At 70.5% G+C, this 225647-nt stretch carries 218 protein-coding genes, 1 tRNA gene and 4 pseudogenes (2 of these 223 running past the window's edge); 89 read left to right on the top strand and 134 right to left on the bottom strand.

Features of this window, described 5'->3' with window-relative positions:
* From ACGFY5_RS35485 to ACGFY5_RS35500, 4 genes are all read left to right on the top strand, one after another.
* On the top strand, positions 1 to 563 hold the final stretch of the coding sequence (locus ACGFY5_RS35485) for a CaiB/BaiF CoA transferase family protein (protein WP_392727235.1). 643 nt of this gene lie to the left of the window's left edge; only the last 563 of its 1206 coding nucleotides appear in the window; the start codon falls outside the window, past its left edge; its stop codon occupies positions 561 to 563.
* 109 nt (positions 564 to 672) lie between these two features.
* Positions 673 to 1563, top strand: coding sequence for a cyclase family protein (locus ACGFY5_RS35490; protein WP_392727238.1), 891 nt, complete (start codon positions 673 to 675; stop codon positions 1561 to 1563).
* Positions 1556 to 2965, top strand: coding sequence for an MmgE/PrpD family protein (locus ACGFY5_RS35495; RefSeq protein WP_392727240.1), 1410 nt, complete (start codon positions 1556 to 1558; stop codon positions 2963 to 2965). The genes ACGFY5_RS35490 and ACGFY5_RS35495 overlap by 8 nt, the downstream gene beginning before the upstream one ends.
* On the top strand, positions 2962 to 4440 hold the full coding sequence (locus ACGFY5_RS35500; protein WP_392727242.1) for a dihydroorotase family protein: 1479 nt from the start codon (positions 2962 to 2964) through the stop codon (positions 4438 to 4440). The genes ACGFY5_RS35495 and ACGFY5_RS35500 overlap by 4 nt, the downstream gene beginning before the upstream one ends.
* Positions 4441 to 4531: 91 nt before the next feature.
* On the opposite strand, the gene ACGFY5_RS35505 is transcribed toward ACGFY5_RS35500, so the two are convergent.
* The 13 genes from ACGFY5_RS35505 to ACGFY5_RS35565 all read right to left on the bottom strand — a co-directional run bounded on the left by ACGFY5_RS35505 (position 4532) and on the right by ACGFY5_RS35565 (position 16956).
* Positions 4532 to 5680, bottom strand: coding sequence for a hypothetical protein (locus tag ACGFY5_RS35505; RefSeq protein WP_392727244.1), 1149 nt, complete (start codon positions 5678 to 5680; stop codon positions 4532 to 4534).
* 83 nt (positions 5681 to 5763) lie between these two features.
* Positions 5764 to 6288, bottom strand: coding sequence for a hypothetical protein (locus ACGFY5_RS35510; protein WP_392727245.1), 525 nt, complete (start codon positions 6286 to 6288; stop codon positions 5764 to 5766).
* Positions 6273 to 7091 carry an alpha/beta fold hydrolase gene (locus ACGFY5_RS35515; protein WP_392727247.1) on the bottom strand — a complete coding sequence of 273 codons (819 nt, stop codon included), beginning with the start codon at positions 7089 to 7091 and terminating at the stop codon, positions 6273 to 6275. Before ACGFY5_RS35515 ends, ACGFY5_RS35510 begins: the two co-directional genes overlap by 16 nt.
* A gap of 121 nt (positions 7092 to 7212) precedes the next feature.
* Positions 7213 to 7956, bottom strand: a complete 744-nt coding sequence (locus ACGFY5_RS35520) for a helix-turn-helix transcriptional regulator (RefSeq protein WP_392727248.1) — start codon at positions 7954 to 7956, stop codon at positions 7213 to 7215.
* A 9-nt stretch (positions 7957 to 7965) separates the two neighbouring features.
* The gene (locus ACGFY5_RS35525) at positions 7966 to 8787 is read right to left on the bottom strand and encodes an HpcH/HpaI aldolase/citrate lyase family protein (RefSeq protein WP_392727250.1); all 822 of its coding nucleotides are present in this window, start codon (positions 8785 to 8787) and stop codon (positions 7966 to 7968) included.
* Positions 8784 to 10154: an FAD-binding protein gene (locus ACGFY5_RS35530; RefSeq protein WP_392727251.1), complete on the bottom strand. Its 1371-nt coding sequence runs from the start codon at positions 10152 to 10154 to the stop codon at positions 8784 to 8786. Before ACGFY5_RS35530 ends, ACGFY5_RS35525 begins: the two co-directional genes overlap by 4 nt.
* A complete protein-coding gene (locus tag ACGFY5_RS35535; RefSeq protein WP_392727252.1) occupies positions 10151 to 10795 on the bottom strand; it encodes an aspartate/glutamate racemase family protein in 645 nt (214 codons plus the stop codon). Before ACGFY5_RS35535 ends, ACGFY5_RS35530 begins: the two co-directional genes overlap by 4 nt.
* Before the next feature lie 14 nt (positions 10796 to 10809).
* Positions 10810 to 12153, bottom strand: a complete 1344-nt coding sequence (locus tag ACGFY5_RS35540) for an MmgE/PrpD family protein (RefSeq protein WP_392727254.1) — start codon at positions 12151 to 12153, stop codon at positions 10810 to 10812.
* Complete coding sequence (locus ACGFY5_RS35545) at positions 12150 to 12857, bottom strand: ABC transporter ATP-binding protein (protein WP_392727256.1); 708 nt, start codon at positions 12855 to 12857, stop codon at positions 12150 to 12152. The genes ACGFY5_RS35540 and ACGFY5_RS35545 overlap by 4 nt, the downstream gene beginning before the upstream one ends.
* Entirely contained in the window at positions 12850 to 13668 is an 819-nt protein-coding gene (locus tag ACGFY5_RS35550) for an ABC transporter ATP-binding protein (RefSeq protein ID WP_392727258.1), read from the bottom strand. Before ACGFY5_RS35550 ends, ACGFY5_RS35545 begins: the two co-directional genes overlap by 8 nt.
* The gene (locus tag ACGFY5_RS35555) at positions 13665 to 14729 is read right to left on the bottom strand and encodes a branched-chain amino acid ABC transporter permease (protein WP_392727261.1); all 1065 of its coding nucleotides are present in this window, start codon (positions 14727 to 14729) and stop codon (positions 13665 to 13667) included. Before ACGFY5_RS35555 ends, ACGFY5_RS35550 begins: the two co-directional genes overlap by 4 nt.
* Positions 14726 to 15727, bottom strand: a complete 1002-nt coding sequence (locus ACGFY5_RS35560; protein ID WP_392727263.1) for a branched-chain amino acid ABC transporter permease — start codon at positions 15725 to 15727, stop codon at positions 14726 to 14728. Before ACGFY5_RS35560 ends, ACGFY5_RS35555 begins: the two co-directional genes overlap by 4 nt.
* On the bottom strand, positions 15724 to 16956 hold the full coding sequence (locus ACGFY5_RS35565; protein ID WP_392727264.1) for an ABC transporter substrate-binding protein: 1233 nt from the start codon (positions 16954 to 16956) through the stop codon (positions 15724 to 15726). The genes ACGFY5_RS35560 and ACGFY5_RS35565 overlap by 4 nt, the downstream gene beginning before the upstream one ends.
* Positions 16957 to 17174: 218 nt before the next feature.
* On the opposite strand from ACGFY5_RS35565, the gene ACGFY5_RS35570 reads away from it, so the two are divergent.
* Complete coding sequence (locus ACGFY5_RS35570; protein WP_392727267.1) at positions 17175 to 17948, top strand: IclR family transcriptional regulator; 774 nt, start codon at positions 17175 to 17177, stop codon at positions 17946 to 17948.
* A gap of 32 nt (positions 17949 to 17980) precedes the next feature.
* Here ACGFY5_RS35570 and ACGFY5_RS35575 read toward each other — a convergent pair whose 3' ends face one another.
* Both ACGFY5_RS35575 and ACGFY5_RS35580 read right to left on the bottom strand, forming a co-directional pair.
* Positions 17981 to 18979: an ROK family protein gene (locus tag ACGFY5_RS35575; RefSeq protein WP_392727269.1), complete on the bottom strand. Its 999-nt coding sequence runs from the start codon at positions 18977 to 18979 to the stop codon at positions 17981 to 17983.
* Positions 18976 to 20208 carry a Gfo/Idh/MocA family protein gene (locus ACGFY5_RS35580; RefSeq protein WP_392727271.1) on the bottom strand — a complete coding sequence of 411 codons (1233 nt, stop codon included), beginning with the start codon at positions 20206 to 20208 and terminating at the stop codon, positions 18976 to 18978. The genes ACGFY5_RS35575 and ACGFY5_RS35580 overlap by 4 nt, the downstream gene beginning before the upstream one ends.
* A 68-nt stretch (positions 20209 to 20276) precedes the next feature.
* Here ACGFY5_RS35580 and ACGFY5_RS35585 point away from each other — a divergent pair, with 68 nt between their 5' ends.
* From ACGFY5_RS35585 to ACGFY5_RS35600, 4 genes are read left to right on the top strand one after another with little or no spacing between them, the layout of a single operon-like run.
* Positions 20277 to 21377 carry an ROK family protein gene (locus tag ACGFY5_RS35585; RefSeq protein ID WP_392727273.1) on the top strand — a complete coding sequence of 367 codons (1101 nt, stop codon included), beginning with the start codon at positions 20277 to 20279 and terminating at the stop codon, positions 21375 to 21377.
* A gap of 59 nt (positions 21378 to 21436) precedes the next feature.
* Positions 21437 to 22687 carry an ABC transporter substrate-binding protein gene (locus tag ACGFY5_RS35590; protein ID WP_392727275.1) on the top strand — a complete coding sequence of 417 codons (1251 nt, stop codon included), beginning with the start codon at positions 21437 to 21439 and terminating at the stop codon, positions 22685 to 22687.
* Entirely contained in the window at positions 22688 to 23731 is a 1044-nt protein-coding gene (locus tag ACGFY5_RS35595; protein WP_392727277.1) for a carbohydrate ABC transporter permease, read from the top strand.
* Entirely contained in the window at positions 23724 to 24536 is an 813-nt protein-coding gene (locus tag ACGFY5_RS35600; RefSeq protein ID WP_392727279.1) for a carbohydrate ABC transporter permease, read from the top strand. Before ACGFY5_RS35595 ends, ACGFY5_RS35600 begins: the two co-directional genes overlap by 8 nt.
* Before the next feature lie 146 nt (positions 24537 to 24682).
* Here ACGFY5_RS35600 and ACGFY5_RS35605 read toward each other — a convergent pair whose 3' ends face one another.
* The 4 genes from ACGFY5_RS35605 to ACGFY5_RS35620 all read right to left on the bottom strand — a co-directional run bounded on the left by ACGFY5_RS35605 (position 24683) and on the right by ACGFY5_RS35620 (position 27323).
* Positions 24683 to 24901: a hypothetical protein gene (locus ACGFY5_RS35605; RefSeq protein ID WP_392727282.1), complete on the bottom strand. Its 219-nt coding sequence runs from the start codon at positions 24899 to 24901 to the stop codon at positions 24683 to 24685.
* Between the two features lie 42 nt (positions 24902 to 24943).
* Positions 24944 to 25723 (bottom strand): inositol monophosphatase family protein, encoded by a 780-nt coding sequence (locus ACGFY5_RS35610; RefSeq protein WP_392727285.1) that lies wholly within the window; start codon positions 25721 to 25723, stop codon positions 24944 to 24946.
* A gap of 16 nt (positions 25724 to 25739) precedes the next feature.
* Positions 25740 to 25812, bottom strand: a tRNA-Gln gene (locus ACGFY5_RS35615).
* Positions 25813 to 26249: 437 nt separating this feature from the next.
* Positions 26250 to 27323 carry a TauD/TfdA family dioxygenase gene (locus ACGFY5_RS35620; RefSeq protein WP_392727286.1) on the bottom strand — a complete coding sequence of 358 codons (1074 nt, stop codon included), beginning with the start codon at positions 27321 to 27323 and terminating at the stop codon, positions 26250 to 26252.
* Between the two features lie 469 nt (positions 27324 to 27792).
* Here ACGFY5_RS35620 and ACGFY5_RS35625 point away from each other — a divergent pair, with 469 nt between their 5' ends.
* Positions 27793 to 28902: an acyl-CoA dehydrogenase family protein gene (locus tag ACGFY5_RS35625; protein ID WP_392727289.1), complete on the top strand. Its 1110-nt coding sequence runs from the start codon at positions 27793 to 27795 to the stop codon at positions 28900 to 28902.
* A gap of 46 nt (positions 28903 to 28948) precedes the next feature.
* Here ACGFY5_RS35625 and ACGFY5_RS35630 read toward each other — a convergent pair whose 3' ends face one another.
* Both ACGFY5_RS35630 and ACGFY5_RS35635 read right to left on the bottom strand, forming a co-directional pair.
* The gene (locus ACGFY5_RS35630; RefSeq protein ID WP_392727291.1) at positions 28949 to 29350 is read right to left on the bottom strand and encodes a VOC family protein; all 402 of its coding nucleotides are present in this window, start codon (positions 29348 to 29350) and stop codon (positions 28949 to 28951) included.
* The gene (locus tag ACGFY5_RS35635) at positions 29347 to 30183 is read right to left on the bottom strand and encodes a helix-turn-helix domain-containing protein (protein WP_392727293.1); all 837 of its coding nucleotides are present in this window, start codon (positions 30181 to 30183) and stop codon (positions 29347 to 29349) included. Before ACGFY5_RS35635 ends, ACGFY5_RS35630 begins: the two co-directional genes overlap by 4 nt.
* A 6-nt stretch (positions 30184 to 30189) precedes the next feature.
* Here ACGFY5_RS35635 and ACGFY5_RS35640 point away from each other — a divergent pair, with 6 nt between their 5' ends.
* Positions 30190 to 30942, top strand: coding sequence for an MOSC domain-containing protein (locus tag ACGFY5_RS35640; protein ID WP_392727296.1), 753 nt, complete (start codon positions 30190 to 30192; stop codon positions 30940 to 30942).
* On the opposite strand, the gene ACGFY5_RS35645 is transcribed toward ACGFY5_RS35640, so the two are convergent.
* From ACGFY5_RS35645 to ACGFY5_RS35655, 3 genes are read right to left on the bottom strand one after another with little or no spacing between them, the layout of a single operon-like run.
* Positions 30882 to 31292 (bottom strand): MmcQ/YjbR family DNA-binding protein, encoded by a 411-nt coding sequence (locus tag ACGFY5_RS35645; protein ID WP_392727299.1) that lies wholly within the window; start codon positions 31290 to 31292, stop codon positions 30882 to 30884. The two genes, ACGFY5_RS35640 and ACGFY5_RS35645, sit on opposite strands and share 61 nt — an antisense overlap.
* A 2-nt stretch (positions 31293 to 31294) precedes the next feature.
* Positions 31295 to 31612, bottom strand: a complete 318-nt coding sequence (locus ACGFY5_RS35650; protein WP_392727302.1) for a hypothetical protein — start codon at positions 31610 to 31612, stop codon at positions 31295 to 31297.
* A 49-nt stretch (positions 31613 to 31661) separates the two neighbouring features.
* A complete protein-coding gene (locus ACGFY5_RS35655; RefSeq protein WP_392727304.1) occupies positions 31662 to 31973 on the bottom strand; it encodes a hypothetical protein in 312 nt (103 codons plus the stop codon).
* Between the two features lie 54 nt (positions 31974 to 32027).
* Between ACGFY5_RS35655 and ACGFY5_RS35660 the strand changes: the two genes are divergently transcribed.
* The 4 genes and pseudogenes from ACGFY5_RS35660 (at position 32028) to ACGFY5_RS35675 (ending at position 34347) form a co-directional block, all read left to right on the top strand.
* Positions 32028 to 32576, top strand: coding sequence for a TetR/AcrR family transcriptional regulator (locus tag ACGFY5_RS35660; RefSeq protein ID WP_392727305.1), 549 nt, complete (start codon positions 32028 to 32030; stop codon positions 32574 to 32576).
* Positions 32576 to 33082, top strand: a complete 507-nt coding sequence (locus ACGFY5_RS35665; protein ID WP_392727308.1) for a DUF4865 family protein — start codon at positions 32576 to 32578, stop codon at positions 33080 to 33082. The genes ACGFY5_RS35660 and ACGFY5_RS35665 overlap by 1 nt, the downstream gene beginning before the upstream one ends.
* Before the next feature lie 9 nt (positions 33083 to 33091).
* Positions 33092 to 33391, top strand: a pseudogene (locus ACGFY5_RS35670) (carboxymuconolactone decarboxylase family protein); the annotation flags it as partial.
* A gap of 140 nt (positions 33392 to 33531) precedes the next feature.
* Complete coding sequence (locus ACGFY5_RS35675) at positions 33532 to 34347, top strand: phosphotriesterase (RefSeq protein WP_392727846.1); 816 nt, start codon at positions 33532 to 33534, stop codon at positions 34345 to 34347.
* Here ACGFY5_RS35675 and ACGFY5_RS35680 read toward each other — a convergent pair.
* The 7 genes from ACGFY5_RS35680 to ACGFY5_RS35710 are packed head-to-tail and all read right to left on the bottom strand — an operon-like array spanning position 34337 to position 41189.
* Positions 34337 to 34723: a DUF6069 family protein gene (locus tag ACGFY5_RS35680; RefSeq protein WP_392727311.1), complete on the bottom strand. Its 387-nt coding sequence runs from the start codon at positions 34721 to 34723 to the stop codon at positions 34337 to 34339. The genes ACGFY5_RS35675 and ACGFY5_RS35680 overlap by 11 nt on opposite strands.
* Positions 34720 to 35160, bottom strand: coding sequence for an SRPBCC domain-containing protein (locus tag ACGFY5_RS35685; protein WP_392727314.1), 441 nt, complete (start codon positions 35158 to 35160; stop codon positions 34720 to 34722). Before ACGFY5_RS35685 ends, ACGFY5_RS35680 begins: the two co-directional genes overlap by 4 nt.
* A complete protein-coding gene (locus ACGFY5_RS35690; protein WP_392727317.1) occupies positions 35157 to 35465 on the bottom strand; it encodes an ArsR/SmtB family transcription factor in 309 nt (102 codons plus the stop codon). Before ACGFY5_RS35690 ends, ACGFY5_RS35685 begins: the two co-directional genes overlap by 4 nt.
* Before the next feature lie 32 nt (positions 35466 to 35497).
* Entirely contained in the window at positions 35498 to 37003 is a 1506-nt protein-coding gene (glpK, locus tag ACGFY5_RS35695; protein ID WP_392727319.1) for a glycerol kinase GlpK, read from the bottom strand.
* Between the two features lie 36 nt (positions 37004 to 37039).
* Complete coding sequence (locus ACGFY5_RS35700; RefSeq protein WP_392727322.1) at positions 37040 to 38755, bottom strand: glycerol-3-phosphate dehydrogenase/oxidase; 1716 nt, start codon at positions 38753 to 38755, stop codon at positions 37040 to 37042.
* Positions 38756 to 38810: 55 nt separating this feature from the next.
* Positions 38811 to 40316 carry a glycerol kinase GlpK gene (glpK, locus tag ACGFY5_RS35705; protein ID WP_392727324.1) on the bottom strand — a complete coding sequence of 502 codons (1506 nt, stop codon included), beginning with the start codon at positions 40314 to 40316 and terminating at the stop codon, positions 38811 to 38813.
* A gap of 18 nt (positions 40317 to 40334) precedes the next feature.
* Positions 40335 to 41189, bottom strand: coding sequence for an MIP/aquaporin family protein (locus tag ACGFY5_RS35710; protein ID WP_392727326.1), 855 nt, complete (start codon positions 41187 to 41189; stop codon positions 40335 to 40337).
* A 130-nt stretch (positions 41190 to 41319) separates the two neighbouring features.
* On the opposite strand from ACGFY5_RS35710, the gene ACGFY5_RS35715 reads away from it, so the two are divergent.
* Positions 41320 to 42078, top strand: a complete 759-nt coding sequence (locus tag ACGFY5_RS35715) for an IclR family transcriptional regulator (RefSeq protein ID WP_392727328.1) — start codon at positions 41320 to 41322, stop codon at positions 42076 to 42078.
* A gap of 38 nt (positions 42079 to 42116) precedes the next feature.
* On the opposite strand, the gene ACGFY5_RS35720 is transcribed toward ACGFY5_RS35715, so the two are convergent.
* Positions 42117 to 42662, bottom strand: coding sequence for a hypothetical protein (locus tag ACGFY5_RS35720; RefSeq protein WP_392727330.1), 546 nt, complete (start codon positions 42660 to 42662; stop codon positions 42117 to 42119).
* 187 nt (positions 42663 to 42849) lie between these two features.
* Between ACGFY5_RS35720 and ACGFY5_RS35725 the strand changes: the two genes are divergently transcribed.
* Positions 42850 to 44016, top strand: a complete 1167-nt coding sequence (locus tag ACGFY5_RS35725; RefSeq protein WP_392727332.1) for a family 16 glycosylhydrolase — start codon at positions 42850 to 42852, stop codon at positions 44014 to 44016.
* 17 nt (positions 44017 to 44033) lie between these two features.
* Here the strand turns inward: ACGFY5_RS35725 and ACGFY5_RS35730 are convergent, their stop codons facing one another.
* A complete protein-coding gene (locus tag ACGFY5_RS35730; RefSeq protein ID WP_392727335.1) occupies positions 44034 to 44525 on the bottom strand; it encodes a MarR family winged helix-turn-helix transcriptional regulator in 492 nt (163 codons plus the stop codon).
* Positions 44526 to 44570: 45 nt separating this feature from the next.
* On the opposite strand from ACGFY5_RS35730, the pseudogene ACGFY5_RS35735 reads away from it, so the two are divergent.
* Positions 44571 to 45488, top strand: a pseudogene (locus tag ACGFY5_RS35735) (EamA family transporter); the annotation flags it as partial.
* A gap of 174 nt (positions 45489 to 45662) precedes the next feature.
* On the opposite strand, the gene ACGFY5_RS35740 reads toward ACGFY5_RS35735, so the two are convergent.
* Together ACGFY5_RS35740 and ACGFY5_RS35745 are read right to left on the bottom strand one after the other, a co-directional pair.
* Complete coding sequence (locus ACGFY5_RS35740) at positions 45663 to 47735, bottom strand: ATP-binding protein (protein ID WP_392727337.1); 2073 nt, start codon at positions 47733 to 47735, stop codon at positions 45663 to 45665.
* On the bottom strand, positions 47732 to 48154 hold the full coding sequence (locus tag ACGFY5_RS35745; protein WP_392727339.1) for a response regulator transcription factor: 423 nt from the start codon (positions 48152 to 48154) through the stop codon (positions 47732 to 47734). The genes ACGFY5_RS35740 and ACGFY5_RS35745 overlap by 4 nt, the downstream gene beginning before the upstream one ends.
* Before the next feature lie 72 nt (positions 48155 to 48226).
* Here ACGFY5_RS35745 and ACGFY5_RS35750 point away from each other — a divergent pair, with 72 nt between their 5' ends.
* On the top strand, positions 48227 to 49327 hold the full coding sequence (locus ACGFY5_RS35750; RefSeq protein WP_392727342.1) for a class II histone deacetylase: 1101 nt from the start codon (positions 48227 to 48229) through the stop codon (positions 49325 to 49327).
* Here the strand turns inward: ACGFY5_RS35750 and ACGFY5_RS35755 are convergent.
* The 5 genes from ACGFY5_RS35755 to ACGFY5_RS35775 form a co-directional block, all read right to left on the bottom strand.
* The gene (locus ACGFY5_RS35755) at positions 49291 to 50787 is read right to left on the bottom strand and encodes an aldehyde dehydrogenase family protein (RefSeq protein ID WP_392727345.1); all 1497 of its coding nucleotides are present in this window, start codon (positions 50785 to 50787) and stop codon (positions 49291 to 49293) included. The two genes, ACGFY5_RS35750 and ACGFY5_RS35755, sit on opposite strands and share 37 nt — an antisense overlap.
* Entirely contained in the window at positions 50784 to 52127 is a 1344-nt protein-coding gene (locus tag ACGFY5_RS35760; RefSeq protein ID WP_392727347.1) for a 2-oxoadipate dioxygenase/decarboxylase family protein, read from the bottom strand. Before ACGFY5_RS35760 ends, ACGFY5_RS35755 begins: the two co-directional genes overlap by 4 nt.
* A complete protein-coding gene (gene lat, locus ACGFY5_RS35765; protein ID WP_392727350.1) occupies positions 52127 to 53455 on the bottom strand; it encodes an L-lysine 6-transaminase in 1329 nt (442 codons plus the stop codon). Before lat ends, ACGFY5_RS35760 begins: the two co-directional genes overlap by 1 nt.
* 52 nt (positions 53456 to 53507) lie before the next feature.
* Positions 53508 to 53969, bottom strand: a complete 462-nt coding sequence (locus ACGFY5_RS35770; protein WP_392727352.1) for an Lrp/AsnC family transcriptional regulator — start codon at positions 53967 to 53969, stop codon at positions 53508 to 53510.
* A 67-nt stretch (positions 53970 to 54036) separates the two neighbouring features.
* Positions 54037 to 54666 carry a TetR/AcrR family transcriptional regulator gene (locus ACGFY5_RS35775; protein ID WP_392727354.1) on the bottom strand — a complete coding sequence of 210 codons (630 nt, stop codon included), beginning with the start codon at positions 54664 to 54666 and terminating at the stop codon, positions 54037 to 54039.
* 79 nt (positions 54667 to 54745) lie between these two features.
* On the opposite strand from ACGFY5_RS35775, the gene ACGFY5_RS35780 reads away from it, so the two are divergent.
* Entirely contained in the window at positions 54746 to 55723 is a 978-nt protein-coding gene (locus ACGFY5_RS35780) for a zinc-binding alcohol dehydrogenase family protein (RefSeq protein ID WP_392727356.1), read from the top strand.
* Between the two features lie 38 nt (positions 55724 to 55761).
* Positions 55762 to 56706 carry an SMP-30/gluconolactonase/LRE family protein gene (locus ACGFY5_RS35785; RefSeq protein WP_392727359.1) on the top strand — a complete coding sequence of 315 codons (945 nt, stop codon included), beginning with the start codon at positions 55762 to 55764 and terminating at the stop codon, positions 56704 to 56706.
* 60 nt (positions 56707 to 56766) lie between these two features.
* Here ACGFY5_RS35785 and ACGFY5_RS35790 read toward each other — a convergent pair whose 3' ends face one another.
* From ACGFY5_RS35790 to ACGFY5_RS35810, 5 genes are all read right to left on the bottom strand, one after another.
* Entirely contained in the window at positions 56767 to 57531 is a 765-nt protein-coding gene (locus tag ACGFY5_RS35790; protein ID WP_392727361.1) for an enoyl-CoA hydratase, read from the bottom strand.
* Positions 57528 to 58523: an NAD(P)H-dependent flavin oxidoreductase gene (locus ACGFY5_RS35795; RefSeq protein ID WP_392727362.1), complete on the bottom strand. Its 996-nt coding sequence runs from the start codon at positions 58521 to 58523 to the stop codon at positions 57528 to 57530. The genes ACGFY5_RS35790 and ACGFY5_RS35795 overlap by 4 nt, the downstream gene beginning before the upstream one ends.
* On the bottom strand, positions 58520 to 59281 hold the full coding sequence (locus ACGFY5_RS35800; RefSeq protein WP_392727365.1) for a 3-hydroxyacyl-CoA dehydrogenase: 762 nt from the start codon (positions 59279 to 59281) through the stop codon (positions 58520 to 58522). Before ACGFY5_RS35800 ends, ACGFY5_RS35795 begins: the two co-directional genes overlap by 4 nt.
* 1 nt (position 59282) lies before the next feature.
* Positions 59283 to 60449 carry a thiolase family protein gene (locus ACGFY5_RS35805; RefSeq protein ID WP_392727367.1) on the bottom strand — a complete coding sequence of 389 codons (1167 nt, stop codon included), beginning with the start codon at positions 60447 to 60449 and terminating at the stop codon, positions 59283 to 59285.
* 76 nt (positions 60450 to 60525) lie between these two features.
* Complete coding sequence (locus ACGFY5_RS35810; RefSeq protein WP_392727370.1) at positions 60526 to 61176, bottom strand: TetR/AcrR family transcriptional regulator; 651 nt, start codon at positions 61174 to 61176, stop codon at positions 60526 to 60528.
* Between the two features lie 48 nt (positions 61177 to 61224).
* Between ACGFY5_RS35810 and htpG the strand changes: the two genes are divergently transcribed.
* Positions 61225 to 63036 carry a molecular chaperone HtpG gene (gene htpG, locus ACGFY5_RS35815; RefSeq protein WP_392727373.1) on the top strand — a complete coding sequence of 604 codons (1812 nt, stop codon included), beginning with the start codon at positions 61225 to 61227 and terminating at the stop codon, positions 63034 to 63036.
* Between the two features lie 175 nt (positions 63037 to 63211).
* On the opposite strand, the gene ACGFY5_RS35820 is transcribed toward htpG, so the two are convergent.
* Complete coding sequence (locus ACGFY5_RS35820; protein WP_392727376.1) at positions 63212 to 63604, bottom strand: DUF1992 domain-containing protein; 393 nt, start codon at positions 63602 to 63604, stop codon at positions 63212 to 63214.
* Positions 63605 to 63722: 118 nt separating this feature from the next.
* Here ACGFY5_RS35820 and ACGFY5_RS35825 point away from each other — a divergent pair, with 118 nt between their 5' ends.
* From ACGFY5_RS35825 to ACGFY5_RS35835, 3 genes are all read left to right on the top strand, one after another.
* Complete coding sequence (locus tag ACGFY5_RS35825; RefSeq protein WP_392727379.1) at positions 63723 to 64226, top strand: DinB family protein; 504 nt, start codon at positions 63723 to 63725, stop codon at positions 64224 to 64226.
* Positions 64227 to 64562: a TraR/DksA family transcriptional regulator gene (locus tag ACGFY5_RS35830; protein WP_392727381.1), complete on the top strand. Its 336-nt coding sequence runs from the start codon at positions 64227 to 64229 to the stop codon at positions 64560 to 64562.
* 69 nt (positions 64563 to 64631) lie between these two features.
* On the top strand, positions 64632 to 65684 hold the full coding sequence (locus ACGFY5_RS35835) for an NAD-dependent epimerase/dehydratase family protein (RefSeq protein WP_392727384.1): 1053 nt from the start codon (positions 64632 to 64634) through the stop codon (positions 65682 to 65684).
* Positions 65685 to 65693: 9 nt separating this feature from the next.
* Here ACGFY5_RS35835 and ACGFY5_RS35840 read toward each other — a convergent pair whose 3' ends face one another.
* The 3 genes from ACGFY5_RS35840 to ACGFY5_RS35850 are packed head-to-tail and all read right to left on the bottom strand — an operon-like array spanning position 65694 to position 68859.
* The gene (locus ACGFY5_RS35840) at positions 65694 to 66719 is read right to left on the bottom strand and encodes a sensor histidine kinase (RefSeq protein WP_392727385.1); all 1026 of its coding nucleotides are present in this window, start codon (positions 66717 to 66719) and stop codon (positions 65694 to 65696) included.
* Positions 66719 to 67423, bottom strand: coding sequence for a response regulator (locus ACGFY5_RS35845; RefSeq protein ID WP_392727388.1), 705 nt, complete (start codon positions 67421 to 67423; stop codon positions 66719 to 66721). The genes ACGFY5_RS35840 and ACGFY5_RS35845 overlap by 1 nt, the downstream gene beginning before the upstream one ends.
* Complete coding sequence (locus ACGFY5_RS35850; protein ID WP_392727390.1) at positions 67420 to 68859, bottom strand: hypothetical protein; 1440 nt, start codon at positions 68857 to 68859, stop codon at positions 67420 to 67422. The genes ACGFY5_RS35845 and ACGFY5_RS35850 overlap by 4 nt, the downstream gene beginning before the upstream one ends.
* Positions 68860 to 68991: 132 nt before the next feature.
* Here ACGFY5_RS35850 and ACGFY5_RS35855 point away from each other — a divergent pair, with 132 nt between their 5' ends.
* From ACGFY5_RS35855 to ACGFY5_RS35875, 5 genes are read left to right on the top strand one after another with little or no spacing between them, the layout of a single operon-like run.
* The gene (locus tag ACGFY5_RS35855; protein ID WP_392727393.1) at positions 68992 to 69651 is read left to right on the top strand and encodes a glycosyltransferase family 2 protein; all 660 of its coding nucleotides are present in this window, start codon (positions 68992 to 68994) and stop codon (positions 69649 to 69651) included.
* Positions 69648 to 70337 (top strand): DUF2064 domain-containing protein, encoded by a 690-nt coding sequence (locus ACGFY5_RS35860; protein WP_392727395.1) that lies wholly within the window; start codon positions 69648 to 69650, stop codon positions 70335 to 70337. Before ACGFY5_RS35855 ends, ACGFY5_RS35860 begins: the two co-directional genes overlap by 4 nt.
* Positions 70334 to 70975 carry a methyltransferase domain-containing protein gene (locus ACGFY5_RS35865; protein ID WP_392727397.1) on the top strand — a complete coding sequence of 214 codons (642 nt, stop codon included), beginning with the start codon at positions 70334 to 70336 and terminating at the stop codon, positions 70973 to 70975. Before ACGFY5_RS35860 ends, ACGFY5_RS35865 begins: the two co-directional genes overlap by 4 nt.
* Positions 70948 to 72216, top strand: coding sequence for a molybdopterin-dependent oxidoreductase (locus ACGFY5_RS35870; RefSeq protein ID WP_392727399.1), 1269 nt, complete (start codon positions 70948 to 70950; stop codon positions 72214 to 72216). Before ACGFY5_RS35865 ends, ACGFY5_RS35870 begins: the two co-directional genes overlap by 28 nt.
* Positions 72213 to 72602: a hypothetical protein gene (locus ACGFY5_RS35875; RefSeq protein ID WP_392727401.1), complete on the top strand. Its 390-nt coding sequence runs from the start codon at positions 72213 to 72215 to the stop codon at positions 72600 to 72602. Before ACGFY5_RS35870 ends, ACGFY5_RS35875 begins: the two co-directional genes overlap by 4 nt.
* On the opposite strand, the gene gcl is transcribed toward ACGFY5_RS35875, so the two are convergent.
* Genes gcl through sucC form a run of 6 tightly spaced genes read right to left on the bottom strand, consistent with a single transcriptional unit; the run spans position 72599 to position 78425 of the window.
* The gene (gene gcl / locus ACGFY5_RS35880; protein WP_392727403.1) at positions 72599 to 74296 is read right to left on the bottom strand and encodes a glyoxylate carboligase; all 1698 of its coding nucleotides are present in this window, start codon (positions 74294 to 74296) and stop codon (positions 72599 to 72601) included. The two genes, ACGFY5_RS35875 and gcl, sit on opposite strands and share 4 nt — an antisense overlap.
* Before the next feature lie 36 nt (positions 74297 to 74332).
* A complete protein-coding gene (locus ACGFY5_RS35885) occupies positions 74333 to 75202 on the bottom strand; it encodes an NAD(P)-dependent oxidoreductase (protein WP_392727405.1) in 870 nt (289 codons plus the stop codon).
* Positions 75203 to 75251: 49 nt separating this feature from the next.
* Positions 75252 to 76073, bottom strand: coding sequence for a hydroxypyruvate isomerase family protein (locus tag ACGFY5_RS35890; RefSeq protein WP_392727408.1), 822 nt, complete (start codon positions 76071 to 76073; stop codon positions 75252 to 75254).
* Positions 76074 to 76126: 53 nt separating this feature from the next.
* A complete protein-coding gene (locus ACGFY5_RS35895) occupies positions 76127 to 76351 on the bottom strand; it encodes a helix-turn-helix domain-containing protein (RefSeq protein ID WP_392727410.1) in 225 nt (74 codons plus the stop codon).
* A gap of 42 nt (positions 76352 to 76393) precedes the next feature.
* Positions 76394 to 77272 carry a succinate--CoA ligase subunit alpha gene (sucD, locus tag ACGFY5_RS35900; RefSeq protein WP_392727412.1) on the bottom strand — a complete coding sequence of 293 codons (879 nt, stop codon included), beginning with the start codon at positions 77270 to 77272 and terminating at the stop codon, positions 76394 to 76396.
* Position 77273: 1 nt separating this feature from the next.
* Complete coding sequence (gene sucC / locus ACGFY5_RS35905) at positions 77274 to 78425, bottom strand: ADP-forming succinate--CoA ligase subunit beta (protein ID WP_392727848.1); 1152 nt, start codon at positions 78423 to 78425, stop codon at positions 77274 to 77276.
* A 170-nt stretch (positions 78426 to 78595) separates the two neighbouring features.
* Here sucC and ACGFY5_RS35910 point away from each other — a divergent pair, with 170 nt between their 5' ends.
* Complete coding sequence (locus tag ACGFY5_RS35910) at positions 78596 to 80344, top strand: thiamine pyrophosphate-binding protein (RefSeq protein ID WP_392727414.1); 1749 nt, start codon at positions 78596 to 78598, stop codon at positions 80342 to 80344.
* A gap of 64 nt (positions 80345 to 80408) precedes the next feature.
* On the opposite strand, the gene ACGFY5_RS35915 is transcribed toward ACGFY5_RS35910, so the two are convergent.
* The 14 genes from ACGFY5_RS35915 to cysD all read right to left on the bottom strand — a co-directional run bounded on the left by ACGFY5_RS35915 (position 80409) and on the right by cysD (position 97899).
* Complete coding sequence (locus ACGFY5_RS35915; RefSeq protein WP_392727416.1) at positions 80409 to 81158, bottom strand: GntR family transcriptional regulator; 750 nt, start codon at positions 81156 to 81158, stop codon at positions 80409 to 80411.
* A 171-nt stretch (positions 81159 to 81329) separates the two neighbouring features.
* Entirely contained in the window at positions 81330 to 81584 is a 255-nt protein-coding gene (locus ACGFY5_RS35920; protein ID WP_392727418.1) for a formate dehydrogenase subunit delta, read from the bottom strand.
* A complete protein-coding gene (gene fdhF, locus ACGFY5_RS35925; RefSeq protein ID WP_392727421.1) occupies positions 81584 to 84361 on the bottom strand; it encodes a formate dehydrogenase subunit alpha in 2778 nt (925 codons plus the stop codon). The genes ACGFY5_RS35920 and fdhF overlap by 1 nt, the downstream gene beginning before the upstream one ends.
* Positions 84358 to 86013, bottom strand: a complete 1656-nt coding sequence (locus tag ACGFY5_RS35930) for a formate dehydrogenase beta subunit (RefSeq protein ID WP_392727422.1) — start codon at positions 86011 to 86013, stop codon at positions 84358 to 84360. The genes fdhF and ACGFY5_RS35930 overlap by 4 nt, the downstream gene beginning before the upstream one ends.
* Entirely contained in the window at positions 86010 to 86573 is a 564-nt protein-coding gene (locus ACGFY5_RS35935; RefSeq protein ID WP_392727425.1) for an NAD(P)H-dependent oxidoreductase subunit E, read from the bottom strand. Before ACGFY5_RS35935 ends, ACGFY5_RS35930 begins: the two co-directional genes overlap by 4 nt.
* Before the next feature lie 17 nt (positions 86574 to 86590).
* The gene (locus ACGFY5_RS35940; RefSeq protein ID WP_392727427.1) at positions 86591 to 87580 is read right to left on the bottom strand and encodes a 2-dehydropantoate 2-reductase; all 990 of its coding nucleotides are present in this window, start codon (positions 87578 to 87580) and stop codon (positions 86591 to 86593) included.
* A 79-nt stretch (positions 87581 to 87659) separates the two neighbouring features.
* A complete protein-coding gene (locus ACGFY5_RS35945) occupies positions 87660 to 89036 on the bottom strand; it encodes an OFA family MFS transporter (protein WP_392727850.1) in 1377 nt (458 codons plus the stop codon).
* Between the two features lie 87 nt (positions 89037 to 89123).
* On the bottom strand, positions 89124 to 91295 hold the full coding sequence (locus ACGFY5_RS35950) for an acetate--CoA ligase family protein (protein WP_392727430.1): 2172 nt from the start codon (positions 91293 to 91295) through the stop codon (positions 89124 to 89126).
* A gap of 14 nt (positions 91296 to 91309) precedes the next feature.
* Positions 91310 to 92536, bottom strand: coding sequence for a formyl-CoA transferase (gene frc / locus ACGFY5_RS35955; RefSeq protein WP_392727432.1), 1227 nt, complete (start codon positions 92534 to 92536; stop codon positions 91310 to 91312).
* A 169-nt stretch (positions 92537 to 92705) separates the two neighbouring features.
* Positions 92706 to 94031: an MFS transporter gene (locus tag ACGFY5_RS35960; RefSeq protein ID WP_392727434.1), complete on the bottom strand. Its 1326-nt coding sequence runs from the start codon at positions 94029 to 94031 to the stop codon at positions 92706 to 92708.
* Between the two features lie 284 nt (positions 94032 to 94315).
* Entirely contained in the window at positions 94316 to 94519 is a 204-nt protein-coding gene (locus tag ACGFY5_RS35965; RefSeq protein WP_392727436.1) for a hypothetical protein, read from the bottom strand.
* A 165-nt stretch (positions 94520 to 94684) separates the two neighbouring features.
* The gene (locus ACGFY5_RS35970; RefSeq protein ID WP_392727439.1) at positions 94685 to 94843 is read right to left on the bottom strand and encodes a hypothetical protein; all 159 of its coding nucleotides are present in this window, start codon (positions 94841 to 94843) and stop codon (positions 94685 to 94687) included.
* A gap of 341 nt (positions 94844 to 95184) precedes the next feature.
* On the bottom strand, positions 95185 to 96987 hold the full coding sequence (gene cysC, locus ACGFY5_RS35975) for an adenylyl-sulfate kinase (protein WP_392727441.1): 1803 nt from the start codon (positions 96985 to 96987) through the stop codon (positions 95185 to 95187).
* A complete protein-coding gene (cysD, locus tag ACGFY5_RS35980; protein WP_392727443.1) occupies positions 96988 to 97899 on the bottom strand; it encodes a sulfate adenylyltransferase subunit CysD in 912 nt (303 codons plus the stop codon).
* A gap of 58 nt (positions 97900 to 97957) precedes the next feature.
* Here cysD and ACGFY5_RS35985 point away from each other — a divergent pair, with 58 nt between their 5' ends.
* Genes ACGFY5_RS35985 through ACGFY5_RS36005 form a run of 5 tightly spaced genes read left to right on the top strand, consistent with a single transcriptional unit; the run spans position 97958 to position 101849 of the window.
* Positions 97958 to 98455, top strand: coding sequence for a nuclear transport factor 2 family protein (locus ACGFY5_RS35985; RefSeq protein ID WP_392727446.1), 498 nt, complete (start codon positions 97958 to 97960; stop codon positions 98453 to 98455).
* A 25-nt stretch (positions 98456 to 98480) separates the two neighbouring features.
* Positions 98481 to 99644 carry a hypothetical protein gene (locus tag ACGFY5_RS35990; RefSeq protein ID WP_392727448.1) on the top strand — a complete coding sequence of 388 codons (1164 nt, stop codon included), beginning with the start codon at positions 98481 to 98483 and terminating at the stop codon, positions 99642 to 99644.
* Positions 99641 to 100507, top strand: a complete 867-nt coding sequence (locus ACGFY5_RS35995; protein ID WP_392727450.1) for an SDR family oxidoreductase — start codon at positions 99641 to 99643, stop codon at positions 100505 to 100507. The genes ACGFY5_RS35990 and ACGFY5_RS35995 overlap by 4 nt, the downstream gene beginning before the upstream one ends.
* Positions 100504 to 101664 carry a sulfotransferase family protein gene (locus ACGFY5_RS36000; protein WP_392727852.1) on the top strand — a complete coding sequence of 387 codons (1161 nt, stop codon included), beginning with the start codon at positions 100504 to 100506 and terminating at the stop codon, positions 101662 to 101664. Before ACGFY5_RS35995 ends, ACGFY5_RS36000 begins: the two co-directional genes overlap by 4 nt.
* 41 nt (positions 101665 to 101705) lie before the next feature.
* On the top strand, positions 101706 to 101849 hold the full coding sequence (locus ACGFY5_RS36005) for a hypothetical protein (RefSeq protein WP_392727453.1): 144 nt from the start codon (positions 101706 to 101708) through the stop codon (positions 101847 to 101849).
* Positions 101850 to 102189: 340 nt separating this feature from the next.
* Here the strand turns inward: ACGFY5_RS36005 and ACGFY5_RS36010 are convergent, their stop codons facing one another.
* Both ACGFY5_RS36010 and ACGFY5_RS36015 read right to left on the bottom strand, forming a co-directional pair.
* Complete coding sequence (locus ACGFY5_RS36010) at positions 102190 to 103608, bottom strand: MFS transporter (RefSeq protein WP_392727455.1); 1419 nt, start codon at positions 103606 to 103608, stop codon at positions 102190 to 102192.
* A 74-nt stretch (positions 103609 to 103682) separates the two neighbouring features.
* Complete coding sequence (locus ACGFY5_RS36015; RefSeq protein ID WP_392727458.1) at positions 103683 to 104270, bottom strand: TetR/AcrR family transcriptional regulator; 588 nt, start codon at positions 104268 to 104270, stop codon at positions 103683 to 103685.
* A 108-nt stretch (positions 104271 to 104378) separates the two neighbouring features.
* Between ACGFY5_RS36015 and ACGFY5_RS36020 the strand changes: the two genes are divergently transcribed.
* From ACGFY5_RS36020 to ACGFY5_RS36035, 4 genes are all read left to right on the top strand, one after another.
* Entirely contained in the window at positions 104379 to 106016 is a 1638-nt protein-coding gene (locus ACGFY5_RS36020) for an MDR family MFS transporter (protein ID WP_392727460.1), read from the top strand.
* A 233-nt stretch (positions 106017 to 106249) separates the two neighbouring features.
* Entirely contained in the window at positions 106250 to 107467 is a 1218-nt protein-coding gene (locus ACGFY5_RS36025; RefSeq protein ID WP_392727462.1) for an anion permease, read from the top strand.
* 16 nt (positions 107468 to 107483) lie between these two features.
* Positions 107484 to 107789, top strand: a complete 306-nt coding sequence (locus ACGFY5_RS36030; protein ID WP_392727464.1) for a hypothetical protein — start codon at positions 107484 to 107486, stop codon at positions 107787 to 107789.
* A gap of 2 nt (positions 107790 to 107791) precedes the next feature.
* Positions 107792 to 108106: a DUF3349 domain-containing protein gene (locus tag ACGFY5_RS36035; RefSeq protein ID WP_392727465.1), complete on the top strand. Its 315-nt coding sequence runs from the start codon at positions 107792 to 107794 to the stop codon at positions 108104 to 108106.
* 63 nt (positions 108107 to 108169) lie between these two features.
* Here the strand turns inward: ACGFY5_RS36035 and ACGFY5_RS36040 are convergent, their stop codons facing one another.
* A complete protein-coding gene (locus ACGFY5_RS36040) occupies positions 108170 to 108922 on the bottom strand; it encodes an SGNH/GDSL hydrolase family protein (protein ID WP_392727468.1) in 753 nt (250 codons plus the stop codon).
* 128 nt (positions 108923 to 109050) lie between these two features.
* Here ACGFY5_RS36040 and ACGFY5_RS36045 point away from each other — a divergent pair, with 128 nt between their 5' ends.
* Positions 109051 to 110232: an acyltransferase family protein gene (locus tag ACGFY5_RS36045; protein ID WP_392727469.1), complete on the top strand. Its 1182-nt coding sequence runs from the start codon at positions 109051 to 109053 to the stop codon at positions 110230 to 110232.
* On the opposite strand, the gene ACGFY5_RS36050 is transcribed toward ACGFY5_RS36045, so the two are convergent.
* The 8 genes from ACGFY5_RS36050 to ACGFY5_RS36085 form a co-directional block, all read right to left on the bottom strand.
* Positions 110225 to 110701, bottom strand: a complete 477-nt coding sequence (locus ACGFY5_RS36050; protein ID WP_392727471.1) for a hypothetical protein — start codon at positions 110699 to 110701, stop codon at positions 110225 to 110227. The genes ACGFY5_RS36045 and ACGFY5_RS36050 overlap by 8 nt on opposite strands.
* Positions 110698 to 112110 carry an ATP-binding protein gene (locus ACGFY5_RS36055; RefSeq protein WP_392727472.1) on the bottom strand — a complete coding sequence of 471 codons (1413 nt, stop codon included), beginning with the start codon at positions 112108 to 112110 and terminating at the stop codon, positions 110698 to 110700. Before ACGFY5_RS36055 ends, ACGFY5_RS36050 begins: the two co-directional genes overlap by 4 nt.
* Positions 112107 to 112781: a response regulator gene (locus ACGFY5_RS36060; RefSeq protein ID WP_392727475.1), complete on the bottom strand. Its 675-nt coding sequence runs from the start codon at positions 112779 to 112781 to the stop codon at positions 112107 to 112109. Before ACGFY5_RS36060 ends, ACGFY5_RS36055 begins: the two co-directional genes overlap by 4 nt.
* A gap of 77 nt (positions 112782 to 112858) precedes the next feature.
* A complete protein-coding gene (locus ACGFY5_RS36065; protein WP_392727477.1) occupies positions 112859 to 114376 on the bottom strand; it encodes an Hsp70 family protein in 1518 nt (505 codons plus the stop codon).
* A gap of 67 nt (positions 114377 to 114443) precedes the next feature.
* Positions 114444 to 116807 (bottom strand): glycoside hydrolase family 65 protein, encoded by a 2364-nt coding sequence (locus ACGFY5_RS36070; protein ID WP_392727479.1) that lies wholly within the window; start codon positions 116805 to 116807, stop codon positions 114444 to 114446.
* A complete protein-coding gene (locus ACGFY5_RS36075) occupies positions 116804 to 117538 on the bottom strand; it encodes an HAD family hydrolase (RefSeq protein ID WP_392727481.1) in 735 nt (244 codons plus the stop codon). Before ACGFY5_RS36075 ends, ACGFY5_RS36070 begins: the two co-directional genes overlap by 4 nt.
* 153 nt (positions 117539 to 117691) lie before the next feature.
* Entirely contained in the window at positions 117692 to 118459 is a 768-nt protein-coding gene (locus ACGFY5_RS36080) for an SDR family NAD(P)-dependent oxidoreductase (RefSeq protein ID WP_392727484.1), read from the bottom strand.
* A 42-nt stretch (positions 118460 to 118501) separates the two neighbouring features.
* Complete coding sequence (locus tag ACGFY5_RS36085; protein ID WP_392727487.1) at positions 118502 to 119314, bottom strand: acyl-CoA thioesterase; 813 nt, start codon at positions 119312 to 119314, stop codon at positions 118502 to 118504.
* A gap of 143 nt (positions 119315 to 119457) precedes the next feature.
* On the opposite strand from ACGFY5_RS36085, the gene ACGFY5_RS36090 reads away from it, so the two are divergent.
* On the top strand, positions 119458 to 120222 hold the full coding sequence (locus tag ACGFY5_RS36090) for a crotonase/enoyl-CoA hydratase family protein (RefSeq protein WP_392727489.1): 765 nt from the start codon (positions 119458 to 119460) through the stop codon (positions 120220 to 120222).
* Positions 120223 to 121293 carry a CaiB/BaiF CoA transferase family protein gene (locus ACGFY5_RS36095; RefSeq protein ID WP_392727492.1) on the top strand — a complete coding sequence of 357 codons (1071 nt, stop codon included), beginning with the start codon at positions 120223 to 120225 and terminating at the stop codon, positions 121291 to 121293.
* Positions 121294 to 121396: 103 nt separating this feature from the next.
* Here ACGFY5_RS36095 and ACGFY5_RS36100 read toward each other — a convergent pair whose 3' ends face one another.
* Positions 121397 to 121984: a TetR/AcrR family transcriptional regulator C-terminal domain-containing protein gene (locus ACGFY5_RS36100; RefSeq protein WP_392727495.1), complete on the bottom strand. Its 588-nt coding sequence runs from the start codon at positions 121982 to 121984 to the stop codon at positions 121397 to 121399.
* Between the two features lie 63 nt (positions 121985 to 122047).
* Here ACGFY5_RS36100 and ACGFY5_RS36105 point away from each other — a divergent pair, with 63 nt between their 5' ends.
* Positions 122048 to 122971 (top strand): zinc-binding alcohol dehydrogenase family protein, encoded by a 924-nt coding sequence (locus tag ACGFY5_RS36105; protein WP_392727497.1) that lies wholly within the window; start codon positions 122048 to 122050, stop codon positions 122969 to 122971.
* Here the strand turns inward: ACGFY5_RS36105 and ACGFY5_RS36110 are convergent.
* Positions 122968 to 123642, bottom strand: a complete 675-nt coding sequence (locus ACGFY5_RS36110; protein ID WP_392727499.1) for a response regulator — start codon at positions 123640 to 123642, stop codon at positions 122968 to 122970. The genes ACGFY5_RS36105 and ACGFY5_RS36110 overlap by 4 nt on opposite strands.
* Positions 123639 to 125204, bottom strand: coding sequence for an ATP-binding protein (locus ACGFY5_RS36115; protein ID WP_392727502.1), 1566 nt, complete (start codon positions 125202 to 125204; stop codon positions 123639 to 123641). Before ACGFY5_RS36115 ends, ACGFY5_RS36110 begins: the two co-directional genes overlap by 4 nt.
* 173 nt (positions 125205 to 125377) lie before the next feature.
* Here ACGFY5_RS36115 and ACGFY5_RS36120 point away from each other — a divergent pair, with 173 nt between their 5' ends.
* From ACGFY5_RS36120 to ACGFY5_RS36130, 3 genes are all read left to right on the top strand, one after another.
* Positions 125378 to 126808 (top strand): cation:dicarboxylate symporter family transporter, encoded by a 1431-nt coding sequence (locus ACGFY5_RS36120; protein ID WP_392727504.1) that lies wholly within the window; start codon positions 125378 to 125380, stop codon positions 126806 to 126808.
* A 133-nt stretch (positions 126809 to 126941) separates the two neighbouring features.
* Positions 126942 to 128015, top strand: coding sequence for a CoA transferase (locus ACGFY5_RS36125; RefSeq protein WP_392727507.1), 1074 nt, complete (start codon positions 126942 to 126944; stop codon positions 128013 to 128015).
* 26 nt (positions 128016 to 128041) lie between these two features.
* Positions 128042 to 129373, top strand: coding sequence for an amidohydrolase family protein (locus ACGFY5_RS36130; RefSeq protein ID WP_392727510.1), 1332 nt, complete (start codon positions 128042 to 128044; stop codon positions 129371 to 129373).
* Here ACGFY5_RS36130 and ACGFY5_RS36135 read toward each other — a convergent pair.
* Positions 129370 to 130272 carry an NADP-dependent oxidoreductase gene (locus ACGFY5_RS36135; protein ID WP_392727512.1) on the bottom strand — a complete coding sequence of 301 codons (903 nt, stop codon included), beginning with the start codon at positions 130270 to 130272 and terminating at the stop codon, positions 129370 to 129372. The genes ACGFY5_RS36130 and ACGFY5_RS36135 overlap by 4 nt on opposite strands.
* Before the next feature lie 86 nt (positions 130273 to 130358).
* Between ACGFY5_RS36135 and ACGFY5_RS36140 the strand changes: the two genes are divergently transcribed.
* Both ACGFY5_RS36140 and ACGFY5_RS36145 read left to right on the top strand, forming a co-directional pair.
* Positions 130359 to 130850, top strand: coding sequence for a MarR family winged helix-turn-helix transcriptional regulator (locus tag ACGFY5_RS36140; protein WP_392727514.1), 492 nt, complete (start codon positions 130359 to 130361; stop codon positions 130848 to 130850).
* Positions 130847 to 131890 carry an enoyl-CoA hydratase/isomerase family protein gene (locus ACGFY5_RS36145; RefSeq protein ID WP_392727517.1) on the top strand — a complete coding sequence of 348 codons (1044 nt, stop codon included), beginning with the start codon at positions 130847 to 130849 and terminating at the stop codon, positions 131888 to 131890. Before ACGFY5_RS36140 ends, ACGFY5_RS36145 begins: the two co-directional genes overlap by 4 nt.
* A 72-nt stretch (positions 131891 to 131962) precedes the next feature.
* Here the strand turns inward: ACGFY5_RS36145 and ACGFY5_RS36150 are convergent, their stop codons facing one another.
* Both ACGFY5_RS36150 and ACGFY5_RS36155 read right to left on the bottom strand, forming a co-directional pair.
* Positions 131963 to 132745, bottom strand: coding sequence for an SDR family NAD(P)-dependent oxidoreductase (locus ACGFY5_RS36150; protein WP_392727519.1), 783 nt, complete (start codon positions 132743 to 132745; stop codon positions 131963 to 131965).
* Positions 132746 to 132784: 39 nt separating this feature from the next.
* The gene (locus ACGFY5_RS36155; protein ID WP_392727521.1) at positions 132785 to 133270 is read right to left on the bottom strand and encodes a winged helix-turn-helix transcriptional regulator; all 486 of its coding nucleotides are present in this window, start codon (positions 133268 to 133270) and stop codon (positions 132785 to 132787) included.
* Positions 133271 to 133328: 58 nt separating this feature from the next.
* On the opposite strand from ACGFY5_RS36155, the gene ACGFY5_RS36160 reads away from it, so the two are divergent.
* Positions 133329 to 134663 carry an MFS transporter gene (locus ACGFY5_RS36160; protein WP_392727522.1) on the top strand — a complete coding sequence of 445 codons (1335 nt, stop codon included), beginning with the start codon at positions 133329 to 133331 and terminating at the stop codon, positions 134661 to 134663.
* Here ACGFY5_RS36160 and ACGFY5_RS36165 read toward each other — a convergent pair.
* From ACGFY5_RS36165 to ribA, 4 genes are all read right to left on the bottom strand, one after another.
* Positions 134648 to 135286 (bottom strand): DNA-binding response regulator, encoded by a 639-nt coding sequence (locus tag ACGFY5_RS36165; protein ID WP_392727524.1) that lies wholly within the window; start codon positions 135284 to 135286, stop codon positions 134648 to 134650. The genes ACGFY5_RS36160 and ACGFY5_RS36165 overlap by 16 nt on opposite strands.
* Positions 135277 to 136416 (bottom strand): sensor histidine kinase, encoded by a 1140-nt coding sequence (locus tag ACGFY5_RS36170; RefSeq protein WP_392727525.1) that lies wholly within the window; start codon positions 136414 to 136416, stop codon positions 135277 to 135279. The genes ACGFY5_RS36165 and ACGFY5_RS36170 overlap by 10 nt, the downstream gene beginning before the upstream one ends.
* A gap of 27 nt (positions 136417 to 136443) precedes the next feature.
* Positions 136444 to 137205 (bottom strand): DUF2889 domain-containing protein, encoded by a 762-nt coding sequence (locus tag ACGFY5_RS36175; RefSeq protein ID WP_392727527.1) that lies wholly within the window; start codon positions 137203 to 137205, stop codon positions 136444 to 136446.
* 437 nt (positions 137206 to 137642) lie between these two features.
* Positions 137643 to 138296, bottom strand: coding sequence for a GTP cyclohydrolase II (gene ribA / locus ACGFY5_RS36180; protein ID WP_392727529.1), 654 nt, complete (start codon positions 138294 to 138296; stop codon positions 137643 to 137645).
* 132 nt (positions 138297 to 138428) lie between these two features.
* Here ribA and ACGFY5_RS36185 point away from each other — a divergent pair.
* Positions 138429 to 139462, top strand: a pseudogene (locus ACGFY5_RS36185) (epoxide hydrolase family protein).
* 24 nt (positions 139463 to 139486) lie between these two features.
* Here ACGFY5_RS36185 and ACGFY5_RS36190 read toward each other — a convergent pair.
* Genes ACGFY5_RS36190 through ACGFY5_RS36205 form a run of 4 tightly spaced genes read right to left on the bottom strand, consistent with a single transcriptional unit; the run spans position 139487 to position 142095 of the window.
* Complete coding sequence (locus ACGFY5_RS36190; RefSeq protein ID WP_392727531.1) at positions 139487 to 140014, bottom strand: hypothetical protein; 528 nt, start codon at positions 140012 to 140014, stop codon at positions 139487 to 139489.
* Positions 140015 to 140055: 41 nt separating this feature from the next.
* A complete protein-coding gene (locus ACGFY5_RS36195) occupies positions 140056 to 140826 on the bottom strand; it encodes a hypothetical protein (RefSeq protein ID WP_392727533.1) in 771 nt (256 codons plus the stop codon).
* A gap of 22 nt (positions 140827 to 140848) precedes the next feature.
* Positions 140849 to 141553 (bottom strand): anti-sigma factor family protein, encoded by a 705-nt coding sequence (locus ACGFY5_RS36200; RefSeq protein WP_392727535.1) that lies wholly within the window; start codon positions 141551 to 141553, stop codon positions 140849 to 140851.
* A complete protein-coding gene (locus ACGFY5_RS36205; protein WP_392727537.1) occupies positions 141550 to 142095 on the bottom strand; it encodes a sigma-70 family RNA polymerase sigma factor in 546 nt (181 codons plus the stop codon). The genes ACGFY5_RS36200 and ACGFY5_RS36205 overlap by 4 nt, the downstream gene beginning before the upstream one ends.
* Before the next feature lie 329 nt (positions 142096 to 142424).
* Here ACGFY5_RS36205 and ACGFY5_RS36210 point away from each other — a divergent pair, with 329 nt between their 5' ends.
* From ACGFY5_RS36210 to ACGFY5_RS36225, 4 genes are all read left to right on the top strand, one after another.
* Positions 142425 to 143942: an NCS1 family nucleobase:cation symporter-1 gene (locus ACGFY5_RS36210; protein WP_392727539.1), complete on the top strand. Its 1518-nt coding sequence runs from the start codon at positions 142425 to 142427 to the stop codon at positions 143940 to 143942.
* Positions 143943 to 143975: 33 nt separating this feature from the next.
* Positions 143976 to 144725: an aspartate/glutamate racemase family protein gene (locus tag ACGFY5_RS36215; protein WP_392727541.1), complete on the top strand. Its 750-nt coding sequence runs from the start codon at positions 143976 to 143978 to the stop codon at positions 144723 to 144725.
* Between the two features lie 62 nt (positions 144726 to 144787).
* Positions 144788 to 145495, top strand: coding sequence for a GntR family transcriptional regulator (locus ACGFY5_RS36220; RefSeq protein WP_392727543.1), 708 nt, complete (start codon positions 144788 to 144790; stop codon positions 145493 to 145495).
* A gap of 8 nt (positions 145496 to 145503) precedes the next feature.
* Positions 145504 to 145959: a GNAT family N-acetyltransferase gene (locus ACGFY5_RS36225; protein ID WP_392727545.1), complete on the top strand. Its 456-nt coding sequence runs from the start codon at positions 145504 to 145506 to the stop codon at positions 145957 to 145959.
* Between the two features lie 48 nt (positions 145960 to 146007).
* Here ACGFY5_RS36225 and ACGFY5_RS36230 read toward each other — a convergent pair whose 3' ends face one another.
* Positions 146008 to 147078 carry an MBL fold metallo-hydrolase gene (locus ACGFY5_RS36230; protein ID WP_392727547.1) on the bottom strand — a complete coding sequence of 357 codons (1071 nt, stop codon included), beginning with the start codon at positions 147076 to 147078 and terminating at the stop codon, positions 146008 to 146010.
* 57 nt (positions 147079 to 147135) lie between these two features.
* Here ACGFY5_RS36230 and ACGFY5_RS36235 point away from each other — a divergent pair, with 57 nt between their 5' ends.
* The 3 genes from ACGFY5_RS36235 (at position 147136) to ACGFY5_RS36245 (ending at position 148532) form a co-directional block, all read left to right on the top strand.
* Positions 147136 to 147750, top strand: a complete 615-nt coding sequence (locus tag ACGFY5_RS36235; RefSeq protein ID WP_392727549.1) for a TetR/AcrR family transcriptional regulator C-terminal ligand-binding domain-containing protein — start codon at positions 147136 to 147138, stop codon at positions 147748 to 147750.
* Positions 147751 to 147823: 73 nt separating this feature from the next.
* Positions 147824 to 148069, top strand: a complete 246-nt coding sequence (locus ACGFY5_RS36240) for a hypothetical protein (RefSeq protein WP_392727551.1) — start codon at positions 147824 to 147826, stop codon at positions 148067 to 148069.
* A complete protein-coding gene (locus tag ACGFY5_RS36245) occupies positions 148056 to 148532 on the top strand; it encodes a hypothetical protein (protein ID WP_392727553.1) in 477 nt (158 codons plus the stop codon). Before ACGFY5_RS36240 ends, ACGFY5_RS36245 begins: the two co-directional genes overlap by 14 nt.
* A gap of 121 nt (positions 148533 to 148653) precedes the next feature.
* Here ACGFY5_RS36245 and ACGFY5_RS36250 read toward each other — a convergent pair whose 3' ends face one another.
* Positions 148654 to 149259 (bottom strand): TetR family transcriptional regulator C-terminal domain-containing protein, encoded by a 606-nt coding sequence (locus ACGFY5_RS36250; RefSeq protein ID WP_392727556.1) that lies wholly within the window; start codon positions 149257 to 149259, stop codon positions 148654 to 148656.
* A gap of 241 nt (positions 149260 to 149500) precedes the next feature.
* Between ACGFY5_RS36250 and ACGFY5_RS36255 the strand changes: the two genes are divergently transcribed.
* From ACGFY5_RS36255 to ACGFY5_RS36270, 4 genes are all read left to right on the top strand, one after another.
* Complete coding sequence (locus tag ACGFY5_RS36255; RefSeq protein WP_392727558.1) at positions 149501 to 150172, top strand: TetR/AcrR family transcriptional regulator; 672 nt, start codon at positions 149501 to 149503, stop codon at positions 150170 to 150172.
* Positions 150163 to 151899, top strand: a complete 1737-nt coding sequence (locus tag ACGFY5_RS36260) for an ABC transporter ATP-binding protein (RefSeq protein WP_392727561.1) — start codon at positions 150163 to 150165, stop codon at positions 151897 to 151899. The genes ACGFY5_RS36255 and ACGFY5_RS36260 overlap by 10 nt, the downstream gene beginning before the upstream one ends.
* A gap of 296 nt (positions 151900 to 152195) precedes the next feature.
* The gene (locus ACGFY5_RS36265) at positions 152196 to 154091 is read left to right on the top strand and encodes an ABC transporter ATP-binding protein (RefSeq protein WP_392727854.1); all 1896 of its coding nucleotides are present in this window, start codon (positions 152196 to 152198) and stop codon (positions 154089 to 154091) included.
* A gap of 87 nt (positions 154092 to 154178) precedes the next feature.
* Entirely contained in the window at positions 154179 to 154910 is a 732-nt protein-coding gene (locus tag ACGFY5_RS36270) for a DedA family protein (protein ID WP_392727563.1), read from the top strand.
* On the opposite strand, the gene ACGFY5_RS36275 is transcribed toward ACGFY5_RS36270, so the two are convergent.
* From ACGFY5_RS36275 to mftA, 13 genes are all read right to left on the bottom strand, one after another.
* Complete coding sequence (locus ACGFY5_RS36275; protein WP_392727565.1) at positions 154858 to 155214, bottom strand: VOC family protein; 357 nt, start codon at positions 155212 to 155214, stop codon at positions 154858 to 154860. The genes ACGFY5_RS36270 and ACGFY5_RS36275 overlap by 53 nt on opposite strands.
* 452 nt (positions 155215 to 155666) lie before the next feature.
* Positions 155667 to 156344, bottom strand: coding sequence for a mycofactocin biosynthesis peptidyl-dipeptidase MftE (gene mftE, locus ACGFY5_RS36280; RefSeq protein WP_392727568.1), 678 nt, complete (start codon positions 156342 to 156344; stop codon positions 155667 to 155669).
* Positions 156344 to 156949: an FAD-binding protein gene (locus ACGFY5_RS36285; RefSeq protein ID WP_392727570.1), complete on the bottom strand. Its 606-nt coding sequence runs from the start codon at positions 156947 to 156949 to the stop codon at positions 156344 to 156346. The genes mftE and ACGFY5_RS36285 overlap by 1 nt, the downstream gene beginning before the upstream one ends.
* Complete coding sequence (locus ACGFY5_RS36290; protein WP_392727573.1) at positions 156946 to 158853, bottom strand: mycofactocin system FadH/OYE family oxidoreductase 2; 1908 nt, start codon at positions 158851 to 158853, stop codon at positions 156946 to 156948. The genes ACGFY5_RS36285 and ACGFY5_RS36290 overlap by 4 nt, the downstream gene beginning before the upstream one ends.
* A 49-nt stretch (positions 158854 to 158902) precedes the next feature.
* Positions 158903 to 159214: a putative quinol monooxygenase gene (locus ACGFY5_RS36295; protein WP_392727575.1), complete on the bottom strand. Its 312-nt coding sequence runs from the start codon at positions 159212 to 159214 to the stop codon at positions 158903 to 158905.
* Positions 159215 to 159252: 38 nt separating this feature from the next.
* Entirely contained in the window at positions 159253 to 160239 is a 987-nt protein-coding gene (locus ACGFY5_RS36300) for a VWA domain-containing protein (protein WP_392727578.1), read from the bottom strand.
* A gap of 24 nt (positions 160240 to 160263) precedes the next feature.
* Complete coding sequence (locus tag ACGFY5_RS36305) at positions 160264 to 161196, bottom strand: AAA family ATPase (protein WP_392727581.1); 933 nt, start codon at positions 161194 to 161196, stop codon at positions 160264 to 160266.
* 52 nt (positions 161197 to 161248) lie between these two features.
* Positions 161249 to 162088: a mycofactocin-coupled SDR family oxidoreductase gene (locus ACGFY5_RS36310; RefSeq protein WP_392727583.1), complete on the bottom strand. Its 840-nt coding sequence runs from the start codon at positions 162086 to 162088 to the stop codon at positions 161249 to 161251.
* A 14-nt stretch (positions 162089 to 162102) separates the two neighbouring features.
* Positions 162103 to 162915 (bottom strand): mycofactocin-coupled SDR family oxidoreductase, encoded by an 813-nt coding sequence (locus ACGFY5_RS36315; RefSeq protein ID WP_392727586.1) that lies wholly within the window; start codon positions 162913 to 162915, stop codon positions 162103 to 162105.
* Positions 162916 to 162956: 41 nt separating this feature from the next.
* Positions 162957 to 165254, bottom strand: a complete 2298-nt coding sequence (locus ACGFY5_RS36320) for a mycofactocin system FadH/OYE family oxidoreductase 1 (protein ID WP_392727588.1) — start codon at positions 165252 to 165254, stop codon at positions 162957 to 162959.
* Positions 165255 to 165258: 4 nt separating this feature from the next.
* The gene (gene mftC / locus ACGFY5_RS36325; protein WP_392727592.1) at positions 165259 to 166515 is read right to left on the bottom strand and encodes a mycofactocin radical SAM maturase; all 1257 of its coding nucleotides are present in this window, start codon (positions 166513 to 166515) and stop codon (positions 165259 to 165261) included.
* On the bottom strand, positions 166512 to 166826 hold the full coding sequence (mftB, locus tag ACGFY5_RS36330) for a mycofactocin biosynthesis chaperone MftB (RefSeq protein WP_392727595.1): 315 nt from the start codon (positions 166824 to 166826) through the stop codon (positions 166512 to 166514). The genes mftC and mftB overlap by 4 nt, the downstream gene beginning before the upstream one ends.
* Positions 166827 to 166830: 4 nt before the next feature.
* The gene (mftA, locus tag ACGFY5_RS36335; protein ID WP_392727597.1) at positions 166831 to 166947 is read right to left on the bottom strand and encodes a mycofactocin precursor MftA; all 117 of its coding nucleotides are present in this window, start codon (positions 166945 to 166947) and stop codon (positions 166831 to 166833) included.
* Positions 166948 to 166982: 35 nt separating this feature from the next.
* Here mftA and mftR point away from each other — a divergent pair, with 35 nt between their 5' ends.
* Both mftR and mftF read left to right on the top strand, forming a co-directional pair.
* Entirely contained in the window at positions 166983 to 167699 is a 717-nt protein-coding gene (gene mftR / locus ACGFY5_RS36340) for a mycofactocin system transcriptional regulator (protein ID WP_392727600.1), read from the top strand.
* Complete coding sequence (mftF, locus tag ACGFY5_RS36345; protein WP_392727602.1) at positions 167696 to 169111, top strand: mycofactocin biosynthesis glycosyltransferase MftF; 1416 nt, start codon at positions 167696 to 167698, stop codon at positions 169109 to 169111. The genes mftR and mftF overlap by 4 nt, the downstream gene beginning before the upstream one ends.
* Here the strand turns inward: mftF and ACGFY5_RS36350 are convergent.
* From ACGFY5_RS36350 to ACGFY5_RS36390, 9 genes are all read right to left on the bottom strand, one after another.
* Positions 169108 to 170229: a 5-methyltetrahydropteroyltriglutamate--homocysteine S-methyltransferase gene (locus ACGFY5_RS36350; protein WP_392727605.1), complete on the bottom strand. Its 1122-nt coding sequence runs from the start codon at positions 170227 to 170229 to the stop codon at positions 169108 to 169110. The genes mftF and ACGFY5_RS36350 overlap by 4 nt on opposite strands.
* A gap of 43 nt (positions 170230 to 170272) precedes the next feature.
* Positions 170273 to 170683: a VOC family protein gene (locus ACGFY5_RS36355; RefSeq protein WP_392727607.1), complete on the bottom strand. Its 411-nt coding sequence runs from the start codon at positions 170681 to 170683 to the stop codon at positions 170273 to 170275.
* A 22-nt stretch (positions 170684 to 170705) separates the two neighbouring features.
* On the bottom strand, positions 170706 to 172952 hold the full coding sequence (locus ACGFY5_RS36360) for a hypothetical protein (protein WP_392727609.1): 2247 nt from the start codon (positions 172950 to 172952) through the stop codon (positions 170706 to 170708).
* Positions 172953 to 173012: 60 nt separating this feature from the next.
* Positions 173013 to 174650 (bottom strand): methyl-accepting chemotaxis protein, encoded by a 1638-nt coding sequence (locus tag ACGFY5_RS36365; RefSeq protein WP_392727611.1) that lies wholly within the window; start codon positions 174648 to 174650, stop codon positions 173013 to 173015.
* Between the two features lie 83 nt (positions 174651 to 174733).
* Positions 174734 to 176212 (bottom strand): L-arabinose isomerase, encoded by a 1479-nt coding sequence (araA, locus tag ACGFY5_RS36370; RefSeq protein WP_392727614.1) that lies wholly within the window; start codon positions 176210 to 176212, stop codon positions 174734 to 174736.
* 73 nt (positions 176213 to 176285) lie between these two features.
* Positions 176286 to 177296 (bottom strand): galactofuranose ABC transporter, permease protein YjfF, encoded by a 1011-nt coding sequence (gene yjfF / locus ACGFY5_RS36375; protein ID WP_392727617.1) that lies wholly within the window; start codon positions 177294 to 177296, stop codon positions 176286 to 176288.
* Positions 177293 to 178318: an ABC transporter permease gene (locus ACGFY5_RS36380; protein ID WP_392727620.1), complete on the bottom strand. Its 1026-nt coding sequence runs from the start codon at positions 178316 to 178318 to the stop codon at positions 177293 to 177295. The genes yjfF and ACGFY5_RS36380 overlap by 4 nt, the downstream gene beginning before the upstream one ends.
* Entirely contained in the window at positions 178315 to 179841 is a 1527-nt protein-coding gene (locus ACGFY5_RS36385; RefSeq protein ID WP_392727622.1) for a sugar ABC transporter ATP-binding protein, read from the bottom strand. Before ACGFY5_RS36385 ends, ACGFY5_RS36380 begins: the two co-directional genes overlap by 4 nt.
* Before the next feature lie 64 nt (positions 179842 to 179905).
* The gene (locus ACGFY5_RS36390; RefSeq protein ID WP_392727624.1) at positions 179906 to 180886 is read right to left on the bottom strand and encodes an ABC transporter substrate-binding protein; all 981 of its coding nucleotides are present in this window, start codon (positions 180884 to 180886) and stop codon (positions 179906 to 179908) included.
* Positions 180887 to 181298: 412 nt separating this feature from the next.
* Here ACGFY5_RS36390 and ACGFY5_RS36395 point away from each other — a divergent pair, with 412 nt between their 5' ends.
* Positions 181299 to 182288 carry a LacI family DNA-binding transcriptional regulator gene (locus ACGFY5_RS36395; RefSeq protein WP_392727856.1) on the top strand — a complete coding sequence of 330 codons (990 nt, stop codon included), beginning with the start codon at positions 181299 to 181301 and terminating at the stop codon, positions 182286 to 182288.
* Here ACGFY5_RS36395 and ACGFY5_RS36400 read toward each other — a convergent pair.
* From ACGFY5_RS36400 to ACGFY5_RS36410, 3 genes and pseudogenes are all read right to left on the bottom strand, one after another.
* Positions 182285 to 183043 (bottom strand): dienelactone hydrolase family protein, encoded by a 759-nt coding sequence (locus ACGFY5_RS36400; protein WP_392727626.1) that lies wholly within the window; start codon positions 183041 to 183043, stop codon positions 182285 to 182287. The genes ACGFY5_RS36395 and ACGFY5_RS36400 overlap by 4 nt on opposite strands.
* A gap of 53 nt (positions 183044 to 183096) precedes the next feature.
* The gene (locus ACGFY5_RS36405; RefSeq protein WP_392727628.1) at positions 183097 to 185103 is read right to left on the bottom strand and encodes an ATP-binding protein; all 2007 of its coding nucleotides are present in this window, start codon (positions 185101 to 185103) and stop codon (positions 183097 to 183099) included.
* Positions 185104 to 185203: 100 nt separating this feature from the next.
* Positions 185204 to 185636: pseudogene (locus ACGFY5_RS36410) on the bottom strand (PPOX class F420-dependent oxidoreductase).
* Between the two features lie 66 nt (positions 185637 to 185702).
* Here ACGFY5_RS36410 and ACGFY5_RS36415 point away from each other — a divergent pair.
* Together ACGFY5_RS36415 and yidC are read left to right on the top strand one after the other, a co-directional pair.
* The gene (locus tag ACGFY5_RS36415) at positions 185703 to 185981 is read left to right on the top strand and encodes a hypothetical protein (protein WP_392727631.1); all 279 of its coding nucleotides are present in this window, start codon (positions 185703 to 185705) and stop codon (positions 185979 to 185981) included.
* Positions 185982 to 186108: 127 nt separating this feature from the next.
* Entirely contained in the window at positions 186109 to 186810 is a 702-nt protein-coding gene (gene yidC, locus ACGFY5_RS36420; protein WP_392727633.1) for a membrane protein insertase YidC, read from the top strand.
* A 6-nt stretch (positions 186811 to 186816) separates the two neighbouring features.
* On the opposite strand, the gene ACGFY5_RS36425 is transcribed toward yidC, so the two are convergent.
* The gene (locus tag ACGFY5_RS36425) at positions 186817 to 187521 is read right to left on the bottom strand and encodes a carbon-nitrogen hydrolase family protein (protein ID WP_392727636.1); all 705 of its coding nucleotides are present in this window, start codon (positions 187519 to 187521) and stop codon (positions 186817 to 186819) included.
* Positions 187522 to 187579: 58 nt separating this feature from the next.
* Here ACGFY5_RS36425 and ACGFY5_RS36430 point away from each other — a divergent pair, with 58 nt between their 5' ends.
* Together ACGFY5_RS36430 and ACGFY5_RS36435 are read left to right on the top strand one after the other, a co-directional pair.
* The gene (locus ACGFY5_RS36430) at positions 187580 to 189214 is read left to right on the top strand and encodes an amidohydrolase (RefSeq protein ID WP_392727638.1); all 1635 of its coding nucleotides are present in this window, start codon (positions 187580 to 187582) and stop codon (positions 189212 to 189214) included.
* Between the two features lie 9 nt (positions 189215 to 189223).
* A complete protein-coding gene (locus ACGFY5_RS36435) occupies positions 189224 to 190564 on the top strand; it encodes an NAD(P)/FAD-dependent oxidoreductase (RefSeq protein ID WP_392727641.1) in 1341 nt (446 codons plus the stop codon).
* A 100-nt stretch (positions 190565 to 190664) separates the two neighbouring features.
* On the opposite strand, the gene ACGFY5_RS36440 is transcribed toward ACGFY5_RS36435, so the two are convergent.
* The gene (locus tag ACGFY5_RS36440) at positions 190665 to 191828 is read right to left on the bottom strand and encodes an ROK family transcriptional regulator (protein WP_392727644.1); all 1164 of its coding nucleotides are present in this window, start codon (positions 191826 to 191828) and stop codon (positions 190665 to 190667) included.
* Between the two features lie 210 nt (positions 191829 to 192038).
* Here ACGFY5_RS36440 and ACGFY5_RS36445 point away from each other — a divergent pair, with 210 nt between their 5' ends.
* The 7 genes from ACGFY5_RS36445 to ACGFY5_RS36475 all read left to right on the top strand — a co-directional run bounded on the left by ACGFY5_RS36445 (position 192039) and on the right by ACGFY5_RS36475 (position 199809).
* The gene (locus tag ACGFY5_RS36445; protein ID WP_392727647.1) at positions 192039 to 193331 is read left to right on the top strand and encodes an ABC transporter substrate-binding protein; all 1293 of its coding nucleotides are present in this window, start codon (positions 192039 to 192041) and stop codon (positions 193329 to 193331) included.
* Positions 193332 to 193584: 253 nt separating this feature from the next.
* Positions 193585 to 194862, top strand: a complete 1278-nt coding sequence (locus tag ACGFY5_RS36450; RefSeq protein ID WP_392727859.1) for an ABC transporter substrate-binding protein — start codon at positions 193585 to 193587, stop codon at positions 194860 to 194862.
* 65 nt (positions 194863 to 194927) lie between these two features.
* A complete protein-coding gene (locus tag ACGFY5_RS36455) occupies positions 194928 to 195890 on the top strand; it encodes a carbohydrate ABC transporter permease (protein ID WP_392727650.1) in 963 nt (320 codons plus the stop codon).
* Positions 195883 to 196722 (top strand): carbohydrate ABC transporter permease, encoded by an 840-nt coding sequence (locus ACGFY5_RS36460; RefSeq protein WP_392727652.1) that lies wholly within the window; start codon positions 195883 to 195885, stop codon positions 196720 to 196722. Before ACGFY5_RS36455 ends, ACGFY5_RS36460 begins: the two co-directional genes overlap by 8 nt.
* 8 nt (positions 196723 to 196730) lie before the next feature.
* Positions 196731 to 198083, top strand: coding sequence for a GH1 family beta-glucosidase (locus ACGFY5_RS36465; RefSeq protein WP_392727861.1), 1353 nt, complete (start codon positions 196731 to 196733; stop codon positions 198081 to 198083).
* Positions 198084 to 198128: 45 nt separating this feature from the next.
* Complete coding sequence (locus ACGFY5_RS36470) at positions 198129 to 199334, top strand: MFS transporter (protein WP_392727655.1); 1206 nt, start codon at positions 198129 to 198131, stop codon at positions 199332 to 199334.
* Positions 199335 to 199461: 127 nt separating this feature from the next.
* Complete coding sequence (locus tag ACGFY5_RS36475) at positions 199462 to 199809, top strand: Lsr2 family protein (RefSeq protein WP_392727658.1); 348 nt, start codon at positions 199462 to 199464, stop codon at positions 199807 to 199809.
* Positions 199810 to 199912: 103 nt separating this feature from the next.
* Here the strand turns inward: ACGFY5_RS36475 and ACGFY5_RS36480 are convergent, their stop codons facing one another.
* A complete protein-coding gene (locus ACGFY5_RS36480) occupies positions 199913 to 200728 on the bottom strand; it encodes a hypothetical protein (protein ID WP_392727660.1) in 816 nt (271 codons plus the stop codon).
* A gap of 318 nt (positions 200729 to 201046) precedes the next feature.
* Between ACGFY5_RS36480 and ACGFY5_RS36485 the strand changes: the two genes are divergently transcribed.
* The 4 genes from ACGFY5_RS36485 (at position 201047) to ACGFY5_RS36500 (ending at position 204715) form a co-directional block, all read left to right on the top strand.
* Positions 201047 to 202069, top strand: a complete 1023-nt coding sequence (locus tag ACGFY5_RS36485) for a YbhN family protein (protein ID WP_392727662.1) — start codon at positions 201047 to 201049, stop codon at positions 202067 to 202069.
* The gene (locus ACGFY5_RS36490; RefSeq protein ID WP_392727664.1) at positions 202066 to 202845 is read left to right on the top strand and encodes an LLM class F420-dependent oxidoreductase; all 780 of its coding nucleotides are present in this window, start codon (positions 202066 to 202068) and stop codon (positions 202843 to 202845) included. The genes ACGFY5_RS36485 and ACGFY5_RS36490 overlap by 4 nt, the downstream gene beginning before the upstream one ends.
* Positions 202846 to 203073: 228 nt before the next feature.
* Positions 203074 to 203523 (top strand): hypothetical protein, encoded by a 450-nt coding sequence (locus tag ACGFY5_RS36495; protein ID WP_392727666.1) that lies wholly within the window; start codon positions 203074 to 203076, stop codon positions 203521 to 203523.
* 37 nt (positions 203524 to 203560) lie between these two features.
* On the top strand, positions 203561 to 204715 hold the full coding sequence (locus ACGFY5_RS36500; protein ID WP_392727669.1) for an MFS transporter: 1155 nt from the start codon (positions 203561 to 203563) through the stop codon (positions 204713 to 204715).
* Here ACGFY5_RS36500 and ACGFY5_RS36505 read toward each other — a convergent pair.
* A complete protein-coding gene (locus tag ACGFY5_RS36505; protein WP_392727671.1) occupies positions 204688 to 205908 on the bottom strand; it encodes a serine hydrolase domain-containing protein in 1221 nt (406 codons plus the stop codon). The two genes, ACGFY5_RS36500 and ACGFY5_RS36505, sit on opposite strands and share 28 nt — an antisense overlap.
* A 158-nt stretch (positions 205909 to 206066) precedes the next feature.
* Between ACGFY5_RS36505 and ACGFY5_RS36510 the strand changes: the two genes are divergently transcribed.
* Positions 206067 to 207083 carry a medium chain dehydrogenase/reductase family protein gene (locus ACGFY5_RS36510; protein WP_392727674.1) on the top strand — a complete coding sequence of 339 codons (1017 nt, stop codon included), beginning with the start codon at positions 206067 to 206069 and terminating at the stop codon, positions 207081 to 207083.
* On the opposite strand, the gene ACGFY5_RS36515 is transcribed toward ACGFY5_RS36510, so the two are convergent.
* Positions 207073 to 207495, bottom strand: coding sequence for a hypothetical protein (locus ACGFY5_RS36515; RefSeq protein WP_392727676.1), 423 nt, complete (start codon positions 207493 to 207495; stop codon positions 207073 to 207075). The genes ACGFY5_RS36510 and ACGFY5_RS36515 overlap by 11 nt on opposite strands.
* A gap of 132 nt (positions 207496 to 207627) precedes the next feature.
* Here ACGFY5_RS36515 and ACGFY5_RS36520 point away from each other — a divergent pair, with 132 nt between their 5' ends.
* The 3 genes from ACGFY5_RS36520 to ACGFY5_RS36530 all read left to right on the top strand — a co-directional run bounded on the left by ACGFY5_RS36520 (position 207628) and on the right by ACGFY5_RS36530 (position 210894).
* On the top strand, positions 207628 to 208797 hold the full coding sequence (locus tag ACGFY5_RS36520; protein WP_392727678.1) for an LLM class flavin-dependent oxidoreductase: 1170 nt from the start codon (positions 207628 to 207630) through the stop codon (positions 208795 to 208797).
* Positions 208794 to 210131 (top strand): NtaA/DmoA family FMN-dependent monooxygenase, encoded by a 1338-nt coding sequence (locus ACGFY5_RS36525; protein ID WP_392727681.1) that lies wholly within the window; start codon positions 208794 to 208796, stop codon positions 210129 to 210131. The genes ACGFY5_RS36520 and ACGFY5_RS36525 overlap by 4 nt, the downstream gene beginning before the upstream one ends.
* A gap of 118 nt (positions 210132 to 210249) precedes the next feature.
* Positions 210250 to 210894 carry a GNAT family N-acetyltransferase gene (locus ACGFY5_RS36530; protein ID WP_392727864.1) on the top strand — a complete coding sequence of 215 codons (645 nt, stop codon included), beginning with the start codon at positions 210250 to 210252 and terminating at the stop codon, positions 210892 to 210894.
* Here ACGFY5_RS36530 and ACGFY5_RS36535 read toward each other — a convergent pair.
* Genes ACGFY5_RS36535 through cmk form a run of 5 tightly spaced genes read right to left on the bottom strand, consistent with a single transcriptional unit; the run spans position 210835 to position 217236 of the window.
* A complete protein-coding gene (locus tag ACGFY5_RS36535) occupies positions 210835 to 213726 on the bottom strand; it encodes a YfhO family protein (protein WP_392727684.1) in 2892 nt (963 codons plus the stop codon). The two genes, ACGFY5_RS36530 and ACGFY5_RS36535, sit on opposite strands and share 60 nt — an antisense overlap.
* Positions 213727 to 213781: 55 nt before the next feature.
* A complete protein-coding gene (locus ACGFY5_RS36540) occupies positions 213782 to 214504 on the bottom strand; it encodes a ferredoxin reductase (protein ID WP_392727687.1) in 723 nt (240 codons plus the stop codon).
* A gap of 1 nt (position 214505) precedes the next feature.
* Positions 214506 to 215102: a sulfite oxidase-like oxidoreductase gene (locus ACGFY5_RS36545; RefSeq protein ID WP_392727689.1), complete on the bottom strand. Its 597-nt coding sequence runs from the start codon at positions 215100 to 215102 to the stop codon at positions 214506 to 214508.
* Positions 215099 to 216517, bottom strand: coding sequence for a ribosome biogenesis GTPase Der (gene der, locus ACGFY5_RS36550; RefSeq protein ID WP_392727692.1), 1419 nt, complete (start codon positions 216515 to 216517; stop codon positions 215099 to 215101). Before der ends, ACGFY5_RS36545 begins: the two co-directional genes overlap by 4 nt.
* On the bottom strand, positions 216517 to 217236 hold the full coding sequence (gene cmk / locus ACGFY5_RS36555; RefSeq protein WP_392727694.1) for a (d)CMP kinase: 720 nt from the start codon (positions 217234 to 217236) through the stop codon (positions 216517 to 216519). Before cmk ends, der begins: the two co-directional genes overlap by 1 nt.
* Positions 217237 to 217327: 91 nt before the next feature.
* Between cmk and ACGFY5_RS36560 the strand changes: the two genes are divergently transcribed.
* From ACGFY5_RS36560 to ACGFY5_RS36575, 4 genes are read left to right on the top strand one after another with little or no spacing between them, the layout of a single operon-like run.
* Positions 217328 to 218110 carry a hypothetical protein gene (locus ACGFY5_RS36560; protein WP_392727697.1) on the top strand — a complete coding sequence of 261 codons (783 nt, stop codon included), beginning with the start codon at positions 217328 to 217330 and terminating at the stop codon, positions 218108 to 218110.
* A 54-nt stretch (positions 218111 to 218164) separates the two neighbouring features.
* Positions 218165 to 219268, top strand: coding sequence for a hypothetical protein (locus ACGFY5_RS36565; RefSeq protein WP_392727867.1), 1104 nt, complete (start codon positions 218165 to 218167; stop codon positions 219266 to 219268).
* Positions 219265 to 220698, top strand: coding sequence for a hypothetical protein (locus tag ACGFY5_RS36570; RefSeq protein WP_392727699.1), 1434 nt, complete (start codon positions 219265 to 219267; stop codon positions 220696 to 220698). The genes ACGFY5_RS36565 and ACGFY5_RS36570 overlap by 4 nt, the downstream gene beginning before the upstream one ends.
* Positions 220695 to 222008 (top strand): AAA domain-containing protein, encoded by a 1314-nt coding sequence (locus ACGFY5_RS36575; protein WP_392727701.1) that lies wholly within the window; start codon positions 220695 to 220697, stop codon positions 222006 to 222008. The genes ACGFY5_RS36570 and ACGFY5_RS36575 overlap by 4 nt, the downstream gene beginning before the upstream one ends.
* Here the strand turns inward: ACGFY5_RS36575 and ACGFY5_RS36580 are convergent.
* Positions 221998 to 222582, bottom strand: coding sequence for a TetR family transcriptional regulator (locus ACGFY5_RS36580; protein ID WP_392727704.1), 585 nt, complete (start codon positions 222580 to 222582; stop codon positions 221998 to 222000). The genes ACGFY5_RS36575 and ACGFY5_RS36580 overlap by 11 nt on opposite strands.
* A gap of 71 nt (positions 222583 to 222653) precedes the next feature.
* On the opposite strand from ACGFY5_RS36580, the gene ACGFY5_RS36585 reads away from it, so the two are divergent.
* On the top strand, positions 222654 to 223655 hold the full coding sequence (locus ACGFY5_RS36585) for an NAD(P)-dependent alcohol dehydrogenase (RefSeq protein WP_392727707.1): 1002 nt from the start codon (positions 222654 to 222656) through the stop codon (positions 223653 to 223655).
* 7 nt (positions 223656 to 223662) lie between these two features.
* On the opposite strand, the gene ACGFY5_RS36590 is transcribed toward ACGFY5_RS36585, so the two are convergent.
* Complete coding sequence (locus tag ACGFY5_RS36590; RefSeq protein ID WP_392727870.1) at positions 223663 to 225162, bottom strand: alpha-N-arabinofuranosidase; 1500 nt, start codon at positions 225160 to 225162, stop codon at positions 223663 to 223665.
* A gap of 8 nt (positions 225163 to 225170) precedes the next feature.
* Positions 225171 to 225647, bottom strand: partial view of a carbohydrate ABC transporter permease gene (locus ACGFY5_RS36595; protein ID WP_392727710.1) — the 3' portion only. It continues 405 nt past the right edge of the window; only the last 477 of its 882 coding nucleotides appear in the window; its start codon lies off the right edge, out of view; the stop codon is at positions 225171 to 225173.

Genomic DNA, 225647 nt, shown 5'->3' on the forward strand with positions numbered 1-225647 from the left:
GCCCCACCGTGTACCAGCAGACCGGCGAGATCGAGCAGCGCCACGGCAACCGCTCCACGAACAACGCTCCGCGCAACACCTACCGCACGGCTGACGGTGACTGGGTCGCTGTTTCCACCAGCGCGCAGTCGATCGCCGAGCGGGTGTTACGGCTGGTCGGGCATCCGGAGGTCATCGACGAGCCGTGGTTCGCCACCGGCCGCGGCCGGGCTGCGCACGTCGACGAGCTCGACGCGTACGTCGGCGACTGGATCGGTGCGCGCACCCGCGACGAGGTGCTCGACGCGTTCACCGGGGCCGGTGCGGCGATCGCACCGGTCTACACCGCGAAGGACCTGGTGGAAGACGTCCACGTGCGGGAGACGCAGATGCTCACCGAGGTCGAGGACGACGAACTCGGCACCGTGCTGCAGCACAACGTCCTCTGGCGCATGTCGGAGACGCCCGGCCGGATCCGGTTCCCCGGCCGAGCACTCGGCGCCGATACCGACGAGGTCCTCACCGAAGCCGGGCTCACCCCCGACGAGATCCGGTCTCTCCGCGACCGCGAGGTGATCAGGTGACCGCGCGGGAGTCCCGCCGCGGCCGGACGACCCGGCGGCCGACGGAACGTCGGCCATGACCGGCCGTACTGCCGAAGATCGCCGATCCGCGCCCACCCGAGGTGATTCGATGAGTGATGCGTTACTGAGTGCTGTCGCTGCCGGGGTCACGGTTTTCGACCTGGGGCGCACGTTCTTCCCGGGTATGCCGCAGTCCCCGAACCATCCTGCGTACACGCACACGCTGCCCCGCCGGCACGGCGACATGGTGCGGGAGGACGGTGCGTCCGCCGCCAACGACATGATCGTGCTCGGTACGCACGTCGGGACGCACATCGATGCGATCGCGCACGTCTCGTTCGGCGGGAAGCTGCACGGCGGGGTGGACGCCTACGAGGCCGGTGTGGGCGGGAAGTACCTGGAGCACGGCGTGCACACGATCGCACCGATGGTTCGCCGGGGTGTGTTGCTGGACGTGCCTCGGGCGTTGGGCCGCGACGCGTGCGAACCGGGGTACGAGATCACGGTCGCCGATCTGGAGGCGTCCGCCCGCGCGGAGGTGCGTGCCGGGGACGTCGTACTGATCCGGAGTGGCTGGGGTCGCCGGTTCGACGACGGTGCGGCGGCGTACGTCGGCAAGGAGTCCGGGGTGCCCGGTATCTCCGAGGCCGGGGCGACGTGGTTGGCTGCCAAGGGCATCCACGCCGCCGGTGCCGACACGATCGCGTTCGAGCGCCTCGCCCCGGGCGGGGGCCACGCGTTGTTGCCCGCGCACAACGTCCTGCTCGTGGAACACGGCATCTACCTGATCGAGGCGATGGCCCTCGACGAACTGGCCGCCGCGGACGCCACCGAATTCACCTTCGTACTGGCGCCGTTGAAGCTCCTCGGCGCCACGGGTTCCCCCGTCCGCCCCCTCGCCCTGATCTCCGACCCCGCAGCCGTGGTGTCCGCGGCCGCGGGGTCGGCCGCCGGCGGCGCGGCTGGCGGCGCGCTCGCCGCGGGTGGTGCGCATGGCTGAGGCCACGCTCGCGCAGCGGCTCGGGGAGTTCGCGGCCGAGTCCACCGCCCTACCCGATGAGGTCACTGAGAGTGTGCGGAAGCGGGTGCTCGATATCGTGGGCATCGCTGCCGCCGCGGCCTCGCTCGAGACGAGTCGCGCCGCCCGCCGCTGGGCCGCCGAGCAGGGCGGAACACCCGAAGCCACGGCGATCGGCCTCCCCGACAAGCTCCCGGCCGCCCAGGCCGCGTTCGTCAACGGCGTGCTGGCCCACTCCCTCGACTACGACGACACCCACCTGCCGTCCGTCCTGCACCCCAGCGCCGTGGTGGTCCCGGCCGCCCTCGCCGCCGCCGAAGCCACCGGCGCGACCGGCGCGGAGCTCGAAACCGCCATCGCGGTCGGCCTGGAAACCGCAGTCCGCCTCGGCATGGCCGGCTACGACAAACAATCCAACAACTCCGTGTTCTTCGAACACGGCCAGCACGCCACGTCGATCTGCGGTGCGGTCGGCGGCGCGGTCTCCGCCGCGAAACTGCACCGGATGGACGCCCCGAGCATCACGAACGTCATCGGCGTCGTCGCGTCGATGGCGTCCGGACTCATCGAGGCCAACCGCACCGGCGGCACCGTGAAACGCATGCACTGCGGCTGGGCCGCGCACGCCGCAGTGAGCGCGGTAGGCCTGGTGCGGCACGGCTTCACCGGCCCACCCACAGTGCTCGAAGGCCGCTTCGGCTTCTTCCAGGCGTGGCTGCACGGCGTGTTCGACGCCGACCAGATCACCGACGGCCTCGGCGAAGAATGGGCAGTCCCGGGCATCTTCTTCAAGCCTTACCCCGCCAACCACTTCACGCACGCCGGCATCGACGCCGCCCGCCGCCTGCGCGCGACCGGCGTCGATCCGGCGAAGATCAGCAAGATCCGGCTCGGCGTGCCCCGCCAGAACCTGCCCACGGTCGGACAGCCGATCGAGGTGAAGCGCACCCCCGAAACCGGCTACATGGCCCAGTTCAGCGGCCCGTACACCCTGGTGGCGGGCCTGCTCGGCGGTGGCGGGCTCGGCGTCGGGCTGGACGATTTCACCGACGAGCTGGCCCGCGACCCGCACCGGCGCGCGTTGATGCGGTTGGTCGACGTCGAGCCCGACGAGAAGTGCACCGAGATCTTCCCGTACCAGTTCCCGGCCGTCGTCACGCTGACGCTCGACGACGGCACGGAGCTCACCGAGGAGGTGCTGGTCAACCGGGGCGGCCCGGGGGATCCGCTCTCGTTCGACGAGCTCGCAACCAAGTTCCGCGACAATGCCGAGCGAGCGCTGTCCGCCGACACGGTCGGTCAGCTCGCGGACGCGATCGCGCGCCTGCACGACACCACTGATCTGTCCGCTCTGCTCGAACCGCTCCGGGAGGTCGACGCATGACCTATGACCTGATCGTCACGAACGCCCGCGTGGTCACGCCCGGCGCCGCCGACGTCGCGCTGACTGACGTCGGCATCAAAGACGGGAAGTTCAGTGAGCTCGGGACGCTGGACCCGGCGGAAGCCGGAACCGTGCTCGACGCCGGAGGCAAGCTGCTGTACCCGGGTGTGGTCGACGTGCACCAGCACTGGGGCATCTACAACGACCTCACCGACGACGCGAACACCGAGAGCCGGGCGTCCGCGCAGGGTGGTGTCACGACCGGGATCACCTACATCCGCACCGGTCAGTACTACCTGAACCGCACCGGGCCGTACGCCGAGATCTTCCCCGACGTGCTGAAGCAGACCGACGGGCACGCGTACGTCGACTACGCGTTCCACGTCGCGCCGATCCTCAAGCGGCACATCGACGAGATTCCGGCGCTGATCAGCGAGTTCGGCGTCCCGTCGTTCAAGATCTTCATGTTCTACGGGTCGCACGGGCTGCACGGGAGGTCGTCGAAGCAGGAGTCGTTCCTGATGCTGCCCGACGACGAGTCGTACGACTTCGCGCACTTCGAGTTCGTCATGCGGGGCATCCAGGCCGCGCGGGAGGACCCACGCTTCGCCGGCTTCGCCGACGCGATCTCGCTGTCACTGCACTGCGAGACCGCCGAGATCATGCGCGCCTACACCAAGATCGTGGAGGACGCCGGGGGGCCGCGCGATCTGGCGGCCTACAGTGCGTCGCGCCCGCCGCACTCGGAGGGGCTGGCGATCACGATCGCGTCGTACCTGGCGCACGAGACCGAGTTACCGAACATCAACCTGCTGCACCTGTCGTCGCGGAAGGCGATCGAGGCGGCGATGATGATGCAGGCGACGTTCCCGCACGTGAATTTCCGGCGCGAGGTGACGATCGGGCACCTGGTCGCCGACATCTCCACCGCGAGCGGGCTGGGCGGCAAGGTGAACCCGCCGCTGCGTCCGCGCGAGGACGTCGAGGCGCTGTGGGAGCACGTGCTGGCCGGCAATTTCTCGTGGGTGACCAGTGACCACGCGTGCTGCAAGGACGAGATGAAGTTCGGCGACCCGCGCGACGACGTGTTCACCGCGAAGAGCGGCTTCGGCGGCACGGAGTACCTGCTGCCGGGGCTGATCAGCGAGGGGCGGCGGCGAGGCCTGTCGCACGGCCAGATCGCTTCGCTGACGTCGTGGAACCCGGCCCAGCGCTTCGGGCTGTTCTCGAAGGGCACTGTGGCGCCGGGGTACGACGCGGACTTCTGCCTGGTGGACGACACGTCCTCGTGGACGGTGCACGCGTCCGACTCCGAGTCGGCGCAGGAGTACTCGCCGTTCGAGGGGTTCGAGTTGTCGGCGCGGGTCACCGACACGTACCTGCGGGGCTCGGCCGTGCTGAAGGACGGCGCTGTCGTCGGGTCACCGCGGGGCCAGTACGTGCGGCGGCCCACGGCACTCCCGGCCGGCGAGTAGCGCGGCGCCGGTCCACGCCGCGGTCGGCGGGTGAGCGGGCGACAACGATTCGGGGCCGCGCCGGTGCGGCGCGGCCCCGAATCGCCGTTGGTCAGGTGACCGTCCAGCGGACGGCCCGGGAGCCGGTCGACGTGGTGACCGTGCCGACCACGACGCCCGCGTCGTTGACGTCGACGGCGGAACTCGACGTGCCACCCGGGGCACCCAGGTCCACCATCGTGCCGTCGGACCACAGGAACGCGTGGTTCTCACCGGACGCAGTGGTGCTGAAGCCGACGACCTGGCCCTGGTCGTTGATCGCGGTCGGCGTGCTGCTCGAGCCGCCGAGCGTGCCCAGGTCCGTCATCGTGCCGGCGTGCCAGCGGAACGCGTGGGTGTCCCCGGACGCGGTCGTGCTCGTGCCGATGACGTCGCCGCTGCTCGAAACCGCCCGACCGGTGTTCGCCGGAACACTCGTGGAACCGCCGAGCGTGCCCAGTTCGGTGAGCTGGCCACCACTCCAGACCACCGCGACCCGCGGAACGAAGAAGATCGACGGCCCGGTGCCGAACTGCATCGTGCCGAGCGCACCCGCGACCGTGTCACCGGATCCGAAGCCGTACGCGACGCCGGCCTGCCCGGCCGGGACCGGCAGGTCGGTCGTGGTGCCACCGGTGCTCAGAATCGTCGGGACGTAGGTGTAGTTGGTGTTGGTGCGGGCACCGGCGACGCTTCCGTCGTCGCTGATCGCGTAGGCGACGGACAGGGCTGTGGTCGTCGTGCTGCCGTCCGCGCGGCAGACCGTGGCGCTGAAGCGCCGCCCGGACGTGACCGTGTTCACCAGCGCGGCGCCGCTCTCGTTCAGGTCCTGGACGCCGAGCGGAGCCCAGGTGCCGAGCGAGCAGTCACCGGTCGTGCCGTCGGCGCGCCAGTGGCGGATCGCGCGCTGATTGATGTCGGGCTCCCCGACCGAGCCGACGACCACGCCGGAGTCGGTGATCCTCGCTGCGGACGCGCCGGGACGCTGGGTGGAGCCCGGCAGCGCGGTGTAGCTGCTGCCCTCCCAGCGGAGAGCCTGGGGTGTGCCCCCGACGGTCGCGTTACCGACCGCGACGCCGGAATTGTTGATGTCGTAGACGGCGGAATCGGTGGTACCGGCGGGGACGGGTAGTGGGGTGGCTGTGACGGTCGGGGCTGCCTGGGCGGTTCCGGCCGGAACGAGTAGCGCTACGGCCAACGCACCACTGATGAGCAATCGCAACGGGGGCCTCCTTGCCAACACCGAGGAAGCGGAGTTTGCCAGCGAAGCTCCATCATGGACAGCTCTTCGTCGTCCGTACCGTTTCAGTCACTGATGGCGAGATACCGCCTCGCCCGACGCCACTGGACCCAGAACATGGTGATCAGCAGGGTGAAACTCAAGACCTGGAAGACGCCGACGACGCGGATCATCGTGCTGTCGCCCATGGCGGCCTGCCAGACCGCGCCGACCGCCGCGATCGGGAGGGACGAGAGCACGAACCGCAGGACCTTGACCTGGCGGTTCGCCTCGTTGTCGGCCACGGATCGCAGCCAGGGGTCGTCGAGCTTCAGCGGGCGACGCAGCGCATCGATGACGGCCAGCCGATCCTCGCGGTTGAGGTCGTTGATGGGTGAGGCCAGCTTGATCCCGCGGGCTCGAGCGACTGCGACGACGAGCCCGGCCAGGCAGGCGAGCACCAGGCCGACGGTGATGCCGACGCCGGCGCCGAGGGCTGCGTCCTTGGCGCTCAGGGATCGGCCGTCCGCAGCCGCCAGGGCGGAACCGATGCCCGCGCTGACGGCGGCGGTAGCCACCACGATGCCGAGCAGAATCAACGAACGTCGCATCCCTCCACAATGGCAGTGAGCGCATCCGGGTTCGACAGGAACGGTGAGTGCGACGAGTCCAGCTCGTGAACTCGTGTCGGCTGTGCCGAGACCGCGTCGATCTCCCGGATCAGACGGCGCTGCAGATCCGGGCGCACGGCGTTGTCCCGCCCGCAGAACACGTAGCTCTTCGGGACGGTGCCGTACCGCTCGCGGGTCACGGTGAACGCCTCTCCCGCGATGCCCGCGGGGGCGTCGGGGCTGAGCAGGGCGATGGCGGCGTCGGCGACGGTCTGATCGACGTCGTCGTAGAACGCTTTGTGCAGTTCGGGGTGGCGCGCACGGTCCGATACCGGGAGGCGGAGCGCGCCGATGGTGGCGGGGTCCGCCGTGAGCAGCGGACCCACCATGTCGCCCGCGTTCTCGGGTGCGCCGATGTAGGCAGCGGCGGGAAGGCCGCTGACCGGTGTGAACGCGGCCACGTAGAGCAGGTGGGCGAAGAGCTCGGGTGCCCGTTCCGCGGCGAGTGTGGCAACCGGTCCGGCCATGCTGTGTGCGACGACGACGCTGGGACCGTTCAGCTGGCTCAGGAGGGTGTCCGCAGCCGAGGACGCGGTGACGCCGGCGACCGGCGACGGTTCGGTGGCGTACGCCGCGGCGTCGAAGGGGACCGACCAGCGGCACTGCGGGGACACCGCGCTGAGACCGTGGCCCTCCAGCTCGACCGCCAGCGACGGAATGCCCCGTGCGGCGAGTCGGGTCGTGATGGGCGTCCAGCACCAGGTGCCGTGCCAGAAACCGTGAAGAAGTACGACGTTGTGCATGGTCCGAGATGCTAGGGGCGGCCGACGGCGACAACCACGTCCTGATTGTGCGGGGATGATTTCCACGCGTGCAGCGCCGCGATCCGGTCGGCGCTGGGGGTGCCGGGGACGGGTTTGAGCATCAGCATGCGTTGGCGGGTGAGCGGGCTGGTGACGATCGCGCAGTCCAGTTCGATAGTGCCGACGCGGGGTCGTGCACCACCTTGGTGGGGCAGTGGAGTGACGCCACGGCGTGGTGGTCCCACATGGTGCGGAACTCGGCGCTGGCGTCGTTCAGCCGCTGGAGCAGCTCGCCGGCGGGTCCGTCGGGGCCGTGCTCGGCGAGGACCGCGCGCAGGTCGGCGACGTACGCGAAGCCGGTTTGTTCCTGGCGGTCCGGTGGGTCGAGGCGGTGGCGCCAGGTGGGGTCGGTGAACCAGCGCCAGATGAGGTTCCCCTGGTAGCGGCCGAGCAGGGTGATGTTGAGCCAGTTCTGGGCGAGGACGTTGCCGAGGTCATCGGTGACGAAGGCTGGGGTCGTTTCCTCGATGGCGGTCAACAGGTGTTCGAGTGTGGGATCGAGCTGGGTGGTGCGGTTCGGGCGGGCCGGCGTAGTGTGGCCGGCCAGGCGGTGGAGGTGGGCCTCTTCGTCGGGGGTCAGCCGGAGGGCTGTGGAGAGGGTGGCGAGGACGGCAGCTGAGGGGTTGGGGCCACGGCCCTGTTCCAGGCGCTCGTAGTACGTGGTGGAGACGCTGGCTAGTGCGGCTACCTCTTCGCGGCGGAGGCCGGGGGTGCGGCCGGGGGGTCGCGCGGGTAAGCCGACGTCTTGGGGCGACAGTGCCTCGCGGCGGCGTCGCAAGAACTCCCCCAACCAAGCACGCTCCACGCACTCACCCTAGGTGGGGCTGGCGAGGGAGAGGACTTCGCGGGCGGAGCGCACTACTGCGGCGTCGAGAAAGCGGCCCTTGGCGTCCACGGCGCCGCCGCCGCCTGCCTCGTCGAAGCGGGCGACGATGTCCTGGGCGGTGGCGACCTCGTCGTCGGTGGGCGTGAAGACGTCGTGGATCACCGGCACCTGAGCCGGGTGGATCGCGGTGCGCCCGCGGAAGCCCTGGCGGGCGAGGGTGTGGGCGCTCTCGCAGAACGCGTCGAGGTCGCGGAAGTCCGTGGACGTGGCGCCCAGCGGACGGGCGATGCCCACCGCGGCCGAGGCGACCACCACCTGCAGCCGCACGGGTGCCAGTTCCGCACGATCCGGACCGGGCCGCAGCCCCAGGTCGGCGATCAGGTCGGCCTCGCCGATCCCGAGCCGCAGCACGCGAGGAGCGGCCGCCACCTCGGCGACGCGGAGTAGTCCCGCGGCGGACTCGATGAGCGGAAGCAGCGCCGCGTCCGACCCTTCCGCGGTCAGGCGGGCGTCGACCTCGGCGAGCAGCTCCGGATCGGCTTTCGGCACGACGATGCCGTCCAGCCCAGGCCTCGCCACCGCGGCCACGTCCTGCGCGACGGACTCGGCGTTGATCCGCACCCAAATCTGCGGCCCGGGCTCCGGCGTCAGCCAGTCCGCGACCAGAGCGCGAGCCTCGGCCTTGCGCGCCGGCGCCACCGCATCTTCCAGATCGACGATCAACGCGTCCGCGCCCCGAGCCCGCGCACCAAGGAGCCGATCAGCCCGGTCCCCCGGCACGTACAGGTAACTCCGAACCGGCCGAATCACGATTCCCCTCCGTCCGAGGCGAGCACGGTGGCGGCTACGGCGTTGGCGGCCAGGTAGGCGAGGCCGAAGGCGGGGAGCAGGCCGTTGCCGGCGAGGTAGCCGGAGGCGCCGTGGCCGGAGATGCCTGCTGCGGCGCCGCCGGAGGCGTAGAGGCCGGGGATCGGGTCGCCGCTGGGGCGCAGCACTCGGGCGTCGCCGTCGACGACCAGGCCGCCCTGCGTGTGGAACAACGCGGGCAGCACCCGCACCGCCGCGTACGGCGCCCGCAACGCACGCGCGAACGTCCGCCCGAACCGATCGGGCCGCCCATCGAGCCCCTCGATGTCCGCGAGCTCCGACCGGACCTCCTCCACCGGCAGCCCGGTCACCTCCGCGAGCTCCTCCGGAGACGAAGCCCAGAGTTCCGCACCGGCCTCGACACAGTTCCGGAAATCGGTGAACGGCAGGCACTCGTCGTGCACGCCCTGGTCGTAGACGATCCACCCCGTCGCGCCGGGACGCGCCGCCAGCGCCGGGCCGAACTCCGAGTATCCGCTGGTCTCGCGGCCGAACCGACGCCCGGTCGTATCGAGCATGATCCCGCCGTGGACGATCGTCGCCCAGCCGAGCAGCGTCGACGCCTTCGCCGAGAGTGCGGCGTGGCCTTGATAGGCGTCCAAATAGGCAGTTTCGGCACCGAGACGGGTGCCGATGCGGAGGGCGTCGCCACGGGAGGTTTCGCTGCCGTGGTAGATCGCGGCTGCGATCTCGGGCAGGTGTTCGCGGACGAGGTCACGGTCGGCGCCGTAGCCGTTCGTGGCGAGGAGGACCGCCCTGGTCGGGATCTCCTCCTCTCCGGCGACGACGGCACGTACCGCCCCGTCGTCGTCCAGGAGCACGTCGGTGACGCGAGCAGGCACCAGCACGTCGATCAGCGGGCTCGCGTCGACGAGGCGCGTGAGCCGGTCGACGAGCGCGGCACCGTGCCGCTCGGGGATCGTGTGGCAGCGTTCCACCGAGTGCCCGGGGTAGTTCATGTCGGTCATCAGCGACATCTCGAAGCCGAGCGTGTCAGCCATCCACTCGACGAGTTCCGCGCTGACCTCGGCGAGCGCGGCCGCGAGCCGCTCGTCGCCCGCGCCGCCCGTCTTGCGCCGGACGTCGTCGACGAAGAGTTCCGGTGTGTCCTCGATGCCTGCCGCCCGCTGCCAGCGGGTGCCGATGCCCGGCACCATCGCCGTGCACATCGAGGTGTTGTTGCCGCGCCGATAGTGCGCGCTCGCCTCGATCACGAGCACGCTCAACCCCCGCTCGGCCGCCCGCAAAGCCGCGAACAGCCCACCGCCGGCCCCCACCACCACCAAGTCGGGCCCCTCCGGGGCGGTCATGCGACGGTTCCGGCTGCTACCAGGCGGAGGGTGCGGATCACCGGGTCGACGATCGGGATCGGCGCCGCCCCCTCGGCCGTGCCGACACCCACCGCGGAGCAGCCGTTGATCAGCTCGGTGGCTCCGGTGCCGGCTAGTTCGCCGGCGGCTTCGGCGAGGCGTTCCCGCCACCGGTCCCCGTCGGCGACCGCGGCGAAGTCCAGGTCCAGGGTCCGCACGGGTGCGACCACGTCCCCCCAGCCGTAACCGTCCACCACCGCGCGCATCTCGTCGGCGATCGCGGGGTTCCGGACGACCGCCGCCACCTTCTCCCCCATCGCCGAGGCGTGGGCGACCGTCACCCGCAGGACGCCGATCACGGTGCCGAACGCCGGGTCGGCCTGCATCCGGGCGACGCCGGGATCGAGCACGCAGTCGGGCATCACCGCGTCGTACTCCCCGGGGGCGTCGGCCAGCGCCTCCATCACGTAGCGCTCGGAGTTGCGCATGTCCTCGGGCGACTCCAGCGACATCGGCGCACCGACCGGTAGATCGTGCAGATCGACGACCACGCCGTCGGGGGCGATCCAGTCGTACCGTTCCTGCCTGCGGGCGAGTTCGTGCACGCCGACGTGCAGTGGGGTCACGGCGTAGATCCGCATGATTGAACCTCCAGTCACGGCAACTCCTGCAGCGCCCGGCGGACCGACCCCATCCAGGGCAGCTCCTGCGCGACGGCGCAGACGCGCTCGGCGTCCGCGGCGGAGCCGAGCAGATCGGCGAGGAGTGCTTCGACGTCCGAGCGGCCGAACGGACCGCGGGCGGCGTCGCCGATCGGGTCGTCGACGGCGGCTTCGACGGTCTCACCGGAGCGCAGCCGTATCCGCACCCGTGCGCCGCGGTGTTCGGGGACGCGGGCGTCGATGTCCGGGTCGACAGCGAGGTGCACCCGGTTCATCAGCGGGCGGGCGGCGTCGATGCGGGTGAACGCGTCGGGGCGCACCGCGCCCTCGCGCAGGGCGGTCGCGACGACGAACGGCACCGAGAACATCGCGGCCAGTCGGGTCGGGCACTCGATCCGGTCGAGGCTCGCCGCGGCGGTGTACGTCTCGACGTCGACGCGGTCGATGTCGTCCAGGGCGAGGTGGGGGCGCAGTTCGAGCACCGCGTCGGCGGTCGGGTGCGTGTAGGCGCACGAGGCGTGCCGCTTGAAGTACCCGAGCTCCAGGTCCCACCGCTCGCCGAGCCGCTCACTCAACGCCGCTTCGTCGAAGGTGCCCAGCAACCCACCCAGCGAATGCCGAGCCATCCCCAGCGGCCACCCACCGGCCGATGGCCGCCCGGCTGCCGACGGGACCTCGGCGAAGCGCGCGGCGGCCAGGCGGGCCGCGGCCAGGCCGCTCTGGTTCGCGGCGCCTACCCACTCGTCGCGCACCGGGTTGCCGTCCAGCGCCGCCGTGAACGGACCCGCGATCGCCATCCCCGCCGCGGCGTCGACGGCCGCTGCCATGGCGGCTGGCGGAAGCCCCATCAACCGGGCACACCCCGCCGCCGCACCCGTCGCACCCCACGTCCCGTGCGGATGGGTACCGGGCCGTAGCCGCGTCGCCCGACCGAACCGGGCCGCCACCTCGTACGCGACAACCAGCGCCGCAGCCGTCGTCGGCCCGTCCGCGTCGCGCGCGCCGGCCAGCGCGAGCACCGCCGGCCACCCGTGCGCCGCGGGATGCCCACCGGCGAACCGGTTGCCCTCGTCGAGCTCCAGACTCACCAGCGCGGTGGCGTTCAGCCAGGCCGCCGCGTCGGGGGTCGTCGAGCGCCCGGTTCCGATCAGGACGCTCGGCCCCGGCGGCGGATCCCACGCCTCCACCAGAGCCCCGCGATCCGCGGCTCCCACCGCCGTCACCCCGAGAACACTCGCGAGCACGACCTCGAGCCGCTCGGCCACCGACGACGGTAGATCCCCCGCCCGAAGCCCAGCCGCCCAGGCGGCCAGGCTCTCCAGCGGCGAAGAACTCATAGCCCGAGGTACGCCTTCCGGACCCGGGGGTCCTCGGCCAGCGAAGAACCGGGACCGTCCAGCACGATCGTGCCGCTCTCCAGCACGTACGCCCGGTCGGAGATGCTCAGCGCCTGCGCGGCGTTCTGCTCGACGAGCAGCACCGCCACGCCGCGGTCCCGGATCGACCGCACCGCCTCGAGAACCTCCCACGTGAGCTTCGGCGACAACCCGGTCGACGGTTCGTCGAGCATCAACAGCTTCGGGCGACTCATCAGCGCCCGCCCGATCGCCAGCATCTGCTGCTGCCCGCCGCTCATCGTCTGCGCGGCCTGCTTACGGCGTTCGGCCAGCGCCGGGAACAGCGCATAGACCTCGTCCACACGAGAGGCCACCCCAGATCGGACCGTCCATGCCCCGAGCCGCAGATTCTCGTCGACACTCATCGGCCCGAACAGATCACGTCCCTCCGACACCTGAACGACGCCCCGCCGGACGATCTCGTGCGGCCGCCGCCCGTCGATCCGCTCCCCGCCGTAGGTCACCGAGCCCTCGGACGCCCGCAGCAACCCACTGATCAGCCGCAACGTCGTCGACTTCCCGGCCCCGTTGGCACCCACGATCGACACCAGCTCCCCGGCGTCGACCTGCAGTGAAATCCCGTGCAGGATCTGCAGCCCGGAATACCCGGCCGAAGCCCCCTCGACCTTCAGACCCTCAGCCATCGGAAGCCTCCTCCCGACCCGCCGCACCCTCGGCCGCGCGCCCGCCACCCGGCGTCGGTGCCGCAGCCTCGGACCGGCTGTCCGCGGATCCGCCCGGTGCGGTGCCGAGGTACGCCTCGACCACCGCCGGATCATCCACGACCTCAGCCGGCGCACCCCGCGCGATCACCCGCCCCCTGTCGAACACCACGACGGAATCGGACAACTGCATCACCGCCGCCATGATGTGCTCGACGAACACCAGCGTCAGCCCCTGCTCGTCCCGCAGACTCGCGAGCAGATCGAGCACCGGCTGCCGCTCGGTCGGCACCAGCCCGGCCAGCACCTCGTCGAGCAGCAGTACCCGCGGCCGCGTGGCCAGCGCCCGCGCCAACTCGAGCCGCTTGAGCGCGGCCGTGTGCAGCGTCCCCGCGACCGTGTCGGCCCACTCGTCCATCCCGACCGACGCGACGACCTCCTCGGCCCGCTTGTGCGCCGCCCGCTGCGACCCGCCGCCCACCGACGCCGCGATCGACACGTTCTCCAGCACGCTCATCGTCGCGAACGGACGCATCAGCTGGAACGTCCGCGTCATCCCCGCGCGCGCCACGCGGTGCGCCGGAAACCCCGTGATGTCCCGACCGTCCAGCGTCACGGTTCCCGCGTCCGGCTGGAAAGCCCCCGCAACGACGTTGAAGAACGTCGTTTTCCCCGCGCCGTTCGGACCGATGATGCCGAGCACGGTCCCCTCCGTCACGGAGAGGTCGACGTCACTCAGCGCGGCGATCCCACGGAAGGACTTGGTCAGGCCCTCGACCCTCAGAACACTCACCGCGACCGCCACCGATCGATCACGAACTGACGGATCGTGCCGTACAGCCCCTTCGGCAGCGCGAGGACGATCACGATCACGAGCACCGCGTAGAGCACCACGTCCAGACCGCTCCGGCCGGCGAGGAACGACAGCGCGTCGGGTGGCGTCCGCAAAACCGAAGCGGTGACCGTGGACAACGGCCCCACGATGACGGCGCCGATGATCGGACCCCAGAGGGTTCCGACGCCGCCGACGACGGCGGGAACGATCGCCTGGATCGACTGCGCCTGCCCGAGCACGATGTCGGGGTCGACGAACAGGTAGTACTGCGCGTAGAACGCACCGGCCACCGACGTGATCGCCGCGGCCAGCGCCATCGTCGTGAGCTTGTACCGCATCACCGCGATGCCGAGCGCGGCCGCCGCGTCCTCGTCGTCGCGGATCGCCACCGTGTACCGGCCCGCCTTGGAACGCAAATAGAAAAGCACTGCCAGGAAAGCGACGACGACGAGCGCCAGGCCGATCCAGAAGTACTCGGGCGCGTTGGCCTCGAACTGGAACATCCACCACGACTCCTCCTGGAGCAGCGGCACGTGGTACCCGATCGTGCCGTTCACCCACGTGGTGTCGGTGGCCAGCAGGCGGAGCATCTCCGCGATCGCGAACGTGGCCAGCGCGAAGTACGCGCCCCGCACCTTGTACCGGAACGCGACGTAGCCGGTTCCCACCGCCAGCAACGCCGCGAGCAGCGCGCCGACCACCATCCCGATCCACGGGGACACGCCGTGCCCCACGAGCAGCACGACGTCGGCGTAGGCACCGACACCGAAGTAGGCCGCGTTGCCGAAGCTGAACATGCCGCCGTAGCCGCTCATCAAGTTCCAGCCGGTGGCCATCAGCGCGAAGATCAACACGCGGATCGCGACGGCCTGCTGCGACTCCGGCAGCACGAACGGCACGGTGGCAGCGACGATCGTCGCCACGGCCAGCACCCCGAGCGTTCCGCGCACCGACGTCGAGCGGCGGCGCGCGGTGCCCTCGTGCTGCCCGGCGTCGGGGGCGGTGACGGTGCTCGTCATTGTCGTGCCCCGAACAGGCCCTGCGGACGGGCCACGAGGATCAGGATGAAGACCAGGAAGACGCCGAACAGCGGGCTCTGCCCGGTGAGCAGGACGCCACCCAGCTGCTCGACCAGCCCGACGATGATGCCGCTGATCAGCGCACCCGCGACGTTGCCGAGCCCGCCCATCACGACGACCACGAACGCGAGGATGTTGAACTGGTCGCCCGCCGTCGGGGTGATCGTGGTGAACGGCGCGATCAGCATGCCCGCGGCGCCGGCACACGCGGTGCCGAGGCCGAACGTCAGGACGTAGATCTTCCGGACGTCGATGCCGACGAGCCCGGCACCCTGCCGGCTGGCCGCTACCGCGCGGATCGCGCGCCCGAGCCGCGTGCGGCTGAGCAGGACGTACAGGCCGGCGGCAAGGACGAGCGCTCCGGCGAACGCGATCAGCCGCGTCTGGTTCGCAACGGCTCCGAACAGGTGGACGCCGTGGTCACCGGCCACCGCGACCGACAGCGGATCACCGCCGAACGCGAGTAACAGCAGGTTCGACACCAGCAGCGACATGCCGAGCGTCAGCAGGAGCTGGCTTTCCAGTGGGCGGCCCATCGTGCGGTTCAGCAGCGCCCACTGCGCCAGTGCCCCGAGCGCGAACAGCGCCGCGATCGCGAGCGGCAGGGCCACGTACGGGTTCGCGCCGGTGCTCGCCACGAACTGGTAGGTGGTGAACAACGCGACCGCGAGGAATGCGCCGTGGGCGAAGTTGACGATGTCGAGGACGCCGAAGATCAGCGTCAGCCCCATCGCGAGCAGGCTGTAGACACCGCCGTTCACCAGCCCGGTGAGCACGGCCTGGCCGGTGATCGTGCCGCTGCCCGACTTCAGCAGCGCAGCCGCGACCAGCACGAACACGAGGCCGATCGCCACGGCGGGCGGGACCCACGGCGACGCGGACCAGGCACGCCCGACCGCGCCCGGCCGCGCCGCCGGGGCCGCTTCCGCCCCGCTCACAGCCCCGGCCCCGCCGGGTACTTGACCTTCGTGGTCGCGAACTCCGCCGGGTAGACGACGGTCGGCTTCGCGTCGAGGACCTGGGTCAGCGCCGGGAGCGCCGTCGAGTTCTCGCCCTTGTCGTCGAACTTGATCGCACCGTCGTTGAGCGTCAGCGGCGTGAGGCTGGTGTCGGCGATCGCGTCCCGGAGCTTCGAGCCGTCGACGGACTTCGAACGCTCGAGCGCGTCGGCGATCACCCGGACCGAGTCGTAGGCCAGTGCCGCGCCCGTGCGGGGCGGCTGCCCGTACTTCGCGGTGTAGGCCTGCACGAACTTCGTCGCCTCGGGGCTCTTGTCGTTGATGTGGTAGTTGACGTCGAAGTAGTTCGTTGCGGCCGCACCGGCGTCGGTGGGGAACTGCGGCTGGTCGAACGCGCCGTTCGCGATGCCGTAGACGGCGTCGAGAGTGGGCTTCACGGTCTGCACGGCCTTCGCCGCGAGCACGCCGTCCTTGTAGTAGCCGGTGACCACGAGCGCCTGCGCGCCGCTGGCCTTGACCTGCGTGATCTGCGTCGTCAGGTCGGAGACGCTGGCCGCGTCGTAGGTGATCTCCGGGTCGACGGTGATGCCGGCCTTCTCCGCCTCCGCCTTGAACGCCGTGAAGACGCCGGTGCCGAACGCGGTGCTCTCGTGCAGGTACGCGACCTTCGTGAGCGGCTTGCCCGCGGCCTTCGAGATCTCCTGCAGGTACTGCGCGCCGGCGGTGCCGAAGACCGTGTTCCGCGGCTGCATCCGGAACGCGTACTTGTAGCCGTGGGAGAGGATGCCGTCGTCACCGGAGATGTCGATGACGAACGGGATCTTGTTGCGCTCGGCGAGCGGGGCGACGTTCGCGCTCACCGCGCTCTGGTAAGTGCCCACCAGCGCGGTGACGCCGTCGGTGACCAGGCGCTGGGCCTCGCTCTGCCCGATGTCGGGCTTGCCCTGGGTGTCACCGCCGGCCAGCGCGAGCTTCCGGCCGTCGAGCGACTTGATGCCGCCGGCCTTGTTGATGTCGTCGATCGCCAGCTTGACGCCGTTCTCCATCTGCTGGCCGTCACCCGCGAACGGGCCGGTGAGCGGGTGGAGCGTGCCGATCTTGATCGCGCCGCCGGAATCGCCGGACCCCGTCGAGCCGCCGCCGCACCCGGCGAGAGCGAGCGAAGCGGAACACACCAGCGCCAGTAACGGAAGAGTCCGCTTACCCATGTCGCTCCCTCGAACGCTTCTGGGCCCGTTCCGCTTGTCGGAACGCCTGCTTTAGTTAACGCAGACCGTTCCACCCTCGGCAGGAGCCGTCAAGGGTCTTGTTCGCTCAAGACGCAGCATTTACACCTTGTTGATCTACGACGTCGTAGTGTTCCTGCTAGAGGAACGGTGGCGAGAAGGTACGGTCTACGGGCCGGTTTCGACGTGGAAGGAGCCGTATGGCCAGCGACGGTACGGAGGGTGCCGGTCGGGTCGCCGACGTGCTGCTCCGGTTCGTCGACGGTCCGCAGTCGTGGGGTGTGTCCGCGATGGCGCGTGAGCTGGATCTGAGCAAGGCGGTCGTGCACCGAATCATGCGGTCCCTGGTGGATCGGGGGCTCCTGTCGCTCGATTCGACGTCACGGGCATACTCCCTGGGGCCGGCGGCCGCGGCGATCGGGGCGCGGGCGCTGCGTGATTCGAAGCTGCGGCGGGTGTCGTTGCCGCTGCTGCGGGAGCTGCAGTCCGCTACGGGAGAGACGACGACGCTGTCCGCGCGGGTGCCTGGCGGCCGGGTCTATCTCGACCAGGTCGTGAGCACGCACGAGATCAACATGACCGTCGAGCTCGGGCGTCGGTTTCCGCTGCACGCCGGTGGGTCGGGGCGTGCGATTCTCGCGTTCCTGCCGCCGGAGGAGGTGGAGATCGTGTTGCACGGCGAGCTGCGCACGCTGACGTCGGCGACGCAGGTCGACCCCGATCAGCTGCGGACGTTGCTCGCGGAGACGCGGTCGAACGGGGCCGCGGATTCGGGGGGCGAGCGGCAGCCCGGGGCGGGTTCGGTGGCGGCGCCGATCTTCGACCTGGACGGTCAGGTCGTGGGGTCAATCTCGGTGTGCGGGCCCATCCACCGTCTGACGCCCGACGCGCGTCGCACCTACGTCCCGCACGTCACCGAGACCGCCGACCGCATCTCCCGGGCCCTGGGCTGGCACGGCGGCCTGCCGGAGTAACGAGTTCTCGGGGTCTCGACGGGTTTCCGGCCCTACGTCGGCCGGGTGTTGGGCCGGGAAGTCGTCGTAGGCCCGAGAAGCTGCTCGCGGGCGAGCAGGGCGGCGCCGTGGCAGCCGGCTTCGTCGCCGAGGGCGGCGGGGACGATGGTGGGCGCTTGCAGGAACGAGGCGCGTTCCTCGAGCGCCGCGCGCAGGGGCGTGAAGAGCGTGTCGCCGGCCTGGGCGAGCCCACCGCCCACCACGACGACCTGCGGATCCAACAGCGCCGCCGCACTCGCCAACCCGTCCGCGAGCGCCTCCACCGCCGCCCCCCACACGGCCGAAGCCACCGCATCCCCCGCCTCCACCATCCGAGCCACATCCGCCGCGGTGGCCCCCACCGCCGCGGAAGCCCCCGCCGCGGAAGCCCCCGCCGCGGGCGCACCAGCCGCGGGCGCACCGGCGGCGAGCGCCTCGCGGTAGTGGGATTCGATGGCGGAGGCGCTGGCTTCGGCTTCGAGGCAGCCGAAACGACCGCAGCCGCACCGGCGCCCACCCGGGCGCACCACCACGTGCCCGAGCTCCCCGGCGGCGCCGCGCGACCCGGTCACCACCGAGCCACCCAGCACGTGCGCCGACGCGATCCCCGTGCCGATCGGCACGAACAACACGTCGTCGCTGCCCGACGCCCGCGCCTCGGCGAGCCCACCCGCGCGGACGTCGTTCGCCAGCACCGCAGGCAGCCCGAGCCGCTCCTCCACGAGGGACCGCAGCGGCAGATCCCGCCACCCGACGTTCACCGACCACAACGCCACCCCGGCGGCAGCGTCCACCAGACCCGGCACGGCCAGCCCGATCGCCTGCGGCGCCGACCCGAGAGCCACCGCCCGGTCGCGCATCGACTCCAGCACCTCGAGCACCGTCGAGACCACGGCGGAAGGCCCCCGCTCCCGCCCCGTGGGGTGGCGCCCAACCCACAACGGGGCGCCCGTGGCGTCGATCACCGCGGTCTTCAGCGACGTACCGCCGAGATCGACGGCGAGGACGCTCAAAGCCTGACGACCGTGCCCGCAGCGCGGGCGCGCTCCGCGGCCCACACCACGCGGTGTCCGGCGAGGCTGGTGGCAGCGTCGGAGTTCAGCAGCGTCGGGTCACCGGCCGCGACGGCCTCCAGGAACGTGTCCACGAGTGCATGGTCGCCGTCGGTGTGGTCGGCGTCCACCGATTCCCCACCCGTCTCCACCGTCTCTTCCGAGCCGGTACGGAAGTCCACCACCCGCAACCGCACACCGTCCCCCTCGACGTACCCGTGCGTCCCGAACAGCCGCGTCTTGCGCATCTCGAACGGCGAGAACGCGGTCATCGTGAACGACCCGGTCGCGCCGCCCGCGAACTCCAGCGAAACGACCTGGTGATCGACGACGTCATTGTCGCTGTCGTACACGCACCTCCCGTAAGGCCCTTCCCGCAGCGCCGTGCGAACCCCGGTTTCCGTGTGGTCCGACGTCACCGCCGACAACGGCCAGAACTCCTTGTCGGCGTCCCCCAGGCAGCCGAAATACAGCCGAGGAGCCGAATACGGACACGTCGGCTCGATCGGACAGTCCAGGCACCGCGCCGCCGCCCCCGCCGGCGCCGATTCCCGGCGGAAATGCGACAAGCGGCCGAACGAACTCACCCGCTCCACCGGCCGCCCCACCACGTACAGCATCCAGTCCAGGTCGTGGCACGCCTTGGCCAGCAACATCGGCGTCGACGTCCGGCTGTTGCTCCACTCGCCACGCACGAACGAGTGCGCCTGGTGCCACCACCCCACCGGCTCGAGATGCTCGATGCTCATGATCTCGCCGATGCGCCCGGACTCCACGACGTCCATCAGCGCCCGCGTGTAGGCCGTGTACCGCAGCACGTGGCACAGCGCGAAGATCACCTTGTTGCGCTCCACCGCGTCGACGATGCGTTCGGCCTCGTCCTCGGTGGGCGCCATCGGCTTCTCGGTGAGCAGGTGGTAGCCGAGGTCGGCGAGCGCGATCGCCGGACCGGTGTGCTGCTGGTCGGGCGTGGCGATGATCGCGCCGTCGGCGATCCGCCCGGCGGCGGCCAGTTCGGTCCAGTCTTCGTAGACGGCAGACACCCCGAACTCGTCCGCGAACCGGGCGCGCCGACCGGCGTCCGGCTCCGCGACCGCGACGATCCGGGCGGCGCCGCTGCTCACCGCACGTCTGGCGTAGCCCTGGCCACGGAGTCCCGCGCCGACGACAACTAAACTGACTTGGTTCACCGGGGCCTACTTTCTATCCTCTCCAGGATTAGTAGCTCGACTCACGGCATCTGGTCAAGGGAGTGTGGATGGCCGAGGAGATCGCGGGCGGCGACCTGTCGCGTCTGCGTCAGCTCAATTCGCTGGCGATGGTTCGCGTGCTCCGCGGAAGCGACTCCGCGACGCTCACCGAACTCGCGGCCCGCTCCGGCCTCTCCCGGGCGTCCACCGAAGACGTGGTGGGTGCGCTGGTCGAGCAGGGCTGGGTGGCCGAGGTGCCACCGGTCGCGGGTGCGATGGGACGGCCGGCGCGCCGCTACCGCTTCCGCGGCGACGCCGGTCACGCGCTCGGCGTCGACATCGGTGGGCACCGGGTACGCGCGCTGGTCACCGACCTCGACGGCACCGTACTGGGCCGCGCCCAGGCCTCGGTGGACGCCGAAGCCGGCCGCTCGGCACGACTCGCCGCCGCCGACGCCGTGGCCGTCGAAGCCCTCCGCGGGGCCGGGCTCCCCGGCAGCGAACTGTGGGCCGTGGGCGTGGCCAGCAGCGGACTGATCGACGCCGGCGGCCGCGTGGTGCTGTCGGTCGCGATCCCCGAGTGGACCGGCCTCGACCTGGCGCAACACTTCGGTGACACGTACAAGTGCCCGGTGGTCGTCGACAACGACAGCCGGCTGGCCGCGCTCGCCGAGCAGTGGTGCGGCGTCGCCCGGTACGCGAAGGACTTCGTGCACCTGCTGGCCGGTCTGCGCACCGGCGTCGGGCTGGTGATCGACGGCAAGCTGCACCGCGGCTTCGGCGGCGCCGCCGGTGAGATCGGCGCGCTGCCGAACGTCGGCTGGATCCGCGCGCAGGAGCACCTGCAGTCGTGGGACGGCGAAGCCGGCGACCTGTTCGCGGCGGCCCGCGGCGGGAACCGCTCCGCGCTCGGTGCCGTGCGGCGCTACGTGCGCGACCTGTCGGTCGGTACGGCCGCGCTCGTGCTCGCGCTCGACCCGCAGATGGTCGTCCTCGGCGGTGGTTTCTCGCGGTCGGCCGACGTCCTGCTCGAGCCACTACGCAAAGAGCTCGACAAGCACTGCATTCGGACGCCGGAAGTGCTGGCGTCAGCGCTGGGTGAGGAGAGCGTCGCACTGGGTGCGGTAAAACTCGCGCTCAACCATGTAGAGCCTCACCTGCACTCTTGACATCCTTTTGATGGAGTCCATTAATAGTCCCAACCCACGCGGTGGAAGGACTCCTCCCCATGTCATGGTTCCGACGTACCGGCGCTCTGGTCGGTGTGGTCGCAGTGCTGGCCGCTGCCGCGTGTAGTGGCGACTCCGACACCAACGACGACCCGAACGCAAAAGCGACGATCTCGTACGCGGTCTGGGACAAGAACCAGGTGCCGGCGATGCAGCAGCTCGCCGCCGACTTCACGAAGGCTCATCCGAACATCACGGTGAACGTCCAGCTCAGCCCCTGGGAGACGTACTGGACGAAAATGAAGGCGGCCGCCACCGGAGGCGCCGCGCCGGACGTGTTCTGGATGAACGGCCCGAACTTCCAGCTGTACGCGACGAACGGCGTGCTCCGTCCCTTGGAGGACGTCGACGCCGGTAACTACCCGAAGTCGCTCGTCGACCTCTACACGGTCGACGGCAAGACCTACGGGTTACCAAAAGACTTCGACACCGTCGGGCTCTGGTACAACAAAGAGCTCTTCGACGCCGCCAGGGTGAAGTACCCGGACGACACCTGGACCTGGGACACGTTCAAGGCCGCCGCGGCGAAGCTGACGAACAAGGCCAAGGGCCAGTACGCGATCGGCTCGACGCTCACGTCGGCGCAGGAGTACCAGTACAACACCATCTACCAGGCCGGGGGCACCGTCCTCTCCGACGACGGGAAGAAGTCGGGGTACGCCGACCCCGCGACGATCGAGGGCCTGAAGTTCTGGACCGACCTGATCGAGGCCGGCCAGTCCCCCAGCCTCAAGACGCTGACCGACACCCAGGCGATCAACCTGTTCGAGTCGGGCAAGATCGCGATGTACTACGGCGGTTCGTGGAACGCCGCGGAGTTCTCGACGAACGAGTACACCAAGACCCGCGCCGACGTCGCGGTGCTGCCGCAGGGCAAGAAGCGCGCCACGATCATCCACGGCCTGGCCAACGTCATCTCGGCGAAGTCGAAGCACCCGGCCGCGGCGACCGAGTTCGTGAAGTACCTGGGTTCGAAGGAAGCCGCGGAACTGCTCGCGAAGAACGGCGTCATCCCGGCGTACAACGGCACGCAGGACGCCTGGGTGAAGTCGCACCCCGAGTTCAACCTGCAGGCGTTCCTCGACGAGGTGGAGTACTCGGTGCCCTACCCGGTTTCGCGTAACACCGCCGCCTGGCAGGAGCTCGAAACGAAGTACCTCACGCCGGCCTGGAACGGCACGGCCGACGTCACGGCCGCGTCGAAGGAGCTCGCGACCGCGATGGACGACGCACTGGCCGAGGAAAAGTAGGTGTCACTCGTCGACACCGGCGGCGGGTCCGTGCGCGGGCCCGCCACGGCCGGGCCGGCCGCGCGCGACACGACTGCCGCCGGATCGGGCGGCGCGGAGAGCGGCGCCGCCGCGGCGGGAGGGCCGCGGCGGCGCTCCCGCCGGCGCACGGACTGGCGCGAAGCGGCGTGGGGGTACGCGCTGATCGCCCCGACCGGCATCGGCCTCGCGGTGTTCTACCTCTGGCCGGTGCTGCAGACCGCGTACCTCTCGTTCACCGAGGCCGGCCCGTTCGGCGGGCCCTCGGAATGGGTGGGGCTCGCGAACTACCAGGAGCTGGTCAGCGACCCGGAAGTCGGCCGGTCGCTGATCAACACCCTCGCCTACACCGCGCTGGGACTGATCGGAATCCCGATCGCGGTCGTGGTGGCCGCGTTGCTCTCCCGCCCCGGACTGCGCGGCGTCGCCGTCTACCGCACGTTCTTCTTTCTGCCGGTCGTGACGACGCCGGTCGCGGTCGCGATGATCTGGCGCTGGATCTACAGCGGCGACTTCGGCATCCTGAATTACCTGTTGTCGCTGGTCGGCATCCAGGGACCGCACTGGATCGCCGATTCCCGCACCGCGTTGATCGCGATGGTGATCGTCGGGATCTGGATGGGGCTGGGCTACAACCTGGTCATCTTCATCGCCGCCGTGAAAGGCATTCCTCGGCACTACTACGAGGCCGCGGAGATCGACGGCGCCGGCCCGATCCAGCAGTTCTTCCGCATCACGGTGCCGCTGCTCTCCCCGACGATCTTCTTCGTCTCGGTCGTGTCGGTGATCGGATCGCTGCAGCTGTTCGACCTGGTCTACGTGCTCGCGGGTGGTTCGAACCAGGCGTCCCGGGCCAACCCGGCCTTCGAGAGCATGGAGACGATCGTCTATCTCTTCTACGCCGAGGCGTTCCAGAACAACGACAAGGGCTACGGCGCCGCGATCGCGATGATTCTGCTCGCGCTCATCGTCGCCCTGACCGCTGTGCAGTTCCGCCTCCAGAAGCGGTGGGTCACCTATGACTAGACGGCTCGGGCTCGTGCATCTTTTGCTGACGATCGGCGCGCTGGCGATGGTCGCGCCGTTCATCTGGCAGATCCTGACGTCGCTCAAGACGTTGGAACACGCCACGTCGGTGCCGCCGACGATCGTGCCGGACGGGCAGTGGAAGAACTATTCGAGGGTGTTCGCGCTGGTGCCGTTCGGGTCCCAGTTCCTCAACACCGTCGTGATGGTCGCAGCCCGCGCGATCGGACAGGTGCTGCTGTGCTCGCTCGCCGCGTACGCGTTCGCGCGGCTCCGGTTCCCCGGACGCACCGTGCTGTTCGGACTGTTCCTGTCGGTGCTGATGGTGCCGCCGCAGCTGTTCATCATTCCGCAGTACCAGATCATCGCGGACCTGGGCTGGCTGAACAGCCTCCCGGCACTGATCGTGCCCGGACTGTTCAGCGCGTTCGGCACGTTCCTGCTGCGTCAGTTCTTCCTCGGCCTGCCCGCCGAGCTGGACGAGGCCGCGCGTCTGGACGGAGCGAACCCGCTGCGGATCTGGTGGTCGGTGATGGTTCCGCTGGCGCGGCCGGGGATGATCGCGCTCGGCATCCTGACGACGATCTGGTCCTGGAACGACTTCTTCTGGCCGTTGGTGGTGAACAACGACCCCGAGAAGATGACGTTGTCCGCGGGTCTGGCGTCGATGCAGGGGCAGTTCCTCACCGAGTATCCGGTGCTGATGGCGGGCTCACTGCTGGCGTCGCTGCCGGTGATCGCGGTCTTCGTCGTGATGCAGCGCCAGTTCGTCGAGGGTATCGCCCTGACGGGCACCAAAGGCTGATCGCGGTCAGCGCGCGGTGCCGAGCAGGGTCGCGACCCCGACGTCGTGCCAGCGGGTCAGGCGGTCGGCGATTCGGGGGCTCCGCGGGTACAGATCGCGGATCAGCTCACGCAGGCGTACCCGGTCGACACCGGCCGGGTACGCGTTCAGGCGGTGCCGTCGTCTACCTCGTCCGCGGTGAGGCCCACTTCCGCGCCGATCGCGGCGAGCTCCTCGTCGATGTACTCCGAGATCAGGAAGCCGCCCCAGACGTTCAGATAGGTCTGCCAGAGCAGCGGGAGACGCGCGTCCGTTGGACGCCAGCACGCGAGCGCGTCGACCCCGAGTCGCCATCGCGGCGTGGCTGTGGTCGACGGGGCGAACATGCACCGAGAATAGGACCAGCGTCGATCCACATTCGACGGTGATCACGGCTCGGCGAACTGACCGGCGATCAGGGCGACGAGGGCTTCGTGGGTGGGGCGGTCGGCGGCGGCGACGAGGCCGCCTACTCCCTCGTGAAGTGGCTGGCCCTGGAGGCCGGTGACGATGCAGCCGGCTGCTCGGCACAGCGCGATGCCGCTGGCGAAGTGCACGTTGTCGCGGAGATCGTTGTCGGCCACGTATGCGGCGCGACGACCGGCGGCGACCCAGACCAGGGCGAGCGACGTCGACACCACCCTCGGCCGGAACAGCGCGGCGAACCCCGGATCGGACAGCAGGCGCACGGTGCGGAACGCGGGATCGTTCGGGTGTGGTGGGTCCACGTCGACGTCCACGAGCGCCGACTCGGCGGACGGGGTGAGCGGTTCGTCGACGCCGTCGCGGCGCACCCAGGCACGCACGCCGTCGGTCCAGAACACCTCGCCGGTGAACGGGTCGGCGGACGCGGACGCGCTGCCGCGCAGGGCGACGTTCACCGCGGCGAGCGTGGTGCCCGCCGCGTAGTTCAGCGTCCCGCACAGCGGGTCGACCAGCCACACGCGGTCGGACTCACCGGACCGTCCGCTCTCCTCGCCGACGATCGCGTCGTCCGGGCGGGCGGAGCGGAGGACCTCGAGGATGGCCCGCTCGCTCGTCAGATCGGCTTCGGTGGCGAAGTCCCCGCCGCCCTTGTCGATCCGCGCCAGCGCGGCTCCGTGCAGCGACCGCACGACCGCGGCCCCCGACTGCGCTGCCGTCACCGCCAGCTCCGCGTCCGTGATCACCGGACCGACTCTATTGCTGCGGGCGGAGGATTCGAACCCCCACCGACCGGGTCAGAGCCGGTCGTGCTGCCGGATTACACCAGCCCGCACTGGTCGCGGCGGACCGGCTGCCGGGGCCGGGACCGTTGCTTCGCGAAGTGGGCCGGCCGGCGGGGTAGCGGTCCCGCCGGCCGGTACCAGCGCGGGCGGCGCGGCTGGGCGCAACGAGCCCGGCGGCGCTCCCCGGGTGATGAGCCACGGGGGCCTCGCGCTGGTGGTGGCCGCCGCTCGCGCGAACGCGCGGCCCGCGGCAGCCATCTGTCGAAGAAGAACCGCCCGTCCCGGGGATCCGGGAGGGCGGCGAGGAGGCTCTGGCGCGACGATCCGCGCGCTACTCCCGCCGATGCTCCTGCTGCTGAACCGGAAGCGAGATCATCGTGCGCTCCTTCCGGTCGTCGTCGGTGCTCTGCGTGCTGACAGGTTCCAGGGTACGAACCAGAGCGGCGCCCCGGAAACGAATTTCCGGGGCGCCGCGGGAGTACAGGGATCAGACGGGACGCGGGATGACAGCGGTCTTCACCGAGAACTGGCCGACGTCTGGAATCGTGGCCAACTCGTCCGCTCGCTTCTCGGAACGGCCGACGACAGGCTTGCCGAAGTTCGGCACCCGCGGCCGGTCCCGGTCCCGCTCGAGCCAGAGCCGCAGCAGGTGCCGGCGACGCTGCCACTCGGGGTAGTCGACGAACTCGGTACGCGAGTGCAGCGCCGCGAAGTTCGACACCCACTGGATGTCCCCGGGCTGGAAGTCCATGTCCAGCGCCATGCCGGGCTCGTACGTGATCGCGTCGAACATCTCGATCACTTCGAGTTGCGCGCTCGTCAGCGGGCGAACCTCCGGGTAGTTCTGCGCCGAGAGGATGTACGTCGACCCGGCGTAGATGCTGCACACGTCGTCGACGATGCTGACGATCGGTGACACGTACGTGTTCGACGGCGCGTCCGAATCCTGCCGACGCCAGTCGAAGTGCACAGGCTCGAGCAGTAGCGGAGCCAGATCCGGACGGCGCTGCACGATCTCGTTGTAGATCTGCGCGCCCGACACCAGGCTCGACGCCCCGCCCTGCTTGGCCGGTCGCAGGCAGAACAGCGCCACCGCGTCCGAGCTGTCGGAGTGGAACACCAGCTTGTCGCGGACCCGGGCGGACTTGGCCGTCGGGTCGTCCATCGTCTTGTCCGAGGTCGCGACCACGTGGTCGATCAGGTCGCCCATGCCGTTCTGCTGCATCGGCGCCCCGAGGTGCAGCCCCGTCAGAAAGAAGATGGCGCCTGACAGAGCGTCCGAATACAGCTCGGTCTGCAAGCCGCGGATGAGCACGAACCCGCGGCCCCGCGACATGTCGTACCCCCACTGTTCGATGGCGGGTGCGCAGACCGGCAGGGGGTAGTCCTCGCGCGTGACCGTGCGCAGATCGGGGTCGTCGAGTACGAACTTCCGTCCGACGGCCTCCAGCTCGGCGACCTCGGCCTCGTTGAGGTGGTAGATCCAGGTGCGGTCGTGTCGTAGCTGGTCACCGCGCCACGCAGAGGGACCGGTAACCGGGGAGAGCGTCGTCGAAGTCATGCGGGTTCCCTTCAGCCGACCGGACGTCAGGGTATGAGTGGGATGGACCGCACGTAAATGTGCGGGGAGAACAAAATGACGCGTCAGATGCTTACGCGGCCGCTGCCGTGACAGAAGGAACAAATTCGCGTCCGTAACCGGCGGGCGGCGATGAACGTCGTCGCACCGCGGCCGCGACAGTGTTCGCAGCGATCAGGGTGGCGCACATGCCAGCTCCGGATCCCGAACGGAGCGGCGAAAGCGACACCAAGGGCGATCGCGATGTAGATCGGCAACGGCATGCCCGTCACCGCGAGTACGCGCCCGGCTGCCGCAGCAGCCACGACCAGCACACCTATCCCCAGAAGTATTCTCACGCCGTCCCCCAACGGACCGTGCACCCGGCAACGCCACGCAGAGTAAGAACGACCTAATGGGGACAAGTCAATACATCGGGGTTTAACGAGCCGGGACCGTCCATAGTGGCAGCATGAATACGAGCCCCTTTGCGCTCAGCGAGCGCGAGCAGACTCTGCTGGACACCGTCACCGAGCTCGCCAAGAACTTCGCGGCCACCGCCGCGGACTACGACCAGCGCGCCGAGATTCCCGTCGAGCACCTGCGGGCGCTGACCGACGCCGGGGTCGAACGGTCCGTGCTCCCCGCCGACGTGGGCGGGGACGGCGTCAGCTATCAGGCGTTCGGCGAGCTGATCCGGGTGCTCGCGCAGGCCGATCCGTCGACGGCGACGATCTTCCTGATGCACGCGGGCGCAGGCATCGCCCTCGCCCAGCTGACCGCGCCCACGCTCGGCAGTTACTACGCGGACGAGTTCCTGGGCGGCGCGCGGTTCGCGAACGCGCTGTCCGAGCCGGCCAGCGGCAACACGTTCCTGATGCCGCAACAGCACGCCGTGGCGGCCGAGGGCGGCTGGACGCTCGACGGCGCGAAGCGGTTCGTCTCCGGCAGTGAAATCGCTCAGCACCTCCTGGTGAACGCGCTGGTGGACGGCGTGCCGACCTTCTTCGGCGTCGAGCCGGACGAAACCGTCACCACGATCCCGATCTGGGACACGCTTGGCTTGCGGGCGACGCGCAGCCAACTGCTCTCGTTCGACGCCACGCTGCTGCGGGCGGATCGGCGCGGGCGGGGCCTCTCACCGTTCGACTTCGCCGCGATCCCCGCCGGACTCCCCGCGATCTCACTCGGCATCGCGGACGCAGCGCTCGGGGCCCTGGTCGAGCACGCCCGGGGCCGGATCATCCAGGGCGAGCCGCTGTCGCACCAGCAGTGGGTGCAGTTCGAGGTGGCCTCGGCCGAGAGCGGACTCGAAGCAGCGAAGGCGTACTTCCGCACGGCGCTGTGGCAGGCCGACAGCGGGTCACCGTCGACGATCGGCGCCCTGTCGCGCGCAAAGCTGCTGGCCAACCGGGTGGCAGTGGACATGGCGCAGCTCGGGGTACGGATCGGCGGGGCCTCCGGTTACCTGAAGACCTCGCCGATCCAGCGGCACCTGCGCGACGCGGAGGCCGGGCAGCTGATGGCGTACTCCACCGAGGTGCTCTCCGGCCAGATCGGCGCGGAGATCCTCGGCGCGTGAAGCGGTCCCGTTCGGGCGGTCGCGGGCTCGCCCGAACGGGACCGCTCTAGCGTCCGTGCCCCGGGTAGGTGCCGAACGACCAGAGGTTGCCCTCGGGGTCGCGGGCGGCGAAGTCGCGGGAGCCGTAGTCGGTGTCGTAGGGCTCCTTGAGGATCTCGGCACCGGCCGCGGCGGCCCGCTTGTGCACCGCGTCGGGGGCGCTCGTCACGACGTAGGCGCCGAACGAGCCCGGCGGGAGCGTCCACGGGTTGTCGGGGTCGTCGCGCTCCTGGCCGAGCATGACGCCGCCGCCCTCGGGCCAGGCGAGTTCGGCGTGGTGGATGGCGCCGTCATCGGCGGTGTAGGCCACCACCTCCTCGAACCCGAAGGCAGAGACGAGGAAGTCGATCAGGGCGCGGGCGTCGCGGGCGCGGAGCGTGGGCCAGACGGTGGGAACAGGAGTAGTCATGACCGGGAGTCTTCCCTCGTGACGTCGTCCGGGGCTTGGACGAATCGGCGCTCCTCGGCGAGCCACTGACTCGGCGGCGTACCGGCGAGGTCGCGGAAGTCGCGCGCCAGGTGCGCCTGGTCGTAGTAGCCGCAGGCGACAGCGGCGTCGGCCACGGTCCGGTCGCCGGTCATCAGCAGGCGCCGGGCGCGGTCGAAGCGGGCGATCTTCGCCGCGGCCTTCGGGGAGACGCCGAGTTCGGTGCCGAAGCGGTCGGAGAGGCGTCGTGCGCTCCAGCCGACGACGTCAGCGGCCTCGGCGACCGTGTGGGCGCCGCCGACGAGGAGCCGCCAGGCCTCGGTGACCTCGGGGGGTGGGGTGTTGTCGGGCCGGCAGATCTTGGAGAAAACGGCGTCCAGGACTGCCCAACGCGCCGGCCAGGTAGACGCCGCACGCAGGCGTTCGTGCAGCTCGGCGGCGAGCGGACCCAGCACGTCCTCTCCACGGACGTCGAGGTGGCCGAGCTCGCCCGCCGGCAACCCGAGGAGCGCCCTGGCGCCCAGGGGCCGGAGCGCGAGCTGCACGCCCGACTGCCGTCCGTCGTGCGTGATCAGCGCCGGGACGGTGTGCAGGCCCCCCACCAGCGTCGTGTACTCGGCGCCGGGCTGGTTCGGGTCGGGGTGCGCCTCGACGACGAGCGGATCGTCGATCGTGACGATCAGCGTGAGGTAGGGCGAGGGCAGGCCACGGTGCCGCGCCGGGGCGACACCGGCCTGCCGATAGCCCGAATACCAGGCGACGTACGGCCGCAGCGCCGGGGCAGGCCTGCCGCGCACCGATTCGTCGACCACCATGTCTTCATGATGCACGTCAGTTCGTTGACCGTCGTCCCTGTCAAAGGCTTGAACGCGAGCCATCCGCCGTCGGTGACCGTGACGCCGACGGGCATCGTCGGTGACCGGCAGTTCTTCCTGGTGGACGCGGCCGGAAAGCTGTTCTCCGCGTCGCGGACCGGAGCGTTCCTGGGGTTGAGGGCGTCGTTCGCCGACGACGTCCTGGCAGTGGCGGACGTGCGGGCGCCGGTCGATCTGGGCCCGCCCGTGCTCGCCGACTTCTATTCGCTCAAGACCGTGCCGACGCACGAGGTGCTGGGGCCGTGGGCGGAGTTCTTCAGCGACGTGGCCGGCCAGCCGGTGCGGCTGGTGCACGCCGATGAGCCGAACGGCGGTACCGACGTGCACGCGTTGACGCTGCTCGGCGACGCGTCGGTGGCCGAACTGGCCGCGCAGGCCGGGCTGGTGTCGGTGGACGCGCGACGCTTCCGGATGTCGATCGGGTTCGCGGGCGCGGCGCCGCACGCCGAGGACGGCTGGGCCGAGTCCGAGTTCCGGGTGGGCGGGGCGCGAGTGCGCGTCGGTGGGCCGGTGCCGCGGTGTGCGGCCACCACCCGCAACCCCGACGGGGGTGACGTCGATCTGAAGACGTTGCACCTGATCAAGGGGTACCGGGGCGTGTCGGTCGGGGAGCTCGGCCGCGGGATCCACTTCGGCGTCTACGCCGACGTCGTGTCACCCGGCGTGATCCGCGTCGGCGACGTGCTGGAGCCGGCCTGAGCGCTGAACGCGGCAGCCAGGCGCTTCGGGGCGCGCAGCAGCCACGCCTCGGTGATCGCCTCCTCCAGCTCGTCGACCCCGATCCGCTCCAGCCGCACCAGCACCGACGGGTACCCGTCGAAATGCGGAATCGTGAAGTAGACGTCGGGGTCGTCGGCGATCAGCGCCGCTTTCACGCCTTCGTCCGCGACGTGCACTCCGAGGATCGGCTCGGCGTCACCCTTGTGCACGGGCCGATTCCACACGAACGTCGTGCCGCGCACCTTCCAGGCCAGGTTGCCGTACGAGGTGCCCTCCGCGGTCTCCGGCAGCGCGAGCGCGAGCCGCCGCACGTCGTCCCAGGTAGCCATCTCTAGGCGTCCCGCAGGAACGCGAGCGCGGCGACCGCGAACGGAAGCCACTGGTCGGTGTGCTCGGCCGGGACGCGCACCCAGTCCTTCATCGCCCGGCCCTTTCCGGACGGGTCGAACAGCTCGGCACCGTCCAGCGCGAGCGCATCGGCGTGGGTCGGCGTCCCGCGGCCCAGCCGGAACACCGCGTCGTCGCTGTGCACCACCGCGAAGACCTTGGTCTCGAGCTTGAGCGCCCGGCTCCCGAACATGTTCGCGGTGTGCACACCCTCGGGCGCCAACTCGTCGAGGATGTCGTCGAAACACTCGTCCGGCGTCATGCCGCCACCCTAAGACCTAAGACCCGGGCGGCCACCTGCTCGACGACCGTCACTCGACCTCGCCCCAGCCGGTCAGCGTCTGGTCGCGGTAGCGCGCGAGCACAGCAGGAACCCCGCCGCGGCTCGCGTTCAGCTCCCCCGCGTCGACGCGCCAGAGGGTGAAGTCACCGCCGCGGCCGGGCACCGTGAGGTCGACCGACTCGATGCCGACCTGCCACGACGGGTCCGGCGCCCACCACGCCTGGCACTGCGCGCACCATCCCGCGTCCCGCTCGCTGACCGGATTGATCGACTCTTCGAGCCGCTGGTGCTCCGGATCCGGGCACCAACCGTCGAACAGCCGGTCCGTAGGAATCGTCACGCGCCCATCGTATTCGGCTGGACGCCTGTACCTACTAGTATGTACAGTAGGGTCATGGACGCTTCCGAACGCCTGATCACCAGCACGCAGGAGCTGCTCTGGGAACGCGGCTACGTCGGCACCAGCCCGAAAGCGATCCAGCAGCGGGCCGGCGCCGGTCAGGGCAGCATGTACCACCACTTCACCGGTAAGCCCGACCTCGCGCGGGCCGCGATCGACCGCAGCGCGAGCGAACTCCGCGCCCTCGCCGAGGAGCAGTTCAGCGGCCCCGGCTCGGCGTACGACCGGATCGCGGCCTACCTGCGCCGCGACCGCGAGGTGCTTCGCGGCTGCCGGGTCGGCCGCCTCACCCAGGACCCCGACATCGTCGCGAGCCCCGACCTGCGGGAGCCACTGGAGGAGACGCTCGGCTGGCTCCGATCGCGGATCAGCGAACTGATCACGGAAGGCGATCTCGCGCCCGGTCTCGATCCCGACGACGTCGCGGCCACCCTCGTCGCGGTGGTCCAGGGCGGTTACGTCCTGGCCCGGTCCGCCGACTCCCCCGAGCTTTTCACCCGAGCCGTCGAGGGCGCGCTCGCCCTGCTCGGAGGGCGGCGCTGATGCTCGCCATGCAGTACGAGCTCAACCTGCCCGCCGACTACGACATGGGCATCATCCGTCACCGCGTCGCCACCCGCGGATCGGCGCTGGACGACTTCCCGGGCCTGCGCATCAAGGCCTACCTGATCGGCGAGCACTCGTACGCGCCGTTCTACCTCTGGAACGACGTCGAGGGCATGAATCGCTTCCTCTACGGCGGCGGCTTCGCGAACATCGTCCGGGACTTCTGGCGTCCGCCCGTCCGGCAGTGGATCGGACTCGGCTTCGCCCGCGGCCCGGCGACCGCACCCCGGACCGCCACCCGCCAGGAGATCCCGCTGCCGGAGGGCGATCCGTCGGCCGCGATCGAGCAGGCGCTCGACGACCTGACGGTCGGTCCGGACGTCCACTCGACCGCCCTGGCCGTCGACACCCACACCTGGTCGCTGATTCGCTTCACGCTCGGCGAGGCGACGCACCCGGGAACCACCTACGAGGTGCTCCACCTGAGCACCCCCGAACTCTGAGGAGAACCCATGGAAGACGCCACGCTCGACCGCGAAGCCGGTTACGCGTTACTCGCCGAACTGCAGAACGAGCGGTACCGCACCGAGCTCCTCGAGGGGCTCGAGAAGCGCGCCCCCGGCTTCCCCGACTGGCTGGTCACCGTCCTGTTCGGAGGCACCTACCAGCGGCCCGGGCTCAGCCTGCGCGACCGGCAGGTCGCCAATCTCGCGGCGCTGACCGCGCTCGGCGGGGTGGAGCCGCAGCTCGCCGGGCACGTCGAGACGTCCCTGCGGATCGGCATGACCCCGCAGGAGATCGTCGAGGTGTTCGTACACCTCGCGCCGTACGTCGGCGTGCCGAAGGCGCTGGCCGGCCTCCGGGCCGCGGCGCCGGTGCTCGACCGGCGATCCGCACCGTCCTCGGCGACATCGCTCCGGAGGATCTCGGCGTCTGCGACGCCCACGACCATCTGTTCTTCCGTAGTGCCCTCCTTCCTGGCGACGAGCTGGACGACGTCGACGCGGCCACCGCCGAGCTGGACGCGTTCCGTGCGCTCGGCGGCGGCGCGGTCGTGCAGTGGACCCCGTACGGCCTGGGCCGACGCGTCGACGACCTGGTCACGGCGTCGCGGGCCACCGGTGTCCACGTGGTCGCCGCGACCGGCCTCCACCGCGCCGCGCACTACTCCGGAGAGACGCCGGACGACCTCGAGGAGCTGTTCGTCCGCGAGCTCACCGTGGGTATCCACGACACCGGTGTGCGCGCCGGCCTGGTGAAAGTCGCCGGCGGCTACCACCGGATCGACGAGCACTCCCGCCGGACGATGGTCGCGGCCGCGGCGGCACACCGCGCCACCGGCGCCCCGATCGCCGTCCACCACGAGGCCGGCAGCGCCGCGCCGGACGTCGTCGACCTGCTGTCGGGCGAGGGCGTGCCGCCGGAGCGGATCGTCCTCGGACACCTGAACCGCTTTCCGGACGCGACAATGCACCGCGAACTGGCGCGCAGCGGGGCGTTCCTCGCGTTCGACGGGCCGTCCCGGGCCAACGCGGCCACCGACGGGCACCTGTTCGACTGCCTGGTGTCGCTCGTCGACGCCGGTTCCGTCGATCAGCTGCTGATCGGCGGCGACACCACCACGGCTCGAGCACGTTCCACCGCCGAGGGCCCCGGCATGCCGTACCTGCTCGGCACGCTCGTCCCCCGGCTGACCAGGGAGTTCGGCGCCGATGTCGCCCACGCGATCACGGTCGCCAACCCGGCCAGGGCGTTCGCTAGGCCCTGAGGCTCCACGCCAGGGCGGGGATCACGACAGCGGCAGCCAGGAGGTGCAGCCCGACCAGGGCAACGGCACTCCCCCCGGTGAACAACGGCGGCACCAGCGAGATCGCGGTCAGCACCAGGGCCGTCCGTACGAACGTCCTCGCCGGGCGGGCACTCAACCGCAGCAGAACAACAGCAATGACGACGCCCACCAGCGAGAAAAAACCGGTGACCACCGCTAACCCGGACAGCGGAATGGTCTCGCCTTCGAAGCCCACCAGATCGACGTTCAGAGCCGCCGCAACCAGGGTGGTCGCCGCCACGGCCCCCACTGCGGCGAGAAGGCCGGTGGTGACGACCCGGGCGTAACCCGTCCGCGCCGACACCGCGCTGGTCATGCCGCATCTCCGAGCTGCTTCGCGATGCCCTCCAGACACCACTGCCAGCCCGTGCGCAGGTGCTCGAGCGCCTGCGGGCCCGACAGCCCCTCGACCCGCAGTTCCAGGCGGGTGCCCCCGCCGGACGGAATCAGCAGCACCGTGCAGCGGGACCGGTCGTCGGTGTCCTCGCCCGTGGTGTGCACGTCGAACACCAGTTTCTCCACGGGTTCGAAGACCGTGAACGTCGCGGTCTCGCGGTACTCGTCGCCGGCCGCGCTGGGGCCGAACGACAGCCGGTAGCCGCCGCCCTCGCGGGCGTCGACCTCGCAGGACGACAGGCGCCACTCCGGGTCGGGCAGGACCCAGCGCTCCATCAGGTCGGCGCGGGTGAAGGCCTCCCACACCCGTTCGGGCGGCTGGGGGTAGGTGCGGTCGAGGTCGAACGACAACGTCATGAGTCTTCCTCCAGGAGCGTGCCGAGAGCGTCCAGCCGGGTCGACCAGAGCGCCTGGTGCTGTGCGGTCCACTCGGCCACGGCGACGAGCGCGTCGTCGCGGAGCCGGCACTCGCGGACCCGTCCGCGCTTGACCGTCGTCACCAGGCCCGCGTCCTCGAGCACGCGCAGGTGCTTGAGGACGGCGGGCAGCGAGAGTGACGTCGGCGCCGCGAGATCGCCAGCCGACGTCGGCCCGCGCACGAGCCGCTCGACGATGGCCAGACGGGTCGGGTCGCCGAGCGCGGCGAACTGACGGTGAACCATATGGTTTACTTTTGCGCGCGGCGGCGCCGATGTCAACCGGGGTGGGCGCCTGGCTTGATCCAGCCGAACGTGCGCTCCACGGCGCGCTGCCAGTTGTCGTACTCCTGGACGCGGCGGTCCGCGGCCATCGCCGGCCGCCACTCGGCCGCGCGGTGCCAGTTCTGCCTCAAGGCCGCGAGGTCGGCCCAGTAGCCCACCGCGAGCCCGGCCGCGTACGCCGCTCCCAGCGAGACGGTCTCGGCGACCATCGGCCGCACGACCGGCACGTCCAGCACGTCGGCGAGGAACTGCATCAACAGGTTGTCCGACGTCATCCCGCCGTCGACGCGCAGCGTGCGCAGGTCGAGGCCGGAGTCGGCGTTCATCGCGTCGACGACCTCGCGGGTCTGCCAGCCGGTGGCCTCGAGCACGGCCCGGGCCAGGTGCCCCTTGGTGATGTACGAGGTCAAGCCCACGATGACGCCACGTGCCTCGCTGCGCCAGTACGGCGCGAACAGACCGGAGAACGCGGGGACGATGTAGCACCCGCCGTTGTCCTCGACCGTGCGCGCCAGCGTTTCGATCTCCGGCGCGGTGCTGATCAGGCCGAGCGAGTCCCGGAACCACTGCACCAGCGACCCGGTGATCGCGATCGACCCCTCCAGCGCGTACGTCGCCGGGGCGCCGCCGATCTGGTAGCCCACCGTCGACAGCAGGCCGTGCGTCGACTGCACGACCTCCGCACCGGTGTTGAGCAGGAGAAAGCTGCCGGTGCCGTAGGTGCACTTCGCGTCGCCCGGCGCAAAACACACCTGCCCGAACAGCGCGGCCTGCTGATCGCCGAGCGCGGCGGTGATCTTGACGCCGGGCAGCACCGACGAGCACACCCCGTACACCTCGGCCGACGAGCGGATCTCCGGCAGCATCCCCGCCGGGATGCCGAAGAACTCCAGCTGCTCCGGGCTCCACTGCAGCGTCCGCAGGTCCATCAGCATCGTGCGGCTGGCATTGGTGACGTCAGTGACGTGGACGCCACCGGTGAGGTTCCAGATCAGCCAGGTCTCCATCGTGCCGAAGAGGACCTCGCCGCGCTCCGCCCGTTCCCGCAGGCCCGGTACGTGATCGAGCTGCCAGCGCAGCTTCGGCGCCGAGAAGTACGTGGCGAGCGGTAACCCGCAGCGCGCCTCGACGTCCTTGGCGTCGGCGTGGGACGCCAGTTCCTCCACCACACCGTCGGCCCGGGTGTCCTGCCAGACCAGCGCCGACCCGATCGGGATGCCGGTGTCGCGCTCCCAGAGCACGCACGTCTCCCGCTGGTTCGCGATGCCGATGCCGACGACCTGCGAGGCGTCGATACCGGCCTCGGCCACCGCCCGGGGCACGATCCGCTGCACGTTGCGCCAGATCGCCGCCGCGTCGTGCTCGACCCAACCCGGCTTCGGGTAGAGCTGCCGATGCTCGCGCTGGGACACCGACACGAGCCGACCGGCCTGGTCGAAGACGATGCACCGGGTGGAGGTCGTTCCCTGGTCGATCGCGATCACGTACCGCGACACCATGTCGGCCTCCTCCCGGTCGCCGCCGTAACGACCTTATTACTGAGTGATCAGAGGAACCACATCTTCCGCGCCCAACCTCTTCGCATCGGCGGTTTCGTCGTCCGGTTGGTCCTGCGACGCACGTTCAGCCTCGACACGTCGCAAATAATGCTCTACCTCACGATCGATCTGTCCCTCGCTCCAGCCGAGCACCTGGGCCATGAGCTCCGCGGCGGGCCGTGCGGCAGCCACGCCGCGGTCGGGGACCTCGATCGAGATCCGGGTGCGGCGGGTGAGGACGTCTTCCAGGTGCCGCGCGCCCTCGTGGGACGTGGCGTAGGAGATCTCCACCCGCAGGTAGTCCTCGGCGCCGTCGAGCGGGGACCGCAGCGACGGGTCCGCGGCCATCAGCGCCAGGAGTTCGTCGAGCAGCGACCCGTACCGGTTGAGCAGATGCTCGATGCGCGCCACGTGCAGCCCGGAGCGGGCCGCGATCGTGTGGCGCTGGTTGCGCAGTGCCCGGTACCCCTCGGCACCGAGCAGCGGCACCGTGTCCGTGCAGGACCTGGGCGCGCCCCGATCGAGGTTGTGGACGGCCGCGTCGACGGCGTCCCGGGCCATCACCCGGTAGGTGGTGTACTTGCCGCCGGCCACGACGACCAGACCCGGTTGCGGCGAGGCCACCGTGTGCTCCCGGGAGAGCTGCGACGTCGACTCGGACTCCCCGGCCAGCAGCGGCCGCAGCCCGGCGTAGACGCCGACCACGTCTTCCTTCGTCAGCGGCGTGATCAGCACCTTGTTGACCTCGCCGAGCAGGTACTCGATGTCCCGGCTGGAGGCCGCCGGATGGGCCTTGTCCAGCGCCCAGTCGGTGTCGGTGGTGCCGAGGATCCAGTGCCGGCCCCAGGGGATCACGAACAGGACGCTCGACGACGTCCGCAGGATGAGCCCGGTGGAGGACTGGATGCGGTCGCGCGGCACGAGCAGGTGGATGCCCTTGGACGCGCGCACGTGGAATTGCCCGCGCTCCCCCACCATCGCCTGCGTGTCGTCGGTCCAGACGCCGGTGGCGTTGATGACCTGCTTGGCGCGGATCGTGAACTCGCGGTCGTGTTCCAGGTCGCGCACCGTGACGCCGGTGACCCGCTCGGACTCGCGCAGGAACCCGACCACCCGCGACCGCGACAGCACGAGCGCCCCGTAGGCCGCTGCGGTACGCGCGAGGAACATTGTGTGCCGCGCGTCGTCGACCTGGGCGTCGTAGTACTGCAGTGCGCCGACCAGCGCGTCCTTGCGGAGCGACGGCGCGGCGCGCAGCGCTCCGCGCCGGGTCAGGTGCCGGTGGTGCGGCAGCCCGCGCCCGGCGCTGGACATGCTGAGCACGTCGTAGAGGGCCACGCCGCTGCCGGCGTAGAGCCGCTCCCACGCGCGGTGTTTGAGCGGGTAGAGGAACTTCACCGGGCGCACCAGGTGCGGCGCCAGGCGCTGCACCAGCAGGCCCCGCTCGTGCAGTGCCTCGCGGACCAGGCCGAAGTCGAGCATCTCCAGGTAGCGCAGGCCACCGTGGATGAGCTTGCTCGACCGGCTGGAGGTTCCGCTGGCGAAGTCCCGTGCTTCGACGAGCGCCACGGAGAGGCCGCGCGTCACGGCGTCCAGCGCGGCACCGGCGCCGACGACGCCACCGCCGATCACCACGACGTCCAGTTCCTCGCCGTCGGTGAGCGCGGTGAGCGCGGCTTCCCGAGCCTCGGGCGAGAGCCTGCCGGTGTCCATACCGTTCCTTCCGTGGGAGTCCGCGGGGCGGCTGCCCGCCCCGCGGCAACAGCGATCAGTCGACGTCGACCCAGTCGAGCGTCCGCTCGACCGCCTTGCGCCACTTCGCGTACCCCTCGTTGCGCCGTTCCTCGCTCCAGCTCGGCTGCCAGCGCTCCGACTCGTTCCAGTTCTCACGCAGCTCGTCGGTGTTCTTCCAGAACCCCACCGCGAGCCCCGCCGCATAGGCCGCACCGAGCGCGGTGGTCTCCGCCACCACCGGCCGGCTGACCGGCACACCGAGGATGTCGGCCTGCAACTGCATGCACAGGCTGTTGGCCGTTACCCCACCGTCGACCTTCAACACGTCGAGCGTGACACCGGAGTCCTGCGCCATCGCCTCGGACACGTCGCGGCTCTGGTAACAGATCGACTCGAGCGTCGCCCGGGCCAGGTGCGCATTCGTGTTGTACCGCGAGAGCCCGACGATCGCGCCACGCGCGTCCGATCGCCAGTACGGCGCGAACAACCCGGAGAACGCCGGCACGAAGTACACACCGCCGTTGTCGTCGACCTGGCGCGCGAGCGCCTCGCTCTGCGACGCACCGCTGATGATGCCGAGCTGGTCACGCAGCCACTGCACGGCCGAGCCGGTGACCGCGATCGAGCCTTCCAGCGCGTAGACCGGAGCCTGGTCGCCGAACTTGTAGCAGACCGTGGTCAGCAGCCCGTGCTCCGAGCGCACCAGCTCGTTGCCGGTGTTGAGCAGCAGGAAGTTGCCGGTGCCGTAGGTGTTCTTCGCCTCGCCGGGTGAGAAGCAGACCTGCCCGACAGTGGCCGCCTGCTGGTCGCCGAGGTCACCGGTGAGCGGCACCGCGCCCCGCAGCGGACCCTTGGCGTCGAGCTCGCCGTACCCGCTCGGGTCCGACGACGGCCGGATCTCCGGCAGCATGGACCGCGGGATGTTGAAGAACGACAGCAGCTCGTCGTCCCAGTCGAGCGTCTCGAGGTTCATCAGCATCGTGCGGCTCGCGTTCGTCACGTCGGTGACGTGGGAGCCGCCGGTGAGGTTCCAGATGAGCCACGAATCGGTGTTGCCGAAGATCGCGTGGCCCGCCTCGGCTGCCTCGCGCACCCCGTCGACGTTGTCGAGGATCCACTGGATCTTGCCGCCGGAGAAGTACGTGGCCGGCGGGAGCCCGGCCTTCTGGCGGATGACCTTGCCGCGCTCGTCGCGGTCGAGCGCCGACGCGATGCGGTCGGTGCGCGTGTCCTGCCAGACGATCGCGTTGTAGTACGGACGGCCGGTGCGCTTGTCCCACACGACAGTGGTCTCGCGCTGGTTGGTGATACCGAGCGCGGCCAGATCGGACGCGGACAGGTTGAGGTTGTTCAACGCGGTGCGGATCACCGAAGCGGTGCGCTCCCAGATCTCCACCGGGTTGTGCTCGACCCAGCCGGCCTGCGGCAGGATCTGCTCGTGCTCGAGCTGGTGACGGCCGACCTCGTTGCCACCGTGGTCGAAGACCATGAACCGGGTGCTGGTCGTGCCCTGATCGACTGCGCCGACGAAATCAGGCATGCGGATTGCTCCTCCGGGTTAAGCGATCTTCTCGGTGGGACGGGCGTCACGGGCATCGGACGACGGCAGTTCGCCGGGCTCCTGCGGCTCGTCCGACGGCAGGAACCGACCGATGAGCAGACCGTAGAGGGCGGCACCGACAAGAGCCCCGATGATCGGCGCGATGATCGGCACCCAGAAATACAGATTTCCGTACTGGTCACTCCACGCTGTTTCGTACCCCGTGAGATACGAGGCCAGACGGGGTCCGAAGTCACGGGCCGGGTTGATCGCGTACCCCGCGTCGGTGCCCCACGCCATACCGATCGCGACCACGAGGAAGCCGATGATCAGCGGCGTCAGGTTCGCCAGCGGCGGGTTGTTGCGCAGGTCGGTGAGCGCGAGGATGACGAACAGCAGGATCGCGGTGCCGATGACCTGGTCGCGGAACGCGCCCCACTCCGACACCGGGTACGTGCCGTTGCCCGGCAGCGTCGAGAACACGCCCTGGGTCTTGATCGTGTTGCCCGGGTCGACCTTCGCCAGCACCTCGCTGTAGTTCCAGCGCACGAGCAGCGCGGCGACGAACGCGCCCAGGGTCTGCGCGGCGATGAACGCCGGCACCTTGCGCCAGGAGAAACCCTTGAACACGGCCAGCGCGATCGTCACCGCGGGGTTGAGGTGCGCGCCGCTGATCCGGCCGGCCACGAACACGCCGAGCGTCACGCCGAAACCCCACGCCCAGGCGATGCTGTCGTGGTCACCGAGTTCGCCGCCCACGACCTGGGCGACCACACCACATCCGAACAAAATCAGAATCAGCGTTCCGGCGAACTCCGCCGCCATCTCGCCGACCGTGCCGGGGACCTTCGGGATCTTCAACCGTTCCGCCATGGGACCTCCCGGGGCTGGGGCCGAGGGCCGACTTTGGCCATCTCGGCCAGGCAGGTACAGACGCTAGGAACCACCGGTAACGGTCTCAACGGCATGCGTTCGACATTGTCGAACCGCTACGTTTACCGACATGCCCGGCTCCGTGCAGTCCATCGAGCGGGCGGCCGCGATCCTGCGCCTGCTGGGCGGCGCACCGGGCCCGCTGGGCGTCACCGAACTGGCCGAAGCGCTCGGCCTGGCCAAGGGCACGACGCACGGATTGTTACGGACGTTGCACCGCGTCGGTTTCGTCGAGCAGGACGGCACCGGCGGCAAGTACCGCATCGGCACCGCGCTGCTCGACCTCGGCAGCGGCCCCCTCGACCTCAACGAACTGCGCTCGCACGCGATCAACTGGGCCGACCCGCTGGCCGCGCGCACCGGGTTCGCCGTCCGCATCGGGGCGCTGCAGGCCGGCGCGGTGATCGTCGTCCACCACGTCTTCCGCCCCGACGACACACAGCAGAAACTCGACGTCGGCTCGTCCCTGCCCGCGCACGCGACCGCGCTCGGCAAAGCCCTCCTCGCCTACGCCCCGAACGCCTCGGTCGTGCTCGCCAAAGGCCTGCCGCCGTACTCGCACCGCACGATCACCGACCCCCGCGATCTGCGTGACACCCTCGACCGGGTCCGCGAACGCGGTTGGGCGGCCGAGGTCGAGGAGATGACCGTCGGCCAGGCCGGCATCGCCGTCCCGATTCGCGGCTACGGCGGCCTCGTCGTCGGCGCGATCGGCGTCAGCGGCGCCGTCGACCGCGTCTGCGATCCCGGCCGACGGCCGAGAACTGCCCTGGTCAACCGCGTGCGCGACGCGGCCCGTGCCGTCTCCAGGGACCTTCAGAACGATTAGACGTCCACGTAGTGCACACTCCCCACTACTGGCGGGGGTCACCGTCCGCCGACGGAGTAGTGCCAGTGGTAGTTCCGCCGGCACGTCTCCGGATTTCGCCTCACTCCCCACCTGATCGCTTTCGTGTCGGCCTTGGTGACCCGGAGGCCGCAGCGGAGGTCGACAGCGCGGCCGCGGTAGTGCAGTGAAGAGCGCGAGTGGCACTGCCCGAACAGGACGTTGATCGTGTAGCCGCCGGACGCCGTCCCCAGGTCGGCGAGGAAGCGGAGGATGCGGATGTCGGGGCGGATCTTCACCAGCCGTCCGCCGTGGCACCGGCGGGAGAGGTTCACGCGCTTGCCCGCGGCGATGTCCGCGAGTTGCTGGCTGGCCAGCGAGCGGTCGCGGCGGTCGGCGGCCTTGTTCGCCGAGTAGTCGTGGATGCGGATCCGGCCGGAGGCGCGCAGCGCCAGGATCTGTTGCGCGAGTTGCGCGGCGGAGAAGCGGTTGAACGCCGGCCGGTCGGTGGCTTCGCTCGGTGCGGCGGGCGTCAGCAGGCAGACGACGAGTGCGCACACGATGCCCGTTCGGTGGTGAAGACGCATGACGACACTCAAAGTGGCGCTCGTTGCAGCGAGCATTCGACACGCCAAATTGCGGTGGTAATTGAGCGAACCGGGATAAAGCTCGCAGCAATCTCCCAGCTTGCGCGCGCCGCTCGAATTACACCCTTTCAGTGCGGTATGACGCTGCTTGCCAGTAGCAGGGTCGTTCGACGAGGGAGTGTCCGGGATGAACCGCCGAACGATCAGCGCGGTAACCACCGCCATAGTCCTGGCCGTAGCCGGCACCACGGCTGCGGTGGCGGCACCGACCCCCGCGATCGCGGGGCGCGGGTGGCCGGTGTGGTCGGCGGCGGCGGTGGCTGATGCCGGGCTGGTGCTGGACCAGTTGGGCGTGCCGGCGACGGCCGAGTCGGGGCAGGCGATCGGCGCGACCGTCCGGCTACACGCGAAGTCGGAGGCGGTCGACGTCGAGTCGGTGACGGTCGCGGTCCGCGACTCGGAGGGCGGCCACTTCGACTTCCCCGGCGCACGGCCGGCCACGATCCCGCCCGGTGGGTACGCGTTCGCTACCGGGCAGCGAACGTTCCCACCGGGCGACTACCAGGTCGTCGCGGCGGTCCGCATCGCCGGACGCTGGACGGCTCTCACCCCACCGAAGTACCTGACGGTCCGGACGAACCCGCTCACCTTCCGGCAGGAGTTCAGCGGGCCCCCCGAGGCGGGCCCGAACTACGGCCTGTCGACAGCCATGTGGTTCGACGACCCGTGCACCGACGCCCGCTGCTCCATCGACCAGGCGAAACTCGACGGCCTGGGCCATCTGGCCCTGACCGCCTCCCCGGGCCCGGTGTCGGCCAAGCTGAGCATGCTCGACCGCTCGGGCAACGACGGCGCCGCGGCCTGGTCGCAGCAGGGCGGCTACTTCTCCGCCCGGATGAAGCTCCCCGCAGACCAGGCCCTGCGCCCCGCTTTCCGCACGATCGGCGCGGACGCCGCGAGCGTCGCCTGGCCGGAGTCCGGCGGCATCGACATCGCCGAGGTGACCGGACGGCGCTCGGGACTCGTGCGTCAGTTCGCCCACGGCGGTAGCCCCGACCTGGCGTACGGACGCGCCCACGAGATCCCGGGCAACGGCACCGGCACCGATTGGCACGTCTACGCGCTGGACTGGAAGCCCGGCGCGAACGGCCACCTGCGCTGGTCGGTCGACGGCGTCGTCACCCAGGAGCTCCTCGCCGCCGAGGCGGGCGCCGCCTGGGCCTCGTTCCGCCGCCCCCACACCCTGGCGCTGGAACTGGCCGTCGACGACCCGGCACCCCGCCTCCCCGCGACCGCCCTGGTCGACTGGATCCGCATCTACCGCTACCCGATCGGCCTGGGCTCCATCGGCTGAAACGCGGCGGCGCCGCCCTAGGTGGCGTCGGCGGCGTGGGACACGCGGGCGAGGAGTGCGGCCAGGGTTTCGCGCTCGTCGGGGCTGAGGTCGGCGAGGAGTTCCTGTTCGGTCGCGAGGTGGGCGGGCAGTGTGGCCTCGACCGCGGCCCTACCGTCCGCGGTCAGGGACACGAGGCTGCCGCGGCCGTCGTCGGGGTTCGGTGCGCGGGTGACGAGGCCGCGAGCCTCGAGACGGTTGAGGCGCTGCGCGACCGCGGCGGACGTGATCATCGCGTCGGCCGCGAGCTGGGCCGGGGTCAGCCGGTGCGGTGGGCCGTTCCGCAGCAGCGTGGCGAGGACGTCGAACGAGCCGCGGTCGAGGCCGTGCGCGGCGAACGTGCGGTCGAGTCGCGCGTGCACGGCCACGGCGGCGCGGCTCAGGCGTCCGATCACGGCCATCGGCGAGACGTCCAGGTCCGGGCGTTCGCGGTGCCACTGGGCCAGGATCCGGTCGACGTGGTCTGCCACGGCCCGACCCTAGCAATTACCTAAGCACTTAGCTATTATCGCTAAGTGCTTAGCAATCGTGCTCGCGTGCTGATCGCGACCGCCGCCGCCCCGGCGACCTGGGGCACCACGTACCTGGTCACGACCGAGTTCCTGCCGGCCGGACGTCCGCTGCTCGCCGGGGTGCTGCGTGCGCTTCCGGCCGGGTTGTTGCTGCTCGCGATCGTGCGGGTGGTGCCGCGAGGGTCATGGTGGTGGCGCTCGATGGTGCTCGGCACGCTGAACATCGGCGCGTTCTTCGCGCTGTTGTTCGTGGCGGCGTACCGGCTGCCCGGAGGGGTCGCCGCGATCGCCGGGGCGATCCAGCCCTTGCTCGTGGCGGGGCTCGCCGTGCCTGCGTTGCGCGAGCGGCTGCACCCGCGCATCGTCGTGGCGGGGGCTGCGGGTGTGGCCGGGGTTGCGCTCGTCGTGCTCACCGCCGATGCCCGCCTCGACGCGCTGGGCGTCACCGCCGCCCTCGCCGGAGCCGCCTCCATGGCCCTGGGCATAGTCCTCACCAAACGCTGGTCAGTCCCCACGGTGTCGCCGCTCGCGAGCACGGCGTGGCAACTGATCGCAGGTGGGTTGGTGCTGGCGCCGGTCGCGCTCGTCGTGGAGGGGTTGCCGCCGCGGCTGGACGCGGCCGCGATCGGTGGGTACGCCTACCTCGCGCTCGTCGGCACCGCGCTGGCCTACCTGCTCTGGTTCCGCGGTCTGGCGGTCCTCCCCGCCGGCGCGACCTCGTTCCTCAGCCTCCTCAGCCCGGTTGTGGCCGTCCTCGCCGGCTGGCTGGCCCTGGGCCAGGCCCTCACCGCCACCCAGGCTGTCGGCGTGACAGTCGTCCTCACCGCGATCCTGACGGCGGCCCGCGCCGCAATCCGCCCCACCACCCACCGGGCCCCGGGTGCACCGGCCACGCCCCCGCCGACCACAGCCGCGGCCGCCGCGCCGCTGCCGGGCGCGGGGAGCGGCCAGGCGCGGGGAGCGAAGATCGCCTCGGCAGCGTGCGCGCAGCGCCCACGAATCCCGCTACGAGATTCTCGCCGACGAGGAACGCACCGCCCCGAACGAAACCCCCGACGACGAAGACTCCCCCATCAAGGTCCGCCGCCCCCGCGGCTAACGGGAGGTCGCCGCCACGGACGGGCGCGACTCGGAGGCCGGGGCGCTCTGGGCGGCAGGGGCGCTCTGGGCGGCGGGGGCGCTCTGGGCGGCGGGGAGAGTGAGGGTGAAGCGGGAACCCGAGCCGGACGGATTGTCGGACGCGGCGATCGTCCCTCCGTGCCGCTCGACGATCCGGGCACAGATCGCCAACCCCAGGCCGGTGCCCGAGTACCCGGCTTCCCGGTGCGCCCGGTGGAAGTTCGCGAAGATCGCTTCGTGCTGGCCCGCCGGGATCCCGATCCCGTTGTCCGAGATCGTCAGGCTCACCCGCCCGTCGGGCGCCACCTCGGTCGACACCGTCACGTGCGGCACCACCCCCGGAGCGGTGTACTTGATCGCATTGCCCAACAGGTTCTCGAGCAACTGCCGGACCAGCACCGGATCCGCCTCCACGTCGTGCAGCGGACCCACGGTGAAACGCGGCGGCAACTGAGCGCCCGCCGTCGCCTGGTCGGTACGGGCGTGCGCGATCTCGGTGATCAACTCCGCGAGTGACATCCGCGCCGGCGCCAGTGCACCGTCACGGGCGGTCGTGTAGGCGAGCAGGTCGTTGATCAAATGGCGCATCCGGGTCGAGCCGCGGCGGATCCGGGTGATGCTGGCCTGGGCCTCCGGAATTTCCGGGTGATCGGCCAGCGACTCGCCCAGCGCCTCGGTCCAGCCTTCGACGGTGGTCAACGGATTGAGCAGGTCGTGCGCCACGACCCCGGCGAACGCGGTGAGTTCGTCCCGGTGCCGCCGGTCGGACGTCACGTCGTGGTAGAGCACCACCGCTCGCCGCCCGAACCCCTCGTCCGGTAGCGGCGCGGCGGAGACCTGCAGGACCCGCTCCGCACCCGACGCCAATCGCACCGCGATGTCCCGGCCCTCCACCGTCTCCCCCGCCAACGCGTGCGCGTGTGGCAGGTCGGTGACCGGGATCGGGTCGCCACCCGGCTCGGTGATCACGACCTCGGTGTTCTCGCTGACGTAGTCCGGTCGCTGCGCCAGGCCGGAGATCATCTCGACGGCCGCCGGGTTGCGCAGCAGGATCCGGCCATCGGCGGCGACCACGACCAGCCCGTCGCTGATCGAGTCGACGATCGTCGTCAGGAGCTTGGCCTGCGCCGCGCTGGCCGCCGCGGCGGCGGACAGCTCACGGTCCAGCACGAGCCGCTCGTCGCGCCCCAGCGCCAGCACCGGCCCGAGGACCGCCACCATCGCGACGAACGCCTGAGCGACCAGCGCACGGAGCGGGTACGACTCGATCGTCGCGAACGGCCCCTCGCCGTGCAGGGTGAACAGCACCCCCACCATCCCGAATGCGACGCCGTGCAGCGCGACCAGCGTCGTCGGAAATCGCGTTCCTACCCAAACCGTGACGACGAGCAGCGGGAACGCGAGTGGGAGCCCATGCGAAAACGCGAACGCGAGCGTGTACGCGGCGGCGGAGCAGGCCGCGAGCGCGACCAGCTCGACGCACCGCCAGCCGCGAATCCGCTCGTCGGTGCGGCTGCCGATCAGCAGCAATCCGAGGATGCCGATCGCCAGGATGCTGGACACGTTGCGGGTGAACCAGACCAACTCGGCGAGCCAGTTCCAGGAACCGGCGTACCAGTTGGCCAACGTGGGGCCGATCAGTCCGCCGGCGACGGTGCCTGCCACCGTTGCGGCGATCATCCGCCACAGGTCCGGCAACCGGCTCAGCGGGACGGCGCCGCCGGAGCGCCAGTCCGGGCGGAGGCGTCCGAAAACCGCGATGAACACCAGGATTTGAACTGCGTTAGCCATCAGGAACCCGACCGCGAGAATCGGCGGTGCGCCGGTCACGGTGTTCACGACCAGCGTTATGACCCCGAACAGCGTCCAATCGACCGCCGGCCACGGCGAGTTCCGCTGGGCCACGAACCAGACGGTCGCGACGCCGGCGGCAGGCCAGACCAGGCTCAGGTTCGTCCCGTCGACGATCGTCATCCGGCCTGCGGCCGCCGCGAGCGCGAAGAGAGCAGCGAAGCCGACCGCGCGTGCCGAGGCGACGGCTCGGCTCATCCCGACGCCGGGCGCGTGACCGCTGTGTTCTCCGGAGCGTCGACTGCCGTGTCTCGCCCGACGGCGCCGAGCAGGTCGGCCAGTGCTTCGCGGAGATCCTTCGCAGCGAACGGCTTGGTCAGGTAGGGGCAGCCGGTCGCCTTCATCCGGGCGAGCAGCTCCCCCGACCACAGCACGGTGATGAACAGGGCGGGCAGCGCCGGGAAGCGGGTCCGCAGGTCGGCCAGCAGGTCCACACCGTCCTTGCCGGGCAGGTCGACGTCGAGCACCGCGGCGTCGGGCGGACCGTCCTCGTCGACGGCGCGGAGGGCGGCCGCGCCGGTGCCGACCGATACCACCTGGTGGCCGGCGGCCTCGAAGCGCTGGACAAGCAGCTCCCGCAGGTCCGACTCGTCCTCCACCACCAGCAACCGCGCCATCCCCGCCGCCCCTCGTCAGTTCTCACTCCCCCATCGGCGGCGCGGCGGCCACTCTGAGCAAAGCTGGTTCCCATGGCGACCGGGTGGGTGTGGAGCGAGCGGTACATGTGGCACGACACCGGTACGGCGGGTGGGCCGTTGCCGGTGAGTCGGTGGGTCGAGCCGATGACGCACATCGAGGCTCCCGACGCGAAGCGCCGGTTCGCGAACCTCGTCGCGGCCTCCGGCCTGCTCGACCGACTGACGGTTCTCGCGCCGCGTCCGGCGACCGTCGCCGAGCTGACCCGCGTCCACGAGCCTGACTACGTCGCCGACGTCGAGCAGCAAGCCGCCGCCGGCGGAGGGAACCTCGGCGGGGGGACGCCGTTCGGCGAATTCTCGTACGAGATCGCGCTGCTGGCGGCCGGAGGGGTGCTGAGCGCAGTGGAGGCGGTGTTCGCCGGCACGGTGGACAACGCGTACGCGCTGGTGCGGCCGCCCGGGCACCACGCCACGCCGGATCACGGCCGCGGGTTCTGCCTGTTCAACAACGTCGCGATCGCGGCGAGGCACGCGCAGCAGGCCTACCAGATCGAACGCGTCGCGATCGTCGACTGGGACGTGCACCACGGCAACGGTACGCAGGACACGTTCTGGGACGACCCCTCGGTACTGGCGATCTCGATCCACCAGGACGGCGTGTACCCGCCGCGATCGGGGCCGGTGAGCGACGTCGGCGCGCACGGCACGATCGTCAACGTCCCGCTGCCACCCGGCTCCGGCGACGGCGCGTACCGGGCCGCGTTCGCCGACGTGGTCGAGCCCGCACTGGACCGGTTCGGACCCGACCTCATCCTCGTGGCCTGCGGCTTCGACGCGAACGGCTTCGACCCGCTGGCGCGGCAGATGCTCTCGTCGGAGTCGTTCCGGTGGATGACCGGCCGGGTGAAGGCCGCCGCGGAACGGCACTGCGACAGGCGACTGGTGCTCACCCACGAGGGTGGTTACTCGCCGTTCGCGGTGCCGTTCTGCGGGCTGGCCGTCGTCGAAGAGCTCTGCGGGATCCGCACCGAGGTGGAGGACCCGTACCTGCCGATCGTCGAGAACTACGGCGGGCAGCTACTGCCTCACCAGGCCGAAGCCATCGCGAAAGCGGCTCAGAGGAACGACACGTCCTGGGCCAGCAGCAGCTGACCCGACGCGTTGACGGTGTTGGTGGCGCGGCGCATGTACGCGCGCCAGGCGTCCGAGCCGGATTCGCGGCCGCCGCCGGTCTCCTTCTCGCCGCCGAACGCGCCGCCGATCTCCGCGCCGGACGTGCCGATGTTGACGTTCACGATGCCGCAGTCGGAGCCGTCCGCGGCCAGGAAGCGCTCGGCCTCCTGCTGGTCGCGGGTGAAGATGCCGGACGACAGCCCCTGCGGGACGTCGTTGTGCAGCGCGATCGCCTCGTCGAGCGTCTCGTACGTGAGGACGTACAGGATCGGCGCGAACGTCTCGGTGCGCACGATCTCGGTCTGCGACGGCATGCGGACGATCGCGGGCTCGGCGTAGTAACCGTCTCCCTGGACCTCGCGGCGCCCGCCACCGACGAGCACCTCGCCACCGTCCGCGCGGGCGGCGTCCAACGCCGTGCTCATGGTGTCGAACGCGGCCTTGTCGACCAGCGGACCGACCAGGGTCTCGGCCTCCAGCGGGCTGCCGATCGGGAGCTTGCGGTACGCGGTGACCAGCTTGTCGACAAGGGACTCCGCCACCGACTCGTGGACGATCAACCGGCGCAGCGTCGTGCAGCGCTGCCCGGCGGTACCGGCGGCGGCGAACACGACCGCGCGGGTGGCGAGGTCCAGGTCGGCGGACGGCGTCACGACCGCGGCGTTGTTGCCGCCGAGTTCGAGCAGCGTGCGGCCGAACCGGGCGGCCACCCGCGGGCCGACCTCGCGGCCCATGCGGGTGGAGCCGGTCGCGCTGACCAGGGGCACGAGCGGCGAGTCGACGAGTGCCTCTCCCGTGGATCGGCCGCCGATCACCACCCGGTGCAGATCCGCGGGGGCACCAGCCTCCGCGAGGGCCCGGTCCAGCAGCGCGGAGCAGGCCAGCGCGGTCAGCGGCGTCTTCTCCGAAGGCTTCCAGACGACGGCATCGCCGCAGACCAGCGCCACCGCGGTGTTCCACGACCAGACCGCGACCGGGAAGTTGAACGCCGAGATCACGCCGACGACGCCGAGCGGGTGCCAGGTCTCCATGAGCCGGTGGCCCGGGCGCTCGGAAGGCATCGTGCGGCCGTAGAGCTGGCGGGACAGGCCGACAGCGAAGTCGCAGATGTCGATCATCTCCTGCACCTCGCCGAGCGACTCGGAGCGGATCTTGCCCGCTTCGAGGGTCACGAGCGTGGCCAGGTCGTCCTTGTGTTCGCCGATCAGCTCGCCGAGCCGCTTGACCAGCGCGCCGCGGACCGGCGCGGGCACAGTGCGCCACTGCTGGTAGGCGGCGTGGGCCGCCGCGATCGGGCCCTCGACGTCCTCGGTCTCGCGGACGCTCAGCAGCTCGGCGCCGGTGAGCGGCGTGCGGACCGGCAGCGTTCCGGTGAGGGCGGCGTCTTCGACGCCACAGGCCTTCAGCGCGTTCCGAGCGCTCTCGCGTAGGTCGATCATGAGATCTCCAGGTTGAGCGCCCGCAGAGAGGCGCGCGTCAGTTCTTCGTTGCGGACGATGGGGTCGGCGACTTCGCGGCCGAGCGCGTCGCTCATCCAGCCGGCGTCGCGAGCGGCGCCGACGAGCGCGTCGTCCCGCGTGCCCGCGTCGGTGAGGTTGGACTGGAAGATGCCGGCCGCCGACCGAGGCAAGAAATCCTCGTACACGATCGGTTCTCTGATCACCGCGCCCACCCGTACCCATTCCTGGATGTCGGGGCTGTCCGGACGGGGAACCCCGGGCACCGCGCGGTAGGTGAAGGCGCCGAGGCCCTGCCGGTCGAGGGATTCCTCCGTGGTGGGGAGGTGCTCGCGCCAGACGTCGGTGGCGACCTCGGCGCGGGGGCGGGGATCGGTGGTGCGGCGGGTGTCCACTTCGGCCAGGAGGCGGTCGTAGAGCGCGCGGCCGGCCGCGGTCAGCGCGATGCCGCGCGCCTCGACCTCGCCGAACCGCACGCGCAGCTCCCCCGGCCCGTCGGTGAACCGCCGCGGCTCGGCCAAGGCACGGAACGAGGTCTGACGCAACAGCACGTCCGGACCGTCCCACGCGGGCGGGCCCTGGATCTCGTCGATCATCGTGATCCCGAGATCGCTCATCCGCCGGTACAGCTCGTCGATGTCGAGCACCCGCGGCGTCAGGTGGTTGATGTGCGTGGACGACACGCCGCCGATGTCGGCGGCCACCGCGGAGACCCGCGCCAGCTCGTCGTACCAGGCGCGATCGATCGGCTCCTGCGAGAGCGCGAAGCAGGCGGTCGCCCCCTCGAGCAGCTCCACCGCCTCCGCGTCGGGAAGCTCACCGTCGGCAGCGGCCCGCGCCGCGAGAGCCAGCACCCGGGCCGGGAACAGCTCTCGCCGCCCCAGGAACGTCTCGAGCCGCGCCTGCAGATCGGCGTCGAAGAATCGCCGGTCGTCGGTGACCAGCACGGACGTGAAGACCCGGAACGGATTCCGGGCCAACTCGTCGGCGTCCAGCGGCCGGAACGCCGTCGACACCACCGGCACCGACGACGCCGACGCGTCCCGCAGGTCGTAGAACCCCACCGGGTACATGCCGAACCCGGCGAAGATCTGCCCGACCTGCCGCAGCTCCGTGGGCGTGCCCACCCGGATCGCCCCGTGCCGCTCCGCGGTGACCCGCTCGATGCTGCCCAGGCGCTGCGCGTCCGCGCCGCGCTTCGCCAGCACGTCGGCGTTGACCTCGGCGGACACCCGCAGCAACGTCGTGTACGCGGGCACCTCGGTGCCGTACATCTCCGACAGCGAGCGGGCGAACGCCGCCCGCAACTCCCATTGACGCACTAGCCCTCCAGACGTGCCAACACCCGGTCGATCGCCGCGACACCGGCGTCCAGCTCGGCCTCGCTGATCGTGAGCGCGGGCCGGAAGCGGATGCTCCGCGTGCCACACCCGAGCATCATCACGCTCTCGTCCTTCTGCAAGCCGTCGAGCAGCGCGTCCCGCAGCGAAGCGTCGGACAGCGTGAAGGCGCACATCAGGCCCCGGCCGCGGACGTTGCTCACCGACGCGTGCTTCTCGCCGAGCGTCCGGAGCTTCTCCAGCAGGCGCGCGCCGAGCGACGCGGACCGGTCGACGAGCTTCTCGTCGCGGATGACCTCGAGGATCCGGCGGGCCCGCACCATGTCGGTGAGGTTGCCGCCCCACGTGGAGTTGAGCCGCGAGCTCACCGCGAACACGTTGTCGGCGATCTCGTCCACCCGGCCGCCGGCCATGATGCCGCAGACCTGGGTCTTCTTGCCGAACGCGACGACGTCCGGAACGACGTCGAGCTGCTGGAACGCCCACGTGGTGCCGGTGAGCCCGACGCCGCTCTGCACCTCGTCGAGAATGAAGAGCGCGTCGTATTCGTGGCAGAGGTCGCGCAACGCGCGGACGAACGACGGACGGAAGTGGTTGTCGCCGCCCTCGCCCTGGATCGGCTCCATGATGGCGGCGGCGATGTCGTGCGGGTGGGCCTCGAACGCGGCACGGGCGGCGGCCAGCGACTCCGCTTCCAGCGCGTCCAGGTCCGCGCCCTCGCGGATGAACGGCGCCGGGATGCGCGGCCAGTCGAACTTCGGAAAGCGCGCGACCTTGTTCGGGTCGGTGTTGGTCAGCGACATCGTGTAGCCGGTGCGCCCGTGGAACGCGTGTTCCAGGTGCAGCACGCGGGTGCCGAGCGCCGGGTCGATGCCGTGCGCCTCGTTCCAGCGGCTCTTCCAGTCGAACGCGACCTTCAGCGCGTTCTCGACCGCGAGGCCTCCGCCCTCGATGAAGAACAGGTGCGGCAGGCGCTCGTCGCCGAGCACGTCCACGAACATGTCGACGAAACGCGCCATCTCGACGGTGTAGATGTCGGAGTTGCTCGGTTTGTTCGTCGCAGCGCGGAGCAGTTCGGCACGGAAGGCCGGGTCGGCGAGTGCCGGGTGGTTCATCCCCAGCGCCGACGAGGCGAAGAACGTGAACAGGTCGAGGTACTCGTGGCCGTCGCGGGCGTCCACGAGCGTGGAGCCGTGCGAGGCGTCGAGGTCCAGCACGAAGTCGAAACCGTCGGCGAGGAGATGCTGTCCGATCACGGCATGTACGTTGCCCGCTCGGACCGTCCCGGGGGCGTCCACGATCTGCGTCATGACACCACGCTAAGACGATCTTTACGGTTTCACAACGGCGAGACCGTAAATTTTACTGGTGCGGGCGCCTTTCATAGAACGTTTGTAGGACGACGGTCGTCCGGGTGCGGACGTTGGCGACCAAGCGGATCTCGCGGAGGAGCTCCTCCAGCGCGCGCGGGGACGGCACGCGGACGAGCAGGAGGTAGCTGGCGTCACCGGCCACCGAGTAGCAGGCCTCGACCGCGTCGAGCGCTGACAGTTGCTCGGGGGCGTCGTCGGGCTGGGCCGGGTCGAGCGGTGTGATGCTCACGAACGCCGCCAGCGGCAGTCCGAGCGCGTCGGGGTCGACGTCGGCGGCGTATCCGCGGATCACACCCCGCTGTTCGAGGCGCCGGACCCGCGACTGGGTCGCGGACACCGACATCCCGGCCGCCGCCGCGAGCGCGGAGAGCGTGGCACGCCCGTCGGCGGCCAGCAGCGACACCAGCGTGCGGTCGACGTCGTCTTCGAGGGGCGCAGGTGGCGAGGTCACCGCCCGGACGCTACCGCGTGGCCACCGCGATCGAGCACAATCGACGCATGGCCGGTCGCCGACCGTTCTAACGCCGCTCGGTTCCGTCCAGCACCGCCGACGCCGCGAACCGCAGCGCGCGTTTCACCCGCTCCGCCTCACCCCCGTCGATCATCGCCACCACCGGGCCACTGCGAAGCCCGGCCAACAACAGATGCGCCAGCGTCTCCGCGTCCACCACACGTCCGCCGGCGGCGGTCGCAGGGCCCGCATTCCCCTCTGCCGCGGCGGCCAGCAGCGTCGTCACGTGGCCGTGCCAGAACTGGTAGACGGGGTGGTCGGACAGGTCGCCGTGGTCGTGGGGGGTCAGCGACTCGGCGTGGCCCAGGGCTGCCAGCAGATTCTTGTTGCGCACCACGACGTCGACCACGGCGTCGAGAAAGGCGTGGAGACGGTCGGCCGGCGGCGCGCCGGGACCCAACGGCGGGGGGCCGTTCTCGACGGCCTCGCGGAGGCCGAGCGCACGCTCCTGCATGAGCGCGACCATCAACCCCATCCGGCTGCCGAACCGATGGAACACAGTGCCCTTGCCGACGCCGGCCTCGGCGGCCACGAGCTCCATCGAGATCGTCTCGGGCCGTCGCCGCGCGAGCAGCGCCTCGGTGGCGTCCAGAATCGCCCGCCGGTTGCGGGCGGCGTCGGCACGTTCGCGGCGCATGGATCTCCCCGTGACAACTGGACCGACGGTCCAGTACGGTTGAAATTGACTACCGGTCCAGATTAGCTGGGAGGCATCCATGCGTCGTGTCCGCTACTACGCGTACGGCGGTCCGGGCGTGCTCGAACTCGAGGACGCCGAGATCCCGGAGCCCGGCCCGGGGCAGGTCCGGATCCGCGCCGAGGTCATCGGCGCAAACTTCGTCGACACGCGGTTCCGGCTCGGTCCGGCCAGCGGCGCCCTGTTCGAGCGGCCGCTCCCCGGCCGTCCGACCGGCGACGTCGTCGGGCCCGTCGACGCGGTCGGCCCCGGTGTCGACCCGGCACTGATCGGCCGGAGGGTCGGAGCACTCGTCACCGAGGACGCCTACGCCGACTACAGCCTCGCCGACGCGAACCGGCTCGCCCCGATCCCCGACGGCGTCGACGACGCGACCGCCACGGTCCTGGCCGGCACCGCACCGGTGGCGCTGGGCGCGCTGCGTCTCGGGCAGCTCGAGAACGGCGAAACCGTGCTCGTGCACGCCGCAGCCGGCGGCATCGGTCACCTGATCGTCCAGCTCGCGCGGATTCTCGGCGCCGGTCGAGTGATCGCCACTGCGAGCAGCGACACCAAACTGGACTTCACGAAGACGCTCGGCGCGGACGTCGGCGTCAACTACACCGAGCCGGACTGGCCGGACCAGGTGCGAGACGCAGCCCCGAACGGCGTGGACCTCGTCGTCGACGCGATCGGGGGCGACGTGCCGCGACAGAGCGTCGAACTGCTCGCGCCGTTCGGCCGGGCGGTCGTGTACGGGGCGGCCGGTGGCGACGTGATCAGCGTCCCCGTGACGTCGTTGTTCGGCTTGAAGGCAGTTGTTGGCTTTTCGTATTTGGCCTGGTGGGCGGCCGCGCCAGAACAGGTCGGCGCCGCGGTCGCCGAGCTGGCGCGGTACGGGGTGGAGGGGCGCCTGCGCGCTGCCGTGCACGCCCGGTTACCCCTGGCTGAAGCAGCGGAAGCGCATCGAATCCTCGACGACCGGGTACAGCTGGGCCGGGTGTTGCTCGTTCCTTGAGCGCTTTACTACAGCAGTTTGTAGTAGATACTGGGCTGATGAAAGCCAACTCCGCGTCGCGCGTGGCCCTCGTCGCCGCCCTGCTCACCGGCGTCACGGCCACCACACTCACCGCGTCTCCGGCAGCAGCCACCAACACCCCGACGACCTACGAACTCCCCGCCGGATTCCGGCCCGAGGGAGTCGCGATCGGACACGAACCGGTCGCCTACTTCGGTTCGCTCGCCGACGGCGACATCCTGCGCGTGGACCTGCGCAGCGGTCGCTCGAAGGTGATCGCGCAGGGGCCGGGCACCGCCTCGGTCGGGCTCAAGCTCGACCAGCGTGGTCGGCTGTTCGTCGCCGGGCAGTCCGCCGGCACGGCTCGTGTCGTCGACACGAAGTCGGGCAAAACGCTCGCGAACCTGCGGCTGACGACCGCGACCGACACGTTCATCAACGACGTCGTGCTCACCCGGTCGGCGGCCTTCTTCACCGACTCGCGGCAGAAGCAGCTGTACCGGGTGAACATTCCGCGCACCGGGGTGCCGACCCAGAAAGACGTGAAGACGATCCCGCTGACCGGCGACATCGTCTACGGCGAGGGGAACAACGCGAACGGGATCGCGCGGACGCCGGACGGGCGGGGGCTGATCATCGTTCAGTCGAACGCCGGCAAGTTGTTCCATGTCGACGCCGCGACCGGGAAGACGAGCACGATCGCTGTCACCAAGGGCGGTAAGGAGTACCCGGTCACGAACGGGGATGGTCTCCTGACGCTCGGCCAGACGCTGTTCGTGGTGCAGAACCGGGACAACAAGATCGCGGTGCTGAGTCTGGACGGTCAGCGCGCCACGGTGACCGGTGAAATCACCGATTCGCGCTTCGACGTGCCGACGACGCTCGCGCTGTACCGGGGCCGTTTGTACACCCCGAACGCGCGTTTCACCACGACGCCGACTCGGACGACGCCGTACTCGGCGGTCAGCGTCCCGCTGCCGTAGCTCCCCGAGGCTTGCACACTTTCGGGTTCCATAGGCCACGAAAGTGTGCAAGCCCGAAAGCTACGCGCCCGTGAACTTCGGGGGGCGTTTGTCGACGAAGGCCGCGACGGCCTCGGCCACGTCGGCCGTCCGGAGCAGGCGGCCCTGGCCTTCGAGTTCGCGCCCCAGCGCTCCCTCGAGCGACGTCAGCGTCGACTCGTTGACGGCCCTCTTCGTCGCCGCGAGCGCGAGCGGCGCCCCCGTCGACAGCCGGTCGGTCAGCGCCTTGGCTGCGGCGTCCAGCTCCTCGGCGTCGACAGCTTTGTAGATCAGACCCCAGGCGACCGCCTCGGCCGCCGGAATCCGCTCCGGAACCAGCGCCATCGCCATGGCGCGGGCCCGGCCGATCGCCGTCGGCACCAACGCGGTCGCCCCACCGTCGGGCATCAGGCCGATGCTGGTGAACGACAGCAGGAAGTACGCGTTCGACGACGCCAGCACCAGGTCGCAGGCCAGCGCCAGCGAACACCCGACCCCCACCGCCGGACCGTTGACCACCGCGACCGTCGGCTGACGCGCATCCCGCACCGCGCGGATCAGCCGGTTGGCGGCAGTGATCGTGTCGGTGCCGGGGGCCGACCCCCTCGACTTGAGGTCCGCGCCCGAGCTGAACGCCCGACCGGTGCCGGTCAGCGTGATCACCCGCACCTCGGGATCCGCACCGGCTTCGAGAACGAGATCCGCGAGGTCGTTCAGCACCTCGGTCGTGACCGAGTTCAACCGCTCGGGCCGGTTGATCGCGATGTTCAGGATCGCGTCCTCGCGGTTCACCGTGATGTCACTCATGAGGCCACCCCAACCGGCGCTACCAGAGATGTCAACCGGCCACGGATGATCTCCGCTGCCTCGTTCACGATGCGACGGACCAGATCGCCGGCCGTCGGGATGTCGTGGATGATGCCCTGCACCATCCCCACCGACCAGATCCCGGCCTCGACGTCACCGTTTTCGTACACGGTGCGGCCCCGCGCGCCGGCGACCAGGTGCTGCACGTCCGCGAACTGCCCGCCTTCGTTCAGGATCCGGACCACCTCGACGCTCACCGAGTTCTTCGCGACCCGCGCCGTGTTGCGCAGTGGCCGGAAGATCAGCTCGGTGTCGCGCTCGTCCGCGTCGACGATGGCCTGCTTGACGACCTGGTCGATCGGTGACTCCACAGTGCACATGAACCGGCTGCCCATGTTGATGCCGTCGGCGCCCAGCGCGAGCGCGGCGACCAGCCCGCGGGCGTCGCCGAACCCGCCCGAGGCGATGAACGGGATCGTCAGCTTGTCCGCCGCCGCCGGGATCAGGACCAGCCCCGGGATGTCGTCCTCCCCCGGGTGACCCGCGCATTCGAACCCGTCGATCGAGACGGCGTCCACACCGATCCGCTGTGCCTTGAGCGCGTGCCGCACGCTCGTGCACTTGTGCAGGACCTTCACGCCGTGGCTGCGGAAGAGCTCCAGGTGCGGCTCAGGATTCGAGCCCGCGGTCTCGACGATCGTGATGCCTTCGTCGACGATGACCCGGCGGTACTCGTCGTACGGCGGCGGCGTGATCGTCGGCAGGATCGTGAGGTTGACCCCGAACGGCTTGTCGGTGAGCTTCCGCGCCTTCTGGATCTCTTTCGCGAGGTCCGCCGGCGTCGGCTGCGTCAGCGCGGTGATCAGCCCGAGGCCTCCGGCCTCGGAAACCGCTGCCGCGAGTTCCGCGCGCCCCACCCACTGCATCCCGCCCTGGACAACGGGATGTTCGACGCCGAACAGCTGCGTGAAGCGGGTGTTCAGGACGCTCATCGGGGAGACATCCGGATCGCACCGTCGAGGCGGATGACCTCGCCGTTGAGCATGGGGTTCGCGATGATCTGCGACGCGAGGAGCCCGTATTCGACCGGCGACCCGAGCCGGGACGGGTGCGGTACCTGGGCGCCCAGCGCCTCCCGGACGTTGTCCGGGAGGCTGCCCAGCAAGGGCGTGTCGAACAGGCCCGGCGCGATCGTGTTGACCCGGATCTTGTACTGCGACAGGTCCCGCGCGATCGGCAGCGTCATGCCGACGATGCCGCCCTTCGACGCGGAGTACGCGGCCTGCCCGATCTGCCCCTCGAACGCCGCCACCGACGCGGTGTTGACGATGACGCCGCGCTCCCCGTCGACCTCCTCGGCCTGCGCGATCGCCGCCGCGGCCAGCCGGATGACGTTGAACGTGCCGATCAGGTTGACCTGGATGACCGTGGTGAACGCGTCGAGCGGGAAGGGCTTGTACTCCTTGCCCACGGTCTTGATCGCGTTGCCGATACCGGCGCAGTTGATCGCGACCCGGAGTGTGCCCTGCCGTTGTGCGGCCTCCACGGCCTGCGTGACGTCGGATTCGCTCGTCACGTCACCCGGCGCGAAGACCCCGCCGAGCTTTTCGGCCACCGCCGCACCGTCCGAGCTCGGCAGGTCCAGGATCACGACCCGCGCGCCGTCCGCGACCAGCTTCTCGGCGGTGGCGAGACCCAGGCCCGACGCACCGCCCGTGATCAGCGCGACGTCGTCGTCAGAGAACCGCATCTCAGATCCGCTCGATGATCGTCGCGTTGGCCATGCCGCCGCCCTCGCACATCGTCTGCAGGCCGTAGCGGCCGCCGGTGTCCTGCAGGTAGTTGACCAGCGTGGTCAGCAGACGGGTGCCGGACGAGCCGAGCGCGTGGCCCAGCGCGATCGCGCCACCGCGCGGGTTCAGCTTCGCCGGGTCGGCGCCGACCTCGTGCGCCCAGGCCAGCGGAACCGGCGCGAACGCCTCGTTGACCTCGTACGCGTCGATGTCGTCGATGCTCAGACCGGACTTCGCCAGGACCTTGCGGGTGGCCGGGATCGGGCCGGTCAGCATCAGCAGCGGGTCGTCGCCGACGACGGAGAACGAGTGGAAGCGGGCGCGGGGCTCGAGCCCCAGCTCTTTCGCTTTTTCCGCGGACACGATCAGCACGGCCGAGGCACCGTCGGTGAGCGGCGAGGAGTTGCCCGGCGTGATGTGCCAGCCGATCTCCGGGAACCGTTCCCCCAGCTTCTCGTTGTAGAAGCTCGGCTTGAGGCCGGCGAGCTTCTCCGCGGTGGTCGACGCCCGGACCGTCTCGTCGGTGGTGAACTCGCCCACCGGAATGATCTCGCGGTCGAACGCGCCGGCCTCGATCGCGGCCGCCGCCCGGGCGTGCGACGTCGCCGAGTACTCGTCGAGCTGCTCGCGGCCGAACTTCCAGCGGCCCGCGATGATCTCGGCGGACACGCCCTGGTTGACCAGGCCCTCGGGGTAACGCTTCGGTACGCCGGTGCCGAACGGGTTCTGGCCGGCCGCCGACGTACCCATCGGCACCCGGCTCATCGACTCGACGCCGCACGCGATCACCACGTCGTACGCACCGGAGATGACGCCCTGCGCGGCGAAGTGCGCGGCCTGCTGGCTCGAACCGCACTGCCGGTCGATGGTGGTGGCCGGGATCGACTCCGGCAGACCCGCGCCGAGCACCGCGTTGCGGGTGATGTTCAGCGCCTGCTCACCGGCCTGGCCGACACAGCCGCCGATCACGTCGTCGATCTGAGTGGGGTCGATGCCCGTGCGCTCCAGCAGCGCGGTGAGCGCACCGGAGAGCAGGTCGACCGGGTGGATGCCGGAGAGCGCTCCCCCGGGCTTGCCCTTGCCGGACGGAGTCCGGACGGCTTCGACGATCACCGCGTCACGCACAGGTGCCTCCTTTGGCCCGCTTCCTCAACGCCGAGTGTCGTCGCGCTGCGCAGAAACAGTCAAGGCAGACCGGAAATTAACGCACGTGATCCACGTCATCCAGAAGGATCGCTTTCGCGAGCTGCTTCCAGTTGGCCAGGCTCGGCTCGGTGGACGGGTCGCGCTGGTCGAACGCGTACGTCAGCGCGACGCCACGCATGCTCGTGAACAGCGTGTGGCGAACGACCTGGTACATCGGGTGCGCGGCCAGCGCGGGCCCGAACAGCGCGTCCATCGACGCCCAGATCTCCCGCCCCAGCCGACGCTCGGCCGGCCGGATGACGTCGGCCAGGGCCGGTTCGGTGCGGGCGGCCACCCACAGTTCGGTCGCGGCCCAGAACTGGGGCTCGTTGAACGAGAGCCACAGGCCCTCGACCACGACGTCGATCCGGGTCTCCGGGTCGTCCGGGAGCAACTCGCCCGAGCCCGACGCCGAGCGTCGCTTCTGCCAGACGTGGTGCGCGGCGGCCACCAGCAGCTCCTCCTTGGAGGGGAACTGGTGCAGCAACCGCCCGCGGGACACGCCCGCCTTGGCCTGGATCGCCAGCGTGTTGGCGCGCGCGTACCCCTCCTCGACGAGCAGCTCGACAGCGGCGTCGAGGATCCGCGTGCGGGTCTCCTGGCTGCGCTCGGCCTGCGGCCGCCGCGCACCCGCGGTGGACGGCGGGGCATCCGGCGTGCTGGACATGCGGTCGAGCATACGATTTCGTCCGACGCCGACAAGAAAGGGAGAACGGTGGAGACGCTCGAGTTCCAGGCCGAGACCCGGCAACTCATGCAGTTGATGATCCATTCGATCTATTCGAACAAAGACATCTTCCTGCGCGAACTCATCTCGAACGGGTCCGATGCGCTGGACAAACTCAAGATCGAGAGTCTCGTCAACTCCGACCTCGACGTCGATCGATCCGATCTGCACATCGCGCTGACGCCCGACGCCGACGCCCGGACGCTCACCGTGACCGACAACGGCATCGGCATGAGCCGCGACGAGGTCGTGTCGCTGATCGGCACGATCGCGAAGTCGGGCACGGCGGAGCTGCTGCGCAAGCTGCGGGAGTCGTCCTCGGAGTCAGCAGACCTGATCGGGCAGTTCGGCGTCGGGTTCTACTCGTCGTTCATGGTGGCCGACCGGGTCACGCTCGTCACCCGCAAAGCGGGTGAGTCCACCGGTACCCGGTGGGAGTCGACCGGTGAAGGCACCTACACGATCGACGACGTCGACGACGCCCCGCAGGGCACCGCGGTCACGCTGCACCTCAAGCCCGCCGACGCCGACGACCAGCTGCACGACTACGCCGACCCGGCGGTGCTGACGTCGATCGTCAAGAAGTATTCGGACTTCATCGCGTGGCCCATCCGGCTGGACGGGAACTCCATCAACTCGCAGAAGGCGCTGTGGGCGCGGCCTCGGGGTGAGGTCACCGAGGAGGAGTACAGCGAGTTCTACAAGCACGTCAGCCACGACTGGACCGATCCGCTCGAGACCATCCACATGAAGGCGGAGGGCACGTTCGAGTACGACGCGCTGCTGTTCCTCCCGGCCCGGGCGCCGTTCGACCTGCACTCCCGCGACGCCCAGCGCGGCGTGCAGCTCTACGTCAAGCGCGTGTTCATCATGGCCGACTGCGAAGCCCTCGTGCCGCAGTACCTGCGCTTCGTCAAGGGTGTCGTGGACGCGGCGGACCTCTCGCTGAACGTCTCGCGGGAGATTCTGCAGCAGGACCGGCAGATCCAGGCCGTGCGCCGGCGGCTGGTGCGCAAGGTGCTGGGGACGATCAAGGAACTGTCGCCAGAGAAGTACGCGACGTTCTGGGGCGAGTTCGGGCGGGTGCTCAAGGAGGGTCTGATCGAGGACGCGGCGAACCGGGAGGTGATCCTGGATCTGCTGTCGTTCTCGTCCACGTCTTCGCCGGACGGTTTGACGACGCTGCGCGAGTACGTCGAGCGACGTCCCGAGGGGCAGACCGAGATCTACTACCTCACCGGTGACTCACGGGCGACGATCGAGAACTCGCCGCACCTGGAGGCGTTCCGCGCCAAGGGGTACGAGGTGCTGGTGCTCACCGACCCGGTCGACGAGGTGTGGGTCGACCAGATCACCGAGTACGACGGGATCCCGCTGAAGTCGGTGGCGAAGGGGCAGGTGGACCTCGGGGAGTCCGCGGCCGAGACGCCGGCCGAGTTCGAGGACTTCCTGACCTGGATGTCGGGGTCGCTGTCGGAGTCGGTGAAGGAGGTGCGGCTCTCGACGCGACTGGTGGACTCCCCCGCGTGTGTCGTCGGAGACGCGGACGACCTCACGCCGACGCTCGAGAAGATGTTCCGGGCGATGGGGCAGCCGCTGCCGCCGGTGAAGCGGATCCTGGAGCTCAACCCGACGCACCCGCTGGTCACGGGGTTGCGGGACGCCTTTTCCGCCGGCACCCGGGACGCCGACGCGGCCGAGCTCATCTACGGCATGGCCCTGCTCGCCGAGGGCGGCGAGCTGAGCGATCCCGCGCGGTTCTCGCGCCTGCTGGCGGACCGTCTGTCGAAGACGCTCTGATCGACGCGACGAGTTCTCGGCCCTACCGCAGGTTTGCGGGCCTACGATCGGCCGCGGTAGGGCCGGGAACTCGTCGTAGCGCCGAGAACCCGTCGCCGAGCGCGGCGAAGCGCGGCGGGTGGCGCGGCGAGCGCGGCGAGCGGCGCGCGCGGCGCGCGGCGCGGCGGGCGGCGCGTCAGCCCGTGCGGCGCTCGTTCCAGCGTCGGACGACTCGGTCGATGTCGATCGGCATGAGGTTCAGGGGCGGCCCGACCGGCGCGACCCGGATCGCCGCACGGATCTTCTTGTTGATCGGCTCCAGGATGTCCCAGATGTCCTGCTCTTTGCGCGCCGCCTGCGCCTTGTCCAGCGCGTCCTCGACCTCTTTGCGCAGCGCCAGCGACGGCGGGACCACCGACAGGCCCTCGCGCTTCATCTTGCGCTTGATCCACCACAGCGGGTCCGGCGGATCGTCGATGCCCGGGATCGGCTTGCCCGCACCCGGCAGGTCGTCGAACTCGCCGCGTTCGATCGCGGCACTGATCTGCCGCTCGACCCACGACTCGATGGGTCCCGTGGGTTGTGCCATGTTTCCATTCTGCCCGCTCGAACCGAGAAGTCCGTGCAGCCCTCGGCGAGCGAGCCGCCCATCCGCCCGCGCCGCGCGGGCGGATTATCCGAGCCGTACGCGGGGAACACGTCTACCGATGAACGTCAACGAGCTCCTCACCGACTCCTATGGCCGCCTGCCCGATCTGGTCCGATCTGCCGTGGAAGGCCTGACTCCCGAGCAGCTGCGCTGGGCACCGGCCGACGGCGCGAACACGATCGGCTGGCTGGTCTGGCACCTGGCCCGGATCCAGGACCTGCAGATCGCCGACGTCCTCGACGAGGACCAGATCTATGTCGCCGGCGACTGGGGCGCCCGCTTCGGCCTCAAGTCCGACGCGTCCGACCACGGCTACGGACACACCCCCGCGCAGGTCGCCGGGGTGCACCCGGAGAGCGACCGGGCACTCGTCGAGTACTACGACGCGGTGCACGCCCGCACGCTCGCCTACCTCGGCGGGCTCAGCGCGGAGGACCTCGACCGGGTCGTCGACGAGAACTGGGACCCGCCGGTCACGCTCGGCGTCCGCCTGATCAGCGTCGACGACGACTGCAAGGAGCACGCGGGGCAGGCGAACTACGTGCGCGGGTTGCTGCCCTAGGTGGACGAGACGCACCGCGCGCTCACCGAGGAGCGCGCGGACACCGCGGCCCAGGTCAGCGCACTCAGCGCTGACCTGGACGGCATCATCGAGGCCGCCGCGATGAGCAACACCGACGACGAGCACGACCCCGAGGGCGCCACGATCGCGTACGAGCGCGCGCACACCGCCTCGCTGCTGGCCTCCGCGCTGGCCCGCCTCGACGACCTCGACCGCGCCCTCGCCCGCCACGCGGCCGGCGACTACGGCCGCTGCGAGTCCTGCGGCGCCCCGATCGCCCCCGAACGTCTCGCCGCCCGCCCGTCGACGAACGTCTGCATCGACTGCGCGCGCTAGATCTCACCGTTTCCTTACGTCGCGGCACTGCCGACCGCTCGGGGCCCGGACCGGTTCTACGGTCGGGACATGCGAGTGCTGGTTACCGGCGGCGCCGGTTTCATCGGATCACACGTCGTCGAATGTCTGGCCCGGGCCGGCCACGAGCCGGTCGTCGTCGACTCCCTCTCCCCAAGTCTTCATCCGGCCGGTGCGTCCGCAGTCCTCGACGACCACGAGGTCGTCCGCGCCGATGTCCGGGACGCGGACGCGATGTCCGCGGCGTTCCGCGGCGTCGACGCGGTGGTCCACCAGGCAGCGCGGGTGGGCCTGGGCGTCGACGTGGCCGATCTGCCCGCCTACGCAGGCGACAACGACCTCGGCACGGCCGTCGTTCTGGCGGCAGCGGCCGAGCACGGCGTGCGGAGGCTGGTTCTGGCCAGCTCGATGGTCGTCTACGGGGAAGGCACCTACCGCTGTCAGCGGCACGGTGGCGTGACGCCAGGCCCGCGGACAGCGCCGGATCTGGCGGCCGGCCGCTTCGACCCGTCGTGCCCGCGGTGTGGAGAGGCGTTGGAACCGGGCCAGGTGGACGAAGGCGCCCGGCTGGATCCGCGCAGCGTGTACGCGGCGACGAAAGTCGCGCAGGAGCACCTCGCCGGGGCCTGGGCGCGTACCACCGGGGCGCGGGTGGTGGCCCTGCGCTACCACAACGTGTACGGGCCCCGGATGCCGCGCGACACCCCGTACGCAGGCGTGGCATCGCTGTTCCGGTCCGCGCTCGAGCGCGGTGAGGCTCCGCGGGTGTTCGAGGACGGCGCCCAACTGCGGGACTTCGTACACGTCACGGACGTGGCTGCGGCGAACCTCGCGGCGTTGCGGGCGCTGCCGACCCTCACCGACGGCTCGATGCTGGCGTGCAACGTCGCGTCGGGGGAGCCGCACTCGATCGGGGAGATGGCGGGTACGCTCGCCGCCGCGTTCGGTGGACCCGCTCCCGTCGTGACCGGGGACTTCCGGCTCGGGGACGTCCGCCACGTCACCGCCTCGCCCGCGCGCGCAGCCGCGCGCCTCGGTTTCGTCGCAACGGTGCCCTTCGCCGACGGCATCACCCAGTTCGCCCACGCTCCCCTACGAGGGTGACGCGCGACGTCAGACGGAAGCCGCCGGGAGGCGGACCGTGAACTGGCAGCCGTTGGTGGTGTTGTCGACAGCGATCCGCCCGCCGTGCACCTCGACCAGCCCTTGCGCGATGGCCAGCCCGAGCCCTCCGCCGGAACCCAGCGGGTCGTCCGGTGCCGCCGGGGTGCGGGCGCTCTCGCCCCGGAACGCGGTGTCGAAGACCCGCGGGAGGTCCGCGACCGGGATCCCACCGCACTCGTCGCTCACCGCGACCCAGCCGGTTCCCTCGTCGAAGCCGCCGGCCACCGTCACGACCCCTTCCTGCGGCGTGTGCCTGATTGCGTTGACCAGCAGGTTGCCCAACACCCGGCCCAACTCCGGCTCGCTCCCCTGCACCACGCCGTAGGACGAGTGATCGGCCACCAGCCGGACGCCCTTCGCTCTCGCCACGGGGGCGGCGCTCGCTACGGCGTCCGAGACGACTTCGCCGAGCGGCACGGCATCCAGCGTCAACTCCAGCGCACCGGCGTTGATCCTCGACAGTTCGAACAGATCGTCGACGAGGTCGGCGATCCGATCGGCCTCCAACCGGATGCGCCGGTGATAGTCGGACACGCCAGTGGGCTCGACCATGCCGTCCTCCAGCGCTTCGGCCATCGCGCGGAGTCCGGCCAGCGGCGTCCGCAGATCGTGCGACACCCAGGCCACGACCTCGCGTCGGCTGCGTTCGAGCGCCTGCTCCCGGGCTCGCGCCTCCGCGGCCCACACGCTCGCGCGAGCGAGCCGACGGCCGGCGATCAACGAGAACCCCAGGCTCACCAACCCCGAGACGGTCAGGACCATCATCACGACCCCGAGGTCGTGAGTGCTCAGGAACATCGCCTCGGCGACGACGACCACCCCGGTGACCACCGAAGCCACGGTCACCGCCAGTAGCATGCCCAGGTGGGCGGAGACCGGGCGTCCCCGGAGGAACCCGAGTCCCGCCAGCCCGGCTGCGGCGACCGCGCCGGACGACCCGAGCGCCAGCGCACAGATGACCAGCACGTCGCGCATCAGCGCCCCGTCCCTTCGTAGCGGTAACCCACGCCCCACGCGGTGACGATCCGAGCCGGATGCGCGGGATCGTCCTCGATCTTCTCCCGCAGCCGGCGCACGTGGACCGTGACGGTGGCCTGGTCGCCGACCGTCCACCCCCAGACCTGTTCCAGCAGGTCGGCGCGGGCGAAAACGCGGCCGGGGTGCTGCAGGAAATGCACCAGGAGGTCGAACTCGCGGACGGTCAGCGCGAGCGGCCGACCGTCCCGGAAAGCGAGGCGTGCCGTGGGGTCCACCCGGAGGTCGCCGTCCCGCAGCACCGGGTCCGGCACGGCAGGCCGGGGGCGTCCGACGCGGCGCAACACCGACTGCACGCGCAGCGTCAGCTCCCGTGGTGAGAACGGCTTGGTGACGTAGTCGTCGGCGCCGATCTCGAGCCCCACCACTCGGTCTGCCTCGTCGCCCAGCGCGGTGAGCATCACGACCGGAACGTCCGCGTGCGCACGGAGGCGGCGGCAGACCTCCAGCCCCGACATGCCCGGCAGCATCAGGTCGAGCACCACCAGGTCCGGCGTCGCCGCTGCCGCTGCCCGCAGGGCCGCCGGGCCGTCGCCGACCCGGTCGACGAGAAATCCGGCGCGTTCGAGGTAGCGGCCCACCACTTCGCTGACCGTGGGGTCGTCGTCGACCACCAGCACCCGGCGTCCGCCCTCGTTGCTCACCACTTCAGCATCCACCCCAGCTGGACCACGAGTGCGACGACACCTTGGGCCACCAGCCAGCGTCGCTGTCGTCGCGGCGTCAACGCGCCGGTCGCGACCAACAGCCAGACCGCGAACGGCAGGAAGATCCGTTCGACCTCGCCTTTGGCGAGGGTGCTGACGGTGGCGGTCAGCACGAGGGCCAACGCGGTGAGTGGTAGAACCGCGGCCATCCCGATGCCCGGCAGCGGCCAGGTGCGGCGCCAAGCCGAACGGGCCAGGAGGGCGAGGCCGCCGACCGCCGCCGGCCCCACGCAGACCGCGACCGCCGCGAGGTTCACGAACACGAAGTAACCGGTGGGCCGGTCGATCCACGCCGACCCCTCGCGGACCCGGTCCGCTGCGGTGGTGAACCCGTCCCACCACCAGAAGCCGAACGCGACGAACAGCGCGACGACGGCGAGCACGGCCGCCCCGCCCACGAGTAGCGGACGCGCCCGCCGCCGGACCACCACGACGACCACCGCGAGGACGCCGATCAGCACCAGCCCGTAGGACAGGAACAGCGTGATCCCGAGCGCGAGTCCACCCCCCACCGCCCGCAGATCGGCGCCCCACCCGCGCCCGGCCGCGGCGGTCGCCAGCGCACAGATGCCCCAGCTGGCGACGCCACAGAACAACGCATCAGCCGACGTGGCGACCCACAGCGCAGCCGGCGTGATCACCAGGAACGGCGCCACCCGCCGCGCAACGTCCGCGCCGAGGTCCTTGCCGTCGCCGGAGCCGGCGCGCGAGCCGGCGCGGATGGCGGCCAGCGAACGGACCGTCAGCAGCACCGCGGGAGCGGCGGAGGCACCGGTCACGATGCAGAGCGCGGCCGCCCATCCCCCGCCGGACAGCCCGAGCCGGTCCAGTCCGGCGAACGCGAGCAGCGCACCCGGTGGGTGCCCGGACACGTGTGTCACCCACTGGAAGCCCGGCGATCCGCCCAGGACGTGGTCGGTGAAGGTGCGGAGGAACTCCGGAACCGAACTGACCCGGCCGACGTCGTGCAGGTACTCCCAGCGTGTGGTCAACGGGGCACCGAGTGCGGTGAAGCCGTCGACCAGGGCCAGCGACACCGCCCAGACCATCCCGGCGACCCAGGAGCCGACCAGCACACCGCGCCACGACCAGCGGGCGGCCGCGGCCGGTCCCCAGGTGATCAACGCGGCGCCGACCACCACGGGAAGCAGGACGGATGGCGGGAACCGGACGTCGAGCCGACCGGTGAGCGGCTGTCCTCCGGACAGGTGCAGGTCGACGCCACGCGCAGTCAGCCAGGCACCCCACGCGGCCACGCCCGCCACCAACGCCGCCGCGCCGAGGGCCGCACCGACGGCGAGCCGGTCGTGCCGGTCGTGCTGGTCGTGGGGCCGGTTTCCGGACGGCGGGCGGCCACGCAGAGAGACGGTCACGTACCGCACGCTAGGCCGCGAACCGGTCGACGCCACGCGCTGCGCGCCGGACGTTCGAGAACCGTAAGAACTGGCGCCGACGTTCGGAAACCGTAAGGTCTTCCCAGGCCAGGGCAGGTCTACGGTCACCGCATGTCCAACGTCGACGTCGTGTTCCCGTGCTTGAACGAAGCACTGTCCCTCCCCTGGCTGCTGTCCCGCCTACCGGACGGCTACCGCGCACTCGTGGCCGACAACGGCTCCACGGACTCCTCCGCCCAGATCGCCCGAGCACTCGGCGCGACAGTGGTCTCCGTACCCGTCCGCGGTTACGGCGCCGCCGCGCACGCCGGGCTGGAGGCGTCGACCGCGGAAGTGGTCTGCTTCTGCGACGCCGACGGTTCCCTGGACCCAGCCGAGTTGCCCCGGCTGGCCGAGCCGGTGCTGGACGGCGCCGCCGACCTGGTGATCGGACGCCGCCGCGCGACCGCGCGCGGAGCCTGGCCACCACACGCCCGATGGGCCAACGCACTGCTCGCCGCGCGCTTGCGCCGCCGGTCGGGTCTGCGGCTGCACGACCTGGGACCGATGCGTGCCGGACGACGGTCGGCACTGCGTGCGCTGGACCTCACGGACCGGCGGTTCGGGTACCCGTTGGAGACGATCGTCGCCGCCGGGGCGGCCGGACTGTGCGTGACCGAGGTGGAGGTCGGTTACGCGCCGCGCACGGTGGGCAGCAAGTCCAAGGTCACCGGCACGGTCGGCGGGACGTTGCGCACCGTCGTCGACATGGGGCGGGTGCTGGCGCGATGAACGCCCAACTGCTCGTGCTGGCAAAAGCGCCGGTGCCCGGCCGGGTGAAGACCCGGCTGTGTCCACCGTGCACTCCGGAAGAGGCCGCGATGCTCGCCGGCGCGGCGTTGCAGGACACGCTGGGGGTCGTGCGCGCCACACCCGCGCGACGCCGGGTGCTGGCGATCGATGCACCCGCCGAACATCTCCCCGTGAACGGCTTCGACGTGCTGCCGCAGCGCGGCGACGGTCTGGGCGAGCGGATCGCGGCGGCTTTCGCCGACGCCGCTGTGCCCGGTGTCGCGACGGTGCTGATCGGGATGGACACTCCGCAAGTGAGGCCGGAGCGCCTCGCGGCGGTCGGTGCCCTGCTCACTGACGCCGACGCGGTGCTGGGTCCGGCGTGCGACGGCGGTTGGTGGACGCTCGGCCTGCGCGACGCCCGGCACGCCGCCGTGCTCGTCGACGTGGCGATGTCACGGCCGGACACCGGCAGTGCCACTCGGGCCGCACTGCGTGCCGCCGGGCTCCGTGTCGCCGAGGCGCCGACCGAACGCGACGTCGACACCGCGGCCGACGCGGCAGCGGTGGTCGCGCTCGCGCCGCGGTCGGAGTTCGCGCAGGCATGGAAGCGGGTCCGCGCCCGGCACGACCGGACGTCGGCAGCGTGGTCGATCGGCGTCGACAGCCCGGTCGGTGTCGCATGACGTCGGCTGCGCGGTTGTACGGCGAGGGAATCGCCGCGTTGGAGGCCGGTCGGCCACATCGGCTGCTGATTCGCGACGAGCGTGGCGGGATCGCGCCGCTCGCGCTCGACGACTGGCACCGCACCGCCCGGCCGGGTGACCACAGCCTGCTGGCGCGGTGCGTCGGTTCCACCCTCGACGCCGGCTGCGGACCCGGCCGGTTGGCGGCCGCGCTCGCGCTGGCCGGCCGCCCGGTGCTGGCCGTCGACATCGTCCCGGCCGCCGTCTCGGCAGCTCGTCGGCGTGGTGCTGCCGCACTCCGGCGGTCGGTGTTCGGTCGCGTACCCGGGGAGGGGCGGTGGACGTCGGTGCTGCTCGCCGATGGCAACGTCGGGATCGGTGGCGATCCGGTGCGGTTGCTCCGGCGCGTGGCGGGCCTGATCGGGGCGGCCGGGCGGATCGTCGTCGAGCTGGCACCGCCCGGGGCCGGGCGGCATTACCGGTTCCGACTCGAGCACGGCCGCCGGTACAGCGAATGGGTGCCGTGGGCGGACCTCGGCGCGGACGAGGCCCGTCGGGCCGGTGCCGCCGCCGGGCTCGTCGTCGACGAGGAGTGGGAGGCGGAGGGACGATGGTTCGCGACACTGACCCGCGGCTGACCACCCCGCGGTCCGAGCCGTACGCTCCGGCGCGACGAACGCCGATCTGGCGCCGCCCGTTCCCCCCGCCGCCCCCTCCGCTGCGGCGGGGACCATTCGCGCCCGGTGCGATCCGTACGGCCGGTCGCTCGGAGGCACTCTCGGCGTGGCTCGGGCTCTGGTTGGGGCTCGCGTTCGGGATCTGCCTGGTGACCGGTTTGATCAGCCATGGGATCCAGCACCCGCCGGGGTGGTTCTCCTGGCCGACCCGGCCGGTGTCGCTCTACCGGGTGACGCAGGGCCTGCACGTGGCGACCGGGCTGGCGACCGTGCCGCTGCTCCTGGCGAAACTGTGGGCGGTGCACCCGAACCTGTTCCGGTGGCCGCCGGTGCGCGACGCCGCCGATGCGCTCTCGCGCGGGACGCTGTTGCTGCTCGTCGGGGGCGCGGTGTTCGAGCTCGCGAGCGGTGTGCTGAACACCGCGCGGCTCTACGCGGTGATGGGGTTCGCGTTCCCGGCCGCCCACTTCTGGACCGCGTGGATCACCACCGGCGCCCTGGTGATCCACGTCGCCGCCCAAGCCACCACCGTCCGCCGCGTCCTCCGCCAGCGCCACCGCCCCTCCACCGCCCTGCCGCCGAGCGACGCGGCGGACGCGAGCGACGCGGGTTTTACGCGGCGGGCGGTGTTCGTGACGGTGGCCGCCGCGGCAGGGGTGGTGACGCTCGCGACCGTCGGGCAGACCGTTCGTCCGCTCGCGGGAACGTCCGCGCTGGCCCCGCGTCGCCCGGACCTCGGGCCCCAGGGCTTGCCGGTCAACCGGTCCGCCGCCGGCGCGGGCGTCCGAACCACGGCCACCCACCCCGGCTACCGACTGGTCGTCGCCGGCCCCCGACCGCTCCGACTCAGCCGAGCCGCGCTCGCGGCGTTCCCCCAGCACACCGCGGAACTGCCGATCGCCTGCGTCGAGGGGTGGAGCGCCTCCGCACGCTGGACCGGCGTCCGACTGCGCGACCTGCTCGCCGAAGCAGGGATCGCGTCCGACGTGGACGTCACGATCGAGTCGCTGCAGCGCGCAGGCGCCTACCGAGTCAGCACGCTGCCCGCGGCATTCGCGCAGGACCCACTCACCCTGCTCGCGCTCCGCCTCAACGACGAAATGCTCGACCTCGACCACGGATTCCCGTGCCGACTCATCGCCCCGAACCGCCCCGGCGTTCTGCAGACCAAGTGGGTGGCCCGCATCGAGGTGGCCCGGTGACCGCCCTGCGCGCACTCCCCACCGTGCTCGGCACCGCGCTCGTGGCGTACGGCGTCCACGGGCTCCTCGGTGCGCTGGGCCCGCCGGCACTCGTCCGCTGGTTCGTGTTCTTCCTGGCCGGAACCCTCGCCACCGACCTGGTACTGATGCCCTTCGTCGACCTGCTGCTCCGCCGGGTGCGGCCCGGCCGCCGCCTGATAGCCGGGGGTGTGGTCATCAGCGGCGTCCTGACGCTGGTGGCGACCCCGTTCCTCACCGGCGGCGGGCGGGATCCGTCGGTCCCGTCCGCGCTTCCGCTGGATTACGGTCGCGGTCTGCTCGTTCTGCTGGCCGCGGTCTGGCTCGGCGTCGCGATCCTGGCGGTCGTTAGCGCACGCCGTCGCTAGGGCAGTGGTTCGAACTCTTTCACGGCGTCGATCGCGGGTCCGTGGGGTGTGTTCGCTTCGCGCTCTATCACGATCTCGACGAGCGCCGGGCGACTGGTGCGCGCGGCTTCCTTGCGCGCCCACTCGATCGCCTCGCGGATCTCGCCCGGCTCGCTCACCCGGCGCCCCGAACAGCCGTACGCCTCCATGATCTTGACGTTGTCGGTGCCCACCGCGTCGTAGTGGATGTCCACCTCGTAGTTCATGCCGTACGGGATCTCGGCCTGGCGGATCAGCCCGAGGTACTCGTTGTTCAGCATGATCAGCACGAACGGCACGTCGTACTGGGCCGCCACCGCGAGTTCCTCGACGAGGAACTGGAACGAGTAGTCCCCGACGATGCCCACCACCTCGGCGTCCGGCGCGGCTTTCTTCACGCCGATCGCCGCCGGGATCTCCCAGCCGAGCGGCCCGGCCTGCCCGCACACCTGGTACCGCCGCGGCTCGTGCACTTTGTGGTGCTGACCGCTCCAGATCTGGTACAGCCCGATCGCCGTGACGAAGTACGTCTGCGGCCCGAACGCGTCGTTGATCTCCCGGAAGACCCGCGGCGCCTTCACCGGGACGTCGTCGAAGTCCTCGCGCCGCGTGAGCGAGCGACGGAGGTGCTGAACGCGCGTGACCCACCCGTTCGGCTGGCGCTTCGCGCGCCTCCTGCGCGCCGCCTCGAGCAACGCCTCCAGGAACAGCTTCGCGTCCGACACGACCCCGAGGTCCGGCCCGAACACCTTCCCGAGCTGCGTCGGCTCCACGTCGACGTGGATGAACACCCGGTCGCCGCGGTACACGTCCAGCGCCCCGGTGTGCCGGTCACCGAACCGTGCGCCCACCGCCAGCACCAGGTCCGACTCCAGGAACGACGCGTTGCCGTACCGCTGCGACGTCTGGATCCCGGTCATCCCCGCGTGCAGGCTGTGATCGTCGTCGAGTGCGCCCTTGCCCATGAGCGTCACCTGCACCGGCACCTGCAGGTACTCGGCGAGCTCCTTGAGCTGGTCCGCGGCGTCCGCGAGGATCACGCCACCGCCGGCGAGGATGAGCGGCCGCTGCGCTGACAGCAGGAGGTCCAGTGCGCGTTCCACGCGCGGTCCGTGCGGGGTGACCGGCGTGACGGGCAGTGGCGCGTCGATCGTCGCGTCCCATTCGATCAGTTCTCTCTGGACGTCGAGCGGGAGGTCGACGAGCACGGGACCGGGACGCCCTTCGCGCGCCACCTGGAAGGCTTTCCGCACGATCCACGGGGCCTGGGCGGCCTCCTTGACCTGCACGGCCCACTTCGTGACGGGCTTGGCGATCTCGACGATGTCGACGGCCTGGAACGCCTCCTGGTGCAGCTTGCTGGAGACGGCCTGGCCGGTGAAGCAGAGGATCGGGATCGAGTCGGCCTGGGCGGTGTAGAGGCCGGTGATCATGTTCGTGCCGGCCGGGCCCGACGTGCCGATCGCGACCCCGACGTTGCCGGTGGTGCGCGCCCAGCCGTCGGCCATGTGGGTGGCGCCTTCTTCGTGCCGGACGATGAGGTGCTCGATGCCGCCGTGCTCTTGCAACGCGGCGTAGAGCGGCAGGATCGCCGCGCCGGGGCAGCCGAAGACGGTGTCGACGCCCTCCGACTCGAGGATCTCGACGACCGCCTGCATCGCGGGAACTTTGGGCATGCGACGACCCCTTCCTGGGGATTCGGTGGCGCGAAGTCAGCGCGGGTGGCCGGCGAGGGACTCGGTGACCGTGAGGAGTGCGGAGTGGTCGAGGGAGCCGTGGCCCATGGCGCGGGCGGCGGCGACGAGTTGGGCCACCAGACCGGTGACCGGGAGTGCGACGTCGGCGTTGCGGGCGGCGTCGAGGACGATCGCCATGTCCTTGTGGTGCAGGTCGATGCGGAAGCCCGGAGTGAACTCGCGGGCGAGCATCGATTCGCGTTTGAGGTCGAGGATGCGGCTCGCCGCGAGCCCGCCGGCCAGGACGTCGAGCGCGGCCTCCGGGTCGATGCTCGAGCCTTCCAGCAGCACTATCGCCTCGCTGATCAGCGCGTAGGTGCCGGCGACGACGAGCTGGTTCGCTGCCTTCACGACCTGTCCCGCGCCGGGGCCGCCGACGTGCCGGGGTACGCCGAGGACCTCGAGCATCGGACGGGCGGCGGCCACGTCGGCTTCCGCGCCGCCGACCATGATCGAGAGAGTGGCCTGCTGGGCGCCGGTCTGACCGCCCGAGACCGGCGCGTCGATCACCCGGACGCCGTGCCGCGCGCCCTCGGCGGCCAGGCGCACCGAGGTCTCGGGGCGGATCGAGCTCATGTCGACGAACAGGGCGCCGGGGGCCAGCGCTGGGAGCACCTGCGCTGCGACCTCTTCGACCTGCGGGTGGTTCGGCAACATCGTGACGACGACGTCCACACCCCGCACCGCGTCGACCACCGATGCCGCCCCGCTCCCCCCGTCGGCGACGAACGCCTCGACCGCGGGGGCGTGGACGTCGAACCCGGTGACGTCGTGCCCGGCCTTCACGAGATGCCGAGCCATGGGCGCCCCCATGACCCCCAGCCCGACGAACCCGATCGCACTCATGGCAGTCCTCCTTCGCTCGACAAGGGACACGGGGATGCGCGGCGCGCGCTCATCGCGCATCCCCCGCGGGCAGCCCTGCGCGCTGCTCCGCGAGAAGCCAGGCGAAGCTGTCCGCGCTGGGGCCGTGGGGGGTGTATTCGAGGCCCACCCAGCCTCGGTAGCCGCTGGCCTCGAGCTGTTCCAGGTGCCGGTGGATCGGCAGGGCGCCGGTGCCCGGTTGGTGGCGGCCGGGGGCGTCGGCGATCTGGACGTGGCCGATGCGGGCGGTGTGGGCAGTGATCACCGCGTCGACGTCGTCGTCATTGACTGCGAGGTGGTAGAGATCGGCGAGCAGCAGCAGGTTCGTCCGGCCGGGCAATCGGTCGATCACCGCGAGGGCCTCCTGTGCCGTACGCACCGGGTAACGGGGCGCCCCGGACAACGGCTCGATCAGCACCGTGCCATCGATCCGCGACGCCGCGTGCGCCGCGAGCACCAACGCCTCGACCGCGACGTCGTCCTGCTCCCCCGGATCGACACCTCCGAGCCGGTTCCCGTACAGCGCGTTGAACGTCCGGCACCCGAGCTGCGCACCGATCCCGACCGCGACGTTCACGCTGTCGAGGAACTCACCGGTACGCCCGGGCCACGACAGCACACCCCGGTCGCCCCCGGGCATGTCCCCGGCGAAGAAGTTGAGCCCGACGAGCTGCACGCCCGCATCCCGAACGGCCCGGACGAACCGGTCGACCTCGCTGTCGGAGGGAACCGCCTCGAGGAACGGCCACCAGAACTCGATCGCGTCGAACCCGGCGTCCCGCGCCGCGGCCGGCCGTTCCAGCAGTGGTAGTTCAGTGAAAAGGATCGAGAGGTTCACGTCGTATTGCAGCATATTGAATCCTGTATGCAGTGGGCGGACGCGCACGGACAACGGGCAACAGAGGCTTACGACGAAGGCGGCTCAGCCTCGAGCAGATCGGCGACCTTGCAGTTCAGCGCCGTACAGATCATGTCCAGCTCATCGAGTCGCACGCTCGACGGCGTCCCGTTCCACCACGACGCCACCTTGCTCAACGAGGGTGAATACCCTGCCGCACGGCACGCCTGCAGCAGATCCGCGGGACGCCAGATCTCAGCGTTCGCCGCCACCCACCGCAGGTTCCACCGCACCGCACGCTCCCCTCGTCGTCGAGAGATCGCCGGAATCGAACGTTATAGCAACGCTCGAAGCAATTTCGCCGTCTCAGTAGGAGTTCGTCCAACTCGGACCCCGGCAGCTTCCAGCGCCTTCTGTTTGGCTTCGGCCGTCCCCGACGATCCGCTGATGATGGCGCCCGCGTGCCCCATCGTCTTGCCTTCGGGTGCGGTGAACCCGGCCACGTACCCGACCACCGGCTTCGTCACGTGCGCGGCGATGTAGTCGGCGGCCCGTTCCTCGGCGTCGCCGCCGATCTCGCCGATCATGACGATCGCGTCGGTCTCCGGGTCGTCCTGGAAAGCCTGCAGGCAGTCGACGTGAGTCGTGCCGACGATCGGGTCGCCGCCGATGCCGACGCACGTGGAGAACCCGAGGTCACGCAACTCGTACATGAGCTGGTAGGTCAGCGTGCCGGACTTGGACACCAGCCCGACCCGTCCCGGCCCGGTGATGTCGGCGGGGATGATCCCGGCATTCGACTTGCCCGGACTGATCAGTCCCGGGCAGTTCGGCCCGATGACGCGTGTCGTGTTCCCCGCGGCACTGGCGTGCGCCCACAGCGCCGCCGTGTCGTGCACCGGCACCCCCTCGGTGATCACCACCGCGAGCTCGATCCCGGCAGCGATCGCCTCCAACCCGGCCTTCAACGTGAACGCCGGCGGCACGAAGATCACCGTCGTGTCCGCGCCGGTCTCCCGCATCGCCTCGGCGACTCCAGCAAACACGGGCAGCTTCATCCCGTCGAAATCAGCAGTTCGTCCTGCTTTTCGTGGGTTGACGCCGCCGACCACTGTGGTGCCCGCGGTGAGCATCCGGCGGGTGTGCTTCATGCCTTCCGCGCCGGTCATCCCTTGAACCAGGACGCGGCTGTTCTCGGTCAGGAAGATGGCCATCTCACGCCTCCCGGGCTGCGAGTTCGGCGGCCCGGGCGGCCGCGCCGTCCATCGTGTCGACCAATTCGAGCCCCGGTAGCCCGGCGGTCCGCAGGATGCGGCGTCCCTCGTCGGCGCGGTTGCCGTCGAGCCGGACGACGACCGGCCGGTCCACCGGCTCGCCGCGGCTCGCGAGCAGCGCGAACGCACGCACGATGCCGTCGGCGACCGCATCGCAGGCGGTGATGCCGCCGAAGACGTTGACCAGCACGCTGCGCACGCCGGGATCGGCGAGCACGACCTCGAGGCCGTTCGCCATCACCTCGGCGGACGCGCCGCCGCCGATGTCGAGGAAGTTCGCGGGCCGGGCGCCGGCGTGGGCGACCACGTCGAGGGTGGACATGACCAGGCCGGCCCCGTTGCCGATCACCCCGACCCGACCCTCGAGACGCACGTAGTTGAGGCCCTTGGCGTGCGCGCGCGCTTCGAGCGGATCGGCCGTGTCGGGATCACGCAGGTCGGCGTGGGCGGCGTGCCGGATCGACGCGTTGTCGTCCAGCGTCACCTTGCCGTCGAGCGCCACGATCGCCCCGTCGGTGTCCCGGACCAGCGGGTTCACCTCGACCAGCAGCGCGTCCTCCGCGACGAACGTCGCCCAGAGCTTCTGTACGGCCTCGACCGACGCCTCGGGTAACCCGACCGCTTCGACGATCTTCCTGGCCATGCCTTCGTCGACGCCGGTCAGCGGGTCGATCGGGACGCGTACCAACGCCTCGGGGTTCGTGGCGGCGGTCTCCTCGATCTCGACGCCGCCCGCGAGCGAGGCCATCGCGAGGAACGTCCGGTTCGTACGGTCGAGGAGGTAGGAGAAGTAGTACTCGTCGGCGATGTCGGTCGCGGTGGTGACCAGCACCCGGTCGACCCGGTGGCCGTTGATGTCCATGCCGAGGATGTCGTGGGCCCGCGCCTGCGCCTCGGCGGCGTCCTTCGCGAGCTTCACGCCGCCGGCTTTCCCGCGGCCACCGGTCTTGACCTGCGCCTTGATGACGACCGAACGCCCGAGATCGGCCGCAGCGGCGTGCGCGGCCTCCGGTGTGGTGACGACGACGCCCGGCAGCACCGGGACGTCGTGGGCCTCGAACAGATCCCGTGCCTGGTATTCGTACAGGTCCACAGCCATCGTCCCTCCGTTGGGGACCTCAGCGTAGCGATAGCGCCATACTGTATGCAATATTCTAGTCGACAATCTGCTCTGGACACTCCCTCGTCACCGGGGGACCATGGAAATGCCGCATACGGTATGCAGTCTTCAATCCTGCGGCACGATCGAGGAGTTGAGGAACGATGAGTCAGACGACGACGGAGCCCCCCGCGGCAACGGATGCCGAAGCGGGCGCGACTGCGGCGATCCTGCAGGCGCGGAGCGGGAATCCTGATCGGATCTCCGGGGGTCACCTGGTCGCGAAAGCGCTCAAGGCCGAGGGCGTCGACGTGATCTTCACCCTCTGCGGCGGGCACATCATCGACATCTACGACGGTTGCGTGGACGAGGGGATCGCTGTCGTCGACGTCCGGCACGAGCAGGTAGCAGCACACGCGGCAGACGGGTACGCCCGGGTGACCGGCAAGCCCGGCGTAGCAGTGGTCACCGCAGGGCCGGGCACCACCGACGCGGTCACCGGCGTCGCGAACGCGTTCCGCGCCGAGAGCCCGATGCTGCTGATCGGCGGCCAGGGCGCACTGAGCCAGCACAAGATGGGCTCACTGCAGGACCTGCCGCACGTCGACATGATGACGCCGATCACGAAGTTCGCCGCGACCGTGCCGCACACCACGCGCAGCGCCGACATGATCTCGATGGCGTTCCGCGAGTGCTACTCGGGGGCGCCCGGGCCGTCGTTCCTGGAGATTCCGCGGGACGTGCTGGACGCGGAGGTTTCTCTCGCCGATTGCACCATTCCGGAACCCGGCCGTTACCGCGCCTCCACCCGCAGCGCCGGTGACCCGGCGGCGATCGAGCGGCTGGCCGACGTCCTGGCGCACTCGTCGAAGCCGGCGGTGCTCCTGGGCTCGCAGGTATGGACCGGGCGCGGCACCGACGCGGCTATCGACTTCGCGCGGACGCTCGACATCCCGGTGTTCATGAACGGCTCGGCGCGTGGCTCGCTGCCGCCCGGCGACCCGCACCACTTCCACCTGTCGCGGCGGTACGCGTTCAACAACGCCGACGTCATCATCATCGTCGGGACGCCGTTCGACTTCCGGATGGGGTACGGGCGGCGGTTACCCGCTCATGCGACGGTCGTTCAGATCGACATGGACTACCGGACCGTCGGGAAGAACCGGGACATCGACCTGGGCATCGTCGGGGATCCGGGGGCCGTGTTGGCCGCGGTGACGGCGGCTTCCTCCGGGCGGCTTTCCCGGCCTTCCCGGCGCGCCTGGTTCGACGAACTGCGGGCCGAGGAGAACGCGGCGTACCAGAAGCGTCTCCCCCGCCAGCTGTCCGACGCCTCGCCGATCCATCCGCTGCGGCTCGCGCACGAGATCAACGAGTTCCTCACCGACGACTCGATCTACATCGGCGACGGCGGCGACATCGTGACGTTCTCCGGCGGGGTGGTGCAGCCGAAGTCGCCCGGACACTGGATGGACCCCGGGCCCCTCGGGACGCTCGGCGTCGGGATTCCGTTCGTGCTGGCAGCGAAGTACGCCCGGCCGGACAAGGAGGTCGTGGCACTGTTCGGTGACGGGGCGTTCTCGTTGACGGGGTGGGACTTCGAGACGCTGGTGCGGTTCAACCTGCCGTTCGTCGGGGTCGTGGGGAACAACTCGTCGATGAACCAGATCCGGTACGGGCAAATGCGCAAGTACGGCGAGGAGCGCCAGCGAGTGGGGAACACGCTGGGCGACGTGCCCTACGACAAGTTCGCGCAGATGCTCGGGGGATACGGCGAGGAGGTCCGCGATGCCGCGGACATCGCCCCTGCGCTCCAGCGGGCCCGCGAGTCGGGCCTTCCCTCGCTCATCAACGTCTGGGTCGACCCCGACGCCTACGCGCCGGGGACCATGAACCAAACCATGTACAAGTAGCCCCACGTCGGAGCGCCCGCGGCCGGTGGCCGCGGGCGCTTTCGTGTGGCCACGATGGAGCGGTCTAGGCGCCCTTTTCGACCGGGGGTGAGGTGTTCTCGGCTTCCGCCGCGCGGACGTGATACGTCTTCCTCGTGCGCTCGGTGTGTTTGCGCATGAGGTCGCCGGCCCTCCTCGCGTTGCCGCCGGCGATCACCTCGATGAGCTCACGGTGCTCGTCCCACGCCTCCCGGCCCCGCGAACGCGCGATCGGCCGGTAGTACCACCGCACCCGGCTGTCGACGAGCGCGATCAGCTCCCCCAGCACCTTGTTGCCCGACATCTCCATGATCTGCCGGTGCAGCGCGGCGTTCGCGGCGACCATGCCCGCGTCGTCGTCCGCAGCCACGGCCTCCTCGCCGACGGCCTGGAGCTCCCACAGCAGCTCCACCAGCGCCGGGGTGGCGTTCGCGGCCGCGAGCCGGGCGGACTCCGCCTCGAGCAGCGTGCGGGTGGCGAGGAGTTGGTCGGCCTCGTCGGCCGTGGGGGTGTGCACGAACGCGCCGAGGCCCGGGCGCAGATCGACCCAGCCCTCGGAGTGCAGCCGCTGCAGCGCTTCGCGCACCGGCTGGCGGGAGACGCCGAGCTGGGCCGCGAGCTCCTGCTCGACGAGGTGCTCACCCGGCTGGAGTTCGCCGGTGATGATCATGTCCGCGATCTCGTCGGTGACGACCTGCCGCAGGGGCGCCGGGCGCTCCAGCGGCTTGCGTCGGGAGCGCGAGCTCTCGGCGGCGCGCCGGCGACCACCGCCCGCCGACGAAGCCAGCTCGGTCATGGTTCCTCCGGCGATGCGCAGTGTGTCGAGGGCTGTGCTCGGTTTCCAGCATACAGTCGATGGGATACCGGATGCGCAGGCCAGTGGCCCGTGCCATCGCACGGACCACTGGCTTTCCGGCTAGCGAGCTGAGCCGCTGCCGCGGCTAGCGGAGTTGGGCCGCTGCCGCGGCTAGCGGAGCTGGGCCGCTGCCGCGGCGGGAAGCGGGTCGAGGCCCCCGTCGTCGGCCAGCGCCAGCAGCCGCGCACGCATCCGCGGATCCCAGAACCGCCGCACGTGATCCGCCACCGCTGCCGCCGCGACCTCGGCCGGCAGATGCGCGAACTGCCGAGCGATGTCGTTGATCAACCGCCGCTCCGGCACGACGGCGGTATGGGCTCCGCCCGCGGCGACCGGTGCGGCCGCCGCGGGCGGTTCGGCCGGCATCAATCCACCCCCGCCGGGACCGGGGCCGCCAACGCCACCTGCACCGCGGTCACCTTGTACTCGGGGCAGTTCGTGGCCCAGTCCGAGTGCTCGGTCGTCACCACGTTCGCCCCGGTGATCGGGTGGTGGAACGTCGTGTAGACCACTCCGACCGGCATCCGGTCGGAGACCGTCGCCCGCAGCGTCGTCTCCCCCACCCGGCTCGCCAGCGTGACGAGATCACCATCGGTGATCCCCCGCTCCGACGCGTCGTGCGGATGCAACTCCAGCAGATCCTCGGGGTGCCACGCCACGTTCCCCGTGCGCCGGGTCTGGGCACCGACGTTGTACTGGCTCAGGATCCGCCCGGTGGTGAGCACCAGCGGGAACCGCCGCGTCGTCCGCTCCTCCGTCGCGACGAACTCGGTCCGCACGAACTTCCCGAGCCCGCGCGTGAACGTGTCGACGTGCATGATCGGCGTCCCGGACGGGGCCGACGAGTTGCACGGCCACTGGATGCTGCCCAGCTTGTCCAGCGCCTCGAACGACACCCCGGCGAACGTCGGCGTCATCGCGGCGATCTCGTCCATGATCTCGCTGGGGTGCGAGTACGACATCGGATACCCCATCGCGGTCGCGATCTCCGAGACGATCTCCCACTCGCCCTTGCCGGTCTTCGGCGGCATCACCGCACGCACCCGGTTGATGCGCCGCTCGGCGTTGGTGAACGTGCCGTCCTTCTCCAGGAACGACGCCCCGGGTAGGAACACGTGCGCGAACTTCGCGGTCTCGTTCAGGAACAGGTCCTGCACGACGACCAGGTCCATCGACGACAGCGCCGCGGTGACGTGCTGCAGGTTCGGATCCGACTGCGCGATGTCCTCACCGTGCACGAACAGTCCGCGGAACGACCCGTCGATCGCGGCGTCGAACATGTTCGGTATCCGCAGTCCGGGCTCCGGCAGAATCGACACGTCCCACTGCGACTCGAACTGCCCGCGCACGACGTCGTCGGAGACATGGCGGTAGCCAGGCAGTTCGTGCGGGAACGAACCCATGTCACAGGAACCCTGGACGTTGTTCTGCCCGCGCAGCGGGTTGACCCCGACCCCGTCGCGGCCGACGTTGCCGGTGGCCATCGCGAGGTTCGCCAGGCCCATCACCATCGTCGAGCCCTGGCTGTGCTCGGTGACGCCGAGGCCGTAGTAGATGGCCCCGTTCGGCGCCGACGCGTACAGCCGGGCTGCCGCGCGCACCGAAGCCGCCGGCACGCCGGTGATGCGCTCCACGGCCTCCGGGCTGTTCTCCGGACCCGCGATGAACGCAGCCCACTCGTCGTAGCCCTCGCAGCGTTCGGAGACGAAGTCGTCGGAGACCAGACCCTCGGTCACCACGACGTGCGCGAGCGCGTTCACGATCGCCACGTTCGTCCCGGGAGTGAGCTGCAGGTGGTGCGCGGCCTCGACGTGCGGGGAGCGCACGAGATCGATCCGCCGCGGGTCCACCACGATCAGCTCGGCGCCCTCACGCAGCCGACGCTTCATCCGCGATGCGAACACCGGGTGCCCGTCGGTCGGGTTCGCGCCGATCACCATGATGACGTCGGCCAGCGCGACCGACTTGAAGTCCTGCGTACCGGCGGACTCGCCGAACGTCTGCTTCAGGCCGTAGCCGGTCGGCGAGTGGCAGACCCGCGCGCACGTGTCGACGTTGTTGTTGCCGAACGCCGCCCGCACCATCTTCTGGACGACCCAGACCTCCTCGTTCGTGCAGCGTGACGAGGAAATGGCGCCGATCGAGCCGGGGCCGTGCGTGCTCTGGATCTCCCGGAATCCCCGGGCGACGGTCCCGATCGCCTCTTCCCACGAGGCCTCCCGCCAGGGGTCGGTGATGGACTCCCGCACGAGAGGGGTCAGCACCCGGTCCGGGTGCGTCGCGTACCCGAACGCGAACCGGCCCTTCACGCACGAGTGGCCCTCGTTCGCGCCGCCGTCCTTGTGGGGCACCATCCGCACGAGTTCGGTGCCGCGCAGCTCGGCCTTGAACGAGCAGCCGACCCCGCAGTACGCGCAGGTCGTGATCACCGTGCGGGACGGCATGCCCAGCTCGACGACCGACTTCTCCTGCAGCGTGGCCGTGGGGCACGCCTGGACGCAGGCGCCGCAGGACACGCACTCGGAGTCCAGGAACGACGTCGGACCGGGCGCGACCTTGGACTCGAAGCCGCGGTTCGCGATCGTCAGCGCGAACGTGCCCTGCACCTCGTCGCAGGCCCGCACGCAGCGCGAACAGGCGATGCACTTGGACTCGTCGAAGTCGAAGTACGGGTTGCTGGTGTCCTTGGGGGCGTCCAGGTGGTTCTCGCCCTCGTAGCCGTAACGGACCTCGCGCAGGCCCACCGCTCCGGCCATGTCCTGCAGCTCGCAGTCGCCGTTGGCCGCGCAGGTCAGGCAGTCCAGCGGGTGGTCGGAGATGTACAGCTCCATGACCCCGCGGCGCAGCCGCTCGAGGTGCGGCGACTGCGTGCGGATTCGCATCCCTTCGTCGACCGGCGTGGTGCAGGAGGCGGGAGTGCCCTTGCGTCCATCGATTTCGACGACACACAGGCGGCACGATCCGAACGCTTCCAACGAGTCGGTGGCGCAGAGTTTCGGGACCTGCACACCGGCTTGGGCGGCCGCGCGCATCACCGAGGTGCCCGGTGGCACCACGACCGGTAGCCCGTCCACCTCGACCGTGACGGTGGGTTCGCCGGGCCGCGCGGGAGTGCCGAAGTCGGGCTCTTTGAGAAGCGTCATGAGGGCACCTCCGGGGTGCGGGACTCGGTTCCGGTGTCGGTTCCCCGGCCGGACGCCGTGGCGGCGAGGTCGTCGGCGGCCGGCTCCGCACGGGAGGCGGCCTTGGCTGCGTTTTCCGGCACCGGCTCCACCGGGCCGGGGGCGGGCGGTTCGAAGTCGTCGGGGAAGTGGTTCAACGCGCTGCGTACCGGCATCGGGGTCAGGCCGCCCATCGCGCAGAGCGACCCGTCGGTCATCAGCACGCACAGGTCCTCGAGCAGGACGAGGTTCGTGTCGCGGTCCTCACCGGTCCGGATCCGGTCGATCACCTCGACGCCGCGCACGGCGCCGACGCGGCAGGGCGTGCACTTGCCGCACGACTCCTCGGCGCAGAACTCGAACGCGAACCGGGCCTGCGCGGCCATGTCGACGGTGTCGTCGAACACGACGACACCACCGTGGCCGAGCATCGCACCGGCCGCCGCGAACGACTCGTACTCCATCGGCAGGCCGAACTGCGTCGTCGGGACGTACGCGCCGAGCGGCCCGCCCACCTGGACGGCGCGCACCGGGCGTCCGGTGCGCGTTCCCCCGCCGTAGTCGTGCACCAGCTCGCCGAGCGTGAGACCGAACGCGGTCTCGACGATGCCGCCGCGGGACACGTTCCCGCCGAGTTGGAACACCTGCGTTCCCCGGGACCGCTCCATGCCCAGCCGCCGGTAGGCAGCGGCTCCGGCGGACAGGATCGCCGGCACGGTGGCCAGCGTCAGGACGTTGTTGACGACTGTCGGCTTGCCGAACAGGCCCTCGATGGCGGGAATCGGTGGCTTGGCGCGGACCATGCCCCGTTTTCCCTCGAGCGACTCGAGCATCGAGGTCTCTTCGCCGCAGATGTAGGCACCGGCGCCGACGCGGACGTGGAGTTCGAAGTCGAGCGCGGACCCCAGGATGCCCGTGCCGAGCCAGCCCCGCGAGGACGCCAGATCGATGGCCGTGCGGAACGTCGCCACCGCGTCCGGGTACTCCGACCGGATGTAGACGTACCCCTCGCCTGCCCCGACCGCGTGCGCCGCGATCGTCATGCCCTCGATCAGCGCGAACGGGTCGCCTTCGAGCATCATCCGGTCGGCGAACGTGCCGCTGTCACCCTCGTCGGCGTTGGCGCAGACGAATTTGATCGGACCGTCGCAGCCGAGCACCGTCTTCCACTTGATCCCGGCCGGGAAGCCGGCGCCGCCGCGGCCGCGCAGGCCCGACTCGGTAACTTCCTCGACGACCTCGCCCGGCGTCATCGCGAGTGCCCGGCGTAACCCCGCGATGCCGCCGTGGGCCACGTAGTCGTCCGGCGACAGCGGGTCGGTGACGCCCATCCGCGCGAACGTGACCCGGTTCTGCCGGGCCAGCCACGGGATGTCGTCGACGACGCCGACCCGCAGCGGGTGCGCGGCGCCGTCCAGCATTCCGGCGGACAGGAGCTCCGGGACGTCCTCCGCGGACACCGGGCCGTATCCGACCCGGCCGGACGGCGTTCCGACCTCGACGAGCGGCTCGAGCCAGAACATGCCGCGCGAGCCGTTGCGCACGACGTCGACGCCGAGATCCTGCAGAGCCTCGGCGACGTCGTCAGCACCCACCGAGCGCGCCGACGAGTCACGCGGGACGTAGACGGTCACGACAGCACCTCCCGCAGCTTGTCCGGCGTGACCCGCCCCAGCACCCGGCCGTCGACCTCGACCGACGGGCCGAGGGCGCAGTTACCGAGGCAGAACACCTGCTCGACGGTGATGGCCCCCGGCCCGCCGACCGGGTGACCGTGCTCGGCGGCGCTCGGCCCCGGTCGGCCGACCGGATGACCCTGCTCCGCCGCGCACGCGACCAGCTGCTCGGAGCCGACCGACTGGCACGCTTCCGCGCGGCAGATGCGCACGGTGCGGTTCGTGGCCGGTTCGGACCGGAAGTCGGTGTAGAACGTGATGACGCCGTGCACCTCGGCCCGCGACAGGTTCAGCTCGTGGGCCAGGATCGGGGTGGCGTCCGCGGGCACGTACCCGAGTTCCTCCTGCAGCGCGTGCAGGATCGGCAGCAGCGGCCCGCGCCAGTCCCGATGAGCGTCCACCACTCTTCGCACCGTGAGCACCAGCTGCGGATCGATGCCGGCGAGCGGGTTCGCCGGCTCGGTGCGCCGCCTCCGGCGCTCGCGCGGATCGATCCGCGACTCATCGGTGCGTGTCATCCCAGCCTCCCAGGGAATCAAGCCACCGCGGCGCGCGGGCCGGTGACCGTTCGTGCCAGAAGATCAACTGCGGCGTAGACGTTGCGCAGCGTCGGAGCGGGAACCCCGGTCAGGGCGGCGATCTCCACGACCGCGCCGATGATCGCTTCGAGCTCGAGCTCCTTGCCGGCCTCCAGGTCCTGGAGCGTGGAAGTCTTGTGGTGGCCGACGCGAGCTGCGCCGGCTATGCGGCGTTCGATCGACACGGATGGGTGGCAGCCAGTGGCCTCCGCGATGGCCACGGTCTCCCGCATCATCTCGGCGACCAAGCCGCGGGCACCGGGGTGCCCACACATGTCGACCATTGTCGCCCTAGTGAGCGCCGACAGCGGATTGAACGCGACATTGCCCATCAACTTGATCCAGACGTCGTCGCGCACATTGGGCTCGACCGGACACTTGAGACCTCCGGCGGTCATCGCGTCGCTGAACGCACGACACCGGTCGGAGCTCTCGCCGGACGGCTCCCCGATCGAGAACCGGGTCCCCTCCAGGTGCCTGATGACGCCCGGCGACTCGATTTCCGTCGAGCAATAGACGACGCAGCCGATCGCGCGGCGGACCGGCAGGACGTCGGAGACGGCACCGTCGGGGTCGACCGCTTCGATGCGGCGGTCGCGCAGTGGGCCGGGCAGGCCGTGGAAGTACCACCACGGGATGCCGTTCTGCGCCGCGATCACGGCGGTGTCCGGGCCGAGCAGCGGCGCGATCAGCGGTCCGCACCCGGCGTACTGGTGTGCTTTCAGGCCCAGGAAGACGTAGTCGACCGGGCCGACGTCACTCGGGTCGTCGGTGGCGTGGGTGGCGGCGGTGAAATCGCCCCGGGGGCTGAGCACGCGGACGCCGTCGCGCCGCAGTGCCTCCAGGTGCGCTCCACGGGCGATCAGGTGGACGTCGGCGCCCCCGCGGTGCAGGGCGGCGCCGACGTACGCGCCGATAGCCCCGGCACCGAGCACGGCGATCCTCATGGGTGACTCCCGTCAAGAACTGGCGTGGAGTGCGCAGTCCCGGCCCGGGCGGGGAAGCCCGGGCCGGGCCTGTGCGAGGTCAGGCGGACAGTGCCAGGGACTCCTGGCTGGTGGCGCGGAGGTCGCGGCCGGGTTGCCGCAGGAGCATCGCGAGGAACGCCGTGACGATGCCGATCGTCCCGGCCAGGATGAACGCGCCCCCGTAGCCCCAGGCCGCGACGACGACAGCGCCGAGACCGGACCCGACCAGGCCGGACACCAGCTTCGAGCTGTAGACCATCCCGTAGTTCGACGCGTTGTTGTTCTCCCCGAAGAAGTCCGCGGTCATCGCGGCGAACAACGGGAAGATCGCGCCGCCACCGAACCCGGACACCATCGAGGCCAGCAGGAACAGCGGCATGTTGCCGATCGAGCCGGAGAAGTACACCGCGTACTGGGCGCCTCCCAGCACCAGGCAGACGATGACCAGCGTCTGCCGGCGCCCGTAGCGGTCGGAGATCCAGCCGATGACGCCTCGCCCGGTGCCGTTGATGATCGCCTTGAGGCTCATCGCCAGCGCCACGATCCCACCGGCGAAGCCCATCTCGTCACCGAACGGCACCTGGAACGCGATGCCGAAGATGTTGATACCGGCGGTGCAGAGCAGGCAGAACCACATCAGCGGCAGGACGGGCGTCCGGATCGCCTCCGACGGCTTGTACTGCTTGACCGCCGGCGGGTTCTTCAGCAGCGAACGACGGATGCGCGGGTCGTCGGCCGCGGCGCGCAGCGGGTCGACGTGCGGCGGCCACCAGTTCTTCGGCGGGTCGACGAAGAAGACCCCGACGATCGCGACGACGGCCGCCAGCCCGAAGCCCACCGCGGTGAGGATCCAGCCCAGGTTCCCGACGTCCATGTACGACTTGAACAGGAAGATGAACGGCACCGAACCGTACGCGAAGCCGCCGTTGACGAAACCGGTCTTCCCGCCCCTGCGCTCCGGGTACCACTTGCCGACCATGTTGACGCAGGTCGCGTACACGGCACCGGCGCCGCAGCCGCCGAAGAAGCCGAACCCGAGGTAGGCGATCCAGACGTTCGGCGCGTAGGCCAGCGCGAGGTAGCCGAGCACCGTGCCGAACGCGCCGACCATCATCGCGTTACGTGCCGAGAGCGTGCCGCGTTCACGCAGCTCACCAACCGGGAACGCCACTGCGGCCTGAAAGAAGATCCAGACGCCGAGCAGCCAGAAGATGTGTGCGCCGTGCCAGCCGTGGGCACCGGACAGCGTCTCCTCCGCCGAGGAGAACGCGTACTCCGAGGACGAGATCGCCATCATCGCGAACCACGGCAGGAACACCATCCAGCGGCGGGAGCGGCCCATGATCTGCCGATCCGTTTCCCCGATCCGGAAGACCCGGCCGTTCACGTCCTTTACTTCTCGATACCCATCAGTCTGTCCGTCTGGCTTGGACATTTCGGAAGTACTCACGCTGGACCTCCAGGAGCAGGGGTTTCGGAACGTTCACCGCCGCGTTTCTGAAAAGCACTGTTCGGGTCGAGCTCAGAGCAGTCCCGCTGCGCGGGCCCATCGGTACTTGGCGCCGAGAACCGCCACGGGCTTCTCGGTCGTGTAGGGGTAGGCCACGATCCCGTGGCGGTAGAGGTGTTCGCTGGCTTCCTCGACCTCGACGTCTCCGGACAGCGAGGCCACGACGGGCTTGTGGATCCCCTTCGCCCGGAACTCCTCGACGACGTCGACGACGAGCTCGGCGAACGTCATCGGGGGCGTCACGATCGTGTGCCAGTAGCCGAGGATCAGCGAGTGGATCCGCGGGTCGGACAGGCCCAGCGCGATCGTGTTGCGGTAGGTCGACGGCGGTTCGCCGCCGGTGATGTCGACGGGGTTCCCGGCCGCACCGAACGGCGGGATGAACGCACGGAACGCCTCGTCCAGGTCGCCGGGGATCCGCATCAACGACAGGCCGTTGTCGACGCAGGCGTCGGAGAGCAGCACCCCCGAACCGCCGGCTCCGGTGATGATGACGACGTTCTCGCCCTTCGGCGTGGGCAGCAGCGGGATGCCCCTGGCGTACTCGAGCATGTCGTTCAGCCCGGGTGCCCGGATGACGCCGCTCTCCCGCAGGATGTCGTCGTAGACCGCGTCGTCGCCGGCGAGGGCACCGGTGTGCGAGCCGGCTGCCCGCGCACCCTCGGACGTGCGTCCGGCCTTCAGCACGATCACCGGCTTCTGCTTCGACACGCGCTGCGCGGTCTCCGCGAACGCCCGCCCGTCCTTGAGGTCCTCCAGGTGCATCGCGATCAGCGAGGTGTTGTCGTCGTCCTCGAAGAACGTCAACAGGTCGTCCTCGTCGAGGTCGGCCTTGTTGCCGACGCCGACGATCGCCGAGACGCCCATCCGGGCCGAGCGGCTGAACCCGAGGATCGCCATGCCGATGCCGCCGCTCTGCGAGGAGAGCGCGACGCCACCCTGCACGTCGTACGGCGTGCAGAACGTCGCCGAGAGGTGCTCGGGTGTGTAGTAGTAGCCGTAGATGTTCGGCCCGAGGACGCGCACGCCGTGCTTGCGGGCGATCTCGACGACCTCGTCCTGGAGGTCCTGGTTGCCGGTCTCGCCGAAGCCGGACGGGATGAGGATCGCTCCCGCCACACCCTTGGCGCCGGCCTCCTCCAGGGCCGCCGGCACGAACTTCGCCGGGATCGCGAAGATCGCCACGTCGACGTCGTCTTCGATGTCGTTGATGGTCTTGGCAGTGGGGAGCCCGAGGATTTCCGGTGTCTTCGGGTTCACCGGGTGGATCCGGCCCCGGTAACCCCCGTTGACCAGGTTCTTCATCACCGAGTTGCCGATCTTGCCGTCCTCGGCCGACGCCCCGATCACCGCGACCGACGCGGGGCGCATGATCCGGTTCATCGAGGCGAGGATCTCGTCGCGGGTGAACCGGTGCGGGGTCCTCGCGGCGTCGGCGTCGACCAGGATGCGGACGTCCACCGCGGTGACGCTGGCGCTGGTGGCCAGCACCGGGTTGAGGTCGACCTCGGAGATCTCCGGGAAGTCGGTGACCAGGTCGGAGACGCGCTGGATCAGCTGGGCGAGCCCTTCCAGATCCGCCGGCTCGGCGCCGCGTACACCCCGGAGGATCTCCGCCGCCTTGATGCCGTCGACCATCGACCGCGCGGTCTCCAGCGACGTCGGCGCCAGCCGGAACGTCACGTCCTTGAGTACCTCGACCAGTACACCGCCGAGCCCGAACGCGACGATCTTGCCGAACGTCTGGTCGGTGACCGCACCCACGATCACCTCGTGGCCGCTGGTGAGCATCTCCTGCACCTGGACGCCGACGATCCGGGCGTCGGCGTCGTACTCGCGGGCGTTGCGCACGATCGTGCGGTAGGCGTCCGCGGCTGCGGCGCCGTCGGCCACGCCGACGATGACCCCGCCGGCTTCGGTCTTGTGCAGGATGTCCGGTGAGACGATCTTGAGGACGACGGGGAAGCCGATCTTCGTGGCGACGGCGACCGCGTCCTCGGGGTTCGTGGCGAGCCCCTCGCCGGGAGTGCGAATGCCGTAGGCCGCCACCAGTGCGCGGCCTTCCGGCGCGGTCAGACTCTCGCGGCCCTCGGCGCGGATCTGATCGAGGATCCGCCGTACGGCGGCCTTGTCATAGGTCGGGCCGGATTCGGCGGTCGACGACGCTTCGGTCTGAACGGCCATGATGTGGAGTCCCCTCAGATCGCGCCGGCGGCGCGGAACGCGTCGGCGCGGTCGGCCAGGCCGAGCTCGGCCAGGACCTGGTCGGTGTGCTCGCCGAGCAGCGGCGACCGCTCGACGTCGACGGGTGAGTCGGAGAGTTTGATCGGCATGCCGACGGTCTTGAACGCACCCCGCTCCGGGTGGTCGACCTCGACGACCGACCCGAGCTGCGCGAGCGTGTCGTCCTCGATCAGCTCACGGGTGGACAGGATCGGGCCGCACGGGATGTCGTGGGCGTTGAGGTCCTCCATCACGGCCCACTTGGTGTGCTTCTCGGTCCACTCCTCGATCAGCGCGAACATCTTGTCGAGCTTGTCCAGGCGGGCCTTCGGGGTACTCCACGCCGGGTCCTCGGCGAGCTCCGGTCGGCCGATGAGCTTCGCGATCGGTGCCCAGCCGGTGGGCTGCACGATCACGTAGATGTAGTCGTTCGGGCCGCCGGGGGCGCACTTCACGGCCCAGCCGGGCTGGCCACCGCCGGACGCGTTGCCCGAGCGCGGCACCTCGTCACCGAAGTTGTCGTTGGGGTACTCGCCGAGCGGGCCGTGAGCAAGGCGCTGCTGGTCGCGCAGCTTGACGCGGCAGAGGTTGAGCACGGCGTCCTGCATCGCCACCTGGACACGCTGGCCACGGCCGGTGTTCGTGCGCTGGTAGAGCGCGGCGAGGATGCCGGCGACGAGGTGCACGCCGGTGCCGGAGTCGCCGATCTGGGCGCCGGTGGCGGTCGGCGGGCCGTCCTCGTAGCCGGTGGTGCTCATCGAGCCGCCCATGGCCTGGGCGACGACCTCGTAGGCCTTGAAGCCGGCGTAGCGGCCGGGGCCGAAGCCCTTGATCGAGGCGTAGATCAGGCCTGGGTTGAGTTCCTGCAGCCGTTCCCAGGAGAAGCCGAAGCGGTCGACGACGCCCGGTCCGAAGTTCTCCACGAGCACGTCAGCTTCGCCGACGAGCTTGGTGAAGATCTCCTTGCCTTCGTCGGACTTCATGTTCACGGTGATGCTGCGCTTGTTGCAGTTCAGCATCGTGAAATACAGGCTGTCGACGTCGGGCACGTCGCGGAGTTGGGCGCGGGTGATGTCGCCGCGGCCCGGGGTTTCGAGCTTGATGACGTCCGCCCCGAGCCAGGCGAGTAACTGGGTGGCGGAAGGTCCGGATTGGACGTGCGTCATGTCGAGGATTCGGATTCCGTCGAGCGCCTTACTCATGGCGTCCTCCTGCGTCGTCGGGCGCTTGCATATTGCATACCGTATGACGTGATCAGTATGGTGGCGTACCTCACACTGCGGTGTCCACCGATTGCCAGAATCAGTCCGAAGTAGCTGGTCAGGGGCCGAGGCGGCGGCCCGAGCGGCCGCGACTCGGGCCGGTTTCGCGCTAGCGGCCTGGGAGGCGGAGTAGAGGGCGGCCGGGGCGGCGGAGGCGGGCGGCAGCGAGCGCGCCGGCGAAGCCCAGCGCGCCCGCCACGGCGAAGGCCGCGAGGCCCCCTGCGGTGTCGACCCGCTCGGCCGCGGGCGCGGCGGCGGCGAGGAGTAGGCCTCCTACTCCCCCGACCGCCTTGCCGGTGTAGACGAGCCCGTAGTTGGAGAGCGTGGCCTCGTCGCCGAACCAGTCGCGGACGAGGCCGACCAGCAGCGAGTACCCGGCGCCAGTGCCCGCACCGGCGATCGCCGCCGACAGCACCACCGCGGCAGGATCGTCGCCACCGACCCCGGCCAACAGGCCGAACTGCGCGAGCCCGCCGAGCAACAGCGCAGCCGTCAGCATCCGACGACGCCCGAGGCGATCGGAGAGCCGCCCGGTGACCACCCGCGCCAGCCCCGTGGTCAGCGCGAGCACCCCGATCGAGGCGGCACTCCCCACGCCGTGACCTTCTCCGCTCGCGGAGGCAGCGAGATAGCCGAGATCGAACAGCGCCATCGCCGCGATCACGCCGACCAACACCCACATCAACGGCAACATGCCACTGCGCAACGCGTCAGCCGGCCCGTACGACCGGAACGCCGGCGCATTGTTCGGGATGCTCCGATTGAGACGCCGATCCAGCGCCCAGAGCCGAGGATCGATCTGCGCCGGCCACCAGTGCTCCGGCGGACGCCGCACCACCAGCGCGGCCGCGAACACCGCACCGAACACCAGCACGGCCGCGACATCGAACAACAGCGGCCGTGCGTCGACGAAGTACGCGACCACCACGAACGGCACCGCCCCGTACCCGAACGCCCCGCTCACCGCGCCGGTGACGCCGGCGACCCGCTCCGGGAACCACTCGGTCGCGACGCCGATGCACACGACGTAGACCAACCCGGCACCGATCCCACCGAGCACCGAGTAGCCCAGCAGCACGACCGCCAGCCTCCCGGTGTGGGCGGGCGTAGCGAGCCCGACCCCGCACAGCACCGCGGCGAGAGCCAACAGACGGCCACCGAACCGGCGGAACAACCAGGTGGCCGGCGCTGCGACCCCGGCCTGACATGCGACCCACAACCCGAGCACGCACAGCGCCTCGGTGCTGCTCCAGCCGTTCGTGCGGGCCAGCGAGGGCAGCGTCGCCGCCAGGCCGTACTGCAGCAACCCGGCCGCGGCCATCGCGAGCCACGGTGCGCGCAGCATCCACGCACGGGACCGGCCGATCAGTTCGGTGGCGTTCTCCCCCACCCGGTACTGCCGGCCGTGGAAGTCGGAAACGAGGGTGAAGCTCATCGCGGAACCTCCTAGCCATACTGTATGCAGTATGCCGCGAACGAGTCTGACGCATCCGCAGGCGGTCTGTCCAGGGTCGAGTGTGACCCAGTCCATTGCAGATCTGTCGCTGTCCGTGCCGATCGTGCTTGCGCTGCGTCTCTAACACCGCGCGGGACTTCGTCGTCGACGATGGGAATACGGGGATGAATCCGGAGAATCCGCCCACGGAAGCCACCTCCGCCCCGGCGAACCGCTCCGCCGGAGCGCGTGCGGGCTCTAGCCGCGAACCGCAACCTCGGCCACTACGAGATCGGCGTCAAGGGAACCAACCCGGTCCTGGCCTGCCTCGGGTTCCTGATCGTCGCCGCGATCCTGTTCGGCGTCGCCTGGGCCCTGGCGTGGCTCGCGCGCGTCACATCCTCGACGGCCGGGAAGCGAAGCTGCAGTTCGCGGCTGAGGCCGAGAGCTACCGCGACCGGATCATCGCGGCCCTCGCCGAGCTGCACCGGCCGGTCGACTTCTCCGTGGCCGACACGCCCCTGCCCGAGGAGCAGAAGGTCAACAAGCGGATCGCCGTCGTGTGCGCCGTGCTGGGCGTCCCCGGTGGTCTGTTCCTGAGTTTCCCGTTCTACCTCGTCGGGGTTGCCGATCGGCTTCGCGCTCGCGGCGAGCTACTGCGTGGTCGCGCTGATCGCGACCGGGCTGGCGTTCTTCTTCCCGAAGCTGAAGGTGCCGGCCGCGGTGTTCTTCGGCATCGTCGGTCTGATCGTCATCATCGAGGCGAACAAGCGGCTCGAGGTGAACTGGATCGTCGTGACGACGGCCGTCATCGCGCTGGAGGCAGCCGTCGTGGCCGGCTGGCGTGCGATCTGGCGGCGGATGCCCGCACCGCGGCGGCTGGGCGGCCGGCAGAGCCTCGCGCGTCAGCACGGGTGGCGGTACGAGGACGCGGCCCCGGTCCCGATCGCCGGGCTCGAGACGATGAAGAAGGTGATCGGCGTCCCCACCGGCGCGCGATCCGTCACCGGCGAGGGCGGGCTGGTCGCGACCGCCCACGGCGTCGAGTGCACGGTCTACGACCGGGTGCGCCGACGCCCGCAGCCCTCCTCGCCCCCGGCCGTATCACCCACCAGCAACTCCTCCAGGAAGTCCGAACCACCCTGGTCGGCGGTCAGCCCTGGAGCAGTTCGACGAGCGACGCGGCCATCGTCGCCGGGTCGCCGTCGGACGGGCGGAGTACGGCGTCGGGTGAGAGCGGCGCTTCGTAGGGGGCGTCCACGCCGGTCAGGCCGGGCTCGCCGCGCGCGTACAGGCCCTTCGGGTCGCGCGCGGCGCACACCTCGACCGGCGTGTCCACGAACACCTCGTGGAACGGCAGGCCGGCGGCGTGGTGCGCGGCGCGCACCGCGTCCCGGTCCGCGCGGTACGGGCTGACCAGCGACACGACGGCGACGGTGCCGGCGTCCGCGAACAGCTTCGCGACCTCGCCGACGCGGCGCACGTTCTCGGCCCGGTCGGCGGGCGAAAAGCCCAGGTCCGCGTTGAGCCCGTGCCGCAGGTTGTCCCCGTCGAGCAGGTACGCGGGGTGTCCCGCCGCGACCAGCCGTCGCTCGAGCTCCACCGCCACCGACGACTTGCCCGACGCCGGGAGCCCGGTCAGCCAGAACGTCGCACCGCGCGTGGCCCGGTCGTCACGGGTCACGCCCGACGAGTGCCAGCGCACGGAGGACGACGCGACCGCGGGCCCGGTGATCATGCCGGCCGCGACCGTCTCGTTCGTGACCTCGTCGACCAGGATGAACCCGCCGGTCGCGCGGTTGCGGCGGTAGGGGTCGTAGGTGAGTGGCTGCTGGGTGGCGAGGCGCACCCGGCCGATCTGGTTGAGCCGCAGCTCGGTGGCGTCCGGGTCGCGGTGCAGCGTGTTGACGTCCAGCTGGTACTCCAGCGCCCCGATCGTCGCCCGCGTCTCCCGGGTGGTGTGCCGCAGCACGTACCGCCCACCGACGGTCAGCGCGCTCCGCTCGGAGAACCAGCAGACCAGCGCGTCCACCTCAGTGCCGACGTGCGGCCGGTTCCCCGGCCGGCACAGCAGGTCACCGCGGCCGACGTCGAGGTCGTCGGCGAGCTGCACGGTGACCGCCTGCGGTGCGAACGCTTCCTCCAGCCGGACGCCACCGGGCCCCCACAGCGCCCGCACCGTGGTCGAGAACCCGCTCGGCAGCGCCACGATCTCGTCGCCCGGACGCAGCACGCCGCCGCCGAGCGTTCCCGCGTAACCGCGGAAGCCCGGGGAGCGCACCACGTACTGCACGGGGAACCGGGCGTCGATGAGGTTGCGGTCGGAGGCCACGTGCACCTGCTCCAGGTGGTGGAGCAGCGGCAACCCCTCGTACCAGGGCATGTTCGCGCCACGGTGGACGACGTTGTCGCCGTGCAGCGCGGAGACCGGCACGACGCTCAGGTCGTGCACCTCGAGCCGGGCCGCGAAATTCGTGAAGTCGGCGCTGATCTCCTCGAACCGCTCGGCGGACCACCCCACCAGGTCCATCTTGTTCACGCACAGCACCACGTGCGGGACGCCCAGCAGGCTGGCGAGGAACGCGTGCCGCCGCGACTGTTCGGTGAGCCCGTTCACGGCGTCGACCAGGATCAGCGCCAGATCGGCCGTGGACGCGCCGGTGACCATGTTCCGGGTGTACTGGATGTGCCCGGGGGTGTCGGCGATGACGAACGAGCGCTTCGGCGTCGCGAAGTACCGATAGGCGACGTCGATCGTGATGCCCTGTTCCCGTTCGGCGCGCAGGCCGTCCGTGAGCAGCGCGAGGTTGAGTTCCTCGCCGCGGTCACGGCTGGCCTGCTCGACCGCCTCGATCTGGTCGGTGAACGTGGTTTTGGAGTCGTAGAGCAGGCGCCCGACCAGCGTCGACTTGCCGTCGTCGACCGATCCGGCGGTGGCGACACGCAAAGACCTCATCTAGAAGTACCCCTCCCGCTTGCGGTCCTCCATGCCGGCGGCGGAGATCCGGTCGTCGGCGCGGGTGGCTCCGCGCTCGGTGACGCGGGTGGCCGCGATCTCGGTGACCACCTCGTCGGGGGTGGCCGCACTCGACTCGACGCAGCCGGTGCAGGTCGCGTCGCCGACGGTGCGGAAGCGCACCAGCGCGTCCACCGGCTCTTCGCCGTCGCGCAGGACCAGGTGCCGGGTGGAGGCGAGCAGCATGCCGTCACGCGCGACCACCGGACGCCGGTGGGCGTAGTAGAGCGACGGCAGCTCGATGTGCTCGTCGCGGATGTAACGCCAGATGTCGAGCTCCGTCCAGTTCGACAGTGGGAACACCCGGATGTGCTCACCCTGCCGGTGGTGTGCGTTGTAGAGGTTCCAGAGCTCGGGGCGCTGGCCGCGCGGATCCCACTGGCCGTGCCTGTCGCGGAAGCTGAACACCCGCTCCTTGGCGCGCGCCTTCTCCTCGTCGCGCCGGGCGCCTCCGAACACCGCGTCGAAACGGTGCTCGCCGATCGTCCGCAGCAAGGTAGTCGTCTGGAGGCGGTTGCGGCTGGCCCCCGGGCCGGTCTCCTCGACGACGCGACCGGCGTCGATGTCGTCCTGGACGTTGCCGACGATGAGGCGGACGCCGAGCCGGCGGACGCTCTCGTCGCGGAAGGCGAGCACCTCGTCGAAGTTGTGGCCGGTATCGACGTGCAGCACGCCGAACGGCAGCGGCGCGGGCCAGAACGCTTTCACGGCCAGGTGCAGCATCACGACGGAATCCTTGCCGCCGGAGAACAGCAGCACGGGCCGCTCGAACGTCGCCGCGACCTCGCGAACGATGTGGACCGCTTCGGCCTCCAACGCCTGCAGGTGGGTCATCTCGTAGGACACCGTCATGGCTCCGAATTAGAACAGGTTCTTGTGCGTGAAGCCAGGAAGCGGGAGGCTGTGCGACATGGAGAGCCGCACGCTGGACCACCTGCTCACGCTGGAGGACATCCGCCAGCTGAAGTACCGCTACCTGCGCAGCGTCGACCAGAAGGCGTGGGACGACCTAGCCGACACGCTGACCGCGGACGCGGTCGCCGACTACGGCACCCCCGCGATGGGCAACCGGTTACTGCTGACCGGCCGAATCGCGATCGTCACGTTCATGCGGGAGAACCTGGGGCCGGGTCTGATCAGCGTTCACGCGGCGGGCCAGCCGGAGATCGCGGTGAACGGGGATACCGCGACCGGGCGGTGGGCGTTCACCGACCTGATCATCGCGACGGAGTACCGGGTCGTGATCCAGGGCGCGGCGTTCTACGAGGACGAATACGCCCGTGACAGCGACGGCACCTGGCGGATCAGCCGCACCGGCTACGACCGCACGTACGAGGCGACGCTCTCCCTCGACGATCTCCCGAAGTTCCGGCTCACGTCGAATCGGTGGGCAAGCGTTGACCGATAATGAGAACCGGTTCTACGGTGCAACGGTGTTCACGCAACCGTTCGCGGACGCCATCGTCGAAGCCGAGAAGATCATCGCCGACGCACCGCACGTGAAAACCGAGCAGGATCTGCTCGAGGGGTACGACTACCTCGCCGGCAGCATCAAAGCCTCGCTGCACATGGCCTGGGCGTACGAGCGCGAGTTCCCGTTCTTCACGCAGTCCACCGGGCCGTACACGAAGATGGCGCTCGACAACCCCGACACGCTGTACTTCAACGCGCACCTGCGGCCCGAGGCGGAGTACGTGGTCACCGGGCGGCGCGGCACCACGCGGGACCTGAGTTTCCAGGTGCTCTCCGGGGACTACTCGGCGGCCGAGGTGCCCGACAGCCCGTCCGCGTTCGACGACCGGTCGATCGACGTGGCTCCGGACGGCACGTTCGAGGTGCGGTTCGGGCCCGGCCCGGCGGCGCGCAACTACGTGACGCTGGCGCCCGCCGCGACGATGCTCGCGGTGCGTGAGGTCTACAGCGACTGGGCGACCGAGAAGCGTGGCGAGATCCGGATCCACCGGGTCGACACCGCAGGTGGGGCGCCTCCGTTGCCGACCGCGGCGCAGCTGCAGAAGCGCTATTCGGTGGCCGGGAAGATGCTGCTGTCGCGGTTACGGACGTGGCTGCAGTTTCCCGAGTGGTTCTATCTGCAGTTGCCGGTGAACACGCTGACCGCGCCTCGCCTGACGCCTGGGGGGTTGTCCACGCAGTACTCGTCGGTCGGTCACTACGAGCTGCCCGACGACGTCGCGATGGTGGTGACCGTGCCGAAGTCGGATGCGCCGTATCAGGGCCTGCAGTTGGGGAGCCGCTGGTACATCTCGCTGGACTACCAGAACCACCAGACGAGCCTCACCGCTGACCAGGCTGCCGTGGACCCGGACGGGCTGATCCGGTTCGTGATCAGCGAGCAGAATCCCGGGCTGACGAACTGGATCGAGCGCACGGGGCACGATCGGGGGTTCGTGCAGCTCCGCTGGCAGCGGGTGGCGCGCGAGATGACCCCCGCCGACGGCCCCACCGTCGAACTGGTGCCCTTCTCCGAGCTGCCGGAGCGCGTGCCGTTCTACGAGGACCAGCGGATCACGCCCGAGGCATGGGCTGCCCGGATCGCCGTCCGCCAGGCGGCTGTGAACAACCGGATGCTCGGATGAGCGCGCCCCTCTCCGCCACCGGAGATGCGGCGGCCGACGGCGGGGCGGCCGGCAACGCGGCGGCCGCGGGGTCGCGGCCGGGTAACGAGTTGCTGCGCGACAAAGTCGTCGTCGTGTCCGGGGTCGGGCCAGGGCTGGGAAGGTCCATTGCGGTTCGGGCCGCGGCGGCCGGGGCGGACGTCGTGCTGGCTGCGCGCACCGAGGCACGGCTGGCCGAGGTGGCGAAGGAGGTCACGGCGCTCGGCCGCCGCGCTGTCACCTTCCGCACCGACATCCGCAGGGACGACGACGTCGAGGCGCTCGCCGAGGGCGCCCTCACCGCCTTCGGCCGCGTCGACGCACTGATCAACAACGCGTTCGCCATCCCACCCCTGGAGAATCTGCTCGACGTCGACCCGGACGGCATCCGGCGCGGCTTCGAGACCAATGTGCTGGCCGCGCTCGCGCTCACCCGGCGGTTCCTCCCAGCGCTGCAGGACAGCGCGGGCGCGGTCGTCTTCATCAACTCCGCGGTGCTGCGTCACTCCCGCCTGACGTTCGGCCCCTACAAGATGGCCAAAGCGGCCCTGCTCGCCCTCGCGCAGAACCTGGCCACCGAGGTCGGCCCTCGGGGAGTGCGGGTCAACTCCGTCGCCCCCGGCTACATCTGGGCCGACAACCTCAAGTGGTACTTCAACTACCTCGCCGAGGAACGCGGCGTGACGTCGCAGGACGTCTACGACGAGACCGCAGCCGACCTCGACCTGCGCCGGCTCCCCGAACCGGACGAGATCGCCGACGCGGCGGTGTTCCTGGCCTCCCCGATGGCCAGCGGCATCACCGGCCAGTGCCTCGACGTCAACTGCGGCGAGTGGCACCACTGATGGCGGGACGCGAGAAGGTCGGCACTGTCGAGGATCTGCACGCCTCGGCCACGAAGATCACCGGGCTCACGGACTTCGGCGACGACGACTACCAGGAGGGTCTGGCCGTCCTGCTCGAGTCCTACGCCGAAGACGCCGCCCTCACCCCGCTCGGCAACGCGGTGAAACGCGCGTTCCTCCGGGGTGCGCTGGTGGCCCGCCTGCTGTCCGAGGCCGCCTGGAAACAGCACCCGGAGTACGCCGACAACCCGATCGAACGACCGATCTTCGTCACCGGGCTCCCCCGCACCGGCACCACCGCACTCCACCGGCTGCTGACCGCCGACCCGGCGCACCAGGGTCTGGAGATGTGGCTCACCGAGGTCCCCCAACCCCGGCCACCGCGCGAGACCTGGGACGCCGACCCGCTCTACCAGCGCCTCCAAGCCGCGTTCGAGACGCACCACGTCGAGCATCCCGAGTTCATGGGCCTGCACTACATGTCGGCCGACCAGGTCGAGGAGTGCTGGCAGCTGCTCCGCCAGTCGATGGAGTCGATCTCGTTCGAGTGCCTCGCGCACCTGCCGAGGTACTCGCAGTGGCTGGCTTCGCGGGACTGGCGGTCGGCCTACCAGCGGCACCGCCGCAACCTGCAGCTCATCGGCCTACCGGACGCCGGCAAACGCTGGGTCCTGAAGAACCCGAGTCACCTGTTCGCGCTCGACGCACTGTTTCAGGCCTATCCCGACGCCCTGGTGATCCAGACGCACCGCGCGCCGAGGACCGCGATGGCGTCGGTGTGCAGCCTGGCCCAGGCGGCGACCACCGGCTGGTCGACGCGCTTCACAGGGGACGTCGTCGGGCGGGACCAGCTCGACCTGTGGTCACGCGGCCTCGACCGGTTCCGCGCCGACCGCGCGAAGTACGACCCGGCGCAGTTCTGCGACGTCGAGTATTCGGACTTCGTCGCCGACCCGCTCGGCACCGCGGAGCGCGTCTACGAGCACTTCGGCCTGTACCTCACCGCCGACGCCCGTGACGCCATGGCCACGCTGCACGAACAGAGCCGCACCGGCGACCGGAAGCCGGCCCACCGGTACACGCTCGACGACTTCGGCCTCACCCCGCAGCAGGTCGACGAACGCTTCACCGACTATCTTTCGAGCCACCCGATGTAACTCTCGGCCCGCCCGGCGCACTACGCGTCCACGCGTACGCGGTGTCGCGGGTCGGAACCTCGCTCGCCGAGGAGGTCGTCGCCGAGACGTTTCTCGTCGCCTGGCGGCGCATCGACGTCGTGCCACGCGAGCGGCCGCTGCCGTGGCTGCTCGCGACCGCGCGCAACATCGTGCGCGAGCGGTGACCGCACGGGAACCCGCCCGAGCCGCCTCCGGCCGCGCCGCACCGCGTCGCGTCGCGTCGCGTCGCCGTCCGTAGCGGTGGTCAGGCGACCCGCGCGTGCGCACCTGGCTGTACGACGACACGTACTACGCGGTGGTCGGCTTCGTCGGCGCACCGGGCACCACCCAGTTCCCCGGCCCGGCGCTCGTCCTGGACGTCTTCCGCACGACCGGCGAACGTCCGGTAGTGACGATCGAGGGCGACAGGGTCTCGGTCGTCAGGGCGGCCGGGCGGGCGGCTGACCGCTGGAGGCTCGACGGCACGAGCGAGGCTTCACACCAGTGGGTTGAACGATCCCGGGCTCAAGCGCGCTCGCGGGGCAGCAGCAGGCAGAGCAGGGCGCCGCTTAACGCGGCGGCCGCCGCGACCGTGTAGGCGAGCCGGAATGCGCCGAGCCCGGTCGGCAGCATCCCGCCGCCGGAGGTGACGAACGCGTCGGCGAGGAGCACCGCCATGATGGCGCTGGACAGCGACGTCCCCAGCGAGCGCATCAGCGTGTTGAGCCCGTTCGCCGCTGCGGTCTCTCCCACCGGGACGTTCCGCATGATCAGCGTCGGCATGGCGGCGTACGCGAGCGCGATGCCGAGGCCGGTGAACGTCGCGATCAGCACGATCTGCCAGACCGCGTGCATGAGGAACGTCGCGGCCGCGAACGCGGACCCGAGCACGGTGGCGCCGACCATCAGCGTGGTCCGCGCCCCGCGCGCCGCCGTGAGCCGCGCGGAGAGCGGCGACGCGAACAGCATCACGATGCCGCTCGGCGCCATGCACAGCCCAGCCGCGAGCATCGTCTGACCGAGCCCGAATCCAGTGCTCCGCGGCGCCTGCAGCAGCTGCGGCAGGATCATCACGCTGCCGTACATCGCGAACCCGATCAGCACCGACGCGCAGTTCGTGACCAGCACCGGCCGCCGCACTGTCGTCCGCAGATCGACGAGCGGCGACCTCCGCCGCAGCTCGAACACCGTCCACAGCGGCACGACCACCACGAAGACACCCGCGAGGCTCAGCACGGCGGGGCTGGTCCAACCCCACGCGTTGCCCTTCGAGATGACGAGCAGCAGGGCCGCCAGCCACACCGCGAGTCCGATTGCGCCGACCCCGTCGAACCGGCCGCCACTGCGCAGCCCCGACTCGGGCACGACGGCCGCGACCGCCAGCAGCGCCAGCAGGCCGACCGCTCCGGCTCCCCAGAACAGCAAGTGCCAGTCGGCGTGCTCGGCGACCAGTGCGGACGCCGGCAACCCGATCGCCGCGCCGGTGCCCATCGTCGAACTCATGAAAGCGATCGCCGAACCCTGGCGGTCAGCGGGCAGGATGTCCTTCATCAGGCTGATGCCGAGCGGGATCGCGCCCGCACCGGCGCCCTGGAGCACCCGGCCGACGACCATCAGCGCGAGCGAGCCGCTCAGCGCGGAGCACACGGCACCGACGACGAGCAGGCCAAGTGAGACCATCATCATGCGTCGCTTGCCGAACATGTCGCCCAGCCGGCCGGCGACCGGAGTGGCGACGGCACCGGCGAGCAGCGTCGCGGTGAGCACCCAGGCCGCGTCGTCGGGTGCGGCGTTCAACAGCGTCGGCAGGCTCGGGATGAGCGGCACGACGATCGTCTGCATGATCGCGGCGACGAGGCCGCCGCTGGCCAGCACCGGAACGATGAACCGGGGGGTGGCGAGGGCGTCCGGCGGGGATGGCGCCCGCAGCATCTCGTCGACCACCGCGCGCGTCCCCCACTGCTTTGGTTGTTGAAAGCAACAGCACGGTAACACGCGCCCCGGGGTTACCGAAAGGCTTACCGGAAAGAGTTGCCGAGCTGGTCGAGCACCTCGTCGATCGTGGGGATCAGCGCGCGGACCTCGGGTTCCTCAATCCACAGGGCGGTCGCGACGCGGAGGCCCGTCAAGAACGCGGCAGCCAGCACCCGGGTGGCGCGACGCACCTCCGGAGCGTCCGCACCGGACCGTTCCTGCAGCACCCGGGCGACGTCACGCTCGAACGCGCCGTAGATCGCCGACTGCCGGGCGACGAGCGAGGGGTGCTGGCGCAGCGCCCGCATCGCGGTGGCGCGCGCCAAATCCGGGTCGGCCCACTGCCCGTACAGCGCGCGCAGGCTCTCCCGCAACGCCCGCCACGGCGGCTCGCCCGCCGGTCGCTCGCGCAGCGCGTCGAGCCAGGCCCGCAGGCGCTCGACGTCGCCGTGCAGGATCGCGTCTTCCTTGCTCGGGAAGTAGTTGGAGAACGTGCGCCGCGAGAGGTCGGCCGCGTCCGCGATCGCCTCGGTCGTCACGCGGTCCAGTCCGTGTTCCAGCGCGAGCCGAACGGCGGCCTCGTGCAACGCTTGGCGCGCAGCCGTCTTCTTGCGCTCGCGCAATCCATTCACGCTGGTCAGCGTACCGTTTTCCGCAGCTGGTTTCCCGATGTGCAAACTTGCACACCGGGCAGTAATGTGTGGTTGCATCAGTCAATCAATCTCGGAGGACGCGCGCCGATGACCGCGCAGACCGCATCACCACCCGCACCCGGCGAGGCCATGACCCACCGGCAGACGCTGGAGGCGCTATCCGGCCTCCTGCTGGTGCTCTTCGTCGCGATGACCAGCGCCACCGTGGTCTCCACGGCCCTGCCGACGATCATCGGCGCGCTGGACGGCACGCAGAGCCAGTACACGTGGGTCGTCACCGCTTCGCTGCTCGCGGCCACCGCGACCACCCCGATCTGGGGCAAGCTCGCCGACCTCTTCAGCAAGAAACTGCTCGTGCAGATCGCGATCGGGATCTTCCTGGTCGGCTCGATCATCTGCGGCTTCGCCCAGAACGCCGGCGAGCTGATCGCCGCCCGCGCCTTCCAGGGCCTCGGCATGGGCGGCCTGCAGGCGCTGGTGCAGGTCGTGATGGCCGCGATGATCCCGCCCCGCGAGCGGGGCCGCTACAACGGCTACCTCGGCGGCGTCATGGCGCTGGCCACGGTCGGCGGTCCGCTGCTCGGCGGCCTGATCGTCGACACCGACTGGCTCGGCTGGCGCTGGTGCTTCTTCATCGGTGTGCCGATCGCGATCGTCGCGCTGATCGTCCTGCAGCGGACGCTGCACCTCGCGGTCGTGAAGCGCGAAGGCGTCTCGATCGACTACCCGGGCGCGTTCCTGATCGCCGGTGGCGTCAGCATCCTGTTGATCTGGGTGACGTTCGTCGGCAGCTCGTTCGACTGGGTGTCCTGGCAGACCGCGGTGATGGTCGGCGCGGGTGTGATCGTGCTGGCGTTCGCCACCTGGGTCGAGAGCCGGGTCTCCGAACCGGTCGTCCCGCTGCGCGTCATCACCCAGCGCACGCCCGCGCTGGCGATCGTCGCCAGCCTCTCGGTCGGCATGGCGATGTTCGGCGGCGCGGTGTTCCTCGGTCAGTACTTCCAGATCGGTCGCGGTTACAGCCCGACCGAGGCGGGTCTGCTGACGATCCCGATGATGGCCGGCGTCCTTCTCTCGTCGACGATCTCCGGTCGGCTGATCACCGCGACCGGCAAGATCAAGCCGTACATCATCGCGGGCACTGTCGTGCTGGTCGCCGGGTTCGGCATTCTGGGGACGATCGACCACGAGACGAACCTGGTCATCGTCGGCGTGGGCATGTTCCTGGTCGGCACCGGCGTCGGCATGTCGATGCAGAACCTGGTGCTGGTCGTGCAGAACACCGTCGCGCTCTCGGACCTCGGCGCGGCCAGCGGCGCGATCACGTTCTTCCGCTCGCTCGGCGGCACGATCGGCGTGTCGGTGCTCGGCGCGGTGCTCGCCAACAAGGTCACCGCCGACATCACCGACCACTTGCGGGCGGCCGGGGTGTCCCCGAGCGCCGGCGGCGACACCAGCACGCTGGACCTCAAGGCGCTCCCGCCGGCGTTCCAGGAGATCGTGCGCGCGGCCTACGGCGACGCCACCGGCCACATCTTCCTGATCGCCGCCGCGATCGCGGTCGTGGGTGTGCTCGCCGCGGTGGCCCTGCCGAAGGTCGAGCTGCGCACGACCGTCGACATGGCAAAGGCCGACAAGGACCCCGAGGAGGCCACCGCGCTCACCGAGGTGGCCGGCGGAGTGGGCGTCGAGGACGGCGACCGCACCGAAGGTATCCGCCGCTGAGGACGCGGTCACGGGCTCCGCGCGGGAGGCGCGGAGCCCGTGACCGTGCGGTCACTTTCGGTCCTTAATGGAACAGCAGGTGAACTGGCGATTCTGCGTTTGACCAGCGGTTGCCAGTGGGCAAACAGCTGTTTCCATGCGGGTTCCCGGTCACAGGTGAACCGCAGGCAAACACTTCGCGGACTTCGCCTTCGGCACTTTTGCGGCTTGGTTGGCGGGCGCAATCTGGTCCCGTGACAGCTGCAACGGTAATTCTTGTGCTGGTCGTGATTACCGCGCTGGCGTTCGACTTCACCAACGGGTTCCACGACACCGCGAACGCGATGGCCACGTCCATCGCCACGAAGGCGCTGCAGCCGAAGACTGCAGTCGCCTTATCCGGGATCCTCAACCTCATCGGTGCGTTCCTGTCCGTCGAGGTCGCCCTCACGGTCACGAACGCTGTAGTCAAGATCCAGGAGAAGGACGGATCACCCAAGGAGGCGCTCACCGCTGACGGCGGCCAAGCGCTCCTGTTCATCGTGCTCGCCGGACTCGCCGGTGGCATCATCTGGAACCTGCTGACGTGGCTGCTCGGTCTGCCGTCCAGCTCGTCGCACGCGCTCTTCGGCGGTCTGGTCGGCGCCACGATCGCGGGCCTGGGCTTCAGCGGCGTCAACTGGAACGGCGACGGCAGCAAGCTCGACGGCGTCGTCGGCAAAGTGATCTTGCCTGCGCTGTTGTCCCCGGTGATCGCGTGCGTGATCGCCGCGGCCGGAACGTGGCTGATCTACGCGGTCGTGCGCGGCGTTGCCGAGCGCTACACGAACACCGGCTTCCGCTGGGGCCAGATCGGCTCGGCCTCGCTGGTCTCGCTCGCGCACGGCACCAACGACGCGCAGAAGACGATGGGCGTCATCACGCTCGCGCTGATCGCCAGCGGGCACTGGACCGACACCGAGAGCATCCCGTTCTGGGTGAAGGCCTGCTGTGCTCTCGCGATCGCCCTCGGCACCTACCTCGGTGGCTGGCGGATCATCCGCACGCTCGGCAAGGGCCTGGTCGAGATCGCTCCCCCGCAGGGCATGGCCGCCGAGTCCGCCTCGGCCGCAGTCATCCTGACCTCGAGCCACCTCGGCTTCGCGCTGTCCACCACGCACGTGGCCACCGGGTCGATCCTCGGCACCGGCATCGGCAAGCGCGGCGCGGAGGTCCGCTGGCGGGTCGCCGGCCGCATGGTCGCCGCGTGGGTCATCACGCTCCCCAGCGCCGCGATCGTCGGTGCGCTGCTCTGGTACGTCGGTGACCTCCTCGGTGGCGGCCTGTTCGGCGCGATCGTGGTCTTCCTGCTGCTCCTCGCGGCGGCCGGCTACATGTACTACCGGTCGCGGCAGAAGCCGGTGCACGCGGGCAACGTCAACGACGAGTGGGAAGGCGCCCCGCAGGGCGACCGCACCCCCGAGACCGTCTGATCCGGGAGACCATTTCATGGGGCACAACATCACTCTTGCGTTCGAGGCGGCCTGGAAGGTCCTCGCCATCGGCCTGGTCCTCGGTGCCGGCCTGCCGACGCTGTTCGCGTTCGGCATCCGGACGATGGCGTGGGGTCAGGGCGGCTCGGCGGAGGTCGACACGGCCGCGTCGCCGCACCCGGTCGGCCGGATCATCGGAATCCTGTGCTTCGCGCTCGTTCTGCTCGCCATCGCGCTGGGCATCACGTACGTCGTCGCGTACGGATTCGGCAAGGAACTGAGCTTCGAGCACATCTACCCGACCATCCAGAACAAGGACTGACGATGAGCGAACCGCGCTCCAACTTTGTCACCCGAACCCTGGAGTGGCTGCGCGCCGGCTACCCGTCCGGCGTGCCGAAGCAGGACTACGTCGTGCTGCTCGGTCTGCTGCGCCGCAAGCTGACCGATCACGAGGTCCACTCGATCGCGAACGACCTCGCGCTGCTCGCCCTCCAGGGCGAGGAGATCACCACGGCCGACGTGGAGAAGCTGATCAACGAGGCAACGCTCGACGAGGCGTCGCAGGAGGACGTGGCCCGAGTCTCCGCGAGGCTCGCGGCCGGCGGCTGGCCCCTGGCCGACGCCCCCGCCCAGTAGTGCACAGCCCGCTGAGAGTGCCGCTGACCGGCGCTCTCAGCGGGCCCCGGGTCGGATCCGGTGTCAGCAACCGACGAAATGCTTGTCGTTGGCCCAGCCGGTGTTGGCCCACGTGTCCGGCTCCGCCGGGGTGAAGTCGGGGTAGAGCTTCGCCAGCTCACCGAGCAGCCAGTTCGCGAACCGGGCCGCGCCCTGCGGGCAGGCGTGGATCCCGTCGGTGCTGCGGTCGGCTCTTCCGTCGCGTTCCCGCTGGTAGTGGCTTCCCCAGACGGCTGTGGCGTCGAGCAGGTGGGCCCGGCCGCCCGAGCCACTCACCACGGCACGGGCGACCGGCCCGGTGCGGTCGAGGTCGGCGACGTGCGGCGCATAGAAGTCGTCGGGCCGGATCGGCGGCATCGTGACGAAAACCAGCGCGGCGCCGGTCGCGGTGACCGTGGCCAGAAGTTTGCGGTAGGCCGTGGTCTGCTCGTCCCGGCTGCCCCAGTCGTACGTGGTGATCTGATAGACGACCACGGACGGATCGGCGTCGGCGATTCGTCGGGGCAGCGTCGGCCAGGTTTTGTCGGAGAACGGCCCGACGACGTTGCCGCCGCCGTCGGAGGCCAGCGATCGGAAGCGGACACCGCTCGCGGCGAACGCCGCTGTCAGCGGTAAGGCCTGCCCGGCAGCGACGGAGTCGCCCAGCAGCACCACCGGCGAGACGCTGCTCCTGCTCGCCGGGGTTCGCTCGGAAACGTCGGGGGCCGACGGGCCGGAGCACGCGGCGGAGAGCAGCAGCACGGCCACGCCGACCGCGAATCGTGGAAGGACGGTCATGCGTCCACCGTGACCGGGCGATGTCCCCGTGCTGTCCCGGTCGGGTCGCGGTGGTGTCGCGGCGTCGCGACGAACCTGCGACAGCGTAGGGACCACGGGCGGACGTCGGCCGGGCAGCGTCGACGGGCATGAGCATCGTGGTCGATCGCAGCCCGGCGCTGCGTCCGCACGTCGCCGCGTTGGACGGCCTCCGTGGCGTAGCCGTTCTCGGTGTCCTGCTGTTCCACACCGGCCACCTGCCGGGCGGGTTCCTCGGCGTGGACCTGTTCTTCGCGCTCTCCGGCTACCTGATCACGGACCTGCTGCTGCGCGAGGCCGCCGCGACGGGCACGGTGTCGCCGGCGGCGTTCTGGGGACGGCGGGTCCGGCGGCTGTTGCCGGCGCTCGTCTTGGTGCTCGTCGGCGCCACCCTGGCCGCCGTCGCGGTCGGGCCGCCCGACCTGGTCCGCACCACGGCGGCGGACGGCCCGTGGGTGCAGGCGAACCTGGTCAACTGGCACCTGCTGGCCGAGTCCGCGAGTTACTGGGACCGGTTCGGCCGAGCCCGCGTGTTCGAGCACCTGTGGAGCATCGCGGTCGAGGAGCAGTTCTACCTCGGGTGGCCACTCGTCGTGCTGGTGATCGCACGGCGAAGCGGACGGGTGGCGCGCCGGGTCGCTGTCGCCGCGGTGGGCGGGTCGATCTGTTCCGCGATCCTGATGATCGTGCTGGCCGATCCGGCCGACCCGACCCGGGTCTACACCGGCACCGACACGAGGGCGTTCTCGTTGCTGCTCGGCGCCGCGGTGGCCGCCGTGCCCGGCATTCCGGAACGGCTGGCCGGGCCGTGGAGCGCCGCGCTGGCCGCCGGGCTGGGCACGGCCTGGCTGGTCGTCGACGGTGCCGACGACCAGTGGCTGTTCACCGGTGGCCTGCTCGTGCACTCGCTGGCCTCGGCCGCCCTGATCGGGGCGTGCGTCCGGGCCCCGGGTTCGACGGTCGCCCGGCTCCTGGCCGTGCCGCCGCTACGGTGGCTCGGACTGATCTCCTACAGCCTGTACCTCTGGCACTGGCCGGTCGTCGTGCTGCTGTCCACCGAGCGGACCGGGCTGGAGGGCTGGACCTGGACGCTTCTGGTGGGCACGGTGGCGATCGGGTTGGCCGTGGCGTCGAAGTACCTGGTCGAGGACCCGATCCGGTACCGCGCGGGGTGGGCGAGGGGCCGCACCGGTCTGCTGGCGTTCGTGGTCGTGATGATCGGCTTGGCCGTGCTGTGGCGTGTGGTTCCGCAACCACCACCGGTCACGATCGACGTGACTCACCTCAGCTGAACAGCGGGCAGGTCCGCCGGACGTCGGACTCCGGAGTGTCGATGGTGAACCGCACCTGCACCTCGGTCGCGCGGGAGCCCTCGCTCTGCGTCGTCACCCCCACCGCGGTGCACACGATCTGGTCGATGCCCCGCGGGGTCACCTCGTAGAGCGCCAGCGGCACCTTCAGGACAACGAGCCCCGGCTGGGTGGTGACGACGACCTGCGTGGTGCCGCCCGCGGTGATCCCGGTGCCGAGGCCCGAGTCGCCGGGGCCGGTCAGGAGCCAGGCCAACGCCTCGGAGACCGTGCCCAGGTGACCGGTCCCGCGCAGCTGGGGCCGCAGCGCGCCGTTTCCGTCGAGGAAGTACAGCGTGACGCCGGGTGCCACGCCGGTCGGGGGTCGCCCGGCATCGGAGACGCCGGACGGCCGCAGCCCGCATCCGGCGAGCAGCAGGACGACGAGTGCGGCCACCACCCCGCGCGTCACGTCCCGGCCCCGTTCCGCGGCAGCCGCAGGACGAACCGCGCCCCGCCGCCGTCGATGTTCTCCGCGGTGAGATCACCGCCGTGCAGCCGGGCGTTCTCCCGCGCGATCGCCAGCCCGAGCCCGCTGCCGGCGGTCCGGGACCGCGCGGGGTCGAACTTGGAGAAGCGGTCGAACACGTGCGGAAGCGCGTCGTCGGACAGCCCCGCTCCGTGGTCGGTGACCTCGACCCGGACGTCGTCCGCGTCGCTGGCCGCGCGCACCCGAACCGGTGGGCGGCCGTGGCGCAGCGCGTTTCCGACGAGGTTGGCCACGATGACGTCGAGCCGGCGCTTGTCCGCGCGGAGCCGGTGCTCGGCCGACACCACCACGTCGACACGTTCCGTCCAGCCCCGTGCCCGAACGCAGTCCCGGACGCTGTCGGCCAGAACCACCTCCTCGACGCGGAGCCGTGCGGTTCCCGCGTCGAAACGGGCCACCTCCATCAGGTCCTCGACGAGACGCACCAGCCGATCCACCTCGGCGATCGCCAGCCGAGCGGACTCACGCGCGTCCGGTTGCATGCCGTCGGCCTCATCCGCCAACACCTCCACCACAGCGGTCAGCGTGCTGAGCGGGGTGCGCAGCTCGTGGGCCACGTCGGCAGCGAACCGCCGGGCGTCGGACTGCATCTGCCGCATCGTCGCCATCGAGGTCTGCAGTGACTCGGCCATCTCGTTGACGCTGACGGCCAGGTCGGCCAGTTCGTCGTCGCCGGAGGGCGGTGACCGAGCGCCGAGGTCTCCGTCCGCAAGCCGGCGGGCGGTGGTCCGTAGCTCCCGCACCGGACGCAGGACGCGACGCGCGGCGGACAGTGCCAGCAGCACGGCCAATGGAAGGGCGAGCGACGCGGTCACGATCGCGGAGCGCGTGAGGGCGTCGATTCGCTGGGCGACGTCGGTGAGGTCGCGCACGGCGTAGACCTCGATCCCGGACGGGGTGGTCGTCCCGTCCGGTGCGGTGGTCACCACCGCGGTGCCGATCACCAGCCACGGCGTCCCGTCCGCCGTGATCCGCTGCGCGACGAGTCGTCCGCGGAGCCGGACGGCCTCGCGGACCGCGTCGGTGACCAGTGGAATGCGCTCCCCGTCGGCTGACTGGAGCCCCTGGTACGTGACCAGCGTGTTCGGCCCGAGCGATGCGCGGAGCCGATCCAAGGTGGCCTGGTCCGGCGGATACGTGACTTGTGGGGTGAGCGCGGTGATCCGATCGGCCAGCGTCCCGGTGAGTTGTTGCTGGGTCGTGTCGACCAATGCGGCGCCGGCCGACCGGGCGCTCGACCACGCCGTCGCCGCGACGCCGATGACCGTCACCACGACGAACGCGGTGACCAGCCGGGGACGCAGCCCACGCGTCCTCCACCGTCGACTCACAGAGGTCCGAACCGGTAGCCGAATCCCCGTACGGTCTGGACGTACCGCGGTGAGGCGGCATCGGCCTCGATCTTCGCCCGTAACCGCTGGACGCCGTTGTCCACCAGCCGGGAGTCCCCCAGGTAGTCGTGCTCCCAGACGTCTTCGAGCAGTTGCTGGCGGCTGAGCACCCGGCCGGGGACGCGGGACAACGTCAGCAGCAGGCGAAGCTCGGTCGGGGTCAGCGCCACCACCTCGCCACGCGTGGTGACGGTCAGCGCGGTGGTGTCGATACGCAGGTCACCGAAGGACCGGACACCGTCCGCGGGTCCGCTGGTACGCCGCAGCACCGCGCGGATCCGGGCATCGAGGACGCTGGGCCGGGCCGGCTTGACCACGTAGTCGTCCGCACCGGCCTCCAGACCCTGGACCACGTCGAGGTCGTCGTCGCGGGCCGTCACCATGATGACCGGCAGCTGGGAGAAGGACCGGATCCGACGACACACCTCGACGCCGTCGACGTCGGGCAGCATCACGTCGAGCGCGACGAGATCCGGCGGCGACTCCTGGATCGCGCGCAGGCCCTCCGCGCCGTTCGCCGCCGTCCGCACGTCGTAACCGTGTCTGCCCAACGCGATCCGGAGCCCGCGCCGGACCGGTTCGTCGTCCTCGATCAGCAGAATCGCCACCACGGACCCCAGTATGCGACCCCGCGACGACCCGGTGGCCTCCGCGAACGCTTGCGACGAACCTGCGACAAGCGGTCACCCTAGAGCGCGAGGACCGCCATGGCCACGGCGAGGACACCGAGGATCGCGAGGAGCACCAGGAACCAGCCGAAGCGGCCCCAGACGTGGGCCGCGCGCTCGTACGGCTGGGACGGATCCCGGTGAGCAGCCGCGTGCTGAACGCGACGCTGCTCCGGCACCCCCGGCGACCGCCGCACCGCCGGAAGCGCGGACAGACCCGGCAGACCGTCCTCGGGCTGACGCGGCGCGGGCAGCGCGGCCCGGCGCGGCGGCGCGGCGATCTCGGCGACCGGACGCCGCACCAGCCGCGCGGCGGCCTTCGCGGCCCGGTTGAACACTCCCCCGGCAACCGGCAGACGCGGCGGCGCGACCACCCGCGGCGGCCGCGGAACACCCATCGCCGCAGCCCCGACCGCCGCCGGCGTCCCGACCGGCAGCGCGAGATCCGCGGCGAGCCGACCGAGCGCGCCACCCGCCATCGCGAACGCCGGCGGATCCGGCTGCACCGGCTCGATCCCCAGCGTATCGCGCAGCGTCAGCCAGAGCGTCGGCAGCGGCGCCGAGCCACCCACCAGCACGATCGCGTCGAGTTCGGCCGGCGTCACCCGGGCCTCGCGCAGGACCCGCGCGGTCACCCGGGCCACCCGGTCGGCCACCGGCCGGGCGAACCGCTCCATGTCGGACCTGGTCAGCGGAACGATGTCCGCGGTGCCCGGCACGGACACCGGCACGAACTCCGCCTCGTCGAGCGTCTCCTTCGCGGCCCGGACGTCGGCCCAGAACTCCCGTTGCGTACGGCGCTGATCGATGGTGCGGGGACGGTCGATCGCCCGCCAGATCTCCCGGCGCTGACGACCGGCCGCGGCGGCGATGTGCGCGGCGATCGCCGCGTCGATCCGGCGCCCGCCGACAGTGGGATCCCCGCCGACCGCGACGACCGCGAGCCGTCCCGCCTCGGGGGCCAGCACCGAGACGTCGAACCCGCGCGCCCCGACATCGACGACCACGAGCCGACGCTCGACCGCCATCGACGCCCCGACCGCGGCCACGGCGGCGACCGGCTCCGGGATCAGCGTGACGTCGGCGAATCCGGCGTACCGGGCCGCCTCCCGCAGCGTCGCCTGCTCCGCCGCTGCCCACCGCACGGGGTAGGTCAGCGCGGCCGGCGGCACGCTGCCGAGCGTCGCCGTGGCCGAGGCCGCGACCGCGGCCAGCACCCCGGCGAGCAGGTCGGTCGGTGTGGTGTCCCGTTCGCCCAGCCGGAACTTCTGCTCGGCGATGTGGCGCCGCGGTGCGGGCTCGAAGTGGTCCGGGTCGGCGGCGGCAGCACGCTCCGCGTCCCGCCCCACCCGGATCGAGCCGTCGGCGCCGAGTAACACGCAGGAGGGCAGGACCGGCTCACCGTCGAACAGGAGCGGACTGCTCCGGCCGTCGGGCCGCCGAAGGAGCGCGACCGTGTTGGTCAGCCCTAAATCGACGCCGAGCAGCGGTCCGGACCCGGCGGGGCGTAACGCCGAATCCTCGCGAGAGGCTGACACACGGCACAGTATCCCGTGCGCGGAACATTTGCCGCGCGCGGCACGCTGTGGGGCGTCGCGAAAGGATTCAGCCCAGGCCTGCCGCCCGCAGACGCCGGACCAGCGGCTCCCGGCCGACGGGCTGGCGCACCGGCTCGACCGGGCCGAACGCCGGGATGTGGGCGCCGACCTCGCTCTTGCCGACGGTCAGCCGCTCGCCGTGGTGGAGAAGTTCCAGGTCGGCGCCGTCGAGCAGGCGGTAACGCGCCTCGCCCGGGTGCACCTCGACGCGCAACCGGCGCCCCCGCCAGCGGATCATGAATGCGATCCGGCTGAGCTCCTCCGGCAGCCGGGGCGCGAACGAGAGCCCGGCCTTCAGGTGGCGCATGCCGCCGAACCCGACCACGACGCCCGACCACACCCCGGACAGCGCCGCGATGTGCAGGCCGTGGGCGGTGTTGCCGGCCAGGTCGTTCAGGTCGAGCATGCCGGTCTCGCAGAGGTACTCGTACGCGAGGCCCAGGTGGCCCGTCTCCGCCGCCATCACGCCCTGGGTGGCCGCCGAGAGCGACGAGTCACGCACGGTGATCTGCTCGTAGTAGGCGAAGTTGCGCTGCTTCTGCGCGGGGGTGAACGCCTCCGGGCAGAGCTGCATCGCCAGGACCAGGTCGGCCTGCTTGACCACCTGCTTGCGGTACAGGTCGAGGTAGGGGAAGTGCAGCAGCAGCGGGTACTTCTCCGGCGGGGTGCCGCCGAAGTCCCACAGCGCGTGGTCGGTGAAGTTCTCCGACTGGGCGTGCACACCGCGCTTGGCGTCGAACGGCACGACCATCGCGTCGGCGGCGTCCTGCCAGGACGCGATCTCCTCGTTGTCGACGCCGAGTTCCGCGGCTTCCTCGGCGTAGCGGCGGCAGACGTCGGCGGCGCCGCGCAGGTTCCGCTGCGCCATGAGGTTGGTGAACAGGTTGTTGTCGGCGATCGCGCTGTACTCGTCGGGCCCGGTGACGCCGTCGATGCGGAAGCCGCCCTCACCGTCGTGGTGCCCGACCGAGCGCCAGAGCCGCGCGGTGGCCGTCAGCAACTCGAGCCCGACAGTGCGCTCGAACTCGTCGTCGCCGGTGGCACCGACGTGGCGCAGGACGGCGTCGGCGATGTCGGCGTTGACGTGCAGTGCCGCGGTGCCTGCGGGCCAGTAGCCGGAGCACTCCTGGCCGCGGATCGTGCGCCAGGGGAACGCGGCGCCGTTGAAGCCGAGTGTCTGGGCGCGCTCCTCGGCCAGCGGCAACGTCTCGCGACGCCACTGCAGGGCGTGCGCGGCGGCGTCGGGCACGGTGTGGCTGAGCATCGGCAGCACGAACGTCTCGGTGTCCCAGAACGTGTGGCCGTCGTAGCCGGGGCCGGTGAGACCCTTCGCCGGGATCGCGCGGCCCTCGGCGCGCGCACCGGCCTGCAGCACGTGGAACAGCCCGAACCGCACGGCCTGCTGCAGCTGGGCGTCGCCCTCGACCTCGACGTCGGCGCTCGCCCAGAAGTCGTCGAGGTACTCGCGCTGCTCGTCGAGCAGCCCGTCCCAGCCGGTGTAGCGGGCCGCGGTGATCGCCGCACGCACCTGGTCGTTGAGCGCGGGCAGCGAGCGCCGCGACGACCAGCCGTAGGCGAGGTACTTGACCAGGCGCACCGACCGGCCGGGCGCCAGCCGGCCGATCACCGTGGTGCGCCCGATGTTCTCGCTCGAGCTGGAGTGCGTCTCGGTGCCCGCCGGGCCCTGGACGTCGTGCTCCATCGTGGCGGCCATCCGCAGGCCGGTGCCCGCGAGGCTGTGCAGCAGCGTCGCGCCGGTGGTGTTGTTGTTGTGGATCTCCGGCACCAGCGGACGGGCCAGCGCCGCCTCGATCCGCGGGTCGTTCCCGGACTGCGGCAGCTCTTCGTTGGCGAACAGCTCGGACTGCAGGACGAGCTGGACCGGCTGGTCACCCGCGGTGACCGTGTAGCTGATCGCGGCGATCGAGCGCTGCACGAGCGAGACCAGCCGCTCGGTCGTGAGCGTGATCGACTTGCCGGCGGGTGACGTCCAGTGCAGCTCGCGGGTGAGCACGCCGGTGCGGAAGTCGAGGACACGCTCGTGGTCGACGACCTGCCCGTACCGGACGTCGAGCGGCTCGTCGTCGACCAGCAGGCGAATCAGCTTGCCGTTGGTGACGTTGACGATCGCCTGCCCGGACTCCGGGTAGCCGTAACCGCCCTCGGCGTACGGTAACGGCCGCAGTTCGCAGAACGAGTTGAGGTACGTGCCCGGCAGCTCGTGCGGCTCGCCCTCGTCGAGGTTGCCGCGCAGGCCGATGTGACCGTTGGCCAGCGTGAACACGGACTCGGAGACACCGAGCCGCTCGAGGTCGACGGACGACTCACGCACCGCCCACGGCTCGATGGCGTACGGACCGGACCCGATCACGGCTCCCCCAGCAGGTCGGTCAGTCTGGTGACGACGACGTCAGCGCCGTGCTCCTTGAGCGCGGCCCCCTGCCCCACCCGGTCGACGCCGACGACGAAGCCGAATCCGCCCGCGCGGCCGGCTTCGACCCCGGAGAGCGCATCCTCGAAGACCACGGCTTCCTCGGGACGCACGCCGAGCAGCTCGGCACCGGCCAGGAACGTGTCGGGTGCGGGCTTGCCGGCCAGGCCACGCTCGGCGGCGACCAGCGCGTCGACCCGCAGGTCGAACAGGTGCGCCAGCCCGGTGACCTCGAGTACCTGCTGGGCGTTCGCACTGGACGTGACCACCGCACGGGGTATGCCCGCCGCCTGGAGCGCCGTCACGTACTCCACCGCGTCGTCGAACACCTCGACGCCCTGCTCCTCGATCAACTGGAGCACCAGCGTGTTCTTGGTGTTCGAGAGGCCGAGCACCGTGTGGTCACCCAGGGTGTCGTCGGCAGTGCCCTCGGGCAGCTGGATGCCGCGCGACGCGAGGAACGCCCGCGTGCCGTCCAGCCGCTTCCGGCCGTCCACGTACCGCACGTAGTCGTCCTCGATGCCGAACGGCCGCTGGTCCGGCGCGTACTCGGCCAGGAACCGGTCGAACATCGCCTTCCACGCGTTCGCGTGCTGCGCGGCGGTACGAGTGACCACGCCGTCCAGGTCGAACAGGCAAGCCCGGATCGCGGGCGGTAATCCCAGCGTCATGCGAGAAGACTAAGCAGGGCCTACGACAGTTCGTCGAATCGCCGATGAACAGTTCATCCAGCGCTGACACGCTGCGGGCATGGATGTCCGGATGATCCGCGCTTACAGGCGGTGCAGACGACGGCCGCGCTCGACCGCCGGGGCTGGTGGTGACTAGAACGTGCCGCCGTCGACGACCAGGCGGACGTCGTTCACGTACGACGCGGTGACCAGGAACAACACGCCCTCGGCGATCTCCTCGGGCGTGCACATGTGCCGGAACGGTGACCGTTCCTCACGTTCGCGCAGGTCCATGTCCGAGAGCCGGGCGAAGTCGAGCCCCATCTCGGTGGCCACCAGCCCGGGCGCGACGACGTTCACGTGCACTCCGCGGCTGCGCTCCTCCTTGGCGACGGTGCGCGCGAGCGCCTCCACGGCCGCCTTGCCCATCGAGTGCGGGGCGCGGTTGGCCGGGTAGGTGTCGGTCGCGATGCTCGAGACGAACACCAGGTCGGAGCGGTCGTTGCGGCGCAGGTGCGGCAGCGCCGCCTGGGCGACGTGGTGCGGGCCGAACGCGTGGACGCGCAGCATCCGTTCGAGCTCGCCCGGGTCGGTCTCGACGACCGGGTCGCCGCTACCGGACATGCCCGCGTTGCTCACGACCAGGTCGAGGCCGCCGAGGTCCCGGACGGCCGCTTCGACCTGCCAGTGCACGTCCGCGACGATCGCTACCGAGCCCTGGTAGGAGCGGCCGACGCGGCCGAGCTTGGTGATGTCGTCGACGGTCGTCGCAGCGGCGACGGTGTTGCGCGAGAACGTGATCGCCACGTCCGCGCCGGCGGCGGCCAGTGCCAGCGCGACCGTCCGGCCGATTCCGCGGCTCCCGCCGGTGACGAGTGCACGGCGACCAGCCAGGGGCAGAGGTGTGTTCGTAGTCTCCACGAACACAAAACGTACTATCGTGGCATGTAGTTCCAACAGGATTTAGCGGTAGAAAACGCTCGCCGCGCGGGGGCGGAAGAGAGCTTCCTGGGTGAGGGTCGCGCCGAGCGTGCCGTCCGCGGTGCGGATCGTGCCGGTGTAGAACCCCCGCCCGCGCGCCACCGACTGCGGCACGAGATCCATCAGCACCCACTCGTCCAGCCGGATCGGCCGGTGGAACCAGATCGCGTGATCGAGGCTCGACCCCGACCCGGACGTCTCGTCGTGCAACGGCGCCAGGCCGGTCGAGATGTCCGAGAGGTACGTGAGCACGCACGCGTGGATCAGCGGATCGTCGGGCAGCGACGCGACGCACCGCGCCCAGAACCGGGTCGGCCACTCGGCGTCGGGGTACGGCGCCGGCGGCAGCGTGCCCTCCATCGAGAACAGCCGGGGCATCGACCCGGGAGCCTCCGGCGCGGGCACCTCGGACACGTCGGTGACGTCGACGTCCTTGCCGTGCTCCTCCACGTGGAACGAGCACGACATCGTGAAGATGACCGTGTCGTCCTGCAGCGCGACGACCCGGCGTGCCGAGTACGACCGGCCGTCCCGGTCCCGGTCGACGCGGAAGTCCGTCGGGCGGCCGGAGTCGCCACCGCGCAGGTAGTAGCCGTGCAGCGAGTGCGGCGACCGACCGTCCGGGACCGTGAGTCCGGCGGCCCGGAGCGCCTGCGCCGCGACCTGCCCGCCGTACAGCGGGAACTCCTCGTCGAAGACGGTGTTCGCCCGGTACAGATCGGGCTCGACCTCGTCCAGAGCGAAGAGGTCGAGGATCGTGGGCGCACCCGTGGTCGTCTGCGTCACGACCCGCACGGTAGCCCGCCGTTTGCCCGACAAATGGGCGCTGTGACCGCTCTCTCACGTGTTTCCGGTCAGAGCTGACCGGATCCCTAGGCAGCACCTGTCCACGACCGATACGTTGCGAACCAAAGCCCCAACGGCGGAAGGCTGTTCCCGTGAGCGACGAGGTGCAGGTCGAACACGCCGACGGCGTATCGATCATCACGATCAACCGGCCGAAGGCGCGGAACGCGATCAACGGCGCGGTGTCCGCCGGGATCTCGGCCGCACTCGACGAACTGGACGAGCGCGACGACCTGACGCTGGGCATCATCACCGGCGCCGGCGGTTCGTTCTGCGCCGGCATGGACCTCAAGGCGTTCGTCGCGGGCGAGAACCCGAGCGACGAGAAGCGCGGCTTCGGCGGCATCACCGCGCTCCCGCCGCGCAAGCCGGTCATCGCGGCGGTCGAGGGCTGGGCGTTGGCCGGCGGCTGCGAGATCGCACTGGCCTGCGACCTGATCGTCGCGGCGGAGGACGCGAAGTTCGGCATCCCCGAGGTGAAGCGCGGGCTGGTCGCGGCCGCAGGTGGGCTGGTGCGCCTCCCCCGCCGGATCCCCCCGGCCGTCGCGATGGAGCTGGCGCTGACCGGCGACCCGCTGACCGCTGCGGACGCGCTCAAGTACGGCCTGGTCAACTCGCTGACACCGACCGGGGGCGCACTCGAGGGCGCGAAGGCGCTGGCCGCCAGGATCGCCGCGAACGGTCCGCTCGCGGTCGCCGCGTCGAAGCAGCTGATCGTGCAGTCGCAGGACTGGACCGACGCCGAGCTGTGGGACAAGCAGGGCGCGATCGTCGGGCCGGTGCTCGGCTCCGAGGACGCGCGCGAAGGGTCGATCGCGTTCGCCGAGAAGCGCGCCCCGGTATGGAAGGGACGCTAGATGGGCCCGTTGACCGGCCTCAAAGTCATCGAGCTGGCGGGGATCGGTCCCGGGCCGCACGCCGCGATGATCCTCGCCGACCTGGGCGCCGACGTCGTGCGCGTCGACCGGCCGCCGGCGGGTGGCGCCTCCAACGACCAGACGCTGCGCAACCGTCGGTCGGTGGCGCTGAACCTGAAGTCCCCGGACGACAAAGCGACGCTGCTGCGCCTGATCGAGCAGGCCGACGTGCTGCTCGAGGGGTATCGACCCGGCGTCACCGAGCGACTCGGCATCGGCCCGGACGACTGCGCAGCGGTCAATCCCCGGCTGATCTACGCCCGGATGACCGGATGGGGCCAGGACGGTCCGTGGGCGCACACCGCCGGGCACGACATCAACTACATCTCGGTGACCGGTGCCCTGCACGCGATCGGGCGGGTCGGTGAGCGGCCGGTGCCGCCGCTGAACCTCGTCGGTGACTTCGGTGGCGGATCGATGCTGCTGCTCGTCGGCATTCTGTCGGCGCTGTTCGAGCGCCAGCAGTCCGGTCGGGGCCAGACCGTGGATGCCGCGATGGTCGACGGGGCCACGCTGTTGTCGCAGATGTTCTGGTCGTTCCGGGGCGCCGGGGTGTGGAGCGACGAGCGGGGCGTCAACCTGCTCGACGGTGGTGCGCCCTGGTACGACACGTACGAGTGCGCGGACGGGCGGTACGTGGCTGTCGGTGCGCTGGAGCCGCAGTTCTACGCGGCACTGCTGGCGGGTCTGGAGATCGAGGTGCCCGATCGCGACGACCCCGCGACCTGGCCGGAGATCCGTAAGCGGTTCACCGACGCGTTCGCCAGGAAGTCGCGGGACGAGTGGGCTGCGATCTTCGACGGCACCGACGCGTGTGTCACCCCCGTGCTGACGTTCGGGGAGGCGCCCGCCCACCCGCACGTGGCCGCGCGGAACACGGTCGTGGAGCAGAACGGCATCCCCCAGGCCGCCCCGGCCCCCCGGTTCTCCCGCACCCCACCCGGCACCCCCACCCCACCCCCAGCCCCGGGCCGCGACAACGACTCGGTCCTGAACGACTGGCTCAGCTAGCCGCCCGAAGCGGTCCCGGAGAGGCGCGTCCTGGCGCCCCGCAACGGAACCGCTTCGAGCGGCCCCGGAGAGGCGCGTCCTGGCCCGCCGGAACGGGGCCGCTTCAGCGCAGGATCACCGTGATCGTGTCGCGGAACAGGTCGTCGACGGTGCGCCCGGGCTCGAAGTACTCGGTGATCGCCCGCACGACCGTCGGATAGCGGGCGGTGTACGCCTCCAGGTCGAAGTCGGCGGCGTCCGGCGCCCCGGCCTGCTCCTCGAGCACGTGCCCGACAGTGAACCGCTCGACCGCCAGAACGGTCAGCCGCGCCTCCCGCAGCGACAGACCGCTCTCGACCAACGTCGACATTGCCGTTTCGGAGAGCGCAGCCATCCGGCGCGAGAGCTGCGCCGCAGACAGCACCTGCGCACCATCGGGATGCGCGAGCAACGCGCGGCGTAGCCGCTCGGCGAGGTCGGCGAGCCAGTCCTGCCAGCGCTGACCCGGCGCGATCGGGAGCAGCTCGATCGGTTCGAGAATCGCCTCGGCCAGCTCCGTGACCAGCGCGGCCTTATTCGTGACGTGCCAGTAGAGCGTAGGCGCCTGGACCCCGAGTCGCTGGGCGAGCTTCCGGAACGTCACGCCCGCGAGACCGCCCTCGTCGAGCAACGCGAGCGCCTCGGCGACGATCCGCTCCTTCGTCAGAGCCATTTACATCCTCTCTCTACCACCGTTAGAGTAGCCCTCTCTAACAGTGGTAGAGAGGTATGTCCGATGAAGGCAGCTGTGGTCCATACTCCCGGCGGTGTCCCGATCTACGAAGACTTCGCCGACCCCGAGCCGGGGCCGGACGACGTCGTCGTCACCGTGAAGGCGGTCGCGGTGGAGAACGTCGACCGGAAGGTCGCCGCCGGTGAGCACTACACGAGCACCGCGCCGACCTACCCGCTCATCCCCTGCTTCGACGGCGTCGGGACGCTGGACGACGGCACGCTGGTGGGGTTCGGCAACGTCGCGCCGCCCTACGGAGCGCTCGCCGACAAGGTCGTCGTGCCGCGCGCGTTCACGGTGCCGGCTCCCGACGGGATCGATCCGACCGACGTGGTCGTACTCTCCACGGCCATCACCGGGATGGCAATGCGCACCGCCGGTGGGCTGGTGCCCGGCGAGACCGTGCTCGTACAGGGCGCTACCGGGGTTGCGGGGAGGCTCGCAGTGAAGATCGCCCGGTTACTGGGCGCCGGGCGGGTCGTGGCCACCGGCCGCGACAACGAAGCGCTGGCGTCCCTGCAGGCCGATGCGGTGATCAACACCAGCAACGAGCAGGCGTTCGCGGACGCCGGCCCGTTCGACGTCGTGGTCGACTTCCTATGGGGCCGACCGACCGAGGTTCTGCTGAAGACGCTGGTGCCAGATTCATTCACATTCGGAAAGCCGACGCGCATCGTCCAGATCGGCGATTCGGCGGGAGCCGCGTTGACGTTGCCGGCGGAGAGCCTCCGGACGTCGGGCGTCGAGCTCTACGGCGCCTCGAAGGGCCTCGCCGGCGGCGGGATGGCGGAGGCGTACGAGCAGGTCCTGGCGTGGACCCGCGAGGGCGCGCTGACGTTCGACAAGGAAGTGGTCCCGCTCGCGGACATCGAAGACGCCTGGCAGCGCACCGACCTCCGCGGCAAGCGACTCGTGGTGACGCCCTAGAAATTCCAGCGGTACTCGAGTTCCGGGCGACCCGCGCGGCCGTACCGGGCGGCACGCGTCGCGAGGCCGGCGTCGGTGAGGTGCTCGAGGTACCGGCGGGCGGTGATCCGCGACATCCCGAGGTCCTCGGCGATCTCGCTCGCCGACAGCGGCGCCGACCCGGTGCGGAGCGCGGCCGTGACCGCGTCGAGCGACTCCGGGCTCATGCCCTTCGGCAGCGCGGTCTGGCCGCGGCCGTGCAGCAGCGCCAGTGCGCGGTCGACCTCGTGCTGGCCGCTCAGCTGGCCGCCGCCGGCGAGCTTGGAACGGTAGGCCGCGTACTGCTCGAGCTTTTCCGCGAAGGTGGGGAACACGAACGGTTTGATCAGGTACTGGACGATGCCGAGCGACACGGCCGCACGTACGGTGTTCAGATCACGGGCGGACGTGACTGCCACGACGTCGGCGCGATGGCCCCGGGCGCGCATACGTCGGCAGATGTCCAGGCCGTGCATGTCGGGCAGGTGCATGTCGAGGAGCACGAGGTCGATCTCCGTGCGCCCCATTTCGCGTAACGCGTCGGCCGCGGTGAGGGCCTTACCGGCCACCGCGAAGCCCGGCACGCGTTCGACGTACGCCGCGTGCGCGTCGGCGGCGATCGGATCGTCCTCGACGACCAGCACTCTGATCACGCCGTGACCCGGGCCCGCACCGGTAGCCGCACCGTGAACACCGCACCCCCGTCACCGGTGACGTCGATCGAACCGCCGTGCCGGTGCACGGCCTGCCCGACCAGCGCGAGCCCCAGCCCGCGGCCGATGAGCCGCTCGTCGGTCTTCGTCGACCAGCCCCGCGCGAACGCCTGCTCCACCTGCTCGGCGTCCAGGCCGGTGCCGGAGTCGGCTACCTCGAGCACCAGTTCCTCCTCGGACACCCACGCGGCCACCTCGACCCGGCGCGGAGGCGGCGCGGCCACCGCGGCGTCCACCGCGTTGTCGATCAGGTTGCCGACGATCGTCACCAGGTCACGCGGATCGGCGACGCCGGGCGGCACCGTCGCCTCCGGATCGAGCACCAGCTCGACGCCCCGTTCCGAGGCCTGCGCCACCTTACCGAGCAGCAACGCGACCAGGACCGGCTCCTCCACTGCCTCGACGACCCGGTCGGCCAGCTGCTGGCTCAGCTCCAGTTCACCGGTCGCGAACTCCAGCGCCTCGGGGACCCGGCCGAGGCCGATCAGCGACACGACGGTGTGCAGCCGGTTCGACGCCTCGTGCGCCGCCGAGCGCAGCGACTCGGCGAACCCGCGCACCGAGTCGAGCTCACCGGTGAGGGCCTGCAGGTCGGTGTGATCGCGCAGGGTGACGACACTGCCGCCGCCGGCCGCCCGCTGGTTGACGACGAGGACACGGTCACCGGTCAGGTGGATCTCGTCGGTCTGTTCCTCGCCCTTGCCGAGCGACTCGCCCAGCGGCAGGTTCGTCACCGGGAGGCCCACCACGTCCGGCGGCAGGCCGAGCAACCGACGGGCCTCGTCGTTGACGAGTTGGACCCGCCCGTCGCGGTCGAGCAGCAGCAGTCCCTCGTGGACGGCGTGCAGCACGGCGTCGTAGTAGGCATACATGCGGCTGAGCTGACGGGGGCCCAGATCGTGGGTCTGGCGGCGCAGCCGCCGGTTGACCAGCCACGTCCCGCCCGCGGCCACCAGCAGTGCGAGCGCTCCGGCGAGCGCCAGCGCCGGGAGCTGACCCTGCAGGTTCTTGTCGATCGCGCTGCGCTTGATGCCGACGGAGACCAGCCCGCGGACCGTGCCGTCGAGCGAAATCGGTACCACCGCACGGACAGAGGGCCCCAGCGTGCCGGTGTAGGTCTCGGTGAAATCCTCGCCGCGCAGTGCCACGTCGATGTGACCCAAGAACTTTTTGCCGATCTGGGTGGTATCAGGGTGTGTGTACCTAATGCCCGCGGTGTTCATCACAACCACGAAGTCCGTGCTCGTCGCCTGGCGCACGTTTTCCGCGTGCGGCTGCAGCACCGCCGTCGGGTTCGGCGCCGACAAGCCGTCGCGGACGTCCGGCGTGGCGGCCACCGCATGAGCGATCGCCAACGCACGGCTCTCCGCGCCCTCTTCCGTGGAATGCTCTGCCTGCGCCACCGCCGCACCGAGTCCGGCCGCGACGACAACCGTCACCACCGTGATCTGCAGCGCGAACAGTTGCCTCGCCAGGCTCCACTCCTGCGGACGTAACGCCATGATCGCAATGTACAGAACAGTGACCGGTGTCACTTCGACCGAGATTCTGGGCACCAATCCACTGAACCCTTTTCAACTTCATGATCCCCGCAGCCGGAACACCGCCCGCTGGGGTCGGTCGAAAAGAATTCACCTGCCGTGCCGTCGACGACATCGCGCAGAAAGAAGGCCCCATGAGCACGACCGCCGACCCGACCCCACCGGGCGACGCTCCCCCGCCGGGTGAAACGCCCCCACCGCGCGACGAGAACCCGCCCGAGCCCGCGCCCCGCAAGCGCGACCGCACCCATCTCCTCTACATCGCGGTCATCGTCGCGGTGGTGCTCGGCGCCGCGGTCGGCCTGATCTGGCCCGAGCTGGGCAAAGACCTGAAGCCGCTGGGTACCGGCTTCGTGAACCTGATCAAGATGATGATCGGCCCGGTCATCTTCTGCACGATCGTGCTGGGCATCGGCTCGATCCGCAGCGCCGCCGCGGTCGGCAAGGTCGGCGGTCTCGCGCTCGGCTACTTCCTGATCATGTCGACGTTCGCGCTGACCATCGGCCTGATCGTCGGCAACATCATCCAGCCCGGCTCCGGCCTGGACCTGGCCGCCAACCCCGACGCCGGCAAGGACCTCGCCGCCGACGCCGAAGGCGGCACCGTCGACTTCCTGCTCGGCATCATCCCCGACACGCTGGTCTCGGCGCTGACCTCGGGTGTCGTGCTCCAGGCCCTGCTGGTCGCGATCCTGGTCGGGTTCGCGCTGCAGGCGATGGGCCGCACCGGTGAGCCGATCCTGCGTGGCATCGGCTACTTCCAGAAGCTCGTCTTCCGGGTGCTGGCCATGATCATGTGGGTCGCGCCGATCGGTGCGTTCGGCGCCATCGCCGCGGTCGTCGGCGAGACCGGCTGGGACGCGCTGACCGCGTTGCTGCAGGTCATGCTCGGTTTCTACATCACCTGCGCGATCTTCGTGTTCGGTGTCCTGGGCGCGATCCTCTGGATCGGCGCGCGGATCAACATCTTCTCGCTGCTGAAGTACCTGGCCCGTGAGTTCCTGCTGATCCTGTCGACGTCGTCGTCGGAGTCGGCGCTGCCGCGGCTCATCGCGAAGATGGAGCACTTCGGGGTGTCCCGCCCGGTCGTCGGTATCACGGTGCCGACCGGGTACTCGTTCAACCTGGACGGCACCGCGATCTACCTGACGATGGCGTCGCTGTTCATCGCCGACGCCCTCAACCAGCCGCTCTCGATCGGCGAGCAGATCGGCCTGCTGCTGTTCATGATCATCGCGTCGAAGGGTGCGGCGGGCGTCACCGGCGCCGGGCTCGCGACGCTGGCCGGTGGTCTGGCCTCGCACAAGCCCGCGCTGCTCGACGGCGTCGGCCTGATCGTCGGTATCGACCGGTTCATGTCCGAGGCACGTGCGCTGACCAACTTCGCCGGGAACGCGGTCGCGACCGTGCTGATCGGCAACTGGACCGGCTCGTTCGACCGCGCACAGGCCGAACGGGTGCTGGCGGGTCAGGCACCGTTCGACGAGGCCACGATGATCGACGACGACCACCACGGTGGCCCGGCGCCGGAGCAGGAACCGGCGTTGGCAGGCTCGAAGGCGTGATGCCCTCCTAGCGCGGACGGCCGGTTCACCGGTACCGCCCCGGTCAGCTGCCGGGGAACCACGAGCCGTCCGCAGTACAGCGTGGCACCCGGACCTTGCCTCTCTCGGTCCGGGTGCCACGTACATTTCGCACGTGACGTGGTTCTCGTGGGGGCTCGGGGAGCTGACCGGGGCGGCGGACGGGCCGCCTACTGCTCCGGACGCGCCCGTCGCGGCGCGGGTGCAGGCCCTCGTCCGGGCGCTCTCACCCCTTTCGATCGACGTCAGTCAAGTGCTCGTCGGTCGCGCGGCGCTCCACGGTTGGCGCCGCGCCGGGCACGTGTCGGCGAACGGGAGCTGCCGGCTCGTCCGGGCGGCGGACGGCTGGCTGGCGGTGAACCTGTCCCGCCCCACCGACCTGGACCTCCTCCCGGCCCTCCTGGAAGCCGACGTCACCACTGACCCCTGGACGGCCCTCACCACCGCCGCCGCAACCCGCCCGGCCGCGGAGTTGGCCGCCAGAGCCCAACTCCTGGGCATCCCCGCCGCAGTCCCCCACAGCGCAGCAACGTTGCGGCCCCTCCGCACCTCCCTCCTGGGCGAGCCCGCGCCGGCAGGCGCGCTGGTGGTGCTGGATCTGTCGGCCATGTGGGCCGGGCCGCTGTGTGCGCATCTGTTGGGGCGGGCGGGTGCGCAGGTCGTGAAGGTGGAGGACGTCCGGCGCCCGGACGGGGCCCGCTTCGGCCCGCCGAAGTTCTACGACGACCTGCACCGGGGCCACGCCGGCGTCGTCCTGGACTTCTCCACCCCGGAGGGCCGCACCGCACTGTCGAACCTCGCCGCCGACGCAGACCTCGTCATCGAGAGCAGCCGCCCACGAGCCCTCCGCCGACTAGGGCTCGTCGCCGAGGACTGGCTCACCGCGGCCCCCGGCCGCACCTGGATTTCGATCACCGGCTACGGCCGCGACGACCCCGACCAGCGCGTGGCCTTCGGCGACGACGCCGCAGTCGCCGGAGGACTGATCGCCACCGCCCCCGACGGCACCCCGGTCTTCTGCGGTGACGCGATCGCCGACCCCCTCACCGGCCTCTTCGCCGCCGCAGCCGCACTGGCTTCCCGCCGGGCAGGCGGCGGCCACCTCCTGGACATAGCCATGGCCGGCGTAGCCGCCCACACCGCCCGCCCCGGGGCTGGCGATCCCGGCTCGGAGTGGGCGCTGTGTTGATCCGGAGGGCGGAGGTGGAGGGGGTCGTGGGTGTCGACGTCCGGATCGAGGGCGGGACGATCCTGGAGGTCGGAGCGGGGCTGGTGCGGCGGACCGGGGAGCCGGAAGTGAACGCCCGTGGCGGGGCCGTGATCCCGGGCCTGCACGACCACCACGTCCACCTACGCGCCTGGGCAGCGGCCCGCACGTCAGTCGACCTCTCCACCGTCCGCTCCCCGGACGACCTCGACCGCCGCCTCCGCACCGCCGCCACCGACGCGCCGGCCGGCACCTGGCTGCGCGGCGTCGGCTGGCACGAGAGCACCGGCGGCAACCTCGACCGCCATCGCCTCGACGCCCTGACCGCCCGTCACCCGGTGAGGATCCAGCACCGCACCGGCGCACTGTGGGTACTGAACAGCGCGGCGCTGACGGTGACCGGTGCGGCCACCGCCCCGGTCCCCGGCATCGAACGCGACGCCTCCGACGAACCCACCGGGCGGCTCTGGCGCGCCGACGACTGGCTCCGCGCCCACACCGTCCCGACGCACGACCCGTTCCCCGACGCACTGACCGCCCTGGCCGCCGAAGCCGCCGCCCAGGGCGTCACGCGTTGGACGGATGCCACTCCGGGCCGCGCCCAATCCGAGACGGACGCCCTGGCCACCCTCTGGTCGGCCGCGCTCCCGGGGCTCGTGCTGATGTCGCCGTCGGGGACCGCCCTGCCGGGATTCGACACGAACGTGCGGCTCGGGCCGCAGAAGATCGTGCTGGACGACGCCACGCTCCCCACCGCCGGCGAACTCGCTGCCACGATCCGTGCGAGCCACGCGGCCGGCTCCCCGGTCGCGGTGCACTGCGTCACGGCCGAGCAACTCGTGACGCTCGTCGCGGCCCTCGACGAGGCCGGCGCCGCCCTCGGTGACCGCGTCGAGCACGCGGGCATCGTTCCGCCGGGCTACGCCGCCCGGCTCGCCGCCCTCGGGCTCGCGTTGGTCACGAACCCGGGCTTCCTCGCCGACCGCGGCGATCGCTACCGGCAGGAAGTCGAGGAGCGCGACTGGCTCTACCCGGTGCGGTCGCTGCTGGACGCCGGCGTCACCGTGGCCGCGGCGACCGACGCCCCGTTCGGCCCGGCCGACCCGTGGGTGGCTATCGCCGCCGCGGTCGACCGCCGCACGGCATCCGGCCACGTCCTGGCCCCGGACGAACGCGTGCCCCCGTCGACCGCGCTCGCCCTGTTCCACACCGACCCGGACGCACCGGGCCGAGCGCGCCGCATAGCTCCCGGCCACCCGTCGGACGTCGTCCTCCTGCACACCCCGCTGGCGACAGCACTGGCGTCACCGTCGGCCCAGCACGTCCGCGCCACGTTCTAAGGAATGAGCACGACCTTGCCGGGCAGCTTCCACGCCTGCCCCCGCTCGTGCACCGACGCGAGCTCGCTCAACGGCAGCCGCTCCGCGACGTCGATCTGGAGCTTTCCGGCATTGACCTGAGCGACGAGCTCCGCCAGACGCTCGGCGTCGGGATGCAGGTACATCCGCACCGCACGGACGGGAGCATCGGTCGGCTGTTCGGCTGACGCGGTCACGTAGATCCCGTCGGGGGCGACGAGACCCAGCGGCGCAGCGTCCGAACGCGGCACGACGTCGAGCACCACGTCGTACTGACCGGTGACCGGCGTGGTCGTGTAGTCGACGATCTCGTGCGCCCCGTACCGGCGGACGCGCTCGGCGCTCCGTTCGCTCGCGGTGGCGGTCACGTGCGCGCCGGCCGCGACGGCGAGTTGCACCGCGAACCCGCCCACCGAACCTCCGGCACCGGTCACCAGCACGCGCTGTCCGGAGTGGAGGTCCGCGTGCTCGAACAGCGCCTGCCAGGCGGTCAGACCGCCGACGGGCAGCGCGGAGGCGTCGGCCAGCGGAACGCTCGTCGGCGCGAGGGCGAGCACGGCTTCGGGGACGACCACGTACTCGGCCGCGGCGCCGTCGTCGGTCATCGGTAACGCCCCGATCACCGCGTCGCCGAGCGCGAACCGGTCGGCACCGGGACCGGTCTCGACGACAGTGCCGCTCACTTCGATGCCGGGGGTCGCGGGCAGGGTCAGCGGGAACACCTCCTGCACGACGCCGAGCCGGATCACGGCGTCGACCAGGTTGAACGGGGCGCCGGCGACCTGCACCAGCACCTGACCGTCCTGCGGGACCGGGCGCTCGACCTCGGTGACGGTCAGCACCGACGGCTCGCCGTACTCGGCATAGCGCATTGCCTTCATGGCACACTCCTTCTCGGATGCTTCAAACTTGAAGCACTTACCCGACCGTAGCATGCTTTGAATTTGAAGCAAGTAAAATGATGGATGTGACGGACGATGGCGGGTTGAGCCCGGCCGAACTCGAGGCCTTCTTCGCGCTCGAGGAGGTCGGGAGCCTGCTGGCGCATGCGGTCGAGCAGCAACTTCGCAGCGTGGGGCTGACTACCGTCCAGTTCAAGATCTTGATGTCGTTGTTCGCAGCCGCGGACGGGCAGCTGCGGATGACCGATCTGGCTGACAGCCTGGTGGTCAGTCGTAGCGGCCTCACCTATCAGGCGGGGCTACTCGAGAAGGCCGGGCTGATCGCGCGGGCGCCGTCGCCGGATGACGATCGGAGTACGACGGTCAGCCTCACGGCGGGTGGGCGCGAGCGCATCTTCGCGGTGTTGCCCGGTCACATGGAAGTCGTGCGGCGGTTGTTGCTCGATCCGTTGTCGCCGGAGGAGCTCGGGACGCTCAGTGGGTTGCTGACCCGCGTACGTGATCACATGCGGACGGATCCACCGCGGTCGGCGGCGCCGAGGAGTAGGAAAAAGTGAACGTTCGCGAGTTGCTGGATGCGCTCGGGGATCCCAAGGCGGCTGAGACGTACTCCGCCGTGCTCGGTGAGCCGCTTCTGCTGATCGACGTTCCGGATGCGGCGTCGGCGGCAGGGCTCGCGATGATCGTGGATCCGAGCCGGTCGGTGACCGATCTGCGTGCGTTGCCGTGCGTGATCGTGCTGGTCGTGCCGGATCCGGGGGTGTTTGCCGGGGCTGGGCACGTGCCGTTGATGCTCGGTGATGTGCTGCTCACCGAGGCTCCGGACGCGCCGCGGCCGTATGTGACCGGCACCGCGGACACGTTGCGCTCGACGGCACTCGCGAACCCGATCGCCGCGACCACGCTGGCGCTGCTTCTGCGCTCCTCCGAAGGCCTCGACGCCACGTCGGGCCTGATCGCAGAATCGGCGACCTACTCGGCCCTCCAGGGGGGTGACGAATTCACCCGCTGGCGCGCGACGCGCCTCCCAAGGCCGGCCACGGTGGGCACCGCGAACGAACGGGTTCGGGTTGAGCGGGACGGGGATGTTTTGCGGGTCACGATGACCCGGGCTGCTCGGCGCAATGCGCTGGACGCTGCGATGCGGGACGCGCTGGCGGAGGCGTTCGCGCTGGCGGCTGCGGATCCGGGAGTGACGCTGGAGCTCCGCGGCGACGGGCCGGACTTCTGCGCCGGTGGCGACCTGGACGAGTTCGGGAGCCGACCCGATCCGGCGATCGCGCACCTCACACGGTTGACACGCAGCCCGGCGCGCCTGCTGCAGTCGGTGGCCCGCCGCACCACCGCGTACCTGCACGGCGCGTGCCTCGGCGCGGGCATCGAACTCCCCGCATTCGCGGGCAAGGTCGTCGCCGCGCCGGACACCTCGATCGGACTGCCCGAGGTCGCACTCGGCCTGGTCCCCGGCGCTGGCGGCACCGTCAGCCTCCCCCGCCGAATCGGCCGCCAACGCACAGCCTGGCTGGCCCTCTCCGACCAACGCCTCACCGCCCACGATGCCCTCCGCTGGGGCTTGGTGGACGAGCTGGTCGACTAGCGCCAACGGCCGCGCCCCCGTGGCGCCCGCGCTCGCCGCCGGGACCGGATCGCGGGGGCGCGGCCCGGTGGGTCAGGGGAGGATGGAGTCCACGTAGCCGCCGTCCACGCGGAGGGCGCCGCCCGTGGTGGCGGAGGCCAGGTCGGAGGCCAGGTAGGTCACCATGTTCGCGATCTCCGGCGGCTCGATCAGTCGCTGGAGCAGCGACTGCGGCCGGTGCTCCCGCATGAACTGCCGCTGTGCCTCGTCCCAGGGCGCATCGTCGCCGACCAGTTCGGACACGAATCCCTCCACCCCACCGGTGTGCGTCGGCCCCGCGAGCACCGAGTTCACCGTCACCCCGGTGCCGGCAGCAGCCTTCGCGAAGCCCCGCGACACCCCGAGCAACGCGGTCTTCGTGACCCCGTAATGCACCATCTCCACCGGCGTCACCACCGAGGAGTCGCTGCTGATGTACATCACGCGACCCCACCCCCGGTCCATCATCCCGGGTAGGTACGTGCGGGTGAGCCGCACACCCGACAGCACGTTCACCTCGAAATAGCGACGCCAGTCGTCGTCAGTGACCTCGAGCACCGGCTTCGCGCCGAAGATGCCGAGGTTGTTGACCAGGATGTCGAGTTCCGGCGCGGCTTCGAGCACGGCGTCGCACCCCTCGGCGGACGCCACATCAGCGACCACACCCCGCACGTTCGCGCCCTCGATCGACGCGACCGCCTCGTCGACGCGCCCGGCCGACCGCCCGTTGACCAGCACCTCCGCCCCGGCCGCCGCCAGCCCCGCGGCTATCGCGTACCCAATGCCCTGCGTAGATCCGGTGACCAGCGCCCGCCGCCCCGAAAGATCAATGTCCATACGAGCCCCATTCCCCCCACCCCCCGCTTACACGCCGCTTCAGCGCGGCGGCCGGCGGGCGGCTTCGGAGCGGCGACGGTTCACGCGCACTAGGAGTTCGTCGGCGCGGACGTCGGCGCCGATCTCGATCGGGTCGCCGGAGTCGGTCACCACCGCGAGCGGTCCCTCACCATCGGGCTGCAAATACCGATCTCCCCACCGCATCAACGCGAGCAACGCCGGCAACAGATCCTCACCCATCGGCGTGAGCACGTACTCGTACCGCGTGCGCTGCCCCGGCTCCCGGTACGGACGCTTCGCGAAGATCCCGGCCGCGACCAGCTCCTTCAACCGGGTAGCCGCGATCGCATCCGTGATCCCGACCCTGGCCGCGAAGTCGTCGAACCGCGTCGTCCCGTAGAACGCCTCCCGAACCAGCAACATCGCCGACCGCGTACCGACCACGTCCATCGCCTTGCCGATCGAGCACTCCGTCGCCTGCCAGCGCGTCCGGTCGGCCAGCGGTCCATCGAGGGTGAGCGGCATGTGACGCACTCTACCCTGGCTAGACACAGCCATAGCCAGACCCTTACCGTCCCTGACTATGCAAAGGCAGAGTCAGATCCTCGCGATCCTGTGCGGTGCCCCGTTCCTCGCCGGTCTCGACCTGTTCGTGGTCAACGTCGCGTTCACCGACATCGGCGCGAGCTTCCCGGGCCACTCGCTCGGCACGCAGAGCTGGATCCTCAGCGGCTACGCGATCGCCTACGCCGCGCTCCTCGTCCCGGCCGGGCGCCTCGCCGACCGCATCGGCAACCGCCCCGCGTTCGTCGCCGGACTGGTGATCTTCACCGCCGCCAGCGCCGCGGCCGCCGCGAGCCCCACCCTCGGCGCGCTGATCGGCTTCCGCGTGCTCCAAGCCGTGGGCGCCGCGGCCCTGACCCCCACCAGCCTGGGCCTGCTGATCCACGCGGTGCCGGCCGAGCGGCGCGCGTTCTCCGTCCGGATCTGGGCCGCGACGAACGCCCTCGCCGCAGCGCTCGGCCCCGTCGTCGGCGGCTTTCTCGTCGAACTGTCGTGGCGGTGGATTTTCCTGATCAACGTGCCGCTCGGCGTGGTGCTGGTGTTCGCGGCGCTGCGTCGCGTGCCGGACTACCGCGTTCCCGACCCGGAGCGCGTCCTCGACCTGCGCGGCGCCGCGCTGCTGACCGTCGGCGTCGGTGCACTGGCCTTTGCTTTGGTGGAGGACAGCAACCGACTGCTGGCCTTCGCGGTCGCCGCCGTCGCGCTGGCGGGTTTCGCAGTGAACACCGCCCGGCACCGCGCCCCGCTGATCGACCCCGCGCTGTTCCAGGTGCGCACGTTCGCCTGGGCGAACATCGCCATCCTGATCTTCAGCGCGAGCTTCGCCGCCGGACTGCTCGTCGGCATCCTCTACCTGCAGAACGTCTGGGGTTACTCCGCCATCCGCACCGGTCTGGCGATCGCGCCCGGCCCGCTGATGGTGCCGCTGTTCGCGCTCGGCGGTGCCGCCCTCACGAAGCGCTGGCCCGCCGGGTGGCTGGCCGCCGTCGGCTGCGTCCTCTGGGCACTCGGTTCCGTTCTCTTGCTGACGTCGGTCAGCCCCGAACCGTCGTACGTGGCCGACGTGTTGCCGGGCTGGTTGATCGGAGGGATCGGCGTCGGGCTGACGCTCCCGACGATCCTGGCGTCGGCGACGGCGCAGTTACCCCCGGCGCGGTCGGCGACCGGTAGCGCCGTGGTGAACATGAGCCGCCAGATCGGCACCGTGCTCGGCGTCAGCATCGTGGTGGCAGTGCTCGGCGACGGCTCGTTCGTGCGCACGTGGTGGGTGATCGCCGTCCTCGCGCTGGTGGCCGCCGTCGCGTCACTGGGGTTGACCCCGGCCCGCCACCTGGCGGTTCACGCACCGAGATGACGCAGCACCGCGAGCACACGGCGGCTGTAACCACCTTCGGCCGACAGGCCGAGCTTGTCGAAGATCGCGTTCACGTGCTTCTCCACCGCGCTCTGCGAGATCGACAGCTCGGCGCCGATCCGGCCGTTCGTCTGTCCCTGTGCCATCCGCCCGAGCACCTCGCGTTCCCGGGCGGTGAGCGCCGAGACCGGATACGCCGGGCGGGCGAGGAGCTGGCGCACGACTTCGGGATCGAACGCGGCCCGGCCCTCGCCGACCCGGACCAGCGCGTCGAGGAACTCCTCGACCCGCACGACCCGGTCCTTCAGCAGGTACCCGATCCCGGAGGCAGTACTTCCGAGCAGCTCGGTCGCGTACCTCTTCTCCACGTACTGCGACAGCACGAGCACCCCCACCGCCGGCCACTCCGCGCGAATTCGGAGGGCGGCGCGCAGCCCCTCGTCGGTGTGCGTCGGCGGCATCCGGACGTCCACGACGACGACGTCGGGCTGGTCGCGGGCCACCTCGACGAGCAGCTCGTCCGCGGTGCCGACGGACGCGACGACCTCGTGCCCCTCGTCGGTGACCAGGCGTTCCAGGCCAACCCGCAGTAGCGCCGAGTCCTCGGCCAGCATCAACCGCACGGCAGCACCGCCTCGACAGTGGTCGGGCCACCGGCCGGACTGTCCACGGTGAACCGCCCGTCGAGGGCCGCCACGCGCCGCGCGAGGCCGGTGAGACCCTCGCCCGTGGTCGTCGCACCACCGAGGCCGTCGTCGCGGATCGTCACCGCCAGCTCGTCCATTCTCCGGCTCACGAAAACGTCCACGCGGGAAGCCGACGCGTGCTTCACCGCGTTCGTCACCGCCTCGCTCACCACGAAGTACGCCACGGTCTCGACGGCGCGGACCGGCCGCTCGGTCACGTCGACGGTCAGCACCACGGGGACCGGCGACCGGTCCGCCACCGTCTCGAGCGCGACCGGCAGACCGCCCGTGTCCAGCGCCGCCGGGAACACCCGCCACGACACCTCACGCAGCTCCACCAGCGCGTCCGCGGCCTCGTCGTGGGCCTGGCGCAGGAGCGCCGCGTGCCGGTCGTCGTCGGCGGGCAGGCGTCGGGCCCGTCCGAGCAGCATTCCGACCGCCACGAGGCGCTGCTGAACGCCGTCGTGGAGGTCGCGTTCGATCCGGCGGCGCTCGGCGTCGACAGCGGCCACCACCTCCGAGCGGGTGGTCGACAGCTCCGCGATCCGCCGCTCGTACTCCGCGCCAGGGCCGGGGCCGAGCATCCGGTCGGCGACCCACCGGTCGATCCGGCCCACCGCGAGGAGGCCCTCGACGTTCAGGAACGCGAGCACCGCGGCCAGCCCGGTCAGGTAGACGACGTTGAACGGGCTGGGTTCGATGTTGTCGACCGGCCATCCCACCAGCCAGCCGACGAAGAGCGCCACGACGGTGGCCGCACCCCAGAGCAGCAGGCCCCACAGAAGGCCCCCGAACAGCCCGACCAGCACTCGGGTTGCCTGGTAGGCGACAGCTCGCGTGCCGTCCACGTCAGTGGCCACGCTCGGGCCGAGGAACCGGTGCACGCGTTGCCGGTCCATTCGGGTCAGCGTGGTCGCCACCTCGCCGAGCTTCCGGCGGGCCCGTCCCGCCGTCGCTGCCAAGGAGACGCCCGCGACGACGAGAAAGCCGATCGCGACCAGGCCGGTGAACGCGCCGAGCCCGACGCCGACCGACGTCCGCACGACCCTCGCCACCACGTTGCGCACCACTCGACCGTAAAGCGCGGCACTACGTCAGCGCACTGCGGAAAACCACACCAGTGCCGGGACGTCGGCCAGTTGACGCATCTGGTCGTTGAGGTGCGTGCACGTCGAAATGCCGGTGAATTCCCGGCGGACGACCGGGCGCAGGTCGCGCACGTTCTGCCCGGTCAGGCGCTGAGCGCTCGCCGCCGCGGACGGGCACTCGACCCAGGGCAGCACGCGCGGTGTCGCGACGACGTCCACGATCCGGAAGTCGTGCGGGTCCACGCTGCCGCGCAAGGTGTATTCGTGGATCACGGTCTCGCGGCCGTCGACGTCGACGTGCGAGTCGCGATACAGGCTGTCGACCTGCAATACCCCGTCTGCCTCCCAGACGTCCAGCCGACGCGCGCGCCGCAGCGCCAGCGGCGAGAGCGCGTCCCGCTCGTGCCACCCGAGGTCGTCGCTCGTCGCAGGCCCCGGGCGGGCGGGAGCGAGCTCGGGGCCGGGCGGCTCGTCGGGCGGTGTCGATCGGGCAGGCGTGAGATCCGGGGCGTCCGGGCCGGTGACTGCGGGGACGATCCGGTCGCGGTTGATCTGGAGCATGACCGTGCCGTCGCTGCGCCAGCCGGAGCAGAGGTCGGTCTGGGGCAGGCGCACCGGGCCCTCCCCGCCCATCGGTACCTCGCCGAACGCGACGCCGCTGACCAGCGTCGCCACCGGGAAATCGTCGAGAAGCAGGTGCAGACGGGTGGCTTCGGCGTACTGCTCGGGCAGGGTCTCCTGCACCCGGCGGCGGAACCCGCCGGCCACGGACGCACCGACCAGTTCGGCGAGCTGGCGTCGGGAGGGTCGGCGGAGATCGAGGTCAGCGTCCAGCCGCCGTGGTAGTCGATCTCGGCGCCGAGCCGCGTTTCGTCGGCGGTCGCATGGCCGTCGGGGTCGGTCCGTAGGTCGCGGGCCCGCGCGTCGACGACGACGGCACCCGGCAACCCGTCGGGCCGGAGCAGGTCGACGGTGCTGGTCCGCCGCACGGACCCGGGCCGCCGGATCGGACTGCCGGACGTCGGCCGGTGGATCCCGTGACGCGGATGAAGCGGACGACTCCCCATCAACCCTTCTTACGCGCTCCGCCCCCACCAAGCGAGAGACCCACATCACACCGCACGCGAGCGCGCGGAGGCGCGAGCGGGCCGGGAGTTCCGCGGCCCGCTCGCGGCGGCTGGATCAGCCGGCGCCGAAGCGCGGTGTTACTCCGCGGAGTACGAGAGCGGGTCCTCGCCGGGGCGCAGACCCCGGTGACCCATCTTCTGCGTCTTCGTCGCCAGGTACGCCTCGTTGGCCGGGAGCGCCGCAGCCGGCATCGCGTGCACCTCCGCGATCCCGATCCCGGCCGCACGTAACGCGGCCACCTTGTCCGGGTTGTTCGTCAACAACCGCACCTGCTCGACGCCGATCTGACGCAGATAAGCCGCCGCCGGACCGTAACTACGGCGATCAACCGGCTCCCCGAGCTCGAGGTTCGCCTCGACCGTATCGAGCCCCGCCTCCTGCAGCGCGTACGCGCGGATCTTCTGCGCCAGGCCGATCCCCCGGCCCTCGTGACCACGCAGGTAGAGGACCATGCCTCGACCTTCCTCCGCGATCAACGCGAGCGCGGTGTCCAGCTGGGGACCGCAGTCGCATCGCTGCGAACCGAGCGCCTCGCCGGTGAGACATTCCGAGTGCACACGGATCAGCGGCGGCTCGCCGCCGGGCGGCGCTGCAGGTGGCGTCCGCATCGAAAGAGCCAGGTGTTCGACGTCGTCAGCACCGGAGAAACAAACGGCGTCGAAGACGCCGTGCCGGGTCGGGAGCTTTGCCCGGGCGAGAACGCGCACGGTCGCTGGTGCGGTCGCGGTCACCGGTCACCACCTTCCACTGTCGGGGCCGGGACGAAAAGCGAGGTGCAGCAGAATTTCACCAGGTGAACACGTCGGGCGACGAGTTCTGGTTCACAGCGTTCCCAATGTCGAACTGCAGCAACACTGAACCTTATGCCCGCTGCGATCCATCCGCTCGTCGTGAACGTCCCCGAAGCCGATCTCGACGACCTGCGGGAACGACTCCGCCGAACGCGCTGGCCGGAAGCAGAGACCGTCGACGACTGGTCCCAGGGCGTCCCGCTCGACTACCTTCGCGACCTTTGTCGCTATTGGGCGGACGGCTACGACTGGCGCGCCACCGAGGAGCGCCTGAACGCGGTCCCGCAGTTCCGCACCGAGATCGACGGTCTGCGCATCCACTTCCTGCACGCCCGGTCGCCACGCGCGGACGCGCTGCCGCTCGTGCTCACCCACGGCTGGCCGGGCTCGGTCGTCGAGTATTCGAAAGTCGTCGGTCCGCTCACCACATTGCCGACGTCTGGGCGCAGCTGATGGCCCGACTCGGCTACGAGCGTTACGGCGCCGCCGGGAGCGACTGGGGCACGAGCGTCAGCACGGTGCTGGCCCAGCGCGATCCTTCGCACGTGGCCGGGATCCACCTGGTGCCACCGCTGGCCGCGCCGGACCCGGCGACGTTCGACGATCTGACCGACGCCGAACGCGCCGCGCTGGCCGACCTGGAGCGGGCGCAGAAGTCCGAGGACGGCTACTCGCTGGAACACTCCACCCGGCCGCAGACCGTCGGGTACGGGCTGGTCGACTCGCCCGTCGCGCTGTGCGCGTGGATCGTCGAGAAGTTTCACGCGTGGAGCGACGGCGACGCGCTGAGCCGTGACGACCTGCTCGACAACCTGATGCTCTACTGGCTGCCCGGCACGGGGGCGTCGTCGGCGCGGCTGTACTGGGAGAGCTTCGCGACCGTGCAGCAGTGGTTCACCAGCGCGACGCCGGACGTGATCCGGGTGCCGACCGGGTGTTCGATCTTCCCGAAGGAGAACCCGCGGGCGTCCCGGCGCTGGGTGGAGCGCCGATTCGCCGACATCCGGCACTGGAACGAACTCGACCGCGGCGGCCACTTCGCCGCCTTCGAGCAGCCGGAACTGTTCACCGCGGAACTCCGCACCTTCTTCAATCAGCTGCGCTGAGCACGACGACGGCGCCACGCAGATCTACGTGGTGAGCACGTCGTCGAGGGCCGCGAAAGTGGTCACGTAGAAGGTGCCGGTCGTCGGCGTGGTGCTCACGACGTCGACCAGCGCGACGCGGCCGTTGCCGGTGCGGACGCAGATCCGCGCGCCGCGGACGAGTTCGTCGCGCGGAATCGTGGCAGCGCCGTAGCCGGTCGCGGTCGCGCAGACGCCCGCGCCGCCGACGGTCGACGGAGCCGGCACCAGCGTGGTGCCGAACGCCCAGTCCGCGCGGCGGAAGCCCTCCGGGCCGTACGTCACGTCGAACGCGGTGCCGGGCCCGTTCCTGTCACTCGGGCCCCACTGGTCGTCGTAGGCGGGGGCGTCCAGGTCGGCGCCCCGGCCGACGGTGAGGGTGAGCGCGTCCTCGTGCCAGATCCGGGTGCTCGCGGCGGCCGGGCTCGTCAACGGGAGCGACGGCGTCGCGTCGCGGCCGACGGCGAGGGTGAACGTCGCCGCCGCGATCCCGACCCAGCCGGCGATCGTCCACCGCAGCGAAGCCCAGTCCACGGCCCGCACGGTACGAGGCGAAGATTTCGTGCGGACGAACGTCAGTTGGCGAACCACACCCGCTGGGCGGTGAGCAGGACCAACGCGGTGTCCGGCCGCACCGCCGTGTCCAGCACGGTCCGGTCGAGGGCCGGTGAACCGATCTCCCAGTTCGGGGTCGCGTACGCGGAGACGTCCACCTTCTGCAGACGCAGGCAGTCGTTGACGAACGCGGTATCCGCGGGTCCGTAGGAGAGCGCGAGGCGGATTCCGTCCCGATCGAGTTCGAGCACATTCCAGGCGCGGCTCTCGACGGCGGTTTCCGCCCGGCCGACGCGAGCGTCCAGGTGGTCGGAAGCGACCGTCCAGCCGCCCGCGTCGAGGCGATCGCGCTCCGCGTACAGCGTCGCCCGCAGGTCGCGCAGCGGAAGGCTCAGCACGGCGGAGCCGCGGGTGGCGCAGACCCAGTCGAAGTCGTCCCACGCCTTCAGTTGACGCGATCCCCGGACACACGCGTCGTAGCGCGCTGTCGTCACCGGGGTCGTGCCGGTGGGCGCCGCGGCGGTGAGCGCGGCCGTGGTGCGGCGGACGGTGTCCTCGTGCGCGTCGATCACCGCCGCCGACTCCAGGTCAGGGGGCGGATCGCGGTGCACGACGCTGCTGAACGACGTCACGACGCCGACGCAGACGACGCCGGGCACCGCCAGCGCCGCCACGAGCAGTAACAGCAACCACCGCCGCCGGCGGCGCGGCGGCGCCTCCCCCATCGCCTCCCCGACGAACGCCAGCCCTTCCACCTCCGGGGGCGCCTGCTGTTCGGTGGCATCGGACACCCGTCAGACCCTACCGATGCGATCAGAAGTCCACCGTGACGAGATGCCGGCCGGCGGTCGTCCGGATCTCGACGGAGTCGACGTCGTTCGGCGCGACGGCGGCGCTGCCCGAGGTCGGCCATCCGCCCGACATCGACGCGGCTTTCTCCGAGATCACCCAGCTGCCGGCGACGGCCTCCTCGTTGTTCGTGCCGTGGATGACCATCTCGCATTCCTCGCCGACCTTGATGCCGGTGAGCTTCACGTTCACCTTCACCCAACCGGTGGCAGGCACGACGCTCGCGGTCATCTGCGCACCGGTCGCGGGATCGGTGTTCGAGCCGCTGCGGGTGCCCTCCACGGTCGCGGTCGGCGACGGGAGCGCGATCGGCGGCCCCGACGAGTCGCTGCGTCCGAGCAGCACGCCACCGCCGACAGCGGCCGCGAGCGCGACCACCGCCGCGGCACCGGCCACCAGGCCGCGGCCCCGTGATCGCTTGGTGGCGGTCTCCTCGCGCGCTGCCCGCAGCGTGCGCTGCAGCAGCAGATCGGCCTGCGGGTCCGGGCCGTCCATGAACAGCTCCGGCGGCACCTCGTCGAGCGCGTCCTCGATCTCGCGCAGCACCGTCACCTCGTGACGGCACGCGGTGCAGGTGGCGAGGTGCTCCTCGACCCGCCGGAACTCCACCGGGTCGAGCAGGCCGAACAGGTAGCCGGCGATGTCGACGTGTCCGTGCGGCGCGGTCATCGGGTCACCATCCCGATGTCGCGGCCGCCGAAGGTATCTCGCAGGGTTCTCAGCGCGTAGAACGTTCTGCTCTTCACGGTTCCGACCGGCACGCCGAGCGCTTCGGCCGCCTCCTTGATCGTCCGGCCCTTCAGATAGATCTGGACCAGGACGTCACGGTGCTCCGGCGGCAGCTGCTCCAACGCGTCCATGACGACCATCTGGTTGACGACGTTCTCCGCGTGGTCGCGGGCCACCGGGGGCTTGTAGGGCACCTCCGGGACTTCGGTGGGCCGAGCCGCTCGGGCCCGGCTCTGGTCGATGACGATGTTGCGTGCCACCGTCAGTAACCAACCACGCACGGAGCCCTTGCCGTTCACCATCACGTCCGGATTGCGCCACGCCCGAAGGATCGTCTCCTGGACGATGTCCTCCGCGAGCGAGCGATCCTCGGTCAAGCGGGTGACGTAAGCCAGTAATGCCCGTCCGTGTTCGGCGAACAGCGACCGAATCAGCGCCTCGTTCCCTGCCGGGCCTCGTCGCTGATCAGCGCTTCGGACCATCCGCCGCTCCCCTCGCTGCGCCGTCTCCCGAGTTAGCCCCTGACTGTAGGCCACCGGGCCGTCGGGCCGCCGGGCGGCGCTTCCACTGTGGGGGCGGGGCGAGATGTCGCGGACTCCTCGCACGGCGCGGTCGACGCTGAAAGCGCCGGGTGAAAAGCTCAGGACGGTCACGGTGGGCCCCTCAAGCTGGCTGGACTGCACCGGCTACACGCGCGGGTCTCGAAGAAGGTTCAGGGGCTCCCGGCGGCAGATATATCCGCGAGGCAATAGAGGCGCAATTTCCCAGGCCTAGCGTGAGCCCCTGACGACGGACCGTTAGGAGCTCTCTCGTGAGCGAAACGACGTTACCCGCGGAAACCACTCACAGCCACGCCGCCGGCGACGGGGTCATCAAGCCCGGCTACGACCCCCGGCTGGCCAATGAGGACCTCGCGCCGCTGAAGAACCAGAACTGGACGTCCTACAACTTCTTCGCGTTCTGGATGTCCGACGTCCACAGCGTCGGCGGTTACCTCACGGCCGGCAGCCTGTTCGCGTTGGGCCTGGTGGCGTGGCAGGTACTGATCGCGCTGCTGATCGGCATCACGATCGTGTACTTCCTCTGCAACCTGGTCGCCCGGCCCAGCCAGCGCACCGGGACGCCGTACCCGGTGGCCTCGCGGATCCCGTTCGGGGTGCTGGGCGCCAACATCCCGGCGATCATCCGCGGCCTGATCGCGGTGGCCTGGTACGGCATCCAGACGTACCTGGCGTCGGCCGCGCTGATCGTGGTGGCGCTGCGGCTGGACCCCGGGCTCGGCCCGTGGGCCGACGTCGACCAGCACGGCTTCCTCGGACTGTCCGCGCTCGGCTGGCTCGGGTTCGGCGTGATGTGGGTGCTGCAGGCGGTCGTGTTCTGGCGCGGTATGGAGGCGATCAAGAAGTTCATCGACTTCTGCGGCCCGGCCGTCTACCTGACGATGTTCCTGCTGGCCGCGTACCTGGTCTGGAAGGCCGGGTGGTCGAACCTCGACTTCAACCTGGCCGAGGGCGGCAAGACGCTGACCGGCTGGCCGGCGTGGCAGGAGACGATCATCGCGATCGCGCTCGTGGTCTCGTACTTCTCCGGTCCGATGCTCAACTACGGTGACTTCGCCCGGTACGGCAAGACGTTCGGCGCGGTGAAGAAGGGCAACTTCCTCGGGTTGCCGGTCAACTTCCTGGTGTTCGCGATCCTCGTCGTGGTGACGGCGGCGGCGACCCGGCCGGTGTTCGGGGAGATCCTCACCGACCCGGTCGAGACTGTGGCCCGGCTCGACAACACTTTCGCGATCGTGCTGGGCGCGTTGACGTTCATGATCGCCACGATCGGCATCAACATCGTCGCGAACTTCGTCTCGCCGGCGTTCGACTTCTCGAACGTCTCGCCGCAGAAGATCAGCTGGCGGGCCGGTGGGATGATCGCGGCGGTCGGTTCGGTGCTGATCACGCCGTGGAACCTCTACAACTCGCCGGACACGATCCACTACACGCTGGACGTGCTGGGGGCGTTCATCGGCCCGCTGTACGGCGTGCTGATCGCGGACTACTACCTGGTCAAGCGGCAGACGGTCGTGGTGGACGACCTGTACACGCTGCGCAGCGAGGGCACGTACTACTACGTGAAGGGGTACAACCCCGTCGCGGTGATCGCCACCGCGGTGGCAGCGGTGATCGGCGTGCTGGTGGTGTTCTTCGCGTCGTCGGACGTCGCCGCGTTCAGCTGGTTCATCGGCGCCGGTATCGCGTTCGCGATCTACCTCGCGCTGAAGAACCAGATCCCGGCGACCGCACCGGCCACGGTTCCCGCGGCCACGCCGGAGAGCTGATCCCCGCTCGCCGCACCGAGCGAGGAGAACACCGTGTTGATCCAGGTCGTGAACCCGAACACCACCGAGACGATGACCGCGACGATGGCTGCCTGCGCCCGGGCCGTCGCCGCGGTCGGCACGACGGTCGAGGCGGTCACGTCGCCCACCGGCCCGGCGTCGATCGAAAGCCACTACGACGAGGCGCTCGCGGTCCCGGGGCTCCTCCAGGCCGTCGCGGCCGGCGAACGAGCGGGCGTCGACGCGTACGTCGTCGGCTGCTTCGGCGACCCGGGCGTCGACGCGGCCCGCGAACTCGCCCACGGCCCGGTGATCGGTATCGCCGAGGCAGCGATGCGCACGGCCGTGCTGCTGGGCCGGACGTTCAGCGTCGTCACCACGCTGAGCCGCACCGCGGGCCGCGCCTGGGAACTGGCCGCCCGGTTCGGGGTGGCGTCCCAGTGCGCACAGGTGCGTGCGTGCGAGATTCCGGTCCTCGATCTGGAGCGCCCCGGCTCCAACGCCGAGTACCGCATCACCGAGGAGTGCCGTCGCGCGGTCGCCGAGGACGAGGCGGACGTCGTCGTACTCGGCTGCGCGGGCATGGCCGACCTGTGCGCCCGGATCAGCGCCGCGGTCGGCGTGCCGGTCGTCGACGGGGTGGCCGCCGCGACCAAGATGATGGAGGGACTGGTCGCGCTCGGCCTCACCACGAGCACCCGGCTGGAGTACGCGCGTCCGCCGGCCAAGGCCTACACGGGGTTGCTCGGCTCGTTCTCACTGGAATCAGGAGCAACAATCTGACGCAAACAGACATCCCCGTGAAACGAGTCGGGCCTACCGTGTCTCCAACCCCGGAGGCGTCCATGGCACCGAAGAGACGGCATTCGTACTTCGCCGGCAAGGTGACAGCGATTCCGGGTGCATCCCAGGCCGAAGTCCTCAACGAACTGCGCCGGGTGATCCTCGCCGGCGAGGTCCCGCCGGGCGTCCCGATCCCGGTCGGCGAGGTCGCCGAACGCTTCGGCGTCAGCCCGATCCCGGTCCGTGAGTCGCTGATGACCCTGATCGGCGAGGGTCTCGTCGACCACCGCCCGCGCTCCGGCTACACCGTCGCCCAGCTCACGCTGGCCGAACTGCGCGAGGTCTACGTGGTGCGCCGGGTGCTGGAGGCGGCAGCGCTCGCCGCCGCCGTGGTGTCCGCCGATGATGCCGACGACGCGCGCGCCGCCGAAGCGCTCGCGGCGTTGGAACGCGCGGTGACCGACGACGACTCGACGGGCTACCACCGGGAGAGCCGCCGGTTCCATATGGCGCTGCTGGCGCCGGCCGGGATGCAGCGGCTGCGGTACGTGCTCGAATCGGCGTGGAACGTCACCGAGCCGTGCCGCCCGATGGCCTACATCGGCGTCGAGGAACGCACCGCGCTGCACGCCGACCACCACGCCATGCTGGCCGCGTTCGTCGCCCGCGACGCCAAGCTGCTGCTGGACATCTCGGCCACGCACCACTACCGGCTGGAGAGCTCGATCGCCGACCTCCCGCCGGAAACCGGCTTGTTCGCGACACCGTGATCGAGCCGATGGCCGACCGGCACGCCGAGCGGGTGCTGGAGATCTATCGGCTGGGCATCGAGACGCGGCTGGCGACGTTCGAGACCGCGGTGCCGACGTGGGAGGAGTTCCGCAGCGCGCGGAATCACCGGCTCGTCGCGGTGGAGGGTTCCACCGTGGTCGGCTGGGTCGCCTGCTCACCGGTGTCCCGGCGTCCCGTGTACGCGGGTGTCGTCGAGCACTCCGTCTACGTGCACCCGGACGCGGCGGGGCGCGGTGTCGGGGGTCGGCTGCTCGACGCGTTGATCGCCTCCACGGAGAAGAGCGGCATCTGGACGATCCAGTCCGGCATCTTCCCGGAAAACCACGTGAGCCTCGCACTCCACACGCGCAGGGGCTTCCGCGTGGTGGGCACCCGCGAACGCATCGGCCAACTCGACGGCACCTGGCGCGACGTCGTCCTGATCGAACGACGCGCCCCCTGAGGCGTGAACGGTTCGGGGGCGTATAACCCCCCCCGAGGCGTGCAGGCCTCAGCCGGCCACGCGGACGCGCGGCGGGTCGCCGGGTGCCCAGGCCAGTTCGCCGCGGTCGACCAGGTGCTGCACGTGGGCGGCGGTCTCGCCGAGCGCGGCGAACCGCATCCGGCCGATCTCCTCCCACGACCGCGACCAGGTCAGCCCCTGCGCGATGCTCCACATCGTCGGCTCGCCCAGCGACTGCACCACCGCGACCAGTTCGCGGCAGCGCTCCTCGTGGTGCGCGATCAGCTCCGCCGTCCGTGCGCCGAGCCCGCGGAACCGGTACTCGTGCGCCGGCAGCGCATCGTGGTCGTCGTACGCCCCGACCTTCTCCAGCGACGCCAGGAAGTCCGCCAGCGGCTTCGCGTTCGACGACGGCCCCAGGCCGATGTTCGGGCTGATCCGCGGCAACACGTGGTCGCCGGTGAGCAGCGTCCTGGTCTCCTCGTCGGCCAGGCAGATGTGACCGGGCGTGTGCCCCGGCGTCCACACCGTCCGGATCCGCCGGCCGGTCAGCGGCACCAGCGCGCCGTCCTCGAGCAGCACGTCGGGCTCGGCCATCACGAGATCCGGCTCGAAGCGGGGGTTGAAGCTGCCCAGCAGGCCGTCGATCTCCTCCTGCGAGGTGCCGGACATCCGCAGGATCTGCGCCATGCCCTTGCGCCGGATCTCCGACGTGGTCGCGCCCATGCGCTGCGGCATGCTCTCGGCCTCGGCCGGATGCATCGCCACCCAGGCACCGGTCTCCTCGCGCAGGCGCAGCGACAGCCCGTGGTGGTCGGGGTGCACGTGGGTCGCGACCACTCCGAGCACGTCTTTCAGCGCGTAGCCCGCCGTCGAGAGCCCGGACGTCAGCGCCGCCCACGTCTCCTCGTCGTTCCAACCCGGGTCGACGACGACCACGCCGCTGTCACCGGGAAGCAGGTAACTCAGCGTGTAGCGGAGCGGGTTGTCGGGGATCGGGACCGGAATCGACCAGACCCCACCGGCGAGTTGCTCGACGGGCGGCAGTTCCCGCCGTCCCCAGGCCGCCTGCTGTTCGGTTCCCAGCACGACGAACCCGTGCGTTTCGGTTGCTGCCACGCGTCCATTATTATCCGACGACGGTCGTCGGCAATACGTCGGGGGAGGCAGTGAGCAGTGACGCGCGCCACGCGAGGACGCCCGCGAGACCCGGGCGTCGAGCACCGCATCGCCGCGGCGGCGCTGACGATCTACGGCGAGGTCGGCTGGGCGGGCTTCAACTTCGAGTCGGTGGCCCGCGCCGCCGATGTCAGCCGGGACTCGCTCTACCGGCGCTGGAACGACCGGCGCGCGCTCCTGGTCGACGCGATCGGCCGGGTGCAGCCGGCACCGGCCCCGATCGACGGGCTGTCGCTGCGTGACGCTCTGCTCCAGGCCGCGTCCAGCAGCCTCGCGCGGTATCTGGCACCGGGCGGGCACGCGCTGATCCGGCTCTACGTCGAAGCGCCGCAGGACCCGGAGCTCCTCGCGCTGTTCCACCGCGAGGTGATCACCCCGGCCGTGTTGAGCGCCCGCCAGCTCGTCCGCGACGCGGTCGCGGCCGGCCAGCTGCCCGCGGACGCCTCCCCCACCGCGATCATCGACAGCGTTTTCGGCGCCGTGCTGCTGCACGTTCTCGTGACGCCGGTCGAGCTGCGACCCCGCATGATCGAGCAGGCGCAGCACTACGTGGCCGATGTCGTCGATATGACACTGCGCGGTGCGTACTACCGAGAGGCCCAGGTCGACTGACGAATCGACAGCCCCGGGACACCCAACGTTCCCCCTGGCGTCGCCGTGCGTTTGCTGTTCGACTCGGCATTCCTTGGACGCGGTTCCGGTCACGTCGATCGTCCTGATGACCGACGGGGAGAACACGACCGGACCCACGTTCGACGACTTCCGGCAGGCGTACCAGCGGTATCCGGCGATCCCGGTCTACCCCGTGCTGTTCGGGGAGGCCGCGACCGACGAGATGACCGAGTTGGCGGACCTGACCGGCGGCCGGACGTTCGACGCCAGGGACGAGTCGCTGACGACCGTGTTCAAGGACATCCGTGGCTATCAATGAGCTCGTCGTCTACCTCGGCTCCCGGAAGAACGTCGTCGGGTGCCTCGGGGGGTTGGTCGGGCTCGCGCTGGCGGCCTTCGGGTTCGGCGGGTCGTGGTGGTGGGTGCTGGTCGTCGGCCTGTACGCGGCCGGTGCGCTGGCGACGCCGCCTGCTCGAGCGGCGGTGGCGCTCGACGGTGAGTCGATGGAGCCGGCTGCGATCCGCACCGACCTCGCCTCGGTCCTGGCACACGTGAACGCGGTGAGCGGCCGGCTCCCCGCCGGGGCGGAGCAGAGGATCCGGGAGACGGCGACGCTCCTGCGCGACGTGCTCGACCGGCCGGACGCGCTGGAGGGCGCGCCCGAGCAGGCGTACGCGGTGTCGCGCGTGGTGCGGTCGGACCTCCCGACCTCGCTGCAGACGTTCCTGGCCCGCGGTGGTACGCCTCCGGCCGGCCGGGCGAGGAACTGCTCAAGCAGCTGACGCTGATCCAGGACGACACCCGCCGGCTGGCCGAGGCGATCTACGCCGACGACGCCCGGCGGCTCTCCGACCACACCCGTTACCTCGAGGACCGGGACCGCTCCTCGTCCCTGGAGGAGGACTAGACCGCGGCGGGAGTGTTCCAGCGCAGATGCGCTGCGGCGAAGCGGTCACAGATCTCGACGATGCGCGCCTTGTCGACCGGGCGGTAACCGACGACCGCCCGGATCGTCAGGCCGTCGAGGAGCGCGGAGAAGCCTTCGACGAACGTCTCGACGTCCAGGTCGGCGTCGAGTTCACCGGTGGCCACGCCGTACTCCAGAACCTCGCGGACGAGCCCCTGCCACCCGGTCTCCAGTTCGGTGATCAGCTGGTGCACGGCCGGGTCGTGGACCGCCTCCGACCAGGCCTCCAGCCACATCATCAGGTTGCTGTCGCGCAGGCCGCTCGGCGCGGCGGCGTCCACCAGCCACCGCCAGCGCTCCTGCGCCGTGGCGAGCTCGGAGAACGCGGCGTCGGCCCGCTCCCGGAGGTCGGACTCGACGATCCGTAAGGAAGCCATGAACAGGTCGGTCTTGCTCTCGAAGTAGTACAGGAGATGGGCGCCGGTCATGCCCAACCCCGCCCCGATGTCTGCGAGCCGTGCGTTTCGGACTCCGTGCTCACTCAACACGGAAATCGCCGAGCGGGCGATTTCGCGGCTTTTGCCACGTCGCTTCGTCGTCATTGCTATGTGACCCGTTTCGTCGCCTGAGGACGCTGAACGCTTCCCCAAACAGTGATATCGCACCGGAGAGCGGTCGTGGAGTCACACAGCGAAACGGAACAGCGCATCTCCCTAATGCAGGATGCGGAACTAGTTCGTTCAGCCGATTAGAAAGTGGTCCACGTTGGACACCAGGGCTCCTCTCGGAATTGCGTGGTCCGAAAATTTGCGGAGCACGCAATGTCGGGACTACCGTAGGGGCATGACCGGAGACGAGATCCCGTTCGTCACCATCGAGCAGCACCCGTCCGGGTTGGTCACGTGGCGGGAACGCAAGAAGCAAGCCACCCGCGAGGCTCTCGCCGACGCGGCGTGGAAGCTCGCGCAGGAGGTCGGGCCGGAGAACGTCCGGGTCGACGACATCGCCGCGGCCGCGGGGGTCTCGGCCCGCACGTTCAACAACTACTACTCCAGCCGCGAAGAGGCGATCTTCGCCCAGCGTGTCCGCTGGGCGGAAGAGTTTCTCGCCGTGGTCCACTCCCGTCCCGACGACGCTCCGCTGCACGACACGATCGCCGGCGCCCTGCTCGAGGTCCGCGGCCGGGGCGAGCCCGACAAGGCGACGATCCGCCTGGTCGCGGCCACACCGGCCATGCAGGGCGAGTACCTCCGGCACTCCGTCATGACCGAGTTCGCCCTGGCGGAGATCGTCGCCGCCCGCACCGGCTGTGACCAGCTCTCCGCCCGGGTCATCGGCGGTGCGTACGCGCTCGCCATCCGCGCGGCGAGCGAATATTGGCTTCGCGATGACAGCGATTTGCCGTTGACTGACTTCCTGCGTACCGCGCTCGACCGGGTCGCTCCCGCTGCCCGGGAACTCGAGTCGAGCGGTCGCGCCAATCTCCCGCACCGAGAGGCTGACTCGTGCTGGTAAGGCTGTTGCGGACGCACCTGCGTCCCTACCGGCGGTCACTGACCGTGGTCGTCGTGCTGCAGTTCCTGCAGACGCTGGCCATGCTGTACCTGCCGACGCTCAACGCCGACATCATCGACCACGGCGTGGTGGAGGGCGACACCGGTTACATCATGCGTATCGGCGCCCTGATGCTGGCGATCAGCGTCGGGCAGATCATTTGTGCGGTCGGCGCGGTGTACGTCGGGGCGAAGGTCGCGATGGCGCTGGGCCGGGACGTGCGGGGCGCGGTGTTCGACCGGGTGCAGGCGTTCTCCGCGCGGGAGGTCGGCGAGTTCGGCACCCCGTCGCTGATCACCCGCATCACCAACGACGTCCAACAGGTCCAGATGCTGGTCGTGATGACGCTGACGATGGTGATCGCGGCGCCGGTGATGTGCGTCGGCAGCATCATCCTCGCGCTGCGCCAGGACGTTCCGCTCGCGTCGATCCTGCTGGTCGCGCTGCCGGTACTGGTGGCGATCATCGGGTTCCTGATCGCCCGGCTGGGCCCGCAGTTCCGCCTCATGCAGGTGAAGCTCGACGACATCAACCGCGTCCTGCGGGAACAGATCAGCGGCATCCGGGTGATCCGCGCGTTCGTGCGGGAGCCGTACGAGCGCACGCGCTTCGCGGAGGCCAACGACGAGCTCTACGACATCTCGCTGCGGGTCGGCCGGCTGATGTCGGTGATGTTCCCGTCGGTGATGGTGGTCGTGAACGTGTCCAGTGTGGCCGTACTGTGGTGGGGCGGGCAGCGCATCGACGCCGGTGCCATGCAGATCGGCGCGCTCACCGCGTTCCTCAGCTACCTGATGCAGACGCTCATGTCGGTCATGATGGCCACGTTCATGTTCATGATGGCGCCGCGAGCGCAGGTGGGTGCGGAGCGGCTCAGCGAGGTGCTCGACACCGACACGTCGGTGGTTCCCCCGGCTACGGCTACGCCGCTGCCGGCTGCGCGTGGTCACCTCGAACTACGTGGTGCCACGTTCCAGTTCCCGGGCGCTGAGCACCCGATCCTGTGCGACGTCGATCTGGTCGCCAGTCCGGGCGAGGTCACCGCGATCATCGGTAGTACCGGGGCCGGGAAGACCACGTTGCTGAACTTGATTCCCCGGTTGGCGGACGTCACCGCGGGGGCTGTGCTGATCGACGGCGTCGACGTGCGGGAGCTCGATCCGGTGGACCTGTCCCGGGTGATCGGGTTGGTGCCGCAGCGTCCGTACCTGTTCACCGGCACCATCGCGTCAAACCTGCGGTACGGCAATCCGGACGCCACCGAGGCGCAGCTCTGGCGCGCGCTGGAGATCGCTCAGGCGGCCGCGTTCGTGCGGGGCCTGCCCGAGGGGTTGGACGCGCCGATCGCGCAGGGTGGCTCGAACGTGTCCGGTGGGCAGCGGCAACGGCTCGCGATCGCGCGGGCGCTCGTGCACGAGCCGGAGATCTACCTGTTCGACGACTCGTTCTCGGCGCTCGACTACGCCACCGACGCGGCGCTGCGGGCCGCGCTGGCGCGAGAGACCACCGAGGCGACGGTCGTGATCGTCGCCCAGCGCGTCAGCACGATCCGGAACGCCGATCGCATCGTCGTGCTCGACCAGGGCCGGGTGGTCGGTACCGGTACCCACGCCGAGTTGCTCGACTCCAACGACACCTACCGCGAAATCGTCCTCTCCCAGCTGACCGCCCAGGAGGCCGCAGCATGACCGGCCCCTCGACCAACGGCACCGGCCCCAACGGCGCCCGTCCCGGCGGCCCCAATGCTGCTGACGCATCTACCGGCGGCCCCGGCCCTGGCGCCGCGGCCCCGGGTGGCCCGGGTGCGATGGCCGGCGCGGAGGCGCCGGGTGGCGCGGGCGTCGGCACGCCCGACGGCCTGGCCGTCCCCGGCGGCCCGACCGGAGCCGCCGGCGCGGACGGGAGTGTCGCTACTGCGGTGGGGGAGCGTCCTACGGCCGCTCGGGGACCCGGTGGGGCGCCCGGGCCGGGCCCGGCCCGGTTCATGTCGGGCCCCGGCGAAAAGGCGCTGGACTTCAAGAGCTCCAGCAAACGCCTGCTTGCCACCCTCCGCCCGGAGCGCCCGCTCATGGGCCTGGGTCTCCTCCTGGCCGCCGCGAGCGTCGCCCTCTCGGTGACCGGCCCGAAAATCCTCGGCCACGCCACCGACCTGATCTTCGCGGGCGTCATCGGCCGCAGCCTCCCCTCCGGCGTCACCAAGGAACAGGCCGTCGACGCCCTCCGCGACCGCGGCGAAAACACGATGGCCGACCTGATCAGCCACATCGACGTCGTCCCCGGCCAGGGCATCGACTTCGACGCGGTCGGCCGCGTCCTCCTGTTCGTCCTCGGCATCTACCTCGCCGCGTCCCTGTTCGCACTCCTCCAGGGCCGAGTGACGACCACGATCGTCCAACGCGTGGTCTACCGCCTCCGCGAGGAAACCCAGTCCAAGCTCGCGCGACTCCCGCTCAACTACTTCGACCGCCAGCCCCGCGGCGAAATCCTCTCCCGCGTCACCAACGACATCGACAACCTCGCCCAGACGCTCCAGCAAACACTGAGCCAGGTCATCATCTCGCTGTTCACGATCGTCGGCGTGCTCAGCCTGATGTTCTGGATCTCCCCGCTCCTCGCGGTGATCGCGCTGATCACGATCCCGCTCTCGGCCTGGCTCGCCGGCGTCATCGGCAAACGCGCCCGGCCGCAGTTCATCGGCCAGTGGTCCACCACCGGCAAACTCAACGGCCACGTCGAAGAGGCCTTCACCGGCCACGCGCTGGTCAAGGCGTTCGGCCGCCAGGACGAGACCCGCGCGGTCTTCGCCGCCCAGAACGAGGCGCTCTACCAGTCGAGCTACCGCGCACAGTTCATCTCCGGCCTGATCCAGCCGGCGATGATGTTCATCGGCAACGTCAACTACGTGCTGGTAGCGGTGGTCGGTGCGCTCCGCGTCGCCTCGGGTGCGCTCACGCTCGGCGAGGTGCAGGCGTTCATCCAGTACTCCCGCCAGTTCAGCCAGCCCCTCACCCAGGTCGCGAGCATGGCCAACCTCCTGCAGTCGGGCGTCGCGTCCGCGGAGCGGGTCTTTGCTCTGCTCGACGCGCACGAGCAGGACCCCGACCCGGAGACCCCGGCGAAGCCGGAGCGCATCCGCGGACGCGTCGAGTTCGAGCACGTCAGCTTCCGCTACGCACCCGACAAGCCGCTGATCGACGATCTGTCGCTGGCCGTCGATCCCGGCCAGACCGTCGCGATCGTCGGCCCCACCGGTGCGGGCAAAACCACGCTGGTCAACCTGCTGATGCGCTTCTACGAGGTCACCGGCGGTCGCATCACGCTCGACGGCGTCGACATCGCGACGATGTCCCGGGCCGATCTGCGCGCCGCCACCGGCATGGTGCTGCAGGACGCCTGGCTGTTCGGCGGCACGATCGCCGACAACATCGCCTACGGCTCACGCCGGGACGTCACCCAGGCCGAGATCGAGGAAGCCGCCGTGGCCACCCACGTCGACCACTTCGTCCGCACCCTGCCCGACGGGTACGACACGGTCCTCGACGAGGAGGGCTCGAGCGTCTCGGCCGGTGAGCGGCAGCTGATCACGATCGCCAGGGCGTTCCTGGCCGAGCCGGCGATCCTGATCCTCGACGAGGCCACCAGCTCCGTCGACACCCGCACCGAGCTGCTCATCCAGCAGGCCATGAGCTCACTGCGGCAGGGGCGCACCAGCTTCGTCATCGCGCACCGGCTGTCCACGATCCGCGACGCCGACCTGATCCTCGTCATGGAGGACGGCAGCATCGTCGAGCAGGGCACGCACACCGACCTGCTCGTGGCCGAGGGCGCGTACGCGCGGCTGTACTCGGCGCAGTTCGCGCAGCCGGTCGCCGATCTCTGACAGGGATCCTCCCTAGCTCTTCCGGGCTAGGTCAGCACGACCGCACAGCGTGACGACCGGCAGCTCGCCGGTCGTCACGCTGGCACCATGCTTGTGGAGCTCTTGGCGTCGCCCGCTGTCTATCCGTTGCTGTTCGGGCTCACGCTGCTGGACGGTTTCATCCCCGTCGTTCCCTCGGAGTCCGCGGTGATCGCCGCGGGGTCGTTCGCCGCCTCCGGGCAGCCCGCGCTGGTTGCGGTGGTGCTGGTGGCCGCGGTCGGCGCGTTCGTCGGCGACCATGTCGCGTACGGCATCGGACGCCTACTGCCGCGCCGCCACCCACGGGACGGGAACGCACCGGGACGGCCGGCGGGTCGGGTCGGCAAGTACGTCGGACGGCTGATGGATCGCGCTTCCGGGGACCTCGGGCGCCGGGCGGGCGTCGTGATCCTCACCGGCCGCTTCATCCCGTGCGGGCGACTGGCTGTGACACTGGCTTGTGGCGCCGGCCGATACCCGCTGCGCCGGTTCACCACCTGGACGGCCCTGGCCACGACCGCCTGGGCGGTATACACGACCCTGATCGGCTATCTCGGCGGAGCGCTGTTCGCCGATACGCCCTGGCTGGGCATGCTCACCGGCCTGAGCTTGGGATTGGTCGTGTCGGCCGTCCTCGGGGCGGGGTCCCGCCGACGCCGTCGCACTCCCACCACACCCTCGGACGAACCCCTACTCTCGTATTCCGGCACATCCGCCGCCGGTGAACAGACGGCGGGTGCATCCGGATTCAGTTCTGCGGGGGTGCGTACAGCTGCAGGTCGTTGCCCTCGCTGTCCTTGAACGGGACGATCCGGCCCCACTCGTGGTCGCTGATGTCGCCGGTGAACCGCACCCCGGCGCCACGCAGCCGATCAACTTCGGACTCCAGATCGCCGTCCGGGCGGAAACTGATCACCGCACCACCGTCCGCGTGCTGACTCGCACCCTCCCGGGCGTTGAGTCCGATCCGCAGTCCATCCGCGTCGAGCTCACTCCACTGCGGCTGCTGATCGGTCAACTCCAGGCCGAGCACATCGCGGTAGAACCCGACAGCCCGATCCATGTCGTCTACCGGAACCCATACCGAAGCGACACCCGTAGCCATTGCTCCCCCTTCACTCGGAACGGTCTTTTCCGACCTCTTCCGACATCAGAACACCCACCAAGCCACCCCGCATCTCGAGCACCGCCCTACTTCGCGGGTTCGGCGTCGGGCTTCCGGGGGGCACTCGACTGGTCGCCGCGTCGCGTGGTCGACCACCGTCAACGTCGCCCGACCCCCGGTGTACTTGATCAGCGCGTCCGCCCCGTCGGCGTGCCGACGGCAGTCGCCGGTAGCACCGTCCCACCACTGTTCCTCGTCGCGGGCCTCGCCGTTCGCCGTGTCGTGCACCTTCACCGCGGTGATCTTCGACTTGTTCCGGTCGATCGCATAAGCCGGCGAAGGCTTCCGATTTCCCGCGCACGGGCGACTCCTTCCGTCGCCCACCGAGTACGCCGCGATCGGGCAGAAGGTTGCCGTCCAGCACCGAACTTTCCACGTCCTAGAAAGGACGGTCAGGCAGCCTCGCCGAGCCAGCGGGAGACCGTGGTCGCCAGGTCGTCGGTGGCTTCCACCAACAACCGCGACCCCTCGTCGGCGTCGGCCCCCGACGGATCGCCCAGCACCCCGTTCGCCGTCACCGGGCGGAGTCCCTGCTCGCGCATCACCGGCAACAACTCGGAAAGCGGCGCGGTGTTGCCCGGCGCGGCGAGGTCGACCCGCACGCGGGAGGCATCGAGCGCCAACTGCACGGACGTCTCCGTGCGCCCCGCATGCGCATCCCCGCGCCACCGCGGTGCCCACGCGAGCGCGTCGCGACCCTCACTGCGGAGCCGCCGCACCGCCCGGTTCACCGGAATCGCGTTCCCGCCGTGACCGGAGACGAACAGAATCCGCCCGAACGTCTCGGTCGCGGAACGCCCCAGCTCCACGAGCACCAGCTCGATCGCGTCCGGACCGATCGAGAGCGTGCCCGGAAACCCCTGGTGCTCCCCGGACGACCCGTACGGCATCGCCGGCGCCACCAGCACATCAGCGCGCCGCGAAGCCAGCGCGCGGGCGAGGGCCACGGCGACGTCGGTGTCCGTGGAGAACGGGAGATGCGGACCGTGCTGCTCCGTCGACCCCACCGGAATCGCCAGGACGCCGGCACCGGAAATCTCCGGCCAGGTGCAGTCGGCCAGCTCGCTCATCAGCAGCATTCTTCCAGGTAGTCGATCAGGGCAGCAGCGGCCTCCACCGCGAGCAACGGCACGATCGGCCGTACCGGCCGAATCGGTCCCCCAGTCACCATCCGCATCCGCTCGTACACCCTCCCGTCCATACGCCTCAGATCGACGCCATTCACGTCTTCGCCCGCCCGACGGTGACCACACCCCGCCCGAAGCTCCTCGGCCCAGGGTCGACCGGCGCGGGGGCGGTAGGCGGCACGGAGGCGGGGGGCTAGTTCGTGGAGGAGGGCGATGGCGTCGGTGCGGAGAGGGAGGGTCGCTCGGGCCATCAGCGGGGCCGCCGGGTCGGTGTTGACGCTGACGACGTGGGCCGGGCGGCCGATCTCATGGAACGCAGTGCCGGAGACACCGAAGCCCAGGTAGACCACCGGGTCGATCGTGACTCCGGAGGCACCGACCAGTAACGAAGAGCCGATCCACCCCGCGTCGACGACCGCCCGGGTCGCGCCGACCTCTCCCCCGAGAGCGCTGGCCACGTCCGCAACCAACCTGCACACCGCACGGGGTGAGCCACCCAGCACCCCGCCCCCGACACACACCACCACCGCAGCGCGACCGAGACTCACAGCGCCGCCCCCACTCGCTCACCCTCGAGCACGGCGGCATGCGCCCGGCGCGGGGCCAGACAATCGCCGATCCGATGCACCGGAAACGGTGCCCCGACGAGCGCCTGCCACAGGGTGTCATCGGCACGCGGGTGCACGGACGTCACGACCCAATCGACGGTGCGCTCCCACCGAGCCCCCGTCGGATGGTGAGCGAGCCCCACCCGCACCCGATCGCCGACCGGATCAGCCACCGCGACCGTCACGTCCGGCGTGCACAGCACCCCCCGCGCCTCCGCCGCGATCGTCCACAGCTCGAGGTCCAGCGTTACGCCGAGGTCCTGCCCGACGATCATCCCGGGCGTGGCGATCTCCACCCGGCACCCCCGGTCGGCGAGGAGTTCGGCCACCGACGTCCCCTCGTGGAACCCGAGTTCGTCGTACACGAGCACGTTCCCCGACGGTTCCACGCGTCCCGACAGCACCTGCCGAACGTCGATCACGCGGGTACAGCGGGCCCATGAGGGCCGCACCGGCGACGCACCGGTCGCGAGCACGACGGCATCCGGAGCGGCGGCCAGCAGCGCGTCGGCGGTCACCGGGACGCCGAGCCGCACCGACACTCCGGCGCGCGCAACCGCCGCCGCGAGCGACCGCGACAACTCCCCGAACTCCGCCCGGCTCGGCACCCGCGCCGCGAGCGGCACCATCCCACCGAGTTGCGGGGACCGCTCGTACAACGTGACGTCGTGCCCGTGCTCGGCGGCTGTCACCGCCGCTTGCATCCCGGCCGGCCCGCCCCCGACCACGACCACCCTGCGGCGCCGCCGCGGCGCCCCGGGCTGGAGCGCGGCCTCGTGGCCCGCGCGCGGGTTCACCACGCAGCCGATCCAGCGGTTGAAGCCGACCCGCCCCACGCACTCCTGGTTGCACGACAAACACGTCCGCGCTGCCGCCCCCGCGGACGCCCACGACGGATCCGCGATCTGCGCCCGCACCGCGCCGATCAGATCCGCAGACCCTTCCTCCAGCGCCTTCTCCGCCTGCGCGACGCTCTTGAACCGGCCCACGCCCACCACCGGCAACGACACCGCCGCACGCAGCGCGGCCGGAATGTGCAGCGCGTACCGCGGTGGCACCCGCATGCTCGCCTGGATCAGGAACAGCGTCTCGGTGGCCACCCCGATCGACGTGTTCAGGTAATCCACGGCGCCGGTCGCCTCCACGGCCCGAGCCGCGGCCACCCCGTCGGAAAGGGTCACCCCATCAGCGATCATCTCGTCACCGCCGAGCCGAACGCCCAGCACGGGCGAGGGCCCGATCGCCGCGCGGACTGCGAGAACCACCTCGCGCAGGAACAGGAACCGGTCGCCGTACGCGTCGGTCCGCCGGTTCGTCGCCCCCGACAGGAACTGCCGGATCAGCGACGAATGCGACCCCTGCAGCTCGACCCCGTCGAACCCGCCCTCGATGCACCGGACCGCGGTTGCGGCGTACGCGGCCACGATGTCCGCGATGTCCCCCGCGGAGAGCGACCGGGGTACCTCGCGGAACAGCGCATCCGGTACCGGGCTCGGCGCCAGCACCGGCTGCCGCGTATACATCCCCGACGACTGTCCACCGTTGTGGTTGAGCTGCGCGAACACCGCCGAACCCGCGGCATGCACGGCGGACGTCAGTGCCGCGTATCCGGGCTGGAAGTCGTATCCCCGGATCAGCTTCTCGTAGGGCTGGTCCGAGGGGTGCACGGTGTGCTCTTCGGTGATGATCAGCCCTGCCCCACCCCGTGCCCGCTCCGCGTAGTACGCGACGTGCTGGTCGGTCACCAGCCCGTCCACCGCGAAGTTCGTCAGATGCGCCGAGAACACCACTCTGTTGCGGAGGGTCAACCGACCCACCCGCAACGGAGCGGCGAGCATGCTCATGCCGCCGACGGGTCCGGACGCGCGGGCGCCGGCGCGGCTACCGGCGCGTTCATGCCGGGAGCGCGCCCTTGGCGGGGTCGCCGGCGGGAAGCGCGTCCAGGACGACTACGTCGAGCGGCGCGGTGAGCTTGTCCTTCAGCGCCGCCGACATCGTGGTGAACGCATCACCGGAAGCGTGCGTCCCCATGTCCTCCAGCGACTCCCAGCTCTCGATCACCACGAACCGGTCGTCGTTCTCGTGCATGGCGTAGAGGTGGCAGCCCTTCTCCTCGTGCACGAGCGGCGCGGCGGCGAGCAGCGCTTCCTTGACCGCTTCGCGGTCCTCGGGCTTGGGCAGGACGGTGGCAACGATGATCGGCATCTGCGGCTCCTTCTTCTCGACGCCCGGCAGCGGGCGAACTATGACGCGAAGATCGATGTGAGCGCGGGCGCCACATCGCGGTGCGAGTGAATCGGCTTCAATCGGCCCCGTCCCGCGAACGCGAGATCGCGACCCAGGTCGAGATCGTGCTCCCCCGGCGGCGTGCCCACGTCCAGCAGCACGTCCAACCGAGGCAACCGGGCCGCCAACGGCCGGGGATCCGGCCCCGCGTTGTGCACGCAGTCCGACAGCAACAGAACCCGGGCGTCCCGCGCGGGCACCCGAGCCAATTCGCGCGCGGCGAGCTGCAACGGAAAGCCCACGTTCGTGAGCCCCCGCGCCGGCACCGACAGCAACAGATCGAGCAGGTCGATCGGACGCGCCGGCCGACCGAGCGGCAACAGCACCGCCGCGTCCGACCAGAACGCGATCACCGCGAGGTCGTCGTCGGCGAGCTCACCGGCGACAGCGCCCACGGTGGCCGCCGCGGTCCGGATGCGCTCACCCTTCATCGACCCGGACACGTCCACGACCAGCACCACCGACCGACGGGTCTGCACCCGCTCGCGCACGATGATCCGCCGATCGATGCCCGACTCGTCGTCGACCTCGTCCGGGTTGCCGATCAGCGCGTCGAGCGTGCGGTCGAGGTCGAGGTCGGCGGAGGAGTCCCGGTACGGCAGCGACGCCAGGTCGCCGACGCCCCGGTGCGGGCGCCGGTCCCGGCGGGGACGCCGCAGCGACAACCGTGCCGCGATCTCCCGGGCCCGGGCCCGCACCGCGGGGTCGGCCCCGTTCGCATCAGGGTCCAGCACGACCAGCGAAGCCTCCTCGTCGGTCGTCCCCGGCGCCACCGACCCCGGCAACTGCGGCCCACCCTTCTTGGGACGCCCCCGCCCGGTCAGCACCCTCCCCGATCCCGACGACGACTTCGACGGCCGGAACTCCGTCGGCTCCTCGTCGAGCTGCTTCGGCTTGCGCTTGAGGGGCTTCCCCCGCCCCGCTCGATCAGAGCGACGGGTCACGGGCGAGTCCGCCTCCACTGCTCTTCAACCAGGCTGCGCCGCCGACGGCTGGAGAATGAACCGGTCCTCCCAGATCTCCTGAAGAACACGTTCAGGCGTCGTGTCGGCGGCTTCGTCCAAGTGAATGCGCCCGGACAGGGCCACCAGCATGGCGTCGAGAACCAGCACCGCATACGGATCGGTCGACGCACGGGAGGCGGAATCCGTGACCGACAGACCGCGCAGCGCACCGAGCTGCACCGCGACGAGCGCGAGGTCGATCGCACCGCGGACGCTGGAGCCCTGGCGCACGTCGGGGTGCTCGCGGGTGGCCCGGGTGATCGCGACGGCGTCGCGCACCAGGTCGCCCTCGGCGGAGAGCCCCGTCCGCAGCACGACGATTCCCTCCTCCGCGGACGCGTCCTGGTAGTCGACGGCGAGCCGGCAGAGCCGGTCGTGCACGCTCGACGAGAGCCGGGTCGTGCCCACGTTGTCGTACGGGTTCATCGACGCGATGATCCGGAACGTCGGCAGGGCCTCGATCGTGCCCACCCGCGGAATCGACAGCCGCCGATCGGCCATGGCCGTGAGCAGCGTGTTCAGTGTGTCGTCGGGGGCGCGGTTGAACTCCTCGATGTAGAGGAAGCCACCCTGGCGCATCGCCTCGGAGAGCGGACCGGGGACGAAGTTGTCCTCGCTGTAGTCCTCTTTGAGCACCCGCGCCGGGTTGTGGTGGCCGACCAGCTTGGCCGGGGTCAGGTCGGCGTTGCCCTCGACGAACAGCAGCGGGATGCCCCACTCGCGCGTGATCGCGGTGAGCATCGTCGTCTTGCTGGTGCCGGGCGGGCCCTCCAGGACGATGTCCCGGCCGGCCGCGACGGCGGCGAGCACCAGGTCGAGTTCGCGTTCCCGGCCGACCAGCCGGGTACCGACTCGTCCCCGGGCGGCGACCACGTCGGGGGTGGCGTATGTGGTCATTCTTATCCTTTGGTAAGCGGCCGGCCCCGGCGAAGGGGCCGGCCACGGCCAATCACTTCGTCGTGTAACCCGCGTCGACCTTCAGCTCGAGACCGGTGATGTACCGGGCTTCGTCGGATGCCAGGAACAGCAGCGCGTTGCTGATGTCGATGGGCTCGACCCACGGCACCGGCAGCGCGTTCGTGCTCTGGAACACCGGCGCGGCCTGCTCCTGCGTCGGGTGCTCCTCGTCCGGGAGGAACAGCTTGAACGTGGTCTCGTTGAGGATCATGTTCGTCGCCACACCGGTCGGGTGGACGCTGTTCACGCGGATGTTGTGCTCGGCCAGCTCCAGCGCGAGCGTCTTCATCAGGCCGACGACGCCGTGCTTGCTCGCCGTGTAGGGCGCCACGTTCGGCGTGCCCTTGATGCCGGCGGTCGAGCTGGTGAGGATGATCGAGCCACCCGTGCCCTGCTGGATCAGGTGCGGGATCGCGGCCTTCACGGTGTGCCAGACACCCTTGAGGTTGATGTCCAGGACGTCGTCCCAGTCGCTGTCGCTGACCTCGTGAGTCTTGTCGCTGTGCAGGAAGATGCCCGCGTTCGCGCTGACGATGTCGACGTGGCCGAGTTCGGCGACGCCGGCGTCGAGGGCGTTCTTCAGCGCGGCGTAGTCGCGGACGTCGACCTTGCTGGCGATGATCCGCCGGTCGAGGGCTTCGACCTGCGTGACGGTCTCGGCGAGGTCGGCCTCGGTGGCACCCGGGTAGAAGCGGGTGACGCTCGGGATGTCCTCGGCGACGTCGACCGCGATGATGTCCGCGCCCTCCTGGGCGAGCCGGATCGCGTGGCTACGACCCTGTCCGCGCGCGGCACCGGTGATGAAGGCTACTTTTCCCTCAACGCGTCCCATTTTCGTTCCTCCCTCTAGTACTGGGTGTTGCCTGCGTCGACGGTCATGCTGAGCGCGGTGACGTACCGCGCTTCGTCGGACGCGAGGAACAGCACGGCGTTGCTCTGGTCCACCGGCTGCGTGGTCTCGATCGGCAGGCTGTTCGCGAGCATTCCGCCGAGGTTGGGGTGCGCGGCGAGCAGCTCGCCGAACGCGGCCGTCCCGTCGCCGCCGCCCATCGGGGTCTCCACGCCCGTCGGGTGCAGGGTGTTGACCCGGATGTGGTGCTCGGCCAGTTCGTGCGCAAACGCCTTACCGAGGCCGGTGACGCCGAACTTGCTGGCGACGTACGGCGTCAGGAACGGCAGTCCCTTGAGGCCGGCGGCGGAGCTGGTCATGATGACCGAGCCGCCCCCGTTGGCGATCAGGTGCGGCGCGGCGAGCTGCACGGTGTTCCAGGTGCCGGTCAGGTTCACGTCGAGCGTGTCCTGCCAGACCTCGGGGGTGATCTGGTCCCAGCCGCCGACGATGCAGATGCCCGCGTTCGCGACGACGATGTCGAGCTTGCCGAGCTCGGCCACGCCGCTGTCGATCGCTGACTTCAACGCGTCGCGGTCGCGGGTGTCGACCTGCGTGGCGATGATGCGCCGGTCGAGGGCTTCGACGAGCTTGACCGTCTCCGCGAGGTCGTCCGGCGTACTCGCCGCGTACGGAACTCCGCGGACCGGCGCGCACAGGTCCACGGCAATGATGTCGGCGCCCTCTTCGGCGAGCCGGATCGCATGGCTACGACCCTGTCCGCGCGCGGCACCGGTGATGAACGCGACTTTTCCTTCGACACGCCCCATCGCGCGCCTCCTCTATCTGTATTGCGTATTTCGGTGGGGAATCACTGCGCGGTAATCGATGTCACGCGCAGTGCTGAGGCGCGGGGCTTCTGCCCCGCGGGTAACGGTGGGCCTGTGTGGATCGACGCCGTGCGGGGCGCCATCGTGGGCGGAGGCCCAGCCGCCGGCCGCGCCACGCGGTTCGCGGGCGCCGCGAACGGTGCATCCGTGGGGGCGGGCGCGGTGGTACCCACCCCGCCCGCCGTCCTCCCGGACACGCGCAGGGCGATCGAGTGGGCGGCTTGGCGGGCTTCTCGGATGGCTTCCAGGGCGGTGCGGGGGGCTACGCAGTCGCCGGCTCGGGGGCCTTCGATGTCGGCGAAGGTGTCGTCGGGGAGGCGGTGGCCGCAGTCGACGATTGCGGCGCAGGCGAGTGTGCGGCGGGTGCCGGTCCAGACGTGTTCGAGTTCCACAGCGCCGGCGTGCAGGGCGTGGACGCGGGTGCGGAGTTCGCGTCGCACGCCGAGCGCCTCGAGCCGGAAATTCACCTCCGCGAGCTCGGGTGTGCGCGCACCGAGCACCGGATCGGGCGTCACGACGCGCACGTCCCGCCCATCCTGCGCGAGCAGCTCAGCAACCCCGACCCCGACCGGCCCCCCGATCGGGTCGTTCACAACCACGGGCCCGTCGGGCAACTCGGCAGTCCCCGCCAACACGGCCAAGACGTCCGCCACCACAGGCCCCACCCCACGTCCAACCGGCACGGAGCCAGCCGGCGCGAGTTGTGGAGCTGGCGCCGCGAGGGAGGAATCCGCCGGACCGGGCCCATTCCGGCGCGTCCCGGAGCGCTCGAACGGGACCGCTTCGGCGGCGGCTCGCCCAGCGGCGGCTCGCCCGACGGCGGCTCGCCAGGCGGCGGCGCGGTCGGGGGTCAGGGAGCGGGAGCCGGTCGCCAGGACAACAGGGCGATCGGCTACCTCGGCAGGAGTCACCTCGGTGTTCAGGCAGATGCGCACACCGAGCGCCCGACACTCGGCTTCCTGCCAGTCGGCCAACGCAGCAAGCCGCTCCCGACCAGGCCCGGTCGCCGCGACACGAAGCGCACCACCTAGCATCCCGGAACGCTCGACCAGCCGCACCCGATGCCCCTGTAACGCCAGCACCCGCGCAGCTTCGAGCCCAGCAGGCCCTCCACCCACCACAAGAACCTCGTCCCGCACGCCAACGGGCGCGTCGGGGGCGGGGTCCAGAAGTTCGTGGCCGGAGCGGGGCTCCACCACGCAGCTCACGATCGGGTTGCGCACGTCACGCACCTGACACGCCTGGTTGCAGAGCAGACACGGCCGAACCCGCGACGCAGACCCCGCCCGCACGAGCGCAACGAGCCGCGGCTCGGCGATCTGCGCGCGCGTCATCTCGACGAGGTCCGCGACCCCGGCGTCCAACGCCTCCTGCGCCATAGCGGCCGAAACAACGCTTCCCTGCAACACCACCGGCACCCGCCCGGCAGCGGCGGAACGCATCGCCCGGCACAGCTCCCGATTGAATCCGGGCTCGGTCCGAGCCGTGGGCCGGTACCGCGTCGACGAGTAATGCCCACCCCGCACCACGGTCAGCAGATCGACGCTGCCGGACACCTCATCCACGATCCCCGCGGCCAGATCAGGCGTGATCCCCGCCCACGGAGCGTCCTCATCACAGGAAAGACGCAGGGCAAGCACCCGATCCGGGCCGACTGCGGCCCGGACCGAGGCGATCAGGTCCCGCAGGAAGCGGGAACGGTCCACGCCGTAGACGTCGGACCGGAGATTCGTCAGTCCGGAGAGGAACTGACGCACCAGCGAGTACGTGCCGGCATTGATCTCGACACCGTCGAGCCCGGCAGTCACCGCCGACGCAGCCGCCGAAGCGAACCCGTCGATCACCGACGAGATCTCCGACGACGAAAGAACCGCCGGCATCTCCCTCGTCACGACGTCCGCGACCGCCGACGGCCCCCACAGCACCGACTGCGAGTACGCACTGGACCCCTGCAGCCCGGCGTGCCCGAGCCCGGCCAGCACCACGGTGCCGTACGGCCGGCACGCCGCTGCGATCGCGGCCCACCCCGAAGAGCACGCCGAGGCCAGCGGCGCCCGCTCGTACGGCCAGTCGTCGGGCGTCACCGACGCGATCTCGGTGACCAGAACGCCCGCGCCACCGGCAGCCCGGGCCGCGTAGTACGCACCCGCGCGATCGCCCAGCTCCCGGCCCCGAGCCAGGTTGGTCTCGTGCGGACCGAACACGACTCGGGACGGGGCCAGGACACCGGCGATCGGCACCGCTTCGGTGAGCAGCGCGCCGATCGCCGGGTTTCTCATGACGTCAGCAGCCGCAGGCGCCGGAAGCGCAACCGGAGCCCGCCGAGGACGGACCGATCAACGAGAAGCCCGACAGTGGGCTTTCGTCGCACGCCTTGTCTGGCGGACGCGTGGTCAGGGTCAGAGCCACCGGCCCCGACTTACGCGGCGCCCGCTCGGTGCGGTGCGAGTGATCCAGCGACGGCTTCGGAGCCGACCCCGCCACCACCCCGGCCAGCGCGGACTCCCCGTACCCCTGCACACACTCGGGGTCCGGCCCGTCCAGCGGCAGCCCGGTGAAGAACTTCGCCGCCATGCAACCGCCCTGGCAGGCGTCGTAGTGCTGGCAGGACTGACACGCGCCACCGGTTTGCGGCTGACGCAGCTCCTGGAACAGTTCCGATTCGCGCCACACCCCCTGGAAGCCCCCGGCATCCCGCACCGACCCCGCGAGGAAGTTCTCGTGGATCGCGAACGGGCACGCGTAGACGTCACCGACCGGGTCGATCAGGCACACCACCCGTCCCGCGCCGCACAGGTTCAGGCCCGGCAGCGAGTCGCCGAACGCGGCGAGGTGGAAGAACGAGTCGCCGGTGAGGACGTCCTCGCCGTGCGCGACCAGCCAGTCGTACAGCTCCTTCTGCTGGTGCGGCAGGAGGTGCAGCTCGTCCCAGACGTCGGCGCCGCGACCGGACGGACGCAGCCGGGTGAGCCTCAGCTGGGCGCCGTACTTGTCGGCGATCGCCTTGAACTCGTCGAGCTGCCCGATGTTCTGCCGGGTGCAGACCACGGAGAGCTTGAAGCCGCGGAAACCGGCGTCGGACAGGTTCTGCATCGCCCGCATCGCGGTCGCGTACGAACCGGGCCCGCGGACGTGGTCGTTGACCTCGGCCGTCGCGCCGTCCAGCGAGATCTGCACGTCGACGTAGTCGCTCGCCGCGAGCCGCTCAGCGACGTCGGGGGTGATCTTCACGCCGTTGGTGGAGAACTTCACCCCGACCTTGTGCTCGGTCGCGTAGTCGACGAGCTCCCAGAAATCGGAGCGGACAGTGGGCTCGCCACCGCCGATGTTCACGTAGAAGACCTGCATCCGCTCGAGCTCGTCGATGACGGCCTTGGCTTCCGCGGTCGTCAGCTCGCGTGGGTCACGCCGCCCGGAGCTGGACAGGCAGTGCACGCACGACAGGTTGCAGGCGTACGTCAGTTCCCAGGTCAGGCAGATCGGTGCGTCGAGGCCGAGCTTGAAGTGGTCGATCAGCCGCGTGGCTGTCGGTGCCGTCACGAGGACGCCTCCGTCCGTTCGGTGATCATGTCGGTCGAGGCGAGCGTCGCCAGCGCACGGGCGAGGCGTCGCTGCTGCGCCACGTCGGCCCCGGTCGCCGCAACGGCGGCGCGGGCGGACGGGTGATCCGACAGCGAGGTGACCACGGAGAGCAGCGTCGGGTCCTTGAGGAAGGACAACCGGCGGGTGCCGAAGTGGTACAGCAAGGCTCCGAACGGCTCCGGCCGGACCGCGACCGAGGGGTGGACCCCCCAGGCGCGGTCCAGGTCGAAGCTCGTCAGAACCGCGGGACTTTCCGGTACCGCGGTCATGGGCTCAGTAGACGCCGCACATACCGTCGATGGAAACGTCCTCGACCAGCAGGTCTTCCTCGACCAGGTCGATCTCTACGGTCTCGGCGGCGGCCGTGTTCTCCGAAGTCTCGACAGGCATGAAAAGCTCCTTTGCGCTGATGGGGAGCTCGCCGTGTGAACAGCGGGCATCATCTCCGGAACAGGCGTAACACTAATGACACCGGATGCAGAAAGGAAGAGCGGATGCCGAAAGAGCCCGTTCCAGCAGTGCGGATGGGCCGCCCGCCGGCCACGTCCCACGATGAATTGGAGCGGATCGGGCTGGAGCTGTTCACCACGCGGGGCTTCGAAGAGACGACGATCGACGAGATCGCCGGTGCCGCAGGAATCAGCCGTCGTACGTTCTTTCGTTACTATACTTCCAAAAATGACCTTGTCTGGGGCGATTTCGACGCGGAATTGTCCCGGCTGCGGGAACGGCTCGCCGCCACGCCGTCGAGCGTCCCGATGATGGCGGCGCTCCGCGAAGCGGTGGTCGCGTTCAACCGTGTCGACGCCGATCATGTCGCGCTGCATCGTCGAAGGATGGCGCTGATCCTGGGCGTGCCGAGTTTGTTCGCGCATTCCACGCTGCGGTTCACCGGCTGGCGGGACGTCATCGCGGAGTTCGTCGGTGCGCGGGTCGGGCGGGCGAGCACCGAACTGCTCCCCCAGCTCGTCGCGCATGCCGCGCTCGGCTGCGCGATCGCCGCGTATACCGACTGGCTGCAGCACGAGGGCACCGACCTCGAGCCCCTTCTCGACGAGGCGATCGCCGAACTCTCGGTCGGCTTCACCGGCCACGAATCCCCCAGCGTCCCCACCGCTCGCCCCCCGGCCGACGCCCGATGACCGACCGCGAGTTGGCGCCTGCCGGGATCAGGGTGCAGCTCGATGAGGCGCTTCGGATCAGTCCGGACGGGCGGACTCTGCTCGGGGGGTCGCCCGGGCGGTTGTTGCGGGTGGCTGCGGCGGCGGTGCCGATCATCCGCGCGTGGGACGGTGGCGCGCCCGTCGGGAGCGCCGGCTCACACCGCAAGCTCGCCCGCCGACTGCTCGACGCGGGCATGGCCCACCCCGCCTGGGACCCGTCCGCGAAGGTCGACGACGTCACTGTCGTCGTCCCGACCTACGCCCGTCCGGTGGAGCTGGCCCGCTGCCTGGAGGCGGTCCGCCGGACCGCCCCCGAGGCGTCCGTCCTCGTGGTCGACGACGGGTCGCCGGCCGACGCGGGCATCGCCGGCGTCGTCACCCGCTTCGGTGCGCGGCTCGTCGCCCACGCGACCAACCGTGGCCCGTCCGCCGCGCGCAACACCGGCCTGGCCGCTGTCGAAACGCCGTTCGCTGCGCTCGTCGACTCCGATGTGGTGGTTCCGGACGGCTGGCTGCATGCCCTTCGTCCCTTTTTCGACGACGAGAAAGCCGCGGCGGTCGCGCCCCGGGTCGTCGGGCACGGAGAGGGCACCGGGTGGCTCGGGGAGTACGAGGCCGCGCACTCGCCGCTCGACATGGGAACGTCGCCGGGGTTGGTGCGGGCCGGCGCGCTCGTGCCGTACGTCCCGACCGCGACGCTCCTCGTTCGGCTCGCGGCCGTTCGCGCGATCGGCGGCGAGTTCGACGTCGACCTACCCATCGGTGAGGACGTCGATTTCGAGTGGAAGCTCGTCGACGCGGGGTGGAACGTGCACTACGTCCCCGGCGTGACGATCGGGCACGAGCACCGGACCCGATTGCGTCCGTTCATCGCGCGGCGGCGGCTCTATGCCCGCTCGATCGGGCTGCTCGAGCGGCGGCACCCGGGCGCGCTCCCGGCCGCCCGGGTGAGCCCGGCGCTAGCGGCTGCTGTCGTGCTCGCGTCGGCCCGGCGGCCCGTGGCGGCCGCTGCAGCGGCCGCGCTGGGCACAGGGCTGGTGGCCCGGCAGCTCCGGCCCGTCGTGCCGGATCCGATCCCCGAGGCAGCCCGCCTGGTCGCGAAGGGCCTCCCCGTCACCGCGATGGGCCTGGCCCGCGCGATCGGCCGCGTCTGGTGGCCGGTCGCCCTACCCGCCGCCCTCGCCGTCCCGCGCCTCCGCGCCCCACTCGCCGCGGCCCTGGTGACCCCGATCCTCACCGACTGGTGGCAGGCGGGCCGCCGCCCACGCCTCGATCGCTACCTGGCGGCCCGCCTCCTCGACGACGTGGTCAGCACAGCGGGCACCTGGGAGGGGTCGTTGCGGGCCGGTACCCCCGGCCCACTCCTCCCCGCCGGCACCCGCCGCCGCTAAACCCCCCACACCTCCTCCGCCACCTCCACGATCAGGCGGAGTTTCGCCCACTGCTCCTCGCGCGTCAGCGCGTTTCCCTCCACCGTGGACGAGAACCCGCACTGCGGCGACAGACACACCTGATCGAGGTCGACGTACTTCGACGCCTCCTCCAGACGACGCTTCAGAACGTCCTTCGTCTCCAACGCCCCCCGCTTGGTCGTCACCAAACCGAGCACCACCTGCTTGCCCGGCGGCACGAACCGCAGCGGCGCGAAGTCCCCCGACCGCTCGTCGTCGTACTCCAGGAAGAAGCCGTCGACGTCCAACGACGAGAACAACGCCTCGGCGACGAAGTCGTACCCACCCTCCGCGGCCCACGACGACCGGAAGTTCCCCCGGCACATGTGCGTCGTCACGGCCAGCCCGGACGGACGCCCCGCGAGCGCCGTGTTGATCTGCGCGATGTACCGCTCGTGCTGGTGCTCGGCGTCACCACCCTGAGACGCCATGAACTCGCGCTGCGCCGGGTCGTTGAGGTACGCCAGGCTCGTGTCGTCGAGCTGCAAGTACGTGCAGCCGAGGTCGGCGATCGCGCGAACCTGCGCGGCGTAGGCCGCGGAGAGGTCGGCCCAGAACTCGTCCAGATCGGGGTAGACCGCCGAGTCGATCGCGGCCCGCCCACCCCGGTAATGCACCATGCTCGGCGACGGAATAGTCAGCTTCGGCGTCGCCGTCTTCGTCGTGTCCTTCAGGAACGAGAACGCGTCCGCGAAGATCGGCGACGGCAGCGTCACCTTCCCGTCGACCCGTAACGCCGCGGACGTGAACTCGATCCCGCCCTCCGCGTTGCGGAACTGCACGGTCAGCTGCTCGTCGGCCCGGTGGATCCCGCCGAGCTGGTAGATGAAGTCCATGTGCCAGGACGTGCGCCGGAACTCCCCGTCGGTCGCGCTGCGCAGACCGACGTCCTCCTGCTCGCGGACGACGGTGCGAATCGCGTCGTCCTCGACCTGACGCAGCTCCTCGGCGGGGAGGCGCCCGGCGGCGAACTCGGCGCGGGCACCGAGCAACTGCGGCGGACGCAGCAGGCTCCCCACATGATCGGCGCGGAACGGCGGACGAACTCGTGCGGACATCGCTTCGGTCCCCTTCGTCGCGGACGGCTCCCCACCATGGTGCCTAGCGGGGCGCTCCAATGTTCACCAACCACGGAATACCGAACTTGTCGTTGAAGGCGCCGAACTCGTCGCCCCACATCTGCTTCTCCAGCGGGGTGTGCACCGCGCCACCGGCCGACAGCTTCTCGAAGAGGCCGCGGAGCTCGTCCGCGTCGTCGCCGCTGAGGCTGATCGTGAAGTTGTCGCCCGGGTTGTGGTCCATGCCGGGCGGGGTGTCGGAGCCCATCAGCGTCCACCCCTGCGGCGTCTCGAGCTGACCGTGCATGACCTGGTCGGCGATCTCCGGGTCGTCGCTACCGACCTGGGAGAACGTCATCAGCTGCAGTTCGCCGCCGAGGACGCTCCGGTAGAACTCCATCGCCTCGCGGGCGTTGCCTCTGAAGTGCAGATATGGGTTGAGTCTCGAAGTCATGCGGACAGCATAGTGACCGGGGTCACACGCGGACAGCCGCCGCGGCAGCCGACAATTCGTCCCCGTACGCGCGGTCCAGCGGGTAGTCCAGGTGCCACCGCACCGGCGGGTACGCCACCTCGTGCACGGTGGGGAAGAACTGCACCGGGTCACGCAGCGGCTCGTGCCGCTCGACCGGATCGATCGGGCCGCCGATCGGGTCGGTCAGCCGCCACAGGTTCCGCCACCACGGGAGGCGGCGAGCCAGTTGCTCGAGCTGCACACCGGAGAAGTACGCCGGGAAGAAGCGACCGTAGAGGCGCTGCAGGGGCGAGCCGTGGGTGAGCAGCGCGACCCGCGACGCCTGGGACTCCGGCAGCTTCAGCAGCGTCGCCGCCGCCAGCACACTGCCCTGCGAATGCCCCGAGACCACCACCCCGTGCCCCTGCTCGGTCAGCTGCGTGATGCGCGCGACCAACTCCGGCACGCACCGCTCCCCGTAACACGGCGGCGCGAGCGGATGCGCGGCCCGTGGCCAGAACGTGCCGAGGTCCCAGAGAACGCCGACGACCTTGCGCAGCGCCTCGTTCCGGTACGCCTGCCAGACCAGCGTCACCAGACCGACAGCGGTGACACCCACCACCCAGGACCCCACGTTGTAGAGCAACGTGACGACCCCGGAGTGGGCGGTGTACGTCGCCGGGGTCGGCGGCGTGGCCCAGCTGGTCAGCGTCGTCACGACCCCGTAGGCGCCCAGCAGGACGAGCGGCGCGATGAGGAGCGCCAGGGAGCGCCCCGCGCTCTCGGTGAGGGTCGCGATCTCACGCATGCGCACGATCTTCTTCGCCTGCCCGCGGGCCCGGCTCGACACCTCCGCCACCGGACCGCTGTCCGGAGTGGAAGGGCCGGTCGGCACCGCGTCGTACTCGGTGAGCACCGCAGACCAACCCCGGCGAACCCGCAGCGTCAGCCGCACCACCAGGAACAGCACCAGCAGCACGATCAGGACGATCTCCATCCCGAACGCCACCGCCGCCCACGACACGACCGCCGGCGGCCGGGCCAGCATCTCCGTGGTGCCCTCCACGTGCCCGAGCCAGTCCGACACCCGCGTCAGCACCGCCGCCGAGTACGCGATGCCGAAGAACAGCGCGAGCGCCGCGAACACGGGCGCGATGAACCCGCGCAGCATCTGCCCGCTGCTGCCCCGCCCGATCAGGGTGACCGCCACGAGCGACACGAGCAGCAGCACCAGCTGACCGGCCACCCACAGCATCAGCAGCGTGCCGTAGCCGGGGAGCCGGTGCCCGGGGCCGGGCCAGTCGTGCGGCGCGAGCACGTACACCACAGACGCGACCAGCACGCCGAAAGCCGCCAACCGCAGGAGCGACAGTCCCGGGATCCCGCGGGTGCTGCCCTGCGCCGCGGTCGCTCCGACCACCAACGCCAGAACGCCGATGATGACGCCCATCAAGACGCGGCCGGCCAGGTCACCGTCAACCGACACGGCCGGCACCGTGAGCATCAGCGCGACGGTCACCACCCCGAGCGACACGTGCAAGGTGCGTAACCGCCCGACCTGGTACTCGCCTTCCCAGAACCCCGGCTCGGACAGTCCCCCGTCGCCCTCGGCGACGTCGACCCGGAACCGCACGCTCTCGTACGCCACCCAGCTGCGCCGCGCCAGAAACCACAGCAGACCGAGCAGCGCCAGCGGCACCAGCGCGGTGAGCGCGAGCCGACGCCCGGCGGGGTTGGCCCAGGAGCCCGGCGCGGCCAGGAACTCCAACACCGACCAGTGGCTGCCGCACTCGGGGCGCGCGGCGCACTGCCAACCGATGAGGTCCATGCCGACGCCACCCGCGGCCAGCAGGAACGTGCCGGTGAGCGATAAGGCGAGCAGACGCGACACGGCGTCGTGCGTCGCCCTGCCGAACCTGAACGCCCGCCCGGGCGGACCGATCGGACGCATCCAGGCGCCTGCGTTGACCAACGTGAACGGGAGCAGGATCAGCCACGCGGCCCGGCTCGCGGACGCCGACGTCAGCCCGCTCCAGCAGTAGGCCTCCTGCACGAGCTCCGAGCGAACCTCGGCACTGCGCGCGCCGGGGACGTCGGCGCCGGTGCCCAGCAGCGCGTCGTCCGGTGCGACGCCCGGCGGCGGGCTCTTGTGCCGGTAGAAGCCGACCGTCGCGTCACCGGAGACCCGGGACGGCGACGGGTCGTCGAGCTGCTCCGTCGGCGTCGCACCACCGACACCGTGCACCATCAACTCGACGACTGTCGGCACTGGAACCCCCGGACGCTCCGATTCGGACGGGGCCCACCCTAGAGGGCACGACCGACAGTCCTAGTACCGGAACCTTCCGACGAGGGCTCGCAGGTCGGCCGACATCGCGTTGAGCCGCTCGGCGGCGGCCCGCGCCTCGCCGGCGTTGCCGCTCGTGCGCTGGGTGGCGTCGGCGACACCGGAGATGTTCGCGGCGATCTGCGAGGAGCTCATCGCAGCCTCGCTGATGCTGCGGTTCATCTCGTTGGTCGTGGCGGTCTGCTCCTCGACCGCCGAGGCGATCGTCATCTGGTAGTCGTTGATCTGCGCGATGATCCCGGAAATCTGCTCGATCGCCGCCACCGCGGAATCCGTGTCGGCCTGGATCGCCTCGACCCGCTTGGAGATGTTCTCGGTCGCCTGAGCCGTCTCCTGCGCCAGGTCCTTCACCTCGTTCGCGACAACAGCGAACCCCTTACCCGCCTCGCCCGCGCGGGCCGCCTCGATCGTCGCGTTCAACGCCAGCAGGTTCGTCTGCTCCGCGATCGACGTGATGACCTTGACCACGTTGCCGATCTCCGTCGACGACTCGCCGAGCTTCGCCACCGTGGCGTTCGTCGCCGCGGCCGCCGACACCGCCTGCGACGCGACGCCCGCCGCGTCGTTGGCCGACTGCGAGATCTCCCGGATCGCGGCGCCCATCTCCTCACTACCAGCGGCGACGGTCTGCACGTTGCGGGAGACCTCCTCCGACGCCTCGGACACGACACCGGCCTGGCTGGACGCGTCCTGCGCGGTGCTCGCGATCTGCTGGCTGACGCTCGACAGTTCGTCGGCGCTGCCGGACAGCGTCTCGGCGCTGCGGGCCAGCGCGCTGATCGCCTGCCGGACGCCCTCCTGGGCGCGGCCGAGCGAGTCGGCCATCTGGCCGACCTCGTCCTTCGAGTTGACGTGGGCGCCCTGGGTGAGGTCACCGGCCGCCATCGCGTCCAGCACGCCGGACACCCGGCGCAGCGGCGACACGATCAACTGCGTGATGACGACGCTGAGCGCACCGGCGATCAGCAGCCCGATGACGAGCAGCGAGATCACGGTGATCCGGGCGCTGCGGTACGCGTCAGCGGCCTTGTCCGCGGTCTGCTTGGCCAGGTTCGCGTCGTACGCCTCGAGCGAGTCCAGCAGGTCGGCGGCAGCGCCGGTGAGATCCGCGGACTTGCCGGTGAGCGCGACGTTGAACGCGACGTTGTTGTTCGAACGGCTCAGCGGCAGCAGGGTGGCGTCCCGGTAGTCCTGCCACGCCTTCCAGGCCACTTTGAACTCGTTCCAGGTGGCCCGGTCCTCGGGTCCGGCCTTCTCGTACTCCGCTTCCCACTTGGCGAGCTCGGCGTCGCTCTCCTGGATCTTGGTTTCCCACTCGCCCATCGTCTTGGCGTCCAGGGCACTCGCATGCCCGTTGACGAGCATGCGAGTCTTCAGCTCTTCCTGGTGCACCCGGCCGAGCGCGATCATCGAGATCACGTTCTCGTCGTAGAGGTGCTGCGAGTCCTTGTTCGTCTCCGCCAGCGAACGGATACCGACGATGCCGACCGCGATGGCGACGACGGCGAGCACGCCCAGCGCGAGAACCAGCTTCACTTTGACCGGCCGGTCGGCCAGCCACCGCATGAGAGGGTTACGCCGCGCTGCCACGCCCGAACCGGCGGCCTCGTAACTCGCCATGCGGATCCTCTCCACCCCTGGTACACCCCGGAAGCACCCGGAATGCACCCACTATCGGGTAGAAGAGGCAGAATCTGAGGAACTCAGAATCCTCGCGCGAGGCGGTAGTACGCCTGGTTCCACCGCAGCTCGTTCGCGAGGCGGCGCGGGTTGGTGTCCGCGTCGATCACGACCAGCTCGGTCGACACCATCTCGGCGAGGTCGGTCAACTCCTCGACGCCCACCACGGACGAGAGCACGGTGTGGTGCGGACCGCCGGCGGTCAGCCAGGACTCGGCGGACGTCGCCAGATCGGGCGCCGGCTTCCACACCGCACGGGCGACCGGCAGCTTCGGCAGCGGCTCGCTCGGCGCGACGACCTCGATCTCGTTCGCGACCAGCCGGAACCGCTCCCCCAGGTCGGCCATGCCGATGACGACAGCGGGGCCGGGGGCGGCGTCGAACACCATCCGCACCGGGTCCTCGCGTCCGCCGATGCCGAGCGGATGGATCTCGATGCGCGGCGTCCCGACCGCGATGCTCGGGCACACCTCGAGCATGTGCGCGCCGAGGATCCGCTCGGACCCGGGCGTCAGGTCGTAGGTGTAGTCCTCCATGAACGACGTGCCGCCGGGGGCCATCGCCTTGAGCGTCCGCAGCAGGACCGAGGTCTTCCAGTCGCCCTCGCCGCCGAAGCCGTAACCGTCACCCATCAGGCGCTGCACCGCGAGGCCGGGCAGCTGACGCAGGCCGCCGAGGTCCTCGAAGTTGGTCGTGAACGCGCGGAAGCCACCCGCCTCGAGGAAGGACCGGAGGCCGAGCTCGATCCGGGCGCCGTAGCGCAGCGACTCGTGGCGGTCGCCGCCCGCGCGCAGCTCCGGGACGACCTCGTAGCGCTCCTCGTACTCGGCGACGAGCTTGTCGACCTCGGCGTCGGAGGTCGCGTCGACGACCTCGACCAGGTCGTTGACGCCGTACGTGTTCACCGAGACGCCGAACTTGAGCTGCGCCTCGACCTTGTCACCCTCGGTCACCGCCACATCGCGCATGTTGTCGCCGAAGCGCGCCAGGCGCAGCGTCCGCATCTCGGAGTAGCCCAGCGCGGCCCGCGCCCAAGCGGCCACGCGCTTGCCGACGCGCGGGTCGCTGACGTGCCCCGCGACGGTCTTGCGCGCGACGCCGAGCCGGGACTGGATGAAGCCGAACTCGCGGTCGCCGTGGGCGGCCTGGTTCAGGTTCATGAAGTCCATGTCGATCTCGGCCCACGGCAGCGCGACGTTGGCCTGCGTGTGCAGGTGCAGCAGCGGCTTGCGCAGCGCGTCGAGCCCGGCGATCCACATCTTGGCCGGTGAGAACGTGTGCATCCACGCCACGAGACCGACGACGTCGGGGTTGGCGTCGGCCTCCTGGCAGATGCGGAGGATCGCGGCCGAGTCGGTCAGCACCGGCTTCCAGACCACCGACACTCCCAGATCGCCGTCTCCGAGCTGGTCGGCGATCCGCCGTGACTGCTCGGCGACCTGGTCCAGCGTCTCCGGTCCGTACAGCCCCTGGCTGCCGGTGAGGAACCAGATCTCGCCCATGCGACGTACCTCCTACGACGTTGTGAACGTTCACATACTGCGCCGCGCCAGCGTGAGCCGGTGCGGCGGGGGCCTACGTGGGTTCGCGGCGGGTGACGATCCGCTGCAGGAGGATGAACGCGAAGAGCAGGCCGGCGATGAAGATGCGGGTCCACCACGAGCTCAGCGTTCCCTGAAACGTAATCATCGTCTGGATCAGGCCGAGCACCAGGACACCGAGCACGGTGCCGGCCAGGAAGCCCGATCCTCCGCTCAGCAGCGTTCCGCCGATCACGACCGCGGCGATCGCGTCGAGCTCCATGCCCTGCGCGGTCAGGCTGAAGCCCGCAGGCGTCTCGAAGCTGTAGAGGACGCCACCGAGCGCCGCGCACAGGCCGGACAGCGTGTAGACGCCGATCCGGGTGCGGGCCACCGGCAGCCCCATCAGCGCGGCCGACTGCGCGTTGCCGCCGATCGCGTACGTGTTGCGTCCGAAGCGGGTGTAGGCCAGCGCCAACGCGGCGACGATCGCCAGCACGATCGCGATCAGCGCGCTCGGGGAGAGCCGGAACCCGCCGAAGTGGATGCGCTCGGTGGCCGTCGACCAGAAGTCGTTCTCGATCCGGATCGACTTCGTCGTGATCAGGTGCGCGAGCCCGCGGGCGGTGAACAGGCCGGCCAGCGTCGCGATGAACGGCTGGATCTCGAAGTAGTGGATGATCGCGCCCTGCGCGAGCCCGAACAACGCCCCCACGACCAGCACGATCACGATGACGGCGAACGGGTTCCAGCCGGCGCGCAGCAGCGCCGCCGCGATCACGGTGCCGAGCGCGAGCACCGCCCCGACCGACAGGTCGATCCCGCCGGACAGGATCACGAACGTCATCCCGACCGCGACCGTCAGCAGGTGCGCGTTGTCGATGAAGACGTTCAGCAGCACCTGGGTGTCGCTGAAGCCCTCGTAGTTCGCGATCCCGATGCCGTACATCAGGCCGAACAGCACGAGGGTGGCCAGCACCGGCACGTACCGGGAGTTGACGCCGTACCGCTTGGCGCGCGCGACCTTCGGCCGCTCCAGCGGGGGCTCAGTGATCACACTCGTCATGCCGCCACCTCCGCGAGGGCAGGCTTGCGTCGGAACCGCCCGAACACCTTGGAACGGAACACCGGGGACTGGGCGAGGCAGAGAACGACGACGACGACTGCCTTGAACAACAGCGTGACGTTGTTCGGGATGCCGGTCGTGTAGATCGTGACGTTGAGCGCCTGGATCAGCACCGCACCGAGCACGCTGCCCGCGATCGAGAACCGGCCACCGGTCAACGCGGTGCCGCCGATCACGACCGCCAGGATGGCGTCCAACTCGATCAGGTTGCCGGCGTTGTTGCCGTCGGCGCTGGAGATGTTCGAGCTGTAGATCAGCCCGGCGACTCCGGCGCAGAAACCCGAGAACACGTACGCGATGAGCGTCAGCCGTCGGGCCTGGATGCCGGCGAGCCGGCTCGCGGTGGGACTGCTGCCGACCGACTCGATCAGCATGCCGAGCGCGGTGCGGCGGGTGAACACCACAGCGAGGGCGACGACGGCTGCGGCGATGATCACCGCGACCGGGATCGTCAACGCGTAGCCAGCGCCGATCGTGCGGTACGGGTCGGAGCGGACGTTGATGATCTGCCCGTCGGTGATCAGCTGCGCGACGCCGCGCCCGCCGACCAGCAGGATGAGCGTCGCAATGATGGGCTGGATGCCGACGACGGCGACCAGCACACCGTTCCAGAGCCCGAGCACCAGGCCGAGCACGATCGCGAGCCCGACCGCCAGCAGCACCCCACCGACGCTGTTCTGGTCGGTCAGTTCGCTGACGCGCAGGCAGGCGAACGCGCCGACGATCGCGATGACCGAGCCGACCGACAGGTCGATACCGGCGGTGGCGATCACCATCGTCATGCCGAGCGCCACCAGCACCAGCGGCGTGCTGCCGCGCAGGATGTCGATCAGCGATCCGTAGAGGTGGCCGTCCTGGAGCCGGACGTTGAAGAAGTCCGAGCTGAAGAAGAGATTGCTCACCAGCAGGAGTACCAGCGCCAAGGCCGGCCAGAACAGCCGATGTTTCAACACGTTGCTCATTCGGCCACTCCGCTCGCGATCGTGGCGAGGATCCGGTCGACGTCCACGTCGTCGGTGTTGTCGAGCTGTTCGACCAGCCGCCGGTCGCGGAGCACCGCGATCTTGTGCGAGAGCCGTAACACCTCCTCGAGTTCGGCGCTGATGAACAGCACCGCCATGCCGTCGCCGGAGAGCTGCGCGAGCAGGCGCTGGATCTCGGCTTTCGCGCCGACGTCGATGCCGCGGGTGGGCTCGTCGACGATCAGCAGCTTCGGTTCGGTGATCAGCCAGCGGGCGAGCAGCACCTTCTGCTGGTTGCCACCGGAGAGGTTGCGGACCTGGGCATCCGGGTTGGTCGGCCGGATGTCGAGCGCGGTGATGTACTTCTCGACCAGCTCGTCCTGGCGTCCGCGCGGGATCGGCCGCGACCAGCCGCGGGCGGCCTGCATCGCGAGGATGATGTTCTCCCGTACGGTCAGCTCGCCGACGACACCCTCGGTGCGGCGGTTCTCCGAGCTGAACGCGACGCCCTGCTCCATCGCCGTGCGGGGGCCGCGCATCGTCACCGGCTTGCCGTTGAACGCGAACGTACCCTGGTCGGCCTTGTCGGCACCGAACAGCAGGCGCGCCAGCTCGGTTCGGCCGGAACCGAGCAGCCCGGCCAGCCCGACGACCTCGCCCTGGTGGATCGTGAGCGAGAACGGCTCGATCGCACCGGTGCGGCTGACGTCGGTGGCGGCGACCACCGGCTCGCCCTGTTCCAGGGCGGCGGTCGAGGGCTTCGGCTGCTCCTCGAGCTTCTCCAGCGCGGCCAGCTCCTTGCCGATCATCGCGCTGACGAGCTGCGACTGCGGGAGCTCCGCGACCTGGTACTCGCCGACTCGCCGGCCGTTGCGGAGCACGGTCATCCGGTCGGCGATCTCGTAGACCTGGTCGAGGAAGTGCGACACGAAGACGATCGCGAGCCCCTCGTCCTTGAGCCTGCGCATCACCCGGAAGAGCTGCTCGACCTCGGAAGCGTCCAGGCTGGACGTCGGCTCGTCGAGGATCAGCACCTTCGCGGAGATGTCGACAGCTCGCGCGATCGCCACCATCTGCTGGATCGCGATCGAGTAGCTGCCCAGCAGCGCGGTGACGTCGAGGTCGAGCTCGAGCCCGCGCAAGAGTTCGGCCGATCGACGGCGCATCGTCCGCCACTGGATCGCGCCGAGGCGGCGCGGCTCGCGGCCGATGAAGATGTTCTCGGCGACCGACAGGTTCGGTACCAGGTTGACTTCCTGGTAGACGGTGCTGATCCCGGCCTTCTGCGCCTGCAGCGGGCCGGAGAACCGGACGTCCTCGCCGTTCAACCGGATCGACCCGGCGTCGATGTCGTAGACGCCGGTGAGCACCTTGATCAGCGTCGACTTGCCGGCCCCGTTCTCCCCCATCAACGCGTGGACCTCGCCCGGGAACAGGCGGAAGTCCACGTCGGCGAGTGCGACGACGCCGGGGAACGTCTTACCCACGCCGGCCATCTCCAGGATGGGCTCGGAATCCCCCATCACCACTCCGTTCCACGCAAAGACCCCGGGCGGGCCGCGGTGCGGCCCACCCGGGTCGGGTGACTCAGTACTTGCGCTCGGGCAAAGCGGCCTTGGCCTGCTCCTGGGTGAAGGTCGTCTCCTCCGTGAGGATCCGCTTCTCGACCTTCTTCCCGTCGACGACCTGCTTGACCAGGTCCATCAGCTGCGGGCCGAGGAGCGGACTGCACTCGACGATGAAATTGATCTTGCCCTCGGACAGGGCCGTCATCCCGTCCTTCACCGCGTCGACGGTGATGATCTTGACGTCGACACCCGGCTTCTTACCGGCGGCCTCGAGCGCCTCGATCGCGCCGAGCCCCATGTCGTCGTTGTGGGCGTAGAGCACGTTGGCCTCGGGGTGCGCCTTGAACAGCGCCTCCGCGACCTCCTTGCCCTTGGCGCGGGTGAACTCGCCGTCCTGCGACGCGACGACCTTGATCTTCGGGTCGGCCTTGATCGCGTCGGCGAAGCCCGACTTGCGGTCGTTGGCCGGTGCGGCACCGGTGGTGCCTTCGAGCTGGATGACGTTGACCGGACCCTTGGCGGCCTTCGAGTCCTCGACCAGCCACTCGCCGGCCTTCTTGCCCTCGAGCACGAAGTCCGAGCCGATGAACGTCTCGTAGAGCGACGTGTCCTTCGAGCTGACCGCCCGGTCGGTGAGGATGACCGGGATCTCGGCGTCCTTGGCCTCCTTCAGCACCTGGTCCCAGCCGTCTTCGACCACCGGCGAGAACGCGATGACGTCGACCTTCTGGGCGATGTAGCTGCGGATCGCCTTGATCTGGTTCTCCTGCTTCTGCTGAGCATCGGAGAACTTGAGATCGATTCCGGCGGTCTTCGCCGACTCCTGGATCGACTTGGTGTTCGCCGTCCGCCAGCCGCTCTCCGCGCCGACCTGGGCGAATCCCAGCGTGATCTTGCCGTCGTCGTTGCCGCTACCGCTCCCGCTGTCGCCACCGCAGCCGGCCAGGCCGGCGGCGACGAGTAACCCGGCGGCGATGGCCGCGGAGACTCTCCTGATCACTTCGTCCTCCCGTGTCGTGCGAGTCCGTGTCATGCAAATACTCGTCATGTGACCGCTAACACCCCTTGTGACCGCTCACAAAATCGGTCACTGGGGTGGACTTCGGACAGTCGAACTCCGCCGCGAGAGCATCCGGAAGGGCGCTCCGAGAGCGGGAAAAACTCGGTGTGGCGTGGATCACGCGTCCGTGTTCCGAGAGTGTTACCGTTCTCATTCAGCGCGTCAAGGGCTATTGGACGGTGCGTTACCGGTCTGTTGCCGACGGACACCTTCGCAGAGGAAAGACGCGCGAGCCCTACCGTTACCCAGGTCTTTCAAAGCGCCTAGCTACGATGTGAGCGATCACAGGGCACGGATGGAGGGTCCTTTGTCCGCACCGGAGCGACCGTCCGAGCGCCCCCGGACGTCGATCATGCGTGACGTCGCGCGGCTCGCGGGCGTTTCCCACCAGACCGTCTCCCGGGTCCTGAACGAGCACCCCAGCGTCCGGGAGGAGACCCGGGCACGCGTGCTGGAAGCGATGCGGGCACTGAACTACCGCCGCAACCTCGCCGCGCGCACGCTGGCCACCCGCCGCTCCGGGATCCTCGGGCTGATCGGGTTCGAGAGCACGCTCTACGGCCCCGCGTCCATGCTCTACGGCATCGAGGACGCCGCGCGCGCCGCCGGGTACTTCGTCAGCGTCGTCACCGTGCGCTCGCTCGAGCGCACGGCCGTGCTCGAGGCGATCGACCGGCTCTGCGCGCAGGCAGTGGAGGGCATCGTCGCGATCGCACCCAAGGAGTCGGCCGCGCACGCGCTGGCCCAGGTGCCCGATGGGCTGGGCGCTGTCGGTGTCGGCGGCGCCGGCGAGAGCGGCGTGGCGAGCGTCCGGTTCGACAATCGGGCGGGCGCGGCGCTGGCGACCCAGCACCTGCTCGACCTCGGGCACGCGACAGTGCACCACGTCGGCGGGCCGGCCGACTGGCCCGAGGCGCGCGACCGCATCGACGGCTGGCGCGCGACGCTCTACGCCAACGATCGGGTCGTGCCGTCGGCCGAGTTCGGGGCGTGGACCGCGGACTCCGGCTACGAGGCCGGCGAGGCGCTGGCGCGCGACCCGTCGGTGACCGCGGTCTTCTGCGCGAACGACCCGGTGGCGCTCGGCGTGCTGCGGGCGCTGCACGAGGGCGGACGCCGGGTGCCGGACGACGTCAGCGTGGTCGGTTTCGATGACGTCCCAGAGGCCGGTTACTTCCTGCCGCCGCTCACCACCGTCCGGCAGGACTTCGCGGAGCTCGGGCGGCGCAGCCTCGAGGTGCTGCTCGCCCAGCTGCGCGAGGAGGCGCCCACCGGGCGCGCCGAGGGCGGTGTGCTGCTCGAACCGACACTCACGGTCCGGAGCAGCACCGCCCGCCGTTAGGCCCTGTCCTGGAGCGTGCGCTCGAAGAGTTCCAGCAGGTTGCGCCAGTGGCGTTCGAGGCTCATCGGGTCGTAGACGTCGCTGTCGGACATCGTGAAGCCGTGCTCGGTTCCCTCGTAGATCTCCGACTTGAACCGGACGCCGGTCGCGTCCAGCACCTCGTTCAGCGCGGTGACGTCGGCGGGCGTCATCGAGGGGTCGTTCTCGGCGTGCGCGAAGTAGTACTCGGTGCGGACGTCGGCGATCTGCTGGTGCGGACTGTCGGGCTCGTCGGTGACCAGACCACCGGCGTGGAAGCTCGCCACCGCCGCGATCCGGTCGGGGAACGCGGCTGCGGTGCGGACCGCCAGCCGGCCGCCCAGGCAGTAACCGTTCGTGCCGATCGGCCCGGGCTTCACCTCGGGCTGCGCGGCGAGGAAGTCCAGATAGGCGCCCGCATCCCGGACGACCAGCTCCGGCGTCAGCGCCTTGATCAGCGGGACGGCCTGGCCGTAGACCGCCGTGCGACCGGCCGGGGTGGCCAGGTCGGACGTGTCGAACAGCGGGGCCGCACCGCCCCGGTAGAAGACGTTCGGCAGCACGACGAAGAAACCGTCGTCGGCGATCGTGCGTGCCATGTCGGTGAGCACCTCACGGACGCCGAACGCGTCCATGTAGAACAGCACCGCCGGCCACGGGCCGTCGCCCTCGGGATGGGCGACGAACGCGTCGGCTACACCGTCCGGGGTGGGGATCTGCACTGATCTGGCGCCCATCGGCCCTCCTGCTTGCGCGATGCATCCATCTTTACCTCACGCGTGAAGCCGGGTCACGCGATCGGGAGCCGGATCACCATTGTCGTTCCCGGCTCGTTGTGGGTCGCGCTGATCCGGCCGCCGTGCCGCTCGACGATCGCGCGCGTGACGACCAGACCGAGGCCGGTGCCGGGAACGCCGTTGTCCCGGGCCGTCGACGACCGGAAGAACCGCTGGAAGAGCCGGTCGCGCTCGTCCGGCGGGATGCCGATCCCGTGGTCGGCGACCGACAGCTTCGCCACACCGGCCTCCTCGGTGAGCGCCACCGTGACCCGACCGCCCCGGTGGGAGTACTTGACGGCGTTGGACAGCACGTTGTCGAGCATCTGGCGCAGCCGCTGCGGGTCACCGTGCAGCGGCACCCGGTCCGGCAGGTCCGCGACGACGGTGACCTCGCGGCAGTCGGCCGCGGCCCGGACCGTGTCGATGCCCTCCCGGGTCAGCTCGGCGAGGTCGGTGTCGGCCGGTCGGATCGAGATGTGCCCCGACTCCAGTCCCGCGAGGTCGAGCAGGTCGTTGATGATCGCCTGCAAGCTCTCGGTGTTGCGCCGGATGACACCGAGCAACTGCGGACCGTCGGTGTCCCAGCAGTCCGGGTTGTCGGTGAGCAGCTGGGCGTAGGTGGTGATCGACGTGAGGGGCGTCCGCAGTTCGTGGCCCACCAGCGCGAGGAAGTCGTCCTTCGTGCGGGCCAGCTGCAGCGCCAGTTCCTCGGCGCGCCGCCGCTCCAGATAGTGGCCGAGGTGCGCGGCGATGCCCACCAGGTGCGCGGTCAGCGCGACGCGGTCCTCGTCGAGCGTGTCGGCGTAGAGCGCGAGCACACCGACGACGGCCTCGGCACTGCGGACCGGCACCGCGAGGGCCGTGCGCAGCTTCCGCCGGGCCGCGCCCTCGACGTCGAAGCGGGTCTCGGTGGCGATGTCGGGCACCCACACCGGCTCGCCGGTCTGCCAGGTCGTGCCCGCCAGGCCAACGCCCGGGCCGAGCGACTCGGCCATCAGGCCGGGACGGTCCGGCTCCCCGTCGGTCCAGGACGCCGCCGGTCGCAGGGCGTCGATGACCGGGTCGGCCAGCCAGAGTTCGGCGTGCGGCCAGTGCAGTGACCGCGCCACCGCGTCCACGACCTGCCGGGACGCATCGGCGATCCGGTCGGCCTCGACCAGCGCGCGCGACACCGCGAGCGCGCACTCCCGGAAGCGCTGGGCGCGCTGCTGGTCGGTGGCGTCGTGCAGCGCGACGACGGCGCCGAGCACGGCACCGGCCACCGTGATCCGCTCGGCGTTGGCGATCAGCGTGCGGTGCGGACGCCCCGGCCGGACCAGGCGGAGCACGACGTCGCGGACCGGCTCACCGGCCAGCGCGCGGGCGCTGGGGTGGCGGTCGTGCGGCAACGGCTGCCCGTCGGCGTCGAGCAGCCGGTCGCCGGCGAGCGTGGCAGCGTCGGCAGGAAGGTCGTCGGCCAGATCGAGCATGCGCTGCAGCGCCGGGTTGCCGAACATCGTGTAGCCGGCGGCGTCGCAGGCGAAGACCGCGGTGTTGAGGCTGTCGAGCAGCGCCTGGAGGAAGAGGCTGTGCGGCGGCGCCGCGTTGTCGACCCGCGGCGGATCGGGGCTCTCCGGGAGCAGGTCGGCGAACAGGCGGGGCAGGTGTCCCGCGGCGGTGGCCACGCCGCGCAGCGCGCCGATCTCGGCCGGCGTCCACTCCCGTGGACGCCCGTCGACAGCGCACACCACGCCGACGATCGCGCCGTTCGGGCCGCGCACCGGGACTCCCATGTACGCGCCGACGCGCACCCCGGCCCCCGCCGGACGGCAGCGGGGATCGTCCGCGGTGTCGCGGAGCACCACCGGCTCACCGCGGGCGACCACGTCCTGGCAGAACGACTCCGACACGAGGATCCGACGCGACTCTGCCAGCGGTCCGACCAGGCCGAACGCGCCGGCGAAGCGCATCCACTCGCCGTCGATGAGCGTCACCAGCCCGATCGGGACGTCGACCGACTCCGCAGCGGCGCGCGCCATCGCGTCAAGGTCGTCGCTCGACGTAGCCGACGCTCGTGCGACCGCCGGTGCTGCCACGGCTTCGGCCCCCGATCGGAAATCGCCCTATAAGCGACATATACTACCGGATCTTCGCGCCGTAAACCTTCTCGACGTGCAGCGCGAGCAGGACGCGCCGGTCGGACACCATGACCGAGCGGTACTCGTCCCAGTCGGGGTGTTCACCGGCAGCCGCGCGGTAGTAGCCGACCAATGCCTCGACCTCGGGGCCGTTCGGGTCGGTGCCCGGGCCGGTGAGCGTGCCGGTGCCCTCGGCGGTGGCCCAGGCCCAGCCGTCGGGGGTGGTGACCTCGAGGGAGGCGCGCGGGTCGCGGCGCAGGTTCACGGTCTTGGCGCGACCTTCGGTCATCGAGACGTAGATGATTCCCGCCTCGCGGTCGTAGAACGAGATCCGGGGAGAGCTGGGGACGGCCGTCGGCTTTGATCGTGGCGAGCACGCCGAGCTTGCTGTCGGCGAGGAGGGCGTGCAGGTCGAATCCCGTGTCGTCGGTCATATGCTCGCCAACCCGCCGCGGTCCGGTGGCTATTCCACGGTGGCGGTGCTGGCTTAGAGTCGGGGCATGATCGGCCACCTGCCCCGTGCGGTGGTCACGCTCTGGGCGCTCGCCGGCCTGCTGGTTCTGCTCCAGCCCAACACCGGCGCGCTGGCGTTCGTCGCCGTGGCCCTGCTCGCCACGCTGGCTCTACGCCGGATCGGCATCCGGCTCCCCGCACTCACCCCGGGCCGCCTCGCCGCGGGAGCCCGCCGCGCCGCCTACCGAGGCGCCCCCCGGCACCGAGACCCCGACGCCCGCGGCAGCGTCCGCCCCAGGGCACCCTCCGCGGCCCCAGCCGCGTAGCACCCTCGGCCGCGCGCTAGGCGCTCAGCGCCCGCCGGTCGCCCAGCACCGCGCCTCGTGGCGCGGGGACTCGCCGTGCTGCGCGGCTCTCCGCCATCGTTCCGATCGTTGGCCCGGAGGGTCCATCATGCCGTTCGACCTGCCCGTTCAGTGTGCTTACTCCGCCGTGGAAGAGGCGAGCAACCTGCTCACCCCGATCGCCGGGGGCGCCGCGACCGCCGTCGCGATCGTCCTCGCGACCGCACTCGTGCGACTGCTCCTGCTCCCCCTCACGTTCCGCCAGATCGGGGTCGAGAAGCGCCGCGCCGCTCTCGCTCCCCGCGTCACGAAGTTGCGCGACAAGCATGCGAACGACCCGGTCCGCGCGATGACCGAGGTCTCTGCGCTCTACCGCGCCGAAGGCGTCGGAACGCTCACCACGATGGGCCCGATGCTGCTCCAGGCACCGTTCTTCCTCACGCTGTTCTCGCTGTTCCGCCTCCCCGCGGTGGGCGGCTCCCCCAACGAGTTGCTCAGCCGCGAACTCGGCGGCGTCCCCCTCGGCGACCATTGGCTCGACGGCTCGCTGCTCGGTGTCCACAGCGCGGTGTTCGTCGGGCTGTTCGGGCTGTTCGTCGTGACCGCAACGGTCTCCGCACGCCGGCTGCGTCGCCTGGGCCAGCCGGCGTGGCTGAGCTTCACGCCGTACGTGTCGATCGCCTTCGCGGTCACGGTCCCGCTCGCAGCGGTGCTCTACCTGCTCACGAGCACAGTCTGGACGACGCTCGAGAACGCGTTGCTGCGTGACCGCCTGGTTCCGCCGAACGATGTGGCGCTGGGCTCGTCCTAGCGAGCCCTACTCGACATCGTTCCGGGTGAGGCCGGCTGTGACGAGCTCGCCCGGCAGCGTTCCGGCGCGGGCGAGCACGGCGCCGTCGGCGGCCCACACCCCTGAGCCGCCGGCGGCCCGCTCGAACCCCTCACCACTGGATCCGGCGAAGCTCGCGATAGCGACCGGCACTCCGTGCGCCGCGGCGATCCGCACCGCGCGCTCGGCCGGCACCCCGAAATCCGAAGCGTGCTCCAGCACCCCGGCGACGTACACGTCCATGCCCAGCGCAGCGGTGTCCGCAGCGTGCTGCTCCACCCCGGTGTCCTTGCAGATCGCCAGCCCCAGCCGCCACCCGTCGACCTCGATCACGACCGGTCCGGTACCGGGCACGAACACCGCGGGCTCACCCCCACCGAGATACTGCTTCCGGTACCCGACCCGAACCCCGCCCCCATCCACCACCAACATCCCGATAGACCTCCCCGCGCCGCCAACCGGAGCGCCGGCCAGCGCGATCGATCCCGTATCGGCGCAGGCCGCGATCAGCGGCGTGAGGCGTGCATCGTCGGGTGAGAGCGGATCGGCGGTGAACTCGTAGCCGGTCAGGGACATCTCGGGGAACACCACGACGCGGGCTCGGGCAGCCCGCACCGCCTCCGCGTGCGCGACAGCGTTCGCTGCGACGTCGAACGACGTCACCAGCGGCTGCGCAACCGCAAGCACCAGCATCCGCACCCCTTACGACAACACCATTGACTCCCGGCGCCGCTGCCGTTTCGATCGTCGCATGACCGAACCCCCCGCTGACCTGCTGTTCACCGACGGCCCGGTCCTGTGCACCGATCCGGCCCGCAGCCGGTCGCGTGCCCTGGCCGTCCGCGACGGCCGCATCGTGGCGATCGGTCCCGACGCCTCCGAGCTCCGGGGCCGAAAAACCGAGGTCGTCGACCTGAACGGCCGGTTACTGCTCCCCGGCTTCCAGGACGCCCACGTGCACGCGGTGTTCGGCGGCCTCGAACTCGGCCAGTGCGACCTCACCGGCACCACCGACCTCAACGAGTACGCGAAACGAATCCGCGCGTACGCGGAGAGCCACCCCGACGCAGACTGGATCGTCGGCGGCGGCTGGTCGATGGAGAGCTTCCCGAGCGGCGTCCCGACCGCCGAGATGCTCGACCGGATCGTCGCCGACCGACCGGTGTACCTCACGAACCGCGACCACCACGGCGCCTGGGCCAACACTCGCGCACTGGAACGGGCCGGCATCACCCGCGACACCCCCGACCCGGCCGACGGCGTGATCAACCGCGACGCCGACGGCTCCCCGGTCGGCGCGCTGCAGGAGGGCGCGATGGGGCTGGTCGGCGCCGTGCTCCCCGAGGTCACCGCCGCCGATCGCCTGACCGGCCTGCTCCGCGCCCAGGCCCTGCTGCACTCGTACGGCGTCACGGCCTGGCAGGACGCCATGGTGTGCGCGACGAACGGCTACCAGGACGTCTCCGACGCCTACCTGACCGCGGCCCGCGAAGGACTGCTCACCGCGACCGTCGTCGGCGCGCTGTGGTGGGACCGCGCGGGCGACGCGTCGCAGATCCCCGGCCTGGTCGAGAAGCGAAACCGCTTCACGCTCGGCCGCCTGCGCTGCTCGACGGTCAAGATCATGCAGGACGGCGTTGCGGAGAACTTCACCGCCGGAATGACCGCGCCCTACCGCGACGCCTGCGGCTGCGCGACGACGAACGCCGGGCTGAGCTTCGTCGACCCGATCGCGCTGCGGGGCTACGTCACAGCGCTGGACGCCCTGGACTTCCAGGTGCACTTCCACGCGCTCGGCGACCGGGCGGTCCGGGAGGCCCTGGACGCGATCGAGGCGGCCCGCGAGGTCAACGGATTCCGCGACACCCGGCCACACCTCGCCCACCTGCAGGTCGTCCACCCTTCCGACGTCGCTCGGTTCCACACGTTGGGCGCCTCGGCGAACATGCAGGCGCTCTGGGCCACCCACGAACCCCAGATGGACGACCTGACGATCCCGTTCCTCGGCGACGACCTGGCACAGCACCAGTACCCGTTCGGCGACCCGCTGCGCGCCGGGGCGACGCTGGTGGCCGGCAGCGACTGGCCGGTGTCGAGCGCCGACCCGATCCAGGGCATCCACGTGGCGGTCAACCGACGTCACGTCGGGGCCGACGGCCCCGTGTTCCTGCCCGACCAGCGCCTCGACCTCGGCACCGCGCTCGCCGCCTACACCGCGGGCAGCGCGTACGTGAACCACCTCGACGACACCGGCAGCCTGCGCGTGGGCAACCGCGCCGACCTCGTCGTCCTCGACCGTGACCCGTTCGACCACCCCGCCGACGAGATCGGCGCCACGACCGTGGCGCGGACCTACGTCGACGGAACGCTCGTCTACTCCGTTTAGGACAGAACAATGCACAAGTCCCTGGCCGACGTCGAACATCGTTCGTACTGGCTGGAGGACCCGGGCCGACCGGCGGCGACGGCGCCGCTCACCGCCGACACCTCCGGCGACCTCGCCGTCGTCGGCGGCGGTTACTCCGGGCTCTGGACGGCGCTGATCGCGAAGGAACGCGATCCGTCGCTGGACGTCGTTCTGCTGGAAGGCGCCCGGATCGGGCACGCGGCCTCCGGGCGCAACGGCGGTTTCTGCGCCGCGTCGTTGACCCACGGCGCGGCGAACGGCCTGGCGCGCTGGCCGGACGAGTACGCCGAGCTCGAACGGCTGGGCGGGGAGAACCTGCAGGCGATCGAAGACACGCTGGTCCGGTACGGCATCGACGCCGAGTGGGAGCGCACCGGCGAGCTGGCGGTGGCGACGGAGGAATACCAGTTACGCGACCTCGGGCCGGACGTCCTCGATCGTGACGCCGTGCGCGCCGAGGTGAACTCGCCGACGTACGTCGGCGGGGTGTGGAACCGGCGCGGGGTCGCGATGGTGCATCCGGCGAAGCTGGCGTGGGGGTTGGCTGCGGTGTGCCGGCGGCTCGGCGTGCGGATGTTCGAGCACACGCCGGTGCTGGGGCTGAACGGCACGGTTCTGCGCACGCCGAGAGCGCGGGTGCGGGCCCGGTGGGTGGCGCTGGGCACGAACGTGTACCCGTCGCCGCTGGCGCGGGTGCGGCCGTACGTGATCCCGGTGTACGACTACGCGCTCATGACCGAGCCGCTGTCGGACTCCCAGCTCGGGGAGATCGGCTGGCGCAACCGGCAGGGGGTGGGTGACTCCGGTAACCAGTTCCACTACTACCGGCTCACCGCCGACAACCGGATCCTGTGGGGTGGGTACGACGCGATCTACCACTTCGGGGGACGGGTGCGGTCGCGGTACGACGACCGTCCGCAGACGTACGAGACGCTCGCGGAGCACTTCTTCACGACGTTTCCGCAGCTCGAGGGGGTGCGCTTCACGAACGCGTGGGGCGGTGCGATCGACACGTGCACGCGGTTCTCGGCGTTCTTCGGCGTCGCCCGCCAGGGTCGGGTGGCGTACGCGGCGGGCTACACGGGCCTCGGGGTGGGCGCGACCCGCTTCGGCGCCGAGGTGATGCTGGATCTGCTGAGCGGGGTCTCCACGGAACGCACCCGCACGACGATGGTGCGCACCAAACCCGTCCCGTTCCCGCCCGAACCGATCCGGTTCGCCGGGGTGGAACTCACGCGCCGCGCGATGGCCAGCGCCGACGCGAACGAGGGCCGCCGCAACCCGTGGCTGCGCACCATGGACGCCCTCGGCCTCGGCTTCGACAGCTAGCCGGGCCTACGACGAGTTTGCGGCGCTACCCGCGCGCGCCGTAGGCCCGGGAACTCGTCGTAGGCCCGGGAACTCGTCGTAGGACCGGGAACTCGCGGGCTCAGTCGCGAGTGCCGCCCGCGGCGAGCAGGCGCGCCACCGGGAGGGTCGCCGCGCCCAGCGCGACGGCGTCCGTCCCGAGCTCGCAGAGGGAGATCGACGCCTGGGTGAACGGGCGCCGCATCGCCTGTGCGGCGGCGGCCGCCCGCACCTGCGGCAGCAGCGACCCCAGCGCGATCCCGGCCCACCCCCCGATCACCACCCGCTCGGGGTTGAACAGGTTGATCAGGTTCGCCACCCCGGCACCGAGATAGGCCGCGGTCTCCGCCAGAACGTCCGCAGCAGCGGGATCGGCGAGCACGGACGCCACCTGCGTCTCTTCGTCCGGCCCCTCGACTCCGATCCCGGCCTCGGCCGCCCGGGCGATCAGGGACTCCGCCCCGATGTACGCCTCCAGACATCCACGCGCCCCGCAGCGGCACGGCCGCCCGTTGTAGACGAGCGTCGTGTGCCCCCACTCCCCCGCACTGCTCGACGCTCCGCGATACGCCTGCCCGTCCGCGACGATCGCCGCCCCGACCCCGGACCCCACCAGCGCGAACGCCGCGTGCCGCGCCCCGCGTCCGGCGCCGAACCAGTGCTCGGCCTGCGCCCAGGTCTTCGCGCCGTTGTCCAGGTGCAGCGGTAGGTCGGTGCCGTCGCGCAGCATCCGCTCGAGCGGCACGGCGTCCCAGCCGAGCGTCTGGGCGTGCACCACGGCCTCGGGCCCCTGCTCCACCAGCCCGGACACCCCGATGCCCACGCCGAGCACGTCCTCGGCCGCGACCTCCGACAGCCCGTCCAACACGTGCCGAACCACGGACGCGGGATCCACGTCCTCGAGCGGGTAGTCCGCTTTCGCCAGCGGAGTCATCCCGAGGTCGAACTTCTCGACGCGCACCCGCGTCTCCCCGACGTCGACGCCGACCACCGACGCGAACTCCGGCGCCACCCGCAGCAGGATGCGGGGCCGCCCACCGTCGGACTCCACCGCACCGGCCTCGACGACCAGCCCGTCGTCCATCAGATCGGCGACGACGTTGCTGACCGCGGCCTGGCTCAGCCCGTGACGAGCCGTCAGGTCCTGCCGGCTCAGCGGTCCGTCGAGGAAGAGCGCCGAGAGCAGCGTCGCGCGGTTCTGGCGCCGGAGTGCCCGGTTGGTCGTTCTGCCCGACACAACGTCCATGTGTGCTCCCCCCTGGCCGTAACTGTACGAGCGCCCGAACCGTCCTCGGCAACACTTTAATAACACCTTGAATTAAGTCGTGAACAAAGTGGCCGATCGCACTTTAGGCTCCGCTGCACCAAACCTCTGGGCCGCTCGGCCCGGGTTCCGCTCGCACCGGACCCCGGAGCACGCGCCGAGCCGTCCGGCGTCCCTCAGAAAGGACAGCGTGTGTTCAAGCGACGATTAGCCGCCGTTGCAGTCGGAGCGTTGCTGGCGTCCACTTTGGCCGCATGTGGCGGGGGTGATTCGGGCAGCGACACCAAGACCCTCACCTACTGGGCGAGCAACCAGAGCACCAGCCTGGAGAAGGACGCCGAGATCCTGAAGCCCGAACTCGCCAAGTTCGAGAAGCAGACGGGCATCAAGGTCAAACTCGAGGTCGTCCCCTGGTCGGACCTGCTCAACCGCCTGCTCGCCGCCGCCACCAGCGGCCAGGGCCCCGACGTGGTCAACATCGGCAACACCTGGTCGGCGTCCCTGCAGGCCACCGACGCGTTCGTGCCGTTCGACGACGCGACCCTGGAGAAGATCGGCGGCAAGAGCCGCTTCGTGCCGGCCGCGCTGGCCGCCGCGGGTGCCGAGGGCAAGCCGCCGACGGCGGTGCCGATCTACTCCCTCGCCTACTCGCTCTACTACAACAAGAAGATGTTCGCCGCCGCGGGCATCCAGAACCCGCCGACGACGTGGGAAGAGCTCGTCACCGACGGCAAGAAGCTGACAAAGGGCGGCAAGTGGGGCCTGGCCATCGAGGGCGCCCACATCTCGGAGAACTCGCACCACGCGTTCGCGTTCTCGCAGCAGTACGGCGGTGAGTGGTTCGACAAGTCGGGCAAGCCGACTTTCGACACCGAGGCCAACGCCCAGGGCGTCAAGCGGTACATCGACTTCATCGCGTCGGACAAGATCACCAACCCGGGTAACGCCGAGTACGCACAGAACCAGTCGGTGGCCGACTTCGCCAGCGGCAAGGCCGGAATGCTGCTCTGGCAGGCGGTCGGTTCGCAGCTCGCCCTGCGCAACATGCCCGCCGACGACTGGGGCGTCGCCCCGGTGCCGTTCCTGGCCAGCCCGCCGGCCAGCGGCAAGAAGATCAACAGCATGGTCGCCGGCATCAACATCGCGATCTTCAAGCACTCCAAGAACCAAGAGGGTGCGCTGGACTTCGTGAAGTTCATGACCAGCGACGAGGAGCAGACGCTGCTCAACAAGACCTACGGCTCGCTGCCGTCGGTCAGCACCGTGTCCGACGACCCGGCGTTCGCGAAGCCCGAGCAGAAGGCCATTCAGGACACGCTGGCCACCAGCGCGGCCCCGCTGCCCCAGGTCGCGAGCGAGAGCCAGTTCGAGACTCTCGTCGGCGGGCTCATGAAGGACCTGTTCGCCGAGGCGGCGAAGGGCAAATCTCCGACGGTCCCCGAGATCCAGGAGAAGCTCAAGAAGGCGCAGGAGCAAGTCAAGTAGACGCGGAGCGGCCCGGGGCATCGCCCGGGCCGCCCGCCCACCTGAAAGCGCTTCCACTCAACGCCTCCAGGCGGCCGTTCGTCGCGCCGATCTGCAACACAACGCTCACAATGTCGAAATATCCCTACGCTTTGGACTCCGCCGCTCCAAACCTGCTGGTCACTCGGCCTAGGTTCCGCGCGCATCGAACCCAGGACTCCTTCGCCGAGCAGGCCGGCGTCTCTGGAAAGGATTGCGTGTGTTCAAGCGACGAATGGCCGCGGTAACGGTCGGGGCCTTACTGGCTTCCACCTTGGCCGCCTGTGGCGGCTCGAGTGACTCGGGCGACGCCAAAACGCTGACCTACTGGGCCAGCAACCAGAGCATCAGCCTGGAGGAAGACGCCAAGATCCTGAAGCCCGAGCTGGCGAAGTTCGAAAAGCAGACGGGGATCAAGGTCAAGGTCGAAGTCGTGCCCTGGTCGGACCTGCTCAACCGGCTACTGGCCGCCGCCACCAGCGGTCAGGGGCCCGACGTCGTCAACATCGGCAACACCTGGTCGGCGTCACTGCAGGCCACCGATGCCTTTGTTCCGTTCGACGACGCCAAGCTCGACGCGGTGGGCGGCAAGAGCCGCTTCGTGCCGTCGGCCCTGGCCGCGGCCGGTGCCGAGGGCAAGCCGCCGACGGCGGTGCCGATCTACTCCCTCGCTTACTCGCTCTACTACAACAAGAAGATGTTCGCCGACGCCGGCATCACGAAGCCCCCGGCGACCTGGGAGGAGCTCGTCGCCGACGGCAAGAAGCTGAGCAAGGGCGGCAAGTGGGGCCTGGCGCAGGAGGGCGCCCACGTTTCGGCGCACTCGCACCACGCGTTCACGTTCTCGCAGCAGTACGGAGGCGAGTGGTTCGACAAGTCCGGCAAGCCGACGTTCGGTACGCCGCAGAACGCCCAGGCGATCAAGCGGTACGTGGACTTCCTCGCGGCCGACAAGATCACGAACCCGGGTAACGCCGAGTACGCACAGAACGAGTCGGTCTCCGACTTCGCCAACGGCAAGGCAGCGATGTTGCTCTGGCAGGCGGCCGGGTCGCAGCTGGGCCTGCACGGCATGAAGCCGGAGCAGTGGGGTGTCGCGCCGGTTCCGTTCCCGGCCACCGCTCCCCCCGGCGGCAAGAAGGTCAACAGCATGGTCGCCGGCATCAACATCGCGATCTTCAAGCACTCCAAGAACCAGGACGGCGCGCTCGACTTCGTGAAGTTCATGACCAGCGACGAAGAGCAGACCGTCCTGAACAAGACCTACGGCTCGCTGCCGTCGGTCACGACCGTGTCCGACGACCCGGCGTTCGCCGGGCCCGAGCAGAAGGTGATCGCGGAGACGCTCGCCAGCACGGCGGCCCCGCTGCCGCAGGTGCCCGAGGAGAGCCAGTACGAGACGTTGATCGGCGGCGTCATGAACGACCTGTTCGCCGCGGCCGCCAAGGGCAAGTCGCCCTCGGTCGCCGAGATCCAGACCAAGCTCAAGACCGCCGAGGAACAGGTCAAGTAGTTAGGACGCCGCGGCAACGGCCGGGACGTGCAGTCCCGGCCGTTGCCAGGAGAGGACCCCTTGTTATGACGACGACTTTGAAGGCGCCCGACGAGGCGCCCCCGGAGAGCCCGCCGCGCCGCAAACGCCGCCGCACTCCGGCCCTCCCGTACCTGCTGCTGATTCCGGCGATCGTGCTGGAACTGGCGGTCCACGTCATCCCGATGATCACCGGGATCTGGATGAGCTTGAAGGAGCTCACCCAGTTCCACATCCGGGACTGGGGTGGCGCGCCGTTCATCGGCCTCGACAACTACAAGGTCGCGCTCGACTTCAACAGCGCCACCGGCAAAGAACTCCTGCACTCGTTCTGGGTGACGTGCGCCTGCACGATCCTGGTGGTCAGCCTGTCCTACCTCCTGGGCCTGACCGGTGCCGTGCTCCTGCAGCGCCCGTTCCGCGGCCGCGCACTCCTACGGACGCTCTTCCTGACGCCGTACGCGCTGCCGGTCTACGCCGCGGTGATCATCTGGAGCTTCCTGCTGCAGCGGGACACCGGTGCGCTCAACCACGTGCTCGTCGACCAGTTGCACCTCGTCGACGACCGGCCGTTCTGGCTGATCGGCGGCAACAGCTTCTGGTCGCTGGTGATCGTCATGGTCTGGAAGCACTGGCCGTTCGCGTTCCTCTGCATCATGGCGGGACTGCAGGGCATCCCGCAGGACCTCTACGAAGCCGCCTACATGGACGGTGCGGGCTTCTGGCGGCGGCTGCGCGCGGTGACGCTGCCGATGCTCGGCCCGGTCAACCAGGTGCTGCTCCTGGTGCTGTTCCTCTGGACCTTCAACGACTTCAACAGCCCGTACGTCCTGTTCGGCAAGTCCGCACCGGACCAGGCCGACCTCATCTCGATCCACATCTACGAGAGCTCGTTCGTGACCTGGAACTTCGGTCTCGGCTCGGCCATGTCGGTCGCGCTGCTGCTCTTCCTGAGCGTCGTCTCGGGGATCTACCTGTTCCTGACGAGGAAGGCGCGCGCCGATGCATGAAACCGCTGCCGAGCGCTGGTCGCGCCGGATCGTCCTGACCCTGCTGACGTTGTTCGTCGTCGTTCCGATCTACGTCATGCTGTCGACGGCGATCAAGCCGCTCAGCGACGTCCGGGACACCTTCACGTGGCTGCCGAAACGGGTGTCGTTCGAAGCGTTCGTCGACATGTGGAGCACGGTGCCCCTCGGGCAGTACCTGGTGAACAGCCTGATCGTCTCGACGTGCGCCGCGGTCTTCTCCGTGGCGATCGCGATCCTCGCGGCCTATGCCACGAGCCGCTGGCGATTCCGCGGTCGCGGTCTGTTCCTCGCGAGCGCGCTGTCCACCCAGATGTTCCCGGGCATCCTGTTCCTGCTGCCGCTGTTCCTGATCTACGTCAACATCGGCAGGGCCACCGGAATCGAGCTGTACGCGAGCCGGACGGGCCTGATCATCACGTATCTCACGTTCTCGCTGCCGTTCTCGATCTGGATGCTCGTCGGCTATTTCGACGCGATTCCCAAGGAACTGGACGAGGCGGCGTCGGTGGACGGCGCCGGGCCGATGCGCATTCTGTTCCGCGTGCTGATCCCGACCGCCGTGCCGGGAATTCTCGCGGTCACGGTCTACGCGTTCATGACCGCCTGGGGTGAGGTTCTGTTCGCCTCGGTCATGACCGACGAGACAACCAGGACGGTCGCAGTGGGCCTGTCCGGTTATTCGACGCAGTACGACGTCTATTGGAACCAGATCATGGCGGCGTCGCTCGTCGTCAGCATCCCGGTCGTCGTCGCATTCCTGTTCCTGCAGAAGTACTTCGTGGCCGGTCTCACCGCCGGCGCCGTCAAGTGAGGGATACCTTGCACCACCTTTCCAATCTCTCGCCGGATTTCGTCTGGGGCGTCGCGACGGCGGCCTATCAGATCGAGGGCGCGGTCGACGTCGACGGCCGCTCCCCCTCGATCTGGGACACGTTCGGCCGCGTTCCCGGCGCGATCGCGAACGGCGACACCGGCGACGTCGCCTGCGACCACTACCACCGCTGGGCCGACGACCTCGGGCTGATCCGCGAGCTCGGCGTCGACGCGTACCGGTTCTCGGTGGCCTGGCCGCGAGTGATTCCGACCGGTACCGGCGCGGTCAACGCGAAGGGTCTGGCGTTCTACGACCGGCTCGTCGACGAGCTGCTCGCCGCCGGCATCCGCCCGTTCGTGACGCTGTACCACTGGGACCTCCCGCAGGTTCTGCAGGACAAGGGCGGCTGGCCGGCCCGGCACACCGCGGAGGCGTTCGCCGACTACGCCGCGGTGGTCGCGGCGAAGCTGGGCGACCGGGTCACCGACTGGACGACGGTCAACGAGCCGCTCTGCGTCGCCTGGATCGGGCACCTGGAGGGCACGATGGCGCCGGGCCTGCGTGACCTGCCCCGCGCCATCGACGCCTCGCACCACGTCCTGCTCGGCCACGGCCTGGCCACGCAAGCAATCAGGTCGGCGACCACTGCGTCCACAGCGCCCAACGTCGGCATCGTGTTGAACCCCAGCCCGGTCGACGCGGCGACCGACCGCCCGGAGGACCTGGCCGCAGCCATCCGCGCCGACGGCCACACGAACCGGTGGTGGCTCGACCCGCTCTACGGACGCGGGTACCCGGCGGACATGGTCGAGGCCTACCGGTACGAGCCGCCGGTGCTCGCCGGCGACCTGGACACTATCGCGGCCCCGACGGACTACCTGGGCGTGAACTACTACTTCCGGGCCGTGGTGGCCGACGATCCGTCTGGGCCCGCTCCCTACGCCAAGCAGGTCGAGGTACCCGGCCGGCACACCGCGATGGGCTGGGAGGTGTCCCCCGGCGGCCTCGCCCGCATCCTCACGCGCATCGCCGCCGACTACGGCACCGAGCGGATCTACGTCACCGAACAGGGCTCGGCCTGGCAGGACACCGTCGAGCCCGACGGTTCGATCGAGGACAAGGACCGCATCGACTACCTCGAACGACATCTCGAGGCGATCGACGCGGCGGCCGCCGAAGGGGTGCCGCTGGCCGGGTACTTCGTCTGGTCGCTGCTCGACAACCTCGAGTGGGCGTACGGCTACGACAAGCGCTTCGGCCTGGTCCGCGTCGACTACGCCACCCAGCAGCGCACGATGAAGGCAAGCGGACACCGCTATGCACAGATCATTCGGGAGTACCGGGCTTCGCAGGGGTAAATCTGCCTGAGTTACCGTTCTGCGTTGCCGATTGAATGGTTTCACATGTCTGCAGAAGCACCGGTCATCTCGCGTTCGGTAGTGGTTGCCTGGCGCAACGCCGTGTTCGCGGTCTTCGCGATCACCGGGTTCGCGCTGGCCACCTGGATGTCCCGGGTCCCGGCGGTCCGTGACGCGCTGGGCGCCACGACCGCCGAGATGGGCTGGGTCGTGTTCAGCATCGCCGCCGGGTCGATCGTCGGGCTCTCGTCGGCCAGCCACGTCCTGGCGTGGATCGGCTCGCGCCGGACGATCGCCGCGGCGGTCACGGTCGGCGCGATCGGGCTGTCGATCGTCGGGCTCGGTTCGACGCTGTCCACCCACGGTGTGTTCGTCGTGATCGGGTTGGCGCTGCTCGGCGGCGGCATGGGCATGTGTGACGTCGCCATGAACGTGGAAGGCGCGGCGGCCGAGCGCTCGCTCGGCCGGACGGTGATGCCGCTGTTCCACGCCGCGTTCAGCGGCGGCACGATCGCCGGTGCGGGCGTCGGCGCGCTCGCCGAGTGGGCCGACGTCTCCACCGCCGTGCACTTCGCCACGGTCGCTGCCGCGGCGGTGGTTGCTGTCGCCCTGTCGGTGCGGTTCCTTCATCTCGACGCCATGGGCGCCACCGTCTCGTCGGACGAGGAGCCACACCCCGGCTGGCGCGAGCGACTGGGCATGTGGCGCGACCGGCGCACGCTGCTGATCGGGCTGATCGTGCTGGGCATGGCGTTCGCCGAGGGGTCGGCGAACGACTGGCTCGCGCTGGCGATGGTCGACGGGCACGACGTGAGCAACTCGACCGGCGCGGTCGTCTACGGCGTGTTCGTCACCGCGATGACCGTCGGACGCGTCGCCGGGGTGTTCTTCCTCGACCGGTACGGGCGCGTCCCGGTGCTGTGGACGACGACCGCGCTGGCCGCCGGTGGGCTGCTGGTCGTGATCTTCGCTCCGTGGGCCGGGCTGGCGACCGCCGGTGTGGTGCTGTGGGGGCTCGGTGCCTCGCTGGGCTTCCCGGTCGGCATGTCCGCCGCCGCCGACGACAGCCGCACCGCGACCGCCCGGGTCAGCGTCGTCGCGACGATCGGCTACTTCGCGTTCCTGGTGGGCCCGCCCTCGATCGGCTTCCTGGGCGAGGGCGTCGGCCTTCTCCGCGCGCTGCTTCTCGTGTTCGCGCTCATCATCGTCGCCGGGTTCGCGACGCCGGCCGCCCGGGAACGCGCCCGATAATTGCGCGGAATTTCAAAGGGCAGGGTAATTGCGCCGCGCGCATATCGGGGAGAGGTCTCTTAGCGCTGAACACGTAGAGTATTGTGGGCTCCGCGCTTGAATCCCCCTCTTCTTCCAGAAGGTAACAATGGCTCGCAAGGTCCAGGTTCTCCTCGTCGACGACGTCGACGGCAGCACTGCTGACGAGACCGTCTCGTTCGGTCTCGACGGTGCGAACTACGAAATCGATCTGTCCACCGCGAACGCCGAGGCGTTTCGCGACTCCCTGGCGAAGTACGTGGAATCCGCCCGTAAGGCCGGACGAGGCGGCACCGCGAAAGCGGCCCGTACCGCCGGTACCGCAAAGCCGTCACCGAGTGCCGACCGCGCACAGAACCAGGCGATTCGCGACTGGGCCAAGCGAAACGGTCTGCAGGTGAGTGAGCGCGGCCGCATCCCGGCCGAGATCATCGAGAAGTACCACGCCGCCGCCTGACGCCCCGCTCCGCCGTGTTTTCGGGGATGGGGACGGCGGAATAGCAATTCGCTGCAATGTGCATTCCGCACGGGTCGGCCTCCGGGAGGCCGACCCGTTGCCGTTAGGCGAACCGCCTTGCGAAGTGGATTAGTTGGGAATCCGTCACCGAGCGGTGGTAGCTCATCAGGGCGACCACGCCGGTGACGGCCACGGTCAGCGCTGTCACGAACCCGAGGCCACCGAACGCGGTGATCCGTTCGAGAAAACCGGAGTGCGAGGCCACGATCGCCGCCGCTCCGTACATCTCGGCGGCAGTGGTCGCCGCACCTGCCGCCGCGATCACCGACCAGTGCAGACGCTCGGCACGGTTACGCATCCACCGCAGCCAGCGCCACGACGAGTAGCCGGCGAATCCGCCGGTCGCGGCCAGGAACCCGATCCCGACGGCTCCCGCCGCGGTCACCCCCGGCAGCAGCGTGGACACCACGGCGAGCGCGAGGAGCACTGCCAGCGCGCCGATTGTCGTCGAGAACGCGATCTCTGCCACGCGCGCGCGGCGCGGGGCGGCGTTCATCACGACGGAACTCGGAACCGGCCGGGCGACCCGCTCGCGCACGAACGCCAGAACCGCGTCCTCGATCGACGCGTGCACCGCAGGCGGCACGGTCAGGCGCTCCATGCCGAGCGCCCACGGACGCCGGTGCGGGTCCCGCATCGCGGACGCGAGCGGGGCAGCACACGGGGCCGGACGGGTCGTGCCCGGCACGAGCCCGGGTCGCTGCTGCGGACGGGACTGGTCGGTCCGGGCCAGCGACGGACGGCCGGGCCCCGGACGAGTCGTCGCGCCGGATTTTCGTTCCGACGAAGGGCCGGACTTGCCGGATGACGATCGGCCGTTCGGCCTCGTCGCCACCGAACCGGAGACGCCTTGGTCCATCGTGGACCTCCCCCCAACGAGACCCGCAGCGCGGTCGACAGCCGTGGCCGATAGATATCGACCTTTCCGCCCCTTGCGCCACCCCGATGCCCGATCAGTGCGTGAACAGGAAGTACCCGGCCTTCCGGGCATCATGCTATTTCCTACTGATTTACGGCCACAAGTCACGTTTGTGCATCGCCGCTGCAGGCGTCGGCCGAGGGTCGCAGCAGGTTGGAAATCAACAGTTGTTGAAAAACCGATTGCCCGACCTCGTGCAGCACCGCCCACCAGGGCGATTAACGTGACTAGTCGGACAACGCCTGAGAGGAGCCGATGGTGCGGCGGATCGTCCCGATCGTGGTCGTCGCGGCGATCGTCGTGGTCGAGGCGATCGTCGGCTGGCCGTCGCTGACCGCGGCGTTCACCGAGCTGCACACCCCGAACTGGGGCTGGGTCGCGGCTGCTGTCGTCGCCGAACTCGTCTCGATGGGCGGTTACGCCCGCATGCAGCGGCGGCTGCTCCGCTCCGCGGGCACCACCGTGCACCTGGGCCGGCACGTCGCGCTGGCCTTCGCCGCGCACTCGCTCTCGGTCAGCCTGCCCGGCGGCCCGCTGTTTTCCACGCGCTACAACTTCCAGCAGATGCGGCGGTACGGCGCCTCCGCGGCGGCCGCCTCCTGGTGCATCGCGCTGAGCGGGGTGCTCTCGAGCGTCGCCCTCGTGCTCATCGGCGCCGGCGGCGCACTCCTCGCCGGTAGCGGCGGCGGCTACTCCACGCTGGTGACCTACCTCGTCGTGGGCCTCGCGCTGGCCGTCGCGGTCCGGGCCATGGCGCGGCACCCCCAGTGGCTGACGACCGTCGCCGCCGCGATCGAGTCGTTCGTCAACCGCGTCCGCCACCGCCCGGAGAGCGGCAGCGGTCGCCTCGTCGCGCTCGTCGGTGAACTCACCTCGGTCCGGATCCGGCCGCTAGACCTCGCTGTCGCGTCGTACTTCGCGCTGGCGAACTGGCTGCTCGACGCGCTGTGCCTGTGGCTGTGCTGCCGGGCGGTCGGCGCGCCCCACATCACGGCAATCGCGCTCGTGCTGGCCTACTGCGCGGGCATGGCCGCGGCGAGCATCCCGCTGGTACCGGGCAACCTGGGGGTGGTCGACGGTGCGCTGATCGTCGGCCTGGTGGCCGGTGGCATGGCGACCAGCACCGCGATCGCGGCGGTCGTGCTGTACCGGATCGTCAGCCTCGGCTTCATCATCTCGGCGGGCTGGATCGTGTGGCTGCTGATCCGCCGGCGCCAGCGCCGGGATCCTCGGTACACCGCCGAACCGGACAAACAGGCAGGAATTAGGCTCCAGACATGAGCTCTAGAGCCATTCGCATCGGGGTGCAGCTCCAGCCCCAGCACGCCGACTACCAAGCCATCCGCCGAGCCGCCGCCGAGGCGGAAGAGATCGGCGCCGACATCCTGTTCAACTGGGACCACTTCTACCCGCTCTACGGCGAGCCCGAGGGCAAGCACTTCGAGTGCTGGACGATCCTCGCCGCCTGGGCCGAGCAGACCTCGCGCGCCGAGATCGGCGCCCTGGTCACCTGCAACAGCTACCGGAACCCGGAGCTGCTCGCCGACATGGCGCGCACCGTCGACCACATCAGCGACGGCCGCCTCATCCTGGGCCTCGGCGCGGGCTGGTTCGAGAAGGACTACGACGAGTACGGATACGAGTTCGGCACCGCCGGTGGCCGGCTGGCCGACCTGGCCCAGGCGCTGCCGCGCATCGAATCGCGGCTCGACAAGCTGAACCCGCCGCCGACCCGGGACATCCCGAAATTGATCGGCGGCGGTGGCGAAAAGAAGACGTTGCGGCTGGTGGCCGAGCACGCCGACATCTGGCACAGCTTCGGTGACGCCCCGACGATCGAGCGCAAGATCGGCATCCTGCAGCAGCACTGCGCCGACGTGGGGCGCGACGCGGCCGAGATCGAGATCTCGACGGGCGTCGAGGGCAAGCCGGCCGACGTCGGCGGCACTCTGTACGACCTGGGCGTGCGGCTCTTCACCGTCGGCGTCGGTGGCCCCGACTACGACCTGTCAGCCCTGCGCGAGTGGGTCGCCTGGCGCGACGAGCGCAACGGCTAGAACCGTCGGGGGCGGCCCGGCGACGGGCCGCCCCAATTCGCGCCCTGGACGGCATCAACGTCCTTGAATGGCGTTTTGAACCTTATTCAACTTCACGTCTTCGGACGGCGCAATTCGCGGCTGAATTGCATTAACAGGACCTTAATTCGCGAACCGAATGACGATTTCGCTCGTCGTGTATTCCTATTCTTGACAGCGCATGACCACTCGACGAGGGGAGGACCGGCGATGAGCCTCGACACGATCGACTCCACCGAGACGTGGTCATCGCCGCCACCGATCACCTGGCCGCCGGCACCCCCGGCACCCCCACCGCCACGCCGACGTCGCCCGCTCCTCGCTGCGCTGCTCGGCCTGCTCTGCGGCGCGCTGGTCGTCGGGGGCGTGTGGCTCGGAAACTCGCTGCTTACGGAGCCGACGCCCGGTCCGGACGGTGCTGCCGACAAGGCGTGCGGGATCCTCGCGGACCTGCCCGCGGCCACCGCCGACAGCCTGCTGCGCTCGGACGGCGCGGCACTGCGCACCGCCGGTGAGCTGAGCGCCACGGCCGCGTCCGGCGATCAGCAGTACCGCCGACTGGCCGACGCCACCCGTCAGGCCTATCTCGCGAGCACCGACCTCGACCCGGCGTTGGTGAATAGGCAGATCGGGACCGCTCTTTCGGAATGCGGCCGCTGACAGCTCACAAATTGACCCGCGGACATCGTCGGCGTTCGTGCTGAGGTCCCGGCGGTTGTTGCAAGCGACGGCACTGGTCAGCACACTCGACCGGTTCGCGATGCCCCCGATGCTGATCGCGATCGCCCGTGACCTCGGCGTATCGCTGGCGCAGATCGTCCAGGCCGCCAGCGTCTACTTCCTGGCCTACGGGCTCATGCAGCCGGTCTGGGGCATGGTCTCCGACCGGGTCGGGTTGATCCGCACGATGCGGGTGGCGCTGCTGATCGCGGCCGTCGCCACGGCGGTCTCCGCGCTGGTGTCCGGGCCGTGGTCGCTGGCGGTGGCCCGGGGTATCGCGGGCGGCACGTTCAGCGCCGGGATCCCGGCCGGGCTGGTGTACCTCGGTGACACGGTCCCGGCCGCCGACCGGCAACGCGAGATCACGAACCTGATGTCGGGCAGCGCGGTGGGCACGGCCTTGGGGGCGTCCGGCGCCGGGATCGTCGCGCAGCTCACGAGCTGGCGGCTGACGTTCCTGATCACGTCCGTCGCCGCACTGCTGCTGGTGGTGGGATTGCGCTGGTTGACCCCGGCGCCCCGGAATCGGCAGGGGCAGCGGCTGGGCGCGGCGCTGGGGCAGGTCGCTCGGTCGCGCTGGGCGTGGCTGGTGCTCCTGCTGGCGTTCGGCGACGGCGTGGTACTCCTCGGCGTGCTGACGCTGCTCCCGGCGGCGGTGGAGGCGGCGGGGTCGGGGGCGGCGTTGTCCGGGTCGGTCACCGCGTTCTACGGGCTCGGCATGCTGTTGTTCGCGCGGGTGGCGGGCGCTCTGTCCCGGCGGCTCGGCCGCTGGCAGCTGCCCGCGGTGGGAGCCGCCGCCGCGTTCGTCGGCGCGACGCTGGTGGCGCTGTCCCAGGCACCGGCGGTCGCGATCGTCACCGCGCTGCTGCTCGGGCTCGCCTGGGCGTGGCTGCACTCGACGCTGCAGACGTGGGTCACCGAGGTGCTGCCCGCGGTGCGGGCGACAGTGGTGTCGCTGTTCGCGGGCGCGCTGTTCACCGGCAGCGCACTGGCGGCGCTGCTGGCGTCCGGACCCGCCGACCGGGGTGAGTACGGCTTGGTGTTCACCGTGGCGGCGGTGCTGATCGTTCCCGTGGGGCTCGCCGCCGCCGTCGGCCGCGCCCGCTACTTCTCGGCGGTGAGGGCGGAGTAGACGAGCTGCCGGAGCTGGCTGCGGATCGGGTAGGTGCTCGACGGCAGCAGCTGGGTGAGGAACACGACGACCAACTGCTCGGCGGGGTCGACCCAGAACGCGGTGCTGGCCGCCCCTCCCCAGCCGAACTCGCCGACGCTGCCGAGGTTCCGCCCGGCCACCGGGTCGAGCGTGACCGAGACCCCGAGCCCGAAGCCCACGCCCCGGAACGGCGTCTCGGCGAAGAGCGGCCGGCCGAACTGCTCCAGGTCGGCGCCGCCGGGCAGGTGGTTGGCGGCGAGGAACCGGACCGTGCGGTCCCCGAGCAGGCGGACACCGTCGAGTTCGCCGCGGTTCAGCAGCATCCGCGCGAACCGGTGGTAGTCGGAACGGGTGGAGACGAGGCCTCCCCCGCCGGAGAGGTACCGCGGTTCCTGCAGCACCGCGCGCCCCATCTGGTTGTTGCGCACCAGCCCCGGCGTGTAGAGCGCGGCGAGGCGATCGGCGTCGGACGCGGAGAACGCGGTGTCGGTCATCCCCAGCGGACCCAGGATCCGCTCGGCGAAGAACGTGTCGAGCGACTGCCCCGACACCACCTCGACGAGACGCCCGACGACGTCGGTGGCGACCGAGTAGTTCCACTCGGTGCCCGGCTGGAACGCCAGCGGCAGCCCGGCCCAGGCGTCGACGCACGCCGCCAGATCGAGCTCCTTCGGCGTGCCCCACTCGAACCCGTTCGCCCGGTAGATCTCGTCGAGCACGTCGACGTGGTGGAAGCCGTACGTGAGGCCGGCCGTGTGGGTCAGCAGGTGCCAGATCCGCACCGGCTCGATCGCCGGCACCGTCACCGGTTTGGCGGCGGTGCCGCCGGTGAGCACCCGCTGGTTCTCGAACGCCGGGAGGTACCGGCTCACCGGATCGGTGAGCTCGAACGCGCCCTCCTCGTAGAGCATCAGCGCGGCGACGGACGTGATCGGCTTGGTCATCGAGTAGATGCGGAACAGCGTGTCGTCGGTGACCGGCGCACCGGCCTCGACGTCCCGGAGTCCGTACGTGCTGGTGTGCGCCACCTGGCTGTAGCGGCTGATCAGCAGCGACCAACCCGGCAGCCGCCCGTCGTCGACGTAGCGGGCGAAATGCCGATCGAGCCGGGCGAGACGGGTCGGGTCCAATCCGACCTCGAGTGGCTCGACCTCACGTGCAACCTGCGTCATCGCGCTCTCCTCCCGGCCCCGGCGCCGCTCTTCCATCCTTATCGCCTGCGACGCTGCCTCGCGTCCGATTCTCACGGTTGACATCGGCGCAGGTGTGAGTGTTCAATCACTCTTATGAGAGTGAGTGGTCAACCACTCTTCCAGCGAAGGAGAACGCCATGATGACCGAAATCGTGCTTCCCGGCCTCGTCGAGCCCGACGGCCTCGTCATCCGGCAGCGCCCGCTTCCCGAGCCGACCCCCGGCCAGGTCCGCGTCACCGTCGAGGCGAGCGGCGTCTCGTTCGCCGAGCAGCAGATGCGTCGCGGCAAGTACTACGACCAGCCGCCGTTCCCGTTCGTGCCCGGCTACGACGTCGTCGGCCTGGTGACCGCGACCGGCGAAGGCGTGGACCCCGCCCTGCACGGGCGTCGCGTCGCCGTGCTGACGAAGATCGGCGGCTGGGCCACCGACGCGATCGTCGACGCGGGCGACCTCGTGCCGGTGCCCGACGGCATCGACCCGGCGGACGCCGAGACCGTCGTCGTCAACGGCATCACCGCCTGGCAGATGCTGCACCGGCACGCGAAGGTGCGCCCCGGCGGCACGATCCTCGTGCACGGCGCGAACGGCGGCGTCGGCTCGACGCTCGTCCAGCTGGCGAAGCACGCCGGCATCCGGGTGCTGGGCACCGCGTCCCCGCGCAACCACGACGCCGTGCGGGCCCTCGGCGCCGAGCCGATCGACTACCGCTCCGATGTTCCGGCACGCGTCCGCGAGCTCGCGCCGAACGGTGTCGACGCCGTGTTCGACCACATCGGCGGCAAGAGCGTCGACGACTCGTACCGGCTGCTGGCCCCGAAGGGCGCGCTCATCTCCTACGGCTCGGCCGCGACCAAGAACGACCCGGGCAACTCGCAGCTGCCCGTGCTGACGCTCATCGCGCGACTGGCCTGGTGGAACGCGCTGCCGAACGGGCACCGCGCGATGTTCTACAACATCTGGACCGGGCGCCGGCGTCGCGCCTCGTTCCAGGCGAAGCTCCGTGAGGACCTCGGCGCCGTGTTCCGTCTTCTCGCCGACGGCGCGATCACCGCGCAGGTCGCCGCCCGGATCCCGCTCACCGACGCGGCGAAGGCCCTCGAACTCGCCGAGTCGGGCACCGTCACCGGGAAAGTGGTCCTGGTCACGCGTTGAACTCCGGGCCGTCCGTCCGGTACTTGTGGTCGCGGTCGACGACGTGGATCTCGGTGTAGGAGTGGGCCCCCATCAGGCGGCTCTTGGTCGTCTCGACCATCGCCCGGTGCCCCTCCTCGGCCTCCTCGCGCGAACGCCAGCGCTCGATGCCGCCGAAGTCGTCGTGGTGCTCGGCCAGGCCGCTGACCAGCGTCTCGTACTCGGCGATGCCGTCACCCATGGCCCGGTTCGCGGGCAGCCAGACCGTCGAGACCGTCGCCACTTTCCCGCCCTGCATCCCACTGGAATACAGGTCGGTCAGCCCCACGTGGAGGAGCTCCGGCGTCTTCTCCCAAGTGAACGTCGCCATGATCTCCGGCCCGGAGAGATCTTCCTCGACGCCACGCTCGGTGAATCGGGTCTTGTCGCTCATCGCCTCTCATTCCACCCTAGATCCGATCATGTGGGACGGATATCCCCGGCGCGTCGAAATAACCCAGGAGGAATGCATAGTTGTCCGATAGGGATTAGACGCTCGACCTCTGGGCGAGTTAAGGTCGGAAACGTGTCTGCGCCCTTACATCTTGCGGTCGCGTTTGACGGCGCCGGGTGGCACCCGGCGGCTTGGCGAGAGCCGGAGGCTCGCCCAGCCGAACTACTCTCCGCCGGCTACTGGGTCGATCTGGCTCGCGAGGCCGATGCCGGCCTGCTCGACTTCCTGACGATCGAAGACGCGGTCGGCTTGCAGACCAGTGGCTACGACCGACAGGACGACCGGGTCGACCAGGTCCGCGGCCGCCTCGACGCGGTGCTGATCGCGTCCCGGGTCGCGCCTCGCACGACGAACGTCGGGCTGGTCCCCACCGCCACCGTCACGCACACCGAGCCGTTCCACCTCTCCAAGGCCATCGCCACGCTCGACTACGTCAGCAAGGGTCGGGCCGGCGTCCGCGTGCAGGTCTCCGCACGCGCCCACGAGGCCGAGCACTTCGGCCGCCGCACGATCCCCCAGTTCCAGCCGGACAACGTCGAAGTCTTCACCGACCTCTTCGACGAAGCCGCCGACTACGTCGAGGTCCTCCGCCGCCTCTGGGACTCCTGGGAGGACGACGCCGAGATCCGCGACGCCGCGACCGGGCGCTTCATCGATCGCGACAAACTGCACTACATCAACTTCGAAGGCAAATTCTTCGACGTCAAGGGGCCGTCCATCACGCCGCGGCCGCCGCAGGGTCAGCCGCTGGTCACCGCGCTGGCGCACGCCACGATCCCCTATCGGCTCGGGGCGCGCAGCAGCGACGTCGTCTACGTGACGCCGCACGACGTCGAGGGCGCACGCACGATCCTGGCCGAGGTGCGCGCCGAGCAGGAGGCAGCCGGTCGCGCCGCCGAGACCGTGCACGTCTTCGCTGACCTGGTGGTGCTCTTCGGTGGTCGCGACCGTAAGGCCCGCCTCGACGAACGGGCCGGCGAGGAGCTCACGTCCGACGCGCTGATCTTCACCGGCACGCCCGCCGAACTTGCCGACCTGCTGCTCGAGTGGCAGGCCGCCGGTATCTCCGGTTTCCGGCTCCGCCCCGGCGTTCTTCCGACCGACCTGGAAGCGATCACCCGCGGCCTGGTCCCTGAGCTGCAGCAGCGCGGCGCGTTCCGCCGTTCCTACGAGGCGAACACACTCCGGGGCCTGCTGGGTCTTCCCCGGCCCGCGAATCGGTATTCGGAGGTCCCGGCATGACGAAGAAGATTCACCTCGCTGCGCACTTCCCCGGCGTCAACAACACGACCGTCTGGAGCGACCCGGCGGGCGGCAGCCACATCGAGTTCGACTCGTTCGTCCACCTGGCGCAGACCGCGGAGCGGGCGAAGTTCGACTTCTTCTTCCTCGCCGAGGGCCTGCGCCTGCGCGAGCAGGGCGGCAAGATCTACGACCTCGACGTCGTCGGCCGGCCCGACACGTTCACGGTGCTGGCCGCCCTCGCGGCGGTCACCGAGCGGCTCGGCCTGACCGGCACGATCAACTCGACGTTCAACGAGCCGTACGAGGTCGCGCGCCAGTTCGCGTCGCTGGACCACCTGTCGGACGGCCGGGCGGGGTGGAACGTCGTCACGTCGTGGGACGCGTTCACCGGCGAAAACTTCCGGCGCGGCGGTTTCCTGGCGCAGGAGGACCGCTACGCCCGGGCCAAGGAGTTCCTCGCGACCGCCGCGGAGTTGTTCGACTCCTGGCGCGGCGACGAGATCGTCGCCGACAAGGACTCGGGCGTCTTCCTGGGCGACGCCAACGCCGGTGCCTTCCGGCACCAGGGTGAACAGTTCGACATCAGCGGCCGGTTCAACGTCCCGCGCAGCCCGCAGGGTCGTCCGGTGATCCTTCAAGCAGGTGATTCCGACGAGGGGCGCGAGTTCGCCGCCGCCACCGCCGACGCGATCTTCAGCCGGTACGGCACCCTGGCCGAGGGGCAGGCGTTCTACTCCGACGTCAAAGGCCGACTGGCCAAGTACGGCCGCACACCGGATCAGCTCGTGATCCTCCCGGCGGCGACGTTCACGCTCGGCGACACCGATGCCGACGCCCAGGAGAAGGCCGCGGTGATCCGCCGCCAGCAGGTGAGCGGCCAGACCGCGATCAAGTTCGCCGAGCAGCTCTGGAACCGCGACCTGTCCGGCTACGACCCGGACGGTCCGCTGCCCGACGTCGAACCGCTCGTCGGGGAGAACACGATCTCGCGCGGGCGGGCGAGCGTCCGGATGTTCCGCGACCCGCTCGCGGTCGCGCAGCAGTGGCGGGACCTGGCGGCGGAGAACAAGCTGTCGCTGCGCGAGGTGGTCATCGAGGTGACCGGGCGGCAGAACTTCATCGGGTCGGCGTCGACGGTCGCCGAGCAGATCAACACGCTCGTGCAGGAGGACGCCAGCGACGGCTTCATTCTCGTTCCGCACATCACGCCGGGCGGGTTGGACGAGTTCGCCGACACGGTCGTGCCGCTGCTGCAGGAGCGCGGCGTGTTCCGCACCGAGTACGAGGGCGAGACCCTCCGCGACCACCTCGGCCTGGCGCCGCTGCCGTGACCACCGTCACGAAGCCGACGCGGCCGGCGCGAACTAGGTTCGTCCGGTGAGCCTTCTCCAGGACCCGGCGTCGACGCCGGCCGCGCCGCACCCGCTCGACAACCCGGCCTGGGCCTCGATGACCGGCGCGCACCGGCACCTGGCTCAGGTCCACGGCCACGCGGCCCGCTACCAGCCGGACGTCTCGCCGTTCGGGGTGATCGCGCCGGACGCGGACGAGGACGTCTGGGCCGACGTGCGCGCGCTCGTCGGCCTGGACGCCACGTTCTTCCTGGCCGCGATCGACGTTCCGCCGCCGGACGGCTACGAGGTCGTGTTCTCGATGCCCGGCGTGCAGATGATCGACGCCGGAGTCGACGCACGCAGCGACGAGGAAGCGATCGTCCTGACGCCGGCGGACGTGCCGGAGATGCTCGATCTGGTCGCGCGTACCCAGCCCGGCCCGTTCGAGCAGCGGACGATCGAGATGGGCACGTACCTGGGCATCCGGCGGGACGGAAAGCTCGTCGCGATGGCGGGTGAGCGGATGCACCCGCCCGGCCACACCGAGATCAGCGCGGTCTGCACCGACCCGGCCCACCAGGGGCAGGGCCTGGGCGGACGGCTGGTGCGGGCGGTCGCCGCGGGCATTCGGGCCCGCGGCGAGGTGCCGTTCCTGCACGCGTCGGCGTCGAACACCGGCGCGATCGCCCTCTACGAGAAACTAGGCTTCGTTCTCCGCAAGAACACCCGGTTCAGCGCGATCCGTACGCCGGCGGCGTAGGTACCACCACTCACCGGCGACGACAGCGACGAGCAGGAGCGCAGTGCCGACGCTGACCCAGGTGCCGAGGTCGGCGTACTTCGGGGCGTAGGAGAAGTCGACGGTGTGCCTCCCGGCGGGCACGTGCACGGCGGCCAGGCCGTGATCGGCACGCACCAGATCCGCGCGCTTGCCGTCGACGGTCACCTGCCACGTCGACTGGATCGCGTCGGCCAGCACCAGGTATCCGGCGCCCTCGGCGTCGACGGTCAGCGCCATCTCGTCGAAGCCGTCGTCGTCCCACCGCACGGTCGCGGGTTTGCCGTCGGTGGCGCCGCCCGGTGCGTCGAGCACCACGGCGTCCGCGGCGACCGATCCGTTGGCGAGTAGGTCCAGCCGCTTGGCGGAATCCTCTTCGACCACCGCGCTCGACGCCCAGCGTGCCCGCGGGAGTGCGGTGTTCCGGTGGTAGATGATCGCGTCGCCGTCCTGCACCAGCGTCAGGCCGTCGTTGGTGGGCGCCACAGTCGACAACGCGGGTGCACCGGACCGCCCGGCCACCGCCAGTGACTCCGCACCTTGCATCGCGATCTCGGCGGTCAGCTTCGCGCCGGCCGGAACACCCTCCGCCGCCAGGGGAACGTAGAACGGCTGGTCAGCCGCGATGTTCCGGTCCACGCGCTGCGACGACGCCACCTCGCGGCCGTTCGCGTCGCGCAGAACCACGCTGATCCACATTGTGTAGGTCTCGTTGACGCCCTTCGTCACCGGCGTCACCCCGATCCCCCGGACCGGCCCGGTGACCGGCACGCTCACCGGCTTACCCGGCGTGAGCGTGTACGCCGACCCGTCCCCCACGTCCTTCTTCTCGACGCCGTACGGAGTCTGCGTGGGCGGCGTGACGTACTCGGCGATCGAGAGCCGGTCGAGGATCGGGTTCGTCGGCGACGTGCCGTCGTTGAGCGGCTGCGGCCAGAGGAACGTCGCCGGTTTCGGCGGCGCGCTGAACTGGTAGCCGGGCATCTTCTCGAGCAGTTCGGCGAACCGCGCCTCGACGAACGAGTGTCCCTGCAGCCCGCGCAGCCGGTACATCTGGTGGACGCCACCGAGCACCGCGCCGTTGGAGCCCCAGAACCGCTCGTGCCCGAGGTTCGCCTCCAGGTACCGGTGCGTGTCGGTGACCGGGTAGAAGTCCTTGACCGGTGTCCGCGGCCAGTAGTTGTGCACCCACAGCAGCGCCTGCGCAGCGACGACCAGCGGGATCAACGCGGCGGCCGCGAACCGCAAAGCCTTGTACCTGGGTACGAACCAGAGCCAGAACACCGCCCCGAGCGCCGCGCACACGAACATCAGCCCGATCGCGAGCTCACGGTTGAGCCACCCCAAGTGCGGGCCGCCGCCGGGGAACCCCCACTCGCCGTCGTGCACCAGCGCGAACCTCCGCGCCGACACGTACAGCACGACGCCGAACGCGGCGACGCCCGTCCACACCGCGGCGCCCCACAGCAGCCGACGCTTGTCGCGCAGGGCCTGGTGATCGCGCGACCGGTCGAGCAGCACCTGGAACCCCACCGCCGCGATCACCGCGACGCCGAACCCGAGGATGCTGCGGGCCCGCTCGACCGCGTTGTCGCTGAACAGGTACGGCAGCTTCTGCAGCGCCGCGAGCGGCGGGCCGCCCAGGAAAATGATGCCGCCCCAGATCGCGGTGGAGGCGACGAAGAACAGGAACGCCGCCCGCGGCAGCGACGCGCGTGACCGGCTGAACAGCGCGATCGCGGCGATCAGCAGCACCGCGACGGCGGCTCCGACATACGCGACCTCCTCGAGGAAGATCCGCGTCTCGTACCAGTACGGGCCCTCGGGCGGCTGCACGGTGCCGAACACGTACGGCGCGATCGACGTCAGCAGTACCTGGGTGGGGATGTGCTGGTCGGGTGTCTGTCCGCGGCCGCGCACCAGCACCGTGGACATCACCGACACCCACGGCAGGATCTGGATCGCGACCAGCGCGGCACCCGCGCCGACACCGGCCGCCGCCTTGAGGCCCACGCCGAGCATGCGACGCGACCGACCGTGCTCGGCCAGGCCCCGCACCACGACGTAACACGCGCCGGTGGCCAGCGTGTACCCCGTCACGGCCGGGAAGCCGCCCAGCAGCATCGCGGCAGCCGTCAACGCGAGCAACGCGGCATCACGCAATCGGCGGTTCTGCACGACGCATTCCAACGCCCAGAACACCGCCGGGATGAACGCGGCGACACGGCTCTGCGGCCAGTTGACCCAGACGATCATGAACGCGCTGGTGGCGAACGCCAGACCGCCGAGCAGCGCCGCCGGTTTGCCGAGCTTCAGCCGCCGCAGGAACAGGTACGTGCCACCCACCGCGACGATGATCTGCAGCAGCAGCATGTACGCCGACGCCAGCCACGCGGGCAGGAACCAGAACGGCAGCGCGACCGGCGACGCCATCCCAGCGTTCGGCGTGCCACCGAGCGATCCGCCGCCCAGCGCGTACGGGTTCCAATTGGCCCATTCACCGTGCTGAATCGCATCGCCGAACAGTGCGGCGTTCGGGACCGCGGAGTCGACGGTGTCACCCAGGTCGAGCGTCTGACGCTGGACGCCGAGCAGCTGACCGTCGGTGTACGGGGCCACCCGGGCGAGCAGACCGGTCTCGGTGAGCGAACTGCCGCCCCACAGCGGCGAACCGATGCCCGCGATCGCGAACGCGGCGATCGCGAGCACGACGACCGTGACCAGCGCATCGGGCCGGCGTCGCCACCAGCGTCGAGGCTTTTCTTCGGCAGGGCTTTCGGATGCCCGGGGGGTGAGTTCCTGCGTCGCGCTCATCGGGCGGCGACGCTACCAGCCCCGGGCGACACGATCGGCACGCACCGTGCGGTGCTCACCGTCCGGTTGGCCCGAAACGCTCCGTACGGATGGCTGCCGGATCGTGCCCAGCGTCGACCAGAAGGTTCGCGACGACTTCGACGAACGGAGTCGGACCGCAGACGTAGACGCGTGGTTTGTCGTCCGGTGTCCAGGCGTGCGCGGCCAGCAGGCCCGCGCCGACGCGTCCGGGCGGCATCGGCCAGTCCGGCGGGGTGCGCCGGGTGTAGGCGAAGGTCAGATCGATCCCGAGATCGCCGAGCTCGGACGCGTAGATGGCCTCGGCGGGGCTCCGCACCGAGTACAGGAGCTTGAACGGCGTGTCCGACCCCGCCTGCGCCCGGGCGCGGGCCATCGCCATCAGCGGCACGACGCCCGATCCGCCCGCGATCAGTTGCACCGGCTGAGCGTCGCCCGGACGCCACACGAAGTACCCGCCGACCGGGCCGCGCAGCTCCAGCGGGTCCCCGACGTCGAGCACCTGGGCCAGGTACGGCGACACCTCCCCGTCGTCGACGACCTGGACGGTGATCTCGACGCGGCCTTCGGCAGACGCAGAGGCGATCGAGTACGACCGCTCGGTCGAGTAGCCGTCGGGCGCGGTCAGCCGCACGTCGAGGTGCTGGCCGGCCAGGTGCCCAGGCCAGTCCGGGACGTCGAGCACGAGCGTGCGGGCGGTGGGCGTCTCGTCGCGCACCGCGGAGACGGTGCCGACCTGCCAGGACAGCCGCCGAACCACGTCAGTCCCCCTCGTAGCGCTGCTCGCGCCAGGGGTCGCCGTAGTTGTGGTAGCCGTTCTCCTCCCAGAAGCCCGGCTCGTCCTCCAGCAGCAACTGGATGCCGCGCACCCACTTGGCGCTCTTCCAGAAGTAGAGGTGCGGGACGAGCAGCCGGGCCGGGCCGCCGTGCTCGGGTTCGAGCGGCTGGCCGTCGAAGCCGAACGCGATCCAGGCCTTGCCGTCGAGCAGGTCCTCCAGCGGCAGGTTCGTCGAGTACCCGCCGTAGGAGTAGACCTTCGCGTACTCGGCTTCGGTCTCGATGTTCTCGAACAGCGTGTCGAGGGACACGCCCTCCCAGTCGGTGTCGAGCTTCGACCACTTGGTGACGCAGTGGATGTCGACGTGCGGCGTCTCGCGCGGGAGGGCCTGCAGCGCTTCCCAGCCCCAGCCGTGGACCGCGCCGGTCTCGGTGACGATGCCGAAGTTCCACTCGGCCAGGTCCACCTGCGGCGTGGGGCCGTAGGTGAGCACCGGGAAGTCCTCGGTGAGGTACTGGCCGGGCGGTAAGTCGCGCTCGTGCCGTCTGCGCCCGGTGAAACCGGGGGAGATGATGCTCATTTACGCCGTCGCTTTTCCTTGATCCGGACCGTGATCTGGATCGGCGACCCGACGAACCCGAAGTCCTCGCGCAGCCGCCGCTCGATGTACCGCGTGTAGGCCACGTCGACGGGGCCGCTGGTGAACAGCACGAACCGGGGCGGCTTGTTGCCGGCCTGGGTCGCGAACAGGATGCGGGTCTGCTTGCCACCGCGCACCGGGTGCGGGTGGGCCGCGACCAGCTCGGACAGCCAGCTGTTGAGCCGTCCGGTGGGGATGCGCTGCTCCCAGCCCTCGAGGGAGGCGTGCAGCGCCGGGGCCAGCTTGTCGACCGCCCGGCGGGTGCGCGCGGAGATGTTCACCCGCGGCGCCCAGCGGACCCGCTGCAGATCGCGGTCGATCTCGCGCTCGAGCAGCTCGCGGCGGTCCTCGTCGAGCAGATCCCACTTGTTGAACGCCAGCACGAGTGCGCGCCCGGTCTCCACGACCGTCGTGATGACGCGCTGGTCCTGCTCGCTCAGCGGCTCGTGTGCGTCGAGCAGGACGACGGCCACCTCGGCGGCCTCGATCGCGGCGGCCGTACGCAGGCTCGCGTAGTACTCGGCGCCACTGGCGAACGTGACCTTCTTGCGCAGGCCCGCGGTGTCGACGAAACGCCAGACCTCGTCACCGAGCTCGACCAGGCTGTCGACCGGGTCGACGGTGGTGCCCGCCACCGCGTCGACGACCGCGCGGTTCTCCTTGGTGACGGCGTTGAGCAGGCTCGACTTGCCGACGTTCGGGCGGCCGACCAGCGCGACCCGGCGCGGACCGCCGGTGCCGAAGCGGCCCTCCATCGGCGCCTCGGGCAGCTCCTCCAGCACCTTGTCGAGCAGGTCACCGGAGCCGCGGCCGTGCAGCGCCGAGACCGGCCACGGCTCGCCGAGACCGAGCCGCCACAGCTCGGCGACGTCGGCCTCGCCCTTCGTGTCGTCGACCTTGTTCGCGGCGAGCACGACCGGCTTGCCGCCGCGCTGCAGCACGCGGGCGACGGCCGCGTCGGTCTCGGTGATGCCGACGCGCGCGTCGACCACCAGCAGCACCGCGTCCGCGACCGTCATCGCGTACCGGGCCTGCTCGGCGATGGCGGCGGCGCGGCCCTGCGCGTCGGGCTCCCAGCCGCCGGTGTCGACAAGCGTGAAGCGGCGGCCGTTCCACAGCGCGTCGTAGGCGACCCGGTCGCGGGTGACGCCGGGGACGTCCTGCACGACCGCTTCGCGGCGGCCGAGGATGCGGTTGACCAACGTGGACTTGCCGACGTTGGGGCGCCCGACGACGGCGAGCACGGGCAGTGAGCCCGGTACCTCGTCGTCCCCCTCGTCGGAGTCGTCGAGAACAGCGAGCTCGGCATCGGAAATGTCGTATTCCTCGGCGAGCTGGGTCCAGTTGTCACTCATCAGGCGGTCGCTCCGGCGGTCTGGTCGACGACGCGGAGGACGGTGGCTACGACCTGCTCGAACGTCAAGGTGGAAGTGTCGATCTCGACGACCCCGTCCGCGGCGACGAGGAAGTCGACGACGGTGGAGTCGCGGGCGTCGCGGGTCGAGATCTGGGCGTGGGTGGCGGCGAGCGACTCGGCGTCGTCGTTGCCGTGCAGTTCCCGGGCGCGGCGGGCGATCCGGGCGTTCTCGTCGGCGGTGAGCAGGAGCCGCACGTCCGCGTCGGGAGCGACGACAGTCGTGATGTCGCGGCCCTCGGCGATGATGCCGGCGCCCTTCTCCTCGATCAGGGCACGCTGCCGGGCGATCAGATCGTCTCGGACCGCCAGGTTCGTCGCGATCGCGCTGACGTTCTCCGAGATCCGCGTCTGCCGGATGGCGGCGGTCACGTCGACGCCGTCGCAGGCGATCCTGGGTGACGCGGGATCGGTCGCGATGTCGAGGACCAGCGACCGGCTGAGCTCGGCGACCGCAGGCTCGTCGGCCAGGTCGAGGCCCCGGTCGAGCGCGGCCCAGGTGACGGCCCGGTACATCGCACCGGTGTCGAGGTAGCGGAGGCCGAGCGTGCGCGCGACCTCGCGGCAGACACTCGATTTGCCCGATCCGGAGGGGCCGTCGACGGCGATGACGCCCCGGAAACCCGTATTCAACGGCTGGCCTTCCTGTGAACCGAACACCTCCCTATCATGCCCGCTCCGGGTCACGGCTGTGCAAACAGGAAAACACTGGCTCTTGCTGGAGAATACTGGAACGAGCTACCGTCCGAGGGTGCCGAAATCCGCCGAGGCGCTGGAGCGCCACATCGACGACCTGCGGGCGGCCGTCCGCCGAGCCGTCACGGCGGGTGACCGGGCACGCGCGCGGACGCTGCGCGCCGAGCTCCGCGACGCCGAGAACGAGTGGGAAGCGGCGCTCGAAACCCTGGCGCCCGAGCGCGTCGAACGGCCCGTCGCTCTGCTCCCCCTGCGTGAACAGGTGCACCAGGCACTGACGATGCTCGGCGCGCCCGCCGCCCTGAAACTGATCGTCCAGGTGCACGAGGCGTTCTCCACCGGCGAGATCACCTCGGCACGGCTCACCAGCCTGCGGCGCGACGAGGAGCGCTCGTTCCGCTCGGCCCCGCAGGCCCGGCCGTACTACCTGTGCGCGGCGCTCACCGCGGATCTGCTCGCACCGGCCCGAGGACTGCTCGCGGTGTCCACCTGGTCGATGTCCACCCGCATCGTCGGGCCGCTCAGCCCCCGCGTCGACTTCCTGACCGCGGCCGCGCGGCTGGCCGAGGAGATCCAGCGGCTGACCGACCCGGGCCCGGCCGCACGTCGGCTGCTCTGGCGGTTCGCCGCCAACATCCCCGGCGCGGCGACGGGCTCCGACTCCGTGCGGCCGGAAACGGTGGCCGCGGCGGCGCTCGCGGAACTGGACCTGCACCGCGACGCCGACCAGCGTCGACGCGACGACGCGGCCCGGCGCGCACGGGACCGGTTGGACGAGGTCCAGCAACTGTTCGGCGCCAAGTTCGGAGCCGTCGCGACCGAACACGGCAGCGCCTGAGTCACACTGTTCCCAGAGAACCCCGCTTCCCCGCCAAGGATCTCCGTGCACAAGATTCCCCCGTCCGATCCCCGCCTGGCCGTGCTGCGCGGCGGCGCCCCGCCGAAGCGTCACAACGCCCGGACGGTCGCGGCGCTGACCACGAACCCGGGATGCTCCCGGCGCGCGGTCCTCGACACCGCCGGGATCGACAAGGACGCGCTCGCCCGCCACATCGGCTTCCCCGCGCCGTTCGGCCAGTCGTCGTTCGCGATCACCCGCGGGAACGCGTTCGAGGCGCAGGTCAAGGCCGACGGCTGCGCCGAACTGCTGACGCTGCTGCGCGAGACGCTCGGCCTCGACCTGACCGAGGTGGCCTATGCCGACCTGGAGAGCGTCGGCGACAACACGTCCGAGGACCTGCGCAACACCTACTCCGAGCAGCGGCTCGCACACGGCGACGAGAACACGCTGTTCGACCACCCACTGCTGCGGCTCGACGTGGCCGGGCAGAGCGTCTACCTGGAGCCCGACCTCGTCGCGTTCCAGCACGAGGGCGTGTTCCACGTCGTCGAGATCAAGTCTTTCGCAGTGATCGACGGGCAGGCCGACCCGAGCAAGGTCGCGGCCGCCGCGATCCAGTCGGCGGTGTACGTGCACGCGCTGCGGCAGCTGCTGGGACGGCCCGAGGCCGTCGCGGACGAGGTCGTGCTGGTCTGCCCGAAGGACTTCTCCAACCAGCCGGTGGCCACCAAGGTCGACGTCCGCAAGCAGCTGATCGTGCTCGGCCACCAGCTCGCCCGGCTGGAGAAGGTCGGCGCGCTGCTCGACACGCTGCCCGAGGGCCTGACGCTCAGCCTCGAGTCCGACGCCAAGGAGGTGTCCGCGTCGCTCACCGAGATGAGCGCGCGGTACTCCCCCGACTGTCTGGGCCACTGCGAGCTGGGCTTCTACTGCCGCGACGAGGCGTCCGGGCACACCGACGCGCTCGGCACCGCGGTGCGTGAGCAGCTCGGTGGCGTCGACACGGTCGCGGAGGCGCTCGCGCTGGCCGACGGGTCGTGGACCGGCGCGGACCACCAGGAAGAGGTGGCCGCCGTCCTCCGCACCACCGCCCGCGTGTACCACGAGGTCCGCGCGGCCGGCGACGTGCGCGCCGCCGGCGGCGGGGTCGCGTGAGCGCGATCGGCGCCTACGCGCGGGCGGTCGCGGTCGCCGACGGGGTCGCGCAGCCGATCACGACGGTCCGGCACGTGCACGTCGCGGCGCGTCCGCTGGTGTTCGTGCCGCTCGCGCTCGCCGGTGAGGCCAACGCGCCGCTGGCGGCGATGATCGGCACGGACCGGGCCCGGCCCCGGCTGCTGATCGTGCCGCAGCCGCGTGACCGTCAGCTGCGGTTCGCGTTCGCGGCTGCCTTGGCCGAGATTTTGCTGGCGTACCTGTCCTCGTTCCCGGTCGCCGTCGAGGGCGAGGACCCGACCGCGGACGACGCACCGCAGCTCTGGGTCCCCAACCGCGGCGGGCTCGCCTTCCTGCGCCTTTTCGGACGCTCGACGCGGTTCCGCCGCACGACGGGTGACTATCCCGTGGCGCCCGGGGTGCCGGTGCTCGGGCGGTGGCTGACCTGGTTCGCCGAACGGTCGGAGTACCCGGGCGCGAGCGCGGCGCTGGCGGCGACCGAGGTGCTCTCGGCGCACTGGGCCACCGGTCAGAGCGCGCTGGAGGACGCGAACCTCGCGGCGCTGCTCGGCTGGATCGACCCGCCCGCGGGGAAGAGCGCGCGTGCGGCAGCCCGCGATGCCGAGGACCCGCTGCTGTGGCCTCCGGCGGGCCCGTCGACCGACCCGACGTTCGACAACGAGGTGCTCGCCCCGGCGATCGCCGCCGGGTCGGTGGCCCGACTGGAACACGTGTTGAGCGGTCAGACCCGCCCGACCTGGGACCTGACGTGGCAGGCGATCGACCGGATGCGCGGGTTGACGCCGGGCACGTCGGTCGCCGGGCGGTGGGCCGCCGACTGTCGTCACTATGCGCGGTTCCACCAGTGGATGGCCGAGGACGGGCTGCCGCAGGCACGCCGCGACGGCGCGGTGGCCGCTGCCCGCCGGCTGGCCTCGCTGGAGTGGGCGCTGCAGGAGTACGCCGTGGCGCGCTCGTTCGACGATCCGCTGGTGATGGCGGACTTCCGGGTCACCGGGGAGGCGTTCCGCGGCATCGTCGTCGCGCTCGACGCGGAGCGTCGCGTCGAGAACGAGAACGGCAACCTGGTGAAGCGGCCGCTGGTGGTCGTGCGCACCGAGGATCCGGTGCACCTGGCGGCCGGGACGGCTGTCGGTTCGCCGGTGCGTCCGAAGCAGTCGGGCCGGATCCTGTCCGTGGACGACGGGGAAGTGACGATCGAGATCGACAAGGGCGTCCGGCCCGCGAAGGGCGGCAGCATGCTCGACGTGCTGCCCCGCAGAGGCGAGGAGCTGACGTACAGCAGCGTGCTGGCGTCCGGCGGCCGCGGCCCGTCACTGCCCCCCGCGGAAGAGACGCCGTGGACGCACGGCGGACCGCCGGAGCCGTACGTGCCGACCGACGAGGACGCGACGGAGACCTGGGAATGACCGCCCCCGCTCTCGAGGCCGCGCAGACCACCGAGGCGATCCTCGCCGACCTGCGCTCCGGCGCCCACCGCGGGATCGTGGTCGACTCCCCGCCCGGCGCGGGCAAGTCGACGCTGGTCGTGCGTGCCGCGCTGGAGCTGGCGCTGGCGGGCGAGCCGCTGATGATCGTCGCGCAGACCAACGAGCAGGTCGACGACCTGATCGTGCGGCTGTCGGGGTCGCTGTACGAGGCGCGGCCGGACGCGTGGATCGGCCGGCTGTCGCGGGGCGGGTTCGTGGCGCCGCTGCGGCTCGCGGCGCTGCCCAACGTCGTCGTGTCGAGCAGCCTCGGGGACCTGAACGACCCGCTGGTGACGATCGCGACCGCGGCGAAGTGGGCGCACGTGAAGGACCACGTGTGGCCCTGGGCGATCGTGGACGAGGCGTACCAGATGCGCTCGGACGCGCTGCTCGTGCTGGCCCCCCGGTTCGAGCGGGCGCTGTTCGTCGGGGACCCGGGTCAGCTGGACCCGTTCTCGACGGTGGAGAACGACCGCTGGCGCGGGCTGACGTGGGATCCGATGCAGAGCGCGATCTCGGTGCTCTTGCGCAACAACCCCGGGGTGCCGGTGCACCGGCTGCCGGTGTCGTGGCGGTTGCCGCACACCGCGCAGGAGGTGGTGGCGTCGGCGTTCTATCCGTTCACCGGGTTCCGCACCGGCACGGGGCCGGGTGAGCGCGAGCTCGGGTTCTCGGTCGCGCCGTTCGGCCGCAGCGCCGAGGACGCCGTGCTGGCGAAGGCCGCGGCGGGCGGCTGGGGCCTCCTGGAGCTGCCGCGACGCCACACGCTGCGCACCGACGGCGAGGCGGTGGAGGCGGTGGCCGCGATCGCTCGCAGGCTGCTCGAACGCGGTGCCACGGCCCGGGACGGCTCGGCGGTGTCACCGGTCGGCCCCTCGCGCATCGCCGTCGGCGCGGCCCACCGCGATCAGGTGGCGGCGATCCGGGCCACGCTGGACCACCCGGAGATCGTCGTCGACACCGCGAACCGCCTGCAGGGCCGCGAGTACGACGTCACGGTCTTCCTCCATCCCCTCTCCGGCCGACGCGACGCGACAGCGTTCCACCTCGAGGCGGGGCGGCTGTGCGTGCTCGCGTCCCGGCACCGGCAGGCGTGCATCGTCGTGGCCCGCGAGGGCATCCGCGACCTGCTCGACGCCCACCCGTCCAGCGCCCCGGTGCACCTCGGCGACCCGGTCAAATTCCCGGACGGCTGGGCCGCCAACCAAACCATGCTCGCCCACTTGGAGCCCCACACGGTCACCCGCTAGCGGGCTCCATCGCGCGGCGGACGGTGTCGCGGAGGAGGGAGCGGCGTCGGTCGTGGACGGCGGTGGGTTCGTCGGCGGTGGCCGCGTAGACGTTGCTCACCGGTGACCAGGCCATCGACATCGCGATGACCAGGGCCATGACGTCGAACGGATCGCCCGGACGGACGCGCCCGGCGGCCTGCGCCTCGGCGATGGCGCGAAGCTTCCGGTCCTCGTACTCGCCGTGCTGCTCCACCAGGTGCCCGGCCGGGCGACGCTCCAGGCGCGCCCAGGTGGCCAGCCGGATGAGGTCGGGGCGGCGGAGGTACTCGTCGTAGAGCCGGACGGCCCAGTCGGCCAGGTCACCGGCGTCGATCGCCACCACGTTCGTGATCCGCTCCAGCGACGCGAAGAAGATCGCGTCGAAGAGCTGGTCCTTGTTGCCGAAGTACCCGTAGAGCTGCGCCTTGTTCGTGCGCGCCGCCGCCACGATCCGCTCGACGCGCGCGCCGGCGATGCCGTGCTCGGCGAACTCTTCGGTCGCGGCTTCGAGAATTCGCTGGTAGGTGGCTTCACCCCGCGCGGTCCCCGGCATGGCTCGAAGCCTAACGACTGCTGCTACTGTCGAAACAGACCGAACGGTTTGTTTGTTTCGAGGAGATCGCAGTGCGAACCACCACCGGCTACCGCGCCGACGACACCACGCTCCGGCGCACGACCCTGCAGCGCCGCGACCTGCGCCCCGACGACCTCGCGGTCCGCGTTGACTACTGCGGCGTCTGCCACACCGACGTGCACTCGCTCGAGGACGGCGTAGTACCCGGCCACGAGTTCACCGGCGTCGTGACCGAGACGGGGGCGAACGTCACCGGCTTCGCGGTCGGCGACCCAGTGGCGGTCGGCAACATCGTGGACTCCTGCGGCGAGTGCGCGATGTGCCTCGCCGGCCAGGAGAACTTCTGCCATGCGTTTCCCACGCTGACGTACGGCGGCAAAGACCGGCGCGACGGATCGGTCACGCTCGGCGGCTACTCCCGCGAGTACGTCGTCCGCGAAGGATTCGCCTACCACCTCCCCGCCGGTCTGGACCCGGCCGCCGCCGCGCCGCTGCTCTGCGCCGGTGTCACGGTCTGGGAGCCGCTGCGCGCGCTGGGCGTGGGGCCGGGCAGCCGCGTCGCGGTCGCGGGCCTCGGCGGTCTGGGACACCTCGCGGTGAAGATGTCGGTGGCGCTCGGCGCGACGACGTCGGTTCTCAGCCGGTCCCCCGGCAAGGCCGACGACGCCCGTCGCCTCGGCGCCGTCGATCTTCTCGCCGCGGACGACGCCCAACGCGACTCGTTCGACGTCGTCCTCGACACGATCTCGGCCCCGCACGACCTCGGCCCGTACCTGCGGCTGGTCGCGATGGACGGCACGCTCAGCCAGCTCGGCTACCTCGGGCCGATCAGCCTGGAGACGATGGACCTGCTCGTCGGACGCAAGAAGCTCAGCTCCGCGGGCAGCGGCGGTCGTCCCGCCACTGCCGCGATGCTGAGCTTCTGCGCCGAGCACGGCGTCGCCGCCGACCTCGAACTACTTCCGTCATCGCAGGTGAACGAGGCCATCGACCGCCTACGCCGCAACGACGTCCGCTACCGCTTCGTCCTGGACCTGTCCGACCTGGATTGACCGCGGCTCATTCTTCCAGTCGGATGAGGCTCCAGGAGAGGGCCGGGAGTTCCAGGGTAACCCGGCCGCCGTCGACGGCCGGAACGACGAGCGAACGCGGTACCACCCGCTCCGGATCCGCGGCCGTGTTCACCGCGTCCGGGTCGTCGTCGGCGATCGTGACGTGCGACGCCACCCGGTACCCCGGCCACGCCCGCAGGTCGACGTCCACGGTGAGCGGCGAGGTCTGCGACCGGTTGACGGCGAACAGCGAGACACCGTCGTCCGGGGTCGCCACCGCGACGGCGTCCAGCACCGGCACCTCCCCCAGCCACTTCGTCTCGTACAGCGGCGACGCCGGCTCGACCCGCAGCACGGTCCCCCGCCCGTACTTCGACGTCAACGCGAACGGATGGAACGTCGTCTGCTTCCACGCCGCCCCGCCGGGCGCGGTCATGATCGGCGCGATGACGTTGACCAGCTGCGCCTGGCACCCGATCTTCACCCGGTCCGCGTGGCGCAGCAGGCTGTTGAGCATCGTGCCGACGACGACCGCGTCGGTCACCGAGTACACGTCCTCGATCAGCGGCGGGGCTTCCCGGATCGCCAGGTTCGCCTCGCCCTCGAACCGCTTGAGGTACCAGACGTTCCACTCGTCGAACGAAATACCCAACCGCTTCTTGCGACGCCCGACCGCGCGCACGTGGTCAGCGGTGGAGATGACCGCGTCGATGAACCGGTCCATGTCGAGCGCGCACGCCAGGAAGCTGTCCCGGTCGTCGCCGCGCTGCTCGTAGTAGGCGTGCATCGAGACGTAGTCGACCTGGTCGTACGTCTCGCCGAGCACCGTCGCCTCCCACGAGCCGAACGTCGGCATCGAGGAGTTCGAACTGCCACAGGCCACGAGCTCGATCGACGGGTCGACCAGCCGCATCGCCTTCGCGGTCTCGTTCGCCAGCCGCCCGTACTCGTACGCGGTCTTGTGGCCGATCTGCCAGGGACCGTCCATCTCGTTGCCGAGACACCATGTCTTGATCCCGTACGGCTGCTCGGCACCGTTCTTCCGGCGCAGGTCCGACCAGTACGTGCCGCCGGGCAGATTGCAGTACTCGAGGAAGTCCCGGGCCGCGTCGATGCCCCGGGTACCGAGGTTGACGGCCATCATCGTCTCGGCGCCGATGCCCGCGGCCCACTTCTGGAACTCGTCGACACCGACCCGGTTGGTCTCCAGCGACCGCCACGCCAGGTCGAGCCGGGTGGGCCGGTCCTCGACCGGCCCGATCCCGTCCTCCCACCTGTACCCGGACACGAAGTTCCCGCCGGGGTACCGGATCAGCGGTACCCCCAGCTCGCGGGCGAGCTCGGCCACGTCCTCCCGGAAGCCCTCGGGGGAAGCAGTGGGATGCCCGGGCTCGTAGATGCCCGTGTAGACGCACCGGCCCATGTGCTCGACGAACGACCCGTACAGCCGAGGATCGACCTCCCCCACGCTGAACGCCGGGTCGATGGTCAGTGAAGCCTGCAGCACTGTGTTGCTCACCCCTTGATGCCGGTTCCGGCGATGCCCTCGACGATGTTCCGCTGGAACAGCAGGAACAGCGCGACCAGCGGCACCGCACCCAACACCGCCGTCGCCATCGTGTCGGCGTAGCGGATACCGAACGCGCCCTGCACGGTCGCCAACCCCACCGGGATCGTCATCAGATCCGGGTTGGTCAGCACCAGCAGCGGCCACAGCAGGTTGTTCCACGCCATGACGAACGAGAAGATCGCCACCGCGGCGACAGCGGGACGCGACAGCGGCAGCACGATCTGCCGGTAGATCCGGAAGAACCCGGCGCCGTCGACGCGGGCCGCCTCCTCCAGGTCCGCGGGCAACCCGTCGAAGAACTGCTTGAAGATGAAGACGGCGATCGCGGTCGGCGCCTGCGGCAGCGCGACGGCCCAGAACGTGTTGAGCAGCCCGATCGACTGGAACTCGCGGAACTGCGGCACCATCAGCACCTGCGACGG

The organism is Cryptosporangium sp. NPDC048952 (genome assembly GCF_043197895.1).
Classification (GTDB): domain Bacteria; phylum Actinomycetota; class Actinomycetes; order Mycobacteriales; family Cryptosporangiaceae; genus Cryptosporangium.

Excerpts from the sequence above, each read along its gene's own strand:
- ACGFY5_RS36295 (WP_392727575.1), bottom strand. The coding sequence starts at position 159,214 with ATGCCGATCATCGTTGCCACCGTCCTGCCCAAGCCCGAGGACCGCGAA.
- ACGFY5_RS35660 (WP_392727305.1), top strand. The coding sequence starts at position 32,028 with ATGGACGCTTCCGAACGCCTGATCACCAGCACGCAGGAGCTGCTCTGG.
- glpK (WP_392727324.1), bottom strand. The coding sequence starts at position 40,316 with ATGCCTGATTTCGTCGGCGCAGTCGATCAGGGCACGACCAGCACCCGG.
- ACGFY5_RS35945 (WP_392727850.1), bottom strand. The coding sequence starts at position 89,036 with ATGTCCAAGCCAGACGGACAGACTGATGGGTATCGAGAAGTAAAGGAC.
- ACGFY5_RS35940 (WP_392727427.1), bottom strand. The coding sequence starts at position 87,580 with ATGAGGATCGCCGTGCTCGGTGCCGGGGCTATCGGCGCGTACGTCGGC.
- araA (WP_392727614.1), bottom strand. The coding sequence starts at position 176,212 with ATGGGCGAGATCTGGTTCCTCACCGGCAGCCAGGGGCTGTACGGACCG.
- ACGFY5_RS36115 (WP_392727502.1), bottom strand. The coding sequence starts at position 125,204 with ATGGCGTTACGTCCGCAGGAGTGGAGCCTGGCGAGGCAACTGTTCGCG.
- ACGFY5_RS36320 (WP_392727588.1), bottom strand. The coding sequence starts at position 165,254 with ATGAGAAACCCGGCGATCGGCGCGCTGCTCACCGAAGCGGTGCCGATC.
- ACGFY5_RS36400 (WP_392727626.1), bottom strand. The coding sequence starts at position 183,043 with ATGGGCGCCAGATCAGTGCAGATCCCCACCCCGGACGGTGTAGCCGAC.
- ACGFY5_RS35500 (WP_392727242.1), top strand. The coding sequence starts at position 2,962 with ATGACCTATGACCTGATCGTCACGAACGCCCGCGTGGTCACGCCCGGC.
- ACGFY5_RS35685 (WP_392727314.1), bottom strand. The coding sequence starts at position 35,160 with ATGACGTTGTCGTTCGACCTCGACCGCACCTACCCCCAGCCGCCCGAA.
- ACGFY5_RS36480 (WP_392727660.1), bottom strand. The coding sequence starts at position 200,728 with ATGGACCAAGGCGTCTCCGGTTCGGTGGCGACGAGGCCGAACGGCCGA.
- ACGFY5_RS35870 (WP_392727399.1), top strand. The coding sequence starts at position 70,948 with ATGGTTCGCGACACTGACCCGCGGCTGACCACCCCGCGGTCCGAGCCG.
- mftE (WP_392727568.1), bottom strand. The coding sequence starts at position 156,344 with ATGAGCGAGCTGGCCGACTGCACCTGGCCGGAGATTTCCGGTGCCGGC.
- ACGFY5_RS35515 (WP_392727247.1), bottom strand. The coding sequence starts at position 7,091 with ATGCACAACGTCGTACTTCTTCACGGTTTCTGGCACGGCACCTGGTGC.
- ACGFY5_RS36575 (WP_392727701.1), top strand. The coding sequence starts at position 220,695 with ATGACCGCCCCCGCTCTCGAGGCCGCGCAGACCACCGAGGCGATCCTC.
- ACGFY5_RS35890 (WP_392727408.1), bottom strand. The coding sequence starts at position 76,073 with ATGCTGCAATACGACGTGAACCTCTCGATCCTTTTCACTGAACTACCA.
- ACGFY5_RS36100 (WP_392727495.1), bottom strand. The coding sequence starts at position 121,984 with ATGGCTCTGACGAAGGAGCGGATCGTCGCCGAGGCGCTCGCGTTGCTC.
- frc (WP_392727432.1), bottom strand. The coding sequence starts at position 92,536 with ATGAGTAAGGCGCTCGACGGAATCCGAATCCTCGACATGACGCACGTC.
- ACGFY5_RS35740 (WP_392727337.1), bottom strand. The coding sequence starts at position 47,735 with ATGAGCCGAGCCGTCGCCTCGGCACGCGCGGTCGGCTTCGCTGCTCTC.
- ACGFY5_RS35725 (WP_392727332.1), top strand. The coding sequence starts at position 42,850 with ATGAACCGCCGAACGATCAGCGCGGTAACCACCGCCATAGTCCTGGCC.
- ACGFY5_RS35490 (WP_392727238.1), top strand. The coding sequence starts at position 673 with ATGAGTGATGCGTTACTGAGTGCTGTCGCTGCCGGGGTCACGGTTTTC.
- ACGFY5_RS36515 (WP_392727676.1), bottom strand. The coding sequence starts at position 207,495 with ATGAGCGACAAGACCCGATTCACCGAGCGTGGCGTCGAGGAAGATCTC.
- ACGFY5_RS36475 (WP_392727658.1), top strand. The coding sequence starts at position 199,462 with ATGGCTCGCAAGGTCCAGGTTCTCCTCGTCGACGACGTCGACGGCAGC.
- ACGFY5_RS35710 (WP_392727326.1), bottom strand. The coding sequence starts at position 41,189 with ATGGCGGAACGGTTGAAGATCCCGAAGGTCCCCGGCACGGTCGGCGAG.
- ACGFY5_RS36035 (WP_392727465.1), top strand. The coding sequence starts at position 107,792 with ATGAGCGAACCGCGCTCCAACTTTGTCACCCGAACCCTGGAGTGGCTG.
- ACGFY5_RS36040 (WP_392727468.1), bottom strand. The coding sequence starts at position 108,922 with ATGACCGTCCTTCCACGATTCGCGGTCGGCGTGGCCGTGCTGCTGCTC.
- ACGFY5_RS35920 (WP_392727418.1), bottom strand. The coding sequence starts at position 81,584 with ATGCCGGCCGAACCGCCCGCGGCGGCCGCACCGGTCGCCGCGGGCGGA.
- ACGFY5_RS35545 (WP_392727256.1), bottom strand. The coding sequence starts at position 12,857 with ATGGCTGAGGGTCTGAAGGTCGAGGGGGCTTCGGCCGGGTATTCCGGG.
- ACGFY5_RS35645 (WP_392727299.1), bottom strand. The coding sequence starts at position 31,292 with ATGGCTACCTGGGACGACGTGCGGCGGCTCGCGCTCGCGCTGCCGGAG.
- ACGFY5_RS35750 (WP_392727342.1), top strand. The coding sequence starts at position 48,227 with ATGGCGACCGGGTGGGTGTGGAGCGAGCGGTACATGTGGCACGACACC.
- ACGFY5_RS36270 (WP_392727563.1), top strand. The coding sequence starts at position 154,179 with ATGCTTGTGGAGCTCTTGGCGTCGCCCGCTGTCTATCCGTTGCTGTTC.
- ACGFY5_RS36545 (WP_392727689.1), bottom strand. The coding sequence starts at position 215,102 with ATGAGCATCATCTCCCCCGGTTTCACCGGGCGCAGACGGCACGAGCGC.
- ACGFY5_RS36350 (WP_392727605.1), bottom strand. The coding sequence starts at position 170,229 with ATGTCCGCACGAGTTCGTCCGCCGTTCCGCGCCGATCATGTGGGGAGC.
- ACGFY5_RS36120 (WP_392727504.1), top strand. The coding sequence starts at position 125,378 with ATGAGCACGACCGCCGACCCGACCCCACCGGGCGACGCTCCCCCGCCG.
- ACGFY5_RS36205 (WP_392727537.1), bottom strand. The coding sequence starts at position 142,095 with ATGGTCCGAAGCGCTGATCAGCGACGAGGCCCGGCAGGGAACGAGGCG.
- ACGFY5_RS35635 (WP_392727293.1), bottom strand. The coding sequence starts at position 30,183 with ATGGTGGTCGACGAATCGGTGCGCGGCAGGCCTGCCCCGGCGCTGCGG.
- ACGFY5_RS35620 (WP_392727286.1), bottom strand. The coding sequence starts at position 27,323 with ATGACTTCGACGACGCTCTCCCCGGTTACCGGTCCCTCTGCGTGGCGC.
- ACGFY5_RS36220 (WP_392727543.1), top strand. The coding sequence starts at position 144,788 with ATGGCACCGAAGAGACGGCATTCGTACTTCGCCGGCAAGGTGACAGCG.
- ACGFY5_RS36155 (WP_392727521.1), bottom strand. The coding sequence starts at position 133,270 with ATGCCGCTCACCCTCGATGGACCGCTGGCCGACCGGACGCGCTGGCAG.
- ACGFY5_RS35600 (WP_392727279.1), top strand. The coding sequence starts at position 23,724 with ATGACTAGACGGCTCGGGCTCGTGCATCTTTTGCTGACGATCGGCGCG.
- ACGFY5_RS36250 (WP_392727556.1), bottom strand. The coding sequence starts at position 149,259 with ATGACGACGAAGCGACGTGGCAAAAGCCGCGAAATCGCCCGCTCGGCG.
- ACGFY5_RS36030 (WP_392727464.1), top strand. The coding sequence starts at position 107,484 with ATGGGGCACAACATCACTCTTGCGTTCGAGGCGGCCTGGAAGGTCCTC.
- cysD (WP_392727443.1), bottom strand. The coding sequence starts at position 97,899 with ATGACGGTGTCCTACGAGATGACCCACCTGCAGGCGTTGGAGGCCGAA.
- ACGFY5_RS35840 (WP_392727385.1), bottom strand. The coding sequence starts at position 66,719 with ATGCGCGACGTGCTGGTCATCTGTGCGCTGGCGCTCGGGTCGTCCGGC.
- ACGFY5_RS36470 (WP_392727655.1), top strand. The coding sequence starts at position 198,129 with ATGTCTGCAGAAGCACCGGTCATCTCGCGTTCGGTAGTGGTTGCCTGG.
- ACGFY5_RS35780 (WP_392727356.1), top strand. The coding sequence starts at position 54,746 with ATGCGTCGTGTCCGCTACTACGCGTACGGCGGTCCGGGCGTGCTCGAA.
- ACGFY5_RS35640 (WP_392727296.1), top strand. The coding sequence starts at position 30,190 with ATGATGCACGTCAGTTCGTTGACCGTCGTCCCTGTCAAAGGCTTGAAC.
- ACGFY5_RS35605 (WP_392727282.1), bottom strand. The coding sequence starts at position 24,901 with ATGTTCGCCCCGTCGACCACAGCCACGCCGCGATGGCGACTCGGGGTC.
- ACGFY5_RS35535 (WP_392727252.1), bottom strand. The coding sequence starts at position 10,795 with ATGCGGATCTACGCCGTGACCCCACTGCACGTCGGCGTGCACGAACTC.
- ACGFY5_RS36105 (WP_392727497.1), top strand. The coding sequence starts at position 122,048 with ATGAAGGCAGCTGTGGTCCATACTCCCGGCGGTGTCCCGATCTACGAA.
- ACGFY5_RS35820 (WP_392727376.1), bottom strand. The coding sequence starts at position 63,604 with ATGGCACAACCCACGGGACCCATCGAGTCGTGGGTCGAGCGGCAGATC.
- ACGFY5_RS35680 (WP_392727311.1), bottom strand. The coding sequence starts at position 34,723 with ATGACCAGCGCGGTGTCGGCGCGGACGGGTTACGCCCGGGTCGTCACC.
- ACGFY5_RS35510 (WP_392727245.1), bottom strand. The coding sequence starts at position 6,288 with ATGCGACGTTCGTTGATTCTGCTCGGCATCGTGGTGGCTACCGCCGCC.
- fdhF (WP_392727421.1), bottom strand. The coding sequence starts at position 84,361 with ATGACGCTTCTCAAAGAGCCCGACTTCGGCACTCCCGCGCGGCCCGGC.
- ACGFY5_RS36495 (WP_392727666.1), top strand. The coding sequence starts at position 203,074 with ATGAGCCTCGACACGATCGACTCCACCGAGACGTGGTCATCGCCGCCA.
- ACGFY5_RS36490 (WP_392727664.1), top strand. The coding sequence starts at position 202,066 with ATGAGCTCTAGAGCCATTCGCATCGGGGTGCAGCTCCAGCCCCAGCAC.
- ACGFY5_RS35555 (WP_392727261.1), bottom strand. The coding sequence starts at position 14,729 with ATGACGAGCACCGTCACCGCCCCCGACGCCGGGCAGCACGAGGGCACC.
- ACGFY5_RS35590 (WP_392727275.1), top strand. The coding sequence starts at position 21,437 with ATGTCATGGTTCCGACGTACCGGCGCTCTGGTCGGTGTGGTCGCAGTG.
- glpK (WP_392727319.1), bottom strand. The coding sequence starts at position 37,003 with ATGGTGTCGCGGTACGTGATCGCGATCGACCAGGGAACGACCTCCACC.
- ACGFY5_RS36355 (WP_392727607.1), bottom strand. The coding sequence starts at position 170,683 with ATGACTTCGAGACTCAACCCATATCTGCACTTCAGAGGCAACGCCCGC.
- ACGFY5_RS36310 (WP_392727583.1), bottom strand. The coding sequence starts at position 162,088 with ATGGGACGCGTTGAGGGAAAAGTAGCCTTCATCACCGGTGCCGCGCGC.
- ACGFY5_RS35745 (WP_392727339.1), bottom strand. The coding sequence starts at position 48,154 with ATGGCGCGGTTGCTGGTGGTGGAGGACGAGTCGGACCTGCGGGAGCTG.
- ACGFY5_RS36160 (WP_392727522.1), top strand. The coding sequence starts at position 133,329 with ATGCAAAGGCAGAGTCAGATCCTCGCGATCCTGTGCGGTGCCCCGTTC.
- ACGFY5_RS35785 (WP_392727359.1), top strand. The coding sequence starts at position 55,762 with ATGAAAGCCAACTCCGCGTCGCGCGTGGCCCTCGTCGCCGCCCTGCTC.
- ACGFY5_RS35570 (WP_392727267.1), top strand. The coding sequence starts at position 17,175 with ATGGCCAGCGACGGTACGGAGGGTGCCGGTCGGGTCGCCGACGTGCTG.
- ACGFY5_RS36075 (WP_392727481.1), bottom strand. The coding sequence starts at position 117,538 with ATGACGCTGGGATTACCGCCCGCGATCCGGGCTTGCCTGTTCGACCTG.
- ACGFY5_RS35625 (WP_392727289.1), top strand. The coding sequence starts at position 27,793 with ATGAATACGAGCCCCTTTGCGCTCAGCGAGCGCGAGCAGACTCTGCTG.
- ACGFY5_RS36435 (WP_392727641.1), top strand. The coding sequence starts at position 189,224 with ATGCACAAGTCCCTGGCCGACGTCGAACATCGTTCGTACTGGCTGGAG.
- ACGFY5_RS35715 (WP_392727328.1), top strand. The coding sequence starts at position 41,320 with ATGCCCGGCTCCGTGCAGTCCATCGAGCGGGCGGCCGCGATCCTGCGC.
- ACGFY5_RS35935 (WP_392727425.1), bottom strand. The coding sequence starts at position 86,573 with ATGACACGCACCGATGAGTCGCGGATCGATCCGCGCGAGCGCCGGAGG.
- ACGFY5_RS36395 (WP_392727856.1), top strand. The coding sequence starts at position 181,299 with ATGCGTGACGTCGCGCGGCTCGCGGGCGTTTCCCACCAGACCGTCTCC.
- ACGFY5_RS36290 (WP_392727573.1), bottom strand. The coding sequence starts at position 158,853 with ATGAGCATGCTCGCCGCTCCGTTGCGGGTGGGTCGGTTGACCCTCCGC.
- cysC (WP_392727441.1), bottom strand. The coding sequence starts at position 96,987 with ATGAGGTCTTTGCGTGTCGCCACCGCCGGATCGGTCGACGACGGCAAG.
- ACGFY5_RS35970 (WP_392727439.1), bottom strand. The coding sequence starts at position 94,843 with ATGACGGCCGTCGTCACGACGATCCAGTTCACCTCGAGCCGCTTGTTC.
- mftF (WP_392727602.1), top strand. The coding sequence starts at position 167,696 with ATGACCGACCGCGAGTTGGCGCCTGCCGGGATCAGGGTGCAGCTCGAT.
- ACGFY5_RS35985 (WP_392727446.1), top strand. The coding sequence starts at position 97,958 with ATGGAGAGCCGCACGCTGGACCACCTGCTCACGCTGGAGGACATCCGC.
- ACGFY5_RS35540 (WP_392727254.1), bottom strand. The coding sequence starts at position 12,153 with ATGAGTTCTTCGCCGCTGGAGAGCCTGGCCGCCTGGGCGGCTGGGCTT.
- ACGFY5_RS35565 (WP_392727264.1), bottom strand. The coding sequence starts at position 16,956 with ATGGGTAAGCGGACTCTTCCGTTACTGGCGCTGGTGTGTTCCGCTTCG.
- ACGFY5_RS36020 (WP_392727460.1), top strand. The coding sequence starts at position 104,379 with ATGACCGCGCAGACCGCATCACCACCCGCACCCGGCGAGGCCATGACC.
- ACGFY5_RS35800 (WP_392727365.1), bottom strand. The coding sequence starts at position 59,281 with ATGCGGTTCTCTGACGACGACGTCGCGCTGATCACGGGCGGTGCGTCG.
- ACGFY5_RS35995 (WP_392727450.1), top strand. The coding sequence starts at position 99,641 with ATGAGCGCGCCCCTCTCCGCCACCGGAGATGCGGCGGCCGACGGCGGG.
- ACGFY5_RS35910 (WP_392727414.1), top strand. The coding sequence starts at position 78,596 with ATGAGTCAGACGACGACGGAGCCCCCCGCGGCAACGGATGCCGAAGCG.
- ACGFY5_RS36425 (WP_392727636.1), bottom strand. The coding sequence starts at position 187,521 with ATGCTGGTGCTTGCGGTTGCGCAGCCGCTGGTGACGTCGTTCGACGTC.
- ACGFY5_RS36380 (WP_392727620.1), bottom strand. The coding sequence starts at position 178,318 with ATGAGCAACGTGTTGAAACATCGGCTGTTCTGGCCGGCCTTGGCGCTG.
- ACGFY5_RS36315 (WP_392727586.1), bottom strand. The coding sequence starts at position 162,915 with ATGGGGCGTGTCGAAGGAAAAGTCGCGTTCATCACCGGTGCCGCGCGC.
- ACGFY5_RS35630 (WP_392727291.1), bottom strand. The coding sequence starts at position 29,350 with ATGACTACTCCTGTTCCCACCGTCTGGCCCACGCTCCGCGCCCGCGAC.
- lat (WP_392727350.1), bottom strand. The coding sequence starts at position 53,455 with ATGACGCAGATCGTGGACGCCCCCGGGACGGTCCGAGCGGGCAACGTA.
- ACGFY5_RS35530 (WP_392727251.1), bottom strand. The coding sequence starts at position 10,154 with ATGACCGCCCCGGAGGGGCCCGACTTGGTGGTGGTGGGGGCCGGCGGT.
- ACGFY5_RS36455 (WP_392727650.1), top strand. The coding sequence starts at position 194,928 with ATGACGACGACTTTGAAGGCGCCCGACGAGGCGCCCCCGGAGAGCCCG.
- ACGFY5_RS35790 (WP_392727361.1), bottom strand. The coding sequence starts at position 57,531 with ATGAGTGACATCACGGTGAACCGCGAGGACGCGATCCTGAACATCGCG.
- ACGFY5_RS36385 (WP_392727622.1), bottom strand. The coding sequence starts at position 179,841 with ATGGGGGATTCCGAGCCCATCCTGGAGATGGCCGGCGTGGGTAAGACG.
- ACGFY5_RS36580 (WP_392727704.1), bottom strand. The coding sequence starts at position 222,582 with ATGCCGGGGACCGCGCGGGGTGAAGCCACCTACCAGCGAATTCTCGAA.
- ACGFY5_RS36450 (WP_392727859.1), top strand. The coding sequence starts at position 193,585 with ATGGCCGCGGTAACGGTCGGGGCCTTACTGGCTTCCACCTTGGCCGCC.
- ACGFY5_RS35950 (WP_392727430.1), bottom strand. The coding sequence starts at position 91,295 with ATGGCCGTTCAGACCGAAGCGTCGTCGACCGCCGAATCCGGCCCGACC.
- ACGFY5_RS35755 (WP_392727345.1), bottom strand. The coding sequence starts at position 50,787 with ATGATCGACCTACGCGAGAGCGCTCGGAACGCGCTGAAGGCCTGTGGC.
- ACGFY5_RS36150 (WP_392727519.1), bottom strand. The coding sequence starts at position 132,745 with ATGGACATTGATCTTTCGGGGCGGCGGGCGCTGGTCACCGGATCTACG.
- ACGFY5_RS35700 (WP_392727322.1), bottom strand. The coding sequence starts at position 38,755 with ATGGACACCGGCAGGCTCTCGCCCGAGGCTCGGGAAGCCGCGCTCACC.
- ACGFY5_RS36405 (WP_392727628.1), bottom strand. The coding sequence starts at position 185,103 with ATGGCGCGCGCCGCTGCGGAGTCGGTCGACGTCCCGATCGGGCTGGTG.
- yjfF (WP_392727617.1), bottom strand. The coding sequence starts at position 177,296 with ATGACGAGTGTGATCACTGAGCCCCCGCTGGAGCGGCCGAAGGTCGCG.
- ACGFY5_RS36430 (WP_392727638.1), top strand. The coding sequence starts at position 187,580 with ATGACCGAACCCCCCGCTGACCTGCTGTTCACCGACGGCCCGGTCCTG.
- ACGFY5_RS35495 (WP_392727240.1), top strand. The coding sequence starts at position 1,556 with ATGGCTGAGGCCACGCTCGCGCAGCGGCTCGGGGAGTTCGCGGCCGAG.
- mftA (WP_392727597.1), bottom strand. The coding sequence starts at position 166,947 with ATGCCTGTCGAGACTTCGGAGAACACGGCCGCCGCCGAGACCGTAGAG.
- ACGFY5_RS36225 (WP_392727545.1), top strand. The coding sequence starts at position 145,504 with ATGGCCGACCGGCACGCCGAGCGGGTGCTGGAGATCTATCGGCTGGGC.
- ACGFY5_RS35855 (WP_392727393.1), top strand. The coding sequence starts at position 68,992 with ATGTCCAACGTCGACGTCGTGTTCCCGTGCTTGAACGAAGCACTGTCC.
- ACGFY5_RS36415 (WP_392727631.1), top strand. The coding sequence starts at position 185,703 with ATGATCGGCCACCTGCCCCGTGCGGTGGTCACGCTCTGGGCGCTCGCC.
- ACGFY5_RS35885 (WP_392727405.1), bottom strand. The coding sequence starts at position 75,202 with ATGAGTGCGATCGGGTTCGTCGGGCTGGGGGTCATGGGGGCGCCCATG.
- ACGFY5_RS36135 (WP_392727512.1), bottom strand. The coding sequence starts at position 130,272 with ATGAAGGCAATGCGCTATGCCGAGTACGGCGAGCCGTCGGTGCTGACC.
- ACGFY5_RS36510 (WP_392727674.1), top strand. The coding sequence starts at position 206,067 with ATGATGACCGAAATCGTGCTTCCCGGCCTCGTCGAGCCCGACGGCCTC.
- ACGFY5_RS35650 (WP_392727302.1), bottom strand. The coding sequence starts at position 31,612 with ATGACGCCGGACGAGTGTTTCGACGACATCCTCGACGAGTTGGCGCCC.
- ACGFY5_RS36530 (WP_392727864.1), top strand. The coding sequence starts at position 210,250 with ATGACCGGCGCGCACCGGCACCTGGCTCAGGTCCACGGCCACGCGGCC.
- ACGFY5_RS35915 (WP_392727416.1), bottom strand. The coding sequence starts at position 81,158 with ATGACCGAGCTGGCTTCGTCGGCGGGCGGTGGTCGCCGGCGCGCCGCC.
- der (WP_392727692.1), bottom strand. The coding sequence starts at position 216,517 with ATGAGTGACAACTGGACCCAGCTCGCCGAGGAATACGACATTTCCGAT.
- mftB (WP_392727595.1), bottom strand. The coding sequence starts at position 166,826 with ATGACCGCGGTACCGGAAAGTCCCGCGGTTCTGACGAGCTTCGACCTG.
- ACGFY5_RS35585 (WP_392727273.1), top strand. The coding sequence starts at position 20,277 with ATGGCCGAGGAGATCGCGGGCGGCGACCTGTCGCGTCTGCGTCAGCTC.
- ACGFY5_RS35825 (WP_392727379.1), top strand. The coding sequence starts at position 63,723 with ATGAACGTCAACGAGCTCCTCACCGACTCCTATGGCCGCCTGCCCGAT.
- ACGFY5_RS35810 (WP_392727370.1), bottom strand. The coding sequence starts at position 61,176 with ATGTCCAGCACGCCGGATGCCCCGCCGTCCACCGCGGGTGCGCGGCGG.
- ACGFY5_RS36525 (WP_392727681.1), top strand. The coding sequence starts at position 208,794 with ATGACGAAGAAGATTCACCTCGCTGCGCACTTCCCCGGCGTCAACAAC.
- ACGFY5_RS35690 (WP_392727317.1), bottom strand. The coding sequence starts at position 35,465 with ATGGTTCACCGTCAGTTCGCCGCGCTCGGCGACCCGACCCGTCTGGCC.
- ACGFY5_RS35665 (WP_392727308.1), top strand. The coding sequence starts at position 32,576 with ATGCTCGCCATGCAGTACGAGCTCAACCTGCCCGCCGACTACGACATG.
- yidC (WP_392727633.1), top strand. The coding sequence starts at position 186,109 with ATGCCGTTCGACCTGCCCGTTCAGTGTGCTTACTCCGCCGTGGAAGAG.
- ACGFY5_RS35775 (WP_392727354.1), bottom strand. The coding sequence starts at position 54,666 with ATGCGCCGCGAACGTGCCGACGCCGCCCGCAACCGGCGGGCGATTCTG.
- ACGFY5_RS35720 (WP_392727330.1), bottom strand. The coding sequence starts at position 42,662 with ATGCGTCTTCACCACCGAACGGGCATCGTGTGCGCACTCGTCGTCTGC.
- ACGFY5_RS35795 (WP_392727362.1), bottom strand. The coding sequence starts at position 58,523 with ATGAGCGTCCTGAACACCCGCTTCACGCAGCTGTTCGGCGTCGAACAT.
- ACGFY5_RS36365 (WP_392727611.1), bottom strand. The coding sequence starts at position 174,650 with ATGGCGAGTTACGAGGCCGCCGGTTCGGGCGTGGCAGCGCGGCGTAAC.
- ACGFY5_RS35835 (WP_392727384.1), top strand. The coding sequence starts at position 64,632 with ATGCGAGTGCTGGTTACCGGCGGCGCCGGTTTCATCGGATCACACGTC.
- gcl (WP_392727403.1), bottom strand. The coding sequence starts at position 74,296 with ATGCCCAAAGTTCCCGCGATGCAGGCGGTCGTCGAGATCCTCGAGTCG.
- ACGFY5_RS36200 (WP_392727535.1), bottom strand. The coding sequence starts at position 141,553 with ATGACCGCGCCGCACGGACACGTCGACATCGCCGGCTACCTGTTCGGC.
- ACGFY5_RS36535 (WP_392727684.1), bottom strand. The coding sequence starts at position 213,726 with ATGAGCGCGACGCAGGAACTCACCCCCCGGGCATCCGAAAGCCCTGCC.
- ACGFY5_RS36095 (WP_392727492.1), top strand. The coding sequence starts at position 120,223 with ATGGGCCCGTTGACCGGCCTCAAAGTCATCGAGCTGGCGGGGATCGGT.
- ACGFY5_RS36440 (WP_392727644.1), bottom strand. The coding sequence starts at position 191,828 with ATGGACGTTGTGTCGGGCAGAACGACCAACCGGGCACTCCGGCGCCAG.
- ACGFY5_RS35860 (WP_392727395.1), top strand. The coding sequence starts at position 69,648 with ATGAACGCCCAACTGCTCGTGCTGGCAAAAGCGCCGGTGCCCGGCCGG.
- ACGFY5_RS35960 (WP_392727434.1), bottom strand. The coding sequence starts at position 94,031 with ATGAGCTTCACCCTCGTTTCCGACTTCCACGGCCGGCAGTACCGGGTG.
- ACGFY5_RS36265 (WP_392727854.1), top strand. The coding sequence starts at position 152,196 with ATGTCGGGCCCCGGCGAAAAGGCGCTGGACTTCAAGAGCTCCAGCAAA.
- ACGFY5_RS36460 (WP_392727652.1), top strand. The coding sequence starts at position 195,883 with ATGCATGAAACCGCTGCCGAGCGCTGGTCGCGCCGGATCGTCCTGACC.
- ACGFY5_RS36275 (WP_392727565.1), bottom strand. The coding sequence starts at position 155,214 with ATGGCTACGGGTGTCGCTTCGGTATGGGTTCCGGTAGACGACATGGAT.
- ACGFY5_RS36305 (WP_392727581.1), bottom strand. The coding sequence starts at position 161,196 with ATGACCACATACGCCACCCCCGACGTGGTCGCCGCCCGGGGACGAGTC.
- ACGFY5_RS36045 (WP_392727469.1), top strand. The coding sequence starts at position 109,051 with ATGAGCATCGTGGTCGATCGCAGCCCGGCGCTGCGTCCGCACGTCGCC.
- ACGFY5_RS36255 (WP_392727558.1), top strand. The coding sequence starts at position 149,501 with ATGACCGGAGACGAGATCCCGTTCGTCACCATCGAGCAGCACCCGTCC.
- ACGFY5_RS35865 (WP_392727397.1), top strand. The coding sequence starts at position 70,334 with ATGACGTCGGCTGCGCGGTTGTACGGCGAGGGAATCGCCGCGTTGGAG.
- ACGFY5_RS36505 (WP_392727671.1), bottom strand. The coding sequence starts at position 205,908 with ATGACGCAGGTTGCACGTGAGGTCGAGCCACTCGAGGTCGGATTGGAC.
- sucD (WP_392727412.1), bottom strand. The coding sequence starts at position 77,272 with ATGGCCATCTTCCTGACCGAGAACAGCCGCGTCCTGGTTCAAGGGATG.